Source organism: Ectothiorhodospira mobilis (genome assembly GCF_900114895.1).
Lineage (GTDB): Bacteria > Pseudomonadota > Gammaproteobacteria > Ectothiorhodospirales > Ectothiorhodospiraceae > Ectothiorhodospira > Ectothiorhodospira mobilis_A.
Window position 1 is genome coordinate 114301 of the sequence record NZ_FOUO01000001.1, and the last position, 211095, is coordinate 325395.

Sequence of the window (211095 nt, forward strand, 5' to 3'; positions counted from 1 at the left end):
GGCCCGCGTCCCCTGCCTGCAGATGACGGCCGACGCCACCTGAGGCATCCGACTCAGGCGCCGCTGGCGGCGACTCAGGGGGCGGTACAGCCCCCTACGGCCCCTTCAGGACAAGGGCGCCCATCCGTCCACAGGGCATGCCCCAGCCGCACCCCCTCCAGTTCCGCCCCCGTCAGGTCCGCCCCGCGCAGGTCGGCATAGCCCAGGTCCGCACCGGTGAGGCGCGCCCCGGAGAGATCCGCATCCCGAAGCACCGCGCCCACCATGCGCGCACCGCTCAGATCCGCCCCGGACAAGTCCGCACGCTGCAGGTCGGCATAGGAGAGATCGGCCCCGGAGAGGCGGGCCTCCCCCAGGCGCACCCCCAGCAGGTCGGCGTTGCTCATCCGGGCACCGGTGAGGTCCGCCCCGGACAGGTCCGCCCCCGCCTTGCGGCAGTAATCCCAGTTCACCCCCGGGGCGGCCCGGGCGGTGCAGTCCGGACGCCCGGTCTGGGATGCCGGCTCCAAGCCCCAGAAGAAGAGCGCCCCCAGAGTCAGCGTCAGCAGCAGGGCCAGCCCCGTCCACAGGCGTGCCCCACCCGGGAGGCGGCGCGCATCCGGCATGCGGGAGAGCAGTTCCGCCCGCTGGCGGCGGTGCTGCAGGATCTGCGGGGGCTCCGGACGGCGCCGATCCCCCTGGCGCTGATCGCGGAAGATCGCCTCCTGGGCGGAGCCCGCCGCGCGGCGCTCCCGCAGCCGCTCGTCCTCCCGCATGCGCGCCTGCAGCAGGCGTTCCCGCCCTTCCGGGGTGTCGGCCTCCAGCAGCTCCCGCGGGATGAGATGGGGATGGGTCTCCACGGGATGCCAATGCTGCCCGTCCGGGCTGATCTCGTCCTCCAGGGTGAGACGGCCCAGGAGCAGGTAGCGGGAGACCACCCCCGCAGGGTAGGGGCCCCGCACGTGCCCGTCCCGGCGCATGTACCACAGGGTGTGCTCGGTCTCGGTGGACGGTTCCATGGCGTCGCGATCTCAGGGGGCGGACGGGGGGCACTTCCCGGTGGGCGTCATTCCCGGTCGAGGATGAGGGCCTCCACCTCCACCACCTGCTGCTGGGCGCGCTCGATGAGGGAGCGGAGGATGGACGGTTCGAGCCCCGCCCGCTCCCAGACCCCGAGCTCGATGGGCGGGGCGTCCTCGGGGTCGCGGGTGTCCAGTTCGGCCATGTGGGCCACGGTGTTGGCGATGTGCACCAGGGCCACCTCTTGGGCGTATTCCGGGGTGGCCATGGGCTCGTGGTGATAGCGGATGCAGTGGATAAGGTTGTCCGGCAGGTTCCAGTGGCCCGCCAGGGCACCGCCCACCTGGGCGTGGTCGTAGCCGAGGACCTCCCGTTCCGCCCGCTGCGGCGGCATGCCCCCGCCCTTGGCGATGCCCAGGAGGAAGGCCTGATGGGCCTCGTGCGGCTCGCGGTTGAAGATCAGCAGGCGGCCGATGTCGTGCAGCAGGCCGCCGATGAACACGGACTCCGTCTCCCGCAGTCCCGTGTCCTCGGCCAGCAGACGCGCCACCAGGCCGCAATAGATGCTGTGGCGCCAGAAGTCCTCCATGGACATGAGTTCGTTGGGGATGCCCTCAAAGGCCTTGGCCACGGTGGTGGCCAGCACCAGGTCGCGGATCTGGCGGATGCCGATGACGTTGACGGCGCGGGAGATGGTATCCACCCGGTGGGAGAGGCCGTAGAAGGGACTGTTGGCCACCTGCAGCAGACGGATGGTCAGGGCCGGATCCTGGCTGATGAGCCGGCCGATGTCCGCCACGGTGGCCTCGGGATCCTCCACCATGGCGTTGAGGCGGACCGCCACCGCCGGCAGGGACACCAGACCCGTGGCCTGATCCACCATCTGTTCGATCGTCAATGACATGGCTTCCCCCGGATTTCATACGCCGTCCCGCTCCCGGAGCCGGCTTGCCTGGGCTTTCCCTTCGGGTCCCCCATCATACACTCATGCGGGCGCTGCGGGGCGACCCGCAACCCCACCGGCGGGACGATTCCGGGGGCGGACGGCCTCCCGGGGGCGGACCGGCCTCAGAGGAGGCGCCCCCCCAGGAAGAAGGCCGCCAGCGACAGCGCCAGCACGACGGTCCCCCAGGCGATCCCGCGCCGCAGGCGCAGCTTGCGCGCCCGCTCCACCTCCCAGCGGGCCACGGGGGAGGCCGTCGCGGCGGGGCGCGGCGGCGCGGGGGCGGCCCCGCCGTCGGCCCTTGCCTCCCCCGGCGAGGCCCCGGCATCGTCCCGGGGCGGCGCGGCGGCCTGCCCCTCCCGGGAGGGGGCCGGGGTCCCGCCGTCCTGCCCGCCGCGATCGGCCTGGGCCTCCTCCCGGGCTCGGGCCAGTTCCGCCTCCAGGGCCCGGCGCCGCTCCGCCTCCTGGGCCTCCCACTCCTGTATCTGCCGCTGCAGGCGGTTGAAGCGGGCGCGCAGGTCCCGGGTCTCCTGACGGGCCGTCTCCCGCTCCTGCTCCGCCCGTTCCACCCGGGAGAGGGCCTGCACCAACTCGTCCTCCGCCTGTAGCCGGGCCAGTTCCGCCGCCTCGGCACGGGCCTGCAACTCCCCCTGGGGCCGCTCCGGGGCGCGGCCGTCGCTGGCGGCCAGGGCCCGTTCCGCCGCGCCGGTGCGCTCCCGGGCCGAATCCAGCTCCCGGTGCAGGCGCTGCACCTCGGCCTCCGCCTCCTGACGGGCGCGAGTGGCCTCGCGCACCTGGCGGTCCGTGTCCATCAGGCGTTCCGAGGCCTCCTGCAGCTCCGCCTGCAGGCCCTCCCGCCCCGCCTCCGCCTCTTGCAGCCGGGACTCCAGGGCACGGATCCGCCGCCCGGCCTCGGCCTCGTCGGAGGTCTGCTGACGCAGCATGAGTTCGCTGCGCAAGTATTCCAGCTCCCGTTCCAGACGGGCACGCTCCTGGGTACCGGCACGGACCTGCTCCCGCGCCCGCTCCAGTTGTTCCCTCAGCTGCGCCGCCTCCTCCCCGGCATCCCCTCCGGAGTCCCCCCCCGCCGCAGGGGCCTGCCCGGGGGATGCGGCGGCGGGCTTGGCCACCTCCCCCGGGGCTGCAGGGGCCGACAGGAGGCGGCCGGCGGTGTCCAGGATCTGCCCGGCGCGGAAGGGTTTCATCACCACGTCGTCGGCCCCGCAGGACGCGGCCCGGGTACGGGTGGCGGTGTCGTCCTCGTTGCCGGTGATCACCACCACGGGAAGCCGTTGCAGGCGGGCCTCGCCGCTCTCCCGGATACGCTGCAGCAGCCCGTAGCCGTCCAGGCGCGGCATGGACAGGTCAGTGAAGACGCAGCCGATGTCCGTCTGCGCCTGCAGGACCTCCCAGGCCGCCTCGCCGTCGGCGGCCTCATGCACATGGTAGACCGGACCCAGGATCTTCTTCAGGGCCTGGCGCATGACGCGGGAGTCGTCCACCACGAGCACACCGCCCGCGCCCTCCCGCGCCGCCGGGGTGCCGGCGGGGGTATTCATACGGCCCTCCGGGGGCCCGGGGGCATGCGCAAGGGATCGGCACGGCCAGGATGGATCATCTTCGGTTCCTTTACATCGGGCGCAACCGGGCATGATAGGGGCCGGAAAGGGGAAAAAATGCGCCGGACATCCCATCCTTCCGCCGCAAGGCAATCACGGCACCCTTCACGGAGTGTAGACCCTGTCTTGCGGGATGTGCGCCGGGCCTTGATCCCCCCCGGTACCGGGTCCATCATCGCCTGATGTGCAGCGATGCTGAGAGGGAGCGCCAAATGACCGAGACCGTACTCATCACCGGGGCCAGCCGCGGCATCGGCCTGGAACTGACGCGGCAGTTTGCCCAGGCCGGGGCGCGGGTGATCGCCGCCTGCCGCCATCCCGAGCGCGCCCCGGAACTGAACCGCCTGGCGGCGGATACCCAGGGACGGGTGAGCGTGCAGCCCCTGGACGTGACCCAGCCGGCCCAGGTGGCGGCCCTGGCGGCGGTGATGCAGGGGCTGGCCCTGGACATCCTCATCAACAACGCCGGCGCCTTCGGCCCGGTGGCCCCCTTCGGGGAGACGGACGAGGCCGCCTGGATCGAGACCTTCCGCATCAATACCGTGGCCCCCCTCAAGCTCATGGAGGCCCTGGCGGACAGCGTCGCCGCCAGCGAACGCCGGCTCATGGTGAACATGACCAGCAAGATGGGCAGCATCGCCGACAACCGCTCCGGCGGGCTCTACATCTACCGCTCCACCAAGGCGGCCCTGAATGCGGTGGTGGCCAGCGCCGCCCACGACCTGCGGCCCCGGGGCATCACCGTGGTGGCCCAGCACCCCGGCTGGGTGCGCACGGACATGGGCGGCCCCAACGGCGAGATCTCCGTGCAGGAGAGCGCCACCGCCCTGCGGGGCATCTTCGCGCGCCTGGGCCCCGACGACAGCGGCCGCTTCATCGACATCGACGGCGGGGACATCCCCTGGTGAGGTCCCGGCGTCTGCGTGCCCTGGCGGGGACCGTCCTCAGCGTGGGCGCGGCGGGCGGGGTCTCGCTGCTGCTGGTGCTGCTGGCCCTGCGCAGTTGCGGCATGACCCCAGGGCAGATGCAGGACGAGATCCTGCTGCGGGAGATGAACCTGGAGGCGGGGGAGGCCTACCGCACCGCCCGGGCCGACGAGCCCGGGGTGGTCACCCTGGACAACGGCCTGCAGGTGGAGATGCTGGCCCGGGGGGATGGTCCGGTACCCGGGCCGGAGGACCGGGTGCGGGTCCATTACGTGGGCCGTCATCTGGACGGGCGGGTCTTCGACAGCTCCCGGGAGCGCGGCGCCCCCGACGTGATCGCGGTGAAGGACACCATCGCCGGCTGGCGCCAGGCCCTGACCAGCATGCCCGAGGGCAGCCGGGCGCGGCTGGTGGTCCCCCCCCACCTGGCCTACGGCGAGGGCCGCGCCGGACCCAGCATCGGCCCGGCGGAGACCCTCCTCTTCGAGGTGGAGCTGCTGGAGGTGCTGGACGGGTCCGGGGACAGGGAATAGCACCCCTGCCGGGGCCGGTACCCCCTACCCCTGCCGGCTCGACTCGCGCTGGCCGCCCATGCCATCCGGCAGGGGGTCCGGACTCGCACCGCATTGTTCGTTGCCGGGCACCGAGAAATCGATCTTGCGGGGATAGGGCAGGTCCATGTCGTGCATGATCTGCACGAACTCGGCCTCGGTACGGCCTTTCCCCAGGCGGGGATTGCGCAGCTTTTCCTGGCCGATGGTGGTGATGCGCCGGTCTTCGTAATCGTGGGCGGGATAGACCAGGGTCTCGTCGGGCAGGCGGAAGAACTGATCGTGGATGCTGTGGTACAGCCTGTGGGCATCGCCGGACTGGAAGTCGGTACGCCCGCAGCTTTCGATCAGCAGGGCATCGCCCGAGAACAGTAGCTTGAGGCCGTGGTGATCCAGCAGGTAGGCGTGGTGGGTATCGGTGTGCCCCGGGGTGAACAGCGGGTTCAGGACGATGCGGCCCAGTGCGAAGGGCTCGCCCTCGCGCACCCCCATGTCCCGGCAGGGGAGCGCATCCATGGCCGGGCCGACGATGCGGCATCCGGTGGCCTGTTTGAGCCGCAGTGCGCCCGTGATGTGATCGGCGTGGATATGGGTTTCCACCGCAAAATCCAGGGTCAGCCCCATGGACTGGAGCACTTCCAGATCCCGTTCCACGGTCTCCAGCACGGGATCGATCAGGGCCGTGACCCCGGTATCGGGGCAGGCCAGCAGGTAGGTGAAGGTGGAGGATTCTGGTTCATAGAGCTGTCGGAAATGCATGGCACCCTCTTCGCGTGGGGCCGGGGCTTTCCCCGCAGTATGGGGCCCTGTCCCAGGGGTGCCCCGTCCCGGTCACTGATGTCCGCCGTCTGCGTACCGGCTCCGTACAGCGGTGGTCATGGAGCATCGTCGCATGCCTTGCGGGCCAGGTATACGCCGTAGCTATAGTAGGCCTTGAACCGCTCGTACAGCTCGATCTCCCGCCGTTCCGCCTCCACCACCGCCCGCGCCTGGGTGCTGTGGCCATTGCGCTGGAGAAAGGCCGCGAATCCGGTCTGCAAGGGGCGGTAGTAGTGCTCCAGCCAGCAGTGCTCGGGCAGCACGAAGTAGGCGATGGGGGAGTACCCATTCTCCTCCAACACCCTCATCTTTGCGGAAGGCAGATCGATCTCGGGGTACTCCCCTTCCCAGTAGGCCTGGATCTCCCCGGGACGGGTGGGGGTCAGCCAGGTGATCTCGGAGGCCATCAGCAGTCCGCCGGGTTTCAGGTAACGGCGCCAGTGTGCCACGCCCCGGGCGAAACCGATGTGGTAGATGGCCCCTTCGGACCAGATCCCATCCAGTTCCCCCGCCCCGAACGGCAGATCCTCCATGCTGGCGCACAGGGGGGTGATCCTCCCGGCCACCCCGGCGGTGCGGGCCCGCTCCATCAGCACGTCCAGGAAACCCTGGAGGAAATCCACGGCGGTGATGCGGGCATGGGGCAGCACCGAGGCCAGTACCAGGGTGGAGGCCCCCGTGCCACAGCCGATGTCCGCGATCCTCAGCGGGGCCTGGGGATCCAGGCCGGACCATTCGATGGCCCTTCGGGTCTCGTTCTCCCCACCCGGACCCTGGCGTTGGGCGCCCTTGTGCAGATCCACGAGCAATGGGAATTCATCCATCGCTTCTCTACCCTGATTGAGTCTTTGCCTTCGATGCGCTCGAGGAGACCGACATGCCCGAGCCCGGCCATCCCGGCCGCCCCACTCTACGCCCGCAGGGGGCACGGTCGCCATGGATCCCCTTCCTGGCCGGGATCACGTGGCTCGGGATCAGCGCTTCCAGCGCACCTGATACAGGTCCAGGCGGCGGTCCACCAGGTTGCGCACGCTGCCGTGGGTGCGCAGTTCCTTGAGGTTGTCCAGGTCCAGGTCGGCGATGAGGGTCATCTCGGTGTTGGGGGTGGCCTCGGCCGCCACGGCGTCGTGGGGGAAGGCGAAGTCCGAGGGGGTGAATACCGCCGCCTGGGAGTACTGCATGTCCATGTTCTCCACCCGCGGCAGGTTGCCGACGCTGCCGGAGATGACCACGTAGCATTCGTTCTCGATGGCCCGGGCCTGGGCGCAGCGGCGCACCCGCAGATAGGCGTTCTTGGTGTCGGTCCAGAAGGGCACGAACAGCACCTGCAGACCCTGGTCCGCCAGGATGCGGGGCAGTTCGGGGAATTCCACGTCGTAGCAGATGAGGATGCCGATCTTGCCGAAGTCGGTGTCGAAGATGCGCACCTGGTCCCCGCCCCGCAGGCCCCAGTAGGCGCGTTCATCGGGGGTGATGTGCAATTTGTACTGCTTGTCCCAGCTGCCGTCCCGGCGGCAGAGGTAGGAGACGTTGCGCAGCTCCTGGTCCTCGTACTCGGGCATGCTGCCGGCGATGATGTTGATGTTGTAGGCCAGGGCCAGGCGCACCATCTCCTGGCGCAGGGGCTCGGTGTATTCCGCCAGGTGGCGCACCGCCTCGGCGGTGTTCTCCTGATTGAACTGGGCCATGAGGGGCCCGTTGAAGAATTCGGGGAAGAGGATCACGTCCGACTGGTAGCCGGAGACGGCGTCCACGAAGTACTCCATCTGCTGCAGCAGGTCGTCCAGGGAATCCAGGGGCCGCATCTGCCACTGCACGGCACCCACACGCACCACCTGCTTGGTGCCGCCGATGAGCTTCTCCTTCTCATCGTAATAGATGTTGATCCATTCCAGCAGGGTGGCGTAGGCCTGGGACTCCCGGTCGTCCGGCAGGTAGTCGTTGATGATGCGGCGCACGTGGAAGTCGTTGGAGAGCTGGAAGGTGAGCACCGGATCGATGATCTCCTTGGACTTGACCAGCTCCACGTACTGCTGCGGGCTCATCTCGTCCCGGTACTTGTGGTACCCGGGGATGCGCCCGCCGGCGACGATGGCCCGCAGGTTGAGCTTCTCGCAGAGCTCCTTGCGGGCATCGTAGAGTCGCCGCCCCAGGCGCAGGCCGCGGTAATCCGGGTGTACGAAGACATCCACCCCGTAGAGGGTGTCCCCCTCGGGGTCGTGGGTGGTGAGATAGCCCTTGCCGGTGATCTCCCAGTAGCGGTGACGGTCGCCCCAGCGGCGGTAGTCCACGATCAGGCTGATGGCGGCGGCCACCACCTTGCCGTTGTCCTCGATGCAGATCTGGCCCTCGGGGAAACGCCGGATCTGGGCCTCGAACTGCTCCCGGGTCCAGGCCCCGTCCAGGGTCTTGTATACCGACTCCATGATCTCCCGGATGTCCTCGTAGTCCTCCAGCCGGGTGTTGCGCAGGGTGAGGTGGTGACCGTCGTGTTCCGATTCGGGGGCATCCGACATGGGGTGTTGCTCCGGCACAGGATGGGGTTTGGGTGACCGGCTAGGATAGCGGAAAATAACGCCGATAGGGTTTGAACAGCGCGATCACACGGCCCTGGAATGGGCAAAAGACTTGCTCGATGACCAGCAGGAAGGGCGGGTGGCTTACGGGACGGCCCTGGGGTGGGGGTGACCCGCCTCGGGACGCCGTGAATCCATCCCTGGAGGCTTGACGACCGCATCCTTGCGGTCGACACCCGGCGCGGGTCACCCCACCCCAGGGCCCGCTTCAACTTCATGCGCCCCTCTCCCCTCGGGGAGAGGGGCTGGGGGTGAGGGCGCCGGAGCACCCTACCCCCCGTCAGTCCGGGTCATACCCCAGGTTCGGTGCCAGCCAGCGCTGGGCATCATCCAGATCCATGCCCTTGCGTTTAGCGTAGTCTTCCACCTGGTCCCGGTTGAGCTTGCCCACGCCGAAGTAACGGGACTCGGGATGGGCGAAGTAGAAGCCGGACACCGAGGAGGCCGGGTTCATGGCATAGCTGTCGGTGAGGGACATGCCGGCATGGGCCACCGGATCGATCAGGTCCCACAGCAGGCCCTTCTCCGTGTGCTCCGGACAGGCCGGGTAGCCGGGGGCGGGGCGGATGCCCCGATATTTCTCCTTGATGAGCTCCTCGTTGGTGAGGCCCTCGTCCGGGGCGTAGCCCCAGAACTCCCGGCGCACCCGCTCGTGCATGTGTTCGGCGAAGGCCTCGGCCAGACGGTCCGCCAGGGCCTTGAGCATGATGGCGGAATAGTCGTCGTTGGCCTCCTCGAAGCGCCGCACGTGCTCGTCGATGCCGATGCCGGTGGTGACGGCAAACGCCCCCAGGTAGTCCCGCAGACCGGTCTCCCCGGGTGCGACGAAGTCCGACAGGCACATGTTGGGGGCCTGGCGCGGCTTGCGCGTCTGCTGGCGCACGTGGTGCAGACGCATCAGGGGCTCCTGACCGCCGGCATCCTTGAACAGCTGGATGTCGTCCTCGTCCACGCTGTTGGCCGGGAAGAATCCCACCACGGCCCGGGCCTTGAGCCAGCCCTCGTCGATGATCCGGCGCAGCATGGGCTGGGCGTCGGCGAAGAGCTTGCGCGCCTCCTCGCCCACGACCTCGTCGTCCAGGATGCGCGGATAGGCGGCGTGCAGGTCCCAGGCGCGGAAGAACGGCGTCCAGTCGATGTAGTCCACCAGCCGCTCCAGGGGGTAGTCCTCGAAGCGCAGCAGGGCGCTGTCCCCCCCATGGGGGCGCAGGATCTCGGGGGCCGGACCGCCCACGTCCATGGCACCGCCATCCAGCACCGCGGGCCGGGGCGGGGTGTAATCGGACCAGTCGATGGCCGGCTTGTTGGCCCGGGCCTCTTCCAGCTTGAGCCAGTCCTGCTTCTGCTGGCGGGCGCCGTGCTGCTCACGCACCTCGGCGTATTCCTTGGCGATCTTCTCGGCGTAGGGACCGCGCAGCTCCGGGCTCACCAGGCTCTGGGCCACCCCCACGGCGCGGGAGGCGTCCTTCACCCAGACGGTGGGGCCCTCGTACTGGGTGGCGATCTTCACCGCGGTGTGGGCACGGGAGGTGGTGGCGCCGCCCACCATCAGCGGGGTCTTCATGCCCTGGCGCTGCAGCTCGGCGGCGAAGTTGGACATCTCCTCCAGGGAAGGGGTGATGAGCCCGGAGAGGCCGATGACGTCCACCTTGTGCTCCTTGGCGGCCTCCAGGATCTGCTGCCCCGGCACCATGACGCCAATGTCGATGACCTCGAAGTTGTTGCACTGGAGCACCACCCCGACGATGTTCTTGCCGATGTCGTGCACGTCCCCCTTCACCGTGGCCATGAGGATGCGGCCGTTGTTCTGGGAGTCGTCGGTCTTCTCCGCCTCGATGTAGGGGATGAGGTGGGCCACGCCCTTCTTCATGACGCGGGCGGACTTGACCACCTGGGGCAGGAACATCTTGCCGGCGCCGAACAGGTCGCCCACCACGTTCATGCCGTCCATCAGCGGCCCCTCGATCACCTGGATGGGCCGTTCGAAGGTCTGCCGGGCCTCCTCCACGTCCTCCACCACATAGGTGTCGATGCCCTTCACCAGGGCGTGCCGGAGGCGCTCGGCCACCGGCAGTTCGCGCCAGGAGAGGTCCTCCTTCTTGGCCTCGACGCCGCTGCCGCGGAATTCCTCGGCCATGTCCAGCAGGCGCTCGGTGGCGTCGTCGCGGCGGTTGAGGACCACGTCCTCCACCGCCTCGCGCAGCTTCTCGGGGATCTCGTCGTACACCGCCAGCTGGCCGGCGTTGACGATGCCCATGTCCATGCCCGCCTTGATGGCGTGATACAGGAACACGGCATGGATGGCCTCGCGCACCGGGTTGTTGCCGCGGAAGGAGAAGGAGACGTTGGAGACCCCGCCGGACACCAGGGCATGGGGCAGGGTCTGCTTGATCTCGCGGGTGGCCTCGATGAAGTCCACGCCGTAGTTGTTGTGCTCCTCGATGCCCGTGGCGATGGCAAAGACGTTGGGGTCGAAGATGATGTCCTCGGCCGGGAAACCCACCTGCTCGGTGAGGATCTTGTAGGCCCGCTGGCAGATCTCCACCTTGCGCGCCTGGGTATCCGCCTGACCCTGCTCGTCGAAAGCCATGACCACCACGGCGGCGCCGTAGTGACGCAGCATCCGGGCCTGATGGATGAACTTCTCCTCCCCTTCCTTCAGGGAGATGGAGTTGACGATCCCCTTGCCCTGGATGCACTTGAGACCGGCCTCGATCACCTCCCACTTGGAGGAGTCGATCATCACCGGCACGCGGGAGATATCCGGCTCGGCGGCGGCCAGGTTCAAGAAACGCTGCATGGCCTCCAGGGCGTCCAGCATGCCCTCGTCCATGTTCACGTCGATGATCTGGGCCCCGTTCTGCACCTGCTCGGCGGCCACCTCCAGGGCGGTCTCGTAGTCCCCGTCCTTGATCAGGCGCTTGAAGCGGGCACTGCCGGTGACATTGGTGCGCTCACCCACGTTGACGAACAGGGTGTCGGCGGTGATGTTGAACGGCTCCAGGCCCGACAGGCGGCAGGCGGGCTCGATCTCGGGGATCTTGCGGGGGGCGTGTTTCTCCACCGCCTCACGGATGGCGCGGATATGCTCCGGCAAGGTGCCGCAGCAGCCGCCGATGATGTTCAGGTGGCCGGCGGCGGCCCACTTGACGATCTCCTCGGCCATCTGCTCCGGGGTCTCGTCATAGCCGCCGAACTCGTTGGGCAGGCCGGCGTTGGGGTGGGCCGAGACGTGGGTGTCGGCGATGCGGGACAACTCCTCCACGTAGGGGCGCAGATCCTTCGCCCCCAGGGCGCAGTTCAGGCCCACGGAGAAGGGCTGGGCATGGCGCAGGGAGTTCCAGAAGGCCTCGGTGGTCTGCCCCGTGAGGGTACGGCCGGAGGCATCGGTGATGGTGCCGGAGATCATCACCGGCCAGCGCTCCCCGCGCTCATGGAACACGGTCTCCACGGCGAAGACGGCCGCCTTGGCGTTGAGGGTGTCGAAGATCGTCTCGATGAGCAGCAGGTCCGTGCCGCCGTCGATGAGATTCTCCGCCGCCTCCTTGTAGGCGGCCACCAGATCATCGAAGTGGATGTTGCGCTTGCCCGGGTCGTTCACGTCCGGGGAGATGCTGGCGGTGCGGTTGGTGGGGCCGAGGATCCCGGCCACGAAACGGGGGCGGTCGGGGGTCTTCTCCGTCCAGGCGTTGGCGACCTCGCGGGCGATGCGGGCGGCCTCGCGGTTGATCTCCGGGACCAGGTCCTCCATATCGTAGTCAGCCATGGCCACGCGGGTGGCGTTGAAGGTGTTGGCCTCGATGATGTCGGCACCGGCCTCCAGAAACTTTTCGTGAATCTCCCGAACGATCTTGGGCTGGGTGAGCACGAGGAGATCGTTGTTCCCCTTGACGTCGCAGTGCCAATCGGCAAAGCGTTCGCCTCGATAATCTGCCTCCTGCAGACCATAGGTCTGGATGGTGGTCCCCATGGCACCATCAAGGATCATGATGCGGCGGCTGATCTCCTGCTCAAGCTTACGAAGTCGATCGGGATTCATATACATCATCCGGTTGCTTAACAGACAGCCACACAGCATAACATGATTGGCAAATCGGCGTTTTCGAACCCGAATTCAAGCCTGGATTCACAGCATAAACGCCTGGATTCAACCAATCGCCGCAACGCTGATCTGGATCACCCCCGGGCGGGCATCCCCTATCTACAATCTGCAGATTCATCGAGGCTCTGCATGTGCACGCGCCCCGCAACATCCCGCTGATCTTCTACGCCACACCTCCCGACCACTGCCCCTATCTGGAGGGCCGGGAGATGACCACGGTGTTCGCCGATCCCCATGGCCCCATGGACGTGGAACGCTACGGCAGGCTCCTGGATGCCGGCTTCCGCCGCAGCGGCCACCATGTCTACCGGCACCAGTGCCGTGGATGCGATGCCTGTGTGCCCATCCGGGTGCCCGCGGCCGCCTTTTGCCCGGACCGCAGCCAGCGGCGGGCCTGGAGGCGCAATGCCGACCTGCAGACGGTGGTGCGGGAGGCGGCCTTCGATGGGGAGCACTTCGCCCTCTACACCCGTTACGTCAACCAACGCCACCGGGGCGGGGGCATGGACCGGCCCACGCCGGAAGGGTACTGGGGCTTCATCTCCAGCCGCTGGTGCGAGACCTGGCTGGTGGAATTCCGGCTGCAGGGGCGGCTGGTGGGTGTGGCGGTGACCGACCGCCTGCCCCAGGGGCTCTCCGCCGTCTATACCTTCTTCGATCCGGAACTGGAACGGCGCGGCCCGGGGACTCACGCCATCCTCTGGCAGCTGCAGGAGGCCCGGCGGCTGGGGCTGCCCTGGGTGTACCTGGGCTACTGGAACCCCCTCACCCCGAAGATGGCCTACAAGGTGCGCTTCCAGCCCGCCCAGGGTCTGGTGGACGGGCTGTGGCAGCGGGTGGGACCGGGGTAAACCCCGGCCCCGGGAGGCCCCTTCAAGCCCTCCACAGCCTCTCACGGGGCCTTCCCCGCCGGGCCCCTACCCGCGGGCACCGGGATCAGGGGTTCAGGCGCTCCAGGGCGGCGGCATGCAGTTGGGGGGTGGCGGCCGCCAGGACACTGGTGGTCTCCAGGGTCAGGGGGTTGCCCTGCAGGTCGGTGAACACCCCCCCCGCCTCGCGCACCACCACCGACAGGGCGGCGATGTCCAGGATGTTCACATCCGATTCCACCACCAGGTCGATGCGACCGGAGGCCAGGAGGTGGTAATGGTAGAAATCGCCGTAGCCCCGGGTGCGGTTCACCCGCTGGACGATCTCCCCCAGCCCCTGCCAGCCGGGGCCACCCGCCAGGGTCTTGATGTTACCCACGGACAGGGTGGCCTCCTCCAGGGTAGTCACCCCGCTCACGCGCGCAGGTTGGTCCCCCAGGAAGGCGCCCTGCCCGACCTCGGCATAGGCCATCTCGCCGAACTCGGGGGCGTTGGACACCCCCAGCACCAGCTCCCCCCGGCTGCGCAGGGCGATCTGGGTGGAGAAGAAGGGATAACGGCGGACGAAGCTCTTGGTGCCGTCGATGGGATCGATGAGCCAGAGGTGTTCGGCCTCCATGCGCTCGCGGCCGGTCTCCTCACCGTAGCTGCCATGGTCCGGAAAGGCGCCGAACAGGGTGGACTTGATGGCCTTCTCCGATTCCAGATCGGCGATTGTCACCGGCGTCTGGTCGGACTTGATCTCCACCTCGAAGCCCTGGCGGTAGTACCGCCGGATCACCTCCTGGGCCTGGAGGGCGGCGTCGATGGCGGTCTTGAGGTACGGGCTCATGGGCATCCCCTGGCAATTGGAAACGGCCGAAAAGGGTAGCACGCCCGGCCCTGCCCCTCATCCCGGGGCCCCAGCATCACACTCGGATGCGGTTGACAAAATCCACCTGTAGGCCGCGCTCGTCCCGGCGCAGGCGGGTGAGGCCCGCATAGGGGACCCGGATGCGGTACATGGTCTGCAAGGGCATGTCCAGGGCGACGCACACGGCGGCACGGATCACGCCCCCGTGGGTGACCACCAGCAGGTGTTCGCCGCAATGGCGGGTCTCCAGGCGCTCCAGGGCCTGGGAGACCCGGCCGCGGAAATCCTCCAGGGGCTCGGCGCCCCGGGGCCGGGCATGGAGGGGATCCTGGAAGAAGGCCCGGTACTCATCCGGGCTGTTGCGGCGCACGTCCTCATGGCTGCGCCCTTCCCAGGCGCCGAAGCCCACCTCCCGCAGGGCCGGTTCCAGTTCCAGGGGCAGGTTGAGACAACCGGCCAGTTCCTCGGCGAAGGCACGGCAACGCTGCAAAGGGGAGCTGACGATGCGGTCCCAGGGACCCCCGGGATGCGCCCGGCCGCCCACGGCCTCCCACATCTGGCGGCGCCCCTCGGGGGTGAGGGGATCGTCCACGCCGCTGCCGCGATAACGCAATCCGCCGGCGGGTTCGCCGTGGCGGATCAGATCGATGAGGATCTGCGTCTCCCCCGGGGCCGTCATCGGTCCACGGCCCCGGTCACGGAAGGATCGTCCCCTGCGGTCTCGTTCCGGGCCATGGCCCGCGGCCTCAACCGGCCACGCCGGCGATGCTCAGAAGGGCAAGTACGGCGACAAAGGCCACCAGGGTACGGAACACCAGGTTCGAGGCCCGCTCCACCGTGGCACGGGCCTGGAGGGGATCGGACAGGTCCGCCTCCGAAAGCAGGATGGCCTCGCCGCCCGCCTCCTGCAGCAGCCGCTGATTCTGCGCGGCCATCTCCGCCAGGGGGCCGCGCAGGCCGGCCCGCAGTACGGGATAGGCCCGGTCGAAGCTGCCGGTGAGGGCATAGCCCAGGGCCACCAGGCGGGCGGGGATCCAGTCCAGCAGGGCCTGCAGCCGGGTGGCCGCCTGCAGGAAGGCATCCTCCTCCCCCTCCCCCGTGGCGGTGGGGGCCCGCAGCAGCTGGGCCAGGCGGTAGAGCACGGCCCCCACGGGCCCGAGCACCATGAACCAGAAGAGCACGGCGAACAGCCGCGTATTGCTCTCCGAGAGCAGGGACTCCAGCACCGCCCGGGCCCGTTCCTCGGGGTTCTCCGGCACGGGCCGGTCCCCCAGCACATGGGCGGCGTGCCGCGCCTCCCGCTCCGGGTCCTTGAGGGCCCCGGCCTCCAGGTAGGCGTCCACCTCCCGGTCGAGGTTCCGCGGCCCGAGGCACAGGAGCAGCACCCCCAGGCCCAAGAGGAGACCCAGCACACCCCCCCAGACCTCACCCACCAGGGCGAAGACCAGGCCCACCGCCACCACAGGCAGGGCGACGGCGACGGCCAGGGCGGCGGTCCCCCCCAGCCCGAAGCCCTCGGCCCGGGCACGCACCGCCCGGGCGTAGCGGGGAAGCCAGGAGAAATTGCGCAACTGCTCCACCCGGGGGGTGAAGCGCTCGATGATCAAGGCAACGACGATGGTGACAAAGGACATGGCCGGATTCCTGGATCGAAAAAGGGGTCACGAAAGTTTCGTTGCTCCCATGACGCCTTTCAAGTTTGCCGGGGGACAAGATGCCCATCTGTTGAGGCAGGACAATGAACCCGGAGCCCGGGCTTGTACTTCCGCGGCGGCGGCCGTGCCATTCCCCCTAATCGCCCGCCGCAGCGCCATCCAGGAGGTGGTGCAGGCGCCCCCAGTCGAAGCGGGGACCGGGGTCGGTCTTGCGCCCCGGGGCGATGTCGGCATGACCCACCACGGGGGCCGCGGCCAGGCCCGTATAGCCCGCGCGCAGGGCGCGGATCACCGCCGCCAGGGCCGTGTACTGCCCCGGTTCGAAGGGGTGCGCGTCGCTCCCCTCCAGCTCGATGCCCACGGAGAAGTCGTTGCAGCGGGTGCGGCCGCCGTAGCAGGACACCCCCGCGTGCCAGGCCCGCTCGTGGAAGGGGACATACTGCACCAGGGCACCGTTGCGGCGCACCAGCAGGTGGGCGGACACCCGCAGCCCCTGGATCTCGACGAAATAGGGATGCCCCCCGGGGTCCAGCCGGTTGGTGAACAGGTGATCGATCCAGGGACCGCCGAACTCCCCGGGGGGCAGGCTCATGGCGTGGATGACGATCAGCTCCGGCAGGCACCCCGGGGGGCGCGGGTCGCGGTTGGGGGAGGGGCAATGCCGGGCGGCGTCGAGCCAGCCTTGGGGGGAGATGTGCATGCTGCGCGGACTACGGGATCATGGACCGGGAACGAACCGTCGCATACGCGGGCCATGGATGCCAGCGCCCGCGGCTACCGATAGAATACCCTTCCCTTCTCCCTTCCGCGCCCGTGCATGGACACCCTGAACCCGCAACAACGCGCCGCCGTGGAATACGTGGACGGCCCCCTGCTGGTGCTGGCCGGTGCCGGCAGCGGCAAGACCCGCGTCATCACCCGCAAGATCGCCCACCTCATCCGGGAGAAGGGCGTCCCGGCCCGGCGCATCGCCGCCATCACCTTCACCAACAAGGCCGCGCGGGAGATGACGGCGCGGGCAGGGAAGCTGCTGGCGCGGGAGGAGAGCCGCGGGCTGACGGTGTCCACCTTCCACACCCTGGGGCTGAACTTCATCCGCCGCGAGTTGCAGCACCTGGGCTACCGCCCGGGCTTCACCCTCTTTGACGCCGCCGACAGCCAGGCCCTCATGCGCCAGCTCACCCATCGCGACGAGCAGGGCGTGGAGGCGGATGCCGCCCGGCAGCGCATCAGCCGCTGGAAGAACGATCTCACCACCCCGGAACAGGCCCTGGCCGCGGCCGGCGACGAGACCGAGGCCGCCCAGGCGCGGCTCTATGCCGCCTACCAGCGGGCCCTGAAGGCCTACAACGCCGTGGACTTCGACGATCTCATCGTCTTGCCGGTACAACTCATGGAATCGGAACCGGAGGTGCGCGACCGCTGGCGGCACCGGCTGCGCCACCTGCTGGTGGACGAGTACCAGGACACCAACGCCTGCCAATACCGCCTGGTACGCCTTTTGGTGGACGTGGAGGGGGGGCTCACCGCCGTGGGGGACGATGACCAGTCCATCTACGCCTGGCGCGGCGCGCGCCCGGAGAACCTGACGGCCCTGCAGCAGGACTTCCCTCGTTTGAAGATCATCAAGCTGGAGCAGAACTACCGCTCCACCAACCGCATCCTGCAGACCGCCAACCACCTCATCGCCCACAACCCCCATGTCTTCGAGAAGCGCCTGTGGAGCGGCCTGGGGGAAGGGGAGCCCATCCGCGTGCTGCCCTGCAAGGATGCCGAACACGAGGCGGCGCGGGTGGTCACGGAGATCATGAAACACCGCTTCCGCCAGCGCACCGACTTCCGGGACTACGCCATCCTCTACCGCGGCAACCACCAGGCCCGCCTGTTCGAGAAGCTGCTGCGGGAGAACGCCATCCCCTATCACATCAGCGGCGGCCAGTCCTTCTTTGAACGGGCCGAGGTGAAGGACATCCTCGCCTACCTGCGCCTCATGGCCAATCCGGAGGACGACAGCGCCTTCCTGCGCGTGGTCAACGTCCCGCGCCGGGAGATCGGCGCCGGCACCCTGGAGAAGCTGGGGGCCTACGCCGCCTCGCGCCGCACCGGCCTGCTCCACGCCAGCCTGGAGATGGGGCTCACGGAGGTGCTCTCCGCCCGCGCCGTGGAACGGGTGCAGGGCTTCGCCCGCTGGATGGAGACCATGGCCCGACGCGCCGGCGAGGAAGATCCGGCGCCGGTGGCCCGGGAGTTGGTGGAAGCGATCCGCTACGAGGACTGGCTGCTGGAACAGAGCCCCAGCCCCAAGGCCGCCGCCCGGCGCATGGAGAACGTCAACGAGGTGCTGGACTGGATGGCCCGCCTGTCCAGGGAAGGGGCCGCCGGCGGCAAGGACATCGGCGAGATCGTGGCCCACATGACCCTCATGGACATCCTGGACCGGGCCGGCGGTGAAGCCGAGGCCGACGGGGTGCACCTGATGACCCTGCACGCGGCCAAGGGGCTGGAGTTCCCCCACGTCTTCCTGGTGGGTATGGAGGAGGAACTGCTGCCCCACCGGGTGAGCCTGGAGGAGGACACCCTGGAGGAGGAGCGCCGCCTGGCCTACGTGGGCATCACCCGCGCCCAGCGTTCCCTCACCCTCACCTACGCCCGCCGCCGCACGCGCTATGGGGAGACCCAGGAATGCGAGCCCAGCCGCTTCTTGGAGGAACTGCCCCAGGCGCACCTGGAGTGGCCCGACGCCCAGCCCGCCGACCCGGAGGAGCAACGCCTCACCGGCAAGGCCCACCTGGACAACCTCAAGTCCCTGTTGGGCTGAGGCGGGGCGGGACCCTCACCCCCGGGTGAACTTCAGGCCCACCCGGGTGATGCGGTCGCCGCTCACCTCCCGCACCACCAGCTCGACGCCGTTGAGCTGCAGCCGGTCCCCCACCACCGGCTGGGTGTTGAGGGCGCGGCGCATGAAATCGTCCAGGGTGAGATCCCGCGCCTCCGGCGGCACCTCCAGGCCGTAGGCCATGGACAGATCCGCCATGCGGGCCCCGCCGTTGAGCACGAAGGCCCCGAAGAAGCTGCGGTCGGAGAGGCGCTCCGGGGCCTCCACGGCCACGAACAGGCGGTCCAGGGCGGGAAGATCCTGGGGGGGCGCCAGCAGATAGAGGTAATCCCCCGCCCGCAGGTCCAGCATATCCAGGGTGTCCAGCAGCACCTTGTCCCGCAGATGGGCCACCACCCGCACACTGCGGGGCAGGGTGAATCCGGTCCAGTGCTCACGCACCACGGGGGAGTTCTCCGCCAGCTGGTAGCCCACCAGTTCCAGTTCCTGCTGGCCGGGGATGTCCAGCTCCACCCGCTGCACCACCTGACTGGCGGGGGGCAGTTCCAGGCCCAGCCAGCGGGCCAGGGGGGTGATGGTCCAGCCCTGCACCAGCAGCGAGATCAGCACCACGAAGAAGACGATGTTGAACAGCATCTCCCCCTGGGGGATCCCCGCCAGCAGGGGGAACAGGGCCAGGATGATGGGCACCGCCCCGCGCAGGCCCACCCAGCCCACGAACACCTGCTCCCGCCAGGGGAATTTAAAGGGCAGCAGGCACAGCCACACCGCCAGGGGGCGGGCCACCAGGATGAGCACCGCCGCGATGAGCAGGGCATCCACCGCCACCGGCAGCAGTTCGGAGGGGGTCACCAGCAGCCCCAGCATGAGGAACATGCCGATCTGGGCCAGACGGGCGATGCCGTCATGGAAGCGGTTGATGTACTGGCTGGCCTGCAGCGGCCGGTTGCCCAGCAGCAGCCCCGCCAGATAGATGGCCAAAAAGCCGCTGCCCCCCAGCACCGCGGTCAGGCCGAAGACGGTGAGACCGCCGGCCATGGCCGCCAGGGGGTACAACCCCTGGGGCATGTCCAGGCGGTTGATGAGCCAGCGCAGGCCCGTGCCGCCGGCCAGGCCCAGCACCGCCCCCAGACCGATCTGGCGCAGGAACTCCCACAGCACGGTGAACCCCATGTGGCCCCCGCCATCCACCAGGACCTCCACCAGCACCAGGGTGAGGAAGATGGCCATGGGGTCGTTGCTGCCCGACTCGATCTCCAGGGTCGCCCCCACCCGCTGCTTCAGGGCCAGGCCCCGGGCGTGCAGCAGGGAGAAGACCGCCGCCGCGTCGGTGGAGCCGACGATGGCCCCCAGCAGGAACCCCATGAGCCAGTCCAGCCCCAGCCACCAGGCGGCGAAGGCCCCGGTGACCCCGGCGGTGATCACCACCCCCAGGGTGGCCAGTCCCAGAGCCGGACGCAGCCCGACGCGAAAGCTGCTGAAGGGGGTGCGCATGCCCCCGTCGAAGAGGATGATGGCCAGGGCCAGGCTGCCGAACAGGTGGGCCATCTGCACATCCTGGAACTGGATGCCACCGGGCCCCTCCTCCCCCAGGAGCATCCCCAGGACCAGGAACACCAGCAACAGGGGCACCCCCAGGCGCCGGGTGATGACACTGGACAGGACGCTGGCCAGCAGCACGGCGCTGCCAAGGAGAATGATCTGGTTGGTGAGTTCCATGGATTCACTCTATCAGGCGGATAGAGTCCAACACAGTGTTTCCCAGCAGGCGGGGGCCGGGATCAGGTCAAGGGGGCGGTGACAGCAAAAAAGAAGGGGCCGGAACCGGCCCCCAAGTGTGCGAGAAGAGGAGAAGAGCGACACACGGTTTTGATAATAATGTTTCTCATTCTCCTGTCAAGACCCGGTGCAAATCTTCTCCCCCAGGGACTCAGTCGGCGGCGGGCCGGAAGCGTTTCAGCCGCAGGGCGTTGGCCAGCACCGATACCGAGGACAGGGACATGGCCGCCGCCGCGAACATGGGGGAGAGCAGGATACCGAAGGCCGGATAGAGCGCGCCCGCCGCCAGGGGCAGCAGGGTGGCGTTGTAGGCGAAGGCCCAGAACAGGTTCTGCCGGATGTTGCGCAGGGTGGCCCGGGACAGGGCGATGGCGTGGACCACGTTGCGCAGGTCCTCGGACATGAGCACCACCGAGGCCGATTCCATGGCCACGTCCGTGCCCGAGCCGATGGCGATGCCCACGTGGGCCCCGGCCAGGGCCGGGGCATCGTTGATGCCGTCCCCCACGAAGGCCACCTTCGCGCCATCGGCCCCCAGGTCGGCCACGGCCTGGGCCTTGCCCTCCGGCAGCACCCCGGCCCGCACCTGATCGATGCCCAGTTCGTCGGCCACGGCCCGGGCGGTGCGCGGGTTGTCGCCGGTGACCATCACCACCCGCAGCCCCAAGCGGTGCAGCCCCTGCACCGCCTCCCGGGCCGAATCCTTGGGGGGGTCGGTCACCGCCAGCACCGCCTCCAGGCGGCCGTCCACCGCCAGCAGCAGGGGGGTGCCGCCCCGGTCGGATACGGCCTGCAGGGTCTCCCCGGCCGCCTGCGTGTCGACCCCGGCCGCGGAGAGAAAACGGGGCGAACCCAGCAGCAGGTCCTGTCCCTGGGCCCGCCCCTTCACCCCCTGCCCCGCCACCGCCTCGAAGCCCTCCGCCTCGGGCGGGGTGACGCCCCGCTCCCGGCAGCCCCGTTCCACGGCCCGGGCCAGGGGATGTTCGGAGCGGGCCTCCAGGGCCCCGGCCAGGGCCAGCACCCGATCCTCGGTCTGATCCCCCAGGGGCGTCACCGCCGTGAGCTCGGGGCGCCCCCGGGTGAGGGTGCCGGTCTTGTCCAGGGCCACCACGTCCACGTCCCGCAGGGCCTGGAGGGCATCCCCGCCGCGAAAGAGAACCCCCATCTGCGCCCCCTTGCCGGTGCCCACCATGATGGAGGTGGGGGTGGCCAGCCCCATGGCGCAGGGGCAGGCGATGATGAGCACCGCCACGGCGTTCACCAGGGCCAGGGTCAGGGCCGGCTCTGGACCGAACAGCAGCCAGACCACAAAGGTCACCCCGGCCACGGCCATGACCGCGGGCACGAAATAGCGCGTCACCCGGTCCACCACCGCCTGGATGGGCAGGCGCGAGGCCTGGGCCGCCTCCACCATGCGGATGATCTGGGCCAGCACCGTATCGCCACCCACCCGGGCCGCCTCCAGGGTCAGACCACCCTGGGCGTTCACCGTGCCGCCCACCACCTCGTCCCCGGCGGATTTGGACACGGGCAGCGGCTCGCCGGTGATCATGGACTCATCCACATGGGATTCCCCCTCCAGCACCCGGGCGTCCACCGGGATGCGCTCCCCGGGGCGCACCTGGATGCGGTCCCCCGGCTGCACCCGCTCCAGGTCCAGCTCCACCCAGCCCCCGTCGCGCCACACCCGCGCCGTGCGCGGACGCAACTGCATGAGGCGGCGGATGGCCTCGGAGGTGGCCCCCCGGGCGCGGGCCTCCAGGTAGCGCCCCACCAGGATCAGGGTGACGATCACCATGGCCGCTTCGTAGTAGACGTGCACCGTCCCCTGGGGGAGCACACCGGGGAGGAAGGTGGCCACCACGGAATAGCCATAGGCGGCGCTGGTGCCCAGCATCACCAGGGAGTTCATGTCCGGCGCGCCGCGCACCAGGGCCGGCCAGCCCTTGCGGTAGAAGCGCAGGCCCGGCCCGAACTGCACCACCGAGGCGAGCACAAAGAAGAGCACATGCAGGCCCCGGGTGCCGATCCCCTGCTCCAGCCATGCCTGCAGGCCGGGCACCAGGGGGGCCCCCATGTCCAGGACCACCACCGGCAGGGTCAGGGCCGCGGCGAGGATCAGGGCCCGGCGCAACCGGCGCAGTTCCCGCGCCCGTCGGGATCGTTCCCGGTCCCCGCTCTCGGTATCGTCCCGGTGGGGCACCGCCTCGTAACCGGCGGCCTGCACCGCCCGGGCCAGGTCGGCCTCGGTGAGGCGCTCATCCAGCAGCACCACCCGGGCCTGGCCCGTGGCCAGGTTCACCGCGGCGCTCTCCACCCCGGGCACCGCCTCCAGGGCCTGCTGCACCCGGGAGACGCAGGAGGCACAGCTCATGCCCGTCACATCCAGGACGACGGTCCGCTGCCGCAGCCCGTAACCGGCCCCCTCCACGGCCCGGCGCAGCGCGTCCAGCGGGGGCACGGCCTCCTTGCCTCGTACCGTGGCCTGCTCCGTGGCCAGGTTCACCTGCACGTCCACCACCCCCGGCAGGTTCCTCAGGGCCTCATCCACGCGGCCCACGCAGGAGGCGCATCCCATGCCGTCGATGGAGAGGGTGATGCCGCGGTCCTTGCCCGCGGCGGAGGTATGGGACGTGGTCATGGCTCAAGACCCAGCAAAAGACTAGGATTCAAGCCTAAGGATTCCATTGACAGATTTCAATGCACGGACCCTATGGGAGGGGAAGCGGCCAGGGAGGCCGGGGGGCCGCTGGAGGAGATCAGGCCTGCCGTGGGGATCCCCCGGCAGGCCCGTTGGATCACGCCATCAACGCTGCTGGATGCGACGCTCCAGCTTCTCGATGCGGATCTCCACACGGCGGTTGGCCAGACGGCCCTCGGCGGTCTTGTTGTAGGCCACCGGACGGTCCGGGCCATAGCCCACGGTGACGATGTCGTCCGCAGGCACGCCCTGCTCCACCAGATACGCCTTCACCGATTCGGCGCGATCCCGGGAGAGGCGCTCGTTCAGTTCGCGGGGTCCGGTGCTGTCGGTGTGGCCGGCCACCACCACGCGCTCCAGACGATCACCGGCGGCCAGGATGGCATCCGCCACGCGATCCAGCTCCTGCTCGGCCTGGGGGGAGAGATCGCTCTTGCCCGTGGGGAAAAGAACCTCGCCCTTGAGCGTGACGGTTTCCGTCACCACCTTGGGTTCCGGTTCGGGGGCAGGGGCGGGTTCGGCCTGGGCCATCGGCTCCTCCGGCTCCGGGGCCTGATAACCGGGGCAACCCTCGATGGCCAGGGAGGGTTGCCAGCGCGGGGTCTTCACGCAGTCGCCGGAGCCGTCCCGCACCACGGTCCCCCAGGGATCGGCGGTGTAGCCCGTGGCGGCCTGTACGGGCGCGGCGGCGAACAGGGCCAGGGCCAGCGCACCGGCGCCCGGGAGGATCATCGGCTTGTGCAGCTTCTTTTGCATCTTCTTTTCTCCTTCACGATTCGAGCGGGTTGGTGTGAACAGCCCGATTCCGCCCGTGCGCCGCTGGGTCCATGGCGCCTCGGACTGCGTTCCCTCAGCGATCCCGCAGCCAGGGCATGCCCCCTGGGCGGAACCGGCCGGCATGGCCCCATACCCGCGTCGCGAGACCACCCACAGCCAGGGGCCTTTGCCCTAGAGGATAGAGCATTGCGGGCCCGCTGTCGGCCATGGGCGCGGGGCAACCCGGGGCATACAACGACGAAGCCCCGCACGGGGCGGGGCTTCGCGACGGCCTTAGGGCCGCTTGGGGTACAGAATGGGGGATGGGCTTACATCATGCCCATACCGCCCATGCCACCCATACCGCCCATATCGCCGGCACCGGCGGCGGGCTCTTCCTTCTTCGGCAGTTCGGCCACCATGGCCTCGGTGGTGATGATCAGACCGGCCACGGAGGCGGCGTTCTGCAGCGCCGTACGGGTCACCTTGGTGGGATCCAGGATGCCCATCTCGATCATGTCGCCGAACTCACCGGTGGCGGCGTTGTAGCCCTGGTTGCCCTTGAGTTCGCGCACCTTGTTCATGATCACGGCGGGCTCGTCGCCGCAGTTGGCCACGATCTGGCGCAGGGGTTCTTCCATGGCCAGGCGGGCGATGTTGATGCCCATCTGCTGGTCGTGGTTGACCCCCTTCACCTCGCCCATGGTCTCCAGGGCGCGCACCAGGGCCACACCGCCGCCGGGCACCACGCCCTCTTCCACCGCGGCGCGGGTGGCGTGCAGGGCGTCTTCCACGCGGGCCTTCTTCTCCTTCATCTCCACCTCGGTGGCGGCACCCACCTTGATGACGCCGACACCACCGGCCAGCTTGGCCACGCGCTCCTGCAGCTTCTCCTTGTCGTAGTCGGAGGTGGCGTCCTCCATCTGGGCGCGGATCTGCTCAATGCGCTCCTTGATCTCGTCGTGCTTGCCGGCACCGTCGATGATGGTGGTGTTCTCCTTGGTGACCACGATGCGCTTGGCCTGACCCAGGTCGTCCACGGTGGCCTTCTCCAGGGACATGCCCACCTCCTCGGAGATGACCTGGCCACCGGTGAGGATGGCGATATCCTGCAGCATGGCCTTGCGGCGATCGCCGAAGCCGGGGGCCTTCACGGCGGCCACCTTGACGATACCGCGGATGGAGTTCACCACCAGGGTGGCCAGGGCCTCGCCCTCGATGTCCTCGGCGATGATCAGCAGGGGCTTGCCGGACTTGGCCACGCCTTCCAGCACGGGCAGCAATTCACGGATGTTGGAGATCTTCTTGTCGTACAGCAGCACGAAGCAGTCGTCCAGCTCCGCGGCCATGTTCTGCTGGTTGTTGACGAAGTAGGGGGAGAGGTAGCCGCGGTCGAACTGCATCCCTTCCACCACTTCCAGGGTGTTCTCCAGGGAGGAGCCTTCTTCCACGGTGATGACCCCTTCCTTGCCCACCTTCTCCATGGCCTGGGCGATGATCTCACCCACGGACTCGTCGGAGTTGGCGGAGATGGTGCCCACCTGGGCGATGGCCTTGCTGTCGGTGCAGGGCTTGGAGAGCTTGGCCAGCTCGTCCACGGCGGTGATTACGGCCTTGTCGATGCCGCGCTTGAGGTCCATGGGGTTCATGCCGGCGGTCACCGCCTTCATGCCCTCGCGCACGATGGCCTGGGCCAGCACGGTGGCGGTGGTGGTGCCGTCACCGGCCACGTCGGAGGTCTGGGAGGAGACCTCCTTCACCATCTGGGCGCCCATGTTCTCGAACTTCTCCTCCAGTTCGATCTCCTTGGCCACGGACACGCCGTCCTTGGTCACGGTGGGGGCGCCGAAGGACTTCTCCAGGACCACATTGCGGCCCTTGGGCCCCAGGGTCACCTTCACGGCGTTGGCCAGGATGTTCACACCGCGCACCATACGGCTGCGGGCGTCGTCACCAAAGCGGACTTCTTTCGCGCTCATGCTTGCTGATTCCTCTCGATCTTGAATTCGGTGTGTAAAGGGGGCGGCCGGTGGATCAGCCCTCGATGACGGCCATCACATCTTCCTCGCGCATGACGAGGAGGTCTTCGCCGTCCACCTTCACCTCGGTGCCGGAATACTTGCCGAAGATGACCTTGTCACCCACCTTCAGGTCCAGGGCACGGACCTCGCCGTTCTCCAGGATCTTGCCATTGCCGACGGCCATCACCTCGCCACGGATGGGCTTCTCGGCCGCGGTGTCGGGGATCACGATGCCACCGGGGGTGGTGCGTTCCTCTTCCATGCGCTTGATGATCACCCGATCATGCAACGGACGGATATTCATGGGCCTTGACTCCTTGAGAGTTGTCGTTTGGACGATTTGAGGGTCTGCGGATCCCCGGGGCGCTGTTAGCACTCCCCGTTGGTGAGTGCCAATGATAGTAACGGCCTGCGGGATGTCAAGGGGGGGCGGACGAAAAGCGGACGCAAACGGGCAGGGCCCTTCAGGCCCGGGGGGCAACGGATACGCAGGCGGGAGACGGGCCCTGCCCCGGGGTGCACCAGGGGCGGGCCAGGAACCGGAATGAACGGGAGGGGCAACGGGGCCGGGGGCGCCCCTGCCGGGCCCGAGAAACGGGAGGATCAGCCGCGACGCTCGTCCTCGTCGTCCCGGGGCGGCGCCACGGAATCCCGGGAGTCGGGTTCTCGCTCCCACTCCCCTTCGATGGTATGGCCCGGATCCCCCCCCGGATACGGGCCCCTACGGCGGGTGTAGGCCTGGTGCACATGACCGCGGGCCACGAACACCCCCTTGCTCATGAGCCAGCGGGCCATGATACGGCGGGTGGCGGGGATCAGGCAGGCAAAGCCCAGGGCATCGGTGAAGAAACCGGGGGTGAGCAGCAGGGCGCCGCCGAACACCAGGAAGACCCCTTCCACCAGCTCCGTGGCCGGCAGCTGCCCCTGGTCCAGGCTGCGCTGCATGCGGGTCAGGGTGGCCAGGCCCTGGCGCCGGAGCAGGAAGGCCCCGAGCACGGCGGTGAACACCACCAGCCCCACGGTGGGCCACACCCCGATGACCCCGCCCACCCGGATCAGGATGTAGATCTCCACCAGGGGGATGGTGAAGAACAGGATCAGCAGCAGCGGGAAGATGGGCATGACGATGCGTTACCTCGGATTTTTCACCCTTATAACAGCGCCGGGGCAAGGCCGTAAACCGCGGGCGGGGCCTGGAAATCCGTATTCGGTTATGGTGTTATACCCTTGAGAAATATCAAACCAAAGCGGAGGACCCGACATGATCCCTTCCCCTGGCCGACACAACCGCCTCACCCGGCTGCCCGCCCTGCTGCTCCTGCTGCTGGCCACGGCCCTGCCCCTGCAGGCCCCGGCCCAGGAGCGGGATCCCTACAAACACCTCTTTGGCATGACCTTCGGGGATTTCCAGGAGGAGCTGGCCATGGCCCGGGAGGAGGACAAGAAGGCCGTCATGATCTTCTTCGAGATGGACGGCTGCCCCTACTGCCGGTACATGAAGGAGGAGGTGCTGAACCGCCCCGAGGTGCAGGACTACTACAACACCCATTTCGCCAGCTTCGCCGTCGACGTGGAAGGGGCCCTGGAGATCACCGACTTCCAGGGCCGGACCACCACCGAGCGGGAGTGGGCCGCGGCCCACGGGGTGCACGTCACCCCCGTGTTCCTGTTCTTCGACCTGGAGGGTGAACCCATCGCCCGCCACACCGGCACCACCGACGGCCCCGGACCCTTCCTGAAACTGGGGCGCTACGTGGCCGAAGGCCACTACCGGGACCAATCCCTGGAGGCCTTCCTGAAGGAAGTCGAGTAACCCTCCGGGGCCTGCGCCATGGCTTGAGCCGCCCCCCGGGGCGGTGCACCATGACGCCACCCCACCCCCGAGGAGAAACGCCATGAGTGAACCGCTGCTGATCATCACCACCCTGGACGATGAGGCCCGCGCCCGGGAGATCGCCGCCCTGTTGGTGGAACGGCAACTGGCCGCGTGCGTCACCATCCTGCCGGCGGCCACCTCCGTGTATGCCTGGGAGGGGGAGATCCAGGAGGATGCGGAGCACGTCCTGCTCATCAAGTCCCGGGCGGAGTGCTACGAGGCCCTGCAGGAGGGCCTGCGGGAGGAGCACCCCTATGAACTCCCGGAGATCATCGCGGTCCCCATCACCCATGGCCTCGAGGGCTACCTGCACTGGATAGAGGACACCACACGCCCATGACCCGACTGCCCCAACTGCCAAGGAAACGGATCATCCCCCCGGCCCCGATCCCGGCCCGGATGGCCCGGATGGCCCTGACGGCCCTGTTGTACCTGCTGGCCCTGAGCCTGCCGGTGGTGGCGGCGGCCGATGACCTGCTGCCCCCGGAGCAGGCCTTCGCCGTGGAGGTACAACCCGGTGAGGACGACACCGTAATCGCCCATTGGGAGATCGCCGATGGCTATTATCTCTACGGGCATTCATTGGAATTCACCTCCAAGACCCCCGGCATCGAGCTGGGGGAACCCCGCCGCCCAGAAGGAAAGATCAAGGAGGATGAGTTCTTCGGTGAGGTGGAGACCTACCGCGGGGAACTGGACATCGTCCTGCCCCTGTCCCGGGACGCCGACGCCCCGGATACCCTGGAACTGACGCTGCGGGCCCAGGGCTGCGCGGACGCGGGGGTCTGTTATCCACCTCAGGAGCGCACCGTCTCCGTGGACCTGGGCGCCCCCCCGACCCAGGCGGGCGGCGCAACGCAAGGGGATCCCGCCACGCCGGAACAGGGCGCGCGCCCCACCCCCGCCACGGAGCAGGACCGCATCGCGGCCCAACTGGCCCAGGGGAACCTGTGGCTGGTGCTGCTGGCCTTCTTCGGCTTCGGCCTGCTGCTCACCTTCACCCCCTGCGTCTTCCCCATGATCCCCATCCTGTCCAACATCATCCTGGGACAGAAGTCGCTCACCCCGCGCAAGGCCTTCACCATCTCCCTGGCCTTCGTGCTGGCCATGGCGGTTACCTACACCGTGGCCGGGGTCTTTGCGGGCCTGGCGGGCGCCAACCTGCAGGCCGCCTTGCAAAACCCCTGGGTCATCGGCGGCTTCGTGATCATCTTCATCGCCCTGGCCCTCTCCATGTTCGGCTTCTACGACCTGCAGATGCCCGCGGCGCTGCAGACCCGGCTGTCCGCCCTCTCCAACCGCCAGCAGGGGGGAACCCTGGTGGGGGCCGCCGTCATGGGATTCCTCTCGGCCCTCATCGTGGGTCCCTGCGTCACCGCCCCCCTGGTGGGGGCCCTTCTCTACATCAGCCAGACCGGCGACGCCGTACTGGGCGGACTGGCCCTGTTCAGCCTGAGCCTGGGGATGGGTCTGCCGCTGCTGATCCTGGGCACCTCCGCCGGCAGCCTGCTGCCCCGGGCCGGGGCCTGGATGGACACGGTCAAGGCCGTCTTCGGTGTGCTGCTGCTGGCCATGGCCATCTGGCTGCTGGAACGGGTGGCCCCGGCATCGCTCACCCTCTTCCTCTGGGCCGCCCTGCTCATGGTCAGCGGGGTCTACATGGGGGCCGCGAGCCCCCTCCCCGAGGAAAACCGCGGCTGGCGGGCCCTGTGGAAGGGGTTCGGCCTGGTGATCCTGGTCTACGGCATCCTCCTCCTGGTGGGGGCCGCCTCCGGCGCCCGGGACCCCTTCCATCCCCTGGAGGGCCTCACCGCCGCGGACCAGGGGGACCGGCAGGGGACGGAACTGCGGTTCCAGGCCGTGAATGACCCGAAGGAGCTGGAACAGGCCCTGGCGGATGCCCGGGCAGCGGGGCAGCCGGTGCTGCTGGACTTCTACGCCGACTGGTGCGTGGAATGCACCCACATGGAACGCACCACCCTGCGGGACCCGGAGGTGATCCGGGCCCTCTCCGGGGTACGGCTGCTGAAGGCGGATGTCACCCACCAGACCCGGGGACACCGGGAACTCATGCGTTCCTTCGACCTCTTTGGCCCCCCCGCCATGATCTTTTTCAATGCCCGCGGCGAGGAGCGGGGCCATCATCGCCTCGTGGGGTACAAGGATGCCGAGGCCTTCCTGGAGCATATACAGGCCGCCCTGGGCCCCACCCGCGAACCCGGCTGAACCCACGCCCCCATTCCCCCAGCACGGACCCCCCATGCCCACACGCGCCATCCGTCTCCTTCCCCTGCTCCTGGCCGCCCTGTGCATCGCACCGTCCGGGGCCGCCCCCCTCGCCGGCCAGGGGATGCAAGGGGCACAGGCCCCCGCCTTCACCCTGCCGGATCTGGAGGGCAACCCCCGCCGCATCGGGGAGTGGGACGGGCGCGTGGTGCTGGTGAACTTCTGGGCCACCTGGTGCCCGCCCTGCCGCAAGGAGATCCCCCTGTTCGTGGAGATGCAGTCGGCCCATGGGGACGCCGGGTTGACCATCGTCGGCGTGGCCCTGGACGATCCCCAGGCGGCGGCGGCATTCGCCCGGGACCAGGGCATCAACTTCCCCGTGCTGGTGGGTGGCGAGGAGCGGGCCGGTGAGGTGGCCCGGGCCTATGGCAACCCCTACGGCAGCCTGCCCTACAGCGTCCTGCTGGACCGGGAGGGCAAGGTGCGGTATATCCATGTGGGCCGCCTGCATCGCGAGACCCTGGAACGGGAGTTGGCCCCCCTGCTCTGAACCTACCGGCACACTCGGGATTGCCCCTATTCCGTCACAAATTTTTGGGAATATGCGGCAAACTCCCTTAAAAACCCGGGAAACATCCCTGGTGCGCTGGACACTGCCCGGCGCTTGAGGCACAATCCCGCCCACCTCTTGGGGGAGGTTCCCGTTCATCCGCGCGATGCACGCGCCGACGTGTCCTGCCGGGGCGGCCCCTCCTTCGGCAATGTCCCAGTGTGCGAGCGCCCATGGCCCGATTCCTCCTGCTCAACGGCCCCAATCTGAATCTCCTGGGTATCCGCGAGCCCGGCGTGTACGGCCACCAGGGACTGGACGGGATCGTCGCGGCGCTCCAGCAGCTGGCCCAGGAGCAGGGCCACCACCTGGAGGCCTTCCAGTCCAACGCCGAGCACGCCCTCATCGACCGCATCCACGCGGCCCGGGAAGAGGGGATGGAGTCCATCCTCATCAACCCCGGCGGCCTCACCCACACCAGCGTGGCCCTGCGCGACGCCCTGCTGGCGGTGCGCATCCCCTTCTTCGAGGTGCACCTGTCCAACACCTTCGCCCGCGAACGCTTCAGGCACCGCTCCTATCTCTCGGACGTGGCCGCCGGCGTGATCATCGGCCTCGGCCCCTACGGCTACACCCTGGCGCTGCAAGCGGCGATCCATCAGACAACCCTGAGCTGAGCACCATGGATATCAGAAAGATCAAGAAACTCATCGAACTGCTGGAAGAATCCGGGATCAACGAGATCGAGATCCAGGAGGGCGAGGAGTCGGTGCGCATCACCCGGGCGGCCCAGGGGGGTGGCGGACAGGCCTTCATGATGCCCCAGACCTTTATGGCCCCCGGCAACCCCACCCAGCCGCCCCCGGCGGCGGCCGCCGATGCGGCAGCGGCGGACTCTGGGGAGGAGGATGCCGGCATCCCCTCCGGCCATCAGGTGACCGCGCCCATGGTGGGGACCTTCTATCGCGCCCCCTCTCCGAGCTCCAAGCCCTTCGTCGAGGAAGGCCAGAAGGTGGAGGTGGGGGACACCCTATGCATCATCGAGGCCATGAAGATGCTCAACCAGATCGAGGCGGACAAGGCCGGGGTGATCAAGGCGATCCTGGTGGAGAACGGGCAGCCGGTGGAATACGGCGAGCCCATGTTCATCATCGAGTGAGGCCCAGCGAGCCATGTTCGACAAGATACTGATTGCCAACCGCGGCGAGATCGCCCTGCGCATCCTCCGGGCCTGCCGGGAGATGGGCATCAAGACCGTGGCCGTCCACTCGGACGTGGACCGGGACCTCAAGCACGTGCGCCTGGCGGATGAGTCGGTGTGCATCGGCCCCGCCCGTTCCACGGACAGCTACCTGAACATCCCGGCCCTCATCAGCGCCGCGGAGGTCACCGACGCCGAGGCCATCCATCCCGGCTACGGCTTCCTCTCGGAGAACGCCGACTTCGCCGAGCGGGTGGAGTCCAGCGGCTTCGTCTTCATCGGCCCCCGCGCCGAGACCATCCGCCTCATGGGGGACAAGGTCTCGGCGAAGAAGGCCATGATGGAAGCGGGGGTGCCCTGCGTGCCCGGTTCCGGCGGCCCCCTGGGGGACGACGCGGAGGCCAACCTGGCCCTGGCCCGGGAGATCGGGTATCCGGTCATCATCAAGGCCGCGGGCGGCGGCGGGGGCCGCGGCATGCGTGTGGTCCATTCCGAGGGCGCCCTGATCAACGCCATCTCCCTCACCCGCAACGAGGCCGCCTCCGCCTTCAACAACCCCACGGTCTACATGGAAAAATACCTGGAGAAACCCCGCCACGTGGAGTTCCAGGTCATCGCCGACGAGCACGGCAATGCCGTCAGCCTGGGGGAACGGGACTGCTCCATGCAGCGCCGCCACCAGAAGGTGATCGAAGAGGCCCCGGCCCCGGGGATCACCGAGGAGGAACGCCAGCGCATCGGCGCCCGCTGCGCCGAGGCCTGCCGCCGTATCGGCTACCGCGGCGCCGGCACCTTCGAATTCCTCTACGAGGACGGCGAGTTCTTCTTCATCGAGATGAACACCCGCGTGCAGGTGGAGCACCCGGTGACGGAGATGGTCACCGGCCTGGACATCGTGCGCGAGCAGATCCTGGTGGCCGCCGGCCAGCCCCTGAGCATCCGCCAGGAGGACGTGGAGATCCGCGGCCACGCCATCGAGTGCCGCCTCAACGCCGAAGACCCGGCCACCTTCATGCCCTCCCCCGGCACCATCAGCCAGTATCATGCCCCCGGCGGCCCCGGTATCCGTGTGGACACCCACATCTACAACGGCTACAAGGTCCCGCCCCACTACGACTCCATGATCGGCAAGCTCATCAGCTTCGGCGCCACCCGGGACATCGCCCTGGCGCGCATGGGCGGCGCCCTGTCGGAGATCGTCATCGAGGGCATCAAGACCAATGTCCCGCTGCAGCGGGACCTGATCGGCGACACCGCCTTCCGGCGGGGCGGCACCGACATCCACTACCTGGAAAAACGCCTCAAGGCCCACGGCTGAACCCCGGCCCGAGCCGGCGGAGACCTCCCATGATCCAGATCACCCTGCCCGCCACCGCCGACCGCTCCGGGATGGTGGAAGACGCCCTGCTGGAGCACGGGGCCCTGTCGGTGATGCTGCAGGACGCCGGCGACGTCCCCCTGCTGGAACCCCTGCCCGGGGAGGAACCCCTGTGGCCCGAACTGTGGGTGATCGGGCTCTTCCCGCGGGAGACGGACATCGGCGCGGTGACCGGCGCCCTGGCGGCGCAGCTGGACATCCCCGCGGAGCACCTGCGCCACGAGGCCCTGCCGGACCGTGACTGGGTCCGGGCCTGCATGGATGACTTCCATCCCATCCGCTTCGGCGAGCGCCTGTGGATCGTGCCCACCTGGCACGAGGCGCCGCAAAGTGACGCCGTGAACATCCGCCTGGACCCGGGGCTGGCCTTCGGCACCGGCACCCACCCCACCACGGCCATGTGCCTGCGCTGGCTGGACGCCCATCCCCCCGCCGGGCTGGAGGTGCTGGACTACGGCTGCGGCTCCGGCATCCTGGCCATCGGCGCCCTCAAGCTGGGGGCGCGTCACGCCTGGGCCGTGGACATCGATCCCCAGGCCGTGACCGCCACCCGGGAGAACGCCGAGCGCAACCACATCCCCGCCGGGCAGCTGGACCTGGACCAGCCGGAGGGGCTCCCCGAGGGAGCGGCATTCGACCTGACCCTGGCCAATATCCTCGCCAGCCCCCTGATGGCCCTGGCCCCCGCCCTGGCGGGGCGCACGAGGCCGGGCGGGCGCATCCTCCTGGCCGGGCTCCTGGACCGCCAGGCGGAGGAACTCCTTTCCACCTACGATCCCTGGTTCCACATGGGCGTGGCCGACCAGCAGGAGGGATGGAGCCTCCTGGAGGGCAGGCGACGGGCAGCGACCTGAGGGCAGGCCGGCCCCGAAAGAAGGACCGCTTCGCCCCGCCACCGCCATACCCGGACCTGCCACGGGGGACCCGACCGTCATGGATCCAGCCACTGCACCCCATCGGGACCCCGCCCACCTCCCCGTACGGGACGAGAGCCGCCCCAAAGAGGCGGCCCCTCCTCCGCCAGCGGGTCCACCCCACGACGCCCCGCTCCCCAGGGCCCTCCGGGAGGCACTGGAGGCCCCCCCATCCCGGCCCGGAACGGGCGCCACCCTGGCCTGGGGCCTGGCCTGCCTGGCCCTGATCCTGCTGCTTGCAGGGCAGATCCTCTACCATGAACGCCACCGCCTGCTGGCGATCCCCGCCCTGGAGCCCGGGGTGCGGGCCCTGTGCCGCCCCCTGCCCTGCGCCCTGCCGCCGCCCCGGGACCTGGCGGCCCTGCGCCTGACCCAGCGGCGCATCCGCGCCCTCCCGGAGCGCCCCGGGATCCTGGAGGTGACCGCCGTGGTGGAGAACACCGCCGCCTTCCCCCAGCCGGCCCCGGTGATCGAACTTACCCTGAGCGACCTGCAGGGCCGGCCGGTGGCCGCCCGCCGCTTCTTCCCCGCCGACTACCGGCCGGGGGAGGCAAGCGGCCAGCCCCTGGCCCCGGGGGAGTCGTTCTCCCTGGCACTTGCCGTGCAGGACCCCGGAGCCCACGCCCCGGCCTTCGAGTTCCGTTTCCTGCCCGGTCCCCTTGGCGGCGGACGGCTTTAAGCGCGCCCGGTCCATGGGTATCATGTCCGCCTCCCGCTCCCGTCCCCAAGCACCGCCCCCATGCGCATCGGCCCCCACACCGTGGACCCCCCGCTGATCCTGGCCCCCATGGCCGGCATCAGTGATCTCCCCTTCCGCCGCATCTGCCGCCGCCAGGGGGCGGGCCTTGCGGTGTCCGAGATGGTGCACGCCGACACCCGCCTGTGGCATACCCCAAAATCCCGCCTGCGCCTGCACCAGAGCGGGGAACCCGACCCCCGCAGCGTACAGATCACAGGGCGCGAACCGGCCATGATGGCCGCCGCCGCCCGCGCCGCCGTGGAGCGGGGGGCCGGCATCATCGACCTCAACATGGGCTGCCCGGCGCGCAAGGTCATGAGCAAGGCGGCCGGCGCCGCCCTGCTGGGGGACGAGGCCCGGGTGCGGGCCATCCTGGAGGCGGTGGTGGCGGCGGTGCACGTGCCCGTCACCCTGAAGATCCGCCTGGGCCTGGACCGGAGCCGCATCAACGCCCCGGGCATCGCCCGCATCGCCCAGGACTGCGGCGTACAGGCCCTGACGGTGCACGGGCGCACCGCCGCCTGCAGCTACCAGGATCCGGTGGACGCGGAGGCCATCGCCCGGGTGCGGGAGACGGTGTCCATCCCGGTGATCGCCAATGGCGACCTCTTCACCCCAAAGGACGCCCTGCGCATGCGGGCCATCACCGGCGCCGACGCCCTCATGGTGGGCCGTGGCGCCCGGGGGCGGCCCTGGATCTTCAGGCGCATGGCCCGCGCCCTGGAGACGGGGGAGATCCCGCCGGAACCGGGGCCGGAGACGGTGCTGGCCATCGTGCGGGAACACCTGCAGGCCCTGTACGGACTCCACGGCCCCCGGGCCGGGGTGCAGGTGGCGCGCAAGCACATCGGCTGGTACCTGCAGGGCCGTCCCGGCGCCGAGGCCATGCGCCGGGCCCTGCTGCAGTCCGAGGACCCCGCCACCCAGCTGGAACGGATCACCCGCTACTTCGAAACCCTGCCCCCAGGCGAGGACATCGCGGCATGAACCGAGAAGCCCCCCGACCCAGCCCCCGCGACGCAGCGGAACGCGAGACCCTGTCCGCCGCCGTGGCCCAGGCCCTGGAGGACTACTTCACCCGCCTGGACGGCCACGAACCGGACGGGCTCTACCGCATGGTGATGGAAGAGGTGGAACGGCCGCTGCTGGAATGCGTCCTGCAGCAGTGCAACGGCAACCAGAGCCGCGCCGCCCAGTACCTGGGGATCAACCGGGGGACGCTGCGCAAGAAACTGCGCCAGTACGATCTGGGCTGAGCGGGCTCAGACCCGCCGCGCCACGGGGCAGGCCCCGGGCAGCGGCTGGGAAACGGCGTGCTCACGAACCCAGTCGCTCGAGCATCGCCTGGACCTGTTGCCGCTGGGGAAAGTCCTCTGCACCGGCCAGCAACTCGCGCAACACCGATACGGCTTCATCCCGCTGCCCGTTCCGTTCCAGGGCCTGGGCATAGTGGTAGTCCATCACGGCCGTATCGGGCAGGGTCTCTCGGGCCTCCCGGATCAGTTCCAGCCCCCGTTCCGGATCGCCGTGATCCAGCAGGGCCATGCCCAGGGTGTCCTTGATCTGGGGATCCTCGGGTTGCAGCCGGTGCGCCCGCTCGGCCATCTCCAGGGAACGGGCATCCCCCTCGCGCTGATAGATGTACGCAAGGTTGTTCAGCACCATCGCATCCTCTGGAAAGCGCTCCACCAGGATCTCATAGTCCTTCTTCGCGGCCGCCACATCCCCGGCCTCCAGCAGGCTGGTCGCCAGCACCAGACGGGAGCGGTGATCCTCGGGATGGTTCGCCAAATGTTTCCGCATCCATTCCCGAGCGGCCGTCTCCTCACCCATGCGGCGCAGGGCCTCGAAGCGCTTCATGGCCGACTCGTCGGTGACCCGAGCCCGATAGGAGGCCTCATAGGCCTGTACCGCCTCGGCGTAGTCCTTGCGGGTGGCCAGAATATCCCCTTCCAGGAGATGACCCTGCGCACGTATGGCCTCCAGCTTCTGCATACGCCGCGCCAGTTCCAGGGCCTCGTCCTCCCGGCCCTCGCGGCGCTCCAGCCGGGCCAGTGCAAGCAGCGCGCCCGGGTGCTCCCCGTCCAGTTCCAGCGCCCGTTCCAGGGCGCTGCGTGCCTCGCGGGGACGCTCCGCCTGCACCTGGGCACGGCCCAGACGGAAATGCACTTCGGGTGAATCCGGCCGCAGTTCAGCCAGCCGGCGCAGCGTGGTGATGCCCTGGTCCACCTGTCCCTCGGCCAGTTGGGCCATGGCCCGCACCTCCAGCAGGGCAACGTTGTCCTCGCTGCCCTCAGGGGCCCCTTCCAGCACCTCCAGGGCCTTTGCCGGCTCACCCGCCAACAGGCGATAACGAGCCAGGACGATGCGTGGCTCCAGGGCCTGGGGCGCGGCCTCCATGGCCCGCTGCAGATACTGCCCCGCCTCTGCCGGTTCCCCCTGTTCCACCTCGAACTCCGCCATGAACATCAGCAGGCGCGGGTCCTCAGGGGCGGCCTCCAGACCCGATTCTAGAACCTTGCGGGCCGAATCCGCCCCTTGCGTGCGCAGCTTCAGCACCGCCAGGTTGCGTGTAGCCGTGGTGTTGCCCGGATCCAGCCGAAGGGCCTCCTCCAGGGCGGCGACGGCCTCCTCGGTACGCCCCAGGGCCAGCAGGGCACCGGCACGCAGGTTCTGCGCCACCGGGGAATCCGGGTGTTTTTCGATGATGCGATCCGCCCTGGACAGGGCCTGTTCATGCTGCCCCTCCTGCAGCAGACGCAACACACCCGCCCACTTCAGGTCCTCCAGTTCGGGGGCCATCCCGCTGAGGGCCTCCAACTCCCGCAGACCGGCCGCGGGGTCCTCCCCCTGCAGCAGCGCCCGCGCCAGGTTCATCCGCGCCTGCACCGAATCCGGATCCACTTCCACCCGTCGGCGCAGCAGCTGGATGCTGGACTGGATATCCCCCTGGGAAGCATGCACCCCCGCCATCAACTCCAGGGCGAGCCGGTCCGCCTCGTTCTCCGCCAGGACGCGTCGCAGCAAGGCCTCGGCTTCCTCCACCTGCCCCCCCTGCATGCGCACCGCGGCCAGCAGGCGATTGGCCGCTGCGGATTCCGGGTTACCCCGGACATAACGGGTGAGATGGGCATCGGCCTGCTGCAGATTGCCCAGGGCGAAGTGGCTGGTCCCCAGGAAGAAACGGGCCGGCAGGTACCCCGGATTTCCCCGCAGGGCCTCTTCCAGGGCGCTCACCGCCGCCTCGTAGTCCCGCTCGTGGAAACGTATCAGACCCTCCACATAGGCGGTGGCTGGCAATTCCGGCCCCAGTTCCTTCAGGACCTCCAGGTCTTCCGTCGCCCCATCCCAGGACTCCCGCGCCATGCGGGTGAGGGCACGACGGAAATATCCCGTGTAGGGATTGGGCGCCGTCTCGGTCACCCGGGTATAGGCCGCCTCGGCCGCCTCCAGGTCCCCCTCACTGCGATGCAGATCGCCGAAGAGGGACCAGGCCGGTGCATGCCCCGAATCCACTGCCAGGGCCTCGGCCAGTCGCGCCTTGGCACGGTCGAGCTCTCCCCGCAAGGCATGCACTTGGGCCAGGGTGGTCAGGGCCGCGGCATCATCGGGATCCAATGCCAGCGCCGCGTCCAGTTCCACGGTGGCCGCTTCCAGATCGTTCATCCCCACATGGGCACGGGCCAGCAACAGATGAAACGCCTGCGGATCCTCGAAAACCCCGGCCTCCCGGGCCTCCAGCATCGCGCGCGCCTCGCGGAATTCACCCAGCAGCAGGTGAGCTCGAGCCATGTAAAGCAAGGCATCGGGATCATCCCAGCCCAAGGCACGGGCCTTTTCGAACTCCGCCAGGGCGGCCCGGGGTTCACCCCGCTCCAGGTGCGCCCGCCCCAATTCCCAGCGCGCCTCGACGTGATCGGAGTTCTCCTGCAACAGGTTGCGGTACTCGATAATGCCGGCGCGCACCTCGCCGCTTTCCAGGAAGTCTCGGGCGCGCTCCAGGCGCTCCTCCTCGGTATAGCTGACCTGACCGCAGCCGGCCATCCAGAGCGCGCCCAAGACTCCCAGGCCCGCCAAGACCCGCCGCACGTGCCGGGTGAGATGCTGCTGTTCCATGATGACGCCCTCGCATGTCGCTGATCCGTCCCCGGGTCATCCAGGCCCCGAGCCCGTCCCGGGTCCCCGCAGGACCAGTGTAGTCCGGAAATCCGGATCCATCCGGATCACTCTCGGGGAGGACACCTTGAAGATCAAGCGTGGCGACACCCTGTGCCCACCGTACCGGGGCATGACAGGCGCATCATGGACACGACAGCCAATCCGGCAACCGCCCGCCCGGCTCAGCCCATGGCGACCCGGGCCGAGTCCAGGTCCCGCGCGGCCTCGCCGGGAATGGCGGTCTTATGGGCCCCCGGGGACCCGCCATCCCCGCGCTGATCCCCGGAGGAGGCAAACCGGTAGGGCACTTCCCCCTGCAGAAACAACCGGGCCATATCCGGAGAGGAACGCACGGCATGATCCACGGCCGTGTCCAGGTGGGCCAGATAGGGATAGCGGATGCCCCGGTGCTCACAGGGGACACCGGCCTGGGAAAATGTAAACCCCAGACGGCGGACCATCCTGGCCAGGGCCCGGTTCACCAGGAAGTACATGAAGGGAATCTCGTGATCGCGGCTGTACTCGATGGCGGCCCGCAGCATCACGGCAAACAATTCGGAACGCTCCACGGGGGCCAGCCCCCCCTTGGTTTCCGGCTCACCCCCATCCACGTCAGGCCTATCATGCCTCTCATGACGCCCCAGGTACTCGCCGCCATCCGCCGGCCTGGACCGGAACAGCGGCACGCGCCGCCGGGTACGGCACCCCATACCTGCGGCCAACCGCCCTTGGATGTCCGAGCCCCATCGCTCCTGGCGCTGGACCGGTATCGGAAAGGACCCGGCATTCCCTGGGGCATGGAATCCCTTCGTGATGCAGATCCGGGACAATTCCGTGGCGCCGCCAGTGGACGTAGGGGCGTATTCCCGCCTCAAGCGGGTGAGCCGATGCACCGGCAGATGTCCTCCCAAGGGGTGCACCAGGCGCATCGCCCCCACCCACAGGCCGGTCTCCCGGTCCCGGACGGTGAAGGCGGTGGCCTGGGCGTCCCAGGGATCGCGTTCCTGCCCGTCGGGAAACTCCCCGGGATCCTCGAACCCCCTTTCCAGGCAGTACACCGAGTAGCGGATGGCGTGATGGATCCGTCGCGTTCCGGGCGTATCGGCAACGAAGACCTCGTAGCGTGTTTTGGACATGGCGGACACCCCGCGGTTGTACACGAGGCGGGATTACAGCATGCCGGGTTCATTGGGTCGGGAATCGGGTCACAAATCCCACCAAACCCATGAGGCAATGCGGCCATGCAACATCCGCTTTGTGACCGGCTACGGATTCCGAGTGATCACAAAATTCCGCGCAAAGAGGCCTTATTGCATCAGGCTCTTGTGCACGAACTCGTGCAGTTCCCGGATATCGGGGCGCATGGAGTCCAGCACCTGCTGCACGGTGACGTGATAGGCCGCCCGTTCGCCGTGATACGCCATGGGACGGCCCACTTGCACGAAGGGAAACCCCGAGGCCTGGAGCATGCGGGCCAGGCGGCGCTCCATCATGACGAAGGCCTGCTCCCGACCCGCCTGCTTCATGAGGGAGGTGCCGGCGCAGAACAGGGCCAGGCCCAGCAGCGGGAAGGTGCGGCGCTCATCCTCCGTGAGGATGTAGTCGGCCGGGAAGCCGGCGGGGGTCTCCGACTCCCCCTTACGCCGGCGAAACCGGGTGTGGACCGCCAGGCGGGAGACCTCACCGATATCGTCCCGGGGGAAGTGATCCGGCCGGCGCTCCGGGTGGTCCAGGCTCTCCCCGCAGAAACGCTCCAGGGGCAGCTGGAACCCGGGCTCGCCCGGCGGGGGGATGACCACACGGATGCAACCGGCGGCGCGCATGGTGGGCTGGTGCATGATGAGACAGTGGACCGCATGGCCATCGTAGTCGTCCCGCTCCAGGCCGCCGGGGCAATCCTCCTCCCGTTCGTAGCCGAACTCACGGCAATAGACGTCGTAGCGGATGCGAAAGACCTGCTCCAGGCGCTCCGGTTCCTGGGCGGGCAGCACCTGGAAGTACTCCTGGAAATGATGGACGAGACTGGGCGGGGACATGGGCGGATACCTTGGTACCGGGGATCAGAAACGGGCGCGCCACCCCAGAACCCACAGATCATGGCGCTCGTGGAAGCCGCCCAGGGTCGCATCCTCGCCCTCGAAATGGTGATATCCGAGATAGACCTCGTGGGGCTCCCGGCCCACATAGGCCAAGCGCGGATTGAGATAGACCTCCCGTGGGTCCAGGCCGACGGCGAAACGCAGCCGGGCCTGCCAGCGCCCATGACCGAATCCCTGCTCGGCGTCACCGAAGAGAGTATAGACGTCTTTCGCGTCCATCAGATCCTCTGCTCCGCCCGTCCGGTGGGCACCCCCCAGTTGCAGGTTCACCCGCAGGTCGGCATCCCCCGGGAAGAACTCCACCCCCGCCACCCAGTCCAGGGCCGCCGTGGTCACCGGGCGCAGATCCGCCCGGGTGGCCGGACGGTCGCTGAGCCAGGCCGCCTCGAAGCGCCAGGTGGACAGGCCGTGGGCAAAGGCCAGGTCCCCCCCCAGGCGCCAGGTATAGGGATGCAGACCCTCGAAGGTCACCGGGGCAGCGGCCAGCACCGCCTCCGGGTCCGTCGGGTCGACCAGAAGGGCGCGCCGGGCGGCCGGGGTCAGGGCGTAGTAGGGGGCGGAGCGCCGGCTGCGCTGCACGCTCAAGGCATAGTCCAGCCCCGCGCCGGAATGGCTCAGGCGCACCCCGCCCCCACCGGATCCGCCGTCCCGGTCCTGCACCCGCCCCTGGCGCACCAGCGGCGCCAGCAGCGGGTCCGGCGCCATCCCCAGGATGCGGCCCCGGATACGGTCCACCGGGTGCCACAGGCCATCCCGGGGCGGCAGTTCGGCGGCGCGGAAACGGGGGATATACACCAGATCCAGACGGTACTCCCGGAAATACTCCTCCCAGCGCAGGGCCGGCACCGCCCGCCGGCGGTCCTCGAGATCGTCCAGCACCAGGCGGGTGAGGTCCTGCACCCCGAGGCCGTCCGTGGGGGGACGCTCGTCCACCCGCCCCCAGAGGATGCGCTGCGCCCCCACGGTGATGCGCCGGCGGGGATCGCGGTAGCGCAGGAAGGTCTCGTCGTAGTCCCCCTCGCCCCGGGCCAGACGGGAATCCCCGGTCTGCAGATGGGCATCGAAGCGACCCCCGAGGCGCAGGGCCCACGGCCCGGAGAGCGGCACGTCCCATTCCAGGCGACCATGGAGGTAATGCACCGCCGAGACCGGGCCGTCCCGGACGGGGAGACCGGCCTCCAGACGCAGTTCCTTCAGTGGAAAGGGGGCCGTCCGCCCCGGGGCCGCAACCTCGGGCGGGGGCTCCGGCTCTCCGATCACCAGACCCTGGGCCCCCAGGGGCGGGGCCAGAAGGAGGGCCGCCAGCATCAGCCCGCGCCCCGACGCGGGCAGCGGCAGGACCGTCATGGCCGGTACCTGGACTCCATCTCCGGATCCGACAGGGCCCGGGGCGTGAACAGGGCCTCCGGCAGATCCCGGTCGTAGGTCACCTCCTCCGCCGTCATGCGGGTGCGGTGGCCGGAATCCAGGTCCGTCATGGTGCTGTCCATCACCGTCCAGTAGCCCTGGATCCGCTCGATGCGATGCACCTGCAGGCGCTTGGCCGGGGTCTCCTCCCGCCCGGGGAGATAGAAGTCGATGCGCAGGGGGATGAGGCTGGGTTCATGGATCCAGCTCACGCGGCGGGCATAGGCCGATTCCCCCGGATCCACGGGCACACTCTCCAGCTTCAGGGTGGCCACGCCCTCGATCTCGTCCTCCCCCAGGAGCCGGTGGCGGTCCTCATCGGGCCTGCGGTCCTGCAGATCCTCGAAATACAGGTCCGAACCCACGAAGCGCCCGCCGCGCCGGGCCGAGGGGATGCGCCGGTTGCGGTCCAGGGCGGACAGATAGATCCACTGGTCGCTGCTGCCGTCGGCATGATCCAGGGTCAGCAGCCCCGTACCCGCGATGTCGGCGGGGGCCGTGAAGCGGATCAGGGAATGGGTCTCGCCGGCGGCCAGGTCCCGCTGGTAGGTCACCATCCGCCGCACCCGGGGATCGCGCCCCGCCTCTTGAAGGATCATGGTCCCGCGGGTGGTCACGTCCTCGCCGTCGGGACGGTCATACACCCGCTGCGCCAGTTCCTGCCCCGGGCCGTCCGCCGCCTGGGCCAAGGGGATACCCGCCCAAAGGACACAGCACGCAAGCATCGCCGCCCACAGGAGATGCCCCGGCCCCCTGGCCGGTCCGGGGATGCCCCCGCCCTGCAAACCCTCACGGTCCCATCGCCTGGTGTTCACCTTCCCTCCCGCGGGCCCCATGGCCCGGATCCGGCGTGCAGGGATGATTCTGGTGCCGGGAAGGGAAGCTGTCCAGTACCCATGCCCGGCTTGGTATAGACTGGGATCCAGCGCAACCGAAGAACCACATCGGGGGGACAGGATGAATCATCGGTTCGACTACGGGGAGGCCCTCCAGCGCACCCTGGGATGGATCACGCCGGAGGAACAGGCGCGTCTGCGTCGGGCGCAGGTGGCCATCGCCGATGTGCAACTGGCGGCGGCCCGATCCGGGTAAACGGCCGCGGACCCGTTCATCTGACATACCGGCCCACAGGAGGCCCCCCGTGATGCAGTGGATGCTCCATCGACCCCGCCTGGCCCTGGCCGCGCTGCTCCTGCTCTTTTTCCTGCCTGGACCGCTGCTGCTGCAGCTCGAGCTCAACAACGCCCCCGAGGTGTACTTCCCCAAGGACGACCCGGCGGTGGCCTTCGACCGCCAGCTGCGGGAACGCTTCCCCCAGGAACAGGTCCTGGTGGCCCTGTTCGAGGGGGAGGACCTGTTCGATCCCGCCTTCCTCGAACCGTTGCACGAGACGGTCCTGGCCATCCGGGGCGACCCCCGGGTGGAACGGGTGCTCTCGGTGCTCACCGCCGACCACATCCGCGCCACCGCCGACGGGTTCGCCGTGGAACCCCTGGTGGATCCCTACGATCTGGATGCCCGCACGCCGCAGCAATGGCGGCAGCGGGCCCTGTCCGATCGCTTCGCCCCGGGCCTGTTGCTATCGGAGGACGGCCGTGCCCTGGCCCTGGTGGTGCGTCCCCGGAAACTGGAGGACAGCCTGCAGCGCCTGGCCCTGGAACAGACGGTACGCCAGGCGATCCAGCACCATGGCCTGGAGCCTCGCCTCACCGCCCTGGCCGGCCACATCGCCCTGGACGTGGCCCAGCTCAGGGCCATGATCAGCGACACCATGGCCTTCATCCCCGCCACCCTGGGGGTGGGCCTGCTGCTGCTCTGGTGGCTCTTCCGACGCTGGCTGGTGGTGATCCTGTCGGCCGCCGTCATCGCCACGGTGGCCAATGCCGCCGTGGCCCTGCTGGTGATCTTCCAGCAGCCCTACACCCTGATCGCCTCCATCCTCCCGCCCCTGCTCTCGGCGGTGGCGGTGGCCATGCTCATGCACCTGTTCAACGCGGTCCTGCACGCGGCGCAGCGGGGATACACCGGGCAGGAGCGGGTGCGGCGGGCCGTGGCCCAGGTGGCACGTCCCATGCTGTTCACCACCCTGACCACCGCCGCGGGCCTGGCCTCCCTCACCGCCAGCCCCATCCGCCCCATCGGCGCCTTCGGCCTCACCGCCGCGGCCGGGGTCCTGCTCACGGCGGCCCTGGCCCTGCTCATCCTGCCCGCCCTCATCGCCCGCTGGGACCGGGGAGGTTGGAGCCGACAGCGGGGACGCATCCAGTGGGTGGACCGCCTCACCGGGTTCTGCGCCCATCTGTCCATCCGCCGTGCCGGCTGGGTGCTGGGTATCACCGCGCTGCTGCTGGCGGTGGGCCTGCCCCAGATCCGCCATGTGCAGGTGGAGACGGATCTCTACGCCTTCTTCGACGAGGACCACCCCCTGATCCAGGCCACCCAACGGGTGGAGTCGCGGCTCTCCGGGGTGATGCCCCTGGAGGTGGTGTTCACGGCCCCGGCCCGGGACGGCCTGCACGACCCCCAGCGCCTGGCCCATATCGACCGCGTGCAGCGCTGGCTCCAGGCCCGCCCCGAAGTGGACTACAGCCTGGCCCTGCCGGATTTCGTGGAGGAGATGCACTGGGCCTTCCACGGCGAGGATCCCGAGTTCCGCGCCCTCCCCGAGGATCCGCGCCTCATCGCCCAGTACCTGCTGGTCTACGACGGTGTGGACCTGTACGACGTGGTGGACCGGGACCTGCGCCGTGCCCGCCTGCTGCTGAACCTGAACATCCACGGCGCCACCGCCCTGAACCGGCTCATGGACGACCTGCGGGCGGAACTCCGTGCCCACCCGCCGGGTGACATGGAGTGGGACCTGGCGGGCATGGGCCGCCTCTTCGCCGATCAGGAGCGGCTGCTGATCCAGGGGCAGCTGCGCAGCCTCATCGCCGTCACCCTGCTGCTGCTGGCCCTGATGTGGATCCTGTGGCGCTCCCCCACCCTGGCCATGGCCAGCATGATCCCCAACCTGGCGCCGGTGGCCCTCATCTTCGTGGTCATGGGGATCTTCGGCATCTGGCTGGACATGGCCACCGCCATGATCGCCGCCGTGGCCGTGGGCATCGCCGTGGACGACACCATCCATATCGTGCATGGCTACCGTAGCCGCCGAAGGGCAGGAGCACCGCCCCCCTGGGCGATCGCCCGCACCTTCCGTCACGCCGGCCGGGCCGTGGTGGCCACCACCGTCGTGCTGGTCACCCAGTTCCTCCTTTTGGGGCTGTCGGCCTTCCAGCCCACCGCCGCCTTCGGCCTGCTCACCGCCCTGGGACTGGCCGCTGCCCTGCTCTTCGATCTGCTGGTGCTGCCGGCCCTCCTGATCCTCTGGCATCGCAACGACCAGCGACCATCCAAGCCCCACTGAGGTAGGAAGATGAACACCGCATTCCGCTACGAAGAGGCCTTTTCCAGAAACATCGGCTGGGTCACCGAAGAGGAACAACAACTCCTGAGGAGGAAACGCGTAGCCATCGGCGGCATGGGCGGGGTGGGCGGCAACCACCTCATCACCATGGCCCGGCTGGGCGTAGGCCGATTCAGCCTATCCGACCTGGATGTCTTCGAGGTGGCCAACTTCAACCGCCAGTTTGGCGCCACCATGGAACACCTGAACGAACCCAAGCTCCGGGTCATGGAGGAGGCCGCCCGGGACATCAACCCCGAACTGGACATCCGCAGCCTGCCCGACGGGCTCACCCTGGAGAACATCGATGCCTTCCTCGAAGGGGTGGATCTCTACATGGACAGTCTGGACATGTTCGCCCTGGACATCCGTCGCCGTGTGTTCCAGCGCTGTCACGACATGGGCATCCCCGCCATCACCGCTGCCCCCATGGGCATGGGAACCTCCATGCTGGCCTTCGTCCCCGGGGGCATGAGCTTTGAGGAATACTTCCGCTTCGATGACGTGGAAACCTTCGAGGAGAAGATCATCCAGTTCGTCATCGGGGTCTCCCCCTCCATGATCCAGCGGGACTATCTGGTGGAGAAGGGATCCGTGAATTTCTTCAGGAAGAAGCTCCCCTCCACGGCCATGGCCATCGATCTGGCCGCCGGCGTGGCCTGCTCCAACGGTTTGAAACTGCTTTTAGGACGCGGCGACACCCTCTGCGCCCCCCGGGGTCTGCATTTCGATGCCTACCGCAACCGATTGGTGAAGACCTGGCGCCCGTGGGGAAACCGCAATCCTCTACAGCGTTACATGTTCCTGCGTGTGCGGGGGTTGTTGCTTGGCCTGGAAGGGTAAGGTCGGCCGGGTAACACAAGACCCGGCAGACGGGAGGGTTCCCGTCTGCCGGGTGGTCAGTCAGCCAGCTGACTATATCGGGTCAGGCCGTGCCAGCCACATCCGGCGAACGGCGTCTCAAACCACCCACCAGACCCAGGGCCAGCACCCCCCCCCCGATCAGGGCGAGGGCCGAAGGTTCAGGGACCTGGAACACGACGGAACCGTCGTGCTCACCGGAAATAATACCGGTCCCTCCTGCAGTCTCATAAAATTCAGTAAAGTCAGGGTTATTACTATCTTGCTCTACGCCATTGAACCAGAAGGGTTCGGTATTCTGGTCAACGGCTGCCGTGACCAGTTCAACGTCCATACCCCAAAGATCAGCGAAACTGGCATTCGGATCGGCAAAATTAAATAAATCGCCCACCGTAGAACTTCCCAAGGCCGTGCTAGTAGCAATTCCAGTAAAATCAATGGTCCCCTGGATGTTAAGGCTCTGGCCGATGGCGCTGTTGCCCCCTTCCTCCACGAGGATCCTCATGACCGGGAACTTGGTCAATTCCGAGTTCAAGTCGGACAGATAGAAATTGATAGTGCCGCTGTTATAGTCAATCCCTCCGACTGAATTGACCACACCCGCAAGGTCGTTCCATCCGAAGGTAAGCTCCCAATGATCGGAACCATAGCCGTTCAATGAAGGCCCGTTGAGATCCTCAAGCGTTGCAGCAGGTGAGAAGCTGGTGATCCGATTTGAACCAGATAAATTATCGCCGATGCCGAACTGGGGCACATTATCCCGCCCCCCCGTACCCACCACGGTATCCCCGGCATCATAGATACCGTTGTTATTAGCGTCGGTTACGGTCGTCGTGGAAAAATATTCAAAATTGCCTTCATCAAAGAGACCGGTGGTGGTCCCCCCGGCATGCTTGGTCCCTGATCCACTATAATCGGAACCAATATTGATATAGAAAGGCTGCGCCTGCGCAACCGAAGTGGCAGCCAAGACCCCAAGGGCCACCCCGGAAAGGCCGATCTTTGTAAGAATCTTCATGACGTTTACCTCCATGGAACCGCGGACGGCTGGTTGTAACGAACTATGATTTAGGGATGATCCCTTGCAGGTCATGTAAGCAGGAACCACGCCATGAAATTATTTTTCTCATTTTTCAATATCTTAATGCGTTCTATTGCAACGGCTCCGGGACAATAGGCAGCGGATTGTCAATTTGGCCGACACAGCCTGGCAGGGGGTTATCCTTCACGCCCCAACCCATGCTTCTTCATCAGGTCGTACAGCGTCGGGCGGCTCACCCCCAGCAGTTCCGCCGCGCGGGAGATGTTGCCGTCCACCATCTGCAGGGCGTGACGCACGGCGCGGCCCTCGGCCTCGTCCCGCACGCGGCGCAGGTTCAGCATCAGGGGCTGGTCGGCGTCCGGGGACAGTTCCAGATCCTCGGCGGTGACCTGGCTGGCGTCGGCCATGATGACGGCGCGCTTGACGCGGTTTTCCAGCTCACGCACGTTGCCCGGCCAGTCGTGGCGCTCGATGGCCTGCACCGCGTCCTGGGAGAAGCCCCGGACCGAACGGCCCTGGTCCCGGGCATAGCGCTGCAGCAGGGCCCGGGCCAGGAGATGGGCATCGCCGGTGCGGTCCTTCAGAGGCGGGATGTGGATGGTGATCTCGCTGATGCGGTAGAACAGGTCCTCGCGGAAGCGCCCATCGGCGATGAGGGCGGAGAGGTCCTGGTGGGTGGCGCAGACCACGCGCACGTCCACGGGGATGCCCTCGCGCCCCCCCAGGCGCTCGATGACCCGCTCCTGCAGGAAGCGCAGCAACTTGGCCTGCAGGGCCTGGGGCAGATCCCCCACCTCGTCCAGGAACAGGGTGCCGCCGTCGGCGTATTCGATCTTACCCTTGGTCTGCCGGTTGGCGCCGGTGAAGGCCCCCTTCTCGTAGCCGAAGAGTTCGCTCTCCAGGAGGTTTTCCGGGATGGCGGCGCAGTTGATGGCGACGAAGGGCCCCTTGGCCCGGGGGCTCAGGCCGTGCAGGGCGCGGGCGATCACCTCCTTGCCGGTGCCGCTGTCCCCCAGCAGGACAGACAGACAAGGGACAGGCACTCTTGACCCTTTTGCTCAGCCATTCGCCTACTGCCGCCCCGCCCAAGGCCCCTCTTACGCCCTCCCTCAAGGCACCGGGCCCGAAAACCACCGTCAGCCGCTGATTCCCCCGAATATCTGGCTCCAGCACAGGAACGACGGGCAAGAACCTTCCTCGGCATATCACCGCAGCACGGGAAAACCCTCTGAAGAATAGGCCAGTCAGGCCGCTGATCGTCGTTGCTGCCGGTGCAGGGCCTCAAACTGCGTACTCTGGGCCAGCCACTGATCCGGGGTGAGTCCCAGCCGCTGCAGGATCGGGGGCTGGGTGTCGGCAATGGCGCCCTTCTTTCTCGGGTCGATGGCCCGCCCCGTGTAGTCCACCAGGGACAGATAGTCCTCGAGGGCGAAGGGGATGCCGGGCTGCTCGCGGTCCGCGAATGCACCTTCAAAAGGCAGCAACGGCTTCACCGGCACATCGAACCGCAGCAAGGCGTCCAGTTTCACCTGCTCGCGCACGGCCTGGGCCAGATCGAACCGGGGCGCAATGCGTTCCTTGATGCTGGTGTGCTCTGAAGTCTCGGGCGTGTCTGCCATCCCGGCCCGCACCGGGTTGAGATCCACATAGGCCATGCAACTGAGCAGGGCGGCTTCGGTGCGCAGGGCCTGCGACTTGAAGCGGGCCTCCCAGAAATGCCCCGTGCAGCCGTCCTCCTGATTGGCCTGCCGGGCGATGAGCTCATTCAGACACTTCATGAACCAGCTCAGGCTGGCCAGCCGCTGCCGGTAGCATTGGGCGAATTCCGCCACCTGGGCCAGCTCATAGCTTTCCTGCTTGTCTCCCGCCAGATACCGCTGGAGCAGCAGCGGCCCCTTGAACAGACAAGTCCAGCGCCCCAACACGTCGTCATCGGACCAGGACTCGGCTTGGGCTGGGTCCAGCTTGACCACCAGATGATAGTGATTGGACATCACCGCATAGGCGGCGATGTCCACGGCGAACAGGGAGGCCAGCAGCCGGATACGATCCTCGATCCACTGCCGCCGGTGTTCAAAACTTTTGCCGGTGGCCTGATCCTGCCCGCAGAGGAAAGTGCGCCGCACACAGCGCGAGATGATGTGGTAGTAGGGGGTATCGGTGAGTGAAATCTGTTCACAACGGGGGCGCGGCATGGTTCCCTCCAGTGGTTTCCGGCCAGTTCCGTGGCCGATATGTGGACAGGTTACCGCAGGGGAATAGACCGGCCAAGCTAGGAGCGAATATGGCACACTATGGCCGGATCTCCCGCCAGGACGCTACATGAGCAACCACCACGACACGGGCTACAAGGAACTGTTCAGCTACCCGGAACTGGTGCGCCAGCTCATCGAGGGTTTTGCGCCACCGGAAGTGGCGGCGATGATGGACTTTTCTACCCTCACGGACCACAGCGGAAGCTACATCACCCCGCTGTTTGGCGAGAAGTTCGAGGACAAGGTCTGGTCGGTGGAGGTGACCTGGGACGGCACCAGGCAGCGGGTGTTCGTGTATCTGCTGCTGGAGTTTCAGTCCACGGTGGACCACCGCCTGCCGATCCGGATGCTGCACTATGTGGCCTGCTTCTACGATCATCTGATCAAGACCCACGTCACAACAGCCCGCAAGGGCATGCCGCCGATCTTCCCGGTGGTGTTGTACAACGGCTCGAAGCGGTGGACGGCGCGGGAGGACATCTATCGAATGATCCGACCGGAGCCGCCGGGGTTCGTGGGGGTGTATCAGCCCCACCTGCGCTACTATCTGGTGAACGAGTCAGCCTTCAGCGAAGAAGAGCTGGCAGAGCGGGATACGCCGCTGAGTGGGATTTTCGAGGTGGAGAAGGCGTCAAAGGATGTGGATGCCTTGCAGGAGGCCGTGCAGCGCCTGGCGGCACGCATCCGGGCACATCCAGAGAAATCGCGCCTGGACGAGGTGATCACCCGCTGGCTCAAGCGTCACCTCACGCGGTTGGGCGCCGAGACAGAGAAGGCGCTGGAACAGGTCAACAGTTTGGTGGAGGACAATGCGATGCTGGCGGAAAATCTTCAGACTTGGGCGGAAAAGGAGCGCCAGAAGGGCGAGGCGGCCGGCTTGCAGAAGGGGCGGCAGGAAGGACGACAGGAAGGCGAACAGATTGGCTTGCATAAAGGCCAGCGCTTGGCGGCCATCAACCTGCTCAAGCTAGGACTGCTCGACGACCAGCAGATTGCCCAGAGCACGGGCCTGAGCCTGGACGAGGTGAAGGCCCTGCGATCGGATCAGCCTCACTGAGGGATGGAGTAAGTCAAGGGTAAGTGACGGATCACGGGCCGTTGAGCGAGGCTTACGCAGAGGATGCGCCCCGACTCCTGTCCAGATCATGCTTCTTCATCAGGTCGTACAGCGTCGGGCGGCTCACCCCCAGCAGTTCCGCCGCGCGGGAGATGTTGCCGTCCACCATCTGCAGGGCGTGACGCACGGCGCGGCCCTCGGCCTCGTCCCGCACGCGGCGCAGGTTCAGCATCAGGGGCTGGTCGGCGTCCGGGGACAGTTCCAGATCCTCGGCGGTGACCTGGCTGGCGTCGGCCATGATGACGGCGCGCTTGACGCGGTTTTCCAGCTCACGCACGTTGCCGGGCCAGTCGTGGCGCTCGATGGCCTGGATCGCGTCCTGGGAGAAGCCCCGGACCGAACGGCCCTGGTCCCGGGCATAGCGCTGCAGCAGGGCCCGGGCCAGGAGATGGGCGTCGCCGCTACGCTCCTTCAGAGGCGGGATGTGGATGGTGATCTCGCTGATGCGGTAGAACAGGTCCTCGCGGAAGCGCCCATCGGCGATGAGGGCGGAGAGGTCCTGGTGGGTGGCGCAGACCACGCGCACGTCCACGGGGATGCCCTCGCGCCCCCCCAGGCGCTCGATGACCCGCTCCTGCAGAAAACGCAGCAGCTTGGCCTGCAGGGCCTGGGGCAGGTCCCCCACCTCGTCCAGGAACAGGGTGCCGCCGTCGGCGTATTCGATCTTGCCTTTGGTCTGCCGGTTGGCGCCGGTGAAGGCCCCCTTCTCGTAGCCGAAGAGCTCGCTCTCCAGGAGGTTTTCCGGGATGGCGGCGCAGTTGATGGCAACGAAGGGCCCCTTGGCCCGCGGGCTCAGGCCGTGCAGGGCGCGGGCGATCACCTCCTTGCCGGTGCCGCTGTCCCCCAGCAGCAGGGTGGTGGCGTTGGTGGGGGCCACCTTCTCCACGGTGCGGCAGACCTTGAGCATCTCCGGGCTTCCAGCCACCAGGCCGGGGAGCGGCTCCGGGGTATCCCGGCGGGCCAGGCGGCGGTTCTCCGCCTCCAGCTCAAAGAGCCGGTGGGCCCGCTGCACGATGAGGTTGAGCAGATCGGCATCCACGGGCTTCTGGTAGAAGTCATAGGCCCCCAGGGCCACGGCCTGCACGGCATTGTCCCGGTCATTATTACCGGTGACGACGATGACCTTGGTCTCGGGGGCCAGGGCCAGCATCTCCTCCAGGGCCGCCAGCCCCTCGCTGGCCCCCCCCGGATCCGGCGGCAGCCCCAGGTCCAGGGTGACCACCTGCGGCTCGCCGCGGCGCAACTGGGCGATGGCCTCCTCACGGTCCTTCGCGGTGAGCACCTCGAAGTCCTCGAAGCACCACCGCAGCTGGCTGAGCAGGCCGGGGTCGTCCTCCACGATCAACAGGGCGGGTTTTTGCTGTGTGCCTCCGGTCAAGGTCTGGGTGCCTCTGGCTGGTGGTTCGATTGGAGGGCGGCAGAGATGCCCACTCAACCCTGGCGTGCTTTCTCATCCGCCCCTTCGGAATGTTGACGGATGATCTTGCCGAGCGCCCTCAGGGCTTCATTGACTTCCTGCGAATTACTGAACAGGGCGGCCACATCATCATCGAGTCTGACGATATTGGTTGCCTCCCGATAGCGGGCCGCATATTTTCCACGCATCCCATGGGAGAAATCGTACTCCGCAAGCATGGGCTCGTCTTTCTCATCCATCACTTTCGTACCTCTTTCTTTCTTGTTTCGTCGCCAGCCGAGCAGATATCAATCGAATTGCATCCTTCTGATCTTTATGGAAAACAACGAGCAACCTTCGTTTCTCTGATAGACCAACCGTCACGAAACGAGACTCCGTTACCGCATGCAACGGATCATCAATCGTGATGGATAAAAAGTCCGCAAAAACGGTACTTGCTTCTTCGAAGCTTACACCATGCTTCTTTTGATTTAATATCGCCTTACTTTCACTCCAATCAAACTTCAAGCCCGCCACCCTAATCCCGCATCCCTGGTGAGCGAAAAGCTTCTTGGTCCCGCGCCAGGGGGATACTGATGCGGAACCGGGAGCCCTGGCCGGGTTCGCTCCAGACCTCCAGATCCCCTCCCAGGGCGCGGATGAACTCACGGCTCTCGAAGGCGCCGATGCCCATGCCAGTGAGCCCCTTGGTGGTGTCGAAGGGGCGGAACAGGCGTTCGCGGATGAATTCCGGGGTCATGCCGGTGCCGGTGTCCGTGATCTCGAGATGGGCGTTGCGGCTGTCCCGCCACAGGGAGAGATCCACCCGGCCATCCCCGGGGGTGGCCTCCTGGGCGTTTTGCAGCAGATGACCGAGCACGGCCCGAAGCCGCTCGGGGTCGGCCAGTACCGGGCATTCATCCCCATTGTGCGCCAGTTGCGGCCGGGGTGCACGCCCCTGGGCCGCCGCCACGGCCTGCTGCGCCAGGCCCGCCAAGTCCACCGGGGTGGCCTCGCGGCCGGGATCCCCGCTGCGCAGCTGCAGCATGAGCCGGTTCATGCGTTCCACGGCGTTCTCCACGGTGCCGATGGCATCCTTGAGGAAGGCCGGATTGTCGCCGTGCTTGCGGGCATTGCTCACCACCAGGGAGAGCTGGGCGATGATGTTCTTCAGGTCGTGCACCACATAGGCCGAGAGGCGGTTGAAGGCCTCGAACTGACGGGCCTCGGACAGCGCCTGCAGGGCCTCCATCTGGGCCAGATGGCTCGCCGCTTGCTTGCCGGCGGTCTTGAGCAGATCCCGGTCCTCCCAGTTGATGGCCTTCAGGGCCCGAGAAGGGGCCAGGAGCACGAAGCCCAAAAGGTCGTCCTCCTGCCGCAGGGGTACCAGCAGCCAGGCGCGTGCATCCTCGGCCAGCCACCCGGGCAACTCCAGATCGGGATACGCCTCCGGGTGGGTACGCACCTCGTGCAGGTCCAGCACCCAGCCGGTCTGCCCCAGATAGGTCCCGAGGGCGCCATCCCGCGCCTCCCCCGCCGCCGTGGGCTGGACCATATTCCACTGCGCCACCTGCCGGAAATGCCTTCCGCCGTCGCGCATCCACAACTGCCCCCCCGGGCTCTCCACGATATCCGCCAGGGCCCGCACCACCCGGTCGGGCAGGCCCTCACGGGAACGGCTGTCCGAGAGGGTATGGATCAACCGCAACCATTCCTCCCGGTAGTCATATTTGTAGTTGAAGAAATGCTTGCTGACGAACACCCGGAAGCGGGAGCGCAGGTGGCCGGAGGCCCAGAAGACCAACACCCCCAGCAGGGCGGCGAAGAGGAAGACCGCCTGCAGGACGGTGCCCCACTCGCCGCCGAAGGTGCGCAGGTAGTATCCGGCGGCGGCCATGAGCAGCAGGTAGCCCCCCGCCCCCAGCAGGGTGGCGGTATGGAAGACCATGCCGCGGGAGACGTAGACGTCCAGGGACCACTGGGGGTTACGGGCCGCGGAGACGGCGATCAGGGGCACTACCAGGGCGCTGACAAAGCCCCGGGCCGCCCACAGCCCCCCGGAGACCTGGTGGAACAACAGGCCCTCGGCATACAGGTAGAAATCGAAGCCGTAGATCCCCAGCAGGGCGAGGCAGAGGTATTGGATGGCCCAACGGGCCTCGGTGGTGCTATTGCGGAAGATCTGCTCCACCAGCAGCAGGACCGCCAGGGCCACCAGGAGCTTGCCCGCCAGCAGGACATCGCCGCGAAACCCCACCGCAGGCAGCCAGGGCAATAGGAACGCATAGCAGGCCAGCAGGGCCACCAACCCCAGGGCACCGAGCCCCAGGGCCCGCAGCGGGGGGCTCAGGCCCGCCGCACCCCCCGGCAGGGCGGAAACGGCCCCGGATCCTTCCGTTTCGTTGGGGCCGCCCCGGGGCGGCCCTGGCCGGGACGGCACCTCCGCCCCGGCCGGGCTGCGGGCCTGGCGAATCAGCCCCCAGAGGAAGGCGATCCAGGCCGCATCCCGCAGCAGTTCGGCCAAAAAGATCACCGGGATACCCACGGCCTGCGGATAGCCCGCCCGCAGGCCCAGCACCACCGCCCAGGTCAGACCGGCGAAGGCGGCCAGGATGAGCAGCGCACCCTGGAGGCGCCGCTTCCAGCCAATGGCGAGGACGGCCACCAGGAGCAGGTTCGCGGCCGCCGCGACACCGAAACCCGTGACCCCCACGTCCATGGCGGGAGGGCCTTAGCGGGAGCCGCGGCCCCAGAGCACCACTTCCACCGTCTGCAGGATGGTGAGCAGGTCCAGGGCCATGCTCTGATTCTTGACGTAGTAGAGGTCGTACTTGAGCTTCTCGAAGGCGTCTTCCTCGGAGGCGCCGTAGGGATAGTGGATCTGCGCCCATCCCGTCAGGCCCGGCTTCACCCAATGGCGGTGCCGGTAGTAGGGCAGCTTCACGGCCAGGGATTCCACGAACTCCGGGCGCTCCGGACGTGGACCGACGAAGCTCATATCCCCGCGCAGCACATTGAACAGCTGCGGCAGCTCGTCCAGACGGGTCTTGCGCATGAAGGCCCCGAAGCGGGTCACCCGCGGATCCCCCTTCTGCGCCCACCGCGCCACCCCATCCCGCTCGGCATCCATGACCATGCTGCGGAACTTGAACAGGGTGAATGGATTACCATGCTGTCCCGTGCGCACCTGACGGAAGATCACCGAGCCCCGCCCCCGGTCCTCCAGGGCGATCCCCAGGGCGCAGACCAGCATCAGCGGCCAGGTCAAACCCAAAAGCACCAGGGACGTGACCACGTCCAGTACCCGCTTGGCGTGATCCCGATAGACGCTGTGGCGGAATCCCCTTCCGAAGACGAAGCTGGAGGGCCGCAGGACATCCAGCCGCAGCAGCCCCGCCTCGCGTTCGAAGAAGTCGGCCACATCCAGGACATTGAGCCCGTGCATCTTGCAATGCATGAGCTCGTCCGCGGGGAAACCGCCCCGGGGATCGTCATAGGCCACCACCACGTCGTCGATATGGTGCCGGCGCACGAAGTCGGGCAGCGGTTCGTCGAGACGCACAACGGATTCCCCGGAGACCCGGGTGCGCCCCTCCCCCCCCGGCACGAACCCCACCACGGTGAAACCCACCCGGTCCGCCCTGCGGCGCAGGCGCTGGAACATGCTGGCGCCCTCCCCCGCCCCCAGCACCAGGACACGGCGTTTGAAGGCATTATGATCCACCAGATGATGGATACCGAAGCGCACGGCCAGCAGGCCCGGCAGGGCCAGCCCGGTGGCCGCCAGCAGGCCCTGCCAAGGCATCGACAGCCCCGGGAAGGGCAGGAACAGGACTGCCATCAGGGCCGTCCCCAGGGCCAGGGCCCCGGTGACCCGGGAGGCCACTGCGGCCACCCCCCCGCGGAATCCCCGCCGGTAGAGGCCCATGCAGAGCATGCCCACCATGTGCAGGGCCATGAACAGGGCGATCTGGATGGAATCGACTGCGATATCCGGCCCAGGGGAGGAGAAAAGAGGCAGGACGTAACCGGACAGGAGGATGGCAAAGGCGAGGACCAGGGCCTCGGTGCAGAACAGCAGCAGGAAGGGGGAGGACAACTCCCGGCCGAGGATGCGCAGGTGAAAGTGGCGGATCCGAAGGGGCCTTCGTAGCCTGGCCGGATCCCGGGACCTTGTCCCGGGCACCCCCGCGTCGATGGATCTCAGTCCCGGCCCTCCGGCCACTTCGGGTGTACCCGCCATGGTCACCACACGGTCTTCCGCTGGATCGCCCATTCCAGACCCCCATTCATCCGGCCCATGACCCTTGTGCCGGCTCCTTCAAGCCCTCCGAGCTGCCGGATCACCGGCAGGATCGGGCCTCGTTCACGGTAAAGCTGTGACTCAGTTCACAGTGTAGCAGTCTTTTTGAACGAATCCAGTGCAACCGTACAGGCGCCGAGGCATGGGGATTCCTCCTGGGCAGGACCCGATGCAGCAGCGGCGGATGCCCCCGACCCGATGGGTGCAATGAAGCATGGCCCCAGAACCCCGGTTCTGCAAGGACAGCCCTCTCCGTCGTTCCAGACCATCCCCACCATGGCCCGCCATCGGTCCTAGGTTGCCGCCTCCTGGCGCAGCCGGTCCACCCAGAGGGCACTGGCCCCGGCCACCGCCGCCGGCATCACCAGGAAGTTCGCCAGGGGGATGAGGGTGGCAAGCATCACCCCGGTGCCAAAACCCAGGGACAACCACCGCTGCCGCCCCAGGATGCGGCGCTGATGGTCAGGGCGCAGGTCGTGGTTGCCCATGGGGTAGTCGGCGTACTCCAGGGCCAGCATCCAGGCGGTGAACATCGCCCAGGCCAGGGGGGCGAGCAGGTTCACCCCCGGGATGAGGAAGAGGATCAGGAGAGGCAGAGCCCATCGGATGAAATAACCGAGCTTGCGCAGCTCGTCCAGCATCGCCCCCGGGGCCCCCTTCACCGCCTGCCAGAGCCCCCCGCCCCCGGGTGGGCCCCGGCCGCTCAGGCGCCGTTCCACCGCCTCCGCCAGCAGGTCATTGAACGGCGCGGCGATGAGATTGGCGACCACGGAGAAGGTGAAGAAGACCAGCACCGCCACGGCCACAAAGAACAGCAGCCACAGCACCCCCGCGAGCCAGGCCAGCCATTGCGGCAGGGCCGGGAGGATGGCATCCACCAGTGCCCCGAACTGATCGGCGGCCAGCCAGAGCAGCCCGGCGAACACCAGGGCATTGATCAACAGCGGCAGGGCCACGTAGCGGCGCAGCCCGGGTTCGATGACCAGGCGCAGTCCCCGCAGGAGATAACCGGCGCCGGCAAGGAATGGCTTGAGCATGGTCTTGGCCCTCGATGCGTTGCAGCGGCCGCAGGCCGCCGGGGCGGGAGGGTTGGGCGGAGTTCGGCTTATGCTCCAGGGGCACGGGCGCACGCTTCAGGGCCGCACGGCCCGCGCCCGAACGTGCCCTGTGAAGTGGTGCCGGAGATAGGGATCGAACCTACGACCTTGGCATTACAAGTGCCCTGCTCTACCAGCTGAGCTACTCCGGCGTCGTGGTGGCGTTATGGTAGACGACCCCCCGCAGCGCCGCAATCGCATCCCCCCGCAAGAGGACAGCAACGCAGGGGGCTTCATGAACCCGGGCAGGGGCGGCGTTCCAGACGCATCCCCTCCACCGGCAGTGGCAGGACGCCGGGGTCACCATCGCCGGGGGCGGCCAGCTCCAGCCAGTATTGCGACCGCTCCTGGAAGCGCACCACCAGGACCGGGTCCAGCCCCAGGGAGCGGATCCGGTCCAGATGCCGGGCGGCCCGCCTCTTGCCCGAGAACAACCCCAGGGACAGATCCCCCTTCCGGGCTCCGTCCAGGATCACGAAGTAATCCGTGAGCCCGGCCGCCTGCAGGCGCCGGATCAATGGGGCGGTTCCCGCCTCCCCCATGGGCAGGACCACCCAGTAGGAGGCCGGCACCTGCACGCGCACGCGCCGCAAGGCCCCGGTCATACCGGCGGCGCGAAAGGCCTCCAGGCGGCGGACCGCCTCCGCCTCCCGCTGGAAGGGGCCCAGGCGATGGCAGACACGCCCGGCACCCGGGGTGGTGGTCGGCGGATCCGCCGTCTGCGCCAGGCGCAGCAGGGGCACACCGGGACGGGCCGCGGACAGGGGCGACGTCCCGGGGTCGGGCACCGGCGGGGACAGGAGGGTATACCCCAGCCAGGCCAGGTTCAGCAGCACCAGCAGGGCGAACAGGAGTCGCATCAGCCCCGCTCCGAGACCCGGGCCAGGCCGTGCAGCACCAGATCCGGCACGGGCACGACACCGCAGGTCAGATGGGGGATCAGGCACGGGGCGTCCCCGCCGGTGAGGAGGACCGCCGCCGGCGGGGGCGGCTCCCCCAGGCGGATCGTCAGGGCATCGATGGCGGCGGCCAGCCCCAGCAGCGTCCCCGCGGCCACGGCATCGCCGGTGCACACGGCGGGCACCCGGGATGCATCCCCCTGCACCGCGCCGCCCACCCCCGGGGCCAGCCCCAGGCCGCGGCGCATGAGGCCCAGCCCCGGCAGGATGAGACCACCGCTGTGGCGCCCCCCCGGCAGCAGCCGGTCCAGGGTCACGGCCGTGCCGCAGTCCACCACGACCGCGGACTCGTACCCCAGGGCCCGGGCCCCGACCAGGGCGGCGTAGCGGTCCCGGCCCAGCCGGCCGGGATCACGGTAGGCGGAGACGATGCCGTGCTGGGCCGGATCCGCCTCCAGGAAACGGGGCTCGGGCCAGCCCCGGCGCCGCGCCCAGGCGCTGCAGGCCGCGCGGAAGGCGGGGCCCACCACCTCCACGGCCCAGAGTGCATCCACGTGGCGCAACCCCATGCGCTGCGCCGCTGCATCCAGCAGTGCATCCCAGGGGGCTTCGGCGGCGCCGGGGTGTTCCAGCGCCCCCTGGCCATGCAGGGCCCGCCCGTCCCACAGGGCCCACTTCAGGCGGCTGTTACCCGCATCCAGCAGCAGCCTCATGGCCGACTCCGCAGGCCGATCTCCCCGGTCTCGATATGGAGCAGGCCCCGATCCGTCTCCAGACAGAGGCGACCGCCTTCGTCCACACCACGGGCGATGCCCGTGCACCCGTCCCCGCCGCTGAGGGCCACGGGCCGGTCCCGGGTGGCGTCGCGCCGGTTCCACTCCCCCAGGAAGGCCGCGAATCCCGGCTCCGGATAGGACTGCAGCATCCCCTCCAGGGCACGGATGAGGGTAGCGGCCAGGAGGCTTCGGGACGGCAGGGGGTCCAGGCCGGCCCCGGCCAGGTCGGCATGGGGCTGCCCCACCTCCATATGAGCAGGCAGGCGCAGATTGATGCCCACACCGAGGATGAGGGCATCGGGCCCGTCCCGCCCGGCCCGGACCTCCACCAGGATCCCCCCCAGCTTGCGCCCGTCCAGATAGAGGTCATTGGGCCATTTCAGCTGCAGGCCGCGTACCCCCAGGTCCTCCAGGGCCCGGGCCAGGGCGACACCGGCGGCCAGGGTCACGCTGGCATCGGGCCGGGGCCAGTGGCGGATGTCCCAGAGCAGCGAAAGGGCCATCCCGGCACAGGGGGGCATGCGCCATTGCCGTCCCCGGCGGCCACGACCGGCGCTCTGAAAATCGGTGCAGCAGGCCACCGGTCCCCGCATCCCCTGCCGCCGGGCCCGGTCCAGCCAGGCACTGGTGGAATCCACCTGCTCCAGGGCGTGCACCTGGGGCACCTGCGGCAGGTCCTTAAGGGCGGCGCCCACGGCATCGGCATCCACCGGATCCGGGGGCGGTTCCGGGGGCAGGATATAGCCTGCCTGACCACGCCAATCCAGCCCCGCCTGGCGCAGCCCCTGCAGTCCCGCCTCCACCTCCGGCACCGGGATCCCCAGCCGCACCGCCAGTTCCCGGGGCGTGCGGGGCTGAGCCTCGGCCAGCAGGCGGAGCAGGCCATCGGGGAATCGGGGCGCGGGGTCGGATGTGGACATGCGTTGCAGGCTCGTTCGCGGTATCCCTATGATCCGTCCAAGGAGGATCGAAACTCAATGCACCTTGCACCGCCCATCCGCCTCGCCTTACCGCTGCTGCTGGCCCTGACCCAAGGCTCGGCCGGCGCGGACGAGGTCTTTCTGCACCGGGACGCGCATGGGGTCCCCTGGTTCACCGACCAGCGGGAGATGGGCGAGGGATTCACCTTCATCGAACGCCGCTACTACGGCCGCCCCCCGGCACGCAGCGCCTGCCGCGGACTGACCCCGGACGCACTGGAGCGGCGGGCGACGCAGCAGATGGGATGGGTGCGGCACTATGCCCGGCTCCAGGGGCTGGACCACCGGCTGGTGCGGGCCATGATCACGGTGGAGTCCTGCTTCGACCGCCATGCCGTGTCGCGGGTGGGGGCCCAGGGGCTGATGCAATTGATGCCGGACACCGCCCAAGAGCTGGGGGTGGAGGATGCCTTCGATCCGCGGCAGAACATCCGCGGCGGCACCACCTATTTCGCCCGCATGCTGCAGCGCTTCAATCAGGACACGCGCCTGGCCCTGGCGGCCTACAACGCCGGACCGGGGGCCGTGGAACGCCACGGCGGCATCCCCCCCTACCCGGAGACGCGGCAATACGTGACCCGGGTGATGTCCCTCTACCAAAGCCTGGGGGGCGGCTGAGGGGGGGTCATTCACGCCAGATGAGGGTGGCCATGCGGCCGGTGCGCCCGTCCCGGCGGTAGGAGAAGAAACGCTCCGGCTCCCCGTGGGTGCAGGCCGTCATGCCGTGCACCGCCTCCACGCCGCAGGCCCGCAGCCGCGCCCGGGCCAGGGCGTGCAGATCGGCGAGCCAGCGGTCCCCCCGGGCCGGGGTGAAGGCGTGGGCCATGTCGGGATCCTGTTGCACAAAGGCCCGGCGCACCTCCGGCCCCACCTGGAAGGCCGCCGGGCCGATGGCGGGTCCGAGCCAGGCCAGCAAGGACTGCGCAGGACGGGTGAAGGCCGCCACGGCGGCCTCCAGGATCCCGGCCGCCAAGCCGCGCCAGCCGGCGTGGGCCACCGCCACCTCCTCCCCCGCCCGGTCGCAGAGGCATACCGGCAGGCAGTCCGCCGTAAGCACGGCGCAGACGATCCCCGGCCGACGGGCGATGGCGGCATCCGCCTGGGTGGCGTCCGGCGTCACCGCCGCCGCCTCCGCCACGGTGGTGCCGTGCACCTGTTCCAGCCAGGCCGGCGCCCCGGGCAGGTCCAGGGCCCGCGTCAGGCGCCGGCGGTTCTCCAGCACCGCCTGCGGGTCATCCCCGGTGTGCAGCCCCAGGTTCAGTTCCTGGAAGGGGGGGCGGCTCACCCCGCCGCTGCGGGTGGTGACCACGGCGCGGACCCCGGCGGGGGCGGGCCAGCGGGGCTCGATGATCAAGGGTTCGGGCAAGGCGCGCTCCTCGTGGGGGGTTTCAGCAGGGGGATGATTCCAGGTCCTCCGTGCCCGGCGGCCCGGCCACGGCCACCAGATTGCGGCCCTCCCCCTTGGCCCGGTAGAGGGCCAGATCGGCGCGGCGCAGGGTGGCGTCGGAGTCCTCGTCCCGGGGGTCCAGGGTCGCCAGGCCGATGCTCACCGTGACCCCCACGATGCCTCCGCGGTAGACCACGGGGGTGGACTTGATGGTGCGCCGCAGGCGCTCCGCCACGCCCCGCGCATCCTCCAGGGCGGTGGCCGGGAGCAGGGCGGCGAACTCTTCCCCGCCCATGCGCGCCCCCAGGTCCATGCGCCGCAGGACGGTACGCAGGAGCTCGGCCACGTGGCGGATCACGGCATCCCCGGTGGAATGGCCGTAGGTGTCGTTGATGCTCTTGAAATGGTCCAGATCCATCATCAGCACCACCGCCGGATGATCCGGACGACGCTTCACCCGGGCCAGCTCATCGGCCATGCGCCCCAGGAACTGGCGGCGGTTGGCCAGGCCGGTGAGAAAATCCGTGCTGGCCATGCGGCGCAGCTCGTCCTCCTGGTGCTTGCGCTCGCTGATGTCCGAGAGGGTGCCGGCCACCCGCAGCGGACGGCCATCGGCATCCCGTTGGATCACCCGTCCCCGCCCCAGGACCCAGATCCAGCCCCCGGAGCGGTGGCGCACGCGGTACTCACTGGTATAGCGCTCACTGCCGCCCTGCACGTGGCGCTGCAGGGCGGAGGAGACCCGGGGCAGATCCTCCGGATGCAGCAGGTGCAGCCACTGATCCAGGCTCTCCTCGAAGGGATCCCCCTCGGCATAGCCCAGGATCCGGCGCAGACGGGGGCAATAGCGCACACGCCCGGTGCGCAGGTCCCAGTCCCAGACCCCGTCCCCGGCCCCCTGCAGGGCGAAGCGCCAGGGCTGGGCAGCGGCGTCCCCCTTGCCGTCCCCGGGAAGGGGATCCAGGGTGCACAGAAAACGCATCCCACCATCCAGCCGGGCCAGATGGATTACCTCCGGGAACGACGCCTCACCGACGAGGGAGAGCACCACCTCCCGGGACACGGGGTGACCGTCGGCGGGGCAGTCGGCCAGCCAGCGTTCCAGGGCCTCCCCCCCGGCGCCGGGGACCAGTTCGGCCAAGGCCGGCCATGCCTTTGGCGCGCCACTCAGACCCAAACGGGACCGGGCCGGGGGATTGGCCGCCCGGATCGCACCATCGGGCGCCAGCACCAGGGCCGGCAACGGCAAGGCCCGGATCACCCCCTCCAGGGGATCCGTGGCCGGGTCCATGTATCCTGACAAACCTCCTTCTCCTTGTGCCCGCCCTGCCGGGCACGCCCCATCACAAGCCGTTCATCATAATCCGGGGCCGGGGCCGATGCCAGACACCCCCGCCTTTCCCTGACCCGCCCCGGCGCGGATCTTCTAGACTCGCTGTACCGGACACAGTCCGGGTGCCGGGGACGAATACCCCCTCCATTCCACCGCGGGAGGATGCCATGAGCGACTGGCAAACCGTATGCAAAGCCGCCGAACTGAAGGAGGACCGGGGCCACGAGGTGTGGGTCAACGGCCGGCCCCTGGCCCTGTTCCTGCACCAGGGCCGGGTCCACGCCCTGGATGACCGCTGCCCCCACCTGGAGGGCCAGCTGTCCGAAGGGCGGGTGGTGGGCGGGGACGCGGTCTGCCCCCTGCATGGGTGGAACTTCGATTTGGAAACGGGGATCTCCCCCTACAACCCCGGGGACCGCATCGACACCTACCCGGCCCGGCTGAAGGACGGCCGGGTGGAGGTGGACGCCGAAGCCGTCCCGCCCCTGCCCGCCGCCACCTTCGACGGCTACCAGGGGCGCTGGCGGCGCTGGTCCCAGGACACCCGGGGCAAGGCCGAGATCCGCCGCCTGGCCATGGGCAAGGGGCCCGCCGTGGCCCCCATGGGGGCGCCGGCCGAGTCCCCCGGCCCGGTACCCGGATTCGACCACTTCCACCTGGCGGCGGCGCAACTGGAGCCCATGCCCCGCCTGGATGAGGAACCCGCCGACACCCGGGTGGTCCTGGGGGCGGGGGCCGGGACCCCGCTGCAGCTGGCCCTGCCCGTGACCATCTCCCACATGTCCTTCGGCGCCCTCTCCCGGGAGGCGAAGATCGCCCTGGCGGAGGGTGCCGCCCGGGCGGGGACCCTGATCGGCTCCGGCGAGGGGGGGATGCTGCCCGAGGAACGGGCGGCCGCCGGGCTCTACGTCCTGGAGATGGCCAGCGGCTACTTCGGCTGGAACGACGAGGCCATGGCCCAGGCCGACGCCTTCGAGATCAAGCTGGGCCAGTCGGCCAAGCCCGGTCTCGGCGGGGAGCTGCCGGCCGCCAAGGTGACGGACGAGATCGCCCGTGTGCGCGGCATCCGGGCCGGCGAGGCCGCCCACTCCCCCGCCCGTTTCCCGGACCTGGAGGATGCCCATGCCCTGGGGGAGCGCATCACGGCCCTGCGCCGGGACCACCCCGCCAAGCCCGTGGGGCTGAAGATCGCCGCCAACCGCCTGGAGGCGGACCTGGAGGCGGCCCTGAACCTGGAACCGGATTTCATCACCGTGGACGGCTTCGGCGGCGGCACCGGCGGCGCGCCGGTGCATGTCCGCGACCATTTCGGCATGCCCCTGGTGATGGCCCTGCCGAAGGCGCGGAAAAGGGTGGACGCCCACAACGCCGCTGGCGGACGGCCCGTGGCCCTGGTGGCCACCGGCGGCATGCGCACGCCAGCCGACATCCTCAAGGCCCTGGCCCTGGGGGCCGACGCCTGCGCCCTGGCCACGGCGGCCCTCTTTGCCCTGGGCTGCGAGTACTACCGCGCCTGCCACACCGGGCGCTGCCCCACCGGCGTGGCCACCCAGACCCCACGGCTGCGGGAGCGGGTGGACCCGGCCGAGGCCGCCGAGCGCGTGGCCCGTTTCCTCGATGGCACCCGCGCCATCCTCGAGGACTACCTGCGGGTCATGGGCCATGCCCGCGCCGCGGACCTCTCCCGGGACGACCTGATCCCCATCACCCCGGCGGCCCGTGCCCTGCTGGAGGCGGGCTGAAGGCACCGGGGAGGAATCCAATGGATGATATGTTGACACCCTCTGAAGCCGAGTGGTCCCTGCAGATCCCCCCGAGGGTTCCCCCAGCGGCCCTCCACGCTAGGAACGCGCAGATTGGAGGTGAACTCCGTACTTGGAGGTTTCGGCATCGGCGGTAAGGAGGGTCAGCCCTTCGGCTTGTGCCTGGGCGATGAGCATGCGGTCGAACGGGTCCTTGTGGTGCTCTGTGGCAATGCGCCGGCCTGCGTGCCGTGGAAGAAGGTCATCGGCAAGTGGTTGAATCCCTCCTCCTCGACGATGCTATCGAGGTCTTGGTCCTCGATGCGTAACTTGCCCATGGCCCGTTTGATTGCAATCTCCCAGCCGGTGGCCGCGCTGACGAAGACCTGGTTGCGGGGATCGGCGATGGCCGCCCGGGCACGCTCGCCGAGAGACGAGTCCCCGCTGAGCCACCAGAGGAACGTATGGGTGTCGAGCAGCAGACGCCTCATGCCCCCCCTCAAAGGCCTCGATGACCTCTGTGGGGGTCTCGTCGAAGTCCGCAGACATGTGGATCTTGCCGGCGAGACGACCTGGCTTTCGTGGCCCCTGGGGCGCGACGTAGGGACGAAGCTCAAGATAGGGCTTGCCGTTCTTGGCAATGATGACCCTTTCTCCCGCCCATGCTTGCTCGGCCAACTGGGAGAGCTTCGTCTTGGCCTCGTACATATTGATCTGGACTGACATTGCAACCCGAACTCCCGCATAGTCTAGTTGGTCTAGACTATTGCGTTAGGAGGAAGGTTCGCAATCACGACTCGGCATGTGCCTGGCAAGGGCGTTGGGCCGGATTTCTGGCGGGCTAAAGCAGCGTCTCCCTGAACCGGATTTCCGTCCACAACGGGCTTCTGGACATCATTCCAGAAGACTTTCAACACATGGGTTAAACCCCTTGGAAACGGCAGGGCCTACCCGCCAGGGCAGGGTGACAAGAAAGCGGGCGGCACGAAAGAACGGCCTCGATCCTCAGCCAGGTGGACGGGGAATCCGGCATCCGGGAGGCAGGATAGCACGGGAGCTACAGCCTGCTGTGCGGCAGGGTCTTGCGGGCTGGTGTCCCGGCAGTACCCCAAGAAACGAAAAAGCCCGCTGAATAGCGGGCTAAGTCGTTGATCATTTGGTGGCCGGGGACGGAATCGAACCGCCGACACGGGGATTTTCAATCCCCTGCTCTACCAACTGAGCTACCCGGCCTGACCATCGCTTTAGGGGTTGTCCCTGCGCGAAGGCACGTATTAAAGCGTTCCCCGGGGCTTTCGTCAAGCCCCGCGGGGGATCAGGTCACGCCCCCTGGCCAGGATCCACGTAGCCTTCGGGCCGGCTGGCGCCCTCGCCGAAGAAGAACTTCTCCATCTCCCCTTCCAGGAATTCCCGGGCCTTGGGGTCGATGGGGGTCAGGCGGTACTCGTTGATGAGCATGGTCTGGTGCTGTATCCACTTCTGCCAGGCCTGCTTGGAGACGTTCTCGAAGATGCGCTTGCCCAGTTCCCCCGGATAGGGGGGGACATCCAGGCCCTCGGCCTCTTCACCCAGCACAACGCATTTCACCATGCGAGTCATCGTCTTCTCCGTCGTCTTGCATCACGTGTTGCAGCAGCCGGCTCACCGGGGCCGCCAGGCCCAGGCCGGCATGGGCGTGCCCGTTATACCAGACCCGGTCCGGGGCTTCCATCACACCCGGCGCGGGGGCTTTCACCCGCAGCTGCAACGGGGTGATCTCCAGGCGGAAGTGGGTGAAGGTGTGCACGAAGGCGGGCAGTTGCCGCATCTCCAGGGGATCCGCACCCAGATGCCGTCGGCACCAGGCCTGTGCCGCCTCTTCGGATGCGTCCTCCTCCACCTCGGGGAGACCCCACAGCCCGCCCCAGAGCCCCGCAGGCGGGCGCCGCTCCAGCAGCACCCCCTCCGGCGCCGTCACCAGGAGCATGGTGGTGCGGCGCAGGGGCTGCGCCCGCCGAGGCCTGGGGGTGGGCAGGCATTCCTGCAGGCCATGGGCCCGGGCGATGCAGTCCGCCGCCAGGGGGCAGTCCCCGCAGGCGGGATTGCGGCGGGTGCAGACCGTGGCCCCCAGGTCCATGATGGCCTGGGTGTAATCCGCCACCCGCTCCACCGGGGTCAGGGCCTCGGCCAGGATCCAGAGGCGGGCCTGTACGGCGGCGGTCCCGGTCCAGCCCTCCACACCCCGGTGGCGGGCCAGCACGCGCCGCACGTTGCCATCCAGGATGGCCTCCCGATCCCCGAAGGCCAGGGCCAGGATGGCCGCCGCCGTGGACCGGCCGATACCCGGCAGGGCGCTCAGGGCCTCCCGGTCCCGGGGGAATCGTCCGCCGTGCACATCCACGATGCAGCGGGCGGCCTTGTGCAGGTTGCGGGCCCGGGCGTAGTAGCCGAGCCCGGACCAGTGGTGCAGCACCTCATCCAGGGGGGCATCCGCCAGGTCCCCCACCTCGGGAAAGCGCGCCATGAAGCGCCGGTAGTAGGGGATCACCGTGGCCACCCGGGTCTGCTGCAGCATGATCTCCGAGATCCACACCCGGTACGGGGTGGCGGGCCGCTGCCAGGGCAGGTCGTGGCGTCCGTGCCGGTCGAACCAGCCCAGCAGGCGGGGGGCGAATGCCCTCGGCTCAGCGGAAGCGGTCAAGCAGTTCCTCCTGGAGCCGGCCGGCCTCCTCCTTCAGCCGCTGCTCCTGCTCCCGGAGGGCGGCATCCGCCTCCTCGCGTGCCCGCTGCTCCACCTCCTGCCGGGCCTGCTCCGCCTCCTGCTCCACCCGGGCCTTGAGCACCGATTCCAGATCGAGCCCGATGCGGGGATCATCGAAGGTCCCGCCCACGGTGATGGGCAGGTTCAGGTTGCGCAGGTTGTCCAGGGGCCGTCCCCCCTGCCCCTCCAGGGTGGCCACGAGGTTGGTGTCCACGCGGTAGTCCAGACGCCGGGGCGGCAGGTCCACCTCGCCCTGGCCGCGCACCCGCAACAGGGGCGAGGAGGCCTGCAGGTCGTCGTTTCTCACCAGGCCGTCGTCGATGGTGAAGCTGGCGGTGAGTTCGGTGAAATCGGTCTGCCGGGGGGCGTCCTCCTCCTCCAGATCCCGGCCCCGGAGCCGGGCCTCGGCCCGGCGGATCACCTGGGCGATGTTGATGCCCTGGACGGCGCCGTCCCGGAAGCGCAGATCGCCCTTCCCATCCAGGGCGGAGACCAGGGCCCGCACCGAGTCCCCCCGGGTGGAGAGGGACAGGTTCACGTCGCCCGTACCGGTCAGCTTGCCATCGCCGGTGAGGTCCTCCAGCAGGGGGCCGATGCGCACCGAGGACAGGGCCGCCTCGGCACTGTAGGCGGGGGTATCCTGGCGCACGTCCAGCCCGAGACGGCCCTCCAGGCTGCCGTCGTAGAGGTTGCCGCGGATGGACTCCACATCCAGGCGGCCGTCCCGGGCCTTGACCTTCAGGGACACGCCCTGCATCTGCAGCCCCGAGACCCTGAAATCATCCACCTGGAAGGTGCCGTCCAGGTCCAGGCCACGCAGGGTATCCATGGGCAGGGCGATGGACGTGTCCGGCCAGGCACCGGCGCCGTCGCCCCCGCCGCCGCCGGTACCCGCGCCGGACCCGCCATGGTCCCCGGACTCCCCTTCGGCGGCGGGGGGCAGGTAGCGGTCCAGGTCGATGCGGTCCAGATCGATATCGAAGGTCACCGCGGGCTGCGCAAAGCCTTGCAGGCCGGCCCGGCCGGAGAGGGTGCTCTGATCCAGGGTCATCAGCAGCTGATCCACGTCCACCCGCTCGCCCTGCATGTCGAAGGCCAGGTCCAGGGCGGCCTGGGTGAGCACCTGGGGATCGGTGGTCTCGGGGGGCTCCATCTCCAGGGCCTTGAGGACCTTGCGGGGATTGAAACGGCCGCTGCGCAGTTCGCCGTGGACCCGCGGGTTCCCGTCCAGGCCGGTGACCTCCACCAGACCGGTCCAGTGGGTCTCCAGGGCGTCCAGGGTCAGGCGCTCCACCTTGGCCAGACCCGAGGCCAGGTCGGCCACCAGATCCGCCTCCAGGCGGGCCTCCACGGGGGCCGGAAGGGCCTCTCCCCGGGCATCCATGCGGGTGACCATCTGGCGCAGGGCATAGCGCTGCCCGGCCGGATCCAGCATCAGCAGCCCCTGGGTCTCCAGGCGGGCATCCAGCCCCGGATCGGGCATGCGCAGGCGCAGGGAGATCTCCAGCGGGGCCTCCTCCCCCATGCGCAGGTGCCCCAGGGTGAGATCGAAGGGATCGATGGTCATCTCGGTGCCGGCCTGGGCGTCGCGCCAGCTCACCCGGGCATCGCGCACGCTCACCCCGGCGATGTCCAGCCCCCGCAGGGCCGGCGGCACGGGCTCGCCTGCCTCGGCCTCGGGGGTTGGGGCCTCCTCTGCGGCGGGGGCCGCCGTCAGGTCCTCCCAGTTGCCGCGGCCTTCGGCATCGCGTGCCAGGTTCAGGTCCAGCCCCTCCAGGCGCACCTGCTGCACCTCCAGTTCGCGCCGCAGCAGGGGCAGCAGGGCCACGGAGACGTCCACCTGGCGCACGCGGGCGAAATGCTCACCGGCAAAGCCCTCGGCATTGGCCAGGGTGGTCTCCCCCAGTTGCAGCCCCAGGCGGGGGAACAGGGACAGGCCGATGTCCCCCCGGATCTCCAGGTTGCGGCCGGTGCGCTGCTCCACGGCGGCGCTGATCTCTTCCTTGTAATCGTTGGGGTCCACGGTGATCAGGACCACCCCCGCCAGGGCCACCAGGACCACCAGCAGGACCATTACCGCCACCAGGCTGCGCTTGATCCACTTCATCGATGCCTCCAAGAGAAGCCCCGCAACCGAACGGCGGGGTTTGCATCCAGTCGTTTGAATGGGCTCAGTCTAACCGCCGCCCGGTCTGCATGCACGACCCATCCCCGGTTCCGGGGGGGAGGCTCAGCCCTTGATCCGGGACGGACGCCCGCCCTCCCCCGCCGCGGCATCCCCGTCCCCTGCATCCCGCGCCCATTCCCCCGATCGCCCGCCGCACTTGTGCACCAGGGCGATGCCCTCCATCACCATGCCCCGGTCCACCGCCTTGCACATGTCATAGACACACAGCAGGGCCGCCTGCACCGCCGTCAGCGCCTCCATCTCCACACCGGTGGGCCCCACGCTCCCGGCGGTGACCCGGCAGTGGACCCGGGGCGGGTCGTCCCGGGGCTCCAGGGCCACATCCACATGGCTCAGGGCCACGGGATGGCACAGCGGCACCAGGTCCGCCGTGCGCTTGCTGGCCATGATCCCCGCCACCCGGGCCACCCCGAGGACATCCCCCTTGCCGTGGCCGCCCTCGCGGATCCGGGCCAGGGTGTCCGGGGCCATGCGGATCCATCCCTCGGCGGTGGCGGAACGCCGGGTGGGCGGCTTGCCCCCCACGTCCACCATGTGGGCCTCGCCGGCGGCGTTGAAATGGGTGAGCGGGTGCATGGATCCGGACTCCATGAGGCTGCGGTTATGGGATAGACATGCTAACGCAGCCGCGCCCGGGGCGTCCGCCGCGCGGGCCCCAAAGGGCGGGGGTTGACGCCTTGCGGGGGGCGCCGGAGACTGCCCCGCAGGCGGGGCCGCCATCCCGGACGGCCCGAAGGGAAGGGAGCAACACACCATGGCCATCCACGTGCGTTACTTCGCCCGCCTGCGGGAGGAACTGGGCCGGGAGGGGGATACCCTGGACGCGAAGGACCTCTCCTGCGTCGCCGATGTCTGGGCCCGGGCCCATCCCGGCCAGGAGCGGCCACCGGGGGTGCTCATGGCGGTGAACCAGGCCTATGCCCATCCGCAGGACCCGGTGCGGGACGGGGACGAGGTGGCCTTCTTCCCGCCGGTGACCGGGGGCTGAGATGGCGGTCTCCCTGCATCCCGAACCCTTCGATCCGCTTGCCCTGCTGGCCGCCTGTACAGAGCAGCTGCCCCCCGGCGGCCATGGGGCCCAGGCGGTCTTCATCGGCAGCCTGCGCGACTTCAACGAGGGGGATACGGTGCGGGCCATGACCCTGGAACACTACCCGGGCATGACCGAGGGGGAACTGGGGCGCATCGAGCAGGAGGCACGGGCCCGATGGCCCCTGCAGGAGGTGCGCATCGCCCACCGCGTGGGATCCATCGCACCGGGGGAGCCCATCGTCCTGGTGGCGGCCTGGTCCGCCCGCCGCGCCGCCGCCTTCGACGCCTGCCGCTTCCTGGTGGAGGCCCTCAAGTCCCAGGCCCCCTTCTGGAAGCAGGAGACCCTGGCGGACGGCCGGCAACGCTGGGTACAGGGCAATGCCTGAGCCGCGCGCCGGGAACCGCCCGGATCAGGCCCCGGCCACCCCCGTCAGGTGCTGGCGGGGGTCATAGGGCATCTCCTTGCGCATGCGCTCGTAGAAACGGCGCCCCTTATCGGTATCCGCCGGAGGCGTGACCATCTGCAGGACCACATACTGATCCCCCGGGGGATTGCCGGGCATGCCCCGCCCCTTCAGGCGCAGGCGGCGCCCGGAACCGGACCCGGCGGGGATCTTCATCTCCACCGGCCCCTGCAGCGTGGGCACGCTCACCGTGGCCCCCAGGGCCGCCTCCCAGGGGGTGATGGGCAGATCCAGGTGGATATCCCGTCCCTCCAGGCGGAAATGGGGGTGGGGCTTGATCTGCACCTCCAGATAGAGATCCCCCGCCGCACCGCCGCCCATGCCGGGACCGCCCTGGCCAGGGAGGCGGATGCGCTGGCCGTGGGTGACCCCGGCGGGCACCTTCACCTGCAGGGTACGCTCCCCCACGCGCACGGACACCGAGCCGCCCCGGAAGGCCCGCTCCAGATCCAGGGCGATGCGGGCCACCCGATCCTCCCCGGGGGCATGGAAGCTGCGGTGGGTACGGTGCCCCCGGGTGCGGCGGGCGCCGCCGCCGAAGAGGGTCTCGAAAAAGTCGGAGAAATCGCTCTCGGAGAAACCCTCCTGGAACCCGGCGGAGGTGCGGAAACCACCGCCCGGCGCCGCACCACCGAACCAGGCGTCCCAGTCCGGCGGCGGCCGGAAGTCCTGGCCGGAGCGCCAGCTACTGCCCAGTTGGTCGTAGGCCTTACGCTTCTCGGCATCCCCCAGGACCTCGTAGGCCTCGTTCACCTCCTTGAAGCGCGCCTCCGCATCCGGCTCCTTGCTCACGTCCGGATGGTACTTGCGCGCCAGGCGGCGGTAGGCCTTCTTGATCTCGTCCTGGGAGGCGGAGCGCTCCACACCCAGCACCTTGTAATAGTCTTTGTATTCCATAGGCGGTCACGATAACCCAAACAAGCGCGCCGCGTGGACACGCGGCGCGAAATCGGCACGGCCGGATGCGCCACGCCCGAAGGCGGGCGTTTGCGCGCTCAGCCCTCCACGGTGATGCGGCGCGGCTGCACCTTCTCCTGCTTGGGAATGCGCACCTCCAGCACGCCGTTGGCGCTGCGGGCGCTGATGCGTTCGGCATCCGCCGTATCCGGCAGGGAGAAGCGCCGGTAGAAGCTGCCGCGCACCCGCTCCACCCGCTTGTAGTTCTCCCGTTCCTCGGTGCTCTCCGACTTGCGCTCACCCCGGATGGTGAGCACACCGTTCTCCATGTGCACCTCGATGTCCTTGGGATCCACGCCGGGTACATCGGCATGCAGGACGTAGGCATCCTTCTCCTCACGGATATCCACCGCCGGCACCCAGTCGCTCACGGCCGCCGGCTCCTCGTCCCCGCCGGTGGCCGTGGGATTGAGGCGGTCCAACTCGCGGGAGAGCTGGTTCAACAGGCTCCAGGGTTCGTAACGGGTCATGAACATGGCACTCACCTCCGTTGTCCGATCTGCTCGTTACCACATCGTCTTTCACACCCGGATATTGGGATGCCGGGACAGATTTCAAGGGAGATCCCCCCGGGGGCGGGACACCGTCCCCTTCCCGTACAATAGTCCGTCCACGGCAACCCAGGAGTGAGCATGTTGAACAGCATGACCGGTTTCGCAAGATGCGAGGCCACGGGCGAATTCGGCACCCTCGTATGGGAACTGCGCAGCGTCAACCACCGCTATCTGGAGATTGCCCCCCGCCTGCCGGAGGAGCTGCGCGCCCTGGAGCCGCAGGTACGCCAAAAGGTCCAAAACCACCTGGGCCGGGGCAAGGTAGAATGCCAGCTCCGTTTCCGCCGGGGCGAGGGACAGACGGGGGGCATCCAGCTGGATGAGGCCCTGGCCCGGGAGGTAATTCAAACCGTCACCCGGGTGGAGCACTGGATGATGAACGCCGCCCGCATGACCGCCATGGACATCCTGCGCTGGCCCGGCGTGGCCGCCGAGGCCAGTCCCGACCTGGAACCGGCGCGCGCCGCCGCCCTGGAACTGCTGGACCAGGCCCTGGAGACCCTATCGGAGCACCGCGCCCGGGAAGGGGCCCAGATCCGTGAGATGCTGCAGACCCGCTGCGAGGCCGTCAGCCAGCAGGTGGCCCACGTGCGCGCCCGCCGCCCCCAGGTGCTCGAGGCCCTGCGCACCCGCCTGCAGACCCGCATCCAGGAACTGGGCACGGACCTGGATCCCGGTCGCCTGGAACAGGAACTGGCCCTGCAGGCCCAGAAGCTGGACGTGGCCGAGGAACTGGACCGCCTGGACGCCCACGTGGCCGAGGTGCGCGCCATCCTGGAGCGCGACGAACCCGTGGGCCGTCGCCTGGACTTCCTCATGCAGGAGATGAACCGGGAGGCCAACACCCTGAGCAGCAAATCCAACGACATGGACACCACCCAGGCGGCGGTGGAACTGAAGGTGCTCATCGAGCAGATGCGCGAGCAGGTGCAGAACGTGGAATGACCCCGGCGTGACGCAACACCCCGAAACCGACCGACAAGGACGCCCCATGGCCCATACCCCCTCACTGCGAGAACTGATCCTGCGCAACGTACCGGAAGATGGCCGCACCATTGGCAACGCCCGGTTACTCAAGGTCCTTGCCGATCAGGCTGGCTCTGTCCCCCGGGCCGCCTACGAACAGGCCAGGGATGCGCTGGTGCAAGAAGGCATCCTGGGCAAGGGCCGGGGCCGTGGCGGCTCGGTCTATCTCCTGTCCCAATCCCAGGGCACGGAGGACCGCCCCCGGAGAGCCAAAGGGGAAAACCCGGCGGCGTCCGGTCCGGCTGAACCGGCCCCCACCGGCGAGCCAATCCCCCAGGACGAGGGCATGGCCCCTCCGGATCTGACCCTAGAGATGCCGGAGATCCCCCCAGAGCTCCCCCTGAACGGGCACGCCGCCACGCCCGGAAGCAAGACCGGACCCCGAGGGAAGAAACCCGATCAGGCCCAGGTGCTCTCCTATCGCCATGAGGAAAAACGCAGGAACAACCCCCATGTGGGCATGGTGGATGCCACCAGTGACGGTGTCGAAGAAAGGGCCACCTGGGCCTACGACCCCCACCTGGCCCCGGAACTGCGGTTCGATGCCTCGGCCACCCGTGCCCGGGTGGAACGCCTGATCGATGATGCCCTGGCCTCCGGGGACCAGGAACAGATGCGGGCCGCACTGGAAGAACTCAAGCGCCTGCAGTCCCCCTACCTGCAGTGGACCGGCAAGGCCGAGGGCACCACCTTCCAGGTGGATACCGTCTCCCTGCACGTGCACGAGCGCATCGACCCCGCCACCATCCTCGGCGAGGTACAAAAGCGCATGAAGAGCGGAAAGAAGGGCACCGGGGCCTTTCAGCCGGACCTGTTCCATGCCCCCTTCGAGAACCTGCCACTGCGCGAGGCCATCGACTTCTACAAGCACGAGCGCGACTGGGCCAACCGCCTGATCGCCGGCGACTCCCTGCTGGTGATGAACTCCATGCTGCAGAAGGAGGGCATGGCCGGGCAGGTGCAGATGATCTACATCGACCCGCCCTACGGCATCAAATACGGCTCCAACTTCCAGCCGTTTACCCACAAGCGGGACGTCAAGGATCGCAAGGACGAGGACCTGACCCAGGAACCGGAGATGATCAAGGCCTTCCGGGACACCTGGGAGCTGGGCATTCACTCCTACCTCACCTATCTGCGCGATCGGCTGCTGCTGGCGAGGGAGTTGCTGAGTGATAGCGGGTCAGTTTTTGTACAGATAGGAGATGAGAATCTTCATAGGGTTCGAGCCTTACTTGATGAGATCTTTGGATACAATAATTTTTCAGCGCAGATCGCATTCAAGGCAACTGACCCTTTGGGTCAAAAGGGCATAGCGAAAGTATACGATCATATACTTTGGTATGGGAAGAATATTAATGCCTTGAAATTTCGCCAAATATACAAGGCAAGAGATATAAGTAGCGATACCGAGTATCGATATATAGACCCAGCTCCGGAAGATGCCGATCGTCGCGAAAAAAGAAGTAAAGAATATCACCAGAGAGTCTATAGAAGGCGGAATGCCACGTCTTCAGGGTTTACAGAAAGCTGCATATTTGACTTACCTTTTCAAGGTAAGCTTTGCCCGCCTCCTGGGAAAAAGAGTTGGTCTTCTAATCCCGTCGGCATGGATAGGCTTAAAAAGTCTGGTAGGCTTTTTTTTGCGGGAAAAGACCCGTATTACAAACAGTTCCAACGAGACTTCCCAATGTCGCAGTACGAGAACTGTTGGACGGATAAGCCAGCAGCCAAGGGAAAAGCATACGTAGTTGAAACAGCAGAAAAATTTATTGAGCGATGCCTCTTGATGGCTACTGACCCCGGCGACTTGGTGCTAGACCCCACCTGCGGCTCCGGCACCACCGCCTATGTCGCCGAAAAGTGGGGGCGTCGCTGGGTCACCTGTGATACCTCCCGGGTGGCCGTGACGCTGGCCAAGCAACGGCTGATGACCGCCAGCTATGATTACTACGAGCTCAAGTACCCGCAGGAGGGGCTGGGCGGCGGCTTCATCTACAAGACGGTGCCGCACATCACCCTGAAGTCGATCGCCAACAACCCGGAGATCGATGAGCTCTACGAGCAGCACCATCCCGCCATCGAGCAGGCCCTGGCTAAGCTGAACCAGTCGCTGAAAGGTGAGCCGCTCACTTTCACCGTCACTGAGGGCGGTCGCAAGGGAGACAAGATCGATTTCTCAGCCCCCGATAGCAAGACGGTCACGCTCCCCTCGAGGGAGACCGCCCAGGTCAACGCGCTGCTGGAATGGGAGGTCCCCTTCGACTTCCCCGAAGACTGGCCGGAGACCGCCCGGATTCACTTCGATGCCTTTCACAAGGCCCGCCAGGCCATGCAGCGGCGCATGGACGAGAGCATCGCCAACCACGCCGATCAGGAGGTGCTCTATGACCAGCCCGAGGTGAGCCGCGACAAGCTGCGCATCACCGGCCCCTTCACCGTGGAGGCGGTGCCCTTTGCCACCGTGCTGGGCCTGGACGAGGCCGAGCAACCCAGGGAGGCCGACGTCGCCGTGGCCCGCTCCGGGGCCACCTCCCGCCATGCCCAGTGGCGCGAGGAGCTGCTCAAGGCGGGTATCCGCGGCAAGGGCGGCCAGCACCTCAAGCTGATGGACCTGGAGACCCTGCCCGGGGCCAAGTACCTGCATGCCGTGGGTACGGTGGCGGAGACCGGTGAGCGTGTCGCCGTCAGCTTCGGACCCGAATACGCCGCCCTGGAGCAGCGCCAGGTGGAGATCGCCAAGAACGAGGCCGGCGACCTCTTCCCGCTGCCCAGGCTGCTGGTGTTCTGTGCCTTCACCTTCGACCCGGAGGCCGCCAAGGACATCGACAGCATCAGGGGCATCCAGGCCCTCAAGGTGCAGATGAACACCGACCTGCTCACCGAAGACCTCAAGAAGAACGCCCGCAGCAACGAGTCCTTCTGGCTGATGGGCCAGCCGGACGTGGAGGTGCATGAGCTGAAGGACGGCAAGCTGCAGGTGGAGGTGCACGGCTTTGACTACTTCGACACCAAGACCGGCGAATTGAAATCCGGCGGCAAGGGCGACATCGCCGTGTGGGAACTGGATACCGACTACGACGACCGCTCCCTCTACCCGCGCCAGGTGTTCTTCCCCATGGCCGGCAAAAAGGATGGCTGGTACAAGCTCAAGAAGGATATCCGCGCCGAGCTCAACGAGGAGCTACTGGGCAAGTACCACGGCACCAAATCACTTCCCTTTGAGCCCGGTGAAAACCGCTGCATCGCGGTGAAGATCATCGATAACCGCGGCATCGAATCGCTGAAAGTCGTTCGGCTGGATTGAGGGCGTCATGATCATTACGCATCTGAAATTAAAGAACTGGCGCAACTTCCGACAAGCCGAGATGGATCTTGCGCACGTCTGTTACATCATCGGCCCCAACGCCTCGGGCAAGTCCAACCTGTTGGACGTCTTTCGCTTCCTTAGGGATATCTGCAAGCCAGATGGCGGAGGACTGCAGAAGGCGGTCAAGGACCGTGGTGGCATCACCAAGCTACGTTGCCTGCACCACCGTCGGGATCCTGAAGTGAAGATCGTGGTTCACTTGGCGGAAGGCTTCGAGGAAGAAGCACCAAGTTGGAAATATGTCCTGGGATTCAAACCAGAGGGGAAGGGAGCGCAGCGCATTCTGGTCACCGCTGAAGAGGTCTGGCATCAAGGAGAGAAAATGCTCTCCCGTCCTATGGCCAGCGAGCTTGATGACCCCCTCGTACTAACCCAGACCCACATCGAGCAAGCCACTGCCAATCGTGAATTTCGCGGGCTCGTCGAAGCCTTCTCGGAAATCACCTATCTACACTTGGTGCCGCAGTTGCTGAAGCATGGTGAGCAGATCGGCGGTCAACGGCTTGACGATGACCCTTTCGGGCAAGGCTTTCTCGAACGGTTAGCGAAGACAACTACAAAGACACGAGATGCGCGCCTGAAACGCATTCAGTCAGCATTGAGCGTGGCGGTACCTCAGTTCAAGGAACTGCGCTTCGAGAAAGATGCGATGGGTCATCCTCATCTACAGGCGCTGTATGAACATCATCACCCCAATGCCGGCTGGCAGAATGAGGAGCACTTCTCCGACGGCACACTGAGACTGCTGGGCATGCTTTGGTCGCTGCAGGATGGCAACGGCTTGTTGCTACTAGAGGAGCCCGAACTGTCCCTGCATCAGTCCGTGGTGGAACAGATCCCGGCCATGATCGATCGAGTGCAACGTACCCGCAAGCCCAAGCGTCAGGTACTGATCAGCACCCATAGCCAGGCCTTGCTCAACAATCCGGGGATCGATCCGCGTGGCGTGATCGTGCTCGAACCCAGCAGAGAAGGCACCACAGTGCGCTCAGTCGATGAGGTCGAGGCCAAGGGGCTGGATGCCGGCCTCAGCGTGGCCGATGTAGTGCTACCCAAGACACGCCCCAAGGGCATCGAACAGCTGGGGTTCTGGGAATGATCTCGGTTTGCACCGCGGTCGAGGATCGTTTAAGCGCTGCGGTATTGGAAAGGTTAATCGGGGAGGCCAGGGGAAGGCTCAGGATCGACATAGAGATTACTCCCAGCGGATCTGGCAAACTGATTAAAAAGTTACCGGAGTTGATGCGCCTAGCTCCCAATGTACCCGTACTGCTGCTAACTGACCTGGATCGCAAGGAGTGTGCTCCCAGCCTGATCGGGGAATGGCTGGGCCAGCAGGCCATGCCTGATGGACTGCTGTTCAGAGTCGCGGTGCGCGAAATCGAAGCCTGGCTACTTGCCGACAAACAAAACTTCGCCAGCTTTGCACACATCCCATTTGCGAAGCTTCCAGAGGCACCCGAAGGCCTTGATGACCCCAAACAGACCTTGCTAAACCTAGTGAAACGCCACTCACCTACCTCGTTGAAGAGGGACCTAGTGGCCGATCATGGTCACGGTCCAAGGCAGGGTCTGGCCTACAATGAGCGGCTGAGTCAGTTCGTTCATGGCTGCTGGGATCTGGAAGAGGCCTCCATGCGTGCCGACAGCCTTGCACGCACACGTAGACGCATCGGTGAGCTGGCGTCAGCGCGTTGCTGATGAATATCACAGCCAACCCCCCTCATAGCAGCGCTATCTTTCCGCATAGTGGTGCGAGCTTCCCTCATACCCGCACAGTAGCTTCCTACACTATGATACCAGCTCCTTACACTGCCGTGATCGCTCCCTACACTCCGAGCGCAGACTACTCTTGGACACAAGGAATGTCCGCATGACGACCCAATCACTGATCATCAACTCGCCCTACGATGCCCCCTCGGCCTACTGGGAGCGGGACGGCAAGCAGTTGACCCTCCAGCAGGGGCGTCGCCCAGCGGCCTACGAGATCTTCGACACCCGCAACAACACCCAGCGCACCGAACCCCTGGAGCAGGTCAACCGCATCCGTCAGCGGGTGGACGAATGGCGAACAGATGGCTACCCCGGTGTCACCAGCGTTACCCGCCAGCTGCTGGAGCACTGGAACGCCCGCGGGGAATGGGATCCCGATACCTGCCGCTGGGAGGGTGGGCCTCGCCAGTACCCGTTCTATTTCTGTCAACTCGAGGCCATCGAGACCCTGATCTGGTGGCTGGAGGCCCAGCCGACCTACCGCCAGGGCATCTTCCTGGGCGGTGACGGCGGTCCCTGGGAGCGCATCTGCAACAAGATGGCCACCGGCTCCGGCAAGACCTCGGTGATGTCGCTGATCATCACCTGGCAGACCCTCAATGCCTTCCACTACCCCAAGGATCGCCGTTTCTCCAGGGCGGTACTCATCGTCACCCCGGGCCTGACCGTCAAGAGCCGCCTGCAGGTGCTCAAGCCAGGCCACCCCCTGAACGTCTACGACGAGTTCAATCTGTGCCCCAACGAGGCCATGCGGCAGCAGCTCAATCAGATGCAACTCGCCATTGAAAACTGGCACGTTCTGATGCCGCTCAAGGAGCAGGCCCGCTCGGTGGTCAAGAAGGGCCAGGAGAGCGATGAGGCCTTTACCCGCCGTGTGCTGGGCCCCCTCGCCAACGCGCGTGACCTCATCGTGATCAACGATGAAGCCCATCACGCATACCGTCAGCGGGCCGAATCCAAGGTCGGCAAGAAGCAGGCCGAGGAGCTGGGCATCGACCTGGAAGAGGCCACCCGCTGGATTGAGGGGCTGGACCGCATCCACAAAACCCGGCGTATCCGGTGCTGCTTCGACCTCTCCGCCACACCCTTTGCCCCTACCGGAAAGAGCAATACCGAATCCGGCCTGTTCGAATGGATCGTGTCGGACTTCGGCCTTAACGACGCCATCGAGGCCGGGCTGGTGAAGACCCCGCGGGTGGTGGTGCGTGACGATGCCCTGGCCAACGCCAAGACCTACGCCAGCAAGCTTTACCACCTCTACCGCGAAGAGGAGGTCAAGGAAGACCTCAACCGTAAGGCAAAACCCATGGAGCCATTGCCCGACCTGGTGCAGAAGGCCTATGCCCTGCTGGCCCACGACTGGAAGGAAACCCGGCGGCAATGGCAGGATGCCGGCCACACTATACCGCCGGTGATGCTCACCGTCTGTAACCGCACCGAGACCGCGGCGCGCATCGAGAACTTCTTCAACGGGGGTGACTGCCTGATCCAGGAGACCCAGGCGCCCGATACCACCCTGCGGGTGGATTCCAAGGTGCTCGAGAAGGCCGAGCAGGGCGAAACCGGTACCAAGGACACCCAGTACGCCGCTCGATTGCAGGCCCTCATCGAGGCGGCAGGGCTGCCTGCCGACAAGCAGGCCGATCTGCTCGCCATGAAACAGGAAGAACAGCTACGCGCACTGGTGGATACCGTCGGCAAACGGGGACAACCGGGCCAATACCTGCAGAACGTCATCTCGGTGGCCATGCTCTCCGAGGGCTGGGACGCCGCCAATGTCACGCACATCATGGGGCTGCGCGCCTTCACCAGTCAGTTGCTTTGCGAGCAGGTGATCGGTCGTGGCCTGCGTCGCGTCTCCCACGACATGGACGCGGAACGCAAGTTTCTCCCTGAGTATGTCAACGTCTTCGGTGTGCCGCTATCCATCTTCCAGGAAGCCGGCGGAAGCGGTGAACCTCCACCACCGCCCAAGCCCAGCGTGCGCATCGAGGTGGAAGCCGGCCGCAACCACCTGGAAATCCGCTGGCCCAACGTGGACCGCATCGACAACGTCCTCAAACCGGAGTTGGTGATCGACTGGCAAGCCGTACCGGTCCTGACCCTTGATCCGGCCCGGACACCGCTCAATGCCGACATTGCCCCTTCGCTCACGGGTTCCCCCAACCTGGCGATGGTCACAGAGATCGACCTGGAGCGGGCAGTGGAAGATTTCCGGCTGCAGAATCTGCTTTTCCGCGCGGCTCGCAAACTCTACCTGCAAAGCCAACCCGCCTTCGGGGGGGACAAGCAATATCTCGCAATACAGTTGATCCGACTGGTGGAGCAGTTCCTGGCCAGCGACAAGCTGGACATCCCCAGCCTTTGGCATCAGGACCCGGTGCGTCGTCGCCTTTTGTTCGCCCTGAACATGGATACCGTGGTAAGCCATATCGGCCGCCATGTCACCGAGCAGAACGTGGAACGCCAGGAACTGATCTTCAATGAACATCAGCCCATCGGTTCCACCGCTTCCATGCGGCCCTGGTCGACCACCAAGCCCTGCGCCCCGACTCAGCGCTCACAGATCAGCCACGTAATCTACGACAGCACCTGGGAGAAGATGGTGGCCGATATCTGCGAGGGACATCCCGGAATCGCCGCCTGGGCCAAGAATGATCATCTCGATTTCAAGGTGCGCTACCTATGGCGGGGTTCCTCCCGTAACTTCGTTCCTGACTACCTGATCCGCCTCGCCAACGGCAGGACGCTGGTGCTGGAGGTGAAGGGACAGGACAGCCCACAGAACGCAGCGAAACGTGCGGCCATGAAAACCTGGATCAAGGCCGTCAACGAGCAGGGCGGGTTCGGGCAATGGGCCTTCGACACCGTATTCGCACCCGGCAAGACCCGGGATATCATCGACCCATATTGCTGACCCGGAACCCGCTCCGCGTCCAGGAACCGCCGCCATGCCCCGCTACCACCTGCATCTGGAGATCTCCCGGGAGGCCTTCCTGCAGTACTACAGCGGCGCCGCGGCGGCCGTGGTGGCCCGGTCCGCCGAGGGGCCCCGGGTGCGCTTCCCCGCCTCGGCCCTGCGGCCCTTCGTGGGCCATGACGGCATCAACGGCCGCTTCGTGCTCACCGTGGACGAACACAACCGCCTGCAGTCTCTGGACCGGGTGGATTGACTCCCGGCCTCCTGGATGGCACATGGCCCCCGGCGCCGGGGTGCGCGTATAATGCCCGCCCGCTTTTCCCACAGGAGATCCCCATGCGACCCAGCGGCCGCGCCCCGGACGAGCTTCGTCCCATCCGCATTACCCGCCGGTTCACCCGCCACGCCGAGGGCTCGGTACTGGTGGAATACGGCGACACGCGGGTGATCTGCACCGCCAGCGTAGACGAGCGCGTGCCGCCCTTCCTGCGCGGCAAGGGCCGGGGCTGGGTCACCGCCGAATACGGCATGCTGCCCCGGGCCACCCACGACCGCATGGCCCGGGAGGCCGCCCGGGGACGCCAGGGGGGACGCACCCTGGAGATCCAGCGGCTCATCGGCCGCAGCCTGCGCGCCGCGGTGAACCTGGAGGCCCTGGGGGAACGCCAGATCACCGTGGACTGCGACGTGATCCAGGCCGACGGCGGCACCCGCACCGCCTCCATCACCGGCGGCTACGTGGCCCTGGCGGACGCCATCGCGTCCCTGAGGGCCCGGGACGCCCTGCGCAGGGATCCCCTGTTCGGCAGCGTGGCCGCCGTCTCCACCGGGATCTACAAGGGCACCCCGGTGCTGGACCTGGACTACGCCGAGGATTCCGAGGCGGAGACCGACATGAACGTGGTGATGAACGAGGCCGGGGGCTTCATCGAGGTGCAGGGCACCGCCGAGGGGCACGCCTTCCGTCCGGAGGAGCTGCAGTCCATGCTGGATCTGGCCCAGAAGGGCATCGGCGAACTCATCGCCGCCCAGCAGGCGGCCCTGGCCGAAGGCTGATCCCTCAGGATCCACGGCGGCCCCTCAAGGGGCTCCCCCGCGCCCTGGTTCCAGGGCAGGAGTCCCGTTGCGGGGGGAGATCCGCAAGGGGTGTGCGCCGCAGGGAGGCGGCGCGCAAGCCTCCAGGGACGGATTCACGGCGGCCCCTGGAGGAGCTCCCCCCGCAACGGGACGGGAACGCTACCCCTGGCTCCATGACATGCAACAGGAGAACCCCATGCAGATCGTCCTGGCCACCGGCAACCCCGGCAAGGTGAAGGAATTCCAGCAACTCCTGGCCCCCACCGGCCACCAGGTGCGGCCCCAGTCCGACTTCCACGTGCCCGAGGCCGAGGAGACGGGGCTCACCTTCGTGGAGAATGCCATCATCAAGGCCCGCAACGCCGCCCGCCACACCGGCCTGCCCGCCATGGCCGACGACTCCGGCATCGAGGTGGACGCCCTGGACGGGGCCCCCGGCATCTACTCGGCCCGCTACGCCGGCCCCGGGGCCGATGCCCGGGCCAACAACCAAAAGCTCCTGGAGGCCCTGCGGGACGTGCCCGAAGATCAGCGCACGGCCCGTTTCCGCTGCGTCATCGCCTTCCTGCGCCACGCCGAGGACCCCTCCCCCGTGCTCACCCAGGGCACCTGGACGGGACGCATCGCCCTGGCCCCCGCCGGCGAGGGCGGCCACGGCTACGACCCCGTCTTCCTGGTCCCGGAACTGGGACAGACGGCGGCAGAGATCCACGCCGATGAAAAGAACCGGCGCAGCCACCGGGGCCAGGCCCTGGCCGCCTTCCTCGAGGCCCTGCGCAGGGAAGGCGCAGAAGCGCCGGGGCCCTGAGCCCCTACCGCCAGGCCCCCGCACCGCCATGCCCACCCCCCCGCTGGCCCTCTATGTCCACATCCCCTGGTGCGTGCGCAAATGCCCCTACTGCGACTTCAATTCCCATGCGGCGCGGGAGATCCCCGAGGAAGCCTACCTGCAGGCCCTGCTGGCGGACCTGGAGGTGGATCTGCAACGACTGCCCCAGCGGGCGCTCGTGAGCGTCTTCATCGGCGGCGGCACCCCCAGCCTCTTCACCCCGCAGACCATCGGCCGGCTGCTGGAACGTGCGGCAAGACGCCCCGGCCTGGTCCATGACGCCGAGATCACCCTGGAGGCCAACCCCGGCACCCTGGAGCGGGCGCGTTTCCGGGGCTTTCGCGACGCCGGGGTGAACCGCCTCTCCATCGGCGCCCAGAGCCTGGACGACACCCTGCTGCGCCGCCTGGGGCGGATCCACGACGCCCGCGCCGTGGTGGATGCCGTGGCCGCGGCCCGCAGCGCGGGCTTTACCCACCTCAACCTGGACCTGATGTGCGCCCTGCCGGGGCAGACCCCGGCCCAGGCCCGGGCCGACCTGGACGCCGCCCTGGCCCTGGAACCGGAGCACCTGAGCTGGTACGAACTCACCCTGGAGGCGGGGACCGCCTTCGCGCGCCATCCCCCCGCCCTGCCCGACGAGGATGCCCGAGCGGCCATGCAGGAGGCGGGGCGGGAGCGGCTACAGCGGGCGGGATTCGAGCACTACGAGGTGTCCGCCCACGCCCGCCCCGGGCACCACTGCCGGCACAACCTCAACTACTGGCGCTTCGGCGACTACCTGGGCATCGGCGCCGGGGCCCACGGCAAGCACACCCTGCCGGGGGGGCGCATCCTGCGGCGCTGGAAGCAGGCCGATGCCGCCACCTTCATGGCGGCGGCGATGGCCGGGGACGCCGTCGACGGGACAGAGGCACTGGACCCACCGGCGGCGACCTTCGACTTCATGCTCAACGCCCTGCGCCTGACACAAGGGGTACCGGCGACCCTGTTCACCCGGCACACGGGATTGCCGCTGTCCCACCTGGAACCGGCCCGGGGTACGGCCGTGGCCCGGGGGCTGCTGCAGGACCGGCCGGACCGGCTGCAGGCCACGGCCCTGGGGCGGCGCTACCTGGACGACCTGGTGGCCCTGTTCATCCCGCAAGGGAACTGATCGCCCCGCCGCCCGGGTCCAATGGGCGTATCCGAGGCGAGGAGGATGCCGCCATGACCGATCCCCTGGAAGAAGTGACCGTGGAATGCCCCTGGTGCGGGGCCGTGTTCGACACCCCCGTGGATGCCCAGGAGGCGGGGGACCGCTACGTGGAGGACTGCCCCACCTGCTGCGCCCCCATCGAGTTCCATGTGGCGGTGGACAACACGGGCCGGCTGCAGGTGACGGTGCAGCGGGAGGGGCGCTGAGGGCCTTCAGCCCGCCCCGGGGGGGACCCAGGCCATCACCTTCTCCAGCAGCGGGGCATCCAGGGCCGCCTCGGCGCTGAAGCGGCCCTCGTAGGCCGCGTCCTCCTGGTTCAGTTCGTAGCAGTTGGAGCCGGTGATATCCATGAGCACCGCCGGGATGGCGGCGGCGCGAAAGGCATGGGCCCGCTTGAGATAGAAATGCCGGCAGCACATGCCCACATAGGCTGGCGCGCCCTGCCGCTGCATGTCGGCGAACACCTCCCGCAGGTGCTCGTAACGGGTGATGGTCACCACCTGCATGCCCCGCTCCCGGGCCAGGCGGTAGGCCTCCCCCACCTCGCAGCCGCCGCACTCCACGCAGCCGTCCTCGTGGCGCCACTTGCACCAGGCGGGCTTGGCGCAGTAGGGCACCAGCAGGACCGTGGCCCGGGAGAGGATCTCCGGGGCCGCCTCGCTGCCGTCCACGCGGTGCACCATGAGCCGGTTGGCCTCGGCCGCGGTCAGCCCCAGGGCCTGTTCCCCCCGCCGCCCCAGGGCCAGGCGCAGCAGCCGGGCCAGGGGCTCGGGACCGAACCCCGGCATCTCCGCCCCGACCTCCCGCAGGCGGTGCAGCAGGCGTACCTCCGCCGCCTCCAGGGGCGCCCCCTCCAGGGCCCGGCACAGGTCCGCGAACAGGTGCACGGGGGCGGCGTGCACGGCCCCCGCCAGGGTGGCCTCGCGGATGTGCCTGCCCGCGGCGTCGGGGACGAGGCGCAGATGGAGCACGCCGCCGGGGGTGGGCAGGAAGGCCCGCCAGCTCTCGCCTTCTTCGGCCTCCCAGTCCACCTGCAGCCCGGGCATGGCCCCGGCCGGGTCCGGCGCGGGTTCCGCCGTGGCCGCGCAGCGGGCCGGGGGTTCGGGCACCGCCTCCAGGGCCAGCTCCTCCATCAGGGCCCGGGTCACCGCCGCCTTCACCGTCTCCAGGTCCCGGGGGCCGTTCGGCAGGTCCTCCAGGGTGACGAAGCGCTGGCGGGCGCTGAGGATGCCCTCGCTGCTGAGCTTCTCCCGGGGGAAGCGCAGCACCTTCAAGAGGGTCTCCACGTCCAGATATTCCAGGATCACGCCGTGATAGAGGATGGCCTCCGGCTCCACGGCGAGAAACCCCGCCGCCAGCTTGCGGCCGTCCACCTCCACGTCGTTGGGGAAGGCGCTGCGGGCGGGGATGCCCAGGCTGCCCAGGGCCCGGGCCAGGGCGCGGTTGAGACGGGCCATGAGGGCGGTGAGGGTGTCCCCCTCCCCCAGCCAGTCCCGGGGCAGGGTCAGGGTCAGGCAGCACTGGCCGGGGCAGAGATAGAGGGCGCCCCCCCCGGAGAGGCGGCGCACCACCGGGATGCCCGCCTCCTGGCAGTAGGCCCCGCGCACGGCATGGCAGGCGGCCTCGAAGCGCCCCATGCTGGCGGTGGGCTCATAGCGGTGGAAGCGCAGCCGCGCCTCCCCCAGGGCCACCCCGTCCCGCAGATGCACCCGGTCCCGGGCGGCGTGCACCGTCCCCGGGGCCAGTCCCTCACTCCAGACCCGGCAGGGCCGGGCCGTCATGCGGATAGTCCTTCCTCGTGCCAGCGCATGCCGGCATCCCCCAGCCAGTAGCCGTTGCAGAACCGGGGGAAGAGGGGCTGCAGGCGCTCCAGGGCCTGGGCCGAGGAACGGGTGCCGTCGATGCAGTCGCGAAAGGCCTGGATCACCTCCAGGGTGCCCTCGGGCTCGGGGGAGATGCGCGCCACCTCCACCCCCATGTCCATCAGCTCCGGGAGGGAACCGATGAGGTTGGCGGGGTCGGCGGACTGCAACTGGATGCCGTTGATGGTGAGGAAGGTCTCACCGTCCTGGGTGGCCATGGGCAGGCCGCCGGGGTAGTCGATGCAGGCCAGTTCGCAGGCGTCCTTGGGCACGTTGCGGGCGCGGGCGGTGAAGCAGCGGGCGGAGAAGGCCAGGGGCAGGCGGCCGAAGGCCAGGACCTCCGTCTCCAGGCCCGCGGGGCGGGCGGCATGCATGGCCGAGAGCACCTGCCGGGACAGTTCCACCGGCATCACCCAGCGTACGGCCCCCAGGTCCGCCAGTTCCGCCAGGGTGGCGGCGTTGTAGGTGTTGATATGCGGGCCGGCGACGAAGGGGGCCCCGGCGCATACCCCCAGGGCGGTGGCGTCGTTGGCCTCCAGCAGGAAGCGCCCGTTGCGGGCCAGGCTCTCCAGGGCCAGGCGCTCGGATTCCGCCTCCATGAGGGCCAGGGTGGAGAGGATCACCGTCTTGCCGGCGGCGGCGAGGCGGTCCCCCAGTTCCAGCCAGTCGGCGGGGCGCAATTCGCGGCGCTTGGAACAGACCGTCTCCCCCAGGTAGACGATGTCCACAGGGGCCCGTTCCACCTCGCGGTAGAAGTCCATCACCCGCTCGCGGGGCCAGTAGTATTGGATCGGTCCCAGGGAGAGCTTCATCATTGCCAGGCTCGGTGCAGGGCACCCAGGGTATGGGTGCGTCCTTCGGACATGCCGGAGAGTTGCTGCGCCCACTCCGGCCGCGGCGTGTAGTGTTTTGGATCGGCGTGGCAGGCGTCCAGGGCCTCGCGCATGACCCGGGTGGCCTTGCCCACGTAGGCGGGGCTGCGCTGGCGGCCCTCCAGCTTGATGGCGCGCACGCCGATACCCAGCAGGTCCGGGAGGATGTCCAGGGTGCTCAGACTGGTGGGTTCCTCGATGGCGTAGAGGGTCTCCTGGCCGTCCCCCACCCGGTAGCGGCCCTTGCAGATCACCGGATAGCCGGCGTTCTCGCCGGGGGCGAAGGTGTCGATGAGCACCCCGTTGAGGCGGGCCTCACGCCCCCGCTGCGTCTCCACCCAGCGCACGGCATGGGCCGGGGAGCAGGCGCCGCGGGTGTTGGGGGATTCGCCGGTGGCGTAGGAGGAGAGCATGCAGCGGCCCTCCACCATGACGCACAGACTGCCGAAGCCGAACACCTCGATGTCCACCTTGGAGCGCTGGATCACCTGCCCCACCTGGGACAGGGACAGCACCCGGGGCAACACGGCGCGGCGCACGCCGAAGCGCTCGTGGTAGAAGTTCAGGGCGTCGGCGGTGGTGGCCGAGCCCTGCACCGAGAGGTGCAGGGTCAGGTCCGGGTGGGTGTCGGCGGCGTGGCGCAGCAGACCCAGGTCCGCCAGGATCACCGCGTCCACCCCCTCGGCGGCGGCGGTATCCACGGCCTCAGTGGCCGAACGCCATAGATCCGGCTGGGGATAGGTGTTGAGGGCCATGTACACCCGCACCCCCTTGCTGTGGGCGTAGGCGATGCCCTTGGCCAGGGCCTTGCGGTCGAAGTTCAGGCCGGGGAAGTTGCGGGCGTTGGTCTCCCCCCGCAGGCTCAGATAGACGGCGTCGGCGCCGTTGTCCACGGCCGTGCGCAGTGCCGGCAGGCCGCCCGCGGGGCAGACCAGCTCCATGCGGTGTGCACTCATCGGCAGTTCTCCTGGGTTCCGGGCAGGTCCCGCTCCGGCTGCAGGGGACGCGCCCCCTGGCGGGTGTCCCGTTGCCGGAGCGACTCCTCGATGGCATTGATCACCGTCCACTTGCTGGCGCACCAGTCGGGGGCCAGCAGCAGGGGCTTGCGGGCCGTGGCGGTGAGGCGGTGGAAGACCACCTCGGGGGGGGTCATCTCGATCAGGTCCACGGCGGTGGTGACGTACTCGTTCAAGCTCCAGGGGCGATACTCGCCGTCCCGCCACTGGCGCGCCAGGCGCGTGCCGCGCACCACGTGCAGGGGATGCAGCTTGAGGCCGTCGGTGCCCTCCTCCAGCACCCGGGCCAGGGTCTGGCGCTGGTGCCAGGGGGTCTCCCCGGGCAGCCCGTGGATCAGGTGGGTGCACACCAGCAGGCCCCGCCCCCGGGCCCTACGCACGGCGTCGCGGTACTCGGCAAAACCATGACCACGGTTCACCCGGGCCAGGGTCTCGTCGAAGGCCGACTGCAACCCCAGCTCCAGCCACACGAGAAAGCCCCGCTCCTGATAGGAGACCAGCAGGTCCAGCACGGCGTCGGGGACGCAGTCGGGCCGGGTACCGATGGACAGGCCCACCACCCCGGGCTGGGCCAGGGCGGCGTCGTAGAGGACCTGGAGCCGGTCCACCTCCGCGTAGGTGTTGGTATAGGCCTGGAAGTAGGCGATGTAACGGCTGGCGCCGGTGCGCCGCAGCACCACCTCGCGGCCCGCCTGCAGCTGACGCGCCACATCCCCCCCGTCCTGCCCCTGGGGGGCAAAGCTGGCGTTGTTGCAGAAGCTGCAGCCCCCCCGCCCCCGGGTCCCGTCCATGTTGGGGCAGACGAAACCGGCGCTCACGGTGAGCTTGTGCACACGCTCCCCGAAGCGGCGCTTGAGATCCTGCCCCAGCGTATTGACGCGATCGTTCAGACCCATGCCATCACCCCGGGCGCATCGGCGATTTGGACGCAGGCCGGCGACGCTGCGTTGCGGTCTTGTACATGCTCGGATCACCTCGCGGAGTCATGGCCCGAACCGGCCATTTAAACCCAAGTCTGTCCCCCTGTCATGCCTTGGATCAAGTCCAGATGGCAGGGTTCCGGCAGACCGCGCCACCGGGGGTCAGGCCTTGGGCAGGGTGACCCCGCGCTGCCCCTGGTATTTACCGCCCCGGTCCTTGTAGGACACGTCGCAGGTCTCGTCCGACTCCAAAAACAGCATCTGCGCCACCCCCTCGTTGGCGTAGATGCGCGCCGGCAGCGGCGTGGTATTGGAGAACTCCAGGGTCACATGCCCCTCCCATTCCGGCTCCAGGGGCGTGACGTTGACGATGATGCCGCAATTGCTGACGAAGACGCCGGCTTCCAGGGCAAAATTCCCGGCCTCGGGTACGGTCAGGCAGTAGACGTCATGATCTCCTGGTAGGGAGCGCACCGAGGTCACCTTATGATTGTGGGCGGAAATGGAGCCTTGCCCCCTGAAGGCCGCCAATTCCTCGGGAAAGCGCCGAAAGACCGAGCGGTCACAGTCAAGTAGACGGGCTGCCCCCCGGATCGAACCGGTGCGCTCAAGCGCCTCCCGAACGGCCTCCGCAGTGATCTCCTCGCGCAGGTTGATGCGTCGTGCCAGGGCCGCTTGCCGAGCGCGGCGCACACCCTGATCCTGGGCCCAGGCATCTCTGGAAATACGCGAAGACCGATCCCGAGCTACCGGATCGGCGTAATAATTCAACAAGGCCTCACGCTGACGCCCGCGCCGATCTTCCGTCCAGGATTCGATGCGTTTGCGTCGCAATTGCTCCCGGGCCTGGGCATAACGGGGGTCATTCCAGAATGCTCGTGCACGGTGGGACTGGGAAGCCCGGTATTTGGAAAACCACGAGGGGTCTTGGCGTAGCTGTTCCAGGGCCTGGCGAATGGCTGCGCTATGTTCGTCTGGATCGAAGTCTTCGCCAAAACTGTAGGCATTGTGCAGCCGCAGATGCGCACCGGCTTCCATGCGCTCGATATTCCAGGGCATGTTGTTTCTGCGATCCAGATCCTTGTGATGTCGGTGCGTTCCTGGCTGATCGGCATAGATGCCATGACGCAGGTTCCATTCATCTGCCAGGCGGTGAGTGGGGTAGAGATGCCCATTCAGGGGCTGGTAGACGACCTCGTAGCCCCGGGCAAGCTGGCGGTAAAGGGGCATCAACGAATCCCCATCCCGCAGCTCGTGTGCCTGTACACGGCGTCCGTCACGCCTCAGGAACTCATGATCCGGGGTGCAATGGATCACCTCGCCATTGTCCAGGGTCACCGCCATAAGGGCATCCCGTCCGATGAAGCGGGGCGCCTCCAGCAGCGTCACAATGACCCGACCATGCTCGCCGATGCTATACCCCCAGAACATTTCCCCCTGCTCGGAACGCCTGGCCATGTCCTCCAGCGTGGGGGCCGTGCCATCCGCCAAGGCCACCCGGGTATCCCCCCGAAAACAGCGGGCATAGGTGCTCTTGCCCAGGCAGATGGTCAGCACGCTGCGCGGGATGCGGAAATACTCCACCGTCCGGGCCAGGGCAAAGGAATTGGGGGGGATGATGCACACGTCCGACTTCACGTTGACGAAGCTGCGCTCGTCGAAGTGCTTCGGATCCACGACGCTGGAGTTGATGTTGGTGAAGATCTTGAATTCGTCGGCGCAGCGCACGTCGTAGCCGTAGCTGGAGGTGCCGTAGGAGATGATGGGGGCATCCCCGGCGTGGCGCACCTGCCCGGGCTCGAAGGGCTCGATCATGCCGTGTTCCGCCGCCATGCGGCGGATCCAGTGGTCGGACTTGATGGACATGGGACGGGGTCCGTAATGGGGCCTGCAAAGCGTGAACGGGTAGGGAAAGATACAGGCTTGCGGGTCCCGGATACAGCCCCCGCCGCCCCCCCGGCTTCAGTCGTTCTCCACCACGATGTTGGGGAAGCGATCGCTGTAGTCCCGGGCCTGCAGGGCCAGGCGCGCCGCGGTGCGACGGGCGATGTCGCGGTAGAGCTCGGCGACGCGGCCTTCGGGGTCGGCCGCCACGGTGGGGTTGCCGCCGTCCGCCTGTTCGCGGATGCCGATGTCCAGGGGCAGTGCCCCGAGGAACTCGGCCCCGCACTCCTCGGCCATGCGCTCGCCGCCCCCCTGGCCGAAGAGGTATTCCTCGTGGCCGCACTGGGGACAGATGTAGATGCTCATGTTCTCCACCACCCCCAGCACCGGCACATCCACCTTCTCGAACATCTTCAGCCCCTTGCGGGCATCGGACAGGGCGATGTCCTGGGGGGTGGTGATGATGACGGCACCGCTGACGGGGATCTTCTGGGCCAGGGTGAGCTGGGTGTCACCGGTGCCCGGGGGCAGGTCGATGACCAGGTAGTCCAGCTCGCGCCAGTTGGTCTCCCGCAGCAGCTGTTCCAGGGCCTGGGTGACCATGGGGCCACGCCAGATCATGGGGGTGTCCTCCTCGATGAGGAAGCCGATGGACATGGCCTGGAGCCCATGGCCCTCCAGGGGTTCCATGGTCTTGCCGTCGCGGGTTTCGGGCTTGCCGTGGATGCCCAGCATGCGGGGCTGGCTGGGGCCGTAGATATCGGCGTCCAGGATCCCCACGCGGGCGCCGTCGGCCGCCAGGGCCAGGGCCAGGTTAACGGCGGTGGTGGACTTGCCCACGCCGCCCTTGCCGGAGGCCACGGCGATGATGTTGCGGATCCCCGGCAGCGGCTTGAGGCTGGATTGCACGGCGTGGGGCACGATGCGGGTCTGCACCTCCACCTCCACCGCCACCTCGTCCACCCCGTCGATGGCCGAGAGGCGTTCCTGCACCTGCGCCTTCAGGGCCTCATGCCAGCCGGCGGCGGGATACCCCAGACACAACTGCACCCGCACCCGGCCGGCGTCGTCCACCTGGATGTCCTTCACCTCACCGCCGGAGACCAGATCCCGTTGCAGATAGGGGTCCTGGATCTCCTTCAGGACCGTTTCCACCTTGAGGCGCGAGACGTCGGTCATGCCCAACCCCTTGTTCCAGATGCTGTGGTGTATCGAACCCGTATGGTACCAGATCCCCCGCCTTGGGCCTGCGGGACAGCGGGGAAATCCCTGATACCGCCATGGCCTTTTTGAGGCCGCCCTGATACCATAACGCCACGCTCGGTCTTTTGCATCCCAAGGCCCGCAACGCCGCGGTGCGGGACCCTCCCGTCCGGGAGGGAAGACCGGGGATCCGGGCCCCCGGCCCGCGCCATCGCACCTGGCCCTGCAAGGACTCCGCCCCATGCAAGACAGACGCCTCCATGTGCCCGCCCTGGCCACCGGGCTGCGGGCCGCCTTTCGTTCCGGCTACGGCCTCGCCCAACTGCGCCGCGACCTCCTGGCTGGCCTCACCATCGGCATCGTCGCCGTGCCCCTGTCCATGGCCCTGGCCATCGCCACCGGGGTGCCGCCGCAGCACGGCCTGTACACCGCCATCATCGCCGGGGCGGTGATCGCCCTCACCGGCGGCAGCCGCTACAGCGTCTCCGGCCCCACGGCGGCCTTCGTGGTGATCCTCTTCCCCATCGTGCAGCAGTACGGCATGGGCGGGCTGCTGCTGGCCACCCTCATGGCGGGGCTGATCCTGCTAGTGCTGGGGCTGACGCGCATGGGGGGCTTGATCCGCTTCGTGCCCTACCCGGTGGTGCTGGGCTTCACGGCGGGGATCGCCGTGGTCATCGCCGTGCTGCAGATCCCGGACCTGCTAGGGCTGGATCCCGACGGCATAGGGGAACACTTCACCGAGAATCTGGGGCGCATCGTCGCCGCCCTGCCCGGCCTCGACCCGGTGGAACTGGGCATCGGCCTCATGACCCTGGCGGTCCTGATCCTGTGGCCGCGGCTGCGCACCCCCCTGCCCGCGCCCCTGGTGGGATTGGCGGCGGGGACCCTGGCGGCCTGGGCCGTGAACCACTGGCTGGGAGGCGGGCAGGTGGACACCATCGCCTCGCGCTTCACCTGGACCCTGGACGGGGAATCCGGCACCGGCATCCCGCCCCTGCTCCCCCATTTCCAGGCCCCCTGGCGGCTGCCCGGCCCCGACGGCGAACCCCTGACCCTGAGCTTCGGGGTCATCCGCGATCTCGCGGGACCGGCCTTCGCCATCGCCATGCTGGCGGCCATCGAGTCCCTGCTCTGCGCCGTGGTGGCGGACGGCCTCACCCGCACCCGCCACGACCCCAACGCCGAACTGGTGGGCCAGGGCCTGGGCAACATCGCCGCCCCCTTCTTCGGCGGCATCACCGCCATCGCCCGCACCGCCACCAACATCCGCAGCGGCGCCGTCTCCCCCCTGTCCGCCGTGGTGCATGCCGCCGTGGTGCTGCTGGCGGTGGTGGCCCTGGCCGGGGTGCTGGGGCTGGTGCCCATGGCCGCCCTGGCGGCCCTGCTGCTGGTGGTGGCCTGGAACATGAGCGAGGCACGGCATTTTGTCCACATGCTGCGCTCGGCCCCCGCCGGGGACGTGGCCATCCTGGTGCTCTGCTTCGGGCTCACCGTGCTCTTCGACATGGTGCTGGCGGTGGGCGTGGGGGTGGCCCTGGCGGCGGCCCTGTTCATCCGGCGCATGGCCCTGCTCACCCAGGCGGAGGCGGTACCTCCTCAGGAGGACCCCCAGGTGCGCCACCTGCCTGCCGGCGTGGCCCTCTACGACGTCAACGGCCCGCTGTTCTTCGGCGCCGCGGAGAAGGCCCTCACCTCCCTGCACACCGTGGACCCGGGGGTGCGCACCGTGATCATGGACATGCACGACGTGCCCACCATGGACGCCACGGCCATCGTCGCCCTGCACACCCTCATCGACGAGATGGAGCGCCAGGGGGTGGCCCTGATCCTGGTGGGACTGCCCACGCGCATCATCGTCAAGCTGCGCCGGGCCGGCATCAGCAAGCGGGCGGGGCGCCTGACCTATGCCTCCGACCTGGCCCGGGCCGCGGCCGTCGCCCGCCGCTGGCACGGGGCAGGGCAGCCCGCATCGCCCCGCAAGCGATGACGCCGCCGCCACGCGCCCCTAGGCCCGGTGGTGGCAAACTTGCTAACGTTGATCCTTCTCATCCCGAACCGAACCGCTCATGACAGCCGACACCCGCGATATCCTGGTCACCAGCGCCCTCCCCTACGCCAACGGCCCCATCCACCTGGGCCACCTGGTGGAATATATCCAGACCGACATCTGGGTGCGCTTCCAGAAGGCCCGGGGGCATCGCTGCGTCTATGTCTGCGCCGACGACGCCCACGGCACCCCCATCATGCTCAAGGCCCGCAGCGAGGGCATCTCCCCGGAGGCCCTCATCGAGCGCGTGGGACAGGAACACCAGCGGGATTTTGCGGACTTCCACGTGGGGTTTGACCACTACCACAGCACCCACTCCCCGGAGAACCGCCACTTCGCCGAACTCATCTACACCCGCCTGAAGGAACAGGGCCACATCACCCGGCGCACCATCCGCCAGGCCTACGACCCGGAGGCGGGGATGTTCCTGCCGGATCGGTTCATCAAGGGGGAATGCCCCCGCTGCGGCGCAGCGGACCAGTACGGCGACTCCTGCGAGGCCTGCGGCGCCACCTACACCCCCACGGACCTCAAGAACCCCGTCTCCGCCATCTCCGGGGCCACACCGGAGGAGCGGGAGTCCGAACACTTCTTCTTCCGGCTGGCGGATTTCGAGGGCATGCTGCGGGAGTGGACCGCCTCCGGCAGCCTGCAGGACGGCATCCGCAACAAGCTGCGGGAGTGGTTCGAGGCCGGGCTCAACGACTGGGACATCTCCCGCGACGCCCCCTACTGGGGCTTCGAGATCCCCGACGCCCCGGGCAAGTTCTTCTATGTGTGGCTGGACGCCCCCATCGGCTACATGGCCAGTTTCCGCCATTACTGCGACCGCCACGGCCTGGACTTCGACGCCTGGTGGGGGGCGGACAGCCGGGCCGAGCTGCATCACTTCATCGGCAAGGACATCGCCTACTTCCACACCCTGTTCTGGCCCGCCATGCTCCACGGGACGGGCTTTCGCACCCCCACGGCGGTGCACTGCCACGGCTTTCTCACCATCAACGGCCAGAAGATGTCCAAGTCCCGGGGCACCTTCATCCAGGCCCGCACCTATCTGGAGCACCTGCAGCCGGAATACCTGCGCTACTACTTCGCCGCCAAGCTGGGCCCCGGGGTGGACGACATCGACCTGTCCCTGGAGGACTTCACCGCCCGGGTGAACAGCGACCTGGTGGGCAAGGTGGTGAACATCGCCTCCCGCTGCGCCGGCTTCATCCAGAAGCGGTTCGACGGCCGCCTGGCCGACACCCTGCCGGATGCGGACCTGTACGATCGCTTCCGCCGCGCCGGCGAGGAGATCGCCCGGCTCTACGAGGCCCGGGAGTTCGCCCAGGCCATGCGCGAGATCATGGCCCTGGCGGATGCGGCCAACCAGTACGTGGACGAGCAAAAGCCCTGGGTGCTGGCCAAGGGAGAAGACACCCTGCCCCGGGTACAGGGGATCTGCACCCAGGGGATCAACCTGTTCCGAGTACTGATGACCTACCTCAAGCCGGTGCTGCCGGCCATGGCGGCCCGGGCCGAGGCCTTCCTGGACATCCCGCCCCTCACCTGGGCCGATGTGAAAGAGCCCCTCACCGGCCGCCCCATCCGCCCCTACGAACCGCTCATGACCCGGGTGGACCCCAAGGCGGTCCAGGCCCTGCTGGAAGCCTCCAGGGAAAGCCTCAAACCGACGCAACAGGACACCGCCCCCAAAGGCCCCCTGGCCCAGGACCCCATCCGGGACGAGATCCCCTTCGACGACTTCGCCAAGGTGGACCTGCGCATCGCCCGCGTCCAGAAGGCGGAGCACGTGGAAGGGGCCGACAAGCTCCTGCGCCTGACCCTGGACCTGGGTGGGGAGACGCGGCAGGTGTTCGCCGGCATCAAGGCGGCGTATGATCCCGCCAGCCTCGAGGGCCGGCTGACGGTGATGGTGGCCAATCTGGCGCCGCGCAAGATGAAGTTCGGGGTCTCCGAAGGGATGGTGCTGGCGGCGGGGCCCGGCGGCAAGGACCTGTTCATCCTGTCCCCGGACACGGGGGCCGCACCCGGGATGCGGGTGAAATAGGCCCGCCAGCCCGGACGGGGCGCGCCTCATAACACAATCGCATTAATATATGTATAATTACCACATTCCCGTATTCCGCGCCCGGGCCGAGGGGCACGGGGATCGGGGGACCGCCCGCCGGCGGTGACACTGAACCAGGGGGCCGGCTCACGCCGTGCAGCGCCAGACGGGACGCACCAGATGAAACTCCAGCAACTCCGATACCTGCAGGCCATCGCCCGGTACAACCTGAACATCTCCGAGGCGGCGGACCGGCTCATGACCTCGCAGCCGGGCATCAGCAAGCAGATCCGGCTGCTGGAGGAGGAACTGGGGGTGCCCCTGTTCCAGCGCAACGGCAAGCACCTCTCCGGCATGACGCCGGTGGGCCGCCGCATCCTGGACTACAGCGACATCATCCTGCGGGAGGTGGAGAACATCCGCGCCGCGGCGGAGGAGGCCCGGGACGAGCAGAGCGGCGACCTGCGCATCGCCACCACCCACGCCCAGGCCCGCTACATCCTGCCCCCGGTGGTGGACGCCTTCAAGCACCGTTTCCCCCGGGTGCGGGTGCAGCTGCACCAGGGCACCCCGCGGCAGATCGCCGAGATGCTCGCCCACGACGAGGTGGACTTCATCATCGGCACCGAGCCCCTGCCCGCCGCCGGCCAGGTGATCATGCTCCCCGCCTACCGCTGGTCCCACTGCGTGGTGGTGCCCCGGGGGCACGAGCTGGCCGGGGAGAAGGCCCTGCCCCTGGAGAGGCTGGCGGAATACCCCATCGTCACCTACCTGGACGGCTTCAGCGGGCGCACCAAGATGGACGCCGACTTCCGCCGCGCCGGGCTCACACCGGACATCGTCCTCACCGCCGCCGATGCCGACGTCATCAAGACCTACGTGCGCCACGGCATGGGCGTGGGCATCATCGCCCGCATCGCCCTGGAACCGGCCCACGACGACGACCTGGTGGCCATCGACACCCAGCCCCCCTTCTCCGACAACATCACCCGCATCGGCTTCCGCCGCGGCGCCTGGCTGCGCAGCTACATGTTCGACTTCATCACCCTGCTGGCGCCGCACCTGACCCACGAGCAGGTGGCCCACGCGGCCCAGGATCTGGACCCCGAGGCGGTGGAACGCCTGTTCGCCGATATGGAGGTGCCCACGGGGCAGCCCACCTTCGCCTGATCCGGGCCCATGCCGGGATGGACGCGGGTTTCGCCCTGGCGTACATTAACCGGCTGATTTTCCGATGACCGGCAGGTATGGACGACACACGAGAGCAGCCGGAGGCGCACGTCGATGGACTCATCGCGGCGGGGCGCTTCTTTTCGCAGCAGGGGTGGATGCCCGCCACCACCGGGGATCTGTCACTGCGCCTGGACGCGGGGCCCATGGCCATCACCCGCGCCCACAGCCGCAAGGGGGAACTGACCCCTGAGGACCTGATGCAGGTGGACCTGGAGGGCAATGTCCTCTCTCCGGGCAAACAGCCCTCCGCCGGCAGCTTCCTGCACATCATCCTCTACCGCCGTTCGGACCACATCGGCGCCGTCCTGCATACCCATTCCGCCAACGCCATCGCCCTCTCCCGCCGCCACGGCGGCGACTTCCTGGAGCTGCAGGGCTACGACCTGCTGGCAGAGGTGGAGGGCGCCAACCCCCATGGCGGTGCACTGGCCCTGCCGGTCTACCGCCGCACCCCGGAGATCCCCCGCCTGGCGGCCCAGGTGGACGAGGACCTGCATGGCCACCCGGGGATACCCGGTTTTCTGGTGGAGGGCCACGGCTTCTACACCTGGGGCCGGGACCTGGCCTCGGCCCGCCGCCACGTGGAGATCTTTGAATTCCTCTTCGAGTGCGAGTTGAAGATGCGCGGACCCCTGCCATGACCCAGGCGATCCTCACCGACATCGAGGGCGTCCTGTGCCAGGCCAGCTTCATCCGCCAGGTGCTGACCCCCTACAGCCTGCGCCATCTGCCCGACTTCCTGGAGGCACACCGGGAGGACCCGCAGGTGCGTCGGCTGCTGGCGGATGTGCGGGCCTACGCCGGGAGCGCCCTGGACGAGACGGCGCTGGTGGAGCGCATGCGCGCCTGGATCGAGGCGGAGCAGCAGATCACCCCCCTCAAGGCCCTGCAGGGCCTGATCTGGGAGGCCGGCTACCGGCGCGGGGACTTTCAGGCCCCGGTGGAGGAAGACGCCCTGCAATGCCTTAAATCATGGCGTGACCGGGGCATCCTGGTGTATCTCTTCTCCACCAGTTCCGTCCACGCCCAGGAACTCTGCCTGGCCCACAGTGCGGCGGGGGACCTGCGCCCCCTGGTGGCCCGGTGCTTCGATACCCGCATGGGCGGCAAGCGCCAGACCGCCGCCTACAAGGGCATCGCCGCCGAGACCGGCCATCCCCCCGCCCAGATCCTCTGCCTGGGGGACCGCGTGGCGGAACTGGACGCGGCCGCCGCCGCGGGCATGCACACCTGCTGCCTGCGCCGCCCCGGGGACACCCGGGATCACGGCGGCCACCCGGTGGCGGCCGCACCGCAACAGGCCCAGGCCGCAGCGGCCGGCGCCGCCCCCCACTGACACGCGAACACGGTGGACCCCCCATGTCGGAGTACGCGCTGATCCTGGTCAGTACCGTTCTGGTCAACAACTTCGTGCTGGTGAAGTTCCTGGGGCTGTGCCCTTTCATGGGGGTATCGCGCAAGGTGGAGACGGCTGCGGGCATGGGCCTGGCCACCACCTTCGTGCTCACCCTGTCGGCGGTGTGCAGTTTTCTGGTGAACGAATACCTGCTGGCCCCCTTCGGGCTGGAATACCTGCGCACCATCGCCTTCATCCTGGTGATCGCCGCGGTGGTGCAGTTCACCGAGATGGTGGTGCACAAGACCAGCCCGTTGCTTTATAACGTTCTGGGAATCTTTCTGCCCCTGATCACCACTAACTGTGCAGTGCTGGGTGTCGCCCTGCTGAACACCCAGGAGATGCATGGTTTCATCGAATCGGTGCTCTACGGCCTGGGGGCGGCCCTGGGATTCTCGCTGGTGCTGGTGCTCTTCGCCGCCCTGCGCGAACGCATCGCCGCCGCCGACGTCCCCGGCCCCTTCCGCGGCAATGCCATCGCCCTGGTCACCGCGGGGCTCATGTCCCTGGCCTTCATGGGCTTCATCGGGCTGGGGCGCTAAGGCCCCGGGCACCGTTTCCCGATACAGGTAACCGCCTATGTTCGCCGCCGTCGTTGTCATGAGTTCCCTCTCCGCCGCCTTCGGCCTGATCCTGGGCTATGCCTCCATCCGCTTTCGCGTGGAGAGCGACCCGGTGGTGGATCAGATCGACCGCCTCCTGCCCCAGACCCAGTGCGGCCAGTGCGGCTATCCCGGCTGCCGCGCCTACGCCGAGGCCGTGGCCGCGGGCGAGGCCGATATCAACCTCTGCCCGGCGGGCGGCGAGGCCCTGGTGCTGACCCTGGCGGACATGCTCGGGCGCGACCCCAAGCCGGTGGAAGGGGAGACCAAGCCCAAGGCCTATGCGGTGATCGACGAGAACCGCTGCATCGGCTGTACCCTGTGCCTGCAGGCCTGCCCCGTGGACGCCATCATCGGCGCCCCCAAGCAGCTGCACACCGTGCTCCGGGACCAGTGCACCGGCTGCGAGCTGTGCCTCGACCCCTGCCCGGTGAATTGCATCCACATGCAGCCCGTGCCCCAGGACCTGACCACCTGGAAATGGCCGCTCCCCCTGGAGCGGCCCGACGGCCGCACCCCGGTCCCGGATCTCACCCGTCCCAGCGGCGCCGGCGCGTAGGCGGCGCCAACCCATCCGGACACGCGCATCCATGACGGCAACCCCGCACAAGCTATGGCAGTTCCACGGCGGCCTGAAGCTGCCGGACCACAAGGCGGAGAGCACCGGCGGGCCGGTGGTCACCCCGCCCCTGGCCGAGCGCCTGATCCTGCCCCTGCGCCAGCACATCGGCCAGCCGGCGCAGGCCTGCGTGCAGCAGGGGGAACACGTCTTCAAGGGGCAGATCATCGCCCGCTGCGACACCTACGTGGGCGCCCATATCCATGCCCCCACCTCCGGGCGCGTCGTCGCCATCGGCGATCACCCCGTACCCCATCCCTCGGGGCTGAGCGCCCCCTGCATCACCCTGGAGCCGGACGGGAAGGACGACTGGGGGGACTGCCGCATGCCTCCCCTGGGGGAAGACGAGGCGGCGGACCCCACCACCCTGCGCAACCGCGTGCGTGAGGCGGGCATCGTCGGCCTCGGCGGAGCCGCCTTCCCGGCGGCGGTGAAGCTCAACCCCCGACCCAACCAGGCCATCGACACCCTGATCGTCAACGGGGCCGAGTGCGAGCCCTACATCACCTGCGACGACATGCTCATGCGCACCCGGGCCCGGGAGATCATCGCCGGGCTGCTGCTGGTGCAGCGCACCCTGGGGCCGGCGCGCTGCCTCATCGGCATCGAGGACAACAAGCCCGAGGCGCTGCGGGCCATGACCGAGGCCCTGGGGGGGGAGGAGCAGGACAACATCCGCATCGTGGCCCTGCCCAGCATCTACCCCACCGGTGGCGAGCGCCAGCTGATCCGGATACTCACCGGGCGCGAGGTGCCCAGCGACGGTCTGCCGGCGGACGTGGGCGTGGTCTGCCACAACGTGGCCACCCTGGCGGCCATCCACCGGGCCGTGCACCATGGCGAGCCGCTGATCTCGCGCATCGTCACCGTCACCGGCAGCGGCGTGCGGTCTCCGCGCAACCTGCAGGTCCCCATCGGCACCCCCATCGCCCACCTGGTGGCCCATGCCGGCGGCTATACCGAAGCGGTGGAGCGGCTTATCATGGGCGGCCCGATGATGGGCTTCGCCCTGCCCAGCGACGAGGTGCCCATCATCAAGGGGGGCAACTGCGTCCTCGCCGCCGAGGCCGGTGAGGTGAGCGCCCCCGAGCCGGTGATGCCCTGCATCCGCTGCGGCGAGTGCGTGCGGGTCTGCCCCGTCCGCCTCCTGCCCCAGCAGCTCTACTGGCACACCCGGGCCAAGGACTTCGACAAGGCCCAGGACCACAACCTGTTCGACTGCATCGAATGCGGCTGCTGCGCCCATGTCTGCCCCAGCAATATCCCCCTGGTGCAGTACTTCCGCTTCGCCAAGAACGAGATCTGGGCCCAGGAGCGGGAACGGCAGCAGGCGGACGCGGCGCGCATGCGCCACGAACTGCGCCGCCAGCGCCTGGAGCGGGAGAAGCGCGAGAAGGCCGAGCGCATGAACCGCAAGCGCCAGGCCCCCGGCGGCACATCCGGCGCCGCCGACGCGGCGAAGAAGGCCGCCGTACAGGCGGCCCTGGAACGGGCCCAGGCGCGCAAGGCGACGCAGCAGGACGCCTCCAAAAGCGACGCCTCCTGAACAAACCGGGCCCACACGGGCCCCACCCAACCCCGACCAAGACGGTACGTGATGCGTTTCAAGACCTTCACCTCCCCCCATATGAGCCCGGTGCGCAGCGTGCACCGGGTGATGCGCCAGGTGCTCTACGGGCTGCTGCCCGGCACCGCGGCCATGGCCTGGTTCTTCGGCTGGGGGGTGTTGGTGAACGTCCTGCTGGCGGTGGCCGTGGCCCTGGCCACGGAGACCCTGATGCTGCTGCTGCGCCGCCGCCCCGTGCGCCCCTTCATCACCGACCTGTCGGCGGTGGTGGCCGGCTGGCTCTTCGCCCTGGCGATCCCGCCCCTGACCCCCTGGTGGATCACCCTGGTGGGGGTCGCCTTCGCCATGGCCGTGGCCAAGCACCTCTACGGGGGGCTGGGCTACAACCCCTTCAACCCCGCCATGATCGGCTACGTGGTGGCGGTCATCTCCTTCCCCCGGGAGATGACCCTGTGGATCCCCCCGGGGACCCTGGCGGATCCGGCCTTCACCTTCAGCGAGACCCTGGGGATCATCTTCCAGGGCCAGCTGCCCGCCGGGCTGACCTGGGATGCCGTCACCAGCGCCACACCCCTGGACCGGATCCAGTCGGGCCTGGGTCTGGGCCAGCCCCTGGGGGAGATCCGGGACTCGTCCCCGTTCGGATTCGTGGCCGGCCGCGGCTGGGAGTGGATCAACCTGGCCTTCCTCGCTGGCGGGCTGTGGCTGCTCCACCGCCGCGTCATCACCTGGCAGGCGCCGGCGGGGATGCTGGGGGCCCTGTTCCTCATCTCCGGGCTGTTCTGGCTCATGGACCCCGCCGCCTACCCCGACCCCCTGTTCCAGCTCTTCAGCGGCGCTGCCATGCTGGGGGCCTTCTTCATCGCCACCGACCCCGTCTCCGGCAGCGCCACCCCCCGGGGCCGGCTCATCTTCGGGGCGGGCGTGGGGCTTCTGGTCTTCGTCATCCGCAGCTGGGGGGCCTATGCCGAGGGGGTGGCCTTCGCCGTGCTGCTGATGAACATGATGGCCCCCACCATCGACCAGTACACCCAGCCCCGGGTGTTCGGACAGCGGGCCCGCGGCCAGGAGGACCGGGGATGATCCGCAACGTCGTCATCTCCGCGCTCCTGCTGGCGCTGTTCGGCCTCACCGGCGCCGCCCTGGTGGCCGCCGTGCACCAGGGCACCCAGGCACGCATCGAGGCCAACCGCAAGGCCGACACCCTGGAGCGGCTGCACGCCATCCTCCCGGAAGGGGAATACGACAACGCCATCACGCAGGACACCGTGCGCCTGTCCCATCCCCTGCTGGGGGGCGGGGAGCGCACGGTCTACCGCGCGCGACGGGACGGCCGCCCGGTGGCCGCCGTGTTCTCCGTGGTGGCCCATGGCGGCTATGCCGGAGACATCAAACTGCTGGTGGGGGTGCGGGCCGACGGCCGTGTCGCCGGGGTGCGGGTGGTGGAACACCACGAGACCCCGGGCCTGGGGGACGGCATCGAGGCCGACAAGTCCGACTGGATCCGGGGCTTCGACGGCCGCAGCCTGGGGGATCCGCCCCGGGAGGACTGGGCCGTGCGCCGGGACGGCGGTGACTTCGACCAGTTCACCGGCGCCACCATCACCCCCCGGGCCGTGGTGGAGGCGGTCCGCGACACCCTCATCTACTTCCGGGACCACCGCGATCAGGTCTTCGCACAGAACCGGCAGAACCCAGGGGAGGCCTCATGAGCACCCGCTCCTACCGCAGGATCGTCGCCGACGGCTTCTGGTACAACAATCCGGGCCTGGTGCAGCTGCTGGGCCTGTGCCCGCTGCTGGCCATCTCCGGCACCGTGGTCAATGCCCTGGGGCTGGGGCTGGCCACCACCCTCACCCTGGTGGCCTCCAACCTCTCCGTGTCCGCCATCCGCAACTGGGTGCGCCCGGAGATCCGCATCCCGGTGTACGTACTCATCATCGCCTCGGTGGTGACCGCCATCGAACTGGCCATGAACGCCTATTTCCATGAGCTGTACCTGATCCTGGGGATCTTCATCCCCCTGATCGTCACCAACTGCGCCATCATCGGCCGCGCCGAAGCCTTCGCCTCCAAGAACTCCATGCCCCGGGCCCTGGTGGACGCCCTGGCCATGGGGCTGGGTTTCACCGCGGTGTTGGTGGCCCTGGGGGGGCTGCGGGAGGCCCTGGGCCAGGGCACCCTGTTCGCCCAGGCCCATCTCATGTTCGGGGACATGGCCCGGGGCCTGACCCTCACCCTCGTGGAGGACTACCGCGGCTTCCTCCTGGCCGTGCTGCCCCCGGGGGCCTTCATCGGTCTGGGGCTGTTGCTGGCCCTGAAGAACGCCGTGGACGAACACCTGGAACGGCGCGCCGCGCGCCGGCGCACGGCCATGGCCGAACAGCCCCAGACCTGAACGCACCCATGGACGACCCTACCCGCCGGGAGATCTTCGAGCGCTGGCGCCGCGCCAACCCCCACCCCACCACGGAGTTGCGCTATTCCACCCCCTTTGAGCTTCTGGTGGCCGTGATCCTCTCGGCCCAGGCCACCGACCGGGGGGTGAACCGGGCCACCGAGGGCCTGTTCGCCGTGGCCAACACCCCCCAGGCCCTCCTCGACCTGGGCCTGGAGGGGCTCAAGTCCCATATCCGCAGCATCGGGCTGTACAACGCCAAGGCGGAGAACATCCTGCGCACCTGCCGTATCCTGGTGGAGCGCCATGGCGGCCAGGTGCCGCGGGAGCGGGAGGCCCTGGAGGCCCTGCCCGGGGTGGGACGCAAGACCGCCAATGTCCTGCTCAACACCGCCTTCGGCGAGCCCACCATCGCCGTGGACACCCACATCTTCCGCGTCGCCAACCGCACGGGCATCGCCCCGGGGAGGACCCCGCTGGCGGTGGAGAAGCGCCTCATGGAGGTGGTGCCCATGGAATTCCGCCGCGATGCCCACCACTGGATGATCCTGCACGGGCGCTACGTCTGCACCGCCCGCGCCCCCCGCTGCGGGGAGTGCCTCATCGCCGACCTGTGCGAGTACGACGAAAAGCGGAACGGATCCTCAAAAGGGGCCGGCAAGACCATCGGAAGCGGATGAGCAGCGGATGGAAGGTGTGCGCACGCCCCCATGTTTATGCCATCATCAACGGTCACGGATCCTGGACACGGGACGCATCACGGATGCTGCACGGCAAGGGGCTGCCCCCCACCCAAGGGAAGACCCACATCATGGCCCCGGCAGCGGGCGGTCACGGGGCCGGGCGTGCCCCCCGGCGGCGAGGCGGCCCCCGGCCGTTGCGGCCGTGAGCTGCGGGGATACCCAGGCACAGCGCACCCGCTTCCTCTACGAGGGCCTGCCCGCCTCCCTGCCCGTCAGCCTGGCGGCCGGCCTGGTGCTGGTAGCCACCCACTGGACCTTGCTGCCCGCCCCCCTGATGCTGGGCTGGCTGGCCCTTTTGAGCGCGGCGGCGGGCCTGCGCGGGATCCTGTGGGCGGGTTTTCGCCGCGCCCGCCGCCGTGGGGAGGATGCCGACCCCTGCTGGCTGCAGCGCTTCCGCCTGGGGGCCCTGGCCATGGGCATCGCCTGGGCCCTGGGGGCGCTGCTGCTGACCCAGTCGGGGGACATGGCACACCAGTTCCTCCTGGCCTTCGCCATGGCCGGCATCAGCGCCGGGGTGCTCCTCACCCTGGCCACCGACCGGGTCTCGGCCCTGCTGGTGGTGGCCCCCATGCTCACGGCCCTGGGCCTGGGGATGCAGCTCCAGGAGCAGGGGATGCCCACCGTATCCGGGGGCATCATCCTGCTGTTTCTGGCCTTCGTCGCCCTCACCTCCGGGCGCATGCAGCAACGCTTCGAGGAGAACTTCCGTCTGCGCCAGGAGGCCGAGGAGCAGCGCGCCCATATCCGGGACAACGAACTGCGCTGGCGCTTCGCCCTGGATGGCAGCGGTCAGGGGCTCTGGGACTGGGACCTGGCCACGGGCCGGGTGTATTACTCGCCCCAATGGGTGCGCCTGCTGGGCCACCCCCATGACCCCGGCCGCCCCTCCCTGGAGCTGCGCCAGACCCATATCCATCCGGAGGACCGGGCGCGGGTGGAGCGCGCCCTGGACCGTCACCTGCGCGGCATCGTACCCCGCTACGAGTGTGAATACCGCATGCGGCGCGCCGACGGCGGCCTCATCTGGGTGCACGACCGCGGCCGGGTGGTCACCCGCACGCCCCGGGGCGATGCCCTGCGCTTCATCGGTGTGCTCCAGGACATCAGCCGGCGCAAGCGGGTGGAATCGGCCCTGCGGGAGGAACGCCGGCTCTTCGCCACGGGTCCGGTGGCCCTGCTGGTGTGGGAGGGCATGGACAAGCGCCGCGTGATCTATGCCTCGGCCAATATCCGGGACCTGCTGGGATACGGCCCCGGGGAGCTCTACGCCGACAGCTTCAGCTTCGCCGACCTGGTGCATCCCCAGGACATGATGCAGTTGCTGCAGGACACCCCGAAACCCGGCCAGGATCAGGTGGAACAGTCCTACCGCCTGCGCCACCGCTCGGGGGCATACCACTGGTTCTACGACATCACCCGCGCCGACCGGGACGAGCAGGGCCGGGTCCTGCGTCTGCGGGGCTATCTCTTCGATCAGACCCGCATCAAGCGCATGGAGCAGGCCCTCGCCCGCAGCGAACGGCGCAACCGCGCCCTGCTGGAGGCCCTGCCGGACCTGGTGCTGCGCTTCGACAGCCAGGGCCGCTACCTGGCCTGGCATGCGGGCAACGCCGGCATGCTCTACGTGCCGCCGGAGCGCTTCCTCCACCGCAGCCTCTTCGATGTGCTCCCGGCCGCGGCGGCGCAAAGGCTCTACGAGGGCATCCACCAGGTGCTCCTGCACGGGCGCATGCAGGTGGTGGAATACACCCTGGAGATGGAGGATGGCCGGCACCAGTCCTTCGAGGCCCGGCTGGTGCGGTTGGGGGACGACGAGGTGCTGGCGGTGGTGCGCGATGTCACCGCCCAGAAGCAGGCCACGGAGCGCATCAGTCACATGGCCTTCCACGATGCCCTCACCCAGCTCCCCAACCGGCGGCTGATCCAGGACCGCATCCGCCATGCCATGGAGCACGGCCAGCGCCACGGCCGCTACGGCGCCCTCCTGTTCCTGGATCTGGACCACTTCAAGGCCCTCAACGACAGCCACGGCCACGCCGTGGGGGACCGTCTGCTGCAGCAGGTGGCGGCCCGCCTCAAGGGCTGCCTGCGGGAATCGGACACCGTGGCCCGCCTGGGTGGGGATGAGTTCGTGGTGCTGCTGGAGGGGCTGGACCGCAACGAGAGCCTGGCCCGGGATCAGGCCCTGCAGGCGGGACACAAGATCCTGAAGTCCCTGTCGCTTCCCTACGAGTTGGGGGATCTGGAGTATATCGCCACCCCCAGCATCGGCCTGTGCCTGTTCCGGGGCGAGGGGCTGGAGGTGGACGAACTCATGCGCCGGGCGGACCGGGCCATGTACCAGGTAAAGAAGGCCGGACGCAACGGCCTGCGCCTGTTCCAGGCCACGGCCACCCCCCTGCCCGACAACGCCGCCGGGCGGAACTGAGGCGGTTCGGACCCGCCCCGGTCAGACCCGCTTGGCCGCGTCCTGCTGCAGGTCCATGATCAGGCGGTTGAGGGTGCGCTCGGCGGCAGGGGGCAGGGCGCTGAACTGCAGCCCCAGACGGCAGCGCCCCTCGCGGCGGGGATCCGGCTTGACGTTGCGCACCACCGCCGGCAGATCGCTCCAGTGGTATCCCCCCATCTCCAGGGTCCGGATCAGGATCCCGGTCCCCGGTTCCGGCACGTTCCCGGCATCCAGCTCGCAGTCCAGCCCCAGCCCCTGGATGGAGACATCCGCCGGACGCCCGGAGTAGACCGGCTGATCGTCCCCCGCCCCCTCATCCAGGCACCAATGGGCCCGTGCCTCCATGGCCATGGGGATGGCGACGCGAAAGGCGCCCCGTCGCTGGCGATAGTCCACCACCTCCGGCCAGCGGCATACCAGGGCCTGGAGATCCGCCTCCTCGTGCAGCCGCTCAAAGACGGTGCGAAAGAACAGAGGCACGCCCCGCAGGGAGGCCCGCACCCTGAGCTCGTCCCCCGGGGCCAGGCGGCGCATCAGGACCTCGTTGTTGGGGGCCTCCAGGGCCAGCTGGTCGCTCTCCGGGGCCAACTGGAGCAGCTGGCTCACCCCCTGCAGGCGCAGGGGGGCGTGCTCCAGGGGGGACTCCTCCCCTTCCGGGGCCGGCTCCGGGGCCACGCTGGCACTCACGGTGAGCAGGGCCCGGGTCTTGATGAGCTCGCGCAGGAGGGTCTGCTGTCGCCGGCGGTTGCGGATCAGACTGGCGCTGGGGTCGGACATGGGGGATGGACGCATGGATGCAAGGGCCGGTCATGATACCATCTGCCACCGGGCCTGTGATGTCAGCAACCGCGGCCCCACACCCCTTGCCCGGACCGGCCGTACCATGAAGCCAGCCCCCAACCCACACCGGCCCCCCTTCCTCCCCGGCCGGCCCACCCCGGATACGGCCCCATGATGCGGGGGGCCGGGCTGCAGCATTTCCGGCAGATGGTGGAGGAGGCCTCCGACGCCATCCTCCTGCTGGACCGGACGGGCATCATCCGCTATGCCAATGCGGCGGCGGCCCGGCTCTTCGGTCATCCCCTGGAGACCCTGCAGGGGCATGAGTTCGGCTTCGTGGTGGTGCCCGAGGAACCCACCGAGATCCAGATCCCCCACCCCCTTCGTGGCGTGGTGGCCGCCGACGTGCGCACCGTACCCATGGACATGCAGGGGGAGCCGGTCTGGGTGGTCTACCTGCGGGACGTGACCGACCGCAAGCGGGCCGAGCAGGCGACCCGGGAGAACGAGGTCATCTTCCAGCATCTGCTGCAGGAGGTCCCGGACATCGCCATCCTGGGCTATCACCTGGACGGCACCGTGTTCTACTGGAACCGGGCCAGCGAACGGGTCTTTGGCTACAGCGCCGAGGAGGCCCTCCAGGGCAACCTGCTGGCTCTGATCGTGCCCGAGAACCTGCGCGGGGAGATGGAGGAGAACCTGCGGGGGATGCGCGCCGAAGGGACGCCCCCCGAATCCGGCCCCCTCACCCTGCGCCACAAGACGGGGCACCCGGTGGAGATCTACTGCGCCCACGCCGCCCTGGAATACGGCCCCGGGGACACGCGCCTGTTCTGCATGGGGGTGGACCTCACGGAGAAGCAACGGGACCAGCTGCGCCTGCGGGAGGCCATCCGCGCCGGCAACATCGGCCTGTTCGACTGGGACCTGCGTACCGACAAGGTCTTCTACTCCCGGGAGTGGAAGGCCCAGTTGGGCTACGAGGACTGGGAGATCGGCGACGACTTCAGCGAGTGGCGCTCGCGCCTGCACCCGGATGACCTGGGGCCCGCCCAGCGCAAGGTGGAGGCCTTTCTCGCCCACCCCGAGGGACGCTTCGTCAACGAGGCGCGCATGCGCCACAAGGATGGGAGCTACCGCTGGATCCTGGCCCAGGGCTCCCTCATCCGGGGCGCGGACGGCCACCCCGCCCGGCTGCTGGGATCCCATCTGGACATCACCCAGCGGCATGTCACCGAAGAGAGCCTGCAGCGGCTGGCCTTCGCCGTGGACCAGAGCCCCAGCATCGTGGTGATCACCGACACCGCCGGCCTGATCCGCTACGTCAACCGCCAGTTCTGCCACATCACCGGCTACGAGGAATCCGAGGTGGTCGGCATGAACGCCCAGCGGCTGGGCTCGGGCCTGCCCGGCGACGACAAAGACCCCGGCCTGTTCGAGAAGCTGTCCCGGGGCGGGACCTGGGAGGGGCAGTTCAAGAACCGGCGCAAGAACGGCGAGATCTACTGGGAACGGGCCCGCATCTACCCCATCCGCGACGGCCAGGGGCATATCACCCACTACATCAAGCTGGCCGAGGACATCACCGACCGCAAGCACCTGAGCGACCGCCTGGACTACCTGGCCTTCCACGATCCCCTCACGGGACTGGCCAACCGCGACCTGTTCCTGGACCGGCTCGGGCAGGCCCTGGCGGTGGCGCGCCGGGATGACCACGTGCTGGCGGTGGGCCTGCTGGACCTGGACGATTTCAAGGTGGTGAACGACTCCCTGGGGCACGAACAGGGGGACCGTCTGCTGGTGCAGGTGGCGCGCCGCCTGCGGGTACATCTGCGGGAGGGGGACACCGTGGCCCGATTCGGCGGCGACGAATTCGTGCTGCTGCTCAGCCCCCTGGAGCGGCCCCAGGACGTGATCCCGGTGGTGGAACACCTGCAGCAGGCCTTCGCGGAGCCCTTCCTCCTGGGGGACAACAGCCCCATGGTGCTGGGCTTTAGCATCGGCATCGCCGTCTTCCCCCAGGACAGCGACCGCGCCGAGGAACTGATCCGCCACGCCGATGCCGCCATGTACCGGGCCAAGAACCAGGGCCGCCACAACTACAACTTCTACACCCGGGAACTGGACACCCAGTTGCACGAACGCATGACCGTGGACCAGGCCATGCGCCGGGGCCTGGAGAACCACGAATTCCTGCTGCACTTCCAGCCCCGGGTGGAGCTGGCCAGCGGCCGCATCCACAGCCTGGAGGCCCTGGTGCGCTGGCAGCACCCGGAATGGGGCCTGGTGTCCCCCGGACGCTTCATCCCCCTGGCGGAGGAGACCGGCTTCATCCTCGCCCTGGGGCCGGAGATCCTGCGCCAGGTCTGCCAGCAGATCCGCGCCTGGGAGGCGGCGGGGCTGGAGGCACCGCCGGTGGCGGTGAACCTGTCGGGACGGGAGTTCCAGCAAAAGGGGCTGGTGGAGCGCACCCTGGAGACCCTCAAGGAGACCGGGGTGGAGCCGGGGCACATCGAGTTCGAGATCACCGAGAGTGCCGCCATGCGTTCGGTGGAGCGCACCATCCGCATCCTCTCGCGCATGCACGAACAGGGCTTTCACATCTCCATCGACGACTTCGGCACCGCCTATTCCTCCCTGAACTACCTCAAGCGGCTGCCGGTGCAGGCCATCAAGATCGACCAGTCCTTCGTCATGGACCTGGGGGACGACCCCGACGCCCATCCCGAGGACGCGGCCATCGTGCGGGCCATCATCGGCCTGGGGGAGACCCTGGGCCTGGAGGTGATCGCCGAGGGGGTGGAGACCGCCGCCCAGCAGCGCTTTTTGCTGGCACACGGCTGCCGCATCGGCCAGGGGTTCCTCTTCAGCCGCCCCCAGCCGGCCGAGGTCATCGCCCAATACCTGCCCAGCCGCACCAAGGCGATCGCCACCCAGGCCTCACGGGGCCGATCCTGAGCGGGGGGTCAGCCCTATCCGGGGTGCAGCACCACCCCGGCCCGGGCCATCCGCGCCCGGGCCTGTTCGCCCCCCTCCGGCGTCACCGGCAGCGCCCCGCCGGGGAGCAGCGCGACCCCGAACCCCAGGCCCACGGCGTCCAGGGCCGTGGCCTCGACACAGACATCCTCCGCCAGCCCGCCGATCCACAGGCGCTGCACCCCCCGGCGGCGCAGCTCCTCTGCCAACCCGGTCTCGTCGAAGGCGGAATACTGGTCCTTGTCGAAGCGGGTGCCCTTGGTGACGATGATGCACTCCGCAGGCAGGTTCAGGTCCGGATGGAAGGCGGCGCCGGGGGTATCCTGCAGGCAGTGGGGAGGCCAGGGGCCGCCCTGCTGCGCAAAGCTGGGATGATGCGCAGGGTGCCAGTCCCGGGAGGCATAGACCGGCAGCCCCCGGGCACGGGCCGCCTCCAGGGCGCGGTTGAGGACGGGGATCACCCGGTCCCCCTGGGGGATGGGCAGGCGCCCCCCGGGGCAGAAATCGTTCTGCACGTCCACCACCAGCAGGGCGTCGCCGGGTCTGAGCATCGCATCGATGGCATCCCCCATGACACACCTCCTCCGGGCATCCCCGGCATGGCCCCCGCAGGGGCGTTTCAGTCCCGCGCCAGATCCCGGGTCACCGCCGCCTGGTGGGCCTGCAGGGCCTCACTGACCCGTACCGGATAAGGGGGGTCGGCCGGCGCCAGATCGCGCACGGCCTGGGGCAGGCGCGCCACCTGGGCCTGGGCCCGTTGCCGCAACGCGTCCAGGGACGGGGCCGGTGCCAGACACCGCCCGTCGGCCATCACGGGCTGCAGCAGGGGCTCCCCCTCCAGGGTCTCACCGGCCCGGGCGATGACATCCCCCGCCTCCGGCGGATCCTCCAGGCGGCGGAAGACCTGCTTGCGCCCCGGCAGCACGGGCTTGCCCGTGGACAGCTTGAGCCGCCCCCGGCCGGCGTACTCGCAGAGCTTGTAGGCCATGTCCAGGTCCGGGGCATCGGTGGACACCCCCATGGAGGTCCCCACCCCGAAGCCGTCGATGGGGGCCCCGGCCCGCAGCAGGCGGTCCACCTCGTCCTCGTCCAGGCCGCCGCTCACCAGGATCCCCACCCCCTCAAGACCGGCGGCATCCAGACGCTCCCGTGCCTGCCGGGACAGGGTGCCCAGATCGCCGGAATCCAGGCGGATGGCGCTGACCCGGAAATCCGGCCCCAGCTCCCGGGCCAGGCGGATGACCCGGTCCACCCCCTGGAGGGTGTCGTAGGTATCCACCAGGAGCACGGTGTCGGGATAGAGGCGGGTGAACTCCAGGAAGGCCCGCTGCTCGTCCTCGTGGGCCTGGATGTAGCTATGGGCCATGGTGCCCTTCACCGGCAGGCCGTAGAGCCGCCCCGCCAGGACGTTGGAGGTCCCCGCCGCACCGGCGATGTGAAAGGCCCGGGCCCCCTTGAGGGCGGCGTCCAGGCCATGGATGCGCCGCGCGCCGAAGTCGATCACAGCCCGCCCCCGGGACGCCTCCACCACCCGCGCGGCCTTGGAGGCCTGCACCGTCTGCAGGTGCATCTGGTTCATCACCAGGGTCTCGATGAGCTGTCCCTCGGGCAGCGGGGCGATCACCTCCAGCAGGGGCTCGTTGGCGAACAGGGGGGTGCCCTCCTCCACGGCGTGCACCTCGCCGCTGAAGCGAACTCCCGACAGATAATCGAGAAAGCCGTCGGAGAACAGCCCCAACCCCTCCAGATAGGCCAGGTCCGCCTCCTCGAAGCGCAGGGCCTGCAGCTGCTCCAGCACCGTGTGCAGCCCGCAGGCCAGGATGTAGTTGCGCCGGGGCGGCAGGCGCCGGGTGAACAGGCTGAACACCGCCGTGTCCATCATGTCCTGCGCCCAATAGGCCTGCATCATGGTGAGTTCGTACAGGTCCGTGAACAGGGCCAGGCCCTGGGGACCGAGGGGGGTGGAGGGATCGCTGCCTGGCGTCATGGGGCTCCCCTGGATGGGAACGGGAGGATAGGGCCAAGGTGGCCCCTGGTAACGATCTTAGTATACTCGGCCGGGACATCGTAAAGCCCATCCGTCACCGGGAGCCCCCATGGACAGCCACACCCGGCCCCTCGAAGAACGCATCCGATGGCTGTACGCACTGGCGGAGCACCACGCCCGCACCTTCTCCGGTGCGGAGGCGACCCTGGACCGGACACGCTATCTGGCCCGTCATCCCACCCGGGTGGTGGTGATGAAGTGCATGGACGGGCGCATCCATATCCCGCACGCCACGGGCACCCCCCTGGGGGTGATCCATCCCTTCCGCAATCTGGGGGGACGCTTCGACCTGGGCTGGCCCTTCCTGGGGGAGATGCTCACCCGCACGGTGCAGCAGGCGGCCGCCTGCGGGCACCGGGTGCTCATGATGATCACCTATCACTTCTCCCGGGGGGACCGCACCCGGGGCTGCGCGGGGTTCGACTGCGACACCCATGCCGCCCGGGCCCACGCCTTTCAGATCCAGGACCAGGCCCGGCGGCTGTTCGGGCCGGGGGGAGGGGGCGTCTATCCCCTGGTGTGCGGCTTCGAGACCGACCAAGAGGCCCTGATCCTGCACGGCGAGACCGGGGCCACCCTGGACCTGGCCGCCCTATCCCCGCAGCAACGGGGGGAACTGGATCCGCATATGGCGACGCTCTGTCCGCAGATGCCCGCGGCGGTGCGCCGCGACCTCCTGCCCCTGCTGCAAGGCAATCTGGATCACATCGCCAGCCTGCGAGGCGGCACCCGCGACCTGGACCTGCAACACCGGGAATGGGCCATCTGCGTGGGCCAGGGCTTTGACTTCCTGCACACACCCAACACGGCCCTGATCATCGGCCCCTACAGCCCCGATCTGGCCGAGCCCATCCGCAACGCCGCGGCCATCATCCGGGACAACATGGCCGCCGGACGGATCCCGGACGACGGCTGCCTGCTCCTGGCCTCGGCCCCCTACGAGGAGATGGGGGTGGACCGGGCCCGGGCCGAACTCAAGGCCCGTTTCCTGGGGGGATTCGCCGCCGAGGTCATCCAGCGGGAGGATACGGATCTGGCCCTGCGCATGGTCCGCCACACCGCCGTGGTGGACTGGCGCACCCGGGGGCTGGAACGGCTACCCGCCTGATCCGATTTCCTTCGCCCCATCCTTGGGCAGGACCTGGTGGGCCGGATCAAGGCCCCTCCGAGGCCACAAGATCCGTCACGGGTGAAGGTTCAGCCCTCCCCCTGACCGGGGGCGCGCTTCTTCCCGCCTGCCATCTCCCGCCCCTCCTGGACGGCCCGTTCCAGTTCGTCCAGGGTGATGTGGCGCACGTCCTTGCCCCGCACCAGGTAGATGACGTACTCGCACATGTTGCGGGCATGGTCACCGATGCGCTCCAGGGCGCGGATGGCCCAGATGACGTCCAGGGCGCGGGAGATGGTGCGCGGATCCTCCATCATGAAGGTGATGTGCTGGCGCATCACCGTCTCGTAGTCCCGGTCCACGCTCACGTCCTCGCGCACCGTATTCACCGCCGTTTCCACGTCCATGCGGGCGAAGGCGTCCAGGGCGTCGTGCACCAGCCGGGTCACCTTCTCCCCCAGGGCGCGCACATCGGCATACTGGTTGCGCGGCCGGTCCTTCTCCGCCAGGTGCACGGCCATACGCGCCACCTTCTCCGCCTGATCGCCGATGCGCTCCAGGTCGGTGATGGTCTTGATGATGGAGATGATAAAGCGCAGGTCGCTGGCAGCAGGCTGGTGCCGCGCCAGGATCTCCGAGCAGTGCTCGTCGATGGCCACCTCCAGGCTGTTGACGCGCACGTCGTTCTGGATCACATCGTCCGCCAGGGCCAGGTCCGCCGTGGCCAGGGCCGTGACGGCATTGGCCACCTGTGTCTCCACCAGTCCCCCCATGCTCAACACCCGGTTGCGCAGGGTCTCCAGTTCCTCGTTGTACTTCTGCAGGTAGTGCCCGCCCAGCTTGTTCTCGTCCATCACGTCCGCCTCAATCTGTTTTCGTATCGCCCTGCGGCGACGGGCCGCCCCGCCCCGAGGGTCCGTGCCTGTCCCGTGCTACGGCGCCTCAGCCGTAGCGGCCCGTAATATAGTCCTCAGTGGCCTTCTGCGCGGGGTTGGTGAACAGGCTCATGGTGTCTCCGAACTCGATGAGCTCCCCCAGGTACATGTAGGCCGTGTAGTCCGAGACACGGGCGGCCTGCTGCATGTTGTGGGTCACGATCAGGATCGTGTAACGGTCCTTGAGCTCGTAGATCAGTTCCTCGATCTTGGCCGTGGAGATGGGGTCCAGGGCCGAGGCGGGTTCATCCAGCAGGATCACCTCCGGCTCGATGGCGATGGCCCGGGCGATCACCAGACGCTGCTGCTGACCGCCGGAGAGCCCGAAGGCGTTCTGGTTCAGGCGGTCCTTCACCTCATCCCACAGGGCCGCCGCCTTCAGCGAGCGCTCCACCACCTCGTCCAGTACCTTGCGCTCACGTACCCCCTGCAGTCGCAGTCCGTAGGCCACGTTTTCGTAGATGGACTTGGGGAAGGGGTTGGGCTTCTGAAACACCATCCCCACCCGCCGGCGCAGCTCCGCCACATCCACCTTGCGCTCGTAGATATCCTTGCCATCCAGGCGGATGCTGCCCTCGATGCGGCAGGAGTCCACCAGGTCGTTCATGCGGTTGAAGCAGCGCAGCAGCGTGGACTTGCCGCAACCGCTGGGGCCAATGAAGGCAGTCACCCGGTGCTTGGGAATCTTCAGGGAGATGTCCTTGAGGGCCTGCTCCTCCCCGTAGAAGAGGTTCAGGTGATCCACCTCCAGGGTGATGGTCTCATCTTCCAGGTTCAACCGCTTGGCGCCGCTGTTCTCGAAGAGACCGGCCGCCAGGCCCTGGGTCGCGGAATTTTGTTCAGTCATGGTCGGGGTCTCGTCCATTGTCGTCGATCTCTTCTCAATCCGACTCGCCACGGTACTTCTCGCGCAGGCGGTTGCGGATGTTGATGGCCGTCAGGTTCAGGACGACGATCAGCACCACAAGGGTCATGGCGGTGGCGTAAACCAGGGGCTGTGCGGCCTCGACGTTGGGGCTCTGGAAGCCCACGTCGTAGATATGGAAGCCCAGGTGCATGATCTTGCGTTCAAGATGTACATAGGGGAAGTTGCCGTCCACCGGCAGGGTGGGCGCCAGCTTCACCACCCCCACCAGCATCAGCGGGGCCACCTCACCGGCGGCCCGGGCGATGGCCAGGATCAGCCCCGTCATCATGGCGGGGGTGGCCAGGGGGACCACCACCCGCCACAGGGTCTCGGACTTGGTGGCCCCCAGGGCCAGGCTGCCGTGGCGCACGGTGCTGGGGATGCGGGCCAGCCCCTCCTCCGTGGCCACGATCACCACCGGCAGGGTGAGCAGGGCCAGGGTCAGGGAGGCCCAGAGCAGCCCCGGTGTGCCGAAGGTGGGGGACGGCAGGGCGGCGGGGAAGAAGGCCTCATCGATGGCTCCGCCCACAAAGTAGACAAAGAACCCCAGCCCGAAGACGCCGAAGACGATGGACGGCACCCCGGCCAGGTTGTACACCGAGATGCGGATCATACGCAGCAGCGTACCCTGGCGGGCGTATTCCCGCAGGTAGATGGCCGCCAGCACACCAAAGGGGGTGACGATGATAGACATGACAAAGACCATGGCCACCGTACCGAAGATGGCGGGGAAGATGCCCCCCTCGGTGTTGGCCTCCCGGGGATAGCCGGTGAAGAAGTTCCAGAGCCGCTCTCCGTACAGCCCCAGCTTCTGGAACACGCCCATGGCGTTGGGCTGGGCGGCACGCACGATCTGCGCCAGCGGCACCTGCCATTCCCGGCCGTCGGCGACCCGGGCCACCAACACGTCCCGATCCACCTGGTCGTAGAGTTCCTGCAACTGCTGACGCAGCTCTTGGTACCGCGCGCTCAACTCCTGTTTCCGCTCCTCCAGTTCCGCCAGGCGGCGGTCCCGTTCCGCGGCGTCGATCTCCCCCTGCTCGAAGGCCATCTGCGCACGGCGCTGATCCAGACGCACCCGTTCCATGAGGTAATTGACGCGCCCGATCTCCCCGCGCTGGATGGACTCGATCTGTTCATGGATGTGGTTGGCGCGCTCGATCCGGGGTTGCAAGGCTTCCCATACCTGGGTTTTTCCCTCGGCAATGACCCGTCCATCCTCCAACAGGCGCAGAGGGAAACCGTAGAAATCACCCCATTCCCGCCGTTCGATCCACATGGCGGCATCGGGATAACGCCATTGCGACATGGCCCATTCGGGGTACCACATGAAATCCCGTCCGGTGACATCCCGGTTGCCCTGTTTGATGAGGTGGCGGGTAGCCACCTCCAGATCAGCGGGCACACTCATCCCGGACTGACGCATGACCCGAGCAGGGATGGTCTCAGATCGTACCAGTTCTCCCACCACCCGCACGCTCCCGCCTTCAGGGGTGGTGACCTGGGTTTCCAGGATGGGGGCGGGCCAGAAGTGGCCGAAGCCCCGCACCAGGATGAGGGTGAGCAGCCCCACCACCATGATCACACTGACGGCGATGGCCCCGGCGTTGAGCCAGATCCAGGGGGCACCGCTCTTGAACCATTTTCTGATCGTCATCTTCAGCTTCCCGGCAGACCGGCGTATTGGGGGACAGATCCCTCAGAGGTTGCTGTAGCGCTGTCTCAGGCGCTGGCGGATGATCTCCGAGGCCGTATTGACGATGAAGGTGATCACCAGCAGCACCAGGGCGGAGAGGAACAGGATGCGGTAGTGGGTGCTGCCCACCGCCGTCTCCGGCATCTCCACCGCCACGTTGGCCGAGAGGGTGCGCATGCCCGAAAAGAGGCTGAAGTCCATCACCGGTGTGTTTCCGGTGGCCATGAGCACGATCATGGTCTCCCCCACGGCACGACCAAAGCCCATCATCACCGCCGCGAACATACCGGGGCTGGCGGTGGGCAGCACCACCCCCACCACCGTCTGCCAGGCGGTGGCCCCCAGGGCCAGGGAACCCTGGGTCAGATGTCTGGGCACGTTGAAGACGGCATCCTCGGCGATGGAGAAGATGGTGGGGATCACCGCGAACCCCATGGCCATACCCACCACCAGGGCGTTGCGCTGGTCATAGTTGATGCCGATATCGGTGAACCACTGGCGCATGTTGCCGCCGAAGAAGAGCAGTTCCACCACGGGGCTCAGGGCGACGCAGACCCAGCCCAGCAGGATCACCACGGGCACCAGCACGAGCATCTCCAGCCCCGCGGGCACGCGCCGTCGGATGGCGTCGGGCAGGCGGGACCAGCCCAGCCCCGTCAGGATCATGGCCAGGGGCATGAGCAGCAGGATGCTGAACACCGCGGGCAGGTGGTTCTCCACGAAGGGGGCCAGCCAGAGCCCGGCGAGGAAGCCCAGGATCACCGTGGGCATGGCCTCCATGATCTCCACCGTGGGTTTGACGAAACCCCGCACGCTGGAATGCATGAAGTAGGCCGTGTAGATGGCCCCCATGAGCCCCAGGGGCATGGCGAACAGCATGGCGAAGAAGGCCGCCTTCAGGGTCCCCAGGGTGAGGGGCACCAGGCTGAACTTGGGCTCGAACTCGTTAGAGGCGGAGGAGGACTGCCACTTGTACACGGGTTCCTCGTAGCCCTCGTAGAGCACCTGGCCCCAGAGGGCCTTGAGGGAATACTCCGGATGGGGGTTGCGCAGGCCCATGAAACGCACTGCCCCGTCCTCGGTGGCCACCAGCAGGGCCTCGTATACCGGAGAGACACCGATGGCCTTGATGGGGGCATCGGCCACCGGCTCCAGGAACAGCGTGCGATCGGAGGTGGCGTAGTGGATCCCCAGGGAGCCGGAGGCATCCCCCGCATAGAATCCCTTGCGGGACTTTTCCGGGGCGATGGTGGTGATGGCGGCTTCGTGGTCCTCGAAGGAGCGGGCATGCACCAAGCGGCGCACGTTGTCCTCGCCGCGGGCAAGGAACCACTGATCCAGGGAGCCGTCGGACCCGCCGGTGATCAGGGAACGGGTCCCCACCAGGAAGGCGGTGGCAGTGATCTCCTCCCCTTCGGGCACCACCTGGCGGGATTCCCTCAGAAGCGACTGCTGCGGGTGGGTGACGTCATAGTAATGCAGACTGCCGGAGTCTCCGATGACATATACTGCCCGATGGTCCTCTGTCACCAGCACGTCCCGCATGCGATCCGGCGGTGCCGACAGGGTGTAGGTATCCCGTTCGGTGGTGGTCTCGCCGGTAAAGAGGTTGGTGGAGGTGGTGATGAGGGAGAACACCAGCCGCTGATCGGCGGTGATGGCCGCCACGGCGAAGCCGTTGTTCCCCTCCTGGATCGCCACCGCCTTCAGGGACCGGCCCTGGGGGTCCAGCTCCAGGGGGGCCTTCCCCAGGGGATATTCGATCCCCGGATCGATATAACGCCGGTCGTCCGGATAGGTGAGCCCATAGGTATGGCGCCCCACCAGAATGCGGCCATCGGAAAGCCCGTAGACCGCCAGGTTCTGGCCGGTCTCGGCGTGGCTGAAGGCGGTGACCTCCACTCCTTCGGGGATGGGCAGCGGGATGCGTTCGCGCACCTTGCCGCTGCCGGTCTCAAAGAAACTCACCTCCCCCTGGTCGGAGAAGACGACCCCAAGCTCCTCGTAGCGTTCCATGGAGAGATAGACCGGCTGCGCCCCGGACTCCACGGGGAGTTCATAGCGCTGCAGCGGCTTCACGTCCGCCGGGGTGAGCAGGGGCAGGACCTCGGAGAAGAGGTAGACGAAGATCAGACCCAGGGCGATGACCACCCCCACACCGGCGGTACCGATGCCATAGCGGGCCGCGGAATCCTTGAATGCGCGCCAGCGGCGCAGCCGGGCACGGTGTCTGCCGCTGGGCAGGAGGCCCTGCTGGGCACCGGGGACACCACGTTCGGGGGATGCGGCGACCGATTCATTCATGGGGAGAGCCGTCCTGGATGCTTGCGTGCTAGATGACGGGAACACGATCCGCCCAGGGGCGGACGGCGCACACGGTAACCCAGCAACATGACAATTCGGTTAAAGCTGCCGCATTAAAGACGATCGCCCCACCAGGGCGGGGCGATCGGCTGCGGCTCGAACCCGAGGCGGTGGATCAGTCGATGTCCACCTTCTCACGCTGCTGCGCGGCAACGGATTCCGGCAGGGGTACATAGCCGTCCTTGACCACGGTCTTCTGACCCTGCTTGGACAGCACCAGCTTCAGGAACTCCCGCTCCAGGGGGGGCAGCTCCCGGTTGGGATGCTTATTGGTGTAGATCAGCAGCGGGCGGGCCAGGGGGTAATTGCCGTTGGCGGCGTTCTCGGCGGTGGGCTCGTAGAGGGCATCCTCGCTCTTGCCCAGGGCGATGGCGCGCACACCGGAGGTGCGGTACCCGATACCGGAATAGCCGATGCCGTTGACGGATTCGGTCACCCCCTGCACCACCGAGGCGGAACCGGGCTGCTCGTTCACCGTGGACTTGTAGTCCCCGCCGCACAGGGCGTGTTCACGGAAATAGCCATAGGTACCGGAGACGGAGTTACGGCCGTAGAGGGCGATGTCCCGATCGGCCCAGGCACCCGTCAGACCCAGCTGACCCCAGCGGGTCACGTCTTCCGGGTGACCGCAGCGGCGGGTGGAGGAGAACACGGCATCCACCTGCGGGATGGTCATTCCCTTGATGGGATTGTCCTTGTTCACGTAGACCGCCAGCAGGTCCACGGCCACGGTGACGGGCGTCGGGGGATAGCCGTAGGCCTCCTCGAAGGCCTGCACCTCGGAGGACTTCATGTGACGGCTCATGGGGCCGAAGTTGGCGGTACCCTGGGCCAGAGCCGGCGGGGCGGTACTGGAACCGGCACCCTGGATCTGGATGTTGACGTTGGGGTAGTAGCGGTTGAACTCCTCGGCCCACAGGGTCATGAGGTTGTTCAGGGTGTCGGAACCCACGGAGGACATGTTGCCGGACACACCGGAAACACGCTCGTACTCGGGCAGATTGGGATCCACGTCCTCCGCCAGGGCGGGGCCGGAGGCCAGCAGCGCGGCGGAGACGCCGGCAGCAAGGGCTTTCTTGAGGTGTTTCATCATCTTCCTCATTTCCAAGGATGGGTGGCAAGGATGATGGGCCAACGATGCCATGCATCGCGGGCCGCGATTTCCGACCGGGGAGAGTATGCGAACGCAGGGTGTCGTGTTTGTGAACCCCAAATGACATTTCCATGACAGAGGCCGCCCGGCATCCGTACATCACTTCTCTCCCGTCCTGGGGGAAACCCCGGCGGACGCCTGGGCCTCCACCAGGGCACGCAGGCTGCGCCCCGCCAAGACCCCCTGCAAGGCGCCGTCCATCTCCCGGTAGACCGCCCCCAGGGGTCCTTCCGCCTCCACCCCCGGCGCCCCTCCCCGACGTACCGACTCCAGGACCTCCAGGAGCGGGATCCGGCTCGGATCCCGGGCCGGCAGATAGCCGCCAGCGGCGGTGCCGGCGGGCACCACCAGTCCGCCCTCGCCCAGCGGCCCCAGGACCGCGTGGATCGCCTCCGGGGGCTGCCCCAGGGCCCGGACCAGGTCATCCTCCCGGGGCGGATGGGCACCTTCAGTGAAACGGAGCGCCACACAGACCATCACCGCCAGGGCCAGGCGCTCGCGCACCCCCGTGGCCAGATCCGCCGCCGCAGGCCGGGGCGCCCGCAGGCGCTGGGGATCCTGAAGGAAATGGGCCACCTGCGACCCCACCAGCAGGATGAGCCAGTTCAGGTACAACCAGAACAGGAGCATGATCATGATGGCGAAACCGGAATAGATGGCGTCGTAGCGGGTGGAACCCGCCATCAGGGCCGCGAAGCCCCAGCCCGTGGTCTGCCAGAGCACGGCGGCGGCCACCCCGCCCCCCAGGGCGGGCAGGGGCCGTACCCGGGTGTTGGGTACCAGGATGTAGATGAAGGTGAAGGCCAGGGCGATGAGCAGGTAGGGCACGAGTCGGGAGAGCAGTTCCACCGATCCCCCGATCCAGCCATAGGCCATCAGCCGCTGGACGATGTCCGTGGCCATCACCGAGGCGGTGATGCCCAGGGCGGAGAACACCAGCACCGGCCCCACCAGGATCACGCTCAGGTAGTTGGAGAACTTCTGCACCAGACGGCGGGGCGTGCTCACCTGCCAGATGTAATTGAAGGCGGCCTCCACCTTCTGGATCATCCCCACCACGGTGAAGAACAAAAATACCAGGCCGGCAAAGCCCAGCACCCCCACCCGCATGTTCTCCACGAACTGCACCACGTTGGCCACGATCTGTGCCCCCTGATCCCCCAGGGGCTCCAGCAGGGTGAGCAGGAAGGGCTCCACGGCATTGTGGGCACCGAAGGCCTTGAGCACGGAGAAGGCCAGGGCCAGCAGCGGCACCATGGACAGCAGGCTGGTGTAGACCAGGCTCATGGCGTGGAGGTTGAGGGGGCCACCCGCCACCTCCCGGCCGATGAGCACCCCGGCACGGGCCAGCATGAGCAGGCGCCCCTGCAGGCGGGGCAGACGGCGGGCATCCCCCTCCTCCAACAGCTGCAGCAACGCCTGGGAACGTCCCTTGAGCGTCATATCCCCTCCCCTCGCTGCACTGCGTCCCGCATGGATCGGGGCCATGGCCTTGATCCATGATCCATGATCCAATGCATTAGACTATGCCATGCACGCCGAACAAGGAGAGACGCATGCCCATCGCCATCGGTGACCCCCTCCCGGACATCCCCCTGCGCATCATGACGCCAGCGGGGGACCAGCCCGTGCACACCCTGGAGCTGTTCTCCGGCTACCGGGTGGCCCTGTTCGCCGTCCCCGGGGCCTTCACCCCGGCCTGCTCGGGTATCCACCTGCCAGGCTTCATCGCCCGCCACGACCGCCTGAAGGCGGCGGGGATCGAACGCATCCTCTGCCTGGCGGTGAACGACATCTTCGTCATGAACGCCTGGGGCGAGATCCACCAGGTGGGGGACCGGATCCGCATGGTGGCCGACGGCAACGCCGAATTCACCCGCGCCGTGGGCCTGGACATGGACGCCCGCGCCAGCGGCATGGGTATCCGCTCCCAGCGCTACGCCATGATCGTGGACAACGGCCGCGTCACCTGGATGGGGGTGGACGAGGCCGGGCAGGTGAGCCGCAGCGCCGCGGATGCCGTGCTGCGGGCCCTGGAGTCCCCCTCGGAGACGGTCTGAAGCCACATCCTGTGTTTCCCGCCCGCCCAGGCCCGGGGGCTCACTTGCGCTGCCAGCGCCCCTGGCGGTCCTGGTACCAATACCCCGCCGGGGCCTCCTCCACCCACACCCGGGCGAAGGTCTCGCGGATCTCGTCCTCCCATTCCGGGTGGCCGTTGGCCCGCGCGATCTCCCGGTAGAGGGCGTTGCGGTCGGCATTCTCCTCCGCCACCAGCTGCTGCACCTGGCTGCGTTCCCGCAAGGGCACCTGCTTCAGATCGCGCACGGCCACGTTGCCGTCCCGGGTCAGGCCGATGGCCCCGGAGCGAAAGTGGGGACGCATCTGGTCATTGCGCGCCCGCAGGGAGGCCCGCAGGGCGTTGATGGCGGGGGTGCGGATATCGATATTCGGACTCTGGGCATGGGCCGGGGGCACCAGCACATCCAAAGCCGACACCAGCAGCCGCCCGGCGGCATCGCGCAAGGCCTCCGGCCCCGGTTCCGCATCCGGGCCCTCCTGCGTGCGTTCCCCGTCCCCCTCCGCCCCCAGCACGTCGCGCACGATGGTGCGGGCGGCATCCTCCGCCGCGGCCGCCGGGAAGTAGATGTTTACGGTGACGCAGGCGGACAACAGCGCAGCGGTCAACAGGGCCGCGGGGAACAGGCGTAGGACGGGGAGATGCATCAGGGCCTCCTGGCAGGCGGTGGGGTGGCCCCTTAGTGTCGGCCAGGGCGGCCCGGGCATCAAGGATTTGTCCCGGAGGATGCGGCAGGACCCTGGGGCGGCCCCGGCGCCTCTCCCCGCACGGCCCCCCGCTCCAGGGCGGCGGCCAGGCGCGCCAGCAGTTCCCGCCAGGCCACCTCCCGGGTGTGGCCGATGACGTCCACCCGGGGCAGCCCCGCCCCCTGGACGATGTAGTAGCCCCTGCCCTCCGGACCCGGGGCCACCCCGCGCATGCGGCATACGGCCCCCTCCAGGCGGCAGGCCAGGCCCAGCTGGCGGTAGCCGAAGGTGTCGAACAGGCCCAGGAATCCGCCTCCCAGGGCGCCCCCGACCCCGCCCCCCAGGTCCACCAGGTTGTCCAGGGCCTGCTGGCTGATGCGCCGGGGGAAATCCCCCTCCAGGGGGGTATAGAGGGCGGCGTCGAAATGCACCGGGGACCAGTTCACCAGCTCCAGGTCCCGGGCGTAGCCGTGCAAACGGCCGCGGATGCGGCCGAACTCGAAGGCGTCGGTGAGGGCCGCCAGGTCCATCCCCTCCAGGGCCAGCTCGCCGGTGAGCACGGGGGCCCGGCCAAAGGGTTCCCGCAGGCTGAGATCCCGCACCACCGCCAGGCCATCGAAGGCCCGCACCACCAGACGCCCCCCCACGGACAAGACGCCGTCCCGGTAGCGTACCCCGGGGATGCTGCCCGAGAGGATGCCCTGGAAGGGGGGCATGCCCAGATGCGCCGCCAGCTGCCCCATGGACACCGGCATGAGGCTGGCATCCAGGGCCAGTTGCGGATCCCCCGTGCCCAATCCCCGCAACGCCAGGGTATGCACACGCAGGGCCCCGTCCAGCAACGGGATGCGCACCTCCCCGGGCAGGTGCAGTCCGTCTGGCTGCAGTTGCAGGGCCATGCGGGTCATCCCCATGGGCAGGCGGTAGAGATGCCCGCCCATGAACCCCAGGTGGCTCATCGGCGCCCCGCCCCGGGCATCCCAGAGCAGGCGGGCATCGGCGTCGTACAGGCCGAGGCGGCCAAGGCGATCGTCGGCAAACAGCCCGTCGGCGGTCACCGCCGCGCGCACGGGCCGCCCGCCGCGCCAGTCCAGGCGGGCGGAGACTTCACCCGCGGTCTCCAGATCCCCCAGGACGGTGCCCCGGAGAAAGGGCTGCAGCAGGGCATCGTAGACCGCGGGGAAGCGGGCCCGCTCCACGTCCAAACGGCCCTGGAGTCCACTGGGGAAGACCTCCCCGGACCACCGGCCCTCTCCCCGCAGGATCAGGTCTTGTCCCCAGTGCAGGTGCAGTCCCGATACCTGCAGCCGTTCCCCCTGCCCCCTGGCCCGCAGGCGCAGATCCACCGGGCGGGCATCCAGATCCAGGAACACCGGGTCCGCATACACCCCGCCCCCACGGGCGTCCGCTTCAAGATCGCCTTTCCAGCCCCCCGCAACGGAGCGGGCGACCCCCTCCAGCACCAGTTCCAGGCCCTCCCCGGCGAGACGCCCGCTGGGATCGCTGAAGGCCCCGCGGCGCCAGGTGAGACGGCCCCGCAGATCCCCGGCGTTCCCCCCCTGGCCCCGGATCTCCCCCTCCAGATCCACCCGCCCCGAGAGGGTCCACTGCCGCGGCAGGAGTTCCCACTGCTGCGTCAGGGCCGCCAGGGCCTCGGCCTCCACTTCCCGTGCCCGGAGCCTGGCCCGCCAGCCTCCGGGCCCCCCCTGCAGCCGCAGACCGACCCGCCCCCCCGCCAGGGGGAAGGGATCCAGTTCCAGGTCCACCCCCGACGCCCGGGACAACTGCAACCGCCCGGTCACCGCCCCCAACCCCGGCAGCACCATGCGCAGCTCTGGACAGGCGAGCCCGTCCGCCCCCAGCCGTCCCCCCGGGCAATCCAGGCGCAGATCCTCCAGGGGCGGTACAGGCGGGGGCAGGCGCAGATGGGAAACCCGCAGCCCCAGGCGCGGCGCCGTCGTCGTATCCATCTCCGCCCGGATCCCCGACAAGACCCAGCCGGGCCCGTCCAGTTGACCGATCTCCAGGCTTAGCCGCATCCCCGAGGCCGGGGCCGGGGCAAGGGCAAAGGCCAGGATCAGCACCAGCCACGCCATGGCCCCGGATCTTCCCCAAACCCGCAGTCCGCTCCGGGGTCCCCTGGGGCCGCCGGCGGGGGGCGAGGGACACCGGATCTCCGCGCCAGGGGGATACACGGCCCGGTCGGCGCGGGGGGTTGTGCACACCCCCATCCCGGCGGCGCCCCACCCGCGGATTGCCCCCGCCACCCCGGAAAACGCCGACGGGTGATCTTTTATCTCCTTCATAAACAAAGATTTAAAATGCACGAAAGAAGTGTGTGATGCTCCGCCGGGGGCATCATGGCGGGGGATGGCGAGGTTTTCCGACATCTTCTCCACAGAGTTTTCCACAGGCCCGGGGATCCCCGCCCTCTCTCCATGAGCGCTGCGGGGTTATGGCGCAAAATGCCTATCCGGCTTCAATTTCCGGGTGTAAATGGCCCATCATAGGGCGGGCCCGCGCCGCATGCGGGTGATCATCAGCGCCAGGTCCGCCGCGTGAAACGCCACCACCGTCCATCCCGGATCCTTCGTACCCTTGGTCGCATCCTGGCGGGTGCCGCGGGGGTGCTCGTCCTGCTCACCGCCCTGGGGATCGGCAGCCTGCGCTGGGTCGATCCACCCACCTCCGCCTTCATCCTGCGCCACGAACAATCCATCCCCGGCTCGACCTACAAGGTCCCGGTGCAACACCGCTGGGTCCCCTGGGAGGCCATGTCCCCCCAGGCGGCCTTCGCCGTCATCGCGGCCGAGGACCAGCGCTTCCTGCGCCATCACGGCTTCGACTTCGGGGCCATCACCGCCGCCCTGACGGACTGGTTTCGCGGGGCCCCCCTGCGGGGGGCCAGCACCCTGAGCCAGCAGACGGCCAAGAACCTCTTCCTCTGGCCCGAGAGCACCCTGGGGCGCAAGGCCCTGGAGGCCTATCTCACGGTCTTTATGGAACTGCTCTGGCCCAAGCAGCGCATCCTGGAGATCTATCTCAATATCGCCCAGTTCGGCCCCAACATCTACGGCATCGAGGCCGCCAGCCAAGCCTATTTCCATAAGCCGGCGGCGGCGCTCACCCTGGAGGAGGCGGCGCGGCTGGCGGCGGTACTACCCGGTCCGGGGCACATGAGGGCCGCCGCCCCCTCGCCCCGGGTGATGCAGCGAGTGGACTGGATCCGGGATCAGGTGCGCCAGCTGCACAAGGCCGGCTATCTCGAAGGCATCGGCCCGCCGCAGCAGGCCCCGGCGGCGACCCCGGAACCCCTGCCCGTTTCCACGCCCCCGGGGCCATTGCCCCCATCCCGCTGATGAGCCCCGCCTTTTCCGTAACGATGGGATGAACCCAAAAAAAGACCCCGCACACGGCGGGGTCTGAAAGGGACCCTGGGCGGGCACGGGGTGCCGGCCCAGGGGGATGGGACATCTCGCCCCGGCAGGGGCTCACTTGACCTTGGGATCCAGTTCGCCGGACTTGTAGCGCTGCACCATGGTATCCAGGTTCACGGGACGGATCTTGGAGGCCATGCCGGCGCAGCCGAAGGCCTCGTAGCGGGCCTTGCAGAGGTCCTTCATGGCGGCGGTGGATGCCTTGAGGAACTTGCGCGGGTCGAATTCCTTCTTGTTTTCCGCCAGGAACTTGCGCACCGCGCCCGTGGAGGCCATGCGCAGGTCGGTGTCGATGTTCACCTTGCGCACGCCGTGCTTGATGCCCTCCTGGATCTCTTCCACCGGCACACCGTAGGTCTCGCCCATGTCGCCGCCGTACTCGTTGATGATCTTGAGCCATTCCTGGGGCACCGAGGAGGAGCCGTGCATCACCAGGTGGGTGTCGGGGATGCGGGCGTGGATCTCCTTGATGCGCTCGATGGCCAGGATGTCCCCCGTCGGCGGACGGGTGAACTTGTAGGCCCCGTGGCTGGTACCGATGGCGATGGCCAGGGCGTCCACCCCGGTCTCCTTGACGAACTGCGCGGCCTCGTCCGGGTCGGTGAGCAGTTGTTCATGGGAGAGCTTGCCCTCGGCCCCGGAGCCGTCCTCCTCGCCGGCCATGCCGGATTCCAGGGAGCCCAGGCAGCCCAGTTCGCCCTCCACGGAGACCCCCACCCAGTGGGCCATCTCGGCCACGCGGCGGGTCACGTCCACGTTGTACTCATAGGTGGCCGGGGTCTTCATGTCGGCCATGAGGGAGCCGTCCATCATCACCGAGGTGAAACCAGACTGGATGGAGGCCTGGCACACCGCCGGCTCGGAGCCGTGGTCCTGGTGCAGCACCACGGGGATGTGGGGATACTGCTCCACGGCGGCGATGATCAGGTGGCGCAGGAAGGGCTCGCCGGCGTACTTGCGGGCACCGGCGGAGGCCTGGATGATCACCGGGGCGTCCACCTCGTCCGCCGCCTGCATGATGGCCTGCACCTGTTCCAGGTTGTTGGCGTTGAAGGCCGGCATCCCGTAGCCGTGCTCGGCCGCGTGATCCAGCAGTTGTCGAAGGGAAATCAGGGCCATGTAAAGGTCCTCCTCTTGGTCGTTTGAAGACGAATCCGAAAAATCCGCTGTTGTTGTCCGGGCGATCCCTGGATCACCCGACTATCGTCCATGGTGTATCCCTGGGTCACAACCCCCCGGCGGGGTCCGGGAACACCCTGCACATCATCCGGGGCAGTCGTGCAGGGCCCCCACCTGCACGATCTTCATGGCGTTGGTGCCCCCCATCACCCCGGTGAGGTCCCCCTTGGTGATGATCACCAGGTCCCCCTCGGTGACGATGCCGGCCCGCTCCAGCACGGCCACCGCCTGGCGGTTGTTGGCGGCGTGGCTGGTGTTCTCCGGCTCGAACAGGATGGGGTAGACGCCGCGGTACAGGGCCATCTTGCGGCAGGTGCGCTCGTGGCGCGTCATGCCGAAGATGGGGATGCCCGAGCTGATGCGGGACATCCACTGCACCGTGGACCCGGACTCGGTCATGGCGGCGATGGCGCGCACGTCCAGGTGGTTGGCGGTGTACATGGTGGCCATGGCGATGGCCTCGTCCACCCGCTGGAAGTAGCTGTCCATGCGGTGGGTGGAGACGCGGGCGCTGCGCTGGCGTTCGGCGGCCTCGCAGATGCGCCCCATGGCCGCCACCGCCTTGTGCGGGTAGCGGCCGGTGGCGGTCTCGCCGGAGAGCATGACGGCATCGGTGCCGTCCAGCACGGCGTTGGCCACGTCGAAGACCTCGGCCCGGGTGGGGATGGGGCTGGTGATCATGGACTCCATCATCTGGGTGGCGGTGATCACCACCCGGTTGCGGCTGCGGGCCTCCTGGATGAGGCGCTTCTGCACCCCGGGGAGCTCGGCATCGCCGATCTCCACCCCCAGGTCCCCGCGGGCGATCATGATGGCGTCCGTGGCCTCCAGGATGGCGTCGCTGGCCTCCACCGCCTCGGCCCGCTCGATCTTGGCACAGATGGCCCCGTGGCCGCCGGCGTCCCGCAGGTGCCGGCGCGCCGTGTGGATGTCCTCGGCGCAGCGGGGGAAGGACACGGCCAGATAGTCCACCTCCAGCTCCGCCGCCAGGCGGATATCCTGCAGGTCCTTGTCCGTCAGGGCCGGGGCCGACAGGCCGCCCCCCTGGCGGTTGATGCCCTTGCTGTCGGAGAGGGTGCCGCCCACCACCACCCGGGTGTGCACCCGGGGGCCATCCACCCGTTCCACCTCCAGCACCAGGCGGCCGTCGTCCAGGAGCAGGGTGTCGCCGGGGTGCAGGTCCCCGGGCAGGTCCTTGTAGGTCAGCCCCACCCGGGTCCGGTCACCCTCATGGGTCCCCAGTTCGGCATCCAGGGTGAAGGCGTCCCCTTCCTCCAGTTCCACGGCGCCCTCGGCGAAACGGGCGATGCGGATCTTGGGGCCCTGCAGGTCCCCCAGCACCGCCACCAGGCGGCCCGTCTCGCGGGCGATCTCCCGCAGCAGGGCCACGCGCCGGCGATGGGCGTCCACCTCGCCGTGGGAGAAGTTGATCCGCACCACGTCCACCCCGGCCTGCACCATGCGCTGCATGGTCTTCGGGTCATCGGTGGCGGGTCCCAGTGTGGCTACGATCTTGGTTCTTCGCATCTCGGACCTTGTCCTTTCATGGGGTCACGGGGGAGCGGGCATTGCCCGCCCGGTGGACGCAGCATGCCCGCCGCAAAAGACGCGTGCATGACAGCGAAGGCCGTACCGGGTACGCAGGGCGCCCCGATACGGCCGCGCGCCTCAGCCCCGGGCCCGTTCCTCCAGCATGGCCACGGCCGGCAGGGTCTTGCCCTCCAGGAATTCCAGGAAGGCACCGCCGCCGGTGGAGATGTAGGAGATGCGCTCCGACAGGCCGTACTTGTCGATGGCCGCCAGGGTGTCCCCGCCGCCGGCGATGGAGAAGGCGTCGCTCTCGGCGATGGCCTCCCCCAGGGCGCGGGTGCCGGCGGAGAACGGGTCGAACTCGAACACGCCCACAGGGCCGTTCCAGACGATGGTGCCGGCCTTCTTCATCAGGTCCGCGTAGGTGGCGGCGGTCTCGGGGCCCACGTCGAAGATCATGTCGTCCGCGGCCACCTGGTCCACGCCGCGGGTGGCGGCCGGGGTGGACTCGGAGAATTCCTTGCCCACGGTGACGTCGGTGGGCACCGGGATCTCGCCCCCCTTGGCCCGGGCGGCCTCCATCAGGCGCTTCGCCTCCGGTACCAGGTCCGCCTCGTAGAGGGACTTGCCCACGTCGAGCCCCTGGGCGGCGATGAAGGTGTTGGCGATGCCGCCGCCGACGATGAGCTGGTCCACCTTGCTGGACAGGGACTCCAGCACGGTGAGCTTGGTGGAGACCTTGGAACCGCCGACGATGGCCACCAGCGGGCGGCGGGGGTTGTGCAGGGCCTTGCCCAGGGCCTCCAGCTCGGCGGCCAGCAACGGACCGGCGCAGGCGGTGGGGGCGAATCGGCCGACCCCGTGGGTGGAGGCCTGGGCCCGGTGGGCGGTACCGAAGGCATCCATGACATAGACATCGCACAGGGCGGCGTAACGGCGGGCCAGGGCCTCGTCGTCCTTCTTCTCGCCCTGGTTGAAGCGCACGTTCTCCAGCAGCACCACCTCGCCCTCGGCCACGTCCACGCCGTCCAGGTAGTCCCGCACCAGGCGCACCTCCTGTCCCAGCAGACCGGAGAGGTGCTCGGCCACCGGCGCCAGGGAATCGGCCTCGGAGAAGACCCCCTCCTGCGGACGGCCCAGGTGGGACATGAGCATCACCCGGGCCCCCGCCTTCACGGCGTGCTCGATGGTGGGCAGGCTGGCGCGGATGCGGGCGTCCGAAGTGACCCGGCCGTCCTTGACGGGGACGTTCAGGTCCTCGCGGATGAGGACGCGCTGCCCCCGGAGATTCAGGTCGGTCATCTTGATGACGGACATGGATACGACTCCTCTGATGGTTTTGGCGATGCTTTTTTAGGAAAACCCTTGGCCGGACCCCGGGGCCCGGCGAAGGACTCTCTCCCACTGCCCTTTGCGCGCGGGAAAGGGACGTCCCCCTCCCGCGGGCGGGAGGGGGGCGGGACCCGGCTTACTGCCCCACGTGGCGCACCAGGCGCAGCAGGTTGCAGGTGTAGCCGTACTCGTTGTCGTACCAGGCCACCACCTTGACGAAGGTGGGATCCAGCTGGATGCCGGCACCGGCATCGAAGATGGAGGGGGCGGAGAAGCCCCGGAAGTCGGTGGAGACCACCTTGTCCTCGGTGTAGGCCAGTACGTCGGTGAGCTCGCCCTCGGCGGCGGCCTTCATGGCCTGGCAGATGGTCTCGTAGTCCGCCTCCTTCTCCAGTTCGGCCGTCAGGTCCACCACGGAGACATCGGAGGTGGGCACGCGGAAGGCCATGCCGGTGAGCTTGCCGTTGAGGGCGGGCAGCACCTTGCCCACGGCCTTGGCGGCGCCGGTGGAGGACGGGATGATGTTCTCCAGGATGCCGCGGCCGCCGCGCCAGTCCTTCTGCGAGGGACCGTCCACCGTCTTCTGGGTGGCGGTGGCGGCGTGCACCGTGCTCATCAGGCCGCGCTTGATGCCGAACTGATCGTTGAGCACCTTGGCCACCGGGGCCAGGGCGTTGGTGGTGCAGGAGGCCCCGGAGAGGATGGCCTGGCCGGCGTACTCCGCGTGGTTCACGCCGTAGACGAACATGGGGGTGGCGTCCTTGGAGGGGGCGCTCTGCACCACCTTGCGGGCCCCGGCGTCGATGTGCTTCTGGCAGGTCTCGGTGGTGAGGAAGAAGCCGGTGGACTCGATGACCACGTCCACGCCCACGTCGCCCCACTTCAGGTCGGCGGGGTCCCGCTCGGCGGTGAGGCGGATGCGCTTGCCGTTGACCACCATGTACTGGCCTTCCACGGCGACCTCGCCGTCGAAACGGCCGTGCACCGAGTCGTGGCGCAGCATGTAGGCCAGATACTCCGGCTCCAGCAGGTCGTTGATGGCCACCACTTCCAGTTCCGGGAACTCGCGGGCGATGGCGCGGAAGGCCATGCGGCCGATGCGCCCGAAACCGTTGATACCGACTTTGATCGTCATGACGCTTGTATCTCCAACTTCATCGTTTGCCTGAAAAACAGATCTTGAAAACCTTGCGCGGAACCCGCCCGGGGATCAGCCCAGCACCTCTTCCACGGCCCGGGTCACGTGGTCCACGGTGAACCCGAAGTACTCCATGAGGGCGCCGCCAGGGGCGGACTCGCCGAAGCGGTCCATGCCCACGACACGGCCCTCCAGCCCCACGTACTTGTACCAGCCGGCGGTGGCGCCGGTCTCCACCGCCACCCGGGCACGCACCGAAGGCGGCAGCACGGCGTCGCGGTAGTCGGCGTCCTGGGCCTCGAAGACGTCCACGCTGGGCATGGACACCACGCGCACCCGGCGGCCCTTGCCCGCCAGGGCCTCGGCGGCCTCCATGGCCAGGGCCACCTCGGAACCGGTGGCGATGAGGATGGCCTCCGGCGTGCCGTCGCAATCCCGCAGGATGTACCCGCCCCGGGCCACGTTGGCCATCTGCACCTCATCCCGCTGCTGGTGGGGCAGCCCCTGGCGGGAGAGGATCAGGGCGGTGGGGCCGTCGCGGCGCTCGATGGCCTGCTTCCAGGCCACCGCCGTCTCGGCGGCGTCGCAGGGGCGCCACAGGGACATGTTGGGGATGAGGCGCAGGCTGGGCACCTGCTCCACCGGCTGGTGGGTGGGGCCGTCCTCGCCCAGACCGATGGAGTCGTGGGTGAGCACATAGACCACACGCTGCTTCATCAGGGCCGACATGCGCAGGCCGTTGCGGGCGTAGTCGCTGAAGATGAGGAAGGTGCCGCCGTAGGGGATGAAGCCGCCGTGCAGGGCGATGCCGTTCATCAGGGCCGCCATGGCGAACTCGCGCACGCCGTAGTAGATGTAGTTGCCGTCGGAGACCTCCCGGCTCAGGCCCTTGGCCCCGGGCCAGAGGGTGAGGTTGGAGCCGGCCAGGTCGGCGGAGCCCCCCAGGATCTCCGGCAGCGCGGGGGCATAGGCGCCGATGGCCTGCTGCGAGGCCTTGCGGCTGGCCACCTTCTCGGCCTTCTCCGCCACCTGGCGGATGAAGGCGCCGGCCTTCTCCTCCCAGTCGGCGGGCAGGTCGCCGGCCATGCGGCGGGTGAACTCGGCAGCCAGCTCCGGATGCGCGGCGCGGTAGGCCTCGAAGCGGGCCTGCCAGTCGGCCTCCGCCTGCCGCCCCTTGTCCCGCGCGTCCCAGCCGGCATAGATCTCGTCGGGGATGACGAAGGGCTCGTGGCTCCAGCCCAGCTTCTCCCGCACCAGCCGGATCTCATCCTCCCCCAGGGGCGCGCCGTGGCATTCTTCCTTGCCCTGCTTGTTGGGGGCGCCGCAGCCGATGATGGTGCGGCAGCAGATGAGGCTGGGCCGGTCCGTGACGGCCCGGGCCGCCTCCACCGCCTGCTTCACCGCCTCGGCGTCGTGGCCGTCCACGTCCCGCACCACGTGCCAGCCGTAGGCCTCGAAACGGGCGGGGGTGTCGTCGGTGAACCAGCCCTCCACCTCGCCGTCGATGGAGATGCCGTTGTCGTCATAAAAGCCGATGAGCTTGCCCAGCCCCAGGGTGCCCGCCAGGGAGCAGGCCTCGTGGGAGATGCCTTCCATGAGGCAGCCGTCCCCCAGGAAGACGTAGGTGTGGTGGTCCACGATGTCATGCCCGGGACGATTGAACTGGCCCGCCAGGGCCTTCTCGGCGATGGCCATGCCCACGGCGTTGGCGAGGCCCTGGCCCAAGGGGCCGGTGGTGGTCTCCACCCCGGGGGTGTAGCCGTATTCCGGATGGCCGGGGGTCTTGGAGTGGAGCTGGCGGAACTGCTTGAGCTCCTCCATGGGCAGCTCATAGCCGGTCAGGTGCAACAGGGAATACACCAGCATGGAGCCGTGACCATTGGACAGGACGAAGCGGTCGCGATCGGGCCAGTGGGGATTGGCCGGGTTGTGCTTGAGATAGTCGTTCCACAGCACCTCGGCGATGTCGGCCATGCCCATGGGCGCCCCGGGGTGACCGGAGTTGGCCTTCTGCACTGCGTCCATAGAGAGTACGCGTACCGCGTTGGCAAGCTCTTTACGAGACGGCATGAGAGATCTCCTGATAAGGGTCGATATGGATGGAAACCGGAAGGGCGGACGCGGGAACACTCCGAAAAGGGCTGCCTGATATCAGAACCGGCCTTTTCATTTCCTGCGCGACCGCCCGGGATTCGGGCCGTGAACATGCCTTGCGGGATCCGCGGAGCGCCCTGAAAACCGGGCCCGAAGGGCGCTACAACGCGATGGTACGGGCAGACAATCACAGCGTTGGAGCGCTGCATTTTGGCTGAGAGGATGGCTCGGGGCAAGTCCGGGGGAAGTACACGGCCTTTTGCTGCGCCGCGATATAAAAACACCCGATACTAAAAGTTAAATGCCTTGGTTTCTTTAATTCTCGAAATGATAAAACCCAACAGGAAAAACCCCGCTGCGATCCGGACCCAAGACACCACCGGTCGCGGTACATGGTGAAATCTGCGGTGGCCGGCCCTGGGGCCATTGGGTAAGATCCGGGCGCACACGCCCCTCGACCCAGCCCCCTGCCGATGCCGGATCTGCCACGCCCGCTGTCCCGATCCATCGCCGCCGGCGGCCCTTTCGGCCCCGGGGAACCGGTGCGCCCATCCCCGGGGATGCGGCCATGAACCCCCGGGGAAGCCGCAGGCCCCTCACCGCCCGGGCCCACGCGGCGGTGGCGGCGCGGATCTCCCCCGGGGCCCTGGCGGTGGACGCCACCGCCGGCAACGGTCACGACACCCGCTTCCTGGCCGAAGCGGTGGGGGCGACGGGACAGGTCTGGGCCTTCGATGTGCAGACCCCGGCCCTGGAGGCCACCGCCCGCCGCCTGCAGGCGGCGGGGCTGACGCAGCGGGTACAGCTCATCCACGCAGGCCACGAGCACCTGGCGGCCCACCTGCCCCCCGCCGCCCACGGGCGACTGGCGGCGGTCCTGTTCAACCTGGGCTATCTGCCCGGCGGCGATCACGGCCGCATCACCCAACCCGAAACCACCCTCGCCGCCCTGGAGATGGCCCTGGCATGGCTCCATCCCCGGGGGCTGGTGAGTGTCCTGGCCTACCGCGGCCATGGCGGGGGCGAAGCGGAATACGAGGCGCTACAGGCATGGCTCAGCCGGCGGGGACCGGCGGTGCGCTGCCTGCACCGGGAGAGCCCGTCCGCCAACGCCCCGGTGCTCCTGCTGCTGGAGCGGGGCGATGCCCCTGGGGGGTGCATGCAGGAGGCGCCCTGAGGTAAGTTTGCGGCGCGATGTTCCATCCCCATCCCCCGGAGAACCCATGAAGGACCTGCGTAGCGGCAGCCTGCGTCATGCCATCGGCCCCGGCCTGCTCATGGCCGGGGCCGCCATCGGTGTCTCCCACCTGGTGCAATCCACCCGCGCCGGCGCGGAGTACGGCCTGCTGCTGCTGCCCGCGATCCTGCTGGCCTGCATCCTCAAGTATCCCTTCCTGGAGTTCGGTCCGCGCTATGCCGCCGCCACCGGGGAGCACCTGCTCAGCGGCTACCGCCGCCTGGGGCGCTGGGCCCTGGGCCTGTTCGCCCTGGTGACCCTGGGTACCATGTTCATCATCCAGGCGGTGGTGACGGTGGTCACCGCGGGCCTCTTGGGCACCCTGGTGGGTCTGGAGGTCTCCACCTTCACCCTCTCCGTCTGGATCCTGGCGGCCTGCCTCGTGCTGCTGGCGATGGGGGATTACCGCGGCGTGGACCTGGGCATGAAGCTGATCATGGCCGTCCTCACCGCCTGCACCGTCGCCGCCGTGGCCGTGGCGGTCTGGGGGATGCCCCAATGGCAGGGCATCACCGGCGTGGAGGAGGCACCGCGGCTGTGGACAGGGGCCGGCTTCGCCTTCCTCCTGGCCCTGCTGGGGTGGATGCCCATTCCGCTGGATGTGGCCGTGTGGCACTCCCTGTGGACCCTGGAGCGGGCCCGGGAGACCGGCACCCGGCCCAGCCTGGGTCAGGCCCTGACGGACTTTCGCATCGGTTTCTGGGCCGCCACGCTGATGGCGGCGGCCTTCCTGCTCCTGGGGGCCCTGACCCTCTACGCCGACGGCCGCGTCTTCGCCGACTCGGCGGTGGGCTTTGCCGGGCAGCTGGTGGATCTCTACGCCGGTACCCTGGGGGAATGGAGCCGGCCCATCATCGCCGTGGCGGCCCTCACCACCATGTTCAGCACCACCCTGGCGGTGACCGATGCCTATCCCCGGGTGGTGCTGGCCCTGTGGCGCACCGCCCGCGGCGGGGAGACGGGCAACGTCAACCACCGCCACGGGCGCCTGGCCTACGCCCTGGTGCTAGCGGGGATCCTCGCCGGGGCCCTGGCCCTGATCCGCTTCGCCGGCGAACGCTTCACCGCCTTCATCGACCTGGCCACCACGCTCTCCTTCCTTTCGGCCCCCGTCCTGGCCTGGCTCACCCTGCGGGTGGTCACCCACGCGCACATGTCCCCGGCGGACCGCCCCGGGGGCCTCACCCTGGCCCTGGCCTGGGCGGGGCTGGCCTTCCTCACCGTCTTCTCCCTGATCTGGCTGGCCTGGCGGCTCCTGGGCTGAGGCCGCGGTACAATGACGGAACCCGAATCAAGGAGCGTTGCATGGACACCTTCAAGCTGGTGCGCCCCGAACACCTGAACCACTACGGTTATCTGTTCGGCGGCTTTCTGCTCAAATGGGTGGACGAGATCGCCTGGATCGCCGCCAGCCGCGACTACCCTGGCTGCCGCTTCGTCACCGTGGCCATGAATTCCGTGGAATTCCATCGCGGCGTGCACCAGGGGGATGTGCTGCGCTTCAACGCCCGTGAGCACGAACGCGGCCGCACCTCGGTGCAATACGCCGTCAGCGCCTTCTGCGACGACCTGGATAGCGGGGGCGAGGAGGCCATCTTCTCCACCTGCGTCACCTTCGTGCGCCTGGACGACGCGGGCCAGAAGATCCCCCTGCCCCCGGCCCGCAGCGGCGGCGCCTGAGGCGGCGGGACGGCCGCTACCAGGGCACGTCCGCGGCGGCGGATTCCACAACCTCCGGCCGCGCGTCCGCGCCGCCCCCGGAGAGGCCGAAGACCCCGTCCAGGGCCTGGATCACCTCCCGCAGTTCCCCGCTCATGAGGGTGAATTCCGCATCCATGCGCGCCCGGGCATCCTCCGCCTCGGCCACGCCCCCCTCCTCGATGAGTTCGTCGGCCAGGCGCAGGCGCCGCAGGGAGAGGTCCTCGCCGAGGGTGAAGGTCAGGCGTTCGCTCCAGTCCAGGGCCAACTGCACCACCTGCTTGCCCATCTCCAGGTGCTTGGCGATCTCCTCCCCGGCCAGGTCCTGGCCGCGGCAGCGCACCACGGACTGCCGGTCCTTGGGATCCCGCAACTCGCAGGCATCCCCGAGGGCAAAGCCCGCCTCCCCGTGCCCCCGGGACACCCAGCGGGTGAGGAGGGAGACGGTCGGATTATCGGGGTTGGGCAGGGCCACGGGGAGGCTGCCCAGGGTCTCCCGCAGCAGCGTCACCACGTCATCCGCCAGGCGCTCGCTGGCGGCATCCACCACCAGCCAGCCGGCCACGGTGTCCACATAGGCCAGGATGCGGCGGGAGCGGGTGAAGGCCTGGGGCAGGAGTTCGGCGGTGAGCGTCTCCTTGAGGCGGCGGCGCTCCGAACGTCCCACGCTGCGCCCCTCGGCGGCCTCGATCTCCGCCACCCGCTCCTGCAGCAGCTCGTTCACCACCGCGGCGGGCAGCAGGCGCTCCTGGCGACGGGCGCAGAGCAGCAGGCAGCCGCCGGAGGCGTGCACCAGGGCCCGGCTGTCCTCGCCCATGGGTTCGCTCCAGCCCAGGGTGGCGGTCTCCAGGGGACCGCAGGGCCGGAAGCGGCGGGCCGCGAGCCGCTCCTCCAGTTCCTGGGGGGAGAGGGCGAGGGATTCCTGCAGGCGAAAGAGGCGTGCGTTGCGAAGCATGGGCCACCTTGGGGACGGAAAAGGGGTGGATTATAGCGCCCGCACCCCGCCCTGTGGGCCCTCTCAGGAGGAACCGGAGAGCCCGTCGTGCACCTGCCCCAGGAGTTCCGTGGCCACCTGCAGGACATGGTCCCGGGCGAAGCCGGCCCGCAGCATCTCGTCGTAGAGGGTGTGGGCCATGAGCCGGGCCACCCGCTCCGGGTCCTGGGTGAGCTGGCCGGTGCGCTGCGCCTCCCGGGCCAGGGTCAACTGGATAAAATGGGTCTTCAAGAGTCCCTGCAGGCGGTGGATATGGATGGACTTGGACACCACCAGGGCCAGGATCATGGCCATGCGCAGGTCCGAGGCATCCAGGCGCTGCCGACCCTCGGGCCCGTCCACGTTGATGACCCCCACCACCTGATCCTCCAGGAGGATGGGCACGGAGATCACGTCCACGGTACCGGACTCGCCGCGCCGGGCCAGGGGGGCATAGGGGGAGCGGTGCAGATCCCGGATCAGCAACGGCTCACCGGAACCGGCCACCCGCCCGGCGATGCCGTCCCCCAGGGGCAGGCTCTGTGCCCGGGCCTCCGGCGGCAGGCCGCCACAATGGGCCTCCACCCGCAGCCGGGGCGTCTCCTCCTGGGGCGCAGTGGAGACCAGCATGATGGAGCAGTGGCGGCAGTCCATGGCGTGGGCCACCAGCCGGCTCAGGGTATCCAGCCCCTCCTCCAGGGAGGTGGTGGTCTCGACGAAGCGGGCCAGTTCGGAGAGCTTGTGGATGAAGGAGGGATCCGACATGGGGAGGCCTCAGAGGGGGACCGGCGGGAGGCGCAGGGTGAAGCAGCCGCCCCCCAAATCGCCTTGATTGGTCAGTTCCACGTAACCGCGATGGTGCTCGTCGGCATGCAGGTCCGCCACCAGGGCGCAGAAGTAGAGACCGAGCCCCGTGCGCCCCTGGGAGACATCCGGGGGCTCGCTCTCCTCCAGGGCGCGGCGGCCGAGCATGTGATGCGGAAACCCCGGGCCGTCGTCATCCACCTGGATCACCAGCCAGCCCCGTTCCTCCCGGGCGGTGATGGCGATCCGGCTTTGAGTATAACGCACCGTGTTGTTGATCACATTGTCCAGCAGGGTGTCGATCAGACCCCGTTCCAGGGTCCACAGCAGTTCCGGATCGCAGTCCACGTGGCATGAGATCCCCTTCTGCTCCAGCATGGGCCGGTAGCCCAGCCAGTGTTCCTCCAGGAGTTCACTGATCACCACCGGCGAGAAACGGGGGGTGTAGAGCCCATGGGCGTTGCGGTACAGGGTGAGCAACTGCATGAGGTTGTCGTTCACCCGCCTGGCCTCATAGCGCAGGTGGGCCAGGCGCTCCGGGGCATCCACCGGGCTGGAGTCCGCATCCTCCAGCAGGTCGTCCAGGGCGGTGAGGACGGTGTTGAGGGAATTCTTCATGTCGTGGATGCTGATGGCCAGCACCGTGTTGAAGTCGAGCTTCGACAAGCCAACCCCCTGGGTGGTGCGGGCACATGCCCGCAATCCCATCCTACTATGGAACGGCCATGGACGGGATCAGCCCGCCTCCTGGCGTAGGAGTTCCGCCCGCTCCACCTCCCCCAGGTGCTGCAGCACCTGCACCAGGGCGGCGCGCACCGCCTCCGGGGGCGGAGTCCAGAGCAGGCGGGTATCCAGGGTATCCAGCAGTTCCGTCGGATCCGCAGCGGTGACCCCGCACAGGTCCAGACGGCCCACCAGGGACCACCAGGGCAGTTCCGGATCCCCCTCCAGGGCCTGCTCCATATGCCGCAGGCAGCGGGCGGCGCCGCGGGTGTCCCCCACCCGGGCCAGGGCGAAGGCGGTCCAGACATGGTCCGAGGGATGGGCCTCCCCCTGGGGCGCCGCCAGTTCCGCGGCCCGTGCCCAGGCCTGCGCCGCCAGGTCCCAATGGCCCTGTTCCAGGGCCAGGCGCCCCAGGCGGCGCTGCCGCGGCAGGGAGCGGGAAGAGCGCTGCACCGCCCGGTCCAGGACATCCAGGGCCTCGCTGCGCCGGTCCTGCAACTCCAGCACCTCCGCCAGGTGGTCGTGGGCGGACATGAAATAAGGGGTCACGGCCATGGCCTCGCGGAAATGGTTCTCGGCCGCCGCCAGGTCACCGCGCCGCTGCGCCACCCGTCCCAGGGCGTTGCAGGCCCAGGCCAGGGGGCGCTCCCTCTGGGCCTCGCGGGCGGCTGCTTCGGCGGTATCCAGGTCACCGGCCTCGATGCCCAGTTCCGCCTGCAGGCGCAGGACATCCGCCGCCTCGCCGCGACCCGCCGCACGCATGACGGCCAGCACCTGCAGGGCAGCGGCCGTGTCCCCCCGCGCCAGGGCGTCCGCCACCGGCCGCATGGGATCACGGCGCTGTAGGGCCCGTTCCAGACGGGTCTTCAGCAGCACCTTGGTGATGGGCTTGGAAAGATAGGCGTCCGGACCGCTCTCCAGGGCGGCCATGACCATCTCGCTGGAGTTCTCGGCGGTGATCAGGATGAAGACGCAGGCCACGTCCACGCGGCCCTCCCGGCGGGCGATCTCCAGCAGCTGCTGGCCGTCCATGCCACCCCCCAGGTTGTAGTCGCACAGGACGATGTCGTAGCGGCGGGCGCGCAGCCGGGCCAGGGCCTGGGCCGCATCCTGGGCCATGTCGGGTTCCTCCTGCAGCCCCATGGACAGGAGCATCTGCGCCAGCGTGGTGCGCATGGCTGGAAAATCGTCCACCACCAGAACCCGGCGCCGGCCGAGGGATCTATCCATCGCGTGTCTCACCCATGCCCGAATTCCACCTCCCAAAGTGGGAACGCCACCGCCCAAGGGTGGCCCCGGGCGGGGCTTTTTTCAATGTACCGCCCATTCTGCTACTTCCGAAAGGGACATGATGGCAGCGCCGCATGCACCCGTGGGGCGCCGCCCTCCATCACCCACGGAGGGGGTCGGCATGAGCAAGTTCTGGATCGTCCTGTTGCTGCTCCTGGTGGTGGCCGTGCTGGCGGGTGCCGGCGTCGGCGGGCACCAGGTCTCCAAGAGCAACACCTTCTGCATCGCCTGCCATGCCTACGAGAAGGTGGCCTGGGACCACGGGGAGCATTATCACACCGACTGTATCGACTGCCATACCAAGTAGCCGGCCATGAGGACATAGAGGAACATGGACATCCAGGCCGCCGGCACATGGATAAACAGGATGCGGTGGCTCTCCCCCTGACGGTAGTCCGGCGGGGCATGGATCAGGCCGGTGTATAGTCCGGCGATGAACAGCAGCGCCAGCGGCCGGGTGCTGAGCAGCAGCTGCTCCAGGGTGCCGTCACGGCCGTCCTCGGAGAACAGCCGTTCCAGGGAGAGCAGGGTCGCCAGCAGGGCCGAGACCCAGAGCACGCCGGGGACCATCGGCCGGACCGGGGGCGGGTCAGGCCGCACAGGACCCTCAGCAGGGTGGTCTTGCCGGCCCCGTTGGGACCCGCCACCTGCAGCAGCTGGCCGCTGCCACCTCCAGGCGGACCCCGTCCAGCGCCGGGCGCTCGCCGCGCTCCACCACCACGCCCCGGGCCTCCAGGCGGTGTCCGGGGAAACGGTCTCCGGCTGCCCTCTCAACGGCGGACATGGGGGAACGCGATCTTCTACAGCATGGATCCCGATCCTACCGCGGGACCCTGATATCGCGAATGATCAATCATTGCCCTCCACATGCCGGATGCGGTCATGTACGGCCTGCGCCAGGTCATCCGGATGGTATTTCTGGATGAACTTGTCGGCCCCGGTACGCTGGACCATGTCCATGTTGAACACCCCGCTGATGGAGGAATGCAGCAGGATATACAGGTCCTTCAGGCGCGGATCCTCGCGGACGTGGGTGGTAAGCTGATAGCCGTCCATCTCCGGCATCTCGATATCGGAGATAATCATCAGGTACTCCCGGGCCACGTCCACCCCCTCGGACTGCAGGCGCTCAATGAGTTCCAGGGCGTTCCTGCCGTCGGTGACGGTGGTGCAGTCCACCCCCAGTTGCGCCAGGGAGGCCCGGATCTGGTTGCGCGCCACGCTGGAATCGTCCACCACCAGCACCTTGTACGCCCCGGGCTGCACCCCCTCGCTATAGGCCTCCGAGACCACCGTGCTGGCATGCACCACCTGATCCAGCACCTTCTCCACGTCCAGGATCTCCACGATCTCCCGGTTCTCCAGCAAGGTAACCGCGGTGACGAAGGCGTGGCGTCCGGTGGCCCGAGGCGGCGGCTGGACCCGGTCCCACTGGGTGTTCATGATGCGGTCCACCCGGCGGATGAGGAAGCCGTGGACGGAGCGGTTGTACTCGGTGATGATGATGTAGCCCTGCTCCGGTTGGCTGAGGGGCGGCCCGCCTACGGCCAGGGAGAGATCCATGATGGGCATGGTGATGCCGCGCAGGGTGGCGATGCCCTTCACCAGGGGATGGGCGCCGGCCAGGCGGGTCAGGGGCTGATAGGGGATCACCTCCTGGACCTTGAAGATGTTGATGCCATAGAGCTGCCGCCCCTCCAGCTGGAAGAGGAGCAGTTCCAGCCGGCTTCCGGCCGCCTGATTGGACTCCAGAGAAGACCCCCAACGCTGTTCCGCCATGACCCCACTCCGGCTCTGCAAAACTCGGCGACCATCTTACCCACTCCACGGTGGGCAAGACCATCGGCCCGCGATGGACCGGCTACCGCCAGCGCCTGGCGGAGCTGGACCGGGTGGAGGTGGTGGCCCGCGTCAGCCAGAGCGGCGACGCCACTGCCCGCAGCGGCGATCTGCAGGGCACCGCCACCGTGGCCCCCGAAGCCGAAGGGATCCGCGTGGTCATCGACCGCGTCCTGCCCTGATCCCGGGCGGCGTCCCAGCCGCCTCCCTCCGGCGCCACCGCCCGCGGCAGGTGAGTTCCTTTCCCCCCGGATGCCCGGGTGTGGGAAAATCCCCCTCCCGGAACCTCCCCGCATCCAGGAGACCCGAACCCGTGAACTCCATGCCCCCAACGGACGACCCCCGCTACGAGGCGCGGCCCGCGCCCCACCGGGACCTGTGCACCGACTGCGGCCTGAGCCGCAGCCAGGACCCCCGCCGCTGCGGCCGGGCCTGCCAGTTCATCCGGCCCCGCTACCGCGAACTGGAGACCCGCATCCACGGCCGCCCGCGGGACCCGGAACGCGGCGACGAGGGCTTCTTCGGCGTCTACCGCCGCATGCTCCAGGCGGCCCTGGAACCGCCGCGGGAAGGGGCCCAGTGGACCGGCATCACCACCCGCATCGGCCAGCGCCTGCTGGAGACCGGACAGGTGGACGCCGTACTGGCCATGACCGGCGACCCCGAGGATCCCTGGCGGCCGCGGCCCGCCCTGGTGACCCGGGCCGAGGACATGGCCCGCTGCCGCGGCATGCGCATGGGCTTCGCCCCCCTTCTGACGCTGCTGGACACCGCCCGCGCCCGGGGCCTGCGCCGCCTGGCGGTGATCGGCATCCCCTGCCAGATCTACCCCCTGCGGGCCCTGGAGCCGGAACTGGACCTGGATGTGCTCCATGTCATCGGCATCCCCTGCTCCGACAACACCACCACCGAGCGCTTCCACGCATTCCTGGGCCTGCTCACGGACCGCCCCGGAGAGGTCACCTATCTGGAATTCATGCCCGACTACCACGTGGAGCTGCGCTTCCGGGACGGGGCCGTGCGCCGCATCCCCTTCCTCCAACTGCCCATCTCGCAACTGCCCCGGGACTTCTTCCCCCTCACCTGCAAGACCTGCGTCGACTACACCAACAGCCTGGCGGACCTGACCGTGGGCTACATGGCCGGCCAGGGGGAGCAGTGGCTCATCGTGCGCAACGAGCGCGGGGAGCGGCTGCTGTCTTTGCTGGGCAACGAACTGCGCACCCGTGAACCCGGCAGCGCCGGCAAGCGCCAGGGATCGGTGAAGGGCTTTCTCGCCAACACGGAAAAGGCCGCCGGGGGCCTGCCCACCCGGGGCATGCCCAACTGGGCGCGGCCCATCGCCGCCTTCCTCATGCCCCGCATCGGTCCCCGGGGCCTGGAACTGGCCCGGGCCCGGCTCGAGATGAAGGCCGGGGAGACCATCCTGCACCTGCGCCAGACCCGCCCCCGGCGCCTGCGCCACATGGTGCCCGATCACGTCTGGCGCCTGGTGGCCCCCTACGGCATCGAGCCGCGGCCCGGGGAGCGCCGCGACGAGTGACCCCCCAGCGGGAGGACACCGCCGCGGCCCCGGTGCTGCGGGTGGCCGTACCCACACCGGTGCACGGCGCCTTCGACTACCTCCCCCCGCGGGAGGGCCCGCTGCCGCCCCCGGGGACCCGGGTGCGCGTCCCCTTCGGCCGCCGCAGCCTGGTGGGCGTGGTGCTGGAACACACCCGCGGCTCGGCGCTGCCCGGGCACCGGCTGCGGGCCGTCACCCAGGTCCTGGACACACAACCCCTGCTGCCACCGGCGCTGCTGGGGCTGCTCACCTGGGCGGCGGAGTACTATCGGCACCCGGTGGGGGAGGCGGTCTGCGCCGCCCTCCCCGCCCTGCTGCGCCAGGGGCGCCCCGCCGTCGCCCGGGGGCCGACCCTGTACCGGCCTGCCCCGGAGGCCGCCGCCGCCCTGGATACCCTGGGCCGGGCCCCGGCCCAGCACCGGCTGCTGCAGCGGCTGCTGCAGTCGCCCCAGGGCCTCACCGCCGAGGCCCTGCGGGGCCCGGAGGGGCGCGACCTGCGCCATCCCCTGGCGGCCCTGCGGGACAAGGGCCTGGTGATCCCGGAACACCCCCCCTGCCTGCCGCCCCCCGGCGCACCGCCGCAGACGCCCCCGGAACTGAATCCGGCCCAGGAGGCGGCGGTGCAGGCCCTGGAGCAGGCCCTGGGGCGGGGGTATTCCTGCCACCTGCTGGAGGGGGTCACCGGCAGCGGCAAGACCGAGGTCTATCTGCGCATCATCCGCGCCACCCTGGCCGCCGGCCGCCAGGCCCTGGTGCTGGTGCCGGAGATCGCCCTCACACCGCAACTGCTGGAACGCTTTCGCCGGCGCCTGGATACGCGCATCGCCGTGCTCCATTCCGGCCTTGCCGATGCCGAACGCCACTGCGCCTGGCTGTGCGCCCGGGACGGCACCGCCGGGGTGATCATCGGCACCCGCTCGGCGGTCTTCGTCCCCTGGCGCCATCCCGGCATCATCCTCGTGGACGAGGAGCACGACCCTTCCCTCAAGCAGCAGGAGGGCTTTCGCTACCACGCCCGCGACCTGGCGGTGCTGCGGGGGCACCGGGAAGGGGTGCCGGTGCTGCTGGGTTCGGCCACCCCGGCCCTGGAGACCCTGGCCAACGCGGACCGCGGCCAGTACGCCCACCTGCGCCTGCCGGACCGGGCCGGCGGCGCCCGCGCGCCCCGCCTCCGGCTCCTGGACGTGCGCCGGCAGTTCATGGACGAGGGGCTCTCGGAGGGCCTGCTGGGGCGCATGGAACACCACCTGGAGGCCGGCGGCCAGGTGCTGCTGTTCCTCAACCGCCGTGGTTTCGCCCCCGCCGTCCTCTGCCACGCCTGCGGCTGGGTGGCGGAGTGCCCGCGCTGCGATGCCCGCCTCACCTGGCACGCCGGCCCCGGCCGCCTGCGCTGCCATCACTGCGGCCACGAGACCCCCGTGCCCGCCCGCTGCCCCCAGTGCGGCGGCCCCCTGAGCCCCCGGGGCCAGGGTACGGAGCGCATCCAGCAGGCCCTGGCACGTCACTTCCCGCAGTATTCCGCGGTGCGTATCGACCGAGACAGCATGCGCCGCAAGGGGGCCCTGGAGGCGGCCTTCGCCCAGGTGCGCAGCGGCCATCACCGCATCCTGGTGGGCACCCAGATGCTGGCCAAGGGCCATGACTTCCCCGATGTGACCCTGGCCGCCATCCTGGACGCCGACCAGGGCCTGTTCAGCCCGGACTTTCGCGCCGTGGAGCGCCTGGCGCAGACGGTGATCCAGGTGGCCGGACGCGCCGGACGCGCCAGCCGGCCCGGCGAGGTGCTCATCCAGACCCACCAGCCGGAGCACCCCCTGCTCACCATGCTGCTGCAGTCGGGCTATGCCGCCTTCGCCCGGGCCGCCCTGGCGGAGCGGCGCGAGGCCGGACTGCCCCCCTACGCCGCCCTGGCCCTGCTGCGGGCCGAGGCCACCGACCCCGAGGCCCCGGGGGCCTTCCTGGAGGCGGCCCAGGGGCACCTGCAGGCCCATGCCCCCAGGGACGTGCAACTGTGGGGGCCGGCCCCGGCCCCCATGGAACGCCGCGCCGGGCGCCACCGCGCCCAGCTCCTGATCCACGCCCCCGGGCGCCGGCCGCTGCAGGCCGCCCTGGCCGCCCTGCCGGGACTGGCGCACCTGCCCCAGGCACGGCGTGTGCGCTGGTCCATCGACGTGGATCCGGTGGACCTGGGCTGAACCCGCCACTTAACCCGCTCCCTCCTTCCCGGTAAAATCAAACCCATAGATCCATTCTCGCCGCCCGCTTCCACCGGATACCCAACCTTGAAACCGCAACTACAGTCCCTTCTCGAATCCGCCCTCCAGAGCCTCAAGGACAGCGGTGATCTGCCCCCCGATCACCCCGTGGACGTGCAGCTCACCCGCACCCGGGACAAGACCCACGGGGATTTCGCCAGCAACCTGGCCATGCAACTGGCCAAACCCATGGGGGCCAAACCCCGGGAGGTGGCGCAGCGCATCGTGGACCGCCTGCCCCCCTCCGACATCCTGGAGCGGGTGGAGATCGCCGGCCCCGGCTTCATCAATCTGTTCATCAGCCGCAGCGCGCGCCTGCAGGTGATCACCCGGATCCTGGAGACGGGAGAGGCCTACGGCCGCAGCCGCGTCGGCGCGGGCCGGCGCGTGCAGGTGGAGTTCGTCTCCGCCAACCCCACCGGCCCCCTGCACGTGGGCCACGGCCGCGGTGCCGCCTACGGCGCGGCGGTGGCGGATCTGCTGGAGGCGGTGGGCTTTGACGTGCACCGGGAATACTACGTCAACGACGCCGGCCGGCAGATGGACATCCTCGCCGCCAGCATCTGGTTACGCTACCTGGAATGCTGCGGCGTGGCGGTGCCGTTCCCCACCAACGGCTACCGCGGCGACTACGTGCGCCGCATCGCCGAGACCCTGCACCAGGAGCACGGCGACGCCTACGCCGTCCCCGCCGCGGAGCTGACCGAGGGCCTGCCGCCGGACGAGCCCGACGGCGGCGACAAGGAGGCCCACATCGACGCCGTCATCGCCCGCGCCCGGGAAAAGCTGGGGGAGAACCGTTACCGCTACGTCTTCGAACTGGGCCTGAACGAGATCCTGGACGACATCCGCCAGGACCTGGAGGCGTTTGGCGTCACCTACGACCACTGGTACTCCGAACGCGGCCTCACGGAGCGGGGCGCCGTCAACCGGGCCCTGGAGATCCTGCGGGAGAAGGGCCAGCTGTACGAGCGCGACGGGGCCCTGTGGTTCCGCTCCAGCGACTACGGCGACGAGAAGGACCGGGTGGTGCAGCGGGACAACGGCCAGACCACCTACTTCGCCTCGGACATCGCCTACCACCTGGAGAAGTTCGAGCGCGGCTACGACCGGGTGATCGACGTCTGGGGCGCCGACCACCACGGCTACGTCCCCCGGGTGAAGGCCGCCCTGCGGGCCATGGAGCAGGACGACACCCGCCTGGACGTGCTGCTGGTGCAGTTCGCCATCCTCTACCGCGGCGGCGAGCGGGTGCAGATGTCCACCCGCTCCGGCAGCTTCGTCACCCTGCGGGAACTGCGGGACGAGGTGGGCCGGGACGCGGCCCGTTTCTTCTACGTCATGCGCCGCTGCGAACAGCACCTGGATTTCGACCTGGACCTGGCCAAGTCCCAGTCGGCGGACAACCCGGTCTATTACATCCAGTACGCCCACGCCCGGGTGTGCAGCGTCCTGCGCCAGATGCAGGCCAAGGGCCTGGTGCACGACCCGGAACACGGCCGAGCCCACCTGGACCGGCTCACCGAGGACCACGAGACCGCCCTGCTGGGCCGCCTCGCCCACTACCCGGAACTGGTGGAGGCCGCGGCCCTGACCCAGGAACCGCACCAGGTGGCCAACTACCTGCGGGACCTGGCCAATGACTTCCACACCTACTACAACGCCCATCCCTTCCTGGTGGACGACGCCGCCCTGCGGGACGCCCGTCTGAACCTGATCCTGGCGGTGCGTCAGGTGATCGCCAACGGTCTGCGCCTTCTGGGCGTCTCCGCTCCCGAGGAGATGTGATGGCCGCCAAGCGCGCGCAACAGGCCAGCCGCAAGACCCCGCCGCCGGAGGAGAAACCGCCCCTGCCCGGCTGGGTCTGGGGGGCCGCCGGGCTGGCCATCGGCCTGTTCACGGCCCTGCTGGTGTACCTGGACGCCAACCGCCCGGCCCCTGAGGCCGCCCGGGAGGGGGTCGTGCAGGAGGCGCCCCGCAACGGGGCCGGCGAGGGCGGACAACCGCGCTTCGACTTCTATACCCTGCTGCCGGAACTGGAGGTGGCGGTCCCGGAGCAGGCCCCGGCGCCACCGGCCCCGCAACCCCCTTCCCGGAATGAATCCCTTGGGGAACCCGCAACACCGGCCCCCCGTGCGGAACCTCCCGCCGCGGAAGGGGCACGCTACGTCATCCAGGCGGGCGCCTTCCAGCAGGCCGAGCAGGCCGACCGCATGCGTGCCAGCCTGGCCATGCTGGGGATCGAGGCCCACATCCAGAAGGTGCGGGTGAACCACGACACCTGGCACCGGGTGCGCATCGGTCCCTTCGACGACCGCAAGAACCTGGAGCGCATGCGCCGCCGCCTGGCCGAACACCGCATCCAGACGGTGACCGTAACGCTGCCGGACTCCGGCTGACCCGCGCCATCGCCCGGCCCTTTCCGGCCCGTGCCCCCGGCGGGCACAATAACCCCATGTCCGACACCGACGCCCCCCTGCCCACCGCCGATCAACTGGAATCCCTGCTCCCCCGCTGCCTGGCCCCGGACCGCCCCGAGCTGGCCCGGGAGATCGCCCGTCTGCGCCGGCGCATGGCCGCCGGCAAGCCGGCGGACCGCATGCAGGCCCGTCTCCACGCCCGGGTGGAGGCCTCCGTACAGGCCCGGGAACAGCGCCTGGAGAGCCAACCCCGCCCGGAGTTTCCCGACGACCTGCCGGTGAGCGCCCACCGGGCGGAGATCGCCGCGCTGCTGGAGAAACACCCGGTGGTGGTGGTCTGCGGCGAGACCGGCTCGGGCAAGACCACGCAGCTGCCCAAGATCTGCCTGGAGCTGGGGCGCGGCGTGGATGGCCTCATCGGCCACACCCAGCCCCGGCGCATCGCCGCCCGCTCCGTGGCCACCCGCATCGCCGAGGAGATGCACGGCCGTGTCGGGGAGACGGTGGGCTTCAAGGTGCGCTTCTCCGACCACGTGCGCCCCGACACCCGCATCAAGCTCATGACCGACGGCATCCTGCTGGCGGAACTGCGCTCCGACCCGGACCTGCGGGCCTATGACACCCTCATCATCGACGAGGCCCATGAGCGCAGCCTGAACATCGACTTCCTGCTGGGCTATCTCCAGCGCCTGCTGGAGCGCCGCGACGACCTCAAGCTCATCGTCACCTCCGCCACCCTGGCCCCGGAGCGCATCGCCGCACACTTCGGGGACGCCCCCATCTACCACGTCCCCGGCCGCACCTACCCGGTGGAGATCCGCTACCGCCCGGTCAACGGCGAGGACGGCGCCGATACCGAGCGGGATCTGAATGACGCCCTGGTCGAGGCAGTGGACGAACTGGCCGGGGAAGGCCCCGGCGATATCCTGGCCTTCCTGCCGGGGGAGCGGGAGATCCGCGAGGCGGCCGAGGCCCTGCGCAAGCACCACCCGCGGCACACGGAGATCCTGCCCCTCTACGCCCGCCTGTCGGCGGCGGAACAGAACCAGGTATTCGCCCCCCACCGCGGGCGGCGCGTGGTGCTGGCCACCAACGTGGCGGAGACGGCCCTCACCGTGCCCGGCATCCGCTACGTCATCGACAGCGGCCTGGCGCGGGTGGCCCGCTACGCCTGGCGCTCCCGGGTGCAGCGCCTCTCCCTGGAGCCCGTGTCCCGGGCCTCGGCGGACCAGCGCGCCGGGCGCTGCGGCCGCCTGGGCCCGGGCATCTGCATCCGGCTCTACGGTGAGGAGGATTTCCTGCTGCGGCCGGAGTACACCGACCCGGAGATCCTGCGCTCCAACCTGGCCTCGGTGATCCTGCAGATGGCCCATCTGGACCTGGGGGATCCGGAGGACTTCCCCTTCGTGGACCCCCCGGACCCGCGCCTGATCCGCGACGGGTTCAAGCTGCTGGAGACCCTGCAGGCGGTGGACGGGGCCCACCGCATCACCGACACCGGCCGGCGTCTGGCGCGGCTGCCCCTGGACCCGATGCTGGGGGCCATGCTCCTGGCCGGGGCACGGGAACAGGCCCTGGCGGAGGTGACGGTGATCGCGGCCATGCTGGCCATCCAGGATCCGCGGGAGCGCCCGGCGGAGAAGCGCCAGGCGGCGGACGAGGCCCATGCCCGTTACCGCGAGGCCGGGTCGGACTTCCTCGGCTATCTGCGCTTGTGGCAGGACTGGCGGGAGCAGTCCCGCCATCTGTCCCAGTCCAAGCTGCGGGCCTGGTGCCGGGAACGCTTCCTCTCCTTCGTGCGCATGCGCGAATGGCAGGACCTGCACGGCCAGCTGCGCCAGCACCTGAACGAACTGGGCCTGAAGGAGAACCAAAGCCCGGCCGAACCCGATGCCATCCACCGCGCCCTGCTCACGGGGCTGGTGAACCAGGTGGGGATGAAGACCGAGCGGGGGGACTACCTGGGGGCCCGCAACCGCCGTTTCCACATCCACCCGGGATCGGGTCTGTTCAAGGGCCCGCCGGCCTGGGTCATGGCCGCCGAGATCGCCGAGACCACCCGAGTCTACGCCCGGGAATGCGCCGCCATCCGCCCGGAATGGCTGGAGACCGTGGCGGCCCACCTGCTCAAGCACCAGTACTTCGAACCCCATTTCCAGCCCCGGCGTGGCACGGTGGGGGCCTTTGATCACATCACCCTGCACGGCCTGGTGGTCCACCCCAAGCGCCGAGTGAATTATGGCCGGGTGGATCCGGAGGATGCCCGCCGCGTCTTCATCCGCGAGGGCCTGGTGGCCGGGCGCCTGCGCAGCCGGGCCCAGGCCCTGGAACACAACCGCGGGCTCATCCGCGAGATCGAGGACCTGGAGGCCCGGGGCCGGCGGCGGGACCTGCTGGCGGACGAACAGGTGCTGTACGATTTCTACGACGCCCGCCTGCCCGCCCATGTGCACGACGCCGCCGGCTTCGAACGCTGGCGCCAGCAGGCCGAGGCCGAGGACCCGCATATCCTGTACCTGGACCGGGACACCCTGCTGCAGCAGCAGGCCCCGGACCTGGACGCCGAGGCCTTCCCCGATCACCTGGAGATCCAGGGCCTGCGCCTGCCCCTGTCCTATCACTTCGACCCGGGCCACGAGGCGGACGGGGTCACCCTCACCGTACCCGTGGCGGCCCTCAACGCCCTGGACCCGGAGGTGGGGGACTGGCTGGTGCCCGGGCTGCGGGAGGAGAAGGCCACGGCCCTCATCCGCAGCCTGCCCAAGACCCTGCGCCGCCACTTCGTCCCCGCCCCCGACTTCGCCCGCGCCGCCCTGGACCGCATCGGCGAACCCCAGGGGCCCATGATCCCCGCCCTGGCCCGCGTCCTGCGGGAGATGACGGGCACCGACATCCCCCCGGAGGCCTGGCAGCCGGGGCGTCTGGAGGCCCATCTGGTGATGCGCTACCGCGTGGTGGACGCCCAGGGCCGGGAACTGGACGCAGGCCGCGACCTGGAGGCGCTGCGCGCACGCCTGGCCGGCGAGGCGGAGGAGACCTTCGACACCCACCGCCCCGGCGGCTTCGAGCGCGAGGGGATCACCGACTGGGACTTCGGCCCCCTGGAGGAGGACGTCACCTTTGAGCAGCACGGGGCCACCCTGCGGGGCTATCCCGCCCTGGAGGACCGGGGCGATTGCGTCGCCCTGACCCTGGCGGACCACCCGGAACGGGCCGCACAACTCCACCGGGCCGGACTGCGGCGCCTGTTCATGCTGGGGGTGCGCGACGAGGTGAAGTACGTCTACCGCCACCTGCCGGGGATCCAGCGCCTGTGCCTGCAGTACAGCCCCGTGGACCGCTGCGAGGCCCTCAAGGACGACCTGGTCTTCGCCGCCGTGGAGCGGGTCTTTTTGCAGGACCCCTGGCCCCGGGACGGGGAGGCCTTCCGCGCCCGCCTGGAGGCCGGGCGGGGGGAACTCACGGCCCAGGCCAATGCCCTGTGCACCCTGGCGGGCCGCATCCTGGAGCCCTACCAGGCCATCCGCGGCCGCCTCAAGGGGGCCCTGCCCCTGTCCTGGGTGGAGGCCGCCGGTGACATCCGCGATCAATTGGACCACCTCATCCAGCCCCACTTCCTGCTGGACACCCCGGCCCCGTGGCTGGAGCAATTCCCCCGCTACCTGGCCGCCATCGGGCGGCGTCTGGAGCGGCTGGACCAGGCCCCGGAGAAGGACCGGCGGGCCCGGGTGGAGATCGAACCCCTGTGGGCGGACTGCAAGGCCCGCCTGGCCCGGGGGGCGCCCCCACGGCAGCGGGATGCCCTCACCCGCTACCGCTGGCGCATCGAGGAGCTGCGGGTCTCCCTCTTCGCCCAGGAACTGGGCACGGTGGAGAAGGTCTCCGTCAAGCGCCTGGAGGAGGACCGCCGGGCCCTGGACCGCTCCTGAGGCCCTCCGGGGCGGGGCCCCCGTGACCAGGGCGGCGAACCGGGCCAGCACCCGGGTGCTTCTCCGCAACCCCTCCAGCAAGGGCGCCAGCGGCCGCCCGGCCGCCTCCAGGCGGGGCCGGTAGGAGTCCACGTAGCGGGGGATGATGCGGCGGGGGCGTCTCCCTCGCAGCATACCCCGAGCCCCGGGGTGATCAACCCCGGCCAGCGGGGCTTGAAATCCCCCCGACCGCCCCCATCGTGCACCCCAGACACGGGGCGGATGCCGACCCCCCCCGTGGTTCCAATGGGAACCGATACATCGAGGAGGTGTATGCCATGTGGGGAATGAACCTGTTGGAGAGCGACCTGTTCAGTGAGTTCGATCGCATGCGCCGGGAGATGGACCAGATCTTCGGCGCCGGCGGCACCCCCGCGGCGGGGATCCGTTCGGCCGCCGCCGGGGCCTTCCCGCCGGTGAACGTGGGGGCGAGCCCGGAGCGGTTCGACGTCTATGTCTTCGCCCCGGGGATGGACCCCGGCAGCCTGGACGTCTCCATGCAGAACCACCTGCTCACCGTTGCCGGGCAGCGCAGCGCCGAGACCCCGGAAGGGGTGCAAAGCTACCGGCGTGAGCGCTTCGACGGCGAGTTTCGCCGGGTGATCACCCTGCCGGAGGATGCCGACCCCGACCGGGTGGAGGCCCGCTACCAGGACGGGGTGGTGCATATTCAGGTGCAGCGGCGTGAATCGTCCCGGCCCCGGCGCATCGAGGTGCATTGATCCCGTACAACGACATCTCAGGAGGTGGTGACCATGAGCCAACAGGCACAGCAGCAGATGAGCCCCCGCGAGGAACGGGGGATGCAGCAGCAACAGGCGGCCCGCAGCCGGGAATGGGTGATGCAGCCGCCGGTGGACATCCATGAGAACGGCACGGGGATCACCCTGGTGGCCGACATGCCGGGGGTCTCCAAGGATCGCCTGGAGGTGGAGGTGGAGAACGATGTCCTCACCATCGAGGGTGAGGTCTCCATCCCCATGCCCGAGGAGATGAAGGCCCTGTATGCGGACCTGCGCAGCAAGCGCTACCGCAGGAGCTTCACCCTCAGCCGCGAACTGGACCTGGACCAGATCCGCGCCACCATGAAGGATGGGGTGCTCACGTTGCACATCCCCAAGCGGGCGGAATTCCAGCCGCGGCGGATCCAGGTGAACGTGAACTGATCCCCGTCCCCGATGGGACAAGCCCCGGACAGGTGCCCTCCTCGCCCTGCGGGGAGGGCCTTTTCTTCCGTGGCGGCGCCCGGCGCGGCCACGGTTTGCAGCGAACGGAGGTGAGATCATGGCCAGCATGAGGCAATTGCGCGAAGGCATCGGCCATGCCTGGGATTCCGTACTGGAGGGCTGGCAACGACTCTACCAGCGGGCCGCCGGTGCCATCACCCGCTTTCGCCCCGGCGCCAAGGCTGGGGACACCCATGGCGGGGACGGCGGCGATACGGCACTGCCCGCCCGCAGCACCGGCTGGGGCGTGATGGCCGCCGAGGTCTTCGAGGGAGACGACCGGGTGGTGGTGCGCCTGGAGGCCCCGGGCATGGACCGGGACCAGTTCGAGATCGAGGTGCGCGGGGACCACCTGGTGGTGGCTGGCGAGAAGGGCTTCCAGCGGGAACGTACCGAGGGCCGCTACCGCATCGCCGAATGCGCCTACGGCCGCTTCGAGCGGGCCATCCCCCTGCCGGATGCGGTGGACCCGGACCAAGCCCGGGCCCGCTACCGCAACGGGGTGCTGGAGGTGGAAATGACCAAGGCGGAGCACACGAGCCGGCGGCGGATCCCGGTGCAGCGGCACTGATGCCGATGTGCCGGAGCCGGGCTCAGTGCCGCGGGCGGCTGTCGCAGCCCCCCGCCAGATTGCAGCTGCAGCAGCCGCCGGCGCATCCCCCGCCCTCCTCCTTGGCGGGTCCCAGTTCCGGGTGGCGGCGGGCGAAACGCCGCGCCGCCTCCTGCACCAGGTACCAGCCGGTGAAGAGCACGAAGAGGATGGCCACGGTGATCGCATAGGTGGTCATGACATACCCCCGTTCAAGTGGGATCAGCCCCCGAGCCCGGCAAAGCCCATGAAGGCCAGGGACAGGATGCCCGCCAGCATCAGGCTCATGGCCGCGCCCCGGGCGATGGAGGGCACATCCGCCAGTTCCAGCCGCTCCCGCAGACCGGCCATGAGCACGATGGCCAGGATGAAACCGGCCCCCGCCCCCAGGCTGTAGACCACCGACTGCAGGAAGTCGTACTCGTAATTGGTCTGGAACAGTGCCACCCCCAGGATGGCGCAGTTGGTGGTGATCAGGGGCAGGAAGATCCCCAGGGCCTTGTACAGGGGCGGGCTGAACTTCTTGATGGTCATCTCCACCAGCTGCACCGCCGAGGCGATCACGGCGATATAGGCGATCAGGCGCAGGAACTCCAGATCATAGGCGGTGAGCAGGGCATTCAGCCCCCAGGCAGCGGTGGAGCTGATGAGCATGACAAAGGCCGTGGCCAGCCCCATGGAGAAGGCGGTGTTGAGCCGCCCGGACACCCCCAACAGCGGGCAGATCCCAAGAAACAGCGCCAGCACGAAGTTGTTGATGACGGCGGCGTTGAGGAAGATATATCCCAGTGATTCAGCGTGCATGGGCGGATGCCTCCCCGGCATGGGCCGTGCGTTTCATCTGCATCTCCTTCACCCAGGCGAACAGCAACAGCCACGCCCCGAGGACGAAGAACCCGCCCGGGGGCAGCAGCATGATGACCCAGGGCTCGAAGGCCTCGCCGAAGACCGGGAAGCCCAGCAGGGTGCCCGCCCCCAAAAGCTCCCGCACCGAACCCAGGCAGAGCAGGGCCAGGGTGAACCCGAGCCCCATACCCAGGGAGTTGACCAGGGTGGTGCCCACCCGGTTGCGGGAGGCGAAGGCCTCGGCCCGGCCCAGGATCATGCAGTTCACCACGATGAGCTGGATGAAGGCCCCGAGGGCGTTGTAGACCTCCAGACTCACCGCCTGGATGACGTAGTCCACCACCGTCACGAAGGTGGCGATGATGATGATATAGGACGCGATGCGCACCTCCTTGGGGATATGGCGGCGCAGCATGGCCACCAGGGCGCTGGAGCACAGCAGCACGAAGGTGGTGGCCAGGCCCATGGCCAAGGCGTTGGACACGGAGTTGGTCACCGCCAGCACCGGGCACATGCCCAGGAGCATGACGAACACGGGGTTCTCCCGCCAGATGCCGGCGAGGAAGGTATCCATGGTGATGGGGCTGTCGTTGTTCGTTGCCATGGGATGGGGTCCTCAGGGCTGGTCGGGGCGCGGGGCGGCCCGGCGCAGGGTGTCCCAGTGGGCGGCCAGCCGGGGCAGCACCGCATCGGCGCTGGCGTGGATCATGTCGCCGATGGCCTCCGAGGAGATGGTGGCCCCGGTGATGCCGTCGATCTCCCAGGGGTCGTCGGCCTCCCCCTGGTCCACGGTGCGGATGCGGTGGGCCAGGCCCGTGCCTGCGTCGTTGAGCCGCGCCTCCAGGCCCTGGATGCTCTCCAGGAAATGGGGCTCGGTCTCGATCTTGTCCCCCAGACCCGGGGTCTCCCGGCTCTCCAGCACGGTCATGCCGACGATGCAGGCGCAATCCGGATCGTAGCCGTAGAGGATGCGGATGACATCGGCATATCCCCGTCCGGAGGCCTCCAGGGCCACGCCGGCCAGGGCACCGTCGGCGTCGTAGCCGGCATAGATGGCCCGCCCGGCTGCCGGGGCCTCATCCCGGGGGAAGAGCCCGGTATCGGTGAGCACGAAGCTGCGCCGGGACTCGGCCCCCGGGATCACCTCCAGCACGGCCGCCTCCAGGGCGCGCTGCTGGTTCTGGGCGATGAAGGGCCGGGTGTACTCGTACACGCTCACCACCAGCAGGCCCGAGAACAGGGCGATGAGCCCCAGGGTGGCCACCAGACGGACCCCGGAGGTGGGTTTGGGCTGCTGTTGCAGGGAAGCCGCGCGGCTCATGACGCCCTCCGCTTGCCGGTGCCGTAGGGACGGGGCTGGATGAAGCGATCGATCAGGGGCGAGGCGGCGTTGCCCAGGAGGATGGCGTACATCACCCCCTCGGGGAGCCCGCCGAAGAAGCGGATGATCACCGTGAGAAAGCCGATCAAGGCGCCATAGAGCCAGAGCCCGGAGCGGGTCATGGGCGAGGCCACCATATCGCTGGCCATGAAGAAGGCCCCCAGCATGAGTCCGCCGGAGAGGAGCACGAACCAGGGGGTGGGATAGTGGCCCGGATCCAGCAGATAGAAGGCCCCGGCGGTGACAAAGGCGCCGCCCAGCACGGCGGCGGGGATGCGCCAGTTCATCATGCGCCGGGCGATGAGATAGAGCCCGCACACCAGGATCAGCAGGGCCGAGGTCTCGCCGGCGGAACCCGCCACCATACCGGTGAACAGGTCCCAGGTTTCGGCATGCTCCCCCTGGAACTTCCACATCCCCAGGGGGGTGGCCGCCGTATAGGCGTCCACGGGGGCCGGGGTGGTGAAGGGGACCGCCAGGGTGGAGGGCAGGAACTCCGTGAAGCGCTCCGGATGCCCCGGCAGGGTCCAGGTGGAGACGGCGCTGGGGAAGGCCCCCTGGGCGAAGGCCCGACCGATGAGGGCGGGGTTGAACAGGTTGAAGCCCAGACCGCCGAACAGGGACTTGCCCAGGGCGATGCCGATGAAACCGGACAGGGCCGCCATCCACAGGGGGAAGGCCGGCGGCAGGGTCAGGGCCAGCAGCAGACCGGTGATGACGGCGCTGTAGTCGGACACCGTCGCAGGCCTGCGGGAGAGCCGATTGAACAGCTGCTCCGTGGCCACGCAGGTGAGCGTGGTGACCAGCATCAGCGCCAGGGCGCTGATGCCGAAGTGGTACACGGAGAACCCACAGATGGGCAGCAATGCAAGGACCACGTTGCGCATGATCTGCTGCACACTGCCCCCCTGCTTCACATGGGGCGAGGTCTTCAGTTCGATTTGCAGCGGCGTCACGACAGGCGCTCCCGGTTCAGGGCCTTGGCGATGCGGAAGTACTGCACCAGGGGGATGTTGGCGGGGCAGACATAGGCGCAGGATCCGCACTCGAAGCAATCACTCAGGTGAAAGCGCTCCTGCATGGTCTCGTAGCGGCGCTTGGCCGCCAGGCGGCCCAGCTCCGCGGGGTTGAGCCCCACGGGGCAGGCCTCCACGCAGCGCCCGCAGCGGATGCAGGGATGGATCGTTTCCGGCGCCGCATCCGCCTGTGCCTGGGGCAGGACCACCAGCCCGGACACCGCCTTGGTGACGGGCACGTCCAGGGAGGAGACGGTGTTGCCCATCATGGGCCCGCCCAGGATCAGGTGGCTGGCGTCGTCGCCGCGAAAACCCACGTGCTCCAACAGGTAGCGCAGGGGCGTGCCCACCGGCACCCGGTAGTTGCCGGGGCGCTCCACCCCGGGGCCGGCCACGGTGATGACCCGCTCGATGAGCCCCTCCCCCAGGGGCAGGAGCCGCCCCAGCTGGGCCATGGTGCCCGCATTGTTCACCACCACCCCCACCTGGAAGGGCAGCCCCCCGGAGGGGACCTCCCGCTTCAACAGGGCCTTGATGAGCATCTTCTCCGAGCCCTGGGGGTACTTGGCCTTCACCTTGCGCACGGCGATGGGATCATCCGGTCCGATCTGGGCCTGCAGGGCGGCGATGGCGTCGGGCTTGTCGTCCTCCACGCCGATGAGGGCCTGGTCGGCCCCCACGGCCCGCAGGGCCAGGCGGATTCCGGCCAGGACCTCCTGGGCCTGTTCCACCATGATGCGGTGGTCGGTGGTGAGATAGGGCTCGCATTCACAGCCGTTCACCACCAGGGTGTCCACCCCATGGCCCTCGGGCACGGCGTACTTCAGGTGGGTGGGGAAGGCGGCCCCCCCCTGCCCCACCAGGCCGGCCGCCTGGATCGCCCGGATCAGCTCCTCCCGGGAGAGACCCGAGAGATCCCGCGGGCTGGACCAGCGCACCGCCTGGCTGTCGCCGGGCAGGGTGCGCAGCAGGATGGCCTCGGTCTTGGGGCCGCGGGCGGTGGGCATGAGTTCGATCCCCTCCACCACCCCGGTGACCGGGGCGTGCAGCGGCACCGACTGGAAGCCATCCGCCTCGGCGATCACCTGCCCGCGCACCACCTCCTGGTGGCGTTTCACCACCGGCCGGGAGGGCTTGCCGAAGTGCTGCGCCAAAGGCAGCACCAGCCGCGGCGCGAAGGGCAGCCGCCGGATGGCCTGGTCACGGGTCGCCTCCTTCAGACCGGGGGGATGAACCCCCCGGGGGAAGGTGCGCCCGGTAAGGAACGAGAGCATGCCCATGGTCAGTTGAACTTCGCGGCCCGCTTCATCAGCTTCTCGGCGTCGGGCTCGGCGGGGTTGGCCGGGGTGCCCGGGTGGATGGCCAGGGCCGGGCACTTCTCCGCCGCCCGCACCAGGTCCTTGTACGGCGCCCCTTTGGGGTCCGTCACCACCGCCTGTTTGTCGTCATTGTAGGCAAAGGCCCCGGGGGCGATCTGCAGGCACTCGTCGCAGGCGGTGCATTCGTTGCTCTCCACCCACACCGGCTCGTACTCCCAGTCGGCCCCGCCGTTACCGGCGGCCGCTTCAGAAGCGGCCGGGGCGGCGGGCGCAGGGGCCGGCGCGGACTGCCCCTCCAGGGCGGTGGCCAGTTGCCCGGCCCCCTGGCCGCTGGCCAGGGAAAGCAGGGCCTGGGAGAGGCGCTGGGCCATGTCGCTGCGGGTCTGCGCCGCCACGGCCTCGGCATCCACCACCTCGTGGTCCAGGCCCAGCAGGCCCTTGAGCTGGTGCCAGAAGTCGCGCCGCTCCTCGGTGGATCGCACGATCTCCTCGGACACCAGGACACGTCCCAGGCGGTTCTTGCTATCCACGGTCCAGATATAGGGGAAGCGGCCCTCGCGCTCGTCCTCGGACATCTGCAGGAATTCCGGCAACGGGATCATGTCCTCGTTCCAGGTCTCCTGGGGCGCCTTGCGGAAGTGCTTGCGGAAGCGGCCCTCCGTCAGGGCGAAGTCGGCGAAGGTCATGGGCAGTTCCATGGTGGCCTCGTTGCCGTCCTCGTCCTGGTACTTCAGGGTGTAGCTGGGCCAGTCCTGCTCCAGGGACGGGTTGCCCTCCAGGTCGCAGCACTCGCGAAAGGTCACCCCCCGGTCCGGGTTGTAGCGGAACAGCGGATAGGCGCGGGACTCCACCGCCAGCTTGGACTGGGCGAAGGCCACGTCGTCCCCCACCCCGTGTTCCGGCGGGCACACGGCATAGACGTTGAACAGGGCCGGACGGCGGGCGTTGAGCCCCTCGATGAAACTCTCCAGCAGGTGGGTGACGTTGGAGATGGCCCCCTGCATCACGTAGCTGGTGCGGTGGGCCAGGCCGATGAGGCTGATCTCCTTGCGGATCTCCTCCTTGCCCTTCCAGGCCTTGCCGTAGGGGGCCATGTCCGACACCTGGCTGATGAAGCCGGAGGTGCAGGCCTGGCCGCCGGTGTTGGAATACACCTGGGTGTCCAGCACCAGCACCTTGATGGGCATGCCGGACATGAGGGCACGGGACAGGTTCTGGAAGCCGATGTCGTACATGGCGCCGTCGCCGCCCACGCTCACCACCGGCGGGCACAGGGCGAATTCCTCGTCGCTGAACTGCTCCCAGTTGAACTGGGCGAAGAAGGCCTCGTGCTCCACCGGGTCGTACTTGCCGGCCAGCTCCAGTTCCGCCTGGCGGATGGCCTTGAAGCCCTCGGCCATCTTGGCCATGTGCCCCTCGAACAGGCCCAGGGCCATGGAGGGGCTGTCCTGGAACAGGTGGCTGGCCCAGGGGAACGGGTAGGGGCTGTAGGGGAAGGTGCCACCCCACACGGAGGTGCAGCCGGTGGCGTTGACCATGCCCAGGTCGCTGCGGCCGCGGCCCGTGGGGCCCTCCACGTAACGCCAGCGCAGGTCCTTGAGCTGGGCGAGCACGCCGCTCACCCACTGCAGCCAATCGGGGTCCACGGTGGTGGCGCCGGTGGCGTCCAGGGCCGCGGACAACCGCGACAGGGTCAGGTCCTTGTCGCTGTGCTGGCCGATCACCTGGTTCACGGCGTTCACGTCCGACAGGTCCATGCCCTCGGCCAGTTTCAGACGCACGTGCTGCTCCAGGCGGGCGATGAGATCATCCAGCTTCTTCACCTGGGCCTTGACCCGCGGCTGCATCAGGGCCGTGACCGTGCCGGTGAACAGGTGGATGGCGGTCTTCTCGCCGCAGCCCAGGCAGGCGCCGTCGCCGCAATTCATGGAGCCGTAGACCCGCTTGTCCATGAGCAGGGTCTCCAGGGCGCCGATGCCCTCGTCCAGGTCGTCGATGCGGTTGTACTGGGGGTTGGTGGTGGGCAGATCCAGCCAGAAGTCCCAGTTGCGGCGCAGGGTATCCACCGCCTCGGGGGTCTGGGTCACCGCCTGCAGGGCACCCTCCTCACAGATCTCCACGCACTCCATGCAGCCCTTGCAGGTGTAGGGGTTGATGGTGAGGGAGAACAGGCCGCCGCTGCCCTTGGAACGCTTTTCCAGGGCGGTGAAATAGGGCTTGGTGACGGCGAACTGGAAGTCGCCGATGGCCTCCCGCAGCCAGCCCAGTTCCTCCTGCAGGCGGGCCTTGTCCTCCTCACCATGGTTGCCCTCGGCCAGCAGACGGTCGATGGCGGCGTCCAGCTCGGCGGCCACGTCCGCCTCCTCACCGGCCTCCAGCAGGCCCTGGCGCAGGCGCTTCTCCAGATCGCGCACGGCACGGCGCAGCAGGCGCGTGGGCCGGCCGCCGGTCTCGATGCGGCGCACGGCGGTGTCGAAGACCTCGCCGATGGAGTTGGCCAGGCCGGGGATGGCGCTGTCCGGGCACACGGTGTAGCAGTCGCCGCAGGCGGTGCACCGGGCCGGATCCCAGGCGGGGTACTCGAAACGGATCTGGGTCATGTCCCGGTAGATGCCCGTGGAGGCGGGGATCAGGGAGCGGGCGATGAAGGGGTCCGCCAGGTTGTCGTTGCCCTGGCCGGAGAGATAGAAGCTACCGGTCTGCTCCCAGAACCGGTGGATATCGGCGCTGGGGGAATGGGACTGGGGCAGGCGCTTGAGCATCACCGGCATCTCGGGGACGCGCTGGGTCTGCACGGCGCCGGCGGCTTCCTGGGTGACCACCTTGTCGGTGATCTCGGTGATCTCGTCGAAGCCGCGGCGCACCACCCGCAGGTTGTCCTCCACCACGCGCTCGCCCTTGCTGCCGAACTTCTCCTGCAGCTGCTCACGGATGGCCTTGAACAGGGTCTCCTCGTCCAGGCCGCGGCGCTGCATCACCGGCGAGGCGGCGAAGAAGGCCCCCTGGAAGGCGATGCCCTGCATGCGGAACTGCAGGTCGGCGTTGGAGGCCTCGTCCCGGGCGATGCGGAAGGCGTCCAGATAGAAGACGCGGATCTCATGCTCGATGATGTAGCGCTGCGCCCAGGCGGGGAAGCTGCGCCATACCGCCTCGGCATCCTCCAGATTGGACTGGATGATGAAGAATCCACCCTGTTTCAGCCCCGCCAGGGGGTTGGAGTGGTCGAACACGTTGGGATCCGGGGACAGCACCACGTCCACGGTCTTGAGTTCACTGCTCACCCGGATGGGTTCGGGGGCGGCGGCCAGGTAATAGGTGGTGGGCTGCCCCTTCTTCTCGGAGCCGTACTTGGGGTTGGCCTTGATGTGGAAGTCCAGCAGATCGAACAGGGTCATGGCCAGGTTCTTGCCGGTGGTCATGGCTCCCCAGCCGCCCACGGAGTGCAGGCGCACGGCGATGGCCTCCTCGGGCATCAGGCTCGGGTTCTCCGAACCCCGCAGGGCCAGCTCCCGCACCCGCGGGTAGGCCTCCACCACGGACTGCTGGTGCAGCTCCTGCTTGGGACTGGCGGCCTCGTCGCGCACGAAGTCCACGGAGAGATAGAAGAAGGTGCGCTGGGCGCCGTCGGGGAGCATGTTCTCCACGGCGGCAATCAGGCCCTCGGGCTGCAGGTCCCGGGAACCCAGGCCATAGGCGCCGGAGTAGAGGCGCGGGATGTCGTCATTGCGGTCGAAGGCCGGGTAATCGGCATAGGGCATCACCTTGCCCGCCAGGCCGTTCTCAATGGCCTTGCCCACGGCGGCGCGGGTCTCGCGCATCAGCGGCAGGTCCTCCGCCAGGGGCTGGTCGGTGCGCTCCAGCACGGCCACTCCCTTACGCCCCTTGAGCAGGGCGGCCAAGGCGGCCCCGGGGAAGGGGCGGAACATGGTCAGGTTCACCACCCCCACCTTGAGGTTGCGGGTGGCGCGCAGATGATCGGCCACGGCCTCGGCGGTGGCCACCATGCTGCCCTGCCCCAGGATCAGGTATTCGGCGTCCTCGGTGCGGTAGCCGCAGACACGGCCATAGCGCCGGCCGGTGAGTTCGTAGAACTCCTCCATGCACTGGTCCGCCAGCTCGGCCACGTGGTCGAAGAAGTAGGGACGCTGGGCCGCCACCTGCTGCATGTAGGCGTCCTGGTTCTGGGAGGCACCGGAGAGCATGGGCTCGTCCACGTCCCAGATGGCAGGGATGCGCCGGCGCTTCTCGCCGAAGATGAGGCGCTGCGCCGGCGTGGGGCAGTCGATGGTGTCATCGGGGCGCCCCAGGTACTCGGCGATGAGCTCCCGCTCGGGCACCTTCAGGGACTCGATGAGGTGCGTGGTGAGGAAGCCGTCCTGGGCGACGATCCCGGGGGTGAGGGACAGCTCCGCCACCTTGTGGGCGATGAGGTTCAGGTCCGCCGCCTCCTGGGCGCTCTTGGCGAACACCTGGAAGAAGCCGGTGTCATCCACGCAATGGTAATCGTCGTGGGAGGCGTGCACGTTCAGCGCCGCCTTGGTGATGGCGCGGCAGCCGATGTTGAGGATATAGGGCAGGCGCTTGCCCGCGGCCGCATACAGGGACTCGTGCATGAAGGCCACGCCCTGGGCGGAGGAGAAGTTGATGGCGCGCATGCCGGTCATGGACAGCCCGGCGGTGACGGCGGCGGCGGCATGCTCCGATTCGGGCTCGATGAACACCAGCGAGCGGCCGGAGATGTTCACATGGCCCTTGGACACCTCCTCGGCCCACATCTCCCCCATCTGCGTGGAGGGGGTGATGGGATAGGCCCCGGCCGCGTCCGATGCCTCGCGCTCGCAGTGGATCACCGCGGTGTTGCCGTCCATGGCGGCGCGGATGCCCTTGTACTTGAAGTCTTGGGACGACTTGCTGCGTTTGAAGATCATGGTCACTCTCCTGCCAGCCCGCGGGCCGTCGTGTTTTCAGAATCGGTGTCAGTGCCTTCCGTGCGGAGATGACAAGGGGCCGGCCCCGGGCCCGATGGCCGGCCGGCATCGCCCCGCGCGCGCCGCGTCATACGCGGGGCAGGGGCTCCATGCGTGGAAGCGGTTCCTTGCGGGTGACTTTGCGCGCGCCCGAGCCCTTGCGGGACTCTTTCCCCTCCAGCCAGACGATGGCCCCCGTGGGGCAGCGCTGGATGGCCACCGGGGAGGCCAGGGCGTTCTTCTCGTAGTCGATCACGGCCAGGTGGTTCTCGATGCGGATCAGCCCCTCGGGGGCGTCCATGGCACAGCGGCCGCAGCCGGTGCACACCACCTGGCATTGGGCCATGGCCTCGTCCTGGGGGTCCTGGTTGCGGCAGGCCACCCACAGGCGGTGGCTCTCCGGCTGCAGGCTGAACAGGTCCTTGGGGCAGACCTCGACGCAGTCCCCGCAGCCGGTGCACCGGTCCACATCCACCACCGGCAGGCCGTAGCGGTTCAGGCGGATGGCATCGAACGAGCACACCTGCTCGCAGTCCCCCAGCCCCAGGCAGCCCCAGGTACAGCCCTTGCCCCCACCGGACACCAGGGCGGCGGCGCGGCAGGACTTGAGCCCCTGGTAGCGGGCCCGGGTGGCGGCCACATGGGAACCACCGGCGCAAGCCAGGCGGGCGATCTTGCGCTCCTGGCTGCCCACGGAGACCCCCAGGAAATCGGCGATCTTCTGGTTCATCTCCGCCGAGTTCACCGTGCACTGCGCCGGCTGGGCGCGCCCGGCCACCAGGGCCTCGGCAAAGGCACGGCACCCCGCCTCGCCGCAGGCACCGCAGTTGGTGCGGGGCAGCATGTCTTCCAGCTGATCGATACGGGGATCCTCGAAGACGTACAGCCGCCGGTTGGCAAATGCCAGTACACCGGCCAGGAGCACGCCCAGGGAGGCCATGAACCCGCCCGCCAGCACGATTTGAAGGGTAGAGGAAGTCACGGTGCCGTTTTGTCCTAACAGAACACTCACTTTTTGTGCAGTGAACAATTGATGACAAAAGCTACCCCGCGCTCGTCATGGGGTCAACCCATGGAGCCGTCGGAAAAGAAGAAAAAAGCTTATTTCAGTCCGATATTGATGGATATCAACGCAAAGCGGGGCGTCACCGGGGGGAGAACTGCCCCACGATGGGGCACGGCATGCCCGGGTCCGACCTGGCACGGGCATGCCCCCGCGCAAACGGGGGGACCTGCAGGGAACACGAGGTTTTACAACCGCTTCAGGCAGTCCAGATAGGCCCGCTCATCCGGCGCCCGCCCCTGGCGCTGGGCCTCCCAGAGGGCCGTGCCCAGGCATTCCATCATGGCGTGTTCCGCCCCATGGGGCCCCATGCGCAGGGCCAGGGCACGATGCACCGCGGCGATGCCCGCCGGCCGGTCCAGGGCCACCTGGTCCCGCAGGGCCAGGTGCATGCCCATATGCAGGAATGGATTGTCGACACCCTCGGCGACACCGAACTCCGCCCCGCCCGCGGCCGCCGCATCCTCCAGGAGCCCTTGGTATTCCGGATGCTCGCGCACCAGCTCCGCGATCTGCCGCTCCAGGGGCTGCAGCGCCTCCCCGGCCCGCCACTTGCGCCAGGCCTGGCAGTACATGGCCCGCAATTGCTCACGACCCTGATCGGCAAACATGCCCCACCCTCGATGCTGAACCGCGCCCGAGGCGCCGAACCTGCCAGTGTACCACCCTTGATCCCTCCCCCCGCCCCGCCGATCATGGGTCTTTGCGGGCACCGCAGCCCGTGCCGCCAAGGAGACCGCCATGGAACTGCCGACCCTGGAGATCCGGCTGCCGGACTGGCTCGAGGCCCGCATGGCCCATGACCTGCCCCCCATGCCCGGCGCCCGGGAACAGATGCGCTTTGCCATCGCCCTGGCCCGGGACAACGTGAACCAGGGCACCGGCGGCCCCTTCGGCGCGGCCGTCTTCGACGCCCAGGGACGGCTGGTGGCCCCGGGGGTGAACCTGGTACTGCACCTGAACTGCGCCCTGCTGCATGCCGAGATGGTGGCCATGGCCCTGGCCCAGCGGCGCTTGGGCCGCCACGACTTGAGCGACGGCGGCCGGCTGCAGTACACCCTGGTCTCCTCGGCGGAGCCCTGTGCCATGTGCCTCGGGGCCATCCCATGGTCCGGGGTCACGCGCTTCGTCTGCGGCGCCCGGGACGGCGACGTGCGCCGCATCGGCTTCGACGAGGGGACCAAGCCCCGGCCGTGGACCCACGGCCTCACCCGCCGCGGCATCCAGGTGGAACGGGACGTGCTGCGGGACTCGGCCCAGGAGGTGCTGCAGGCCTACGCCGACTCCGGCGGCGCCATCTACTGACGGCCCGGGTCCGCCCCGGATGACAGGCCGCCCCCGGATCGGGACAATATCCGGCCCCGACCGGCCCATGGCAGGACCGGCCACCCCTTCCCCATCCGACCCCTTGCGGACCGCCCATGAAGCACCTCGTCAAGCCCCTCCTCCTCCTGTCCCTGCTGGCCCTGGCCGGCTGGATGTTCTACTCCCCTTATCACGCGGTGGATCGCATCCGCGAGGCCGCCCAGGCCGAGGACACCGAGACGATGGCACGCTATACGGACCTTCCGGCCCTGCGTGCGGACGTGCGCCAGGCCCTGAGGGCCTCCATGGAGCAGGAATGGACCGAGGCCGCGGGGGACCACCCCTTCGCCGCCATGGGTCTGGCCCTGGCGGACGCCCTGCTCCAGCCCCTGGTGGACGCGATGGTCTCCCCCGAGGTACTCACCCGCATCTGGCAGGGCTACCTGCCCAGGACCCCGGCCCAGGACGAGGATGAATTGGCCATGAAACGCCGGGAGAACACCCGCGTGGACCTGGGCTACGAGGCCTACGACCGTTTCGTGGTGACCATCGCCGGCCGGGACACCCCCGAGGACAAGGTGCAACTGGTCTTCACCCGCCGCAACCTCATCTTCTGGAAGCTCACCGGCCTGCGCCTGCCCCTCTGAAGGATGAGTCGGCGCACCAACTAACATCCCTTGCCTTCCGTCATGGGCAGGTCTATCGCAATATTGAAGCTTTGTGCTGGCCCGGATCTTTCGCCCGCCGTCCCGCCTTCCCTCCCTGGAGACGGTCCCAGGCGGTGCTGGCGAGACCCATGCCGGCCCCCACCATGGCCATGTAGATCTCATCCACCCCTTCACGGCGCAGCGGGGCCTCCTCGTCCTCGTACATGATCTGGGCGACGATGAGACCGGAAAATCCCCTGCGGCGCAGCCTGCGGGCGGCGATCTGCTTGCCCTCGAAGTCCGGGGTGGCCAGGATCACGGCGCGGATGCCATCCAGATCCACCCCGTTCCAGAAACAGATGTCCTCGGCGTCGGCATAGACCACATGCCGGTCCTGCTTCTGGTGTTCCGCCACCTTGGTGGTATCGGCATCCACCCCGGCCACCCGGGCCCCGTTGCGGGTGAGCACGTTGAAGGCGGCCGTGCCGGTGCGGCCCATGCCGACGACCAGGAGTTCCGCATCCCCCAACGAGACCGGCTGTTCGTCGGGATGGCGGCTGCGGCGCTCGAAACGGCGCAGGCGGGATTCAAGGCGGTCGAACAGGCTGTGGGAGACCCGGTTCAAGGGGGCGGAGAGGACAAAGCTGAAGGTCACCGCCAGGGCCAGGGGCACGAGCCAATCCTGGAGCACGGCGGCGGCCACGATGAGACCGAACTCGCTGTAGCTGCTCAGGCTCAGGGCCGCGAGGAAGGCATTGCGGGCCCGCAGACCGAATCCCAGCAGCAGGAAGAAGAACAGCGCCCCTTTGACCGGCAGCAGCAGGGCGAGCCCGAGACCAAACAGGGCCGCCTCCAGATCCGGCAGCCCCGACATGCCGATCTGCAGGAAGAAGCCCACGAGAAAGAGCTCCTTGAGGCCCCAGAGGGCATTGCCGATCTCCTGGGCGCGGGCGTGTCCGGAGAGCATCACCCCCATGGCCAGGGCCCCCACCTCGGGGCTCAGACCAAAGAGATCGAAGCCCCACCCCCCGACGACGATGGCGAGCACCACCCCCATGACCACCACCAACTCGTCGTGTCCGGCCAGGTCCAGCAGCCAGTGGAGCACGGGCCGCAACAGCGGCAGGGCGATGAGCAGCAGGGCCCAGGGAGACGGCTCGTGGCCGCCAGCCACGGCCAGGACCAGGAGGGCCAGCAGGTCCTGGATGATGAGGATGCCGATGGCCATGCGGCCGTGAAAGGCCCGCAGTTCCCGCTTCGCCTCCAGCACCTTGGCCGCCAGCACGGTGCTGGAGAAGGCCAGAACGATGGCCAGGGTCAAGGCCGTCTCCCCGCCCGGCAGCATGGGCAGGGCGATGAAGACCCCGAGAAAGAGGACCACGGTGAACAGGAAATGCAGCAGGGCCCCGCCCAGGACCGCCCGCTCCACCAGGTTGCGCAGCTTGAGCTTGAGGCCCACGGTGAACAGGAGCAGCAGCACCCCCAGGTGGGCCACGTGGTCCAGGACCTCCCCCGTCTGCTGGGGCAATCCCAGGCCGGGACCAAAGTAATTCAGGGCAAAGCCGGCGGCGAGGAACCCCACCAGCGGCGGCAATCCCACCAGACGCACCAGCATGCCAAAGACGAAGGCGAACGACAGGGAGATGACTTCAATCAAAACGCATTTCCTTCCAACCTGGGACCGGCGCGGCCGATCCGGCCATGGGGCCCGTATCCGCCAGGGAGATGGCGCAGGGCCCCGCGATTCCGTTACGCCCGTACGGGCGAATACTGCTACCCTTAGTGGGCCTTATTCCATCCTGAACGGGCCGGTGGCGCCCGGCATCCCGTGATGCGGCGCCACCCGGCCCGGGTACCGAGCATGACATCCACAAGACCAAGGGAGCACACATGAGCACCGACTACCCGACCGTTGAAGTGGCCTCCGGGCTGCCGCGCCATTCCTTCGCCCTCCGGGTGCTGCACTGGCTCATCGCCGTCCTGCTGGTGTTCGCCCTCATCGGCGGTTTCACCCTGGGCATCCTGGGGCAAGAACAACTGACGGCGCTGGTGGGGGCCGATCTGGCCGGCACCGCCTTCATGGCCCACAAGACCCTGGGCATCTCCATCCTGCTCCTGATGCTGGTTCGCCTGGTGGTACGGCTCTCCCAGCGCACCCCCGAGTACGCCATCTCGCCAACGCGCATGCAGCGCGCCCTGGGCGGCCTGGTGCATTTCCTGCTGTATGTCCTGGTGATCGCCATGCCCATCGTCGGCTGGCTGGGCACGGCCGCGGCGGGGGCGCCGGTGAACTTCTTCACATGGGAACTGCCCGGCTTCCTGGCCGAGGACCCCGCCCTGGCCGAGAACCTGTTCCTGGCCCACATGGCCCTGGGGGTGACGATCGCTATCCTCATCGTCCTCCACACCGCCGCCGGCCTGTACCACTACCGGGTGCGCCAGGACTGGGTGATGAAGCGCATCAGCCTGTTCCGCTGAACCTGCCGGGCAGAACCGGGGGGGGGGGATTCTCCCCCCGGTTCATGCGCCGCGGCGGTCCGCGCCCCTTCCCCTAGGCGTGGGCGCCGAAAGGGGGATCCGACAGCGGCTGTTCCGTCCAGTCCATACCCGCGGCCTTCAGGGCCTGGAGCAGCTGGCGCATCGCATCGGCCACGGCATCCGCCGGCCCCTTCACCCCCAGCTCCACCTCCCGGCATCCGTCCCGGGTGGACGGCAGACTGGAGACCCGGATCTGCGGGAATTCCTGCATCAGCGATTCCATCACCGGAACCAGTTCCGACTCCGGGGCTCCGTGGACCCGCACCAGGCGCAGCACGCTGGGCATGCGGTGGAACAGATGCCGGTAGTGGGTGTCCAGGACCCATTCCACCATGGGCCATGCCATGTTGGGAAAACCCGGCACACAATGATGATGACGCCAGCTGAATCCCGGCACGCGGTTGACCGGGTTGGGGATCAGTTCGGCCCCCTGCGGCAGATGGGCCATGCGGATGCGGTGGGGATAGGCCGCCTCCCCGAAGCGTTCCTCCAGGAGGGCCACGGCCCCGGGGTGCGGGGTCAGGGGTACACCTGCCGCCTGTGCCAGGCACTGGCGGGTACGGTCATCGGGGGTGGCACCGATGCCGCCAAAGCTGAACACCACCGCCTCCTCCAGGGCCAGGGTCTGGCGCAGGTTGTCCGTCAGCAGGTGGGCCTCGTCCCCGACAAAACGCACGAAGGAGAGCTCCAGGCCACGCCGGGCCAGGGCCTCGATGAGAAAGGCCATGTGCCTGTCCCGGCGCCTGCCGGACAGGAGTTCATCGCCGATGATCAGGGCGCCGATCAATTCTTCGCGCCCATGGCCAGGGCACGGGCGCGGGCCAGCTCACCGGCCTCCCTCAAGGCCTTGGCGTCGTAGTTCTCGTCGGCCTCGGGCCACCCCTGCACGTGGCGCAGGATCAGCTCCGCCAGGGCGTCGGCGTGGTCCTCCCGGGTGTTGAGGGCGGGGATGTAACTGAACCGCTGCCCGCCGGCCGCCAGGAAGGCCTCGCGGCTCTCGTCGGCGATCTCCTCCAGGGTCTCCAGGCAGTCGGCGGAGAAGCCGGGGCAGACCACATCCAGGGCCTTTACCCCCCGATCGGGCAGACCCTGGATGGTCTCCAGGGTATAGGGGGTGAGCCATTGCTGCTTGCCGAAACGGGACTGGAAGGTCACCTCCCAGCGGTCCTCCGGCAGGTCCAGATGCTCCGCCACCAGACGCGCGGTGGTCTGGCAATAGCAGTGGTAGGGATCCCCCTGGTCCAGGTAACTCCTGGGGATGCCATGGAAGGAGAACAGCAGGTGGTCCCCGCGGCCGTGCTGGGCCCAGTGCTCCCGGATGCTGGCGGCCAGGGCCTCGATATAGGCGGGCTCGCTGTGGTAACCGGTGACAAAGCGCGTCTCCGGCACCCAGCGCCAGCGGCTGAGGGCATGGGAGACGGCATCGAAGGTGGACCCGGTGGTGGAGGCGGCGTACTGGGGATAGAGGGGCAAGATCAGCAGGCGCCTTGCCCCGGCCCGGCGCAGTTCCTCCAGGCCGGCGGCGATGGAGGGATTGCCATAGCGCATGGCCACGGCCACCTTCACCGGGCCGTACATGCGCCGGGCGACCCGCTCGGCCACGGCCTGGCCCTGGGCACGGGTGATGCTCAGCAGCGGCGAGCCCTGCTCGCCCCAGATGCGGGCGTACTTGGCCGCGCTCTTGCGCGGGCGGGTGTTGAGGATGATGCCGTGCAGCAGCAACCACCACAGCACCCGGGGGAACTCCACCACCCGAGGATCCCAGAGGAATTCCCGCAGGTAACGCCGCAGGGCCTGAGGTGTGGGCGCATCGGGCGTTCCCAGGTTGCTGATCAGGATCCCCAGGGTATGCGGACTCCCGTGACGATAATCCGGCTCGCCGATATAGCGCATCGCGTGTTCTTTTTCCGGGTGTGTAGACCGCCCCGGGGCATCCGCGACCTCTCCGCCGGTACGCGTACCGGACCATGCGGGCGCGGGGGCTTCTGTATAGAGCTCGACCGCCATTCCAATCTTCCCCATTGGGCGCAAGCGTGACTGTAAACCGATGGGCCGGGATTCACCAGGGTTGACGGGATGTGCGGACCGTAATCCTTGCGCCATGACAGGGTCCTGGGGAGAACGCGCCGCAAGGTCCGCCCCGGCGCGATGCCCGGTGTTGCTGCGGGATTTGAGCCCACCCTGCTGCAACCGGTCTGCAGGCACCCGGCCCTGATCCGCGCAGCCGATCCCACCGCACCCGCTTACTGCAGCGGACGCCGCCTCAGCGGGCTGGAGCGCGGGAAATGGGCCTGCAGGAACTCCATCTGATCCGCCAGGACACGGCGTCCCTGCAGGTAGATGTACTCGGCATGGGTGGGCACGAAGGGCACGGCCAGCAACTGCATGCCCGCCTGTTCCGGGGTGTGTCCCGCCTTATGGTTGTTGCAGCGCTTGCAGGCGGTGACCACGTTGACCCAGTGATCCGCCCCGCCCTGGCTCAGGGGCGTGACATGATCCCGGGACAGGTCGTGGGGCCGGAAGCGCTCGCCGCAATAGAGGCAGAGGAAGGCGTCGCGCCGGAACAGGGCCGCATTGTTCAGGGGAGGCACGTAGCCACCGTGGATGGCCTTGTTGGTGCCATGGGTGGCGAGGATGGAGTTCACCTCCACCACGCTGCGCCGCCCGGTGCGGGCATTGATGCCGCCATGCACGCGGTAGAGCACCGAGCCGCAGGCATAGGCCACCTGCCCGGCGTGGTAGAGCCGCACGGCCTGCTGATAGTTGATCCATTCCATCGGCATGCCGGAGGCATCGGTGCGCAGCACCTGCTGTGTGAGCTCGTACACCCCTCGTTCCCCCGAAAGGTTATACCGACACCCCTTGACTCTGCCCCAATCCCGGCAAGAAAGCAATTATCAAGCCGCGATCCGCCCCCGCCGCGGCCACCATGGAGGACCGCACAACCCCGCTGCGGGGGGATTTCCCGTCCATGTTCAAAGCCTTTGGAATTTCCGCTACCATGCCAGGCTTTACACGGCCACCACCCCTGCACGGGCAGACGGAGTACAGCCATGCCGATCAAACTTGCCATACCGAAAGAGACCGCCCGCGGCGAGCGGCGGGTCGCCCTGGATCCCTCGGTGGCGGCCCGGTTCGCCCAGACGGGCATCGAGGTGCTTCTCCAGAAAGGGGCGGGCAACGAGGCCCACTTCCCGGACGAGGCCTACACCGAGGCCCGCGTGGTGGAAGACGCCAAGGCGCTCCTGGGTGAGGCGGACATCGTGGTGAAGGTGGCCCCCCCCACGGTGGAAGAGGTCAACCAGATGAAGGACGGGGCCCTGATGGCGGGGTTCTTCCACGCCCACAAACATACCGACGTGGTCCAGGCGCTGCAGAAGAAGAAGATCACCGCCTTCGCCATGGAGCTGATCCCGCGCATCTCCCGCGCCCAGAGCATGGACGCCCTCTCCTCCCAGGCTGCGGTGGGCGGCTACAAGGCCGCGCTCATGGGGGCCGACCTGTCCTGCCGCTTCTTCCCCATGCTCACCACCGCCGCCGGCACCATCCGCCCCGCCAAGGTGGTGGTCATCGGCGCCGGCGTGGCCGGGCTGCAGGCCATCGCCACCGCCCGCCGCCTGGGGGCCCTGGTGGAGGCCTACGACGTGCGTTCCGCCACCCGGGAGCAGGTGGAGTCCCTGGGGGCCCGTTTCATCGACCTGGGCGTGCAGGCCGAGGGCGAGGGGGGCTACGCCCGCGAACTCACCGACGAGGAGAAGGCGCAGCAGCAGGAGGCCCTGGCGCAACATGTGGCCCAGGCGGATGTGCTCATCACCACCGCCGCCGTGCCCGGCCGCCAGGCGCCGGTGCTCATCCCCCAGAAGATGGTCTCGGGCATGAAGCCCGGGGCGGTGATCATCGACCTGGCGGCGGAGAGCGGCGGCAACTGCGAGCTCACCAAGCCGGGCAAGACCGTCACCCGCGGCGGCGTGACCATCCACGGCCCCGAGAACGTGGCCAGCCAGGTGGCCCTGCACGCCAGCGAGATGTACGCCAAGAATCTGTTCAACTTCCTCACCCCCATGCTGCCCGAGGGCCGGCTGGAGCTGAACTGGGACGATGAGGTCATCGCCCAGAGCTGCCTCACCCACGAAGGGGCCATCCGGCATGAGGCGACCCGCAGCCTGATCGAAGGAGCCAAGTCATGATCGAGGGTTTTGTCGCACTCTACATCTTCATGCTCGCGGCCTTCACCGGCTACGAGGTGATCTCCAAGGTGCCGGTGATCCTGCACACGCCGCTCATGTCCGGCTCCAACTTCGTCCACGGCATCGTCCTGGTGGGCACCATGGTGGCCCTGGGCCATGCCGAGACCGGCATGCAGCAGCTGGTGGGCTTCGTCGCCGTGATCCTGGCGGCGGGCAACGCCGTGGGCGGGTATGTGGTGACCGAACGCATGCTCGAGATGTTCAAGAGCAGCAAGGGGAATCAGTAAATGAGCTTCATCATCAATCTCGCCTACTTCGCGGCGGCGGTGCTGTTCATCGTCGGCCTCAAGCAGATGGCCTCCCCGGTCACCGCCCGGCGCGGCATCGTCTGGGCCGGCTGGGGCATGGTGCTGGCCACCGTGGTCACCTTCCTGCACCCCGAGGTGGTGGGCTTTGTCAATTACCTGCTCATCCTCCTGGGGATCGGCATCGGCGGCAGCCTGGCCTGGTACACGGGCAAGCGGGTGGCCATGACCGACATGCCGCAGATGATCGCCCTGTACAACGGCATGGGGGGCGGCGCCGCCGCCGGCATCGGCATCGTGGCCCTGATGCAGGCCGACACCCTGGCCTGGACCACGCAGTTCATCGCCGTGCTGGGGATCATCATCGGCTCGGTGGCCTTCTCCGGGTCGCTGATCGCCTTCGCCAAGCTCCAGGGGCTCATCAAGAAGTCCATCCGCTTCGACCGTCAGCAGAAGATCAACCTGGGGGTCCTGGGGGGCACCCTGCTGCTGGGCCTGATCATCGCCTTCAGCGGCAGCCAGGTGAATGGCACCCTGTTGCTGCTGTTCGTGCTCCTGGCCCTGGCCTTCGGCGTGCTCATGACCATCCCCATCGGCGGCGCCGACATGCCGGTGATCATCTCCCTGTACAACGCCCTCACCGGCCTGGCCGTGGGCTTCAAGGGGCTGGTGCTGGACAACGCCGCGCTGATGATCGCCGGGGTGGTGGTGGGCTCCGCCGGCACCCTGCTCACCCAGCTCATGGCCAAGGCCATGAACCGGCCCCTGTCCAACGTGCTGTTCTCCCAGTTCGGCGAGACCGCCACGGAGGAACAGGGTGAGATCACCGGCACCCTCAAGCCCATCGAGGCCTCCGATGCCGGCATCATGATGGCCTACGCCAACAAGGTGATCATCGTCCCGGGCTACGGCATGGCGGTGGCCCAGGCGCAGCACAAGATCTGGGAACTCACCCAGCGCCTGCAGGAACGGGGCGTGGACGTGAAGTTCGCCATCCACCCGGTGGCGGGGCGCATGCCCGGGCACATGAACGTGCTCCTGGCCGAGGCCGGCGTGCCCTACGACCTCATCTACGACCTGGACGAGATCAACACCGAGTTCAAGACGGCGGACGTGGCCGTGGTCATCGGGGCCAATGACGTAGTCAACCCCGTGGCCCGCACCAACCCGGAAAGCCCCATCTACGGCATGCCCATCCTCAACGTGGACGAGGCCAAGAACGTCATCGTCATCAAGCGAGGCAAGGGGGCCGGCTTCTCCGGGGTGGAGAACCACCTTTTCTACGCCGACAACACCCGTATGCTCTACGGCGATGGCCAGAAGGTGGCCGGGGAACTGGTGGCGGCGGTCAAGGGACTGGGCTGACCCCACCCTGCCCTCGCCAACCTGAAGCACGCAGCGCCCGGGCCCAGCCCGGGCGTTTTGCGTTGGACGTGACCCTCGGCAGATGCGTGCCGCAGGGAGGCGGCGTGCATGCAGCCCCGCAGGGACGTGTCCACGGCGTCCCCACTCGGCCGGATCAGGGGGTCCGTGTCGCCCGTGGCGGGTGTGCGCCGCAGGGAGGCGGCGCGCAAGCCTACAGGGAGGTATTCACTGCGTCCCGCCACGGGCGACACGGACCCCCAGCCCCCCACAGGCAAATTGAATCAGATCCGGGAAGGCGCCCGCTGGGCCATCCCCTCCAGGTTCTCCCGCGCCAGGCGCTGCCCCAGCTCGATCACCGGGCGCGCACGGTGAAACTCGTGGATCATGCACACGTTCTTGGGCACGCTGATCACCAGATCGGGCCGGAAGACCGCCAGGTGCTGACGGGTGATGGCCGCCTGCATGGTATCCAAGGAGCGCATGAGCACCTCCGACAAGGCCATGCCCTCCGCCGCCCTGGGGGAGCCCTCCCCCCCCAGGGACTCCACATAGCCCCGCATCCGCTCCAGCAGACCCTGACGGTCTTCCTCCCCCTCCCCTTCCCCTGAACCGGCCTGCGCCCCATCCTCGGTCTCCGGCGCCGGACCGTTCACGTCCACCACGATGGTGAGATCCGTGAAGGTGCGCAGGGTCGGGGCCACGGGCACGGGGTTGAGCAGCCCGCCATCCACCAGGGTGCGCCCCTGGTAGCGGTGGGGCGTGAACACCGCCGGGATGGCAATGGAGGCGCGGATGGCATCGAACAGCGAACCCTCGCTCATCCACACCTCCCGCCCCCGCTCGATATCCACCGCCACGGCGGTGAAATGGATGGGCAGGTGCTCGATATCCCGTTCCCCCACCAGATCGCGAAGCTTGCGGATCAGCTTGTCGCCCCGGATCAGACCGCCGCCGGCGAAGCTCCAGTCCAGCAGGCCGAGCACATCCGACTGGCTCAGGCCCTGCACCCAGTCGGCATAGGTCTCCAGCTCCCCCAGGGCATAGATGCCCCCCACCAGCGCCCCCATGGAACTCCCGGCAATGGCACGCACCTCGTAGCCCCGGGCCTCCAGTTCACGGATCACGCCGATATGGGCCAGCCCCCGGGCGCCTCCGGAACCCAGCACCAGGGACACGGTGCGCGCCTGGGTGCGCACGGGGTTCTTATTGCGTTTTTTCATCAAGGACACTGAAAGCCTCCAAAGGAGACGCAGAGAAAGGAAGCCAGAGCATAACCCGGCGCCGGCAAGGCCGTCAGCGCTCGGGTCTTGCCCGTACCGTGGACTCCCCTACACTGGATCCATTCCCAGCCAAGGACCCCCTCACCATGCGCCGCACCCTCCGCCTTCTTCTGCTCCCCCTGCTACTGCCCCTGGCCCCGATGCTGGCGGCCCAGGAGGCGGAACCCTGGAAGGCGCTGGATCGGACCCAATGGGCGCAGGTACGCACACAACTGGCCGCCGCCACCGAGGCCCTGGGTCCGATGCTGCGGGCCATCGACACCGAGGACGCCGAACGCTGGCTGGCGCAAAGCCCCGAGGAACAACTCGCCGCCCAGGCGGAGGCGGCGGAAGGACCCGCAAAGCCCCTCTGGACCCAGGCCCTGGAGGTGGAACGAGCGTCGATCCAGCGCATCCAGGGTGCACTGGAACGGGCCGAGGCGGCCCGGGCACTGCCCCGCGCCCTGGAAGAGACCTCGCGCCGGCTGCAACGGGAGCTCCCCCCGCTCCTGGAACCGGTGCCCGCGGAACGGACCATCAGCGAATTGGAAGAGACCTGGACGCAGCTGTCCCGCCAACGCGAGCGGGCCGCGCTGGAACTGGGGCAGCGCCAGGCCACGCTGGAGGGGCTGCGGGAACAGCTCAAGGCTCAGTCGATCCCCTTGGAACCGCCCCGGGGGCAGCCGGAAGCCCCCCCGGCATCCATACCGAACCCCGGGGATGACCCTGCCCTGGAAGAGGCCCGGGCGGCCCTGGAGGCGGCGCAACAGCGCCAGGCCTCCGCCCGGCTCATCGCCGCGCAACTGGACGCCCAGAGCCTCCCGCCCCGGGTGCGGGCCCTGGACGCCTTGACCCGCGCCCTGGCCCTGGAACGGAACTGGCTCAATGCCCGCATCGCCCAAGTGGAACAGGAGATCAACGACCGTTCCAGCGAGGAGTTGCGCGCCCTGCGGGAGGAATTGGCCTGGCTGCTGGAGCGGGAACCGGATGCCGACTCGCGCTTCCCGGAGGAGATCCGGTCCCTACGGGAGCGCTTCGATCGCATCGCCCGCACCCAGACACGCATCCGCCAGCTACAGGAAGAGCGGGCTCGCTACGCCCGCATCGAGGAGGACCTGCGCCAGACCCTGGCCAACGTACGCGAACGCCTGGAGGTGAGCGGCCTCACCCAGGCCCTGGGGGGGCTCTTCCTGGAGGAGCAAAGGCGCCTGAGGGATCTGGAGGAATTGCGTTTCACGGTCACGGCCATCGAGCAGGAGATCACCGAATCCCGCCTGCGCGGCATCTCCCTACGGGAGGCCCTGGCCACCGCCCAGCCATCCGGGCTGGAACCGGCCCAGGCACAGCTGCGGTCGCTGCGCCAACAGGCCCTGGAGAGCCAGTTACAGGCGGAACAGACCCTCACCGCCCAACTGCAGCAGGCGGACGCGCATCTGCGCGCCGCCATCCGGCTACTGGACGAGCTGCAGCAGATCCTGCGGGAGACCCTGCTGTGGTGGCCCAGCCATGTCCCCGTGGGCAAGGACTGGGCCCTGGCCGTGCCGGTGGCCGTGGTGGCCCTGTTCGAACCCGACTCCTGGAAAGAACTCGGGAGGGCCCTGGTGGCCGTCACCTGGGGCAGCCCCATTCCAACCCTGCTCACCCTCCTGGGGGTGGGCGCCCTGCTGGCCTGGGGTCGCGGCACCCCGGCGCGGCTGGCGGAACTGGCCCGTCAGACCGAGCACCGTTTCACGGACCACATCCGGCTCACCTTCCGGGCCCTGGGCTGGAGCCTGATCCGTGCCCTGCCCATCCCCACCCTGCTCATGGCCACCGCCCTGCGCCTGCAGGCCCTGCCGGAAGCGGGCTACGGCGTGGAAATCCTGGGGACCATGCTCTTCAGCGCCGCCGTCTGGTGGCTGGCGGGTCACCTGTTGCTCCTGTTCACCCGCAGCGACGGCGTGGGCGTGGCCCATTTCGGCTGGCCGGAACTCCTGTTGCACCGGGTACGCCGGGACCTCACCTGGTTCCTCCCGGCGCAACTGCTGCTCATCCTCTTCCTGGCCCTGGCCTTCGGTCACCCCGAGGAGGCGGTGTTCAACGTCTTCGGCCGCCTGGGGCTGCTGGCCGCCGCCGTCCTGGTGGGTCTCCTGGGCTGGCGGCTGCTGGCCCCGCCGCCCAAGGGGGCCCGGCCCCTGCTGGAGGAACGCAAGCGCCGTTTCCTGAGACTGCTCATCCTCGCCGCCATCCTGGCCCTGGTGCTGCTGTGCCTGGGGGGGTATCTGCTCACCGTGGGGGAACTCCTGGACCGCATCGTCGACACCGCCGTGGTCCTGGGGGCGGTATGGCTGGCCCACAGCCTGGCCGCCCGCGCCTTGATCCTGAGCGAGACCCGTCTGCTCATCCGTCGCATGCGGGAACAACGGGCCAAGGCCGCGGGTGAGAGCACCGCCGGGGCCGAGGGCGGCCTGGACCTGCCGGAGCGCCACCTGAGCCTGGAAGACGTGAACCAGCAGACCCGCACCCTGCTGCATGTCATCACCGGAGGCGGTGTGTTCATCGCCCTGTTCTGGGTCTGGTCGGACATGCTCCCGGCCCTCACCTGGCTGGACGGGGTCACCCTCTGGTCCCGCAGCATCCAGGTGGACGGCACGGAGGTGCTCAGCCGCGTCAGCCTGCAGGATTTCTTCATGGCGATCTTCCTGGGCATCCTCTTTACCCTGGCGGCGCGCAACCTGCCTGGCCTGGTGGAGATCCTGCTGGCGCGCAGCACACGCATGGATGCCGCCGGGCGCTACACCGTCACCATGCTGCTGCGCTATCTCATGGCGGTGATCGCGGTGGTGAGCGTATTCTCCCTGCTGGGACTGCGCTGGAGTGAGCTGCAGTGGATGGTGGCCGCCCTCACCCTGGGCCTGGGCTTTGGCCTGCAGGAGGTGGTGGCCAACTTCGTCTCCGGGCTCATCGTCCTCCTGGAACGGCCCGTGCGCGTGGGGGATACGGTCACCATCGGTGAGTACAGCGGCACCGTGGCCCGGATCCGCACCCGGGCCACTACCATCATCGATTGGGATAATAAGGAGGTGGTGGTCCCCAACAAGAACTTTATCACCGAACGTCTCATCAACTGGACCCTTTCGGACACCACCACGCGCGTGGTCATTCCCGTCGGTGTCAGTTATGATTCGGACGTGGACAAGGTCCGGGAGAAGCTCCTGGAGGTGGCCGCAAAGGACCCCCATGTCATGGATGATCCGGCCCCGTCCGTGTACTTCCTGCGGTTCGGGAACAGTACCCTCGATTTCGAGTTGCGGGTATATGTAAACCAGCTCAGGGACCGGCTGGACACCATCAGCGACCTCCACACGGCCATCATCAAGTGCTTCCGCCGGGAGGGGATCGAGATCGCCTTCCCGCAGATGGACCTGCACGTGCGCGACCTGGCCCAAAGCCCCGGCACGCACACGGCCCCCGGGGAGCTCCCCGGGCAAACGGGCACCCCGGACGGGGGATGATGCGGTCGGGCTGAACATGGGCCTACCCGCTCCCGAACCCCTGGGAACGCCATCAGTCCAATGGGGGATGCAGTGGCCCCCGCGGGGTCGGGCCGGGATCATACCGCGCGCCCTGACCCCGCGAGCCACGGTGTGGACCCACCGGGAAGGACCCCGAAACGGGCGCATCGCGTACCTCAATCGGCGCTCGATGTGCTGGATTGTCGCCAAAACAGTCCTTCACCCCTGGCGCTGAACGCGCTTTGGCATTAATCTCCCAAGCCCGCCGGGATGGGGCGCCTTGCCGCGGCCCCGGGGTGGGCGCGCCCGGCCCGCCCGCAGAACACCGGCGCCCCACGCCGAATCGCCGCGGACACCGGCCAGCGACCAGTAATCAGCGAGGTCAACGATGAGTTTTCATGCCTTACCGCCCAAGCAGGGCCTATACGATCCCGCTCACGAACATGACGCCTGCGGTGTCGGCTTCGTGTGCCATATCAAGAACCAGAAGAGCCACCGGATCGTCGAGCAGGGCCTTCAGATCCTGGAGCGGATCAACCACCGGGGCGCCGTGGGTGCCGACCCCAAGGCGGGGGACGGCGCCGGCATCCTGGTGCAGATCCCCGATGACTTCTTCCGGGCGCAGGTGGATTTCCCGCTGCCCGAGGTGGGCGCCTACGGCGTGGCCATGATCTTCCTCTCCCAGGAGGCGGGGCTGCGCGCGCGCATGGAGGAGATCATCGAACGGCATGTGCGCGAAGGCGGACAGCAACTGCTGGGCTGGCGCGACGTGCCCGTGGACAACAGCGACCTGGGTGAGAGCGTGATCCCCACCGAGCCGGTGGTGCGCCAGCTCTTCATTGGCCGGGGTGAAAACTGCCCGGACCAGGACAGTTTCGAGCGCAAGCTGTTCGTCATCCGCAAGCGCATCGACAACGCCGTGCGCGATGCCGGCCACGATTTCGGCGCCTGCTACATCGCCTCCATGTCCTCGCGCATCGTCACCTACAAGGGCATGCTGCTGGCGGGCCAGGTGGGCCAGTACTACCGGGACCTGCAGGAAGAGACCTTCGTCTCCGCCCTGGCCCTGGTGCACCAGCGCTTCTCCACCAACACCTTCCCCACCTGGGACCTGGCGCAGCCGTTTCGCATGATCTGCCACAACGGCGAGATCAACACCCTGCGCGGCAACGTGAACTGGATGGCGGCCCGCCGCCACACCATGCGCTCCCAGATCCTGGGGGACGACCTGGACACCATCTGGCCCCTGATCCCCGAGGGCCAGTCCGACTCCGCCTGCTTCGACAACGCCCTGGAACTTCTGGTGATGGGCGGCTATTCCCTGGCCCACGCCATGATGGTGCTCATCCCCGAGGCCTGGTCCGGCAACCACCTCATGGACGAGAAGCGGCGCACCTTCTATGAATACCACGCCGCCCTCATGGAACCCTGGGACGGCCCCGCCGCCATGGCCTTCACCGACGGCCGCCAGATCGGCGCCACCCTGGACCGCAACGGCCTGCGTCCGGCCCGCTACCTGGTCACCGACGACGACCTGGTGATCATGGGCTCGGAGATGGGCGTGCTGGATATCCCCGAGGAGCGCATCATCAAGAAGTGGCGCCTGCAGCCGGGCCGCATGCTGCTCATCGACCTGGAACAGGGCCGCATCATCAGCGATGACGAGGTCAAGACCCAGCTGGCCGAGGCCCGCCCCTACGGCGAATGGCTGAAACAGACCCAGATCCGCCTGGAGGACCTGCCCAGCGGCGTGGGCCCCATGGCCCCCGACGACGCCACCCTGCTGGACCACCAGCAGGCCTTCGGCTACACCCAGGAGGATCTGAAGTTCCTGCTCACCCCCATGGTCCTCTCCGGCCAGGAGGCGGTGGGCTCCATGGGCGCGGACAACCCGCCCTCGGTGCTGTCCAACCGGCCCCGGCACCTGTCCACCTACTTCAAGCAGAACTTCGCCCAGGTGACCAACCCCGCCATCGACCCCATCCGTGAGGAACTGGTGATGTCGCTGGTGTGCATGATCGGTCCCCGGCCGAACCTGCTGGGTGGGGACGAGACCGGCCAGCACTGGCGCCTGGAGACCCCCCAGCCGGTGCTCACCAACCAGGACCTGGAGCGCATCCGCCACATCGAGTACAACTCCGGCGGGGCCTTCCGCACCCATACCCTGGACGTGTGCTACCCGGCCGCGGAAGGGGCCGAAGGCATGGCCCCGGCCCTGGAGCGGCTGTGCGCCAAGGCGGAGCAGGCGGTGCTGGATGGCTACAACATCCTCATCCTCTCCGACCGGGACACCAACTGCGACCGGGTGGCCATCCCCATGCTGCTGGCCACCTCGGCGGTGCACCATCACCTCATCGACAAGGGCCTGCGCACCAGTTCCGGCCTGGTGGTGGAGACGGGTTCCGCCCTGGAGGTGCATCACTTCGCCACGCTGCAGGGCTACGGCGCCGAGGCCATCAACCCCTATCTGGCCTTCGATACCATCCAGTCGGTACTGCACCACCTGCCGGAGAAACTCACCTTCGAGGAGGCGCAGCGGCGCTACATCAAGGCCGTGGGCAAGGGGCTGCTCAAGGTCATGTCCAAGATGGGCATCTCCACCCTGGCCTCCTACTGCGGCGCCCAGATCTTCGACGCCGTGGGCCTGAATTCCGGCTTCGTGGACCGCTACTTCACCGGCACCGTGAGCCGTGTGGAGGGGATCGGCCTGGACCAGGTGGCCGAAGAGACCGTGCGCTGGCACCGGCAGGCCTTTGGCAACGCCGAGATCTACCGCGACCAGCTGGACGTGGGCGGTGACTATGCCTTCCGTCTGCGGGGGGAGGACCACGTCTGGACCCCGGACACCATCGCCAAGCTGCAGCATGCCACCAAGGCCAACGACGCCGGCACCTTCGAGGAATTCTCGCGCCTGGTGAACGAGCAGACCCAGCGCCTGCTCACCTTCCGCGGCCTCATGGACTTCCATTTCGCCGACCGGGAGGTCCCCCTGGAGGAGGTGGAACCGGCCAAGGAGATCGTCAAGCGCTTCGCCACCGGGGCCATGTCCTTCGGCGCCATCTCCCAGGAGGCCCACGCCACCCTGGCCGAGGCCATGAACGCCATCGGCGGCAAGTCCAACACCGGTGAGGGCGGCGAGGAACCGGAACGCTTCCTGCCTCTGGAGGACGGGCGCCCCAATCCGCAGCGCTCCGCCATCAAGCAGGTGGCCTCCGGGCGTTTCGGGGTCACCACCGAGTACCTGGTGAACGGCGACGAGATCCAGATCAAGATCGCCCAGGGGGCCAAGCCCGGCGAGGGCGGCCAGCTGCCCGGACACAAGGTGAATGCCCAGATCGCCCGGGTGCGCCACTCCACCCCCGGCGTGGGCCTGATCTCGCCGCCGCCCCACCACGACATCTACTCCATCGAGGACCTGGCGCAGCTGATCCACGACCTGAAAAACGCGAACCCCAAGGCGCGGATCTCGGTCAAGCTGGTGTCCGAGGTGGGGGTGGGCACCGTGGCCGCCGGGGTCTCCAAGGCCCATGCGGACCACATCACCATCGCCGGCTACGACGGCGGCACCGGGGCCAGCCCGCTGACCTCCATCAAGCATGCCGGCAGCCCCTGGGAGATCGGCCTGGCGGAGACCCAACAGACCCTGGTGCTCAACCGCCTGCGCGGCCGCGTCTCACTGCAGGTGGACGGCGGCCTGCGCACCGGCCGGGACGTGGTCATCGGCGCCCTGCTGGGGGCCGATGAGTTCGGTTTTGCCACGGCGCCGCTGATCGTCGAGGGCTGCATCATGATGCGCAAGTGCCACCTCAACACCTGCCCGGTGGGCGTGGCCACCCAGGATCCGGAACTGCGCCGCCGCTTCACCGGCAAGCCCGAATACGTCATCAACTACTTCTTCTTCGTGGCCGAGGAGGTGCGCCGCCTCATGGCCAAGCTGGGCTTCCGCACCATGGACGAGATGATCGGCCGCTCGGACCGCCTGGAGATGCGCCACGCCATCGACCACTGGAAGGCCAAGGGGCTGGACTTCTCCCGCATCCTGGCCCGGCCGAAGGTGGGGGAGGACGTGGCCATCCGCAACTGCGAACTGCAGGACCACGGCCTGGACAAGGCCCTGGATCACCAGTTGATCCAGCAGGCCCAGCCGGCCCTGGAGGAAGGCAAGCCGGTGCGCATCGAGGCGCAGATCCGCAACTACCACCGCACCGTGGGCACCATGCTCTCGGGCCGGGTGGCCGAGCGCTACGGCCACGCGGGCCTGCCGGACGACACCATCTACATCCGTGCCACGGGCACCGGCGGCCAGTCCTTCGGCGCCTGGCTGGCCAAGGGCATCACCATCGAGATGGAGGGCGAGGCCAACGACTACGTGGGCAAGGGCCTCTCCGGCGGGCGCATCATCATCTACCCGCCGGCCCGCTCGGCCATCGACAAGGCGGAGGAGAACATCATCGTCGGCAACACCGTGCTCTACGGGGCCATCAATGGCGAGGTCTTCTTCCGCGGTGTGGCGGGCGAGCGCTTCTGCGTGCGCAACTCCGGCGCCACCGCGGTGGTGGAAGGCGTGGGCGACCACGGCTGTGAGTACATGACCGGCGGCATCATGGTCTGCCTCGGCCCCACGGGGCGCAACTTCGCGGCCGGGATGTCCGGCGGCATCGCCTACGTGCTGGACGAGGACGGGCGCTTCGCCGACCGCTGCAACCAGGCCATGGTGGAACTGGAGCCCATCGCCGCCGAGGACGCGGCCCTGGAGTCCTGGGATCACCAGGGCGGCGACCTGGAGACCCACGGCCAGGTGGACCTGAGCCGGGATATGACCCGTTTCGACGCCCAGCGCCTCAAGGGTCTGATCCAGCGCCACCTGGAGTACACCGGATCCACCCGCGCCCGGGAGATCCTGGACGACTGGGAGACCTGGCTGCCGCGTTTCGTGAAGGTGATGCCGGTGGATTACCGCCGCGCCCTGACCGAACTGCAGGGCAAGCAGTGCCGTCCGCCGCAGCCCAACAAGCCGCCCAAGGCCCACCTGACCAAGGGGAACACCATCCATGGGTAAGCCAACCGGATTCTTGGAATACGACCGTCGCGACCGGCGCTACCAGCCAGTGGCCGACCGTGTGGTGCACTACCGTGAGTTCGTCATCCCGCTGTCGGCGGACCAGGTGCGCGAACAGGGGGCCCGCTGCATGGACTGCGGCATCCCCTTCTGCCACCAGGGTTGTCCGGTGAACAACCTCATCCCCGACTGGAACGACCTGGTCTACCGGGACGACTGGAAGCGGGCCATCGAGGTGCTGCACTCCACCAACAACTTCCCGGAGTTCACCGGACGCATCTGCCCCGCCCCGTGCGAGGAGGCCTGCACCCTGAACCTGGACGACACCCCGGTGACCATCAAGACCATCGAGTGCGCCATCGTGGACCGGGCCTGGGAGGAGGGCTGGATCCGGCCCCAGGTGGCCCAGCGCCGCACCGGCAAGCACGTGGCCGTGGTGGGGTCCGGCCCCGCCGGGCTGGCCTGCGCCCAGCAGCTGGCCCGGGCCGGCCACAACGTGGATGTCTACGAGAAGGCCGACCGCATCGGCGGCCTGCTGCGCTACGGCATCCCCGACTTCAAGATGGAAAAGCACCACATCGACCGGCGCATCGCCCAGATGCGCACCGAAGGGGTGCAGTTCCACACCCTGACCCATGTGGGGGTGGACCTGCCCGTCTCCCGGCTGCAATCGGACTACGATGCCCTGGTGCTGGCCGGTGGCTCGGAACATCCCCGGGACCTGCCCGTGCCCGGGCGCGAGCTGGAAGGCGTGCACTTCGCCATGGACTTCCTGGTGCGCAACAGCAAGCGGGTGCAGGGGGTACATGTCCCCTACGAGGACTTCATCAGCGCCCAGGACAAGCACGTGCTGGTGATCGGTGGCGGCGACACCGGCTCCGACTGCATCGGCACCTCCATCCGCCATGGCGCCCGCAGCGTCACCCAGGTGGAGATCATGGACCGGCCGCCGGAGAAGCCCAACAAGGGCCTCACCTGGCCCGAATGGCCCCAGCGCATGCGCAACTCCAGCTCCCATGAGGAGGGCTGCGAGCGCATGTGGAACATCGCCACCAAGGCCTTCATCGACGACGGCAACGGCCGGGTGAAGGCCGCCCGGGTGGTCACCGTGCAGTGGGAGAAAGGGGCCGACGGCCGCATGCAGATGCAGGAGGTGCCGGGGACGGAGCGGGAGATCCGCTGTGACCTGGTGCTCCTGGCCATGGGCTTCGTGCACCCGGTGCACGAGGGCATGCTGGCCCAGCTGCAGGAGGGTTCCGGCCTGGAACTGGACCCCCGGGGCAACATCCAGGGCAGTACCGAAGGGGAGAAGGCCTACCACACCAGTGTGGACGGGGTCTTCGCCGCTGGCGACATGCGCCGGGGGCAGTCCCTGGTGGTGTGGGCCATCCGCGAGGGGCGCCAGTGCGCCCACGCCGTGGACCAATGGCTCATGGGGCATACGGACCTGCCCCGCTAGCACCCGGCGGACCGTTCCCGATCCCTGACCGGGAGGAGCGCACTCCGCGAAGAAAGGCCCCCACCCGCTCCCGCGGTTGGGGGCCTTTTCATTTGGACGCCCGCCCACGCTCGGGGGAGAATGATCCCTGCCCATCCCCATCCCGGAGGTACCCGTCATGCCCAGTCCCCAAGGCAGCGTCCACGACTTCGAGGCCCTGGACATCCAGGGCCGCAACCGCCCCCTCTCGGAGTTCGCGGGCCGCGTCCTGCTCATCGTCAACGTGGCCAGCCAATGCGGCTTCACCCGCCAGTACGCCGGCCTGCAGGACCTGTACCGGCGCTTCCACGACCGGGGCTTCGAGATCCTGGCCTTTCCCTGCAACCAGTTCGGCAACCAGGAACCCGGGGACGCGGCCCAGATCGGGGAGTTCTGCAGCACCCGCTTCGGTGTCAGCTTTCCCCTGTTCGCCAAGATCGACGTCAACGGGGATGGGGCCCATCCCCTGTTCCGGCACCTGAAGGCGGCCGCCCCGGGGCTCATGGGCCTCAAGGGCATCAAGTGGAACTTCACCAAGTTCCTGGTGGACCGCCACGGCCGCGTCCTCCGGCGCTATGCCCCCAACACCCCGCCCGAGCAGTTGGCCGGGGACATCGAGCGGCTGCTGCAGGCCCCGGCCGACTGAGGCCCACCCGCCCCTGGATGCGCGCGCCGGGGTCCACGGGGTAGGCTTGGCATCCGGCGCGCGGATGCGTCATAGTCATAGTGGGACTATGAATTGCACGATCACCTCATAACGAACCGGCGGTCGGCCCTGCCCGGGGCGGGGGACCCCGTGCGGCAGATCACCACCCAAGGGGAGTTCCATCCATGTCCATGCAACGCCGTGATTTCCTCAAGACCGGCCTGGCCGGCGGGGCCATCCTCGGTGCCCCGGCCATCGTCAAGGCACAGGAGCGCTTCAACTGGCGCATGACCACCACCTGGCCCGCCGGACTGCCCTTCTTCCAGACCGGTCCCGGCAGCGCCACGGACTTCGCCCGGCGGGTGGAGGAGATGTCCGACGGCCGCATCCGCATTCGCGTCTATTCCGGGGGCGAACTGGTGCCCCCCTTCGAGGGCTTCGGCGCCGCCTCCTCCGGCCGCCAGGTGCAGTTGCACCACGGCTGCGCCTACTACTGGGCCGGCAAGTCCTTCGCCGCCCAGTACTTCACCTCCGTGCCCTTCGGCATGACCTTCCAGGGCCACAACGCCTGGCTCAACGAGGGGGGCGGCTATGAGCTCTACCAGGAGGTCTACGAGCCCTTCGACTTGGTGCCCCTGGTGGTGGGCTGTACCGGGGTGCAGCCCATGGGCTGGTTCCGTGAACCGGTGGAGAGCCTCAAGGACTTCCAGGGCCTGAACATCCGCATGCCCGGTCTGGCGGGCGAGATCTACAATGGCATTGGCGCCAACGCCCGCCTGCTGCCCGGCGGGGAGCTCTTCGCCGCCCTGGAACGCGGGGCCATCGACGCCGCGGAATGGGTGGGACCCTATTCCGACCGGGAGCTGGGCCTGCACCGGGCCGCCAAGTACTACTATTCCTCCGGCTGGCACGAGGCGGCCACCAGCACCGAGGTGGTGATCAACCGCCGCGTCTGGGACTCCCTGCCCAAGGACCTGCAGGCCATCGTGCGCAACGCCGCCGCGGCCTGCAACATCACCTCCCACATGTGGCTGGAGGCGCACAACGCCGACGCCCTGGACGACCTGGTGAACAATCACGGGGTGCAGTTCGGCCCCGTACCCGACGACGTCATCCAGGCCCTGCTGGAGGCCACCAAGGACATCCTCAGCGACAAGGCGGCGGAGGATCCCCTGGTACGCCGGGTCCACGAGAGCTACTTCCGCTTCAAGGCCCGCCACGACCGCTGGCAGGCCAACTCGGAGACCATGTTCCAGACCCAGATCCGGGATCTGGGTCACAAGATCCTCACCTGACCCCACACCACCCGGCCCCATCCATCCGCCCCGGCCTGCCGGGGCGGACACCCTCCCCCGTTGCCACACCGCAGGCTCCCTGGGCGAGGGGCTCACCGGGGCCGGACAAGCCCATCCTGATCGCCGATACCAGAGTCTCCCATGCCCAGACCCTTGCTCCGTATCGAACGTACCCTGGACCGGGTCACCCGCTTCGCCGGGGGGATCTCGGCCGTCGCCATGGCGGCCATGATCCTGCTGGTCTTTGGCAACATGGTGGCCCGCTACCTCTTTGGCATGGGCGCGGTATGGCTGCAGGAACTGGAATGGTACCTGCTCGCCCTCACCGCCATGACCGGCATCAGCTACGCCATGCGCAGCGACGAACACGTGCGCGTGGATGTCTTCTCCCATCGCCTGAGCCGCACCGGCCGGCTCTGGCTGGATTTTTTCACCATGCTGGCCGTGGCCCTGCCGGTATCGGGGCTGATCCTCTACTACACCTGGCCCTTTGTGGTGACCTCCTACCGACTGGGGGAGACCACCCCCAACGCCAACGGCATGCCCTGGTTGTTCCTGCCCAAAGCGATGATCCTGGTGGGCTTCGTCTTCATCGTCCTGGAGGCCCTGCGCCAGGTCCTGAGCAAGGGCCGCCGCCTGGTGTTCCACTACCGCCGCCGTGGCGGCCATGCCGAAGGAGGCCCGCGCCATGCCGCTTGAAACCATCGCCCTGATGATGGTGGTCGCCTTTTTCGTCCTGGTGCTCACCGGGATGCCGGTGGCCTTCGCCATCGCCGCCGTGGGGTTTGTCTTCGGCTTCATCGGCTTCGACGGCTGGCTGTTTGAACTCTTGCCGTCCCGCATCTTCGGTTCCATCACCAACTACACCCTGCTGGCCATCCCCCTGTTCGTGTTCATGGGGGTGATGCTGGACAAGACCCGGGTGGCCCACCGCATGCTGGAGGTCATCGGCCATGCCAGCGGCGCCCTGCCCGGGGGCATGGCCCTGGCGGTGATCCTGGTGGGGGTGCTCATGGGGGCGGCCACGGGCATCGTGGGGGCCGCCATCGTCACCCTCACCCTCATGGCCCTGCCCACCCTGCTGCGGCGCGGCTACAAACCCACGGTGGCCTGCGGCACCATCTGCGCCTCGGGCACCCTGGGGCAGATCATCCCCCCCAGCCTGGTGCTGCTGGTGCTGGCGGACACCATGAACCTGTCCGTGGGCAGCCTCTTCGCCGCCGCCCTGATCCCCGGCCTGCTGCTGGCGGGGATGTACGTGGTCTACCTGCTGATCCTGGCCTGGTTCAATTCCGCCGATGTCCCCGCCCTGGACGCCAAGGAGCGGGCGGCCATGAGCACCGGGCAGCTGATCCGTGACCTGTTCACCTCCGTGCTCCCCCCCCTGGGGCTGGTGCTGGCGGTCCTTGGGGCCATCATCGGCGGCATCGCCGCCCCCACGGAGGCGGCCGCCGTGGGCGCCGTGGGCGCCGCGGTCCTGGCGGCCCTCATGGGGCGCCTCTCCCGCCCGGTACTGGTGGACGCCCTGACCACCTCCGTGCGCATCAACGCCATGGTCTTCTTCGTGCTCATCGCCAGCCAGGTGTTCGCCCTGGCCTTCCGGGGCCTGGACGGGGAATTCCTGGTGGAAGCGGTGGTGGACTGGATCCCGGGCGGGGCCTACGGGACCCTGATGTTCATGATGCTGCTGATCTTCCTGCTGGGATTCTTCCTGGAGTGGATCCAGATCACCTACATCGTGGTCCCCCTGTTCATGCCCTTCTTCGCCGCAAACCCGGAATTCTCCCCGGTATGGCTGGCCATCCTCGTGGCCATGAACCTGCAGACCTCCTTCCTGACCCCCCCCTTTGGCTGGTCCCTGATCTTCATGAAGGGCGTGGCCCCGCCGGAGATCCGTACGGTGGAGATCTACAAGGGCGCGGTCCCCTTCGTGCTCATCCAGTTGCTGGCCCTGGGGCTGATCATCACCTTCCCGGGCATCGCCCTGTGGCTCCCGGAGGCCATCGGCTGGTAAGAAGCGAGCCGGGGAAGGATGAGGGATACACGGCGCCCCGGTGCGGGAGGATGCGCAGATGCGCCGCCGGGTGGCCCTTGCGGAGCCGGGTGTCGACCGCAGGGATGCGGTCGTACCAGCCTCCAGGGATGGATACACGGCGTCCCGGCGCAGCAAGGGCCACCCGGCGGCAGGCAACACCCGGCACCAACCGCCCGTACCGCACCCCTTCAGTCGAGGAAGAAGATCAGCGTGGTCACCGCCCCCACCAGGACGATGCCATGGTGCAGGACCCGCGGCGGCAGCCATCGCCCCAGACGCGCCCCCGCCAGGCCCCCCAGGACGGCCGCCAGTGCCATGGGCGGGAACTGCGCCCAGGACACTGCCCCACCCAGGGCATAGATCACGACGGCGATCAGCGTCAGCACTGCCGACAGCAGATTCTTCAGGCCGTTGGCCGCATTCAGATCCTCCACCCCCAGCAAGCGGAAGGCGGCCAGCATGACGATCCCCATGCCGCCATTGAAATAACCCCCATAGCCACACACCCCCAGGACCGCCGCGCGCCCCCAGCCCCCCGGCCGGCCAGGACGGCGCGCCGGGGCGCGGTTCAACCGCGGGCCCAGGGCGAACAGCAACGTGGCCGCCAGCAGCAACCAGGGCACGATGATGCCGAAGGCCGCATCGGAGGTGGCCAGCAGCAAGAACGCCCCCAGGGCCCCGCCCACACCCCCCAACAGGATCACACCCACCAGGGTGAGACCCGCCGGGGCCCGGATCAGATCCCGGCAGGCCCATGCGCTGGCCAGGTACCCCGGCAGCAGCGCCGCCGTGCCCGTGGCATTGGCCGCCACCGGGGGCACACCGGTAAACACCAGGGCCGGCAGGGTGAGAAAACTCCCGCCCCCCGCCAGGGCGTTGAGTACGCCGGCCAGGAAGGCAGCGATGATGAGCAGGCTCAGGCTAACGGGTTCCAGCGGCATGGGAGGACTCCGGTGGGTGCATCTCACCGCCGCACCCCCCATGGGCATGCAGCCAGCGCAGGATCGCCTCCCCATGGGCGGCGAACCCCTCGGGATCATTATGCCCCACGCCGAGGAGCCCCATCAGCCGCGTCCCTGGCCGGGCACGGGCCAGGACACGGCCATGCCAGGGGGGCACCACCGTATCCTCCAGACCATGGACCAGCAGTACCGGAACCCGGATGCGGGCAATGGTGGTGCGCGGGGCGATGGCATCGAAACGATGGCCGATGAACCATTCCACCGCCCGCTTGATGAACCAGCCCATGGGCCAAACGGGGATGCCCCGCTGCCGCAGCCACTGATCCATTACCGGTTCCGGGTGGGAGAAGGCGGCCAGACTGATCACGGCGCGCAGGTCCGGGGTGCGCGAGGCGGCCAGCAGCGCCGCGCCCGCCCCCACGGAATGGCCCAGGAGGATGAAATTCCCCCATCCCCGGCCCCGCAGATCCGCCAGTACCGCCTCCGCATCCTCGGCGAAACGCGGCAGGGAGGCGAAACCATCATCCTCGCTGCGGCCATGGCAACGGGCATCGAAGACCACGGCATTCAACCCCCACTCCAGGATCCGGGGCACCATGAACAACAGATGGGACCCGTTGGCCCCCCAACCATGCACCATCACCACCACCGGTGCCCCGGGATGGGGCAGATGATAACGGGCATACAACCGCCGCCCATGACGGCCTGGCACCCAGACCGGGTCGCCATGCAGCCCCAGACGCTCCGGGGCATCCACCCATTCCCGGTGACGGATGCGGAAGGCCCGCAGCAGCCAGCTCCGCAGCCCGATCCCAAGGAGGATGAACACCGCCATCATCGCAAGGATCATCCAGCCCCAGTTCATCCCGCTTCCATCCCTTTACTCCCCATACCATCCGGCGGTCTGCGCTCGATGCCGTTTACCCTCAACCCGGGACGGCGATCACGCCATCCCGCAGCCGGCGCGTGAAGGGTACACGCCGCGCCGCGGCAATGGTAATCTAACCCTATCAGCCCAGGCGTCATCCCCCCTGATGGGGACGGGCCCCATAACCGCCCCTTCTCCCCCGATACAAAGGGGCCCCCGGCCGGGCCGCCCGCCGTTCCAACGCGGGCCACACATCCATCCAAGCATCCGTGGAGGACGCCGCCAAAGGCCCCTGCCCGTGGACCCGGATCCCCGATCCGCCGGCTTACGGACCGGTCTGCGGCCCATTCCGATGCGGTCATGCGGCGCCCACCCGGGCGCGGGCTGCAGTACCTGGAACCATACCCGTTGTACGGAATGAACCGATGCCCCTGACACGACGCCGCTTCAACCAATCGCTCCTCGCTGGGCTCGGGACGCTGGCCTCTCCGGGTCTGCTCGCCGCCCTGGTGGAGGGTCAGGACTGGGCGCGGCTGCAACACCCGCTCTCCCCCCCCTCCGAAGGCCCCATCGAAGTACTGGAATTCTTCTCCTACGGTTGCCCCCATTGCGGCCGCCTCAACCAGGTGCTGCCCCCGTGGCTGGAACGGCTGCCGCAGGATGTGACCTTCCGGCGTGTGCCCGTCACCTTCGGCCGTTCCAGCTGGGAGACCCTGGCCCGGCTCTACTACACCCTGAAGGCCACCGGCCACCTGGAGGACCTGGACGCCGCGGTGTTCACGGCGCTGCATGAAGAGGAGCGCCCGCTGTTCCAAGAGGCGGAGCTCAAGGCCTGGGTGGAGGCGCAAGGGGTGGATGCGGCGGAATTCGAGGCCGTGTTCCATTCCGCCTCCGTACGCGCGCAGGTATCCCGGGGCGATCGCCTGCAGTCCCGGCTGGGGATTCGCAGCGTACCCGGCCTGGTGGTGGACGGGCGCTACCGGGTCCTGGGACGCCGCGCCACCCGCTACGAGGATCTGCTGGAGATCACGGACGGCCTCATCCGCCGCGCCCGTAGCCACCGAGGGAACGGGGGCTGACCCCTATACCGGACATACCGCCGCACGCACGCACCGGCGCGTGCGGGTTTCGTTCTCACCATCCGTTGCACAACCACACATGACACGATTGCCATGACAGACGCCCAATCCACATCCCCACGCCGACGGCTGCAGACCCTTTTGGCCATTCCCGAGAGCGAACGCACCGAGGAACAGTGGGACGAGATCAATGAACTGGAGATCTCGCTGGCCCCGGTGAATCAGAAGGACGCCCCGGAACCGGGGCCGCGCAAGGCGACGGCCCAGGCATCCCGTGGCGCGGCGCGCCAGCCCCGCTCGGCTGGAAACGGCCGCCGCAAGGGGGTGGGCAAGAAGATGCCCCCCGGGGCCAAGGGAGGCAACAATAAGGCGGGGGCATCCCGTCGCGGCGTCACCGAGCCGTGAGGGCATGCAGCGGGGCCAGGATCACCTCGGCCCCGAAGAGGAGCCTTCCATCCCCCATGATCCCCAGGCAACGATGTCGCTGCCGATCGATGGCGGCCCCTGCCAGGCCCCGCTCCGGCGCCAGGAGGCTTGCCTCATCCACCAGGATATGCAGGCAGTCGTTGCTGCGCAGACTCCGCGCCACGCGCTGATCCACGCTGATGTGGTGGGCCGTGTACACCAGCGGATCGGCGTAAAAATCAAACCCCTGTGCATCCGCCCGTTCCAGCAGGGCGCAGGAGAGCATCGATACCGGGACCATATCCGGGAAATTGATGCGATGTTCGATCTCATCGAAATACCAGGCCTGATCTGCCAGGGAGGCGGAGATCAGGTTCTTGGCGTTGCCGTTCATCATGTACTTGCGTTTGTGGAACCAGCCATCGGACCCGAGCGTCATGCGGTCCCCGGCGGCGGTCACCTCCGTGACGCCCAGACCGGTCTGGGCCAGGCCCTCCCGGAATACCGGGCAACTGGCCTCGCGCCCATCCCGGACGCTGCCCATGAGCACCATCCCCCCGGCCTTGCGCATGATCACCCGATTGCTCAGCAGGGGATGCCCCGCCTCGTCCCGACCCTGACGCGTGGGCCGCACCTGCACCTGGAAAGGTTCCCCAGGGCGCAGTACGTCGGCAAAGGTGAACTGGTAGTTGCGCAGGACCGCCCCGGACCCATCCGCATCGGACCCGGACCGCTCCAGGGTGACCAGATACTCGGCGAGGCATTCCAGCTGGAACCCCAGCACGATGGGTCCGCCGAAGGGATTGCCCCGGATACGTTGCCAGCGGGTGCTGTCGTGGAAGGGGTTGAAGTCGTCGCTGGCGTTGCGCGCCACGTCCACGTGGATCTGCTGGAAGGTCCGCCAGGTCTCCCCGGCGGGCAAGGGCACCGTCACCGCACTCATCCCACCTCCCTCCTCGGCTCAAGGCGGGATCGGCCCGCCCGTTTCAGCAACGCGCCCGGCTGATGCGCAGCACCTCGGGGACCCGCCGCAAGCGGCGCATCATATCCGCCAGGTGCTTGCGGTCACGCACACTCAGGGTGAACGTGATGGTACTGACCTGGCCATCGCGTTCATCGAACGAGACGTTCTCGATATTGGAGCCCATGTCGGCGATGACCGCCGCCAGGCTGGCCAGCACCCCCCGCTTGTTGGCGGTCTGCACCCGGATGGCGGCGGCGTATTCCTGCTCCACCTCGTCGGACCAGGCCACCGGGACCCACTTATCGGGCCGGTCCCGGTACTCGGCCACGTTGCGGCACTTGTCGCGGTGGATCACCAGACCGCGCCCCGCGCTCATGACACCGACGATGGGGTCCCCGGGGATGGGATGGCAACACTTGGCGAAGGACAGCACCATGCCTTCGGTCCCCTTCACCGCCAGGGGACGCTCTTGGCGGCCGGGAGGGATCTCCCGCTCACTGCCGGCGGGATCCCCATCCTCCCGGCACAGGCGGCGTGCCACCAGGGCGGCCATGCGGTTGCCCAGGCCCACGTCCCCCAGCAGGGTCTCCTGATCCGGCAGCTGGAGTTCCGCCAGCAGGGCCCGCATCCGCGCCTCCTCCACCTCTTCAAGGCGGATACCATAGGCTGAGAAGAGGGTCTTATCCAGCAAACGGCGCCCCAGATCCGCGGCCTCGTTCTGCTGCAGATTCTTGAGATAATGGCGAATGGCGGTGCGGGCCTTGCCGGTGACGACAAAGTCCAGCCAGGCGGGATTGGGACGTGCGCCGGGTGCGGTGACGATCTCCACCGTACGGCCGCTTTCCAGCCGGGTGGACAGGGGAGCCAGGCGGCGGTCGATCTTGGCGGCCACGCAGGTATTGCCCACATCCGAGTGCACCGCATAGGCGAAATCCACCGCCGTGGCCCCCCGGGGCAGCTCCATGATCTCGCCCCGGGGGGTGAAGATGTAGACCTCCTCGGGGAAGAGATCCACCTTCACGTTCTCCAAAAACTCCATGGAGTTGCCCGCTGCCTGCTGGATCTCCAGCACCCCCTTGAGCCACTCCCGGGCCCGGGCCTGGGCCGTGGCGGAATGGCGGTCCCCGGCCTTGTAGAGCCAGTGGGCGGCGATCCCGCTCTCGGCCACGCGGTCCATCTCCTCGGTACGGATCTGCACCTCGATGGGGATGCCGTGGGGACCGAAGAGCACGGTGTGCAGGCTCTGGTAGCCGTTGGCCTTGGGGATGGCGATGTAGTCCTTGAAGCGACCGGGCACCGGCTTATAGAGGTTGTGCACCACGCCCAGGGCGCGGTAGCAGGCATCCACGTCCTCCACCACGATGCGGATGGCGTAGACGTCGAACACCTCCTCGAAGGAGAGCTGCTTCTGCTGCATCTTGCGGTAGATGCTGAAGAGATTCTTCTCCCTGCCGACGATGCGCGAGACGATGCCCGCCTCTTCCATTCGCGCACAGATGGCCGCCTCGATCTTCTGCATCACCTCCTTGCGGTGGCCCCGGGCACGGCCGACGGCCTCCTGCAGGACCCGGTAACGCAAAGGGTGGTAGGCGGCGAACCCCAGCACCTCCAGTTCGCGGCGCATGGCATTCATCCCCAGGCGCTGGGCGATGGGGGCGTAGATCTCCAGGGTCTCGCGGGCGATGCGCCGGCCCTTGTCGGGGCGCAGGGCACCCAGGGTACGCATGTTGTGCAGCCGGTCCGCCAGCTTCACCAGGATCACCCGCAGGTCGCGGGTGATGGCCAGCATCATCTTGCGGAAGTTCTCCGCCTGCGCCTCGGCCCGGGAGCGGAACTTCAGGTGGGTCAGCTTGGAGACACCATCCACCAGTTCGGCCACGTCCTGGCCGAACTCCTCGGCGATGCGTTCCTTGCTGATATGGGTATCCTCCATGACGTCATGGAGGATGGCGGCGATGATGCTCTTGTGGTCCATCCGCATCTCGGCCATGGTCTTGGCCACGGCCAGGGGATGGACGATGTAGGGATCTCCGCTCAGTCGGGTCTGGCCCGCATGGGCCTCGGCACCGAAGAGATAGGCACGGTAGACCTCCCGTACCTGCTCCGGTTCCAGGTAGGTCTCCAGATAGGCACACAGATCGGAGGCAATGAACCGGGTATTGTCCAGTGTCGAGTTGCTGCCGGGGATCGTGCTGGGGAGTGCGCTTTCAACCATGGGTTATGCGTGAGTCCAGACCGGCCCCGGACGGACCCTGACCGGAGACGCCCCCCGTTTCCGGCCGTGGGATGACCCGGAGGACTACTGGATCTCGGACCGCACCTCCTCTTCATTCACATGGGAGGCCTCGGCGTGCTCCCTGGCCGCCACCTCATCCAGCACCTCACGGCCCACCCGGCCCTCCGCGATCTCGCGCAGGGCCACCACGGTGGGCTTGTCGTTCTCCCACTCCAGGTGCGGCTGGGCACCGTTGGCCAATTGGCGGGCGCGCTTTGCGGCCACGAGCACCAACTGGAAGCGGTTGTCCACGTGCTGCAGGCAGTCTTCGACGGTGATACGGGCCATGCTGGATCAAGCTCCTGATGTCGTTCGCTGAAACACCCTGCGCGGCCGCCGTCGGGAGACCCCGGCGGAACCGGCCCGCCGGGCCGATGCTCTATGTTAGGGGTTTGCGGGCGTGGACGCCAGAAGATCCTCCAGTAACCTGCGGTGCATCTCCCGCTGGGTGCGGGTATGCAGACGGTTGGCGAGGAAGATGGCCTTGAGTCCCTCCAGGGCCTCTTCAAAGCGATCATTCACCACCAGGTAGTCATACTCCGGGTAGTGACTCATCTCTTGGACCGCTTCCGAGAGGCGGCGTTCGATCACCGCCTCGCTGTCCTTCCCCCTGGCCTGCAGGCGCGCCTGCAAGGCCGCCCGCGAGGGAGGAACGATGAAGATGGACTGGCATCCGGGCATGAGACGGCGCACCTGCTGCGCCCCCTGCCAGTCGATCTCCAGGATCACGTCCCGGCCCTGCTCCAGCTCCGCCTCCACGGCGCGGCGGGAGGTGCCGTAGTAATGGTCAAAGACCCGGGCATGCTCCAGAAACTGCCCGTCCTCGATCATGCCCAGGAACCGCTCGGCATCCACGAAGTGGTAATGCTGGCCGTCCACCTCCCCTTCCCGGGGAGACCGGGTGGTATGGGAGACGGAGACCACCGCGTCGGGCACGGCCTCCAGCAGGGCCGCCACCAGGCTGGTCTTGCCGGCCCCGGAGGGGGCGGAGATGATGTACAAGGTACCCCGAACCACGAAAAGCGACTCCCATTGGTTGGAACGGTATTCCCCAGACGGCCCGCGGGTCGGGTTCTGACGTGCAACGAGGGCGCAGCGACTCAGAGCAGGAACCGCAACCCGCCGAGGATCAGTGTGGCCTGGGCCAGCAGCAGACCCGCGGTCCACTTGATGATCTCCACCTTCATGCTGCCCATATCGCCACGCAGCTCGGCCATGCGCACCTGGGTCTCCCCGCGCAACTGCGCGATCTCCCGGGACACATCGCCACGCAGCTGTTCGATCTCCCGGGACACATCGCCACGCAACTGCTCGATCTCCCGGGACATATCGCCACGCAACTGCTCGATCTCCCGGAATACGTCACCCCGCAACTTTTCGATCTCCTGCTGCAGCCGGCCCTCCATCTCCCGGGTCTCGGCCCGCAGCTTTTCGATCTCCTGTTGCAGCCGGCCCTCCATCTCCCGGGTCTCGGCCCGCAGCTTTTCGATCTCCTGTTGCAGCCGACCCTCCATCTCCCGGGTCTCGGCCCGTAACTGCTCAATCTCCTTTTGCAGGCGCAATTCACTCTCCCGCAAGGCCGCTCCGGTGGCCAGGTCGGTCACCTCGGGATAGCGCTGCTCCATCTGCTCGAAGGCCTCGGCGATGACCCGGGCCCGGGCCCGATCATCCGGGGCGCTGCTGAGCTGTTCGTAGAGGTCGATGACGGAGGTCATGGGGGGATAGGTCTGGGATCCAGAAGGCAAGTATCCCATGCAGGAAGCCATCCGGAAAGGCCCGACGGCATGGCCGCCCACCCGCTCATGAGACGGGGGGCGGAGCAGCCAGCCGCCCCCTTAGGGTCAGCGGTGGTATTCGCTCACCCGCTCCACCTCGTTGCGGGACCCCAGCACCACGGGGACCCGCTGGTGGATGTCCTCGGGGGAGAGGGTCATCATGCGCTCACGGCCCGTGGTACAGGCACCGCCGGCCTGCTCGACGATGAAGGCCATGGGGTTGGCCTCATACATGAGGCGGAGCTTGCCCCCCTGCCCCTTGGCCTTGATCTTGCTGTCCAGGGGATACATGAACACCCCGCCACGGGTGAGGATGCGGTGCACCTCCGCCACCATGGAGGCGATCCAGCGCATGTTGAAGTCCTTGCCCCGGGGGCCGTCCTTGCCCTGCAGGCATTCGTCAATGTAACGCTTCACCGGGGGTTCCCAAAAACGCATGTTGGAGGTGTTGATGGCGAACTCCTGGGTATCCTCGGGGATCTGCACATGGGAATGGGTGAGCAGGAATTCGCCGAAATCCCGGTCCAGGGTGAACATGTTCGTACCCTTGCCGGTGGTGAGCACCATCATGGTAGACGGGCCATAGACGCAGTAACCGGCGGCCACCTGCTCCGTGCCCGGTTTGAGGAAGTCTTCTTTGCGCGGGTTCTTGATTCCGGCCGGGGCCTTGAGGACGGAGAAGATGGTGCCCACGGAGACATTGACATCGATATTGGAAGAACCGTCCAACGGATCGAAGAGGACCAGGTACTTGCCGCGATGGGCCTCGTCGGAGAGATGGTAGACGTCATCCATCTCCTCCGAGGCCAGGGCGGCCACGTGGCCGTTATGGGCCAGGGCCTCGATGAAGATGTCATTGGAGATCACGTCCAGCTTCTTCTGCTGCTCCCCCTGGACGTTCTCGGACCCGGCGGTGCCCAGCACCCCCACCAGATCCCCCTTGTTGACCAGGTCGGAGATCTTCTTGCAAGCCACGGCGATGTCGTTGAGCAGGCCGGTGAACTCGCCGGTGGCCCCCTCGAACTGCCGCTGGGTCTCGATGATGAAGTTGGTGAGTGTGGTTCCGATATACATGACGTTTCCCATGGTGGTGTGGATCAATCCCGGCGCGGCAGGCTTGTTGTGTTTGTCCCGTGGATCACGGACCGCGCATCACAAACGGTGATACTAACAGAACGTTTCGGCCTGTCCCATGCACCCACACCCCGCCCCTTGCCTGCGGGGCGCGAGCGACCCAAGATAGGCGATGTCCTCATGCCGTATCCGGTCATAGCCCGTCAGGACGCAGCACCGGAGGCCACGGCGACCCATCACCCAAGCGAACCGGAACGGAGTCAACCCCATGCCCAGCACACCCGAAACCGCCCCCAGCCCTGCAGCGGACACCAGCGCCCCAGCGGTGGACACCAGTGGCCCTGCCTCCCTGCCCCCGGCCCTGGAGGGGGAACGGCGCACCCTGGAGAGCCCGGCCGGCCGGCTGTGCTACTACCATGACGCCCCCCGGGGCAAGCCCCAGAGTCCCATCCCCCTGCTGCTGATCCACAGCGTCAATGCCGCTGGCTCCGCCTACGAGGTCAAGCCGGTCTTTGATCACTACGTCCAGCAACGGCCGGTCTACGCCCTGGAACTCCCGGGGTTCGGGGGATCGGACCGCAGCGATCGCGCCTATACCCCGCGGCTGATGACCGACGCCATCCACGCCATGGTGCAGGAGATCCACCGTCATCACGGCAACGGCCCCGTGGACGCCCTGGCCCTCTCCCTGGGCTCGGAATTCCTGGCACGGGCCGCCCAGGAGGATCCGGAGGCCTTTCGCACCCTGGCGCTGGTCAGCCCCACGGGGTTCTCCGGCACCCGGCGCCTGGACGGCCCGGCGGAGAGCACCCGCGGCATGCCCTGGTTGCACGCCCTGCTCACCCGAGGCCCCTGGAACCAGGCCCTGTTCGACGCCCTCACCCGGCGCAGCGTGATCCGCTACTTCCTCAACAAGGCCTTCGGTTCCCGCAGCATCGACCTCGGGCTTTTGGAATACAGCGTGGCCACCACACGTCAGCCCGGGGCCCAGCACGCCCCCTACCACTTCCTGGCCGGCAACCTCTTCAGCCGCGACATCACCCGCGTGTACGAATCCCTGCAGTTGCCGGTATTCATGTGCCACGGCGAACGCGGGGATTTCGTGGACTTCCGCGGCAAGAGCGCCGTGGAGGGACGCAGCAACTGGCAGGTACACGAAATGCCCACCGGGGCCCTGCCCTACTTCGAACGTCCGGAGGCGTTCATGAACCTCTACGATGCCTTTCTGAAGCAGGGCTGAGGCCGGTTTGGACGCCATCCAGGGCTATCTCCTGTTCCTGGCCAAGGCCGTCACCGTGGTGGTGGCGGCCCTGTTCCTGGCGGCCGGGCTTGCCGGCGCCGCCGGGGGCGGCCGGGGTGCGGGCCAGGAACGCCTCGTGGTGCGCCGGGTCAATGACCGCCACCGGGATTTCGAGCGCACCCTCAGGCGTCGCATGACGTCCCCGGGAGGCTGGCGGGAACGGCTCCGGGCGCTGCGCGCCCCCGGGGCGGCCAGACCCCGGCGGCCGGCCGGAGGAGATCGCCCCCGGATCTTCGTGCTGCGTTTCCATGGCGATCTGCGGGCCACCCAGGTGGAGAGTCTGCGGGAGGAAGTGACCGCCGTGCTCACCCAGGCCCGCCGCCACCTGGACCGGGTGGTGCTCCTGCTGGAGAGCGGGGGCGGCATGATCCCCCACTACGGCCTGGCCGCCGCCCAGATCCAGCGGCTGCGTGAGGCGGATCTCCATATCACCGTGACCGTGGACCGCATCGCCGCCAGTGGCGGCTATCTCATGGCGGCGGCGGGACACCGCATCGTGGCCGCCCCGTTCGCCGTGGTGGGCTCCATCGGGGTGGTGGCGCAACTGCCCAACCTGCACCGCTGGCTCAAGCGGCGGGACGTGGACATGGAGGTCCTCACCGCCGGCGAGTACAAGCGCACCCTCACCCTGCTGGGACGCAACACCCCGGAAGGGCGGGCCAAGCTTCAGGAGGAACTGGAACAGGCCCACCGCCTGTTCAAGGACTTCCTCGCCCGCAACCGGCCGGGGCTGGATCTGGAGCGGGTGGGCACCGGCGAGTACTGGTACGGGGAGCAGGCGGTCACGCTGGGCCTGGTGGACGAGCTGGCCACCAGCGACGGCCTCCTTTGCCACCTGGCCGCGGAACACGACCTGTATGAGGTGACTTGGCAGCGGCGCCAGCCCCTGGGGCGGCGTCTTGGCGGGGCCATCGGCCGGATCCTGGAGCGGATCGGGGCGGGATAAAAAAAGGCGCCGCAGGATAAACCGACGGCGCCTGGATGTCTGGTCGGAGTGAAAGGATTCGAACCTTCGACCCCCGCCTCCCGAAGGCGGTGCTCTACCAGGCTGAGCTACACTCCGAACGCACCTACCGGGATCTTGGCCCGGCAGGTGGCGTATTGTGCTACGAACCAGAGCGGATGTCCAACCCTCAGTAGACCCGGCCCACGGAGAAGCGCGCCAGGGAGGCCATGGCCTCCCGGTAGGGGCTCTGGGGCAGGACCGACAGGCTCTGCACCGCGTTCTCCGCCTCCCGCTCCGCGGCCTGGCGGGTGTATTCGATGGAATCGCAGTCGGTGATGGCGGCCAGGACCCGGTCGGCGTATTCGCGGCCGCCCTTCTCGATGGCCTCGCGCACCAGGGCCTTTTGCGCATCGCTGCCCACCCGCATGGCATGGATCAGCGGCAGGGTGGGCTTGCCCTCGGCCAGATCGTCCCCCATGTTCTTACCCATCTCCTCACGCGTACCGCTATAGTCCAGGACGTCGTCGATCAACTGGAAGGCGGTGCCCAGGTGCATGCCATAGGCGGCCAGGGCCTGCTCCACGGAAGGGTCCCGCCCCGCCAGCACCGGCCCCACACGGCTGGCGGCGTCGAACAGCTTGGCGGTCTTGGACTGGATCACGTGCATATAGCTCGCCTCGGTGGTGTCCGCGTCGTGGCAGTTGAGCAGTTGCATCACCTCCCCCTCGGCCACGGTGCTGGTGGTGTGGGAGAGGATCTCCATCACCCGCATATTGCCGATGTCCACCAGCATCTCGAAGGAACGGGAATAGAGGAAATCCCCCACCAGCACGCTGGCCTCGTTGCCGAAGCGGGCGTTGGCGGTCTCCCGGCCACGACGCATCTCCGAGGCATCCACCACGTCATCGTGCAGCAAGGTGGCGGTGTGGATGAACTCGATCACCGCCGCCACCTCGATGTGATCCCCCCCCTCGTAGCCCGAGGCACCGGCCGAGAGCAGCACCAGCATGGGCCGCAGACGTTTGCCGCCGCTGCCGATGATGTAATGGCCCAGCTGGTTGATCAGCACCACGGGGGATTGCAGCCGCCGGCAGATGCAGTCGTCGACCGCCTTCATATCGTCGGCGACCAGGTCGCGTATCTCGTTGAGTTCCATGGACGGAATCTGTGTACTCGGGGAGGGAGCCTTCGGCATGCTAGGAACGCAGCCGGGGGGTGTCAAGGCATGCAGGGGCATGGCGGCCCCGCAACATTTGACCACCGCGGCGCGTCAGCGTAAACTTCCGCGTCTTTGGTTTGAAGCCCTTTTCGGAGATCGTCAACGATGTACGCGGTTATCGCTACCGGTGGCAAGCAGTACCGGGTTGCCCAGGGCGACGTCATCCGTGTCGAGAAGCTCGACGCGGAGGCCGGCGCCTCAGTGGAATTCGACAACGTCCTGCTGGTCGGCAGCGGCGAGGAGGTGAAGGTGGGGGCCCCGCGCGTCGAGGGCGGCAAGGTGACCGCGACCGTCAAGGCCCATGGCCGGGGCGAGAAGGTGGAGATCATCAAGTTCCGCCGCCGCAAGCACTCCCGCAAGCACATGGGGCATCGCCAGCATTTCACCGAGGTGGAGATCACCTCCATCGCCGGCTGATCATCAGGAGGTAGGCAAAGATGGCACACAAGAAGGCAGGCGGCAGCACCCGCAACGGCCGCGATTCAGAGAGCAAACGCCTCGGGGTGAAGCGCTTCGGTGGCCAGGCCGTCGTACCCGGCAACATCCTGGTGCGCCAGCGGGGTACCCAGTTCCATCCCGGCCTGAACGTGGGCTGCGGCAAGGACCACACCCTGTTCGCCAAGGCACAGGGCAAGGTGGTCTTCGAGACCAAGGGCCCCAAGGGCCGCAAGTACGTGAGTGTGCTGCCGGCCTGAAGCCCGCGTACAGCCCGTACCCTGTACCGAAAGCCCCGGCCTGCCGGGGCTTTCGTCGTTGAGGTGAAGGAAGGCCCCTGTCCCTTGGGCGTCCGGGGACGTATCCTTGATGTCCTGCACCTGGAAATTCGAGCCATGAAATTCGTTGACGAGGCCACCATCAAGGTCAAGGCCGGAGACGGCGGCAACGGCTGCGTCAGCTTCCGGCGGGAGAAGTTCGTCCCCTTCGGCGGCCCCGACGGCGGCGACGGCGGCGACGGCGGTTCGGTCTACCTGGTGGCCAGCCATGACCTGAACACCCTGGCCGATTTCCGTTTCCAGCACCACTTCGAGGCCCGGCGCGGCGAGAACGGCCGCGGCCGTAACATGACCGGCCAGTCCGGGGCGGATCTGGAGATCCCCGTGCCGGTGGGTACCCTGGCCTTCGATGCCGACACCGGCGAACTCATCGGGGACCTGGTGACCGACGGGCAGCGCCTGCGGGTGGCCCAGGGGGGATACCACGGCCTGGGCAATACCCGCTACAAGAGCTCGGTCAACCGGGCGCCGCGCCAGTCCAAGCCCGGCACCCCCGGCGAGCGCCGCACCCTGCGCCTGGAACTCAAGGTCCTGGCGGATGTGGGACTGGTGGGCCTGCCCAACGCTGGCAAGTCCACCCTCATCTCCCGGGTCTCCGGGGCCCGGCCCCGGGTGGCGGACTACCCCTTCACCACCCTGCACCCCCATCTGGGGGTGGTGCGCGTGGGCCCGCTGCAGAGCTTCGTCATGGCCGACATCCCCGGTCTCATCGAGGGGGCCGCCGAAGGGGCGGGCCTGGGCATCCGTTTCCTCAAGCACCTGACCCGCAACCGCCTGCTGCTGCATCTGGTGGATGCAGACCCGCCGGACCCCGAACTCGCCCCGGAGCGGGCCGTGCGCATCATCGAGCGGGAGATGACCGAGTTCGACCCGGAACTGCTCAGCCGGCCCCGCTGGCTGGTGCTCAACAAGGCCGACCTGATCCCCGAGGAACTGCGCCAGCCCCTGCTGGATGAACTGGTCCGCGCCCTGGACTGGGAGGGTCCGGTGTTCTTCGTCTCCGCCGCCACCGGCGAGGGGACCCAGGCCCTGATGCAAGAGGTCATGCAATACCTGGACAGCCATGCCGCTGACACGAAGACAACTGGGTGAATCCCGCCGCTGGGTGGTGAAGATCGGTTCCGCCCTGATCACCGACGACGGGCGCGGACTGGACCGGCAGGCCCTGGCGGGCTGGGCCGAGCAGTTGGCCCGCCTGCGGCGCGCCGGCCATGAGATCATCCTGGTCTCCTCCGGGGCCGTGGCCGAGGGCATGACCCGCCTGGGCTGGAGCGAGCGCCCCAGCGCCCTGCACGAACTCCAGGCGGCGGCGGCCGTGGGCCAGATGGGGCTCGTCCAGGCCTACGAGACCCACTTCCAGCAGCACGGCCTGCATGCCGCCCAGGTGCTGCTCACCCACGATGACCTGGCCAACCGCCAGCGCTATCTCAATGCCCGCAGCACCCTGCGCACCCTGCTGCGCCTGGGTTCCATCCCCGTGGTGAACGAGAACGACACCGTCGCCTCCGAGGAGATCCGCTTCGGCGACAACGATACCCTCGCCGCCCTGGTCTGCAATCTGGTGGAGGCCACCCTGCTGGTGATCCTCACGGACCAGCAGGGCCTGTTCGACCGCGATCCGCGCACCTTCCCCGATGCCCGCCTCATCCCCGACGGCCTGGCCTCCGACGCCGGTCTGCTCAAGCTGGTGGCCCCCACCTTCGGCCGCCTGGGCAGCGGGGGCATGGCCACCAAGCTCACCGCCGCCGCCCGCGCGGCCCGATCCGGCACCCACACCCTCATCACCTCGGGCCGCAACCCCCGGGTCCTGGAGCGCATCGCCGCCGGGGAACAGCTGGGCACCCTGCTGCACCCGGACCAGGAACCCCTGGCGGCGCGCAAGCGCTGGATCGCCGGACAACTGGTGTCCAAGGGGGAACTGGTGCTGGACGCCGGCGCCGCCCGGGTCATCCGCGAGGCGGGGCGCAGCCTGCTCCCCGTGGGCGTCACCCACGTCAAGGGCCGCTTCTCCCGCGGCGAGGTGGTCACCTGCCTGGACCCGGACGGCCGCCCCGTAGCCCGCGGCCTGGTGAACTACGCCGCCGACGAGGCCCGGCGCATCATGCGCCGCAAGGCCGACGAGATCGAACACATCCTGGGCTATGTGGACGAACCCGAACTCATCCACCGGGACAACCTGGTGGTGCTGTGACCCCCCGCGCCGCGGACTGATCGGCTGCTATTCCACCTTGAGGTAGGCAAACCCCTGGTCACTCTGGAGTTCGGCCAGCCGCACCACCCCCGAGGGCACCGTGCGCACCCCCTCGTACAGGGCCTCCCGGGGCAGATCCGCGGCCCTGCGGGTGATGTCGCACAGCTCCACCTCCACCCCGTGCACGGACATGAGACCCTCGAGCCGCCCCCGCAGATCGTCGCGGACCGCCTCCAGATCCGCGTCCGCGGCGAACGGGGTCCCCTCCAGGTCATCGCCGGTGACGAAACGGATCCCGTGGGAGACCACGACGATGCGGATGTCCGCATCCCGGAGCTGGTCCTGGTAGTGCATCGCCATGTTGCGGATGCTGCTGAGCATGGCGCTGAAACGGCGCGGATCGGCGAAGTCCGCGTGATAGACCACCCGGGCCTCGGTGTCCGCGGCCCGCACCTCCTGGGACACCACCGGCGTGGCCAGCAGCGCCACCCCCAAGAGCCAGCCGACCCCTCCAACAATGGACCTGCGCCCTGCGTTCATGAGACTCCCTCCTGCGGCAAGGATGATGGATCGCGGACCCCGGGCCCGCCGGGTCCAGCTTGGCAAGAGGATTGCGGTAAATCAAGACGGGTTCGGCTCCCCCCCTTGCTTGACAAGCCTCCGTCCCCCGTGCAAACTTCCCGGCCTTTCCGGAACCGACCCGAATTGCAGGAGATCACCTTGGCCAACATCGCCTCCGCCCGCAAGCGTGCCCGCCAGGCCGAAAAGAACCGCCAGCGCAATATGGCCGCGCGTTCCCGCTTCCGCACCGCCGTGAAGAAGGTGCTGAAGGCCGTAAGAACGGGGAATCAGGAAGGCGCCGCCGAGGCCTACCGCGCCGCCGTGCCGGTGATCGACAAGGCCGTCTCCAAGGGCGTGATCCACCGCAACAAGGCCGCGCGCCACAAGAGCCGTCTGAACGCCCGCATCCGCAGCCTGTAATCGGCCCGGCCGGCCCTTCGCCCGAGGCGATGGGCCGGCTGCGGGCGGGGCGGCGCCCGCCGCCCCGTCACCGGGCTGACCGCAGCGCACGGTAGAGCATTCAGCGGCATCACCGCCGCTGGTAATCCCCCCTGCCGTAGCCCAGCGGGTACACCGGCAAGAAGGGGAAGCGGTCGGAACCATCCCCTTCCACCCCTGCGGGCCCGCCCATGAGCCGGCTGCTCCGATCCACCGCCATCGTCAGCGCCATGACCCTGGTGTCACGGCTGTTTGGCTATGTGCGGGACATGGTGCTGGCGGTCACCTTCGGCGCCAGCGGCGCCACCGACGCCTTCTTCGTCGCCTTTCGCATCCCCAACTTCCTGCGCCGGCTGTTCGCCGAGGGGGCCTTCTCCCAGGCCTTCGTCCCCGTCTTCGCCGAATACCGCCAGCGCCATGGGCGGGCGGCCCTGCAAGACCTGCTGGATCATGTCAGCGGCACCCTCACCGTGGTGCTGCTGCTCACCACCGCCGCGGGCATCCTGGCCGCCCCCTGGCTGATTCATCTCTTTGCCCCGGGCTTCGGCGGCGACACCGGACAGCATGCGTTGGCGGCACAGATGCTCCGTATCACCTTCCCCTACCTGTTGTTCATCTCCCTGACGGCCATGGCCGGAGGCATCCTCAACAGCGTGGGGCGTTTCGCCGTGCCCGCCTTCACCCCCGTGCTGCTGAACCTGGCCCTCATCGGCGCCGCCCTGCTGGCGGCACCGCACTTCGACGAACCGGTGGTGGCCCTGGCCTGGGGGGTCTTCATCGCCGGCGCGGCGCAACTGCTCTTCCAGGTGCCCTTCCTGGTGCGGCAAGGGCTGTTGCCCCGCCCCCGCCTGCGCCGCGGCCACGAGGGGGTGAGCCGCATCATCCGGCTCATGCTCCCGGCCCTGCTGGGCACCTCCGTGGTACAGGTCAACCTGCTGGTGGACACCCTAATCGCCTCCTTCCTGGCCACCGGCTCCATCAGCTGGCTGTATTTCTCCGACCGCTTCGTGGAACTGCCCCTGGCCCTGTTCGGCATCGCCATCGGCACCGTCATCCTGCCCCGCCTGTCGGGGGAGCACTCGGCCCGGGACCCGGCGGCCTTCACCCGCACCCTGGACTGGGCCCTGCGCCTGTCCGTGCTCATCGCCCTGCCCGCCGCCCTGGGGCTCGTGCTGCTGGCCACCCCCATCCTGGCGGCCCTCATCCAGTATCGGGAGTTCCTGGCCACGGACACCGCCATGGCGGCCCTCTCCCTCATGGCCTACGCCCTGGGCCTGCCCGCCTTCATCCTTATCAAGGTCCTGGCGCCGGGCTACTTCGCCCGTCAGGACACCCGCACCCCGGTGCAGGTGGCGGTGATCGCCATGCTCGCCAACATGGTCCTGAATCTGGCCCTGGTGGTCCCCTGGGTGCTGCTGGACTGGCCCGGCCCCCACGCCGGCCTGGCCCTGGCCACGAGCCTCTCCGCCTACCTGAACGCCGCGTTGCTATACCGGGGCCTGCGCCACACGGGCATCTTCAGCCCCCTACCGGGGTGGCCGGGATTGGGCCTGCGCATCCTGCCGGCCCTGGCGGTCATGGCCACCGTGTTGTGGAGCCTGACCCCGGCGGCGGTCCAGTGGACGCAGTGGGAGGCGCCGCTGCGGGTGGCGGCCCTGCTGGGCCTGGTGGCGGCCGGGGCCGCCGCCTACGGGGGCATGCTCCTGGCGGCGGGGGTGCGACCCCGGCAACTGTTGCTGCACTGAAGATCCGCCTCCCAGGGCAATCGCACATAGAGATTGATTCTTATTTGAGTCCGAGTAAGTGAGCACGGTACTCGTCAGATGTTGCCGCGATGATCCGTTTGGTCTTG

The 211095-nt window shown here is 68.5% G+C and carries 178 protein-coding genes, 3 tRNA genes and 6 pseudogenes (1 of these 187 only partly in view); 87 read left to right on the forward strand and 100 right to left on the reverse strand.

Going from position 1 to position 211095, the window contains the following annotated elements; translation table 11 throughout:
- Positions 1 to 43 carry the 3' portion of a hydrogen peroxide-inducible genes activator gene (locus tag BM214_RS00495; RefSeq protein WP_090483244.1) on the forward strand. The gene continues 893 nt to the left of window position 1, outside the view, so 43 of the gene's 936 nt are visible here — the last part of the coding sequence; its start codon lies beyond the left edge, outside the window; it ends in the stop codon at positions 41 to 43.
- Positions 44 to 74: 31 nt separating this feature from the next.
- Here the strand turns inward: BM214_RS00495 and BM214_RS00500 are convergent, their stop codons facing one another.
- From BM214_RS00500 to BM214_RS00510, 3 genes are all read right to left on the reverse strand, one after another.
- Positions 75 to 998, reverse strand: a complete 924-nt coding sequence (locus BM214_RS00500; protein WP_090483245.1) for a pentapeptide repeat-containing protein — start codon at positions 996 to 998, stop codon at positions 75 to 77.
- A 47-nt stretch (positions 999 to 1045) separates the two neighbouring features.
- On the reverse strand, positions 1046 to 1903 hold the full coding sequence (locus tag BM214_RS00505) for an HDOD domain-containing protein (protein WP_090483246.1): 858 nt from the start codon (positions 1901 to 1903) through the stop codon (positions 1046 to 1048).
- Positions 1904 to 2067: 164 nt separating this feature from the next.
- The gene (locus BM214_RS00510) at positions 2068 to 3501 is read right to left on the reverse strand and encodes a response regulator (RefSeq protein WP_177217538.1); all 1434 of its coding nucleotides are present in this window, start codon (positions 3499 to 3501) and stop codon (positions 2068 to 2070) included.
- 272 nt (positions 3502 to 3773) lie between these two features.
- Between BM214_RS00510 and BM214_RS00515 the strand changes: the two genes are divergently transcribed.
- On the forward strand, positions 3774 to 4469 hold the full coding sequence (locus BM214_RS00515) for an SDR family oxidoreductase (protein WP_090483248.1): 696 nt from the start codon (positions 3774 to 3776) through the stop codon (positions 4467 to 4469).
- Complete coding sequence (locus BM214_RS00520) at positions 4466 to 5020, forward strand: FKBP-type peptidyl-prolyl cis-trans isomerase (protein WP_244887785.1); 555 nt, start codon at positions 4466 to 4468, stop codon at positions 5018 to 5020. Before BM214_RS00515 ends, BM214_RS00520 begins: the two co-directional genes overlap by 4 nt.
- A 24-nt stretch (positions 5021 to 5044) precedes the next feature.
- Here BM214_RS00520 and BM214_RS00525 read toward each other — a convergent pair whose 3' ends face one another.
- The 4 genes from BM214_RS00525 to metH all read right to left on the reverse strand — a co-directional run bounded on the left by BM214_RS00525 (position 5045) and on the right by metH (position 12472).
- Positions 5045 to 5797 carry an MBL fold metallo-hydrolase gene (locus BM214_RS00525; RefSeq protein WP_090483249.1) on the reverse strand — a complete coding sequence of 251 codons (753 nt, stop codon included), beginning with the start codon at positions 5795 to 5797 and terminating at the stop codon, positions 5045 to 5047.
- 116 nt (positions 5798 to 5913) lie between these two features.
- The gene (locus tag BM214_RS00530; RefSeq protein WP_090483250.1) at positions 5914 to 6681 is read right to left on the reverse strand and encodes a class I SAM-dependent methyltransferase; all 768 of its coding nucleotides are present in this window, start codon (positions 6679 to 6681) and stop codon (positions 5914 to 5916) included.
- Positions 6682 to 6831: 150 nt separating this feature from the next.
- The gene (locus tag BM214_RS00535) at positions 6832 to 8373 is read right to left on the reverse strand and encodes a bifunctional GNAT family N-acetyltransferase/carbon-nitrogen hydrolase family protein (protein WP_090483251.1); all 1542 of its coding nucleotides are present in this window, start codon (positions 8371 to 8373) and stop codon (positions 6832 to 6834) included.
- 340 nt (positions 8374 to 8713) lie between these two features.
- A complete protein-coding gene (gene metH / locus BM214_RS00540; RefSeq protein ID WP_090483252.1) occupies positions 8714 to 12472 on the reverse strand; it encodes a methionine synthase in 3759 nt (1252 codons plus the stop codon).
- A gap of 194 nt (positions 12473 to 12666) precedes the next feature.
- Here metH and BM214_RS00545 point away from each other — a divergent pair, with 194 nt between their 5' ends.
- On the forward strand, positions 12667 to 13386 hold the full coding sequence (locus tag BM214_RS00545; protein WP_244887786.1) for an arginyltransferase: 720 nt from the start codon (positions 12667 to 12669) through the stop codon (positions 13384 to 13386).
- Between the two features lie 85 nt (positions 13387 to 13471).
- Here the strand turns inward: BM214_RS00545 and BM214_RS00550 are convergent, their stop codons facing one another.
- From BM214_RS00550 to ampD, 4 genes are all read right to left on the reverse strand, one after another.
- A complete protein-coding gene (locus tag BM214_RS00550; protein ID WP_090483253.1) occupies positions 13472 to 14242 on the reverse strand; it encodes an inositol monophosphatase family protein in 771 nt (256 codons plus the stop codon).
- Positions 14243 to 14312: 70 nt separating this feature from the next.
- Positions 14313 to 14912: a histidine phosphatase family protein gene (locus tag BM214_RS00555; protein WP_090483415.1), complete on the reverse strand. Its 600-nt coding sequence runs from the start codon at positions 14910 to 14912 to the stop codon at positions 14313 to 14315.
- Between the two features lie 91 nt (positions 14913 to 15003).
- Positions 15004 to 15891: a regulatory signaling modulator protein AmpE gene (ampE, locus tag BM214_RS00560; protein ID WP_090483254.1), complete on the reverse strand. Its 888-nt coding sequence runs from the start codon at positions 15889 to 15891 to the stop codon at positions 15004 to 15006.
- Between the two features lie 157 nt (positions 15892 to 16048).
- On the reverse strand, positions 16049 to 16612 hold the full coding sequence (ampD, locus tag BM214_RS00565; protein ID WP_090483255.1) for a 1,6-anhydro-N-acetylmuramyl-L-alanine amidase AmpD: 564 nt from the start codon (positions 16610 to 16612) through the stop codon (positions 16049 to 16051).
- Positions 16613 to 16729: 117 nt separating this feature from the next.
- On the opposite strand from ampD, the gene rep reads away from it, so the two are divergent.
- Complete coding sequence (rep, locus tag BM214_RS00570) at positions 16730 to 18730, forward strand: DNA helicase Rep (RefSeq protein WP_090483256.1); 2001 nt, start codon at positions 16730 to 16732, stop codon at positions 18728 to 18730.
- 15 nt (positions 18731 to 18745) lie between these two features.
- Here rep and BM214_RS00575 read toward each other — a convergent pair whose 3' ends face one another.
- The 6 genes from BM214_RS00575 to BM214_RS00600 all read right to left on the reverse strand — a co-directional run bounded on the left by BM214_RS00575 (position 18746) and on the right by BM214_RS00600 (position 27127).
- The gene (locus BM214_RS00575) at positions 18746 to 20467 is read right to left on the reverse strand and encodes a potassium/proton antiporter (protein WP_090483257.1); all 1722 of its coding nucleotides are present in this window, start codon (positions 20465 to 20467) and stop codon (positions 18746 to 18748) included.
- Positions 20468 to 20678: 211 nt separating this feature from the next.
- Positions 20679 to 23168, reverse strand: a complete 2490-nt coding sequence (locus tag BM214_RS00580; protein WP_090483258.1) for a heavy metal translocating P-type ATPase — start codon at positions 23166 to 23168, stop codon at positions 20679 to 20681.
- A 165-nt stretch (positions 23169 to 23333) separates the two neighbouring features.
- A complete protein-coding gene (locus tag BM214_RS00585; protein WP_177217540.1) occupies positions 23334 to 23984 on the reverse strand; it encodes an OmpA family protein in 651 nt (216 codons plus the stop codon).
- Between the two features lie 329 nt (positions 23985 to 24313).
- Positions 24314 to 25963 (reverse strand): chaperonin GroEL, encoded by a 1650-nt coding sequence (groL, locus tag BM214_RS00590; protein ID WP_090483260.1) that lies wholly within the window; start codon positions 25961 to 25963, stop codon positions 24314 to 24316.
- A gap of 55 nt (positions 25964 to 26018) precedes the next feature.
- Positions 26019 to 26309 carry a co-chaperone GroES gene (gene groES / locus BM214_RS00595; RefSeq protein WP_090483261.1) on the reverse strand — a complete coding sequence of 97 codons (291 nt, stop codon included), beginning with the start codon at positions 26307 to 26309 and terminating at the stop codon, positions 26019 to 26021.
- 299 nt (positions 26310 to 26608) lie between these two features.
- Positions 26609 to 27127, reverse strand: coding sequence for an FxsA family protein (locus BM214_RS00600; RefSeq protein WP_090483262.1), 519 nt, complete (start codon positions 27125 to 27127; stop codon positions 26609 to 26611).
- Positions 27128 to 27266: 139 nt separating this feature from the next.
- On the opposite strand from BM214_RS00600, the gene BM214_RS00605 reads away from it, so the two are divergent.
- The 11 genes from BM214_RS00605 (at position 27267) to fis (ending at position 36145) form a co-directional block, all read left to right on the forward strand.
- A complete protein-coding gene (locus tag BM214_RS00605) occupies positions 27267 to 27818 on the forward strand; it encodes a thioredoxin family protein (RefSeq protein WP_090483263.1) in 552 nt (183 codons plus the stop codon).
- A gap of 82 nt (positions 27819 to 27900) precedes the next feature.
- Complete coding sequence (gene cutA / locus BM214_RS00610; protein ID WP_090483264.1) at positions 27901 to 28221, forward strand: divalent-cation tolerance protein CutA; 321 nt, start codon at positions 27901 to 27903, stop codon at positions 28219 to 28221.
- A gap of 59 nt (positions 28222 to 28280) precedes the next feature.
- Positions 28281 to 30107 (forward strand): protein-disulfide reductase DsbD, encoded by a 1827-nt coding sequence (locus tag BM214_RS00615; RefSeq protein WP_090483265.1) that lies wholly within the window; start codon positions 28281 to 28283, stop codon positions 30105 to 30107.
- 34 nt (positions 30108 to 30141) lie between these two features.
- Positions 30142 to 30657, forward strand: a complete 516-nt coding sequence (locus BM214_RS00620) for a TlpA family protein disulfide reductase (RefSeq protein WP_090483266.1) — start codon at positions 30142 to 30144, stop codon at positions 30655 to 30657.
- A 233-nt stretch (positions 30658 to 30890) separates the two neighbouring features.
- Positions 30891 to 31334, forward strand: coding sequence for a type II 3-dehydroquinate dehydratase (aroQ, locus tag BM214_RS00625; RefSeq protein ID WP_090483267.1), 444 nt, complete (start codon positions 30891 to 30893; stop codon positions 31332 to 31334).
- 5 nt (positions 31335 to 31339) lie between these two features.
- Positions 31340 to 31816, forward strand: coding sequence for an acetyl-CoA carboxylase biotin carboxyl carrier protein (gene accB / locus BM214_RS00630; RefSeq protein ID WP_090483268.1), 477 nt, complete (start codon positions 31340 to 31342; stop codon positions 31814 to 31816).
- A 13-nt stretch (positions 31817 to 31829) separates the two neighbouring features.
- Positions 31830 to 33176, forward strand: a complete 1347-nt coding sequence (gene accC / locus BM214_RS00635; RefSeq protein WP_090483269.1) for an acetyl-CoA carboxylase biotin carboxylase subunit — start codon at positions 31830 to 31832, stop codon at positions 33174 to 33176.
- 29 nt (positions 33177 to 33205) lie between these two features.
- Positions 33206 to 34090, forward strand: coding sequence for a 50S ribosomal protein L11 methyltransferase (gene prmA / locus BM214_RS00640; protein WP_090483270.1), 885 nt, complete (start codon positions 33206 to 33208; stop codon positions 34088 to 34090).
- 79 nt (positions 34091 to 34169) lie between these two features.
- Positions 34170 to 34829 carry a DUF3426 domain-containing protein gene (locus BM214_RS00645; protein WP_090483271.1) on the forward strand — a complete coding sequence of 220 codons (660 nt, stop codon included), beginning with the start codon at positions 34170 to 34172 and terminating at the stop codon, positions 34827 to 34829.
- Between the two features lie 60 nt (positions 34830 to 34889).
- Positions 34890 to 35876 (forward strand): tRNA dihydrouridine synthase DusB, encoded by a 987-nt coding sequence (gene dusB, locus BM214_RS00650; protein ID WP_090483272.1) that lies wholly within the window; start codon positions 34890 to 34892, stop codon positions 35874 to 35876.
- Complete coding sequence (gene fis / locus BM214_RS00655; RefSeq protein WP_090483273.1) at positions 35873 to 36145, forward strand: DNA-binding transcriptional regulator Fis; 273 nt, start codon at positions 35873 to 35875, stop codon at positions 36143 to 36145. Before dusB ends, fis begins: the two co-directional genes overlap by 4 nt.
- A gap of 61 nt (positions 36146 to 36206) precedes the next feature.
- Here fis and prsT read toward each other — a convergent pair whose 3' ends face one another.
- From prsT to BM214_RS00680, 5 genes are all read right to left on the reverse strand, one after another.
- A complete protein-coding gene (gene prsT, locus BM214_RS00660) occupies positions 36207 to 39005 on the reverse strand; it encodes an XrtA/PEP-CTERM system TPR-repeat protein PrsT (RefSeq protein WP_090483274.1) in 2799 nt (932 codons plus the stop codon).
- Between the two features lie 224 nt (positions 39006 to 39229).
- Positions 39230 to 40183, reverse strand: a complete 954-nt coding sequence (locus BM214_RS00665) for a GNAT family N-acyltransferase (protein WP_143096320.1) — start codon at positions 40181 to 40183, stop codon at positions 39230 to 39232.
- 171 nt (positions 40184 to 40354) lie between these two features.
- Positions 40355 to 41083: a PEP-CTERM/exosortase system-associated acyltransferase gene (locus tag BM214_RS00670; RefSeq protein WP_090483276.1), complete on the reverse strand. Its 729-nt coding sequence runs from the start codon at positions 41081 to 41083 to the stop codon at positions 40355 to 40357.
- A gap of 24 nt (positions 41084 to 41107) precedes the next feature.
- On the reverse strand, positions 41108 to 42493 hold the full coding sequence (locus tag BM214_RS00675; RefSeq protein WP_090483277.1) for a hypothetical protein: 1386 nt from the start codon (positions 42491 to 42493) through the stop codon (positions 41108 to 41110).
- The gene (locus BM214_RS00680; protein ID WP_090483278.1) at positions 42490 to 43278 is read right to left on the reverse strand and encodes an outer membrane lipoprotein-sorting protein; all 789 of its coding nucleotides are present in this window, start codon (positions 43276 to 43278) and stop codon (positions 42490 to 42492) included. The genes BM214_RS00675 and BM214_RS00680 overlap by 4 nt, the downstream gene beginning before the upstream one ends.
- 232 nt (positions 43279 to 43510) lie before the next feature.
- Here BM214_RS00680 and BM214_RS12905 point away from each other — a divergent pair, with 232 nt between their 5' ends.
- The 3 genes from BM214_RS12905 to BM214_RS00690 are packed head-to-tail and all read left to right on the forward strand — an operon-like array spanning position 43511 to position 46844.
- Positions 43511 to 43645, forward strand: a complete 135-nt coding sequence (locus tag BM214_RS12905; protein WP_280521870.1) for a hypothetical protein — start codon at positions 43511 to 43513, stop codon at positions 43643 to 43645.
- Between the two features lie 52 nt (positions 43646 to 43697).
- Positions 43698 to 45962: an efflux RND transporter permease subunit gene (locus BM214_RS00685; RefSeq protein ID WP_090483279.1), complete on the forward strand. Its 2265-nt coding sequence runs from the start codon at positions 43698 to 43700 to the stop codon at positions 45960 to 45962.
- A 9-nt stretch (positions 45963 to 45971) separates the two neighbouring features.
- Positions 45972 to 46844 (forward strand): ThiF family adenylyltransferase, encoded by an 873-nt coding sequence (locus BM214_RS00690; protein ID WP_090483280.1) that lies wholly within the window; start codon positions 45972 to 45974, stop codon positions 46842 to 46844.
- An 82-nt stretch (positions 46845 to 46926) separates the two neighbouring features.
- Here BM214_RS00690 and BM214_RS12335 read toward each other — a convergent pair whose 3' ends face one another.
- The 3 genes and pseudogenes from BM214_RS12335 to BM214_RS00705 form a co-directional block, all read right to left on the reverse strand.
- The gene (locus BM214_RS12335) at positions 46927 to 47880 is read right to left on the reverse strand and encodes a PEP-CTERM sorting domain-containing protein (protein ID WP_177217541.1); all 954 of its coding nucleotides are present in this window, start codon (positions 47878 to 47880) and stop codon (positions 46927 to 46929) included.
- A 200-nt stretch (positions 47881 to 48080) separates the two neighbouring features.
- Positions 48081 to 48926, reverse strand: a pseudogene (locus tag BM214_RS00700) (sigma 54-interacting transcriptional regulator); the annotation flags it as partial.
- Between the two features lie 222 nt (positions 48927 to 49148).
- Positions 49149 to 50099 (reverse strand): transposase, encoded by a 951-nt coding sequence (locus BM214_RS00705; protein ID WP_090483282.1) that lies wholly within the window; start codon positions 50097 to 50099, stop codon positions 49149 to 49151.
- Between the two features lie 127 nt (positions 50100 to 50226).
- Here BM214_RS00705 and BM214_RS00710 point away from each other — a divergent pair, with 127 nt between their 5' ends.
- Positions 50227 to 51216, forward strand: coding sequence for an Rpn family recombination-promoting nuclease/putative transposase (locus BM214_RS00710; RefSeq protein WP_090483283.1), 990 nt, complete (start codon positions 50227 to 50229; stop codon positions 51214 to 51216).
- A 52-nt stretch (positions 51217 to 51268) separates the two neighbouring features.
- On the opposite strand, the gene prsR is transcribed toward BM214_RS00710, so the two are convergent.
- From prsR to BM214_RS00760, 10 genes are all read right to left on the reverse strand, one after another.
- Positions 51269 to 52654, reverse strand: a complete 1386-nt coding sequence (prsR, locus tag BM214_RS00715; protein WP_244887789.1) for a PEP-CTERM-box response regulator transcription factor — start codon at positions 52652 to 52654, stop codon at positions 51269 to 51271.
- 53 nt (positions 52655 to 52707) lie between these two features.
- Positions 52708 to 52932 carry a hypothetical protein gene (locus BM214_RS00720; protein WP_090483284.1) on the reverse strand — a complete coding sequence of 75 codons (225 nt, stop codon included), beginning with the start codon at positions 52930 to 52932 and terminating at the stop codon, positions 52708 to 52710.
- Positions 52925 to 53200, reverse strand: coding sequence for a BrnT family toxin (locus tag BM214_RS00725; RefSeq protein WP_090483417.1), 276 nt, complete (start codon positions 53198 to 53200; stop codon positions 52925 to 52927). Before BM214_RS00725 ends, BM214_RS00720 begins: the two co-directional genes overlap by 8 nt.
- A 10-nt stretch (positions 53201 to 53210) precedes the next feature.
- Complete coding sequence (gene prsK, locus BM214_RS00730) at positions 53211 to 55391, reverse strand: XrtA/PEP-CTERM system histidine kinase PrsK (protein ID WP_090483285.1); 2181 nt, start codon at positions 55389 to 55391, stop codon at positions 53211 to 53213.
- A gap of 12 nt (positions 55392 to 55403) precedes the next feature.
- Complete coding sequence (locus BM214_RS00735) at positions 55404 to 56771, reverse strand: TIGR03013 family XrtA/PEP-CTERM system glycosyltransferase (RefSeq protein ID WP_244887790.1); 1368 nt, start codon at positions 56769 to 56771, stop codon at positions 55404 to 55406.
- Positions 56772 to 57268: 497 nt separating this feature from the next.
- On the reverse strand, positions 57269 to 58012 hold the full coding sequence (gene cysZ / locus BM214_RS00740; RefSeq protein WP_090483286.1) for a sulfate transporter CysZ: 744 nt from the start codon (positions 58010 to 58012) through the stop codon (positions 57269 to 57271).
- A gap of 136 nt (positions 58013 to 58148) precedes the next feature.
- Positions 58149 to 58224: transfer RNA gene (locus tag BM214_RS00745), tRNA-Thr, on the reverse strand.
- 81 nt (positions 58225 to 58305) lie between these two features.
- The gene (locus BM214_RS00750; RefSeq protein ID WP_090483287.1) at positions 58306 to 58932 is read right to left on the reverse strand and encodes a hypothetical protein; all 627 of its coding nucleotides are present in this window, start codon (positions 58930 to 58932) and stop codon (positions 58306 to 58308) included.
- A complete protein-coding gene (locus BM214_RS00755; RefSeq protein ID WP_090483288.1) occupies positions 58932 to 59684 on the reverse strand; it encodes a type III pantothenate kinase in 753 nt (250 codons plus the stop codon). The genes BM214_RS00750 and BM214_RS00755 overlap by 1 nt, the downstream gene beginning before the upstream one ends.
- Positions 59681 to 60667: a biotin--[acetyl-CoA-carboxylase] ligase gene (locus BM214_RS00760; protein ID WP_090483289.1), complete on the reverse strand. Its 987-nt coding sequence runs from the start codon at positions 60665 to 60667 to the stop codon at positions 59681 to 59683. The genes BM214_RS00755 and BM214_RS00760 overlap by 4 nt, the downstream gene beginning before the upstream one ends.
- Before the next feature lie 57 nt (positions 60668 to 60724).
- Here BM214_RS00760 and BM214_RS00765 point away from each other — a divergent pair, with 57 nt between their 5' ends.
- On the forward strand, positions 60725 to 61345 hold the full coding sequence (locus tag BM214_RS00765) for a lytic transglycosylase domain-containing protein (RefSeq protein WP_090483290.1): 621 nt from the start codon (positions 60725 to 60727) through the stop codon (positions 61343 to 61345).
- A gap of 7 nt (positions 61346 to 61352) precedes the next feature.
- On the opposite strand, the gene pgeF is transcribed toward BM214_RS00765, so the two are convergent.
- Both pgeF and BM214_RS00775 read right to left on the reverse strand, forming a co-directional pair.
- Positions 61353 to 62093: a peptidoglycan editing factor PgeF gene (gene pgeF / locus BM214_RS00770; RefSeq protein WP_218149017.1), complete on the reverse strand. Its 741-nt coding sequence runs from the start codon at positions 62091 to 62093 to the stop codon at positions 61353 to 61355.
- Between the two features lie 22 nt (positions 62094 to 62115).
- Complete coding sequence (locus tag BM214_RS00775) at positions 62116 to 63405, reverse strand: sensor domain-containing diguanylate cyclase (protein ID WP_090483291.1); 1290 nt, start codon at positions 63403 to 63405, stop codon at positions 62116 to 62118.
- 209 nt (positions 63406 to 63614) lie between these two features.
- Between BM214_RS00775 and BM214_RS12340 the strand changes: the two genes are divergently transcribed.
- Positions 63615 to 65189 (forward strand): glutamate synthase-related protein, encoded by a 1575-nt coding sequence (locus BM214_RS12340; protein ID WP_177217542.1) that lies wholly within the window; start codon positions 63615 to 63617, stop codon positions 65187 to 65189.
- Between the two features lie 99 nt (positions 65190 to 65288).
- Here BM214_RS12340 and BM214_RS13070 read toward each other — a convergent pair.
- The 6 genes and pseudogenes from BM214_RS13070 to moaC form a co-directional block, all read right to left on the reverse strand.
- Positions 65289 to 65935 (reverse strand): annotated as a pseudogene (locus BM214_RS13070) (type II toxin-antitoxin system VapC family toxin).
- A gap of 411 nt (positions 65936 to 66346) precedes the next feature.
- Positions 66347 to 66422, reverse strand: a tRNA-Phe gene (locus BM214_RS00800).
- An 87-nt stretch (positions 66423 to 66509) separates the two neighbouring features.
- Positions 66510 to 66788: an oxidative damage protection protein gene (locus BM214_RS00805; RefSeq protein ID WP_090483292.1), complete on the reverse strand. Its 279-nt coding sequence runs from the start codon at positions 66786 to 66788 to the stop codon at positions 66510 to 66512.
- Positions 66754 to 67869, reverse strand: coding sequence for an A/G-specific adenine glycosylase (mutY, locus tag BM214_RS00810; RefSeq protein ID WP_090483293.1), 1116 nt, complete (start codon positions 67867 to 67869; stop codon positions 66754 to 66756). The genes BM214_RS00805 and mutY overlap by 35 nt, the downstream gene beginning before the upstream one ends.
- Positions 67853 to 70036, reverse strand: coding sequence for an AsmA family protein (locus tag BM214_RS00815; protein ID WP_090483294.1), 2184 nt, complete (start codon positions 70034 to 70036; stop codon positions 67853 to 67855). Before BM214_RS00815 ends, mutY begins: the two co-directional genes overlap by 17 nt.
- 123 nt (positions 70037 to 70159) lie before the next feature.
- Positions 70160 to 70693, reverse strand: coding sequence for a cyclic pyranopterin monophosphate synthase MoaC (moaC, locus tag BM214_RS00820; protein ID WP_090483295.1), 534 nt, complete (start codon positions 70691 to 70693; stop codon positions 70160 to 70162).
- 178 nt (positions 70694 to 70871) lie between these two features.
- Here moaC and moaD point away from each other — a divergent pair, with 178 nt between their 5' ends.
- Both moaD and BM214_RS00830 read left to right on the forward strand, forming a co-directional pair.
- Positions 70872 to 71105, forward strand: a complete 234-nt coding sequence (gene moaD, locus BM214_RS00825) for a molybdopterin converting factor subunit 1 (protein ID WP_090483296.1) — start codon at positions 70872 to 70874, stop codon at positions 71103 to 71105.
- Between the two features lies 1 nt (position 71106).
- Positions 71107 to 71535 carry a molybdenum cofactor biosynthesis protein MoaE gene (locus tag BM214_RS00830; protein WP_090483297.1) on the forward strand — a complete coding sequence of 143 codons (429 nt, stop codon included), beginning with the start codon at positions 71107 to 71109 and terminating at the stop codon, positions 71533 to 71535.
- A 24-nt stretch (positions 71536 to 71559) separates the two neighbouring features.
- Here the strand turns inward: BM214_RS00830 and BM214_RS00835 are convergent, their stop codons facing one another.
- Entirely contained in the window at positions 71560 to 72510 is a 951-nt protein-coding gene (locus BM214_RS00835; protein WP_090483298.1) for a DnaJ C-terminal domain-containing protein, read from the reverse strand.
- Positions 72511 to 72608: 98 nt separating this feature from the next.
- Positions 72609 to 73046, reverse strand: coding sequence for an Hsp20/alpha crystallin family protein (locus tag BM214_RS00840; protein WP_090483299.1), 438 nt, complete (start codon positions 73044 to 73046; stop codon positions 72609 to 72611).
- Positions 73047 to 73202: 156 nt separating this feature from the next.
- Here BM214_RS00840 and BM214_RS00845 point away from each other — a divergent pair, with 156 nt between their 5' ends.
- From BM214_RS00845 to BM214_RS00885, 10 genes are all read left to right on the forward strand, one after another.
- Positions 73203 to 74069, forward strand: a complete 867-nt coding sequence (locus BM214_RS00845; RefSeq protein WP_090483300.1) for a YicC/YloC family endoribonuclease — start codon at positions 73203 to 73205, stop codon at positions 74067 to 74069.
- A 46-nt stretch (positions 74070 to 74115) separates the two neighbouring features.
- Positions 74116 to 77457: a site-specific DNA-methyltransferase gene (locus tag BM214_RS00850; RefSeq protein WP_090483301.1), complete on the forward strand. Its 3342-nt coding sequence runs from the start codon at positions 74116 to 74118 to the stop codon at positions 77455 to 77457.
- Between the two features lie 7 nt (positions 77458 to 77464).
- Complete coding sequence (locus BM214_RS00855) at positions 77465 to 78619, forward strand: AAA family ATPase (RefSeq protein ID WP_090483302.1); 1155 nt, start codon at positions 77465 to 77467, stop codon at positions 78617 to 78619.
- Positions 78616 to 79221 (forward strand): DUF4276 family protein, encoded by a 606-nt coding sequence (locus BM214_RS12345; protein WP_143096323.1) that lies wholly within the window; start codon positions 78616 to 78618, stop codon positions 79219 to 79221. The genes BM214_RS00855 and BM214_RS12345 overlap by 4 nt, the downstream gene beginning before the upstream one ends.
- Before the next feature lie 172 nt (positions 79222 to 79393).
- Positions 79394 to 82210, forward strand: a complete 2817-nt coding sequence (locus BM214_RS00860; protein WP_090483303.1) for a BPTD_3080 family restriction endonuclease — start codon at positions 79394 to 79396, stop codon at positions 82208 to 82210.
- A 34-nt stretch (positions 82211 to 82244) separates the two neighbouring features.
- Positions 82245 to 82466, forward strand: a complete 222-nt coding sequence (locus tag BM214_RS00865; protein ID WP_090483304.1) for a DUF2835 domain-containing protein — start codon at positions 82245 to 82247, stop codon at positions 82464 to 82466.
- Between the two features lie 83 nt (positions 82467 to 82549).
- Positions 82550 to 83269 carry a ribonuclease PH gene (rph, locus tag BM214_RS00870; protein ID WP_090483305.1) on the forward strand — a complete coding sequence of 240 codons (720 nt, stop codon included), beginning with the start codon at positions 82550 to 82552 and terminating at the stop codon, positions 83267 to 83269.
- Between the two features lie 217 nt (positions 83270 to 83486).
- Positions 83487 to 84098 (forward strand): RdgB/HAM1 family non-canonical purine NTP pyrophosphatase, encoded by a 612-nt coding sequence (gene rdgB / locus BM214_RS00875; protein ID WP_090483421.1) that lies wholly within the window; start codon positions 83487 to 83489, stop codon positions 84096 to 84098.
- A gap of 28 nt (positions 84099 to 84126) precedes the next feature.
- Positions 84127 to 85275 (forward strand): radical SAM family heme chaperone HemW, encoded by a 1149-nt coding sequence (hemW, locus tag BM214_RS00880; RefSeq protein WP_090483306.1) that lies wholly within the window; start codon positions 84127 to 84129, stop codon positions 85273 to 85275.
- Between the two features lie 53 nt (positions 85276 to 85328).
- Entirely contained in the window at positions 85329 to 85523 is a 195-nt protein-coding gene (locus BM214_RS00885) for a CPXCG motif-containing cysteine-rich protein (protein ID WP_090483307.1), read from the forward strand.
- A 6-nt stretch (positions 85524 to 85529) separates the two neighbouring features.
- On the opposite strand, the gene BM214_RS00890 is transcribed toward BM214_RS00885, so the two are convergent.
- The 8 genes and pseudogenes from BM214_RS00890 to apbC form a co-directional block, all read right to left on the reverse strand.
- Positions 85530 to 87098, reverse strand: coding sequence for a lipoyl protein ligase domain-containing protein (locus tag BM214_RS00890; RefSeq protein WP_090483308.1), 1569 nt, complete (start codon positions 87096 to 87098; stop codon positions 85530 to 85532).
- Positions 87095 to 87994 carry a U32 family peptidase gene (locus tag BM214_RS00895; protein ID WP_342351303.1) on the reverse strand — a complete coding sequence of 300 codons (900 nt, stop codon included), beginning with the start codon at positions 87992 to 87994 and terminating at the stop codon, positions 87095 to 87097. Before BM214_RS00895 ends, BM214_RS00890 begins: the two co-directional genes overlap by 4 nt.
- Positions 87991 to 88992 (reverse strand): ubiquinone anaerobic biosynthesis protein UbiU, encoded by a 1002-nt coding sequence (ubiU, locus tag BM214_RS00900; RefSeq protein ID WP_425319141.1) that lies wholly within the window; start codon positions 88990 to 88992, stop codon positions 87991 to 87993. The genes BM214_RS00895 and ubiU overlap by 4 nt, the downstream gene beginning before the upstream one ends.
- 11 nt (positions 88993 to 89003) lie before the next feature.
- Entirely contained in the window at positions 89004 to 89963 is a 960-nt protein-coding gene (gene mnmL, locus BM214_RS00905) for a tRNA modification radical SAM protein MnmL/YtqA (RefSeq protein WP_090483310.1), read from the reverse strand.
- A 186-nt stretch (positions 89964 to 90149) separates the two neighbouring features.
- Positions 90150 to 90374: pseudogene (locus BM214_RS12640) on the reverse strand (dCTP deaminase); the annotation flags it as partial.
- Positions 90375 to 91529, reverse strand: a pseudogene (locus BM214_RS12645) (Hint domain-containing protein); the annotation flags it as partial.
- Positions 91503 to 91853, reverse strand: a pseudogene (locus tag BM214_RS12650) (dCTP deaminase); the annotation flags it as partial. The pseudogenes BM214_RS12645 and BM214_RS12650, both read right to left, overlap by 27 nt.
- Positions 91854 to 91949: 96 nt before the next feature.
- Positions 91950 to 93050 carry an iron-sulfur cluster carrier protein ApbC gene (apbC, locus tag BM214_RS00915; protein WP_090483312.1) on the reverse strand — a complete coding sequence of 367 codons (1101 nt, stop codon included), beginning with the start codon at positions 93048 to 93050 and terminating at the stop codon, positions 91950 to 91952.
- 265 nt (positions 93051 to 93315) lie between these two features.
- On the opposite strand from apbC, the gene dauA reads away from it, so the two are divergent.
- The 13 genes from dauA (at position 93316) to BM214_RS00980 (ending at position 108163) form a co-directional block, all read left to right on the forward strand.
- Positions 93316 to 95064 (forward strand): C4-dicarboxylic acid transporter DauA, encoded by a 1749-nt coding sequence (gene dauA, locus BM214_RS00920; protein ID WP_090483313.1) that lies wholly within the window; start codon positions 93316 to 93318, stop codon positions 95062 to 95064.
- A gap of 79 nt (positions 95065 to 95143) precedes the next feature.
- Positions 95144 to 97177, forward strand: a complete 2034-nt coding sequence (metG, locus tag BM214_RS00925; protein WP_090483314.1) for a methionine--tRNA ligase — start codon at positions 95144 to 95146, stop codon at positions 97175 to 97177.
- Positions 97178 to 97357: 180 nt separating this feature from the next.
- Entirely contained in the window at positions 97358 to 98347 is a 990-nt protein-coding gene (cysB, locus tag BM214_RS00930; RefSeq protein WP_090483315.1) for an HTH-type transcriptional regulator CysB, read from the forward strand.
- A 77-nt stretch (positions 98348 to 98424) separates the two neighbouring features.
- The gene (mtnB, locus tag BM214_RS00935) at positions 98425 to 99051 is read left to right on the forward strand and encodes a methylthioribulose 1-phosphate dehydratase (protein ID WP_090483316.1); all 627 of its coding nucleotides are present in this window, start codon (positions 98425 to 98427) and stop codon (positions 99049 to 99051) included.
- Positions 99048 to 99746, forward strand: coding sequence for an acireductone synthase (gene mtnC, locus BM214_RS00940; RefSeq protein ID WP_090483317.1), 699 nt, complete (start codon positions 99048 to 99050; stop codon positions 99744 to 99746). The genes mtnB and mtnC overlap by 4 nt, the downstream gene beginning before the upstream one ends.
- A 23-nt stretch (positions 99747 to 99769) precedes the next feature.
- A complete protein-coding gene (gene rsxA, locus BM214_RS00945) occupies positions 99770 to 100348 on the forward strand; it encodes an electron transport complex subunit RsxA (protein WP_090483318.1) in 579 nt (192 codons plus the stop codon).
- Between the two features lie 37 nt (positions 100349 to 100385).
- Positions 100386 to 100967: an electron transport complex subunit RsxB gene (gene rsxB, locus BM214_RS00950; protein ID WP_090483319.1), complete on the forward strand. Its 582-nt coding sequence runs from the start codon at positions 100386 to 100388 to the stop codon at positions 100965 to 100967.
- 31 nt (positions 100968 to 100998) lie between these two features.
- On the forward strand, positions 100999 to 102573 hold the full coding sequence (rsxC, locus tag BM214_RS00955) for an electron transport complex subunit RsxC (RefSeq protein WP_090483320.1): 1575 nt from the start codon (positions 100999 to 101001) through the stop codon (positions 102571 to 102573).
- Positions 102574 to 102624: 51 nt separating this feature from the next.
- Entirely contained in the window at positions 102625 to 103677 is a 1053-nt protein-coding gene (rsxD, locus tag BM214_RS00960; protein WP_090483321.1) for an electron transport complex subunit RsxD, read from the forward strand.
- On the forward strand, positions 103674 to 104306 hold the full coding sequence (gene rsxG, locus BM214_RS00965) for an electron transport complex subunit RsxG (protein WP_090483322.1): 633 nt from the start codon (positions 103674 to 103676) through the stop codon (positions 104304 to 104306). Before rsxD ends, rsxG begins: the two co-directional genes overlap by 4 nt.
- On the forward strand, positions 104303 to 104992 hold the full coding sequence (locus BM214_RS00970; protein WP_090483323.1) for an electron transport complex subunit E: 690 nt from the start codon (positions 104303 to 104305) through the stop codon (positions 104990 to 104992). Before rsxG ends, BM214_RS00970 begins: the two co-directional genes overlap by 4 nt.
- Before the next feature lie 8 nt (positions 104993 to 105000).
- Complete coding sequence (gene nth, locus BM214_RS00975; protein ID WP_090483324.1) at positions 105001 to 105672, forward strand: endonuclease III; 672 nt, start codon at positions 105001 to 105003, stop codon at positions 105670 to 105672.
- A 205-nt stretch (positions 105673 to 105877) separates the two neighbouring features.
- A complete protein-coding gene (locus BM214_RS00980; RefSeq protein WP_090483325.1) occupies positions 105878 to 108163 on the forward strand; it encodes a sensor domain-containing protein in 2286 nt (761 codons plus the stop codon).
- 21 nt (positions 108164 to 108184) lie between these two features.
- Here the strand turns inward: BM214_RS00980 and BM214_RS00985 are convergent, their stop codons facing one another.
- On the reverse strand, positions 108185 to 108961 hold the full coding sequence (locus BM214_RS00985; RefSeq protein ID WP_090483326.1) for a flagellar brake protein: 777 nt from the start codon (positions 108959 to 108961) through the stop codon (positions 108185 to 108187).
- A 174-nt stretch (positions 108962 to 109135) separates the two neighbouring features.
- Here BM214_RS00985 and BM214_RS00990 point away from each other — a divergent pair, with 174 nt between their 5' ends.
- Positions 109136 to 111922 (forward strand): sensor domain-containing protein, encoded by a 2787-nt coding sequence (locus BM214_RS00990; protein WP_090483327.1) that lies wholly within the window; start codon positions 109136 to 109138, stop codon positions 111920 to 111922.
- A gap of 14 nt (positions 111923 to 111936) precedes the next feature.
- Here BM214_RS00990 and BM214_RS00995 read toward each other — a convergent pair whose 3' ends face one another.
- Both BM214_RS00995 and BM214_RS01000 read right to left on the reverse strand, forming a co-directional pair.
- Entirely contained in the window at positions 111937 to 112512 is a 576-nt protein-coding gene (locus tag BM214_RS00995) for a nicotinamidase (RefSeq protein ID WP_090483328.1), read from the reverse strand.
- 47 nt (positions 112513 to 112559) lie between these two features.
- Positions 112560 to 113927, reverse strand: a complete 1368-nt coding sequence (locus BM214_RS01000) for a nicotinate phosphoribosyltransferase (protein ID WP_090483329.1) — start codon at positions 113925 to 113927, stop codon at positions 112560 to 112562.
- Positions 113928 to 114036: 109 nt separating this feature from the next.
- On the opposite strand from BM214_RS01000, the gene BM214_RS01005 reads away from it, so the two are divergent.
- Positions 114037 to 115095, forward strand: coding sequence for a hypothetical protein (locus BM214_RS01005; RefSeq protein ID WP_090483330.1), 1059 nt, complete (start codon positions 114037 to 114039; stop codon positions 115093 to 115095).
- An 89-nt stretch (positions 115096 to 115184) separates the two neighbouring features.
- On the opposite strand, the gene phoU is transcribed toward BM214_RS01005, so the two are convergent.
- From phoU to BM214_RS01035, 6 genes are all read right to left on the reverse strand, one after another.
- Entirely contained in the window at positions 115185 to 115949 is a 765-nt protein-coding gene (phoU, locus tag BM214_RS01010; RefSeq protein WP_090483331.1) for a phosphate signaling complex protein PhoU, read from the reverse strand.
- A gap of 88 nt (positions 115950 to 116037) precedes the next feature.
- The gene (pstB, locus tag BM214_RS01015) at positions 116038 to 116895 is read right to left on the reverse strand and encodes a phosphate ABC transporter ATP-binding protein PstB (RefSeq protein ID WP_090483332.1); all 858 of its coding nucleotides are present in this window, start codon (positions 116893 to 116895) and stop codon (positions 116038 to 116040) included.
- 16 nt (positions 116896 to 116911) lie between these two features.
- Positions 116912 to 118588 carry a phosphate ABC transporter permease PstA gene (gene pstA / locus BM214_RS01020; RefSeq protein ID WP_090483423.1) on the reverse strand — a complete coding sequence of 559 codons (1677 nt, stop codon included), beginning with the start codon at positions 118586 to 118588 and terminating at the stop codon, positions 116912 to 116914.
- A gap of 48 nt (positions 118589 to 118636) precedes the next feature.
- On the reverse strand, positions 118637 to 120937 hold the full coding sequence (locus tag BM214_RS01025; protein WP_090483333.1) for an ABC transporter permease subunit: 2301 nt from the start codon (positions 120935 to 120937) through the stop codon (positions 118637 to 118639).
- A gap of 175 nt (positions 120938 to 121112) precedes the next feature.
- A complete protein-coding gene (locus BM214_RS01030; RefSeq protein WP_090483334.1) occupies positions 121113 to 122087 on the reverse strand; it encodes a PstS family phosphate ABC transporter substrate-binding protein in 975 nt (324 codons plus the stop codon).
- Positions 122088 to 122249: 162 nt separating this feature from the next.
- Positions 122250 to 123593: a YhjD/YihY/BrkB family envelope integrity protein gene (locus BM214_RS01035; RefSeq protein WP_090483335.1), complete on the reverse strand. Its 1344-nt coding sequence runs from the start codon at positions 123591 to 123593 to the stop codon at positions 122250 to 122252.
- A gap of 113 nt (positions 123594 to 123706) precedes the next feature.
- Between BM214_RS01035 and BM214_RS01040 the strand changes: the two genes are divergently transcribed.
- Complete coding sequence (locus BM214_RS01040) at positions 123707 to 124210, forward strand: peroxiredoxin (protein ID WP_090483336.1); 504 nt, start codon at positions 123707 to 123709, stop codon at positions 124208 to 124210.
- A gap of 40 nt (positions 124211 to 124250) precedes the next feature.
- Here the strand turns inward: BM214_RS01040 and BM214_RS01045 are convergent, their stop codons facing one another.
- The gene (locus BM214_RS01045) at positions 124251 to 124874 is read right to left on the reverse strand and encodes a YdbL family probable chaperone protein (protein WP_090483337.1); all 624 of its coding nucleotides are present in this window, start codon (positions 124872 to 124874) and stop codon (positions 124251 to 124253) included.
- A 59-nt stretch (positions 124875 to 124933) separates the two neighbouring features.
- On the reverse strand, positions 124934 to 127009 hold the full coding sequence (locus BM214_RS12910) for an intermembrane phospholipid transport YdbH family protein (RefSeq protein ID WP_090483338.1): 2076 nt from the start codon (positions 127007 to 127009) through the stop codon (positions 124934 to 124936).
- 531 nt (positions 127010 to 127540) lie between these two features.
- On the opposite strand from BM214_RS12910, the gene mtgA reads away from it, so the two are divergent.
- The gene (gene mtgA / locus BM214_RS01055) at positions 127541 to 128272 is read left to right on the forward strand and encodes a monofunctional biosynthetic peptidoglycan transglycosylase (RefSeq protein WP_244887793.1); all 732 of its coding nucleotides are present in this window, start codon (positions 127541 to 127543) and stop codon (positions 128270 to 128272) included.
- 132 nt (positions 128273 to 128404) lie between these two features.
- Here mtgA and fba read toward each other — a convergent pair whose 3' ends face one another.
- The 5 genes from fba to tkt form a co-directional block, all read right to left on the reverse strand.
- The gene (gene fba, locus BM214_RS01060) at positions 128405 to 129469 is read right to left on the reverse strand and encodes a class II fructose-bisphosphate aldolase (RefSeq protein WP_090483339.1); all 1065 of its coding nucleotides are present in this window, start codon (positions 129467 to 129469) and stop codon (positions 128405 to 128407) included.
- Positions 129470 to 129613: 144 nt separating this feature from the next.
- The gene (pyk, locus tag BM214_RS01065; RefSeq protein ID WP_090483340.1) at positions 129614 to 131056 is read right to left on the reverse strand and encodes a pyruvate kinase; all 1443 of its coding nucleotides are present in this window, start codon (positions 131054 to 131056) and stop codon (positions 129614 to 129616) included.
- A gap of 141 nt (positions 131057 to 131197) precedes the next feature.
- Positions 131198 to 132376: a phosphoglycerate kinase gene (locus tag BM214_RS01070; RefSeq protein ID WP_090483341.1), complete on the reverse strand. Its 1179-nt coding sequence runs from the start codon at positions 132374 to 132376 to the stop codon at positions 131198 to 131200.
- A 151-nt stretch (positions 132377 to 132527) separates the two neighbouring features.
- On the reverse strand, positions 132528 to 133526 hold the full coding sequence (gap, locus tag BM214_RS01075) for a type I glyceraldehyde-3-phosphate dehydrogenase (protein ID WP_090483342.1): 999 nt from the start codon (positions 133524 to 133526) through the stop codon (positions 132528 to 132530).
- Between the two features lie 75 nt (positions 133527 to 133601).
- Positions 133602 to 135599: a transketolase gene (gene tkt, locus BM214_RS01080; RefSeq protein ID WP_090483343.1), complete on the reverse strand. Its 1998-nt coding sequence runs from the start codon at positions 135597 to 135599 to the stop codon at positions 133602 to 133604.
- Between the two features lie 592 nt (positions 135600 to 136191).
- Between tkt and mnmM the strand changes: the two genes are divergently transcribed.
- The 3 genes from mnmM to BM214_RS01095 are packed head-to-tail and all read left to right on the forward strand — an operon-like array spanning position 136192 to position 138540.
- A complete protein-coding gene (gene mnmM / locus BM214_RS01085) occupies positions 136192 to 136800 on the forward strand; it encodes a tRNA 5-(aminomethyl)-2-thiouridylate-methyltransferase MnmM (protein ID WP_090483344.1) in 609 nt (202 codons plus the stop codon).
- 46 nt (positions 136801 to 136846) lie between these two features.
- Positions 136847 to 138124 carry an NRAMP family divalent metal transporter gene (locus BM214_RS01090; protein WP_090483345.1) on the forward strand — a complete coding sequence of 426 codons (1278 nt, stop codon included), beginning with the start codon at positions 136847 to 136849 and terminating at the stop codon, positions 138122 to 138124.
- A gap of 41 nt (positions 138125 to 138165) precedes the next feature.
- Entirely contained in the window at positions 138166 to 138540 is a 375-nt protein-coding gene (locus BM214_RS01095; RefSeq protein WP_090483346.1) for an acyl-CoA thioesterase, read from the forward strand.
- Positions 138541 to 138556: 16 nt separating this feature from the next.
- On the opposite strand, the gene BM214_RS01100 is transcribed toward BM214_RS01095, so the two are convergent.
- The 4 genes from BM214_RS01100 to BM214_RS01115 all read right to left on the reverse strand — a co-directional run bounded on the left by BM214_RS01100 (position 138557) and on the right by BM214_RS01115 (position 142288).
- Positions 138557 to 139513, reverse strand: coding sequence for a recombination-associated protein RdgC (locus tag BM214_RS01100; RefSeq protein ID WP_090483347.1), 957 nt, complete (start codon positions 139511 to 139513; stop codon positions 138557 to 138559).
- 63 nt (positions 139514 to 139576) lie between these two features.
- Entirely contained in the window at positions 139577 to 140296 is a 720-nt protein-coding gene (locus BM214_RS01105; RefSeq protein ID WP_090483348.1) for a GAF domain-containing protein, read from the reverse strand.
- A 9-nt stretch (positions 140297 to 140305) separates the two neighbouring features.
- Positions 140306 to 141001, reverse strand: coding sequence for a sensor histidine kinase (locus BM214_RS01110; RefSeq protein WP_090483349.1), 696 nt, complete (start codon positions 140999 to 141001; stop codon positions 140306 to 140308).
- A 69-nt stretch (positions 141002 to 141070) separates the two neighbouring features.
- Complete coding sequence (locus tag BM214_RS01115; RefSeq protein ID WP_090483350.1) at positions 141071 to 142288, reverse strand: response regulator; 1218 nt, start codon at positions 142286 to 142288, stop codon at positions 141071 to 141073.
- 181 nt (positions 142289 to 142469) lie between these two features.
- Between BM214_RS01115 and BM214_RS01120 the strand changes: the two genes are divergently transcribed.
- Entirely contained in the window at positions 142470 to 142655 is a 186-nt protein-coding gene (locus BM214_RS01120) for a hypothetical protein (RefSeq protein ID WP_090483351.1), read from the forward strand.
- Here the strand turns inward: BM214_RS01120 and BM214_RS12550 are convergent.
- Positions 142640 to 142927, reverse strand: a pseudogene (locus tag BM214_RS12550) (heme exporter protein CcmB); the annotation flags it as partial. The gene BM214_RS01120 and the pseudogene BM214_RS12550 overlap by 16 nt on opposite strands.
- Positions 142928 to 143197: 270 nt before the next feature.
- On the reverse strand, positions 143198 to 144127 hold the full coding sequence (locus BM214_RS01135) for a chemotaxis protein CheV (RefSeq protein WP_090483353.1): 930 nt from the start codon (positions 144125 to 144127) through the stop codon (positions 143198 to 143200).
- 50 nt (positions 144128 to 144177) lie between these two features.
- Between BM214_RS01135 and BM214_RS01140 the strand changes: the two genes are divergently transcribed.
- The 9 genes from BM214_RS01140 (at position 144178) to BM214_RS01180 (ending at position 156191) form a co-directional block, all read left to right on the forward strand.
- Positions 144178 to 144369, forward strand: coding sequence for a c-type cytochrome biogenesis protein CcmI/CycH (locus BM214_RS01140; RefSeq protein ID WP_090483354.1), 192 nt, complete (start codon positions 144178 to 144180; stop codon positions 144367 to 144369).
- Positions 144370 to 144509: 140 nt separating this feature from the next.
- Complete coding sequence (locus tag BM214_RS01145) at positions 144510 to 145730, forward strand: Coenzyme F420 hydrogenase/dehydrogenase, beta subunit C-terminal domain (RefSeq protein ID WP_090483425.1); 1221 nt, start codon at positions 144510 to 144512, stop codon at positions 145728 to 145730.
- A complete protein-coding gene (locus BM214_RS01150) occupies positions 145727 to 147946 on the forward strand; it encodes a primosomal protein N' (protein ID WP_244887794.1) in 2220 nt (739 codons plus the stop codon). Before BM214_RS01145 ends, BM214_RS01150 begins: the two co-directional genes overlap by 4 nt.
- Before the next feature lie 87 nt (positions 147947 to 148033).
- Positions 148034 to 149794 (forward strand): arginine--tRNA ligase, encoded by a 1761-nt coding sequence (argS, locus tag BM214_RS01155; RefSeq protein ID WP_090483355.1) that lies wholly within the window; start codon positions 148034 to 148036, stop codon positions 149792 to 149794.
- Positions 149794 to 150405, forward strand: coding sequence for an SPOR domain-containing protein (locus tag BM214_RS01160; RefSeq protein ID WP_090483356.1), 612 nt, complete (start codon positions 149794 to 149796; stop codon positions 150403 to 150405). The genes argS and BM214_RS01160 overlap by 1 nt, the downstream gene beginning before the upstream one ends.
- A 56-nt stretch (positions 150406 to 150461) precedes the next feature.
- Complete coding sequence (hrpA, locus tag BM214_RS01165) at positions 150462 to 154355, forward strand: ATP-dependent RNA helicase HrpA (protein ID WP_090483357.1); 3894 nt, start codon at positions 150462 to 150464, stop codon at positions 154353 to 154355.
- A 317-nt stretch (positions 154356 to 154672) separates the two neighbouring features.
- Entirely contained in the window at positions 154673 to 155116 is a 444-nt protein-coding gene (locus BM214_RS01170) for an Hsp20/alpha crystallin family protein (RefSeq protein ID WP_090483358.1), read from the forward strand.
- 33 nt (positions 155117 to 155149) lie between these two features.
- Entirely contained in the window at positions 155150 to 155560 is a 411-nt protein-coding gene (locus tag BM214_RS01175; protein WP_244887795.1) for an Hsp20/alpha crystallin family protein, read from the forward strand.
- A gap of 118 nt (positions 155561 to 155678) precedes the next feature.
- Positions 155679 to 156191: an Hsp20/alpha crystallin family protein gene (locus BM214_RS01180; protein ID WP_090483359.1), complete on the forward strand. Its 513-nt coding sequence runs from the start codon at positions 155679 to 155681 to the stop codon at positions 156189 to 156191.
- A gap of 22 nt (positions 156192 to 156213) precedes the next feature.
- Here BM214_RS01180 and BM214_RS01185 read toward each other — a convergent pair whose 3' ends face one another.
- From BM214_RS01185 to BM214_RS01225, 9 genes are all read right to left on the reverse strand, one after another.
- Positions 156214 to 156408 carry a hypothetical protein gene (locus tag BM214_RS01185; protein ID WP_090483360.1) on the reverse strand — a complete coding sequence of 65 codons (195 nt, stop codon included), beginning with the start codon at positions 156406 to 156408 and terminating at the stop codon, positions 156214 to 156216.
- 23 nt (positions 156409 to 156431) lie between these two features.
- Positions 156432 to 157013: an electron transport complex protein RnfA gene (locus tag BM214_RS01190; protein ID WP_090483361.1), complete on the reverse strand. Its 582-nt coding sequence runs from the start codon at positions 157011 to 157013 to the stop codon at positions 156432 to 156434.
- The gene (gene rsxE, locus BM214_RS01195) at positions 157003 to 157659 is read right to left on the reverse strand and encodes an electron transport complex subunit RsxE (protein WP_090483362.1); all 657 of its coding nucleotides are present in this window, start codon (positions 157657 to 157659) and stop codon (positions 157003 to 157005) included. Before rsxE ends, BM214_RS01190 begins: the two co-directional genes overlap by 11 nt.
- Before the next feature lie 12 nt (positions 157660 to 157671).
- Positions 157672 to 158376, reverse strand: a complete 705-nt coding sequence (locus tag BM214_RS01200; protein WP_090483363.1) for an RnfABCDGE type electron transport complex subunit G — start codon at positions 158374 to 158376, stop codon at positions 157672 to 157674.
- Positions 158373 to 159392, reverse strand: a complete 1020-nt coding sequence (locus BM214_RS01205; RefSeq protein ID WP_090483364.1) for an RnfABCDGE type electron transport complex subunit D — start codon at positions 159390 to 159392, stop codon at positions 158373 to 158375. The genes BM214_RS01200 and BM214_RS01205 overlap by 4 nt, the downstream gene beginning before the upstream one ends.
- A complete protein-coding gene (rsxC, locus tag BM214_RS01210) occupies positions 159389 to 160732 on the reverse strand; it encodes an electron transport complex subunit RsxC (RefSeq protein WP_090483365.1) in 1344 nt (447 codons plus the stop codon). Before rsxC (BM214_RS01210) ends, BM214_RS01205 begins: the two co-directional genes overlap by 4 nt.
- Positions 160733 to 160734: 2 nt before the next feature.
- The gene (locus BM214_RS01215; protein ID WP_177217543.1) at positions 160735 to 165699 is read right to left on the reverse strand and encodes a 2-oxoacid:acceptor oxidoreductase family protein; all 4965 of its coding nucleotides are present in this window, start codon (positions 165697 to 165699) and stop codon (positions 160735 to 160737) included.
- Between the two features lie 127 nt (positions 165700 to 165826).
- Positions 165827 to 166720 (reverse strand): RnfABCDGE type electron transport complex subunit B, encoded by an 894-nt coding sequence (locus BM214_RS01220; RefSeq protein ID WP_090483366.1) that lies wholly within the window; start codon positions 166718 to 166720, stop codon positions 165827 to 165829.
- Between the two features lie 269 nt (positions 166721 to 166989).
- Positions 166990 to 167412: a DUF1841 family protein gene (locus BM214_RS01225; protein WP_090483367.1), complete on the reverse strand. Its 423-nt coding sequence runs from the start codon at positions 167410 to 167412 to the stop codon at positions 166990 to 166992.
- 130 nt (positions 167413 to 167542) lie between these two features.
- On the opposite strand from BM214_RS01225, the gene BM214_RS01230 reads away from it, so the two are divergent.
- Entirely contained in the window at positions 167543 to 168106 is a 564-nt protein-coding gene (locus BM214_RS01230; protein WP_090483368.1) for a nucleoside deaminase, read from the forward strand.
- Positions 168107 to 168222: 116 nt separating this feature from the next.
- Positions 168223 to 168753, forward strand: a complete 531-nt coding sequence (locus BM214_RS01235; RefSeq protein WP_090483369.1) for a DUF2939 domain-containing protein — start codon at positions 168223 to 168225, stop codon at positions 168751 to 168753.
- 52 nt (positions 168754 to 168805) lie between these two features.
- Here the strand turns inward: BM214_RS01235 and BM214_RS01240 are convergent, their stop codons facing one another.
- The gene (locus tag BM214_RS01240; RefSeq protein ID WP_090483370.1) at positions 168806 to 170410 is read right to left on the reverse strand and encodes a cation:proton antiporter domain-containing protein; all 1605 of its coding nucleotides are present in this window, start codon (positions 170408 to 170410) and stop codon (positions 168806 to 168808) included.
- 233 nt (positions 170411 to 170643) lie between these two features.
- On the opposite strand from BM214_RS01240, the gene BM214_RS01245 reads away from it, so the two are divergent.
- Positions 170644 to 171231 carry a cytochrome b gene (locus BM214_RS01245; RefSeq protein ID WP_090483371.1) on the forward strand — a complete coding sequence of 196 codons (588 nt, stop codon included), beginning with the start codon at positions 170644 to 170646 and terminating at the stop codon, positions 171229 to 171231.
- 73 nt (positions 171232 to 171304) lie between these two features.
- Here BM214_RS01245 and BM214_RS01250 read toward each other — a convergent pair whose 3' ends face one another.
- The 3 genes from BM214_RS01250 to BM214_RS01260 form a co-directional block, all read right to left on the reverse strand.
- On the reverse strand, positions 171305 to 172078 hold the full coding sequence (locus BM214_RS01250; RefSeq protein WP_090483372.1) for a competence/damage-inducible protein A: 774 nt from the start codon (positions 172076 to 172078) through the stop codon (positions 171305 to 171307).
- Entirely contained in the window at positions 172075 to 173184 is a 1110-nt protein-coding gene (gene hemH / locus BM214_RS01255) for a ferrochelatase (RefSeq protein WP_090483373.1), read from the reverse strand. The genes BM214_RS01250 and hemH overlap by 4 nt, the downstream gene beginning before the upstream one ends.
- A gap of 350 nt (positions 173185 to 173534) precedes the next feature.
- A complete protein-coding gene (locus BM214_RS01260) occupies positions 173535 to 174074 on the reverse strand; it encodes an HNH endonuclease (RefSeq protein WP_090483429.1) in 540 nt (179 codons plus the stop codon).
- A gap of 270 nt (positions 174075 to 174344) precedes the next feature.
- On the opposite strand from BM214_RS01260, the gene BM214_RS01265 reads away from it, so the two are divergent.
- From BM214_RS01265 to BM214_RS01275, 3 genes are read left to right on the forward strand one after another with little or no spacing between them, the layout of a single operon-like run.
- Positions 174345 to 175478 carry a Re/Si-specific NAD(P)(+) transhydrogenase subunit alpha gene (locus BM214_RS01265; RefSeq protein WP_090483374.1) on the forward strand — a complete coding sequence of 378 codons (1134 nt, stop codon included), beginning with the start codon at positions 174345 to 174347 and terminating at the stop codon, positions 175476 to 175478.
- Entirely contained in the window at positions 175475 to 175765 is a 291-nt protein-coding gene (locus BM214_RS01270) for an NAD(P) transhydrogenase subunit alpha part 2 (RefSeq protein ID WP_090483375.1), read from the forward strand. The genes BM214_RS01265 and BM214_RS01270 overlap by 4 nt, the downstream gene beginning before the upstream one ends.
- Positions 175766 to 177148: an NAD(P)(+) transhydrogenase (Re/Si-specific) subunit beta gene (locus BM214_RS01275; RefSeq protein WP_090483376.1), complete on the forward strand. Its 1383-nt coding sequence runs from the start codon at positions 175766 to 175768 to the stop codon at positions 177146 to 177148.
- A gap of 281 nt (positions 177149 to 177429) precedes the next feature.
- Here BM214_RS01275 and BM214_RS01280 read toward each other — a convergent pair whose 3' ends face one another.
- Positions 177430 to 178344, reverse strand: coding sequence for a patatin-like phospholipase family protein (locus BM214_RS01280; protein WP_425319142.1), 915 nt, complete (start codon positions 178342 to 178344; stop codon positions 177430 to 177432).
- Between the two features lie 170 nt (positions 178345 to 178514).
- Here BM214_RS01280 and BM214_RS01285 point away from each other — a divergent pair, with 170 nt between their 5' ends.
- From BM214_RS01285 to BM214_RS01315, 7 genes are all read left to right on the forward strand, one after another.
- Positions 178515 to 181901, forward strand: coding sequence for a mechanosensitive ion channel domain-containing protein (locus BM214_RS01285; RefSeq protein WP_090483378.1), 3387 nt, complete (start codon positions 178515 to 178517; stop codon positions 181899 to 181901).
- A gap of 388 nt (positions 181902 to 182289) precedes the next feature.
- Complete coding sequence (gene gltB, locus BM214_RS01290; RefSeq protein WP_090483379.1) at positions 182290 to 186960, forward strand: glutamate synthase large subunit; 4671 nt, start codon at positions 182290 to 182292, stop codon at positions 186958 to 186960.
- On the forward strand, positions 186953 to 188419 hold the full coding sequence (locus tag BM214_RS01295; protein ID WP_090483380.1) for a glutamate synthase subunit beta: 1467 nt from the start codon (positions 186953 to 186955) through the stop codon (positions 188417 to 188419). The genes gltB and BM214_RS01295 overlap by 8 nt, the downstream gene beginning before the upstream one ends.
- A 157-nt stretch (positions 188420 to 188576) precedes the next feature.
- Positions 188577 to 189083: a glutathione peroxidase gene (locus BM214_RS01300; RefSeq protein ID WP_090483381.1), complete on the forward strand. Its 507-nt coding sequence runs from the start codon at positions 188577 to 188579 to the stop codon at positions 189081 to 189083.
- Positions 189084 to 189268: 185 nt separating this feature from the next.
- Positions 189269 to 190378 carry a TRAP transporter substrate-binding protein gene (locus BM214_RS01305; protein WP_090483382.1) on the forward strand — a complete coding sequence of 370 codons (1110 nt, stop codon included), beginning with the start codon at positions 189269 to 189271 and terminating at the stop codon, positions 190376 to 190378.
- A 141-nt stretch (positions 190379 to 190519) separates the two neighbouring features.
- Positions 190520 to 191077 (forward strand): TRAP transporter small permease subunit, encoded by a 558-nt coding sequence (locus BM214_RS01310; protein ID WP_090483383.1) that lies wholly within the window; start codon positions 190520 to 190522, stop codon positions 191075 to 191077.
- Positions 191067 to 192392 (forward strand): TRAP transporter large permease, encoded by a 1326-nt coding sequence (locus tag BM214_RS01315; protein WP_090483384.1) that lies wholly within the window; start codon positions 191067 to 191069, stop codon positions 192390 to 192392. Before BM214_RS01310 ends, BM214_RS01315 begins: the two co-directional genes overlap by 11 nt.
- 209 nt (positions 192393 to 192601) lie before the next feature.
- Here BM214_RS01315 and BM214_RS01320 read toward each other — a convergent pair whose 3' ends face one another.
- Both BM214_RS01320 and BM214_RS01325 read right to left on the reverse strand, forming a co-directional pair.
- Positions 192602 to 193354 carry a sulfite exporter TauE/SafE family protein gene (locus BM214_RS01320; RefSeq protein ID WP_090483385.1) on the reverse strand — a complete coding sequence of 251 codons (753 nt, stop codon included), beginning with the start codon at positions 193352 to 193354 and terminating at the stop codon, positions 192602 to 192604.
- On the reverse strand, positions 193335 to 194225 hold the full coding sequence (locus BM214_RS01325) for an alpha/beta hydrolase (RefSeq protein WP_177217544.1): 891 nt from the start codon (positions 194223 to 194225) through the stop codon (positions 193335 to 193337). Before BM214_RS01325 ends, BM214_RS01320 begins: the two co-directional genes overlap by 20 nt.
- A gap of 443 nt (positions 194226 to 194668) precedes the next feature.
- On the opposite strand from BM214_RS01325, the gene BM214_RS01330 reads away from it, so the two are divergent.
- Together BM214_RS01330 and BM214_RS01335 are read left to right on the forward strand one after the other, a co-directional pair.
- Positions 194669 to 195322 (forward strand): thiol:disulfide interchange protein DsbA/DsbL, encoded by a 654-nt coding sequence (locus BM214_RS01330; RefSeq protein ID WP_090483387.1) that lies wholly within the window; start codon positions 194669 to 194671, stop codon positions 195320 to 195322.
- Positions 195323 to 195415: 93 nt separating this feature from the next.
- Positions 195416 to 195727, forward strand: coding sequence for a hypothetical protein (locus BM214_RS01335; protein WP_090483388.1), 312 nt, complete (start codon positions 195416 to 195418; stop codon positions 195725 to 195727).
- Here the strand turns inward: BM214_RS01335 and BM214_RS01340 are convergent.
- From BM214_RS01340 to BM214_RS01365, 6 genes are all read right to left on the reverse strand, one after another.
- A complete protein-coding gene (locus tag BM214_RS01340; RefSeq protein ID WP_425319143.1) occupies positions 195714 to 196655 on the reverse strand; it encodes a hotdog family protein in 942 nt (313 codons plus the stop codon). The two genes, BM214_RS01335 and BM214_RS01340, sit on opposite strands and share 14 nt — an antisense overlap.
- 58 nt (positions 196656 to 196713) lie before the next feature.
- Positions 196714 to 198906, reverse strand: coding sequence for a bifunctional GTP diphosphokinase/guanosine-3',5'-bis pyrophosphate 3'-pyrophosphohydrolase (gene spoT, locus BM214_RS01345; RefSeq protein ID WP_090483390.1), 2193 nt, complete (start codon positions 198904 to 198906; stop codon positions 196714 to 196716).
- 84 nt (positions 198907 to 198990) lie between these two features.
- Entirely contained in the window at positions 198991 to 199254 is a 264-nt protein-coding gene (gene rpoZ, locus BM214_RS01350; protein ID WP_090483391.1) for a DNA-directed RNA polymerase subunit omega, read from the reverse strand.
- A 96-nt stretch (positions 199255 to 199350) separates the two neighbouring features.
- Positions 199351 to 199983 (reverse strand): guanylate kinase, encoded by a 633-nt coding sequence (gene gmk, locus BM214_RS01355; protein WP_090483392.1) that lies wholly within the window; start codon positions 199981 to 199983, stop codon positions 199351 to 199353.
- Between the two features lie 83 nt (positions 199984 to 200066).
- Positions 200067 to 200681 carry a coiled-coil domain-containing protein gene (locus tag BM214_RS01360; RefSeq protein ID WP_090483393.1) on the reverse strand — a complete coding sequence of 205 codons (615 nt, stop codon included), beginning with the start codon at positions 200679 to 200681 and terminating at the stop codon, positions 200067 to 200069.
- Positions 200682 to 200807: 126 nt separating this feature from the next.
- A complete protein-coding gene (locus BM214_RS01365; protein ID WP_090483430.1) occupies positions 200808 to 201815 on the reverse strand; it encodes a class 1 fructose-bisphosphatase in 1008 nt (335 codons plus the stop codon).
- 268 nt (positions 201816 to 202083) lie between these two features.
- Between BM214_RS01365 and BM214_RS01370 the strand changes: the two genes are divergently transcribed.
- Both BM214_RS01370 and sohB read left to right on the forward strand, forming a co-directional pair.
- Complete coding sequence (locus tag BM214_RS01370; protein ID WP_090483394.1) at positions 202084 to 203055, forward strand: alpha/beta fold hydrolase; 972 nt, start codon at positions 202084 to 202086, stop codon at positions 203053 to 203055.
- Between the two features lie 7 nt (positions 203056 to 203062).
- A complete protein-coding gene (sohB, locus tag BM214_RS01375) occupies positions 203063 to 204061 on the forward strand; it encodes a protease SohB (protein ID WP_090483395.1) in 999 nt (332 codons plus the stop codon).
- A gap of 40 nt (positions 204062 to 204101) precedes the next feature.
- Here sohB and BM214_RS01380 read toward each other — a convergent pair.
- Together BM214_RS01380 and ispB are read right to left on the reverse strand one after the other, a co-directional pair.
- A tRNA-Pro gene (locus tag BM214_RS01380) sits at positions 204102 to 204178 on the reverse strand.
- Positions 204179 to 204248: 70 nt separating this feature from the next.
- Positions 204249 to 205217, reverse strand: a complete 969-nt coding sequence (ispB, locus tag BM214_RS01385) for an octaprenyl diphosphate synthase (protein ID WP_090483396.1) — start codon at positions 205215 to 205217, stop codon at positions 204249 to 204251.
- A 168-nt stretch (positions 205218 to 205385) separates the two neighbouring features.
- Here ispB and rplU point away from each other — a divergent pair, with 168 nt between their 5' ends.
- The 4 genes from rplU (at position 205386) to proB (ending at position 208244) form a co-directional block, all read left to right on the forward strand.
- Positions 205386 to 205697 carry a 50S ribosomal protein L21 gene (rplU, locus tag BM214_RS01390; RefSeq protein ID WP_090483397.1) on the forward strand — a complete coding sequence of 104 codons (312 nt, stop codon included), beginning with the start codon at positions 205386 to 205388 and terminating at the stop codon, positions 205695 to 205697.
- A gap of 20 nt (positions 205698 to 205717) precedes the next feature.
- Positions 205718 to 205975 carry a 50S ribosomal protein L27 gene (gene rpmA / locus BM214_RS01395; RefSeq protein ID WP_090483398.1) on the forward strand — a complete coding sequence of 86 codons (258 nt, stop codon included), beginning with the start codon at positions 205718 to 205720 and terminating at the stop codon, positions 205973 to 205975.
- A gap of 135 nt (positions 205976 to 206110) precedes the next feature.
- A complete protein-coding gene (gene cgtA / locus BM214_RS01400; RefSeq protein ID WP_090483399.1) occupies positions 206111 to 207145 on the forward strand; it encodes an Obg family GTPase CgtA in 1035 nt (344 codons plus the stop codon).
- Entirely contained in the window at positions 207117 to 208244 is a 1128-nt protein-coding gene (gene proB, locus BM214_RS01405) for a glutamate 5-kinase (RefSeq protein WP_090483400.1), read from the forward strand. The genes cgtA and proB overlap by 29 nt, the downstream gene beginning before the upstream one ends.
- A gap of 27 nt (positions 208245 to 208271) precedes the next feature.
- On the opposite strand, the gene BM214_RS01410 is transcribed toward proB, so the two are convergent.
- A complete protein-coding gene (locus BM214_RS01410; RefSeq protein WP_090483401.1) occupies positions 208272 to 208784 on the reverse strand; it encodes a DsrE family protein in 513 nt (170 codons plus the stop codon).
- A 180-nt stretch (positions 208785 to 208964) separates the two neighbouring features.
- On the opposite strand from BM214_RS01410, the gene rpsT reads away from it, so the two are divergent.
- Together rpsT and murJ are read left to right on the forward strand one after the other, a co-directional pair.
- Positions 208965 to 209225 (forward strand): 30S ribosomal protein S20, encoded by a 261-nt coding sequence (rpsT, locus tag BM214_RS01415; protein ID WP_090483431.1) that lies wholly within the window; start codon positions 208965 to 208967, stop codon positions 209223 to 209225.
- 209 nt (positions 209226 to 209434) lie between these two features.
- Positions 209435 to 210988 (forward strand): murein biosynthesis integral membrane protein MurJ, encoded by a 1554-nt coding sequence (gene murJ, locus BM214_RS01420; RefSeq protein ID WP_090483402.1) that lies wholly within the window; start codon positions 209435 to 209437, stop codon positions 210986 to 210988.
- The last annotated feature ends 107 nt before the right edge of the window (positions 210989 to 211095 follow it).

Excerpts from the sequence above, each read along its gene's own strand:
- BM214_RS01265 (WP_090483374.1), top strand. The coding sequence starts at position 174,345 with ATGCCGATCAAACTTGCCATACCGAAAGAGACCGCCCGCGGCGAGCGG.
- BM214_RS01005 (WP_090483330.1), top strand. The coding sequence starts at position 114,037 with ATGGACAGCCACACCCGGCCCCTCGAAGAACGCATCCGATGGCTGTAC.
- BM214_RS01295 (WP_090483380.1), top strand. The coding sequence starts at position 186,953 with ATGGGTAAGCCAACCGGATTCTTGGAATACGACCGTCGCGACCGGCGC.
- rdgB (WP_090483421.1), top strand. The coding sequence starts at position 83,487 with ATGCAGATCGTCCTGGCCACCGGCAACCCCGGCAAGGTGAAGGAATTC.
- BM214_RS01070 (WP_090483341.1), bottom strand. The coding sequence starts at position 132,376 with ATGTCCGTCATCAAGATGACCGACCTGAATCTCCGGGGGCAGCGCGTC.
- BM214_RS00750 (WP_090483287.1), bottom strand. The coding sequence starts at position 58,932 with ATGCGACTCCTGTTCGCCCTGCTGGTGCTGCTGAACCTGGCCTGGCTG.
- BM214_RS00710 (WP_090483283.1), top strand. The coding sequence starts at position 50,227 with ATGAGCAACCACCACGACACGGGCTACAAGGAACTGTTCAGCTACCCG.
- BM214_RS01360 (WP_090483393.1), bottom strand. The coding sequence starts at position 200,681 with ATGACCTCCGTCATCGACCTCTACGAACAGCTCAGCAGCGCCCCGGAT.
- BM214_RS01215 (WP_177217543.1), bottom strand. The coding sequence starts at position 165,699 with ATGATCTTCAAACGCAGCAAGTCGTCCCAAGACTTCAAGTACAAGGGC.
- cysZ (WP_090483286.1), bottom strand. The coding sequence starts at position 58,012 with ATGCTCAAGCCATTCCTTGCCGGCGCCGGTTATCTCCTGCGGGGACTG.
- groES (WP_090483261.1), bottom strand. The coding sequence starts at position 26,309 with ATGAATATCCGTCCGTTGCATGATCGGGTGATCATCAAGCGCATGGAA.
- BM214_RS01315 (WP_090483384.1), top strand. The coding sequence starts at position 191,067 with ATGCCGCTTGAAACCATCGCCCTGATGATGGTGGTCGCCTTTTTCGTC.
- gltB (WP_090483379.1), top strand. The coding sequence starts at position 182,290 with ATGAGTTTTCATGCCTTACCGCCCAAGCAGGGCCTATACGATCCCGCT.
- BM214_RS01180 (WP_090483359.1), top strand. The coding sequence starts at position 155,679 with ATGGCCAGCATGAGGCAATTGCGCGAAGGCATCGGCCATGCCTGGGAT.
- dauA (WP_090483313.1), top strand. The coding sequence starts at position 93,316 with ATGCAAGACAGACGCCTCCATGTGCCCGCCCTGGCCACCGGGCTGCGG.
- BM214_RS01335 (WP_090483388.1), top strand. The coding sequence starts at position 195,416 with ATGACAGACGCCCAATCCACATCCCCACGCCGACGGCTGCAGACCCTT.
- BM214_RS01160 (WP_090483356.1), top strand. The coding sequence starts at position 149,794 with ATGGCCGCCAAGCGCGCGCAACAGGCCAGCCGCAAGACCCCGCCGCCG.
- BM214_RS00505 (WP_090483246.1), bottom strand. The coding sequence starts at position 1,903 with ATGTCATTGACGATCGAACAGATGGTGGATCAGGCCACGGGTCTGGTG.
- BM214_RS00775 (WP_090483291.1), bottom strand. The coding sequence starts at position 63,405 with ATGGACCCGGCCACGGATCCCCTGGAGGGGGTGATCCGGGCCTTGCCG.
- BM214_RS01025 (WP_090483333.1), bottom strand. The coding sequence starts at position 120,937 with ATGAATGAATCGGTCGCCGCATCCCCCGAACGTGGTGTCCCCGGTGCC.
- BM214_RS01175 (WP_244887795.1), top strand. The coding sequence starts at position 155,150 with ATGAGCCAACAGGCACAGCAGCAGATGAGCCCCCGCGAGGAACGGGGG.
- BM214_RS01245 (WP_090483371.1), top strand. The coding sequence starts at position 170,644 with ATGAGCACCGACTACCCGACCGTTGAAGTGGCCTCCGGGCTGCCGCGC.
- BM214_RS00620 (WP_090483266.1), top strand. The coding sequence starts at position 30,142 with ATGCCCACACGCGCCATCCGTCTCCTTCCCCTGCTCCTGGCCGCCCTG.
- cysB (WP_090483315.1), top strand. The coding sequence starts at position 97,358 with ATGAAACTCCAGCAACTCCGATACCTGCAGGCCATCGCCCGGTACAAC.
- ubiU (WP_425319141.1), bottom strand. The coding sequence starts at position 88,992 with ATGGAGCTGGTCTGCCCCGCGGGCGGCCTGCCGGCACTGCGCACGGCC.
- rplU (WP_090483397.1), top strand. The coding sequence starts at position 205,386 with ATGTACGCGGTTATCGCTACCGGTGGCAAGCAGTACCGGGTTGCCCAG.
- aroQ (WP_090483267.1), top strand. The coding sequence starts at position 30,891 with ATGGCCCGATTCCTCCTGCTCAACGGCCCCAATCTGAATCTCCTGGGT.
- BM214_RS00720 (WP_090483284.1), bottom strand. The coding sequence starts at position 52,932 with ATGGATGAGAAAGACGAGCCCATGCTTGCGGAGTACGATTTCTCCCAT.
- BM214_RS01035 (WP_090483335.1), bottom strand. The coding sequence starts at position 123,593 with ATGACGCTCAAGGGACGTTCCCAGGCGTTGCTGCAGCTGTTGGAGGAG.
- nth (WP_090483324.1), top strand. The coding sequence starts at position 105,001 with ATGGACGACCCTACCCGCCGGGAGATCTTCGAGCGCTGGCGCCGCGCC.
- rsxG (WP_090483322.1), top strand. The coding sequence starts at position 103,674 with ATGATCCGCAACGTCGTCATCTCCGCGCTCCTGCTGGCGCTGTTCGGC.
- BM214_RS01225 (WP_090483367.1), bottom strand. The coding sequence starts at position 167,412 with ATGTTTGCCGATCAGGGTCGTGAGCAATTGCGGGCCATGTACTGCCAG.
- mnmL (WP_090483310.1), bottom strand. The coding sequence starts at position 89,963 with ATGGGTCTGAACGATCGCGTCAATACGCTGGGGCAGGATCTCAAGCGC.
- BM214_RS00860 (WP_090483303.1), top strand. The coding sequence starts at position 79,394 with ATGACGACCCAATCACTGATCATCAACTCGCCCTACGATGCCCCCTCG.
- rsxE (WP_090483362.1), bottom strand. The coding sequence starts at position 157,659 with ATGGCAACGAACAACGACAGCCCCATCACCATGGATACCTTCCTCGCC.
- proB (WP_090483400.1), top strand. The coding sequence starts at position 207,117 with ATGCCGCTGACACGAAGACAACTGGGTGAATCCCGCCGCTGGGTGGTG.
- BM214_RS01170 (WP_090483358.1), top strand. The coding sequence starts at position 154,673 with ATGTGGGGAATGAACCTGTTGGAGAGCGACCTGTTCAGTGAGTTCGAT.
- accB (WP_090483268.1), top strand. The coding sequence starts at position 31,340 with ATGGATATCAGAAAGATCAAGAAACTCATCGAACTGCTGGAAGAATCC.
- BM214_RS01040 (WP_090483336.1), top strand. The coding sequence starts at position 123,707 with ATGCCCATCGCCATCGGTGACCCCCTCCCGGACATCCCCCTGCGCATC.
- metH (WP_090483252.1), bottom strand. The coding sequence starts at position 12,472 with ATGAATCCCGATCGACTTCGTAAGCTTGAGCAGGAGATCAGCCGCCGC.
- BM214_RS01135 (WP_090483353.1), bottom strand. The coding sequence starts at position 144,127 with ATGGCGGAACAGCGTTGGGGGTCTTCTCTGGAGTCCAATCAGGCGGCC.
- BM214_RS00600 (WP_090483262.1), bottom strand. The coding sequence starts at position 27,127 with ATGCCCATCTTCCCGCTGCTGCTGATCCTGTTCTTCACCATCCCCCTG.
- BM214_RS12905 (WP_280521870.1), top strand. The coding sequence starts at position 43,511 with ATGAATCATCGGTTCGACTACGGGGAGGCCCTCCAGCGCACCCTGGGA.
- BM214_RS00670 (WP_090483276.1), bottom strand. The coding sequence starts at position 41,083 with ATGTCCCCGCCCAGTCTCGTCCATCATTTCCAGGAGTACTTCCAGGTG.
- BM214_RS00845 (WP_090483300.1), top strand. The coding sequence starts at position 73,203 with ATGTTGAACAGCATGACCGGTTTCGCAAGATGCGAGGCCACGGGCGAA.
- BM214_RS01310 (WP_090483383.1), top strand. The coding sequence starts at position 190,520 with ATGCCCAGACCCTTGCTCCGTATCGAACGTACCCTGGACCGGGTCACC.
- metG (WP_090483314.1), top strand. The coding sequence starts at position 95,144 with ATGACAGCCGACACCCGCGATATCCTGGTCACCAGCGCCCTCCCCTAC.
- gap (WP_090483342.1), bottom strand. The coding sequence starts at position 133,526 with ATGACGATCAAAGTCGGTATCAACGGTTTCGGGCGCATCGGCCGCATG.
- BM214_RS00890 (WP_090483308.1), bottom strand. The coding sequence starts at position 87,098 with ATGACGGCCCGGCCCTGCCGGGTCTGGAGTGAGGGACTGGCCCCGGGG.
- BM214_RS01090 (WP_090483345.1), top strand. The coding sequence starts at position 136,847 with ATGAAGGACCTGCGTAGCGGCAGCCTGCGTCATGCCATCGGCCCCGGC.
- BM214_RS00760 (WP_090483289.1), bottom strand. The coding sequence starts at position 60,667 with ATGTCCACATCCGACCCCGCGCCCCGATTCCCCGATGGCCTGCTCCGC.
- dusB (WP_090483272.1), top strand. The coding sequence starts at position 34,890 with ATGCGCATCGGCCCCCACACCGTGGACCCCCCGCTGATCCTGGCCCCC.
- fis (WP_090483273.1), top strand. The coding sequence starts at position 35,873 with ATGAACCGAGAAGCCCCCCGACCCAGCCCCCGCGACGCAGCGGAACGC.
- BM214_RS01095 (WP_090483346.1), top strand. The coding sequence starts at position 138,166 with ATGGACACCTTCAAGCTGGTGCGCCCCGAACACCTGAACCACTACGGT.
- BM214_RS00685 (WP_090483279.1), top strand. The coding sequence starts at position 43,698 with ATGCAGTGGATGCTCCATCGACCCCGCCTGGCCCTGGCCGCGCTGCTC.
- hemH (WP_090483373.1), bottom strand. The coding sequence starts at position 173,184 with ATGCGCTATATCGGCGAGCCGGATTATCGTCACGGGAGTCCGCATACC.
- BM214_RS00985 (WP_090483326.1), bottom strand. The coding sequence starts at position 108,961 with ATGTCCGACCCCAGCGCCAGTCTGATCCGCAACCGCCGGCGACAGCAG.
- pstB (WP_090483332.1), bottom strand. The coding sequence starts at position 116,895 with ATGGACGAGACCCCGACCATGACTGAACAAAATTCCGCGACCCAGGGC.
- BM214_RS00645 (WP_090483271.1), top strand. The coding sequence starts at position 34,170 with ATGGATCCAGCCACTGCACCCCATCGGGACCCCGCCCACCTCCCCGTA.
- BM214_RS00840 (WP_090483299.1), bottom strand. The coding sequence starts at position 73,046 with ATGTTCATGACCCGTTACGAACCCTGGAGCCTGTTGAACCAGCTCTCC.
- BM214_RS00835 (WP_090483298.1), bottom strand. The coding sequence starts at position 72,510 with ATGGAATACAAAGACTATTACAAGGTGCTGGGTGTGGAGCGCTCCGCC.
- fba (WP_090483339.1), bottom strand. The coding sequence starts at position 129,469 with ATGGCCCTGATTTCCCTTCGACAACTGCTGGATCACGCGGCCGAGCAC.
- BM214_RS01030 (WP_090483334.1), bottom strand. The coding sequence starts at position 122,087 with ATGAAACACCTCAAGAAAGCCCTTGCTGCCGGCGTCTCCGCCGCGCTG.
- BM214_RS12335 (WP_177217541.1), bottom strand. The coding sequence starts at position 47,880 with ATGAAGATTCTTACAAAGATCGGCCTTTCCGGGGTGGCCCTTGGGGTC.
- BM214_RS00680 (WP_090483278.1), bottom strand. The coding sequence starts at position 43,278 with ATGCTTGCGTGCTGTGTCCTTTGGGCGGGTATCCCCTTGGCCCAGGCG.
- rph (WP_090483305.1), top strand. The coding sequence starts at position 82,550 with ATGCGACCCAGCGGCCGCGCCCCGGACGAGCTTCGTCCCATCCGCATT.
- BM214_RS00815 (WP_090483294.1), bottom strand. The coding sequence starts at position 70,036 with ATGAAGTGGATCAAGCGCAGCCTGGTGGCGGTAATGGTCCTGCTGGTG.
- moaD (WP_090483296.1), top strand. The coding sequence starts at position 70,872 with ATGGCCATCCACGTGCGTTACTTCGCCCGCCTGCGGGAGGAACTGGGC.
- BM214_RS01200 (WP_090483363.1), bottom strand. The coding sequence starts at position 158,376 with ATGAGCCGCGCGGCTTCCCTGCAACAGCAGCCCAAACCCACCTCCGGG.
- mtnB (WP_090483316.1), top strand. The coding sequence starts at position 98,425 with ATGGACGACACACGAGAGCAGCCGGAGGCGCACGTCGATGGACTCATC.
- BM214_RS12340 (WP_177217542.1), top strand. The coding sequence starts at position 63,615 with ATGAGCGACTGGCAAACCGTATGCAAAGCCGCCGAACTGAAGGAGGAC.
- groL (WP_090483260.1), bottom strand. The coding sequence starts at position 25,963 with ATGAGCGCGAAAGAAGTCCGCTTTGGTGACGACGCCCGCAGCCGTATG.
- BM214_RS01330 (WP_090483387.1), top strand. The coding sequence starts at position 194,669 with ATGCCCCTGACACGACGCCGCTTCAACCAATCGCTCCTCGCTGGGCTC.
- rpoZ (WP_090483391.1), bottom strand. The coding sequence starts at position 199,254 with ATGGCCCGTATCACCGTCGAAGACTGCCTGCAGCACGTGGACAACCGC.
- hemW (WP_090483306.1), top strand. The coding sequence starts at position 84,127 with ATGCCCACCCCCCCGCTGGCCCTCTATGTCCACATCCCCTGGTGCGTG.
- BM214_RS01285 (WP_090483378.1), top strand. The coding sequence starts at position 178,515 with ATGCGCCGCACCCTCCGCCTTCTTCTGCTCCCCCTGCTACTGCCCCTG.
- BM214_RS01190 (WP_090483361.1), bottom strand. The coding sequence starts at position 157,013 with ATGCACGCTGAATCACTGGGATATATCTTCCTCAACGCCGCCGTCATC.
- BM214_RS01305 (WP_090483382.1), top strand. The coding sequence starts at position 189,269 with ATGTCCATGCAACGCCGTGATTTCCTCAAGACCGGCCTGGCCGGCGGG.
- BM214_RS00865 (WP_090483304.1), top strand. The coding sequence starts at position 82,245 with ATGCCCCGCTACCACCTGCATCTGGAGATCTCCCGGGAGGCCTTCCTG.
- rep (WP_090483256.1), top strand. The coding sequence starts at position 16,730 with ATGGACACCCTGAACCCGCAACAACGCGCCGCCGTGGAATACGTGGAC.
- moaC (WP_090483295.1), bottom strand. The coding sequence starts at position 70,693 with ATGCACCCGCTCACCCATTTCAACGCCGCCGGCGAGGCCCACATGGTG.
- rsxD (WP_090483321.1), top strand. The coding sequence starts at position 102,625 with ATGCGTTTCAAGACCTTCACCTCCCCCCATATGAGCCCGGTGCGCAGC.
- BM214_RS00500 (WP_090483245.1), bottom strand. The coding sequence starts at position 998 with ATGGAACCGTCCACCGAGACCGAGCACACCCTGTGGTACATGCGCCGG.
- BM214_RS00850 (WP_090483301.1), top strand. The coding sequence starts at position 74,116 with ATGGCCCATACCCCCTCACTGCGAGAACTGATCCTGCGCAACGTACCG.
- prmA (WP_090483270.1), top strand. The coding sequence starts at position 33,206 with ATGATCCAGATCACCCTGCCCGCCACCGCCGACCGCTCCGGGATGGTG.
- BM214_RS00895 (WP_342351303.1), bottom strand. The coding sequence starts at position 87,994 with ATGATGAAGCTCTCCCTGGGACCGATCCAATACTACTGGCCCCGCGAG.
- cutA (WP_090483264.1), top strand. The coding sequence starts at position 27,901 with ATGAGTGAACCGCTGCTGATCATCACCACCCTGGACGATGAGGCCCGC.
- BM214_RS01230 (WP_090483368.1), top strand. The coding sequence starts at position 167,543 with ATGGAACTGCCGACCCTGGAGATCCGGCTGCCGGACTGGCTCGAGGCC.
- BM214_RS00575 (WP_090483257.1), bottom strand. The coding sequence starts at position 20,467 with ATGGAACTCACCAACCAGATCATTCTCCTTGGCAGCGCCGTGCTGCTG.
- BM214_RS01275 (WP_090483376.1), top strand. The coding sequence starts at position 175,766 with ATGAGCTTCATCATCAATCTCGCCTACTTCGCGGCGGCGGTGCTGTTC.
- BM214_RS12910 (WP_090483338.1), bottom strand. The coding sequence starts at position 127,009 with ATGGCGTGGCTGGTGCTGATCCTGGCCTTTGCCCTTGCCCCGGCCCCG.
- BM214_RS01105 (WP_090483348.1), bottom strand. The coding sequence starts at position 140,296 with ATGTCGGATCCCTCCTTCATCCACAAGCTCTCCGAACTGGCCCGCTTC.
- ampE (WP_090483254.1), bottom strand. The coding sequence starts at position 15,891 with ATGTCCTTTGTCACCATCGTCGTTGCCTTGATCATCGAGCGCTTCACC.
- accC (WP_090483269.1), top strand. The coding sequence starts at position 31,830 with ATGTTCGACAAGATACTGATTGCCAACCGCGGCGAGATCGCCCTGCGC.
- BM214_RS00665 (WP_143096320.1), bottom strand. The coding sequence starts at position 40,183 with ATGTCCAAAACACGCTACGAGGTCTTCGTTGCCGATACGCCCGGAACG.
- BM214_RS01000 (WP_090483329.1), bottom strand. The coding sequence starts at position 113,927 with ATGACGCCAGGCAGCGATCCCTCCACCCCCCTCGGTCCCCAGGGCCTG.
- rsxB (WP_090483319.1), top strand. The coding sequence starts at position 100,386 with ATGTTCGCCGCCGTCGTTGTCATGAGTTCCCTCTCCGCCGCCTTCGGC.
- BM214_RS00805 (WP_090483292.1), bottom strand. The coding sequence starts at position 66,788 with ATGACTCGCATGGTGAAATGCGTTGTGCTGGGTGAAGAGGCCGAGGGC.
- BM214_RS01185 (WP_090483360.1), bottom strand. The coding sequence starts at position 156,408 with ATGACCACCTATGCGATCACCGTGGCCATCCTCTTCGTGCTCTTCACC.
- BM214_RS01145 (WP_090483425.1), top strand. The coding sequence starts at position 144,510 with ATGCCCCCAACGGACGACCCCCGCTACGAGGCGCGGCCCGCGCCCCAC.
- prsT (WP_090483274.1), bottom strand. The coding sequence starts at position 39,005 with ATGGAACAGCAGCATCTCACCCGGCACGTGCGGCGGGTCTTGGCGGGC.
- BM214_RS01100 (WP_090483347.1), bottom strand. The coding sequence starts at position 139,513 with ATGCTTCGCAACGCACGCCTCTTTCGCCTGCAGGAATCCCTCGCCCTC.
- hrpA (WP_090483357.1), top strand. The coding sequence starts at position 150,462 with ATGTCCGACACCGACGCCCCCCTGCCCACCGCCGATCAACTGGAATCC.
- BM214_RS00585 (WP_177217540.1), bottom strand. The coding sequence starts at position 23,984 with ATGCAAAAGAAGCTGCACAAGCCGATGATCCTCCCGGGCGCCGGTGCG.
- mtnC (WP_090483317.1), top strand. The coding sequence starts at position 99,048 with ATGACCCAGGCGATCCTCACCGACATCGAGGGCGTCCTGTGCCAGGCC.
- BM214_RS00615 (WP_090483265.1), top strand. The coding sequence starts at position 28,281 with ATGGCCCGGATGGCCCTGACGGCCCTGTTGTACCTGCTGGCCCTGAGC.
- BM214_RS00580 (WP_090483258.1), bottom strand. The coding sequence starts at position 23,168 with ATGACCACGTCCCATACCTCCGCCGCGGGCAAGGACCGCGGCATCACC.
- rpmA (WP_090483398.1), top strand. The coding sequence starts at position 205,718 with ATGGCACACAAGAAGGCAGGCGGCAGCACCCGCAACGGCCGCGATTCA.
- BM214_RS00830 (WP_090483297.1), top strand. The coding sequence starts at position 71,107 with ATGGCGGTCTCCCTGCATCCCGAACCCTTCGATCCGCTTGCCCTGCTG.
- BM214_RS00535 (WP_090483251.1), bottom strand. The coding sequence starts at position 8,373 with ATGTCGGATGCCCCCGAATCGGAACACGACGGTCACCACCTCACCCTG.
- ampD (WP_090483255.1), bottom strand. The coding sequence starts at position 16,612 with ATGCACATCTCCCCCCAAGGCTGGCTCGACGCCGCCCGGCATTGCCCC.
- prsK (WP_090483285.1), bottom strand. The coding sequence starts at position 55,391 with ATGGACGTGGGGGTCACGGGTTTCGGTGTCGCGGCGGCCGCGAACCTG.
- cgtA (WP_090483399.1), top strand. The coding sequence starts at position 206,111 with ATGAAATTCGTTGACGAGGCCACCATCAAGGTCAAGGCCGGAGACGGC.
- BM214_RS00885 (WP_090483307.1), top strand. The coding sequence starts at position 85,329 with ATGACCGATCCCCTGGAAGAAGTGACCGTGGAATGCCCCTGGTGCGGG.
- tkt (WP_090483343.1), bottom strand. The coding sequence starts at position 135,599 with ATGCCGTCTCGTAAAGAGCTTGCCAACGCGGTACGCGTACTCTCTATG.
- BM214_RS01260 (WP_090483429.1), bottom strand. The coding sequence starts at position 174,074 with ATGCCGATGGAATGGATCAACTATCAGCAGGCCGTGCGGCTCTACCAC.
- phoU (WP_090483331.1), bottom strand. The coding sequence starts at position 115,949 with ATGGACGAGAACAAGCTGGGCGGGCACTACCTGCAGAAGTACAACGAG.
- BM214_RS01320 (WP_090483385.1), bottom strand. The coding sequence starts at position 193,354 with ATGCCGCTGGAACCCGTTAGCCTGAGCCTGCTCATCATCGCTGCCTTC.
- spoT (WP_090483390.1), bottom strand. The coding sequence starts at position 198,906 with ATGGTTGAAAGCGCACTCCCCAGCACGATCCCCGGCAGCAACTCGACA.
- BM214_RS00990 (WP_090483327.1), top strand. The coding sequence starts at position 109,136 with ATGATGCGGGGGGCCGGGCTGCAGCATTTCCGGCAGATGGTGGAGGAG.
- BM214_RS00995 (WP_090483328.1), bottom strand. The coding sequence starts at position 112,512 with ATGGGGGATGCCATCGATGCGATGCTCAGACCCGGCGACGCCCTGCTG.
- BM214_RS00530 (WP_090483250.1), bottom strand. The coding sequence starts at position 6,681 with ATGGATGAATTCCCATTGCTCGTGGATCTGCACAAGGGCGCCCAACGC.
- BM214_RS00675 (WP_090483277.1), bottom strand. The coding sequence starts at position 42,493 with ATGACGGTCCTGCCGCTGCCCGCGTCGGGGCGCGGGCTGATGCTGGCG.
- ispB (WP_090483396.1), bottom strand. The coding sequence starts at position 205,217 with ATGGAACTCAACGAGATACGCGACCTGGTCGCCGACGATATGAAGGCG.
- BM214_RS01115 (WP_090483350.1), bottom strand. The coding sequence starts at position 142,288 with ATGGATAGATCCCTCGGCCGGCGCCGGGTTCTGGTGGTGGACGATTTT.
- BM214_RS01370 (WP_090483394.1), top strand. The coding sequence starts at position 202,084 with ATGCCCAGCACACCCGAAACCGCCCCCAGCCCTGCAGCGGACACCAGC.
- BM214_RS01045 (WP_090483337.1), bottom strand. The coding sequence starts at position 124,874 with ATGCATCTCCCCGTCCTACGCCTGTTCCCCGCGGCCCTGTTGACCGCT.
- BM214_RS00765 (WP_090483290.1), top strand. The coding sequence starts at position 60,725 with ATGCACCTTGCACCGCCCATCCGCCTCGCCTTACCGCTGCTGCTGGCC.
- BM214_RS00525 (WP_090483249.1), bottom strand. The coding sequence starts at position 5,797 with ATGCATTTCCGACAGCTCTATGAACCAGAATCCTCCACCTTCACCTAC.
- BM214_RS01410 (WP_090483401.1), bottom strand. The coding sequence starts at position 208,784 with ATGAACGCAGGGCGCAGGTCCATTGTTGGAGGGGTCGGCTGGCTCTTG.
- BM214_RS01325 (WP_177217544.1), bottom strand. The coding sequence starts at position 194,225 with ATGATCCTTGCGATGATGGCGGTGTTCATCCTCCTTGGGATCGGGCTG.
- apbC (WP_090483312.1), bottom strand. The coding sequence starts at position 93,050 with ATGACCGACGTCTCGCGCCTCAAGGTGGAAACGGTCCTGAAGGAGATC.
- BM214_RS00515 (WP_090483248.1), top strand. The coding sequence starts at position 3,774 with ATGACCGAGACCGTACTCATCACCGGGGCCAGCCGCGGCATCGGCCTG.
- BM214_RS01300 (WP_090483381.1), top strand. The coding sequence starts at position 188,577 with ATGCCCAGTCCCCAAGGCAGCGTCCACGACTTCGAGGCCCTGGACATC.
- BM214_RS00755 (WP_090483288.1), bottom strand. The coding sequence starts at position 59,684 with ATGAGGCTGCTGCTGGATGCGGGTAACAGCCGCCTGAAGTGGGCCCTG.
- BM214_RS00855 (WP_090483302.1), top strand. The coding sequence starts at position 77,465 with ATGATCATTACGCATCTGAAATTAAAGAACTGGCGCAACTTCCGACAA.
- rsxA (WP_090483318.1), top strand. The coding sequence starts at position 99,770 with ATGTCGGAGTACGCGCTGATCCTGGTCAGTACCGTTCTGGTCAACAAC.
- BM214_RS00605 (WP_090483263.1), top strand. The coding sequence starts at position 27,267 with ATGATCCCTTCCCCTGGCCGACACAACCGCCTCACCCGGCTGCCCGCC.
- BM214_RS01120 (WP_090483351.1), top strand. The coding sequence starts at position 142,470 with ATGAGCAAGTTCTGGATCGTCCTGTTGCTGCTCCTGGTGGTGGCCGTG.
- rsxC (WP_090483320.1), top strand. The coding sequence starts at position 100,999 with ATGACGGCAACCCCGCACAAGCTATGGCAGTTCCACGGCGGCCTGAAG.
- BM214_RS00550 (WP_090483253.1), bottom strand. The coding sequence starts at position 14,242 with ATGCCCATGAGCCCGTACCTCAAGACCGCCATCGACGCCGCCCTCCAG.
- pyk (WP_090483340.1), bottom strand. The coding sequence starts at position 131,056 with ATGCGAAGAACCAAGATCGTAGCCACACTGGGACCCGCCACCGATGAC.
- BM214_RS01365 (WP_090483430.1), bottom strand. The coding sequence starts at position 201,815 with ATGTATATCGGAACCACACTCACCAACTTCATCATCGAGACCCAGCGG.
- BM214_RS12345 (WP_143096323.1), top strand. The coding sequence starts at position 78,616 with ATGATCTCGGTTTGCACCGCGGTCGAGGATCGTTTAAGCGCTGCGGTA.
- murJ (WP_090483402.1), top strand. The coding sequence starts at position 209,435 with ATGAGCCGGCTGCTCCGATCCACCGCCATCGTCAGCGCCATGACCCTG.
- BM214_RS00690 (WP_090483280.1), top strand. The coding sequence starts at position 45,972 with ATGAACACCGCATTCCGCTACGAAGAGGCCTTTTCCAGAAACATCGGC.
- rsxC (WP_090483365.1), bottom strand. The coding sequence starts at position 160,732 with ATGGGCATGCTCTCGTTCCTTACCGGGCGCACCTTCCCCCGGGGGGTT.
- BM214_RS00510 (WP_177217538.1), bottom strand. The coding sequence starts at position 3,501 with ATGAATACCCCCGCCGGCACCCCGGCGGCGCGGGAGGGCGCGGGCGGT.
- BM214_RS00970 (WP_090483323.1), top strand. The coding sequence starts at position 104,303 with ATGAGCACCCGCTCCTACCGCAGGATCGTCGCCGACGGCTTCTGGTAC.
- mnmM (WP_090483344.1), top strand. The coding sequence starts at position 136,192 with ATGAACCCCCGGGGAAGCCGCAGGCCCCTCACCGCCCGGGCCCACGCG.
- BM214_RS01235 (WP_090483369.1), top strand. The coding sequence starts at position 168,223 with ATGAAGCACCTCGTCAAGCCCCTCCTCCTCCTGTCCCTGCTGGCCCTG.
- BM214_RS00705 (WP_090483282.1), bottom strand. The coding sequence starts at position 50,099 with ATGCCGCGCCCCCGTTGTGAACAGATTTCACTCACCGATACCCCCTAC.
- BM214_RS01270 (WP_090483375.1), top strand. The coding sequence starts at position 175,475 with ATGATCGAGGGTTTTGTCGCACTCTACATCTTCATGCTCGCGGCCTTC.